Source organism: Streptomyces sp. NBC_00385, from assembly GCF_035917155.1.
GTDB lineage: Bacteria > Actinomycetota > Actinomycetes > Streptomycetales > Streptomycetaceae > Streptomyces > Streptomyces poriferorum.
In genome coordinates this window covers 456,000-686,685 of record NZ_CP107951.1, presented here as the reverse complement: position 1 = coordinate 686,685, position 230,686 = coordinate 456,000, and the positions used below count along the sequence as shown (strand labels likewise).

Below are 230,686 nucleotides of genomic sequence, written 5' to 3'. Positions count from 1 at the left end.
ATCTCCACCGGCAGGCCGGCCGGGTTGCAGTGGACGCGGGTGGTGGCGCCCAGAGGGTCGGTGATGGCGAGGAGGCCGCCGCGGGGGTCGTAGAGGTAGTGGGTGCTCGCGCCGAGCGGGTCTGTCAGGGTGGTGCGGTTGCCCGCCGCGTCGAAGGTCTGGCGCCATACTGCACCGTCGGGGCCGGTGATCTGGACCGGGTTTCCTGTGCTGTCGCACGAGATGAGGGTCTCGCTGCCGTCCGGGTGAATCACCGCGGCCGGCTGTGCGGAAGCGTCGTAGCGCAGGCCCGTGGTGCGGCCCAGGGCATCTGTCTCGGCCAGGGTGCGGCCGTGGTCGTCGTAGGTGGTGCGGGTGAGCGTTCCGGCCGGGTCGATCTCGCCGACCACCAGATGCCGGTGGTCGATCAGGTAACGGGAGACGGCCCCGTCGGCCGAGGTGAGGGTGGTGACCTTCAGGCCGGGGTGCTCGGGATGGGTGCCGTCGTACTCCAGGCTGCAGGTGTAGTGGCCTCCCTCACCGCCCTCGGCGATCACCCGGTCCTGCTCGTCGTAGGTGTACGCGTAGGAGCGGTTGTTGGTGTCGGTCCAGGAAGTGATCCGGCCCGCGCTGTCGTAGCCGAAGGCCAGTGGTAGACCCGAGGAGTTGACCGTCTCGGTGAGATTTCCCGCCTGGTCGTAGCGGTAGCCCTGCACCAGGGTCTCGCCCAGGTGCAGGGCGGTAACCCGGTTGTCGACGGTGGTGAGCTGAATCCGGTAGCCGCCGGAGTGCACGATCTCGGTCGGGGCGCCTTCGGCGTCGTAGGAGAAGGTGATTCGGTTACCGTGGCGGTCCGTGATCCGCCGCAGCAGGGCAAGGCCCCCGCCGTGCGGGGTAAAGAGGCGTATCCAGCCGCTGTCCGGGTCGGTGAGGGTGTACGTGCCGCTATCGGTCAGGGCCAGCGGCCACCGTTCTCCCTCGGCGGGCCACACCGGCGCGCCACCCGTGAGCGGATGTGGGTAGGCAAGGAGTCGGCTGTCCTCGGTGAAGAACACCGCCCCGTACTCGTCGAACTCCAGGCGCTGATCGACCGTGGAGGCCCAGGTCGGACCGAACCAACCCCCGGCCCGATAGCCCGAGTCCACGCGCCGGGAGAACACCAGCGGCAGTGTCCCGGGCAGCTCCAGGTCGGTGAGAGGCAGGAACATCCGACCCGTCGCCAGATCCACCGGATCGGTCCGGCCGTGCCGGAGCCGGTTCCGGCCACGCGCGAACGCACCCCGCCCCCGGCCCAAAGCACCCCGTGCCCAGCCCATCACCGACCGGGCCGCCAACCGGGTACCAAGCCGGGCCGCGAGTGGCGCAACCAGCCGCGGAGCCAGTGCGCCAAGGAGCAGCTCGGACATCGAACCGCCCATCAGGAGTCCGGCCGCGCCACCCATCGGGGTGAACATCAGCGCCAGCATGGCGATGCTCAACAGCAGCGGGAGGTCGACCTCGAGGAGCTTCTCCAGTAGGAATCCTCCGGTGCCCAAGGTTTCGTGGGCGTTGAACAGGTTCCCGTCGTCCGCGATCTCCTCCCAGCGGTACAGGAACAGAAGACCGATCGCCAGGGAGCCGGTGCACAGGACAAGGCGGAAGTGGACCAGGGCAAGGGCCTCGGCCTGCGGCTGGGCGGCGGCCGGACGGTAGCCGCGCACGGACAGGGCGAGGCGCCACGCGGTCAGGGTCAGGCCCGCGAGGGCCACGCCGATCAGTAGGCGCAGGCCGGTGCCCTCGGCGAAGTACTTCTGCAGGTCCTGCGTGGACTTGAAGGAGCCCACGCCCAGATAGAGGAGGGAGGGGATGGTGATGAGCAGACCGAGTACCAGGAGCAGCTTCTCCTGCAGTGGCCACCTGTGGCGCCGCGCACGGACCCGCCTCCACAGCTCGCGCAGTGAAGTACCCTGCCACGATTCCCGGTTGTGGGTGGCATCCATACGCCGGGTCTGTTCGGTCAGTGCCTCGCGCAGGGCGGTGAGCCGGTCGGGGTCGCTACGCGGATGGGCCGATGCGTACAGCAGGGCCCGGCGTCGGCGGGCATATCCGAAGGCGATGATCCAGGTGGCCGGGACGTGCAGCAGGGCGTAGTCGAGGAGGCCTTGCCAGGAGGTGCGGCCTTCGCGCTCGGCGTTCAGCCGGACGCCGGGCTCGCGGTCCTTTCCGCGGCGGGCGCAGCGCTGGTCCCACAACCAGGCGGCGGCCAGCGTGGCGAGGACGATCCACAGTCCCCAGGTCCCGGTCAGCTGCTCACGCCACCACATCGCGGTGTCGTCGTCGCTGTCGGAGAAGACGGCGGCGTAGTTGTTCACCCCATGGATGGCGACGGCTGCGGCCAGGGGCAGCAACCCCGCCGCCCGGAGCAGTGGGCGACGGGCGCACCACAGCAGGCCGACCGCGAGTCCACCCAGTGCGCTGGCGAAGATGTGCAGGTCGTAGGGCATCACCGGCTGTTCGAGTTCTTCGGTGCCGGTCGAGGCGGGGAACCAACTCCCCACGATGTGCCAGAAGTCCGGGACGTACGGATGTGAGCCAAGGCTCTCGACGATCCGCCAGCCGCCGGCGGGCAGGTCGACGGCCCGGCCCGCGGAGCCGCCGTACATCGAGAGCGACTCCAGCAGGCCGAAGCCCGCCCCCGTGGCACCGCCCAGGACCACGAAGTCGGTCAGCCCCCACTGCATCCGCCTGCGCAGCGCCCAACCGGCGATCAGCAACGGCAGGATCTTGATCAACTCTTCGGCCGCCGGGGCCGTCGTCCAGGACACCGTGTCCATGACCGCGCTCAGCGACTCGTGCCGTGAGGCTGCCAACTGCCGTGCTGTTACCAGCTCGACGAACATCGAGGCGACACCGCAGCCGTACATTCCGACGCCGAAGGCCAGCGCCACCAAGGGCCAGCGCACAGTCCGGGCCGGCCAGGACAGGAGTAACAGCTGCAGCACCGCCCAGACCGACGCCGCGGCCATCCAGAACGCCATCCTTCACGCACCCCCGCCGAATCGCGAATACTGCTGACGGCGAGCATGTGGGCCCGATTCTGATGGCACAAGGCGTGTTCCGATGGCACAAGGCGTGTCATGTGTCACTCAGGTCACTGTTCACGTGAGCTACGAAGGCTGATCCGACCGAGTCAGGCATCACCTACAAGGTGCGGGCAGGAGTGAAGTCGGCCCTGTTGAGGGGCCCGCAGATTCCGGACTGAACAGGTGAGTCAGAGGCAGGGGCTGTGCATCCCAAGTTCCGCTGATGTGCTCCGCTACGCACCCCGTGGCTTGAACGGCTTCCGTGGGCCGCGGTGGCACTGAGATCGACCGCGCTGCCGAGAGCTCGGCGCGTACGGTCTTGCCGGAGGGCGGATAGGGCGCGCAGTCCCAGTGGTCGGCGAGCGCGGCGACGAGCCGCAGCCCGCGCCCGCCGTCCCCGAGCAATGCGGGCTCGTAGGGCGGCAGCTCGGGTCGCCGGTCGCCTCGGGCGTCGGTGACCTCGATGCGGAGGTGCTCGGTGGGCGGAGCGTAGGCGAGCGCCAGACGGAAGTCGCGGCCGGGGACGCGGCCGTGAAGGACGGCGTTCGAGGCGAGCTCGGCCACGACGAGTTCGGCACGCTCCGTGAGGTCGGGCGGCGCGTCCCAGGACTGCAGCTCGGTCACGGTGAGGAGGCGGGCGAGACGGGCACCGCGCGGTGTGGACGACAGCAACTGCGAGAACGTCCGTGCTGGTTGCGTCGGTTGGGGGAGTGCTTGGTTCATGGCGCCAGAGTGGTGGGCGCGGGGTGCCCATGGCGAGGATGACACCACGTACGCGGAGTCAGCGTACGGGCACATGGGGTGGACAGTACGGGGCGGTGTTCGTCACGCTGTGTGGGCACGATCTGTGCGGCAGGGTGTGGGTGGCGAGGAGAGGGGCCGCGGATGGGCTACGTCGACGAGGACCGGGACCAGACCGGGGGCGTCGGGACGCGGGCCGCGCCGGAGGGGGACTGGGAGCGAGAGCCTCAACCGTCGGACAGCCTGCGCACGTTCGGGGCGGTCGTCCAGGCGCTGCGCGAGCACGCGGGGCTGAGCCGGGCGGAGCTCGGCGACCGGGTCCGGTACTCCAAGCACACGGTGGAGTCGGTGGAGCTGGGCCGCCGGATGCCGGACGAGTCGTTCGTCGAGCGCGCGGAGGAGGCGCTCGGCAACACGGGCGCCATACGGAAGGCGGCCCGCCACCTCAGCCGCGGGGAGGCCGGTCTCGCGGCGTGGTTCCGGAGGTGGGCCCGGCTGGAGCGGGAGGCGGTGAGCCTGTGCACGTACGAGTGCCGGCTGGTGCCGGGGCTGCTGCAGTCGGAGGGGTACGCGCGGGCAGTGTTCGACGGCACGATCCCGCTGCGGACGGACGAGGAGCTGGAGGCGCGGCTCACCGCCCGGATGGAGCGCCAGGCGATGATGCGACAGCGGCCGACCGTGCCGTTCAGCTTCATCGTCGAGGAGCATGTGTTCCGGCGGCGGTTCGGTGATGCGGCGGCCATGCGGGAGATGTTCGACCACGTGCTGGAGCGGAGCGCGCCGCGCAATGTGACGTTGCAGGTGGTGCCGTTGGAGATGGGGTTGCACTCGTGCCTGGACGGTCCGCTGCGGATTCTGGAGACTCCGGAGCGGCGGAGGCTCGGGTACTCCGAAGGGCAGGAGAACGGGCGGCTGATCTCTGCCCCGAACGAGATGAGTCTGCTCTGTCAGCGCTATGAAACACTGCGCTCGCAGGCCCTGAACCCCAAGGAATCGCGGGCCTTGCTGGAGCGACTGCGAGGAGAGCTATGAACAGCGGTACGACGGAACTCGCCTGGTTCAAGTCCAGTTACAGCGGCAGTCAGGGCGACGACTGCGTAGAGATCGCGATCGCCGAACAGGCCGTCCACGTACGGGACTCCAAGGACCTCGCCCGCCCGGCCTTCGCTGTGGGGCGCGAGGGCTGGGACGAGTTCGTCAGCTTCGCGGCGGAAGCCTGAGCTTGCCGAACGGCGCCGATGTGTTCGTTTTCGGGGCCTTGGCGGGAGCGCCGGGCGTGTGACGTCTCTAGCGCGCTCGTCTGGTCGAGGCGGGCCTCGACGCCTGCAACCGCGCCTCAGTTGCGCGAGTCCTCGGGCATAGGCGGAGATTCGGCCGGCTGCTGCTGCCACGACGTCGGGGGCGGGCCGAACGCGCGCCGGGCGGCCCTGACCGACATCGTGGCGACGGCGGCGTTGGCGCCGCCGCCGATCGCCGCGCCAATCCCGAAGGGGACCACACGACCGAGAACGATGATTCCCTGCTTCGTTCCGTACTTCGTGATGAAGTTCCGCCCGAGGACCTTGTTGATCTGGCGCAGCGTCTGTGCGGGGACCGAGGCGACAACCTGACGCCCCCAGTGCTGCCCCGTGCGTTCGGCGATCTTGCCGATGGTGGCGGACCCGGATTTGCCGAGCAGGATCCCCATCACGATCGTCCGGCGCCGTTCGAGCTCGTCGATCGGGATTCCGTGGACTTCGGCGACCGAGAGCGCGAAGAGGACGCTCATTTCGAGGGAAGAGAGCGCCTCGCCCGCCGACAGCGCGAGCCCCACTGCCGTGCCGACGCCGGGTGCGGCCGCGCTCCCGCCGACTGCTGCGCCCGTCCCGGTCAGGGTGCTCACGTAGATCCGCTCCAGATTGCGGATCACCTCGGCCGGCGAAGCGTCCGGGTTCCGCTGGCGAGCCCGGGCGATGTTCCTCTGGACCAACGGGCTCTGGATGGCGAGCGCCTTGTCCAGAAGCTCGAGGGCGCGCCCTCCGGATATGTTCTCTTCCGGAGTCGGCTCATCGGCGGCACCTGCTGTCATGTCATGAACTCCTTGAGTCTCTTCTTGGTTCCGTTGCGCGCGGCGCCGTAGCGGACCGCGCCCAGGCGTGTCGCGCGCGTTGCCGACGTCAGGTCAGGGTGTTGCGCAGGTGCGGGCCGAGGTAGCCGACGTAGACCTTCCCGGACCGGGGACCGTCCTCGAAGAAGTGGAGGCGCGGGGCGACCGTGTTGCCGCGGCCGATCTTCAGGTGGGCCTGCATGAAGATCTTGCCCTCGGCAACGATGGTCTTCGGGACGGGAAGCATGCGCTCGCTGCGCAGCTTGCCGTTCTTGGCGACAGTGTCGGACTCCCGCATGGCCACCTTGGCCGCCGGGAACGGGAAGGTCCCGGAGGCCTCGGACTTGCACCAGCTCAGGAAGTCGCCGGATGCCTTGTCACCGGCCGAGGCCTCGGTGAAGTGGTTGAGCGCCAGAAGACCGTCCCAGGCAACGTTCAACCAGTTGTCCACGGACTGGCTGTCGAGCTTTTGGGTGATCTTGGAGTTGCCCGTGAACGCGATGAAGGGAAGTTCCCTCAGCCGGTCGAGCAGTTCGGCGAAGGTTTTCGGATAGGTGATGTCCGGGGCGCTGGCCGCACTGTAGGCCGTGGTGAAATCCTCGGTGGCTTCGAGCCGTTCGCGCAGGAAACGGATGAGGCGCTGCGACTCCTGGAACTTGTCGTACAGCTCCTCGTTCTCGCCCCGCAGGTCGTGGGCTGCACGCTCTGCGACGGTCAGCTCCGCATACAGGTCATTGACCTCGCTGACGCGTATCCCCTCCGCCTGCTCAGCCTCGTCCAGCAGCAAGGTCAGGGCGGCGTAGTCACTGCGCAGCTGCTTGATGTCCGCACTGTCCGAACGCGGTCGCAGCCGCGCCCGTTGCCGTGGAACGCTCAGCAGGGCGGCAGGCAGTGCGATACGCGAGGCGAGTCGCTGAGGAAGTTTGGCGAGGATCGCGGCGGCGCGGGGCACGTTCGCCTCGATGGTCCGGCGGGACATGACAGGATGCCGCTGCGCGTCCGGCTTCCAGGCGGGATCGAGCTCCGGCATGTAGGTGCGGACGCCGCCGCCGAACACCGGGTGGAACTCCAGCTCGCCGTTGAACTTGGCGAGTGCCGTAGGCGCGAGCACGTACAGCACGGCCAGACCGTGCAGGTTCCGGAACAACGGCTCCACGACTGTGCGCGACCAGTCGTCGGGGTCCTTGCCGAACGGCACGGTGGCGATGACGACGGGCATGCGGCGCCTGGAGTCGCAGAGTTCTTCGATCAGGTCGTCGACGTCTTCATCGTCCTCGATGAAGGCGGGGGCGGTGGTGACGTCGGCCTGACCGTCGCGCGCTTCCAGCGCGTTCAGCAAGGACCGGGCTATGCCCGGGGTGTTGGCCGGGGTGGGGAACATGCTCGCGTCGGCCGGCTGGTGCTCGATGTCGACCTGGACCCAGGTGCGGCCCTCGTCCTCGGGGAGGCCGGACCGCACGACGAGCGTCGACTGCCAGGTATCTGACGTGGGGGTCGTTTCCCGCATCCGCCACCGGCTGTAAGCGCCGTTCATCCCGGACTCGTGGTCGCGGTCGAGCGTCGCATGGTCGGCGACCTCGGTCCGGCCCTCCGTGAGACCGGAGGTGTCGTACCGCTTTGACGCGAGCCACGCGAGTAACTCCCGTTCCGCTATGGCGCAGGTGTCCACGTAATCCGTGACGGTCGATACCACCATGCGGTATCCGCGTGGCTCCATTGACGGCTTCCCTTCCGGGGTTCGCAATGCGGGTGGGTGCTTCTCAGGGCTGATCGAGGGGGTCGTACCCGAGCGAGGTGCGATTGATGAGCCGGTCGCCCAGTTCGCGTACGGGCATGGGCTTGGACTTGGGCTTCTGCGCGGCTCCCTTGCTCGTGGGTCTCTTCTTGGCGGAGGTCTTCGGGGCAGGCTTTTTGCCGCCCGCACGCCGTGCCGGGACCGCTTTCGCCTGGCGGGCGCTCTGCGCGACCGGCGTGTTGCGCGCCGCGTACTTCTTGCGGAGCGTCGTGAGCCTCTCGCGTTCCTGGGGGGCCATGTGGGCGGGGAGGGCATTCGTGATCGCCCGAGCCCGGCTGAGTGCGTAACGCGCCTCGTTCCAGCGCTTCCTCTCGATTGCCAGGCGGAGCACCTCCAGGGTCCGCTGCAACGCCTTGATCTTCCCGGGCTGCCGCCTGGGCATGGAGGACTCGGCGCCACTGCTTCGTCTCTGTCCGGCGGCACGGGTGCCCCAGTCGGTACCCGAGGACAGGACGACGATCGAGCGAGGGTTGCTGGACTGGTTCAGGCGTACCACGTGTCTCGGTTCCTTGGGCGAGGGTGGGGAACCGGGAACCCCTGGGGTGGCCATGGGCGCGGCCATCTCAGGGGGCCCGGTCAGTTGTGCCGGGGGCCGTGGCCGGGGGGCGGGGTGAGGGTGGAGCGGTAGGTGCCGGTCTCGGACTCGTCGAGGGGAGTTTCGAGGGTGAGGCCGGCGGCGGCCATGCGGTCGTACTCGGCGAGGATCAGGGTCTTGGTGCGGTACTCGCCGTGAGCCTTGACGTCGTTGTCGCGGGTGACGTTGAACGTGTCGAGGATGTAGGCGGTGTCGTCACGGGTGATGCCGTAGAGGTGGAAAAAGAGGGCGTCCAGCTCGGCGCGGATGACGGCACGGCGGTCGGCGTCCCAGCGGAAGGGGGCTCCAGTGTCCCCGAGGTCGCGGGCGAAAGAGGCCATGTCGTAGGCGGTGTAAGTGAGTTCCCGCAGCCGAGGGGAGAGGGAGGCAGAGTGGGCGGCGAGAGCCGTAGGGCTTGGGATGGGGAGCTGCCGGACGATGAAGTAGCTCATCGAGGCGCCACCGATGGACTGGCGGGCCACATAGTCCAGGACGAAGGACGACCAAACTGCAGCGAGCAGTTCAGTGCATTCAGAGAGCGAAATAAGGAACTTGTGGCCGAAGCCGGATGCGGGTGCGAGGCTGCAGATCATCGTCCGTTCTTCGATGGACCGGCACACGTCTCGCCACCCCAGCAGCCATTCCTGCTTCCAGCCCTTCGCTGCCAGGCGACTCCGTACGCCGGGGATCATGAGCGGCTTCCCGTGCTTGTCCACCTCGCCGGTCGGGATGTCCTGCTCCGGTACCCAGTAGCGCGGCTGCGGCACGGCCGAGGCGTTCTGGTGCTGATCCATGGTGAAGCGGGGGAGGGTGCGTTCGTTGAGCTGCTTTTCGGTGGCGTCTTCGTAGGTGGAGAAGCGGTGGTCGTAGTGGTGGAGCATCTTCGCCTCGTAGAGCGGGAGGAGGCGCTCGTCGTTGCGGACGAGGACATTGCCCTCCAGTTCCCAGCCGTCCTTGAGGAGGTCCTCAAAGGTCTCGTTGCGCTCGGCGCTGGGGCGGAAGAGATGGGAGTCGTTGGACATGTGGAACATGGTCATGAACGACACGCCCCACGGGTTGCCGTCGGCCTTGTTCTCGTCCACCAGCACCGGTACGCGACGGTAGATGTCGAGGGTGATCTCGGCGTCGCGGCGGTTGCTGAAGACTGGGCAAGTGCCGGTGTTCGGGTTCATGCGGAGGATGTCGCTCGCTGTGAGCTGATATGCGCGTTCGGGGATCTGGGCGGCCTGACGAAGCTTGAACGCCATGGGGACAGGCTCGTCGGGGGTGCCGTGGCCACGCATGGTGAGAAGGCAGAAGCGTACGTAGTCCTTGACAGCCTGGAAGAGCTTCTCTTCGTTCCCGAACTCGAACAATGAGGCCAAAGCCCCCTGCTTCACGAGGTCCTTGAAGAAGTACTGCGTCGTCGCATCCGTAGCGATCCCCGTCGGCACGATCACCCCCGTCCGCCCCCGCGGCCCCGTCAGCGTTCGGTCCGTCTCCGCGAAGACTGCGTACGTGTTGATGTCGCCGCGCCCCGTCAGCGGGAACCGGTTGCTCACGCGCAGGAACTGGCTCTCACCTTCCGCGCGCCGCTTGGCGGCCTCGAAGTCGGCGTACAGCAGCGCGCCGTCGCGGTCCTCGCGCAGAGCGGTGATCATGCGCTTGCGGGCCGCTGCGTTCTTGGCGGTGGCGATGCGCTCGTCACGCTGGGCGAAGAACTCCTGTTCCTGGAGCTTGACGCGCTCCCACGGGGGGTTCCCCACCACTGCGTCAAAACCGCCCGCCCAACCCGTCCCCGGCTGCACGCCCGCCCCCGACTCCGGGACCGCGAACACATCCGGGAACTCCAGGTGCCAGTGGAAGAAGTGGTACTGGTTACGCAGGGTCAGGATCTCGGCATGCGTGGCGTCCGGAACGGCGGACTGGTCCCGCTCCCGCAGCGCTCGGAAGACCTGGTCCGTCGGGGCCTCCGGGGCGCCCGCTTGCTTGGGCCAGACGAAGGCCGCGCACCACGCGTCGGCCGCGTGCAGGTCCTGGACGTAGTCGCTCGAATCCATGTACCTGAGGTACGCGGACTCCTGCGCGTGGACCTGCCCCAGTGAGTCGGCCGGCGCGGAGACGATGCGGGTGAGCTCGGCGGCGTAGCGGGTGTTGCTGGGCAGAGTGCCCCCGCCGAAGAGGAGCTCATCCTGGCCCCCGCGCTGGGCCCTGTTGCGCTTGACGAGACCCGAGGCGTACTGCCGGTCGTCGCCCTCGATGGGCTTGAACGCGTCGTCCGGCACGCCATCCGCCAGCAGCTTCGGCGTCGCGCCGATCAGACCATTGCCGTGCTTCACGTGTGCGTCCAGGAACCCCAGCGGCTTCCCCGGCTCCAGCGCCTCCAACCACAGCGAGACCTTGGCCAGCTCCACCGCCATCGGATTGAGGTCCACGCCGTAGATGCACCGCGCGATGACCTCGTGCAGGGCGTGGCGCACGGCGTCGACCGGCGGCTCCGGGTTGCGCTCACGTACCGACGCGACGCGCTTCGCGATGCGGCGGGCCGAGGCGACCAGGAAGTGGCCCGAGCCGCAGGCGGGGTCGCAGACCGTCAGGGACAGCAGCTCGTCGACGATGTCGTCCGCAGGGTCAGGGTGTCCGGCCGCGGCGGCTCGCTGCTCACCCCGCTTGACCGCATCGTCTATCACCGGGTTCAGCGTCGTGTCGAGCAGGCACTCGATGAGCGAGGACGGGGTGTAGTAGCTGCCCGTCGTCTTGCGGCTGTTGCCCGCGACCTCCACCAGTTCGAAGGAGCGGTCGGACGCCGAGTGCTTCGGCTCCAGTTCCAGCAGGGACTCGTAGACCGAGCCCAGTTCCTCGGCGTCCAAGTGGCGGTAGTCGACGGAGCGCCAGCGGCGGGCGCCGGGGTCGCGGACCTGGGCGAGGTGCCGGACAGCGGTCAGCAGGGACTCGTTCGACAGCTTCAGGCCGTCGAGCGGGGCATCCGCGTCCGTGCGGGAGAACAGGCCGCCGAGGCCGGGCAGACCGAGTTCGGGCCGGCCGCTCTCCGCGCCGAGTGCGTCGAGCACGATGCGCAGCGCCTCGTAGAGATCGCCGTGGGCCGTGCCCTGCCGGCGGCGGGCGTGGGTGCGCAGGCGGGCGGAGGAGAAGTACTTCTCGTACGTCTCGCGCTGCCGATCGCTGGCGTCGGGGCGGAGCAGGGCCTCACGGTCCTCGGCGACGAAGACGAAGAGCAGCCGGTAGACGAGACGGAGGAGAGCGGCCTGGAGCGCCTTTGGGTTCACGTCCTCGCGCAGGGCCGTGTTGGCCGGGTGCCGCAGGAAGCCCGTGCCGAGGACGGTGAGCGCGTGCTGGACGCCGAGGCGGAGCTGGTCGAGGGCGCGGGCGCCCGACGTCACCGCTTCCGTCCGCCACTTCTCCAGCCAGCAGCCAGACGCCGGCTGTCCCTCGCCCACCTCGAAGCGCGACGCGTGCAGCGTCATGTACAGCAGCACGAACTCGCTGAAGAGTTCGCCGTCGAAGATCGACTCAAGATCGAACTCGACGTATGCCGCCGTCGCCATTGCCGAAGAGTCGCGCAGCAGGCGTACGCGGCGGCCGTTGGTGAGGATCGCCCACAGGTGAGCCTCGGTGCGGTTGAGGCAGTCCTGGAGCATGGACTGGGCCGGCATCTGCCCGGCGGCCGCGCGCTTGTCGAGTTCCTGGTTCCAGGGGATCTGGTGGACCAGGGCCGCGCTGTGCCGGTGCGAGACGGGGAAGTGCTTGGCCGGGTCCGAGTCGGCAGGGATGCCGGACGGGCCGATTTCCGTGAGGCGGCCGAAGTCGAGCTTGCGGAACAGCTGGGCGAGCCAGTCGTTGCCCGAGCGGCCCGTCGGGTCGGCGGCCGGGGCGCCCGTGGTCGGGTCCGAGGGGAGGGCTGTGCGCAGGTCGCGCCAGAGCGGCTTGAGATACTCCCAGGCGCGCTCGGCCTCGTCGCGGACGGCGACGGAGGCCGGCAGGTGGTAGTCGGCCGGCTTCGTGCCGGGCAGCTTCGCTGCCTCCGCGATGCGCAGCAGCATGTCGGAGGGGAGCAGGCCGCCGACCGTTGTGACGGAGGTGAAGGCCGGGGCGGTGCGGGTGGCGGCGGACATCAGGCGACAGCTCCAGCGGGGGTCACACCGGCGGCGGCCGGGTTCGCGGGCAGGTAGACATAGGCGCCGAGGATGTCGGCGGGCTTCTGCGGGACGACCTTCAGCCCGCGGACGATCTCGTCGTTCGCCCTGCGGACCCGGCGGTGCGAGGCGTCCAGTTCGGCGGCGAGGCTCTCCCCGTACTCCTCCAGGTGGGCGGTCAGCTCGTCCAGCCCGTCCAGCGTGCGCGTGATCTGGTTGCGGGCCATCTGCGGGTTGGTGTTGGCCGAGGCGCGGGCCGCGAGCAGTTCGGCGGCCGTGTCGCTGTCGAGCCAGCGGGCACGCTGCGGCATCCCCTCGAAGGCGAGCAGCCGGGCGTCCTCGGCCACCAGCTGCTTCTCGCCGGTGCGGGACGGCAGCGTGAGGTGGAAGCGGTAGCGGACCAGGAGCAGGGTCGTACGGGACGTGACCGCGTCCGTGGTGACCACTCCGCAGCGGCGGGCCGGGCGGGGCCCTTCGGCCTCGCCGTCGAGGGCGGAGTTCAGGACGTACGAGGCGAGTGCGCCGACGGCCGGGTCGGTACGCACCAGGGCCGCCTCGCCGCGCGCGATCGCCGGGGACGTGCGGAACGGGATCTCGCGGTCCTCCTCGACGACGCGGTTGCCGAGCGTGGCGGCCAGTGCGTCGCGCAGGCCGGCCGGGGTGCCGCCGACCTGGGCGGTGAAGTCGCCGGAGCCGTCGCGCGGGTCCCGTACGAGGCCGTCCAGGCCGTGCAGGGCGGCGAGGGCGAAGTCGCGGACCTCGTCGGCGCCGCCGAGCGCGGCGCGTACCGACGCCACCTCGCGGGCGACGTCCTCCGGGTGGATGGAGCGCTGTGCGTACTTGGAGCGAGAGGTCTTCTCGCGCTCGGCGGCCGAGTTCCAGTCGCGCTCGACCCGGTCCAAGGTCTGCTGGACCCCCGGGACCTCGAACAGGGCCTCCTGGCTGCCCTGGCGTCCGTGCAGCAGGAGCCACTCGACCACGGCGTCGGTGACTCCGGACGCGGTCTCGTCGGGGACGGAGACGGAGATGCCGAGGTCCTTCTGGATCTGGCGGTGCTTCTTGAACAGGACCTCGAGGACCTTGCCATCGATGCCGTTGTCCCCACCGAACATCGTGATGACACGGACCTGGTCGCGCTTCTGTCCGTAACGGTCGACGCGGCCCTCGCGCTGGTCGTGCCGGGTGGGGTTCCACGCCAGGTCGTAGTGGATGACGGCGTCGAAGTGGTGCTGGAGGTTGACCCCTTCGGACAGGCAGTCCGTGGCGATCAGGACGCGGCGGGAAGCCGGGTCGTCCGCGCCCTCGGCGCCGAGCTGCTCGATCCGCTCCAGGCGCTGCTGCGGCGAGAGGGTGCCGGTCACTGCCGCGACGTGCACCTTCCTGCCGAGCTTGCCCGGCTTGCCCTCCGCGCCGCCCAGTTCCTCGGCGAGGTATTCGGCGGTCGGGATGTAGCGGCAGAAGACGATGGGGTTGTAGCCGTCGGCGAGCAGCGACTTCAGGTGCTTGATCAGCGCTTTGAGCTTCGCATCGCCCTGCTGGCCGGCCAGGGCGGCGGCCCGCTCGGAAAGATCGAGCAGGCGGGCGCCGGCGTCCTCGCTGTCACTCGCGCCGGGGGCGACATCCAGCCCCTCCAGGGTGTCGGCGTCGGCGGCGTCCTGGGTGAGGGGAGCGCCGAGCACGTCGGCCTCCTCCGCGCTGCGTGCGACGGCCGCCGTGGAGCGGGTCTTCAGGGTCTGGGCGGCGGCAGCGGGGGAGGACACCATCGAACGCAGCAGGGCGATCACCGACCACCAGGCGATCCGCGCCTCGCGCTTGCCCTGACTGCCGGCCGTCTGCACGCGGTCGGCGGCATACGCGATGGCGTCGTCGAGCAGGGCGCGGTACTCGGGCGTGAGCTTGTAGGGCTCGTCCTTCATCCAGCGGTCGGAAGGGAAAGCGGTCCGCTCGGCGAGCGAGTCGTCAGCCAGGCCGTCCTCCTTGGTGAGGTACTGGCGTACGTCGGCGCGCTTACGGGCGACGAAGTGCTCGGCCAGCCTGGCGCGACCGGCCGGGCTCTCCAGGTCGACGGTCGCCAGATCGGGCCGGACCAGACCGAGCAGATTGCGGAACGCGGACTCCTTGCCGGAGTGCGGGGTCGCCGTCAGCAGCAGCAGATGCCGGTCCTGGTTAGCGGCGACGCGCTGCAGCAGCTCGTAACGGAGCTGGTTCGTACCGGACTTGCCACCCGCATGGGCGTCGTCGGCCGAGACGCACGTGTGGGCCTCGTCGACGATCACCAGGTCCGGGCAGTGGCGGACGAAGTCCTCACGGTGGCGGGTGGACTTGATGAAGTCCGTCGAGATGATCGTGTACGGGTGCTTGTCGAACAGCGACTGGCCGAGTTCCAGGCCGCGCTCCAGACGGGACACGGTCGAGGCGAGGACGAGCTCGGCGTCGATGCCGAACTTCTCGCGCAGCTCACCCTGCCACTGCTCCGCCAGCGCGGGCGCGCACAGGACCGTCATCCGGCTCGCCTCGCCCTGCGCGAGCAGCTCGGTGGCGATGAGCCCCGCCTCGACGGTCTTGCCGATACCGACGTCGTCCGAGATCAGCAGCCGGACCGTGTTCTGACGCAGCGCCATGAGCAGCGGGACGAGCTGATAGGCGCGCGGTTCGACGGCGATCGAGGCCAGCGAACGGAAGGGGCCTGCGCCCGACCGGAAGCCCACCCGCAGGGCGGTGCGCAGCAGGCCGGCGGCCCGCTGGTCGCCGAGGTCGTCGGCGTCCGGGGCGGCGAACTCCGCCGGGCGCACCTCCTCGAAGGTGGGGAAGACGGCAGCGATGTCGTCGTCGCTTCCGCCCAACGGGCGCAGCACCAGCATGTCGGGCGCGCTCTCGGGCAGCACCACCCATTCGCGGCCGCGGGCGGCCACCAGGGAACCGGCGGAGTACGTGAGGCTCATGGAGTGTCTCGGATCCTTCGACGCGTACGGAGGGTGCGGAGCAGGTGAGGTCAACGGGTCTGGAAATAGCCGGCGTTGGCGTCCGTGATGGTGTCCCAGTCCGTCCCGGGGACGAAGTGCAGCACTTCCCAGCCGGCGTCTTCGAGGCGTTCCACGGCGTCACCGTCCCGGGACGGATCCTCGCCGTGCGAAGGGGTGTCCACGAACACCGCCACGTTCGCACCGGCCAGGCGGAAGACGAAGTCAGGCTTGGCAGCGGCCTCCGGGACGAGTGTGCCCGATTCGTCCGGCAGCCGGTATCCCTTCGCCTTGAGCCAGCCGAGGAGGTCACCGGTCTCGACGAGCGCGGCCAGGTCCGACTCCAACGGGCTGACGACGGAGATCTTCCCCGGAGTCTGCGCCGCGAGCCGCTGGAACTGCTCGGTGCGCGACTCGCCCCGGTCCTCCTTGAGGGTTGTCGCGCTCGCCAGGCGCAGCAGCAACGGGCGCGCCGCATGGCGGCTCAGCTGCCGGTGGACGCCCTGGTTTCCGTAGGTGAGCAGGCACTCGTAGCAGCCCCGAGCACACTTCTCGTCGCTGCTCGGGCCTCCGAGGTCTGTGCCGTCGGCGCCGTCGGCCGGGTCGAAGTGACAGATCTCCAGGGCGGTGCGGGCGGCCTTGGCGAGCGCCCGCTTGTCGTGCTGGATGCGGCGCAGCACGCCCGCCCCGCCCTCCGCGGCCTCCGTGAACAGGACACGGCGGCGCGGACCGTCGTCCGGTGGCAGGAGCTCCGCCGTCAGCTCGGCGTCCTCCAGCTCGAAGGCGGCCTCGATGCCGCGCTCCAGGGCGTACATGAACGACAGGGCGACCGGCTCGGGCTGCGGCTCGTCGAGCGTGACGACCAGGATGTTGCGCCGGTCCTCCACGTACGGCAGGACGCGCTTCTTGCGGCGCTTCTCGTTGCCGTCCTCGTCGACGACCGGCATGCCGGTGCCCTCGATGGCCTCGGCGGCGGCCTTGTCGTTGAGCCAGCGGCCGTCGCTGAGGTCGAGCCAGTAGCCGTCCGGCTCGCCCTGCTTGTCGCGGACCCGGCCCAGGTTGGTGATGCGGACGGTCGCGGAGTCGCCGTAGTCGAGGTCGAGGACCGGTGCGGCCTCCGCATCGGTGACGTGCGAGGTGAGGCGGCCCTTGCGTGTGCCGTGGTCCTGGAAGGCGTACGAGGTCTCCAGGCGGAAGCCGGCCCTGCGCCGCTCCTCCTCGTCCGAGGAGATCCGCTCCCGCGGTGTGGTGAACACGGTGTGGAGATGCAGCAGGTTGGTGCGCCGGCCGGTCAGAGGCTCCTTGCACATGTCGCAGACGTCGGCGCCCGCGGACCCCTCGTAGTGGTAGCCGCAGTGGTCGCAGCGCTTGGCCTCGGCCGTTGCCAGGTCGCCCGAGGCGTCCGGGGGCAGCTGTACGCGGGTGACCTGGTAGCGGGCGCCCTCGTGGTAGATCAGCGCGCCGGGGCCGAACTCGCGGATGGCGAGGAAGCGGGGACGCTGCAGATAGTCGCCGTCCGCGTTGCGGCGGTTGCCGGAGCGCGGAATGTAGGCGGCCAGCGGCAGACGCGGGAAGCTGTAGCCGGGCAGGAATCCCTCGGAAGCCAGATAGCGGTACGGGTTGAAGTCGCTCATCACCGACTTGGAGTCCGACGAGCGGTTGAGCAGCAGCGCGGTCTGGGTCTCCGCCTCGCGCCTGCGGGACCGGGCGCGCCCCTGCTCGCCCTGGCTGAGGGTGTGGTCGACGACCCGCCGGTTCTGCTCGTACTGGTCCAGGACGGCGGCGCGGAACAGCTGCCGCCACCGGTCGAACGCCGCGTCGAACGCCTCGGAAGCCTTGGCGACCTGGTCCTCGATCCACTCGTCGTACCACCAGGTGGTGTCGGCGAAGTCGGGGATCAGCGGCCCCAGGGCGGTGCGTGCGGCCGCGACCGCACGACGTCGCGCGTCCTCGTCCAGCGACCGGTCACGGATGTCGGACAGGAGCGGCAGTGGCATGTCCGGGTCCGGGCGCTCCTCGCCGTCCGGGTCGTACGCGACGTCGACGACGTCGGGGACGGCACGGCCCAGCTTCATGCCCGTCTCGGCGAGCCAGATGCCCTGCAGATGCGAGCGGACCAGGTCCTCGTTGGCGAGGTCCAGGCGGGGCGGGGCGACCTGCCCGGCCACCATGTCCCGGGAGCGGCGGAAGTAGTACTGGTCGTGGCTGTTGCCCGTGGCGCAGTACGTGGTGACGAGCGCGGGCTGCCCCGACCGGCCGGCGCGTCCGGAGCGCTGGGCGTAATTGGCCGGAGTGGGCGGCACGTTGCGCATCATGACGGCGTTGAGCGAGGAGATGTCCACGCCCAGTTCCATCGTCGGCGAGCAGTACAGCAAGGGAAGTTCGGCTGAGCGGAACTCCTCCTCGCGCCGTTCACGGTCCTCGGGCGACACCTGTGCGGTGTGCTCACGGGCGTACAGGCCGGCCAGCTCCGAGGCGGCGTCCTGGTAGAGGCGGCGGAAGAACGGGTTCACGCGCGGGCCCTCACCGCTGTGGTACGTCCGAGTCAGCGGGTCGTGCGCTCCGCTCTCGCCCGTACCCGCCTTCCAGATCAGGGACGCGGCAGAGACCCGGAAGCCGGTGCGCTGCTCCGCCTGGCGACGGCGGTACACAGGGCCGGACTGCTCCGGTCCCGCCTGCACCTCGTGCACCAGATCAGCCTCCCGCAGGACCTTCAGAAGGTCGTCGATGACCGTCTGGACGTCGTCCAGGCTCAGGTCCCGGAACGCGGCCGCCGTGCGCTTGAGGTACTTGCCGAACTTGCCGCGGGCGGACAGGAACAGCGCGGAGCGCTCCATGCCGGGCTTGGAGGCGTAGGGGTAGGCGGTGCCGACCTGCGGCTTGTCGCCCTCGGACAGTACCCAGGGGTCGACGAGCCGCTCCTCGCTGGCGCGCTGAAGGGCGTCGAAGTCGTCGCGGAAGTACTGCACGTCGATGGCGAGGTGGCGGCGCATGTGGTCCAGGAGCGCGTGGGCCACCTCGAAGCGCAACGCCGGCTCGGCGTCGCGCAGCGCGAGATGCGTGGACTGCCAGCGGTCCTGCTGCTCCGCCAGCCAGTCGAGGTCCTCGTAGCCGATGCGGAGCAGGCCGGACTGTTCCAGGTTCGGCATGGTGATGCGCCAGCCGCGCTCGAGGTCGCGGTAGAGGCGGTAGCCGACGACGTCCCGGAACACCTTGGTGGCGCGGCGCTCCAGGCCGGGGGCCATGCCCGCGTTGCCGGTGTACTCGCGGGGCCTGAGATTCATGACCTCGGTGACGGCCTGGGTGAGGTCGTCATGGCGCAGCCCTTCCTCACCGGCCAGCAGCGCGGCCTGGCGCAGGGCGCTGCGCAACTGCGTCACCTGGGCGAAGTCGTTGAAGTGTCCGGCCTGCAAGGAGGCGTCCTGCCGGTTGTCCACGAACGTGAGGAGCTTGCGGGCCTCCTTGGACAGCACGTCCTCGGGGACCGAGCGCAGTGACTTCACGATCGACGCCGACACGACGGAGGTGGCCGACGAACGGCCCTCCTGGTCGAGTGTGGCGAGCTTGGCGAAGTCCCGGCCGCGCGTCTGCTCGTAGGAGATCTGGCAGTGCAGGCAGAACAGGAACGGCGCCGGGATGAACGCGGCGATCAGACCCTCACCGGACTCGTGCCCGAACGCGTCCACCACGACGCGCTTGGGCACGCGCGGCCGGTAGGTCTTCTTGACGGCGTTCACACCCTGGCCGTCCGGCTCCAGCCAGGATTCCGGCAGCCTCCGGTCCTGAATGGCCTGCTGCGGATCGGCCGGCCACTCGTAGTGCTCGCCGGGCGTGCCGACGTACAGGTAGCCCTCGCCCTCGCGGCCGCCGGACCCGGAGGTGTCACGGCGCGGCTCGTAGCGGAACGTTCCGTTCTCGTCGGTACGCCACACGGTGACGTACTCCTGGCCGCACTCGCGACAGAACGCCAGCGGGAAGAGCGGCTTGCCGTCGCTGTCGGGCTGCTCCAGCTGGTAGGTACGGGTCAGTGGGCGGGTCAGCGGATCCTGGAGCGTCGTGTAGACCGTGTCGCCCTTGGAGAGGAACTGGTGCAGCCGGAACGCGAACAACGGCCGCTCGGTCACCGGGTGTTTGGCCTGTGACCCGGCTTCCAGTGTGGCGCGGATCGCCTCGCCGACCACTTCCGCCGCTACGCCGGACTCCGCGGCGAGGTCTTCCGCCGCCTGCTCGATCGTGCCGGGCGGACAACGCCGCAGACGCCCCGTCCCGGGCTCACGCTCCAGGCCGAACCGCGACTCCAGCCAGCGGGCCAGCGGGTCCTTGGTGAGCGCCTGGTACGACAGCGGCGCGGCTGCCGCGCGAAGCCGGTCGGCCGGAACCCGGTCCGGTGCCTCATCGGTGGCGCGTACCAGCGTCTCGCCGATGACGCGCCGGGGCAGCACCGTGGTGCCGAAGAGCCGGCCCGCGACCTTGGCGACCTCACGCTGCTGGTCCGGCCAGGTGCCCTCGGTCGACATCGTCGCGGACGTACCGATGCACTGAAGGGTGTCCGCCGCCCGGCATGCCTCGCGGACCCGGCGGATCAGCAGGGCGACGTCCGCGCCCTGGCGGCCGCGGTAGGTGTGCAGTTCGTCGAAGACCAGGAACTGCAGACCGTCGGCCATCCGGATCAGGCTCGCCCGGTCGTCGGGCCGGGTGAGCATCAACTCCAGCATCACGTAGTTGGTGAGCAGGATGTCCGGCGGGTTCTTGCGGAGCTCGCGCCGCTGCTCGTCGCTCTCCTGGCCCGTGTAGCGGGCGAAGGTGACGGGCTCGCGGCCGGCGCCGAAACCGTGCCGCAGGTACTTCTCCAACTCCTTGAGCTGCGAGTTGGCCAGCGCGTTCATCGGGTAGACGATGATGGCCCGCACCCGGCCGGGCGCGCCGGGGCCCTCCGTCTCGCGTTCCTTGAGGACCTGGTCGACGATCGGGACGATGTAGGCGAGCGACTTGCCGGAGCCCGTTCCGGTGGTGAGCACGTACGAGTCGCCCGCCTGCGCGGCGTCGATCGCCTCGCGCTGGTGCCGGTGGAAGGTGAGCGGCCGGCCGCTGGGGCGGCGGGCGTCCTCCTTCTTGCCGGCCTGGAAGATCTCGGCGCACCTCTGGTGAAGGACACCGTCGCGGACCAGGTCCTGGACGTTGCCGCCGTCATCGAAGAACGGGTTGAGTGAAAGCCAGGGGTCGGGCCACTGGGACTTGCCCGCCAGGTCGTCCTCGATGAAGCCGCTGATCCGGCCGTCGCGTACGACGGTGGCGCCCTTGGTGAACCGCTCGTACTCGTCGATCAGTTCACGGTGGATACCGAAGACATCCATCGCGTCCGGGACGCGGGGCGCGCGACGCGGCACCGGGACGGGCACAGGGGCCGACGGTGCGGGGAACTCCTCGCGCAGCCGCGACGCCGGGTCCATCGCCGCCCACTCGGGGGCGAGCAGAGCGGCACTGTCGTCGGGAGCGAGGGCGATCGGGACGAGGACCTCGCGGACCTGGGTGGCGCTCGAAGGACGGTTCGCCGCGTCCTTCTCAAGGAGCCGGTTGACCAGCAGGACGAGCTCGTCGGGCAGGTCGGGTCGGACCACGGTAAGGGACGGGGGCTTGAGGGTCTGGTGCTGCTCGGAGAGGTCGAAGGCGACCTTGGCGTTGAACGGCGGCTTACCGATGAGCAGTTCGTACAGGACGCAACCGAGCGCGTACAGATCGGCGGAGGCGGTGACGAGCTCGGCGCGGAACTGTTCGGGGGCCATGTAGCGGGCGGTGCCCACGGCGACACCGGTGCTGGTGAGGCGGGTCTGGTCGGCGTCGTCGACCACCCGGCCCATGCCGAAGTCGAGGATCTTGACAGTGCCGTCGCGGGTGAGCATGAGGTTCGCGGGCTTGAGGTCGCGATGGACGATGCCGGCGCTGTGTGCCGAGGCGAGGCCGCCGGCGATCTGCGCGGCGAGGGCCGCAGCCCAGGAGACGGGGAGCTGCGGCTCCTCGTCAATCAACTCAGTCAGGGGATGGCCGTCGAGAAGCTCCATGGCCAAGTAGGGCAGGCCACTGCCGCCCTGAGCGACGGTGGTGTCGACACCACCGTCGATGAGGCGGGTGAGATTCGGGTGACGCGGGGAAAGGCGGCGCATGATGTCCACCTCGCGGCGGAAACGTTCGACCGCGTGTCCGTCCTGCGCGGTGTCGATCGCCAAGCCTGTCCGGCTGCGCAGGATGGTCTTGAGAGCGACCTCGCGGTCTGTCGCGTTCTCGGGCGCTTGCAGATCGAGGGCCCGGTGCACCTGCCCCATATTCCCGCGACCGACGGCCCCTGTGATCCGGAACCGCCCGGCCACCGTCTGCAGGTCCACTGGCACTCCCTTGCGTCATCCGACTGGTGGAGGGGTGGGTGCGCGTGGTGCGAGCGCCCCGGCGAGTAAGAGTACACCCACTTGGGCGTAACAGGGGTGGGATGTTCATGTTGACGTCGCCAACGTATTGCAGTCGGTGTCCGGGGTGGTGCGGAAGGGCTGTGGCTCGGCCATCCGGGAGCGTCGGCGAGACTGGAGCCGAGGTCGCGCGGTTTCCATGCGGCTGAGGTGGTGCGGTGTCCTACTCGGCTGGCACGGTCCCGCGAATCGAGATGTGTGTGAGTTGTGTCAACGTGTGCTTGTGGGTCTGTGTAGGGGGGAGGTGCCGTGTACGGTGGCGCCTATGCCGGACACCGTCAAACCCAGCCCGGATCAGCCTGCCGGGGCTTCGGCGGCGCTTGTCACCGGTGCCGAGATCGCCCGCCTCGCCGGCGTGACTCGCGCAGCCGTCTCCAACTGGCGTCGCCGCTACGAGGACTTTCCTCCAGCCGTCGGCGGTAGCGCCTCCAGCCCCCTCTTCGTGTGGGACGCGGTCCAGAAGTGGCTCGACGGCCGCGACAAGAGCCAGGAAGTCTCCCTCGAAGTCCAGACCTGGCAAGCGCTGCGCGCCGCGTACGGTGACGCCACCGGCGCGGCTGTCGCGGCTGCCGTGGAGCACCTTGCCGGTGACGCGGCACGCGTGGCTGCCGAGACAGTCACTGAACCGGTTGGCCCGCCTCTGCGTGAACCGGCCGGTGTCTCCCTCCGGAATCTGCTGGACCGGCTCGCCGAAGACGCCGGGTCGGCGGTGGCTGTCGAAGCACTCGTGGCCAGGCTGACCGACTCCGCCCGTCGCTCCGGCTCCGACCTCGTCACGTCACCGCGGATCGTTCGAGCTGTTACGCACTTCGCCCCCGACTTGCGCCGCGGACAGACCGTCTTCGATCCCGCTTGCGGTATCGGGACCCTTCTTTTCGGACTCCGCCCTGCCCGCGGTCTCATCCGCGTCGGCCAGGACGCCGATGAGGACTGTGTCCGTATCGCACGCGTGCGCTCCGCGCTCACCGGCCGCGAAGACATCCGCATCGCACACGGCGACGCACTGCGTGCAGACAGCTTTCCCGGTCTTGCGGCTGACCTGGTCGTCTGTGACCCGCCGGCCGCCGTCACCGACTGGGGTCGCGAAGAGCTCCTGCTGGACCCTCGATGGGAGTTCGGGACTCCCTCCCGCGCAGAGGGCGAGCTCGCCTGGTTGCAGCATGCATACGCGCACACCGCTCACGGCGGCCACCTGCTTGTGGTCATGCCTGCCTCCGTCGCCTATCGCAAGGCAGGCCGGCGTATCCGCGCTGAACTGGTCCGTCGTGGCGTCATCCGCAAGATTGTCGCCCTGCCCGGCGGCGTTGCCTCCTCGCACGCCCTCCCGGTGCACCTATGGCTCCTGCGCCGCCCCGATGACACGGACGCGAGACCGGGCACCGTGACGATGGTCGACCTCACCTCCAACGACCCCGACGGCACCCTTGTCCCGGAGGACGCCCAGACCGCCGAGGTTCCCCTCATCGATCTTCTCGATGACGATGTCGACCTCACCCCCGCGCTGCACATGCCCGTGATCCGGCGCGACATGGTCGCCGAATACGAGAGGGCTCGCGCCGAACTCACCGCGGCGCTCGCGGCTCTCGAATCGCTGCTTCCCGTTCTGCGCGCGGGCGACGGCACCGATCTGTGGGACGGTGCCACCGTCAGCGTCGCCGACCTGGCCCGCGCAGGCCTCGTGGACATCGGCGCGGGAGTTGTCCGGGCCACTGGGGACCAGATCGACCCCGACTACCTGGATGGCTTCCTCAGCTCCGGTCCCCATGTCCGACGCTCCACATCCCAGAGCGGCACCTACCGTCCCGACCCCAAGAGCGCTCGTATCCCGCAGCGTGAACCCGTTGTGCAGCGCCGCTACGGCTCCGTCTTCCGAGCGCTCAGAGAAGTGGAAGCCCAGACGTCGCGCCTCACCGAAACAGCGCGCCGCATGGCGCAGGTCGCCAGGGAAGGGCTGGGCAGCGGCGCGCTGGAGCCCGGTGAAGTGCAACCGCCCGACCGCAGCAACTGACGCCTGTCGCACGGGTGAGGAGTCTCCCGGCGGGAGCTCCGGCCCGGAGACCGCAGATGTGTGTGGGAGTCGGTTCCGGGCTCGAGGGTCAGAGTGCGGCGCAGCTTCGCGGATCATGCTGTCAGTAGCCGACGAGCCAAGTGCCTGCTTGGTCGGATCAGACAGGGCAGAGGCTCGTCCGCGGGCAGAGCGGCGGACTCCGACGCAACTGCCGACGGTCGTCGGTTCGCCCGGCCGCGGGTGCACCCCGCATGGCGGTGGGGGTGGGTGGCGCCGACTGCGGGAGCAACGCGGAGATGTCAGCGGGCCAGGGCAGTGTCGTCCGAGACATGCGGTGCAGGCTGGCGTACGCCGTTGGCAGGGCGCGCGTCGGCCGTCCTGATACCTGTCACTTCCTCGTGGCGTACACGATCAGGTTGTCGACGGGATGCCCCTGCGCGTCGAACGCGCCGTCACAGGTGACCAGGCGCAGGGCCCGGTCGTCGGTCGGTCCGTAGACCCGGCTGGTCGGGAACGCGGTCTTGCTCGCCGTCTCGTGGCCGGTGACCTCGAAGTGGACTTCGGCGCCCTTCGCGTCCCGGACGGTGATGTCCGCCCCCTTGGTGATCTTCTTCAGGTCGTGGAAGACGGCCCGGCCGAAGCGGGTGTCGTTGTGGCCGATGAGCACGGCGGGCCCCTGTTCGCCGGGCACCGGGCCGCCGGTGTACCAGCCGACCGTCATGCCCTTCTCGGCGGGCGGCACTTCGACCGTGCCATCGGTGTTCAGGCCGAGGCGCATGATGTCGCTGTCCACTCCGAGGGAGGGGATGGAGACGTGAACCGGCGCCTGGACAGCGGGCTTTGCCGGACTTCCGGTCGCGGCCTGGGCTCCGGCGTCAGGGGTGACGGCCGTGGAGGTCGTCGGCGCGGCGGCGGCCGGAGACTTCGACGGTGAGGCGTCGGAGCAGCCGGTCAGGGCGGTGAGTGCCGTCAGCGCGGTGAGCACCAGACAGGCGCGGACCAGGGACGGGGTGGTACGGGACATGGGGGAGAGGGCTCCTGATTCGGTCGGGCGACGACGGCAGTGGCGCCGCCCGGGTGAAGGGCGGCGCCACTGCGGTCTGTTCGGCTGCGGGGCGTGGTCAGCCGTTGCTGCGGCCGGCGTGGCGGCGGCGCAGAACGATCGTTCCGGCGCCGCCGATCAGCAGGGCGGCCACGGCGGACCCCATGACGGTGGCGGTGTTGTCGCCCGACGCACCGGACGGTTCCTCACCAGCGGCGACTCCGCCCCGGGGGGCGACGGACGGGGCCTCCGAAGGCACGGCCGTCGGTGCGGCCGGGGCCGGTGTGGGCTTGTCGCCCGCGGCCACGCCACCCCGCGGCAGCACGGACGGGGTGGCGGCGGAAGGTGCCCGGGTCGGGGCGGCGGAGGGCTCGGAACTCGGCGACGCGGGCACGACCGACGGCGTGGCCGTGGGCTTGGCTGAGGAGTCGGCGAACGCCGAGGTGGCGGGCACACAGACCGCGCCGACCGCGACAGCGGTGAGGACGGCGGTACGCAGAGACGTACGCAGGGGCATGAACATGGCTCCGTTCCAGGTCGGCCTCGACGGCGCCGCGGTGCGGGGCGCACCGCGGCGCGAGGCGTGCCGACAGGCTGGCGCGAAGTTATGAAGAAGCTGTCAGGACGCTGTGGTCATCGCATCAGGGCTGCCCGGGACCGTCCGCGGATCCGGCCACGGGGGCGTCCTTCGATCGGTCGGCCGGAAGGCGCAGGGTGAACACCGAGCCCTCACCCGGAACGCTGGCCGCCGTCGCCGTCCCGCCGTGAGCCTCCGTCAGTTTCCGTACGATCGCCAGCCCGAGCCCGCTGCCGCCCGTGCGACGGCTGCGGGACTTCTCACCGCGCCAGAAGCGGTCGAAGACATGGACGAGGTCCTCGGCGGGGATGCCGGTGCCCGTGTCCGACACGTCGACGAGGACCGCGTCGCCCGACGCGGAGCCGTACGCGCGCAGTGTCACCCGACCGCCGGCCGGGGTGTGGCGCACCGCGTTCGACACCAGGTTGCCGATGGCCTGGCGGAGCCGGACCGGATCGGCCGTCAGTCCAGGCACGGGGCGGTCCGGGGGTGACGGCGGCACGGTGAGGGTCACCCCGGCCGTCTCGGCGCGGGCCTGGTGCGCGGCGGCGACCTGGCCCAGCAGTTCCTCGATCCGTACCGGCTCCGCGTGCAGCCGCAGGGCGCCCGCGTCGGCCTGGGCGAGGTCCTGGAGGTCGTCGATGATGTGCTGCAACTGCACGGCCTCCTCGTGCAGGGAGGCGATGAACGCCGGGTCCGGATCGGCCACCCCGTCCTGCGCCGCCTCCAGCCACCCGCGGATGTTGCTGAGCGGGGTGCGCAGTTCATGGGCGACGTCGCTCACCATGGCCCTGCGCTGGGATTCCAGCCGTGCGCGGTGGGCGGACATGTCGTTGAACGTGGCGGCGAGCCGCCCGATCTCGTTGTCCGCGGCGACCCGTACCGGTGCGGTGTCCTCCCCGTCACGCATCCGCTGGGCGGCGCCTGTCAGGGCGCGCAGGGGCCGGACGAGCCGGGCGCCGACGAGTACCGAGGCGCCGACGGTGAGGGCCAGGACGAGGGCGGCCGCGCCGGCGATCCTGGCGGTGTTCGCCGGGGAGAGGTCGAAACCGGGGACGGTGGTGCCGCCGGTGTCGCTGATGAAGAGCAGGGCGGGCGAGGCCACGTACGAGCTGAGCTGTTCCCGGCGCGCGGTGCCCACGCAGGAGGCGATGGCCCGGTCGTCCTCGCCGGTGCCGACGGCGGGTGCGGGGGCGGGGCTCGGCATGACGCTGGGTGTCTCGGTCGGCGGGGCGATCGGCGCGGCTCCCGGTTCGGTGCCGGGGGCGGTGCGGGGCGCCTCGGTCGGCGGCATCGTGGGGACCGCCGTGGGTACGGGTTCCGCGCTCTGCCCCCAGGAGAGGTCGAGTTTCAGGTGGACGCCGCTGCGGTCCTGGCGCTTCAGACAGGCGTCGGCCAGCTGGTTGAGGGCCTTCAGTGCCCGTTTCTCCGTAGCCGTCGGGGCGTCGAGGGCTTCGGTGGTGCAGCGGGTTCCCTGTATCCGTTCCGGGTCGTTGCCCACCACCTGGATCACCGGGCGTCCGCTCTCGGTCCGGACGACGTCCGAGGCGATCCCGGCCTCGCTGAGGCAGGCCACGCCCCGGTCCGCGATCTGCCGCAACGCCGTACGTTCCGCGGCCGGCAGCCGGAACGGCCCGACCGCGCGCGGATCGACCCGGTCCGCCGGGGTGCCGGCCGGGCCCGCGTTCTCGGCGGCCAGCGCGGTGTCCACCGACAGCGGGTCCACGATCGCCGACGCCTGGGCGGGCAGTGCCGCGGCCTTCTCCGGGGCGGCCGAGTCGGCGAGCGGCGTGCGCTGTTCGGTGGTCAGCGCGATCCGCCGGCCGGACTGCTCGGCCAGGTCGCGCACGGTCTCGTCGACACCGTCCCAGGTGGGATGAGCCGCCGCGTAGCCGAGCAGGCTGTGGTAGATCCGGGCGTCGGCGGTGAGGTTCTGCCCCTGCTCCTTCAGGATCGCGCCGGACGTCGTCTGAACGGCGAGCCAGGCCGTGGCGGCGACCGAACACGCCGCCACCAGCGCCGATACGGCCAGCAGCCGGGCGAAGAGGCTCTTGCGCAACGGCAGCCGCGCCCGCGACGCCCCGGACTCCGGCGCCGCTCCGCCCGTTCCGCGCCGGGCGCGAACCTCGTTACGACGACGCACGTGCCGCGGCCTTCGCCGGGTCGGTCAGCTTGTAGCCGACACCGAAGACGGTGAGGAGCCGGGTGGGCCGGCGCGGCGCGGGCTCGATCTTCTTCCGCAGGTTCATGACGTGAACATCGACCGTGCGGTCGCTGATGTACCGGTCGAAGCCGTGCAGCTCGGCGAGCAGTTGCTGGCGGGTGAAGACCCGCTCGGGCTCGGCCGCCAGGGCGGCGAGGATCCTGAACTCACCCGGAGTGCATTCCACCGCCTCGCCGCCGACCGACACCACGTGCCGGGTGGGATCGACCACGAGGGTCCCGACCGTCAGGACGGCCGCGTCCACCGGAGCGCTCTCGCCGGCGTCCGACGCGCGCCGGCTGCGGCGCAGGAGCGTGCGGACCCGGGCCATCAGTTCGCGCGGGCTGTACGGCTTGGTCACGTAGTCGTCCGCACCGAGGTCGAGGCCGAGCAGCAGATCGTCCTCCGTGGAGCGGGCCGTCAGCATCAGCACCGGCAGCTCCCGGAGCTCGGCGCGCAGGACGCGTACCACGTCCAGACCGTCGGCACGAGGCATCATCACATCGAGGACCAGCAGGTCCGGTTCCCGGTGCCGGACCGCGTCGAGGGCCGCGAGGCCGTCGCCGACGACGGTGACGGCATGCCCCTCCCGTTCCAGGTAGCGGCGGAGAAGCTCCGCCTGTTTCGCGTCGTCCTCGGCGATGATCACATGTGCGCACACGCGTCCGATCGTAGAGGGGTTCGAACGGCGGGCGTCGACCTCTTGCCGGGAGGCCCGGCGAGCTGCTCTTGTGTACCCGCAGGTAACCGGAGTGGACGGCGGACGCGCGGGCGGCGTCCGGAAGGACGGTGGCGCAGTGGAGCCGAAGGCGGGACAGGAAGTGCGCGGAGTGCTGCCCGAGGGACTGGCCGGCGCGATACGCACGACGGCCCAGGAGATCGCGGAGCTGTTGCGCACCGCTCCCGACATCGGCGCTCCCGTACCGGGGCTGACGTGGACGGTGGGCGAGGTCGCCGCCCACCTCGCGCAGGCCAACGCGCTGATGGCCGACGTGGCGGCCGGACACCCGCGGTCCCACGGCGACGGCAGCCCGCAGACCATCGCCGCGGCCAACGAGGAGGCGCTCGCGGCCTTCGGTGAGCGCGCGGCGGAACCCCTGGCGGCGATGATCGTGGCACAGGCGGCCGCCTGCCTGGACGCGGTGACCGGACATCCCGCGGACGAGACGCTGATGACACCGATGGGGCCGATGAACCGCGCGGTCCTCGGCTCGTACCTCCTGACGCACATGCTGGGCCACGGCTACGACCTGGCCCGTGCGCTGAAGCGCCCGCACATGGTCGACGCCGCCCGGGTCCGTCTGGCGCTCCCGTTCATGGTCAGGGCCATGCCGCGGGTGACCGAAGCCACCACCACGGCAGGGCTGAACGTCCGCTACGCGGTACGGCTCTGGGGCGGCGGCCGTTTCGGCGTGACGTTCACCGACGGCACGGCGGCCGTGGGCCACGAGCTGCCGGACCGTCCGGACTGCACGATCTCCATCGAGCCGGTCACGTTCCTGCTGATGGCGCTCGGCCGCAGCTCGCCGGTGGGTGCCATGGCCCGGGGACGCGTCTTCGCATGGGGCCGCAAGCCGTGGCTCGGGCCCCGGTTCCCGGCGTACTTCACGGCGCCCTGAGGACGCACGGGCAGGCTGGCAGGCGCGCGGACTACGACCCGCTGTTCCCGTGCGACTCCATGAGCTCCTGGTGTGCGGCCACCACGTCCTCGGTGAGCACGGTCACCATCTCCGCACGGGTCGGCGTGCTGTCGGCATGCGTGGCGTACAGCCGTAGATCCCGTTGCGCGGAGGCCTTCTGGCACAGCTCCCGCGCGAAGCGGGCGTTGCCCACCGTGTCGGCCATCCCGCCGTCCACGATCGCCGAGCAGAACGTCCCGAGGACCTCGACCGCCCCTTCATCCGGTTCGTCGCCCTGGGAGGCCAGGACGGCGCGGGCGATGAGGACCAGCTCCTGCGCGGAGTAGGACGGGAAGTCGACACGCGTGGTGAAGCGGGACACGAGCCCGGGGTTGGCGGCGAGCAGGCCCGCCATCTCCTCGCGGTATCCGGCGAGCACGACCACGAGCCGGTCGCGGTCGTCCTCGGCCCGCTTCAGGAGCACCTGCAACGCCTCGTCACCGAACGCGTCGCCGCCGCTGTACCCGCTGTTGGACAGGGCGTACGCCTCGTCGATGAACAGCACCCCGTTCAGCGCCGAGTCGATGACCTTGCTGGTCTTGATGGCCGTGGACCCGAGGTGCTGCCCGACCAGGTCGACGCGCTGGGCCTCGATGACGTGCCCCGAACTCAGCAGCCCGAGCCCGGCGAAGACCTTGCCGATGATGCGGGCGACCGTCGTCTTGCCCGTGCCGGGCGGCCCCGCGAAGACGAAGTGCCGGGGCCGTGCCCCGCCGGGAAGTCCCTGCTCCTCACGGAGCGCGGCCATGCGCAACTGGGCGATCAGCGTGAGTACCTGGCGCTTCACGGGCTCCAGGCCGATCATGCCGTCGAGCGACTTCTGCGCCTCGGCGAGCAGCCGGGCCCGCGCCTCGGCGTCGGGCTGCGCGCTGTCCGTGCCCCCGGGAGGAGTCGGGCCCCCGTCCGGTGCGGGGGCCGGGGCCGGGACGGTGGGCGTGGGCGCGGCGGGCTGCGCCGGCCTCGGCGGAACGAGGTCGGCGGCCCTGGGGGCCGGAGAGGCGGCCGGAGCCGGCCGGGCCCGGGCGCGGACATCCACGTCGAAGAGTCCCGGCGCACAACGGAAGGCGTACTGATACCGCTTGAGCGCCTCCTCCTGCCGCCCCAGCTCCTCCAGCGAACGCCCCATGAAGTACTTGGTCTCGGCGTCGAACCTGCTGCCCGTCTCCAGCTTCCGCGGCAGCGGCGCCAGCACGTTCAGCGCCTCGTGGTGGACGCCCTGGGCGAACAGCGCCGCACCGACGTACAACTGCGCCTCGTCGTAGAGGAACGCGTCACCGATACCGGTCGCGAACCTCAGCACGAGGGCCCAGTCCTCCTTGACGAACGCGTATCGGGTGCAGACGAACCGGGTCTCGTCACAGTCGAGTTGGGCGGTCGAGAGCCCTGTCCACGCCTCGTCGACGCGCTTCTTGTCCAGCAGCGACGACATGGCCGCCAGCCACAGGTCGCGGGAGTTCTCCAGACGGAAGGTGACGTAGTGGCCGATCTGGAACGTGGACCGCAGCGGCAGCCCGTACTTCGTCCGCAACGCGCCGAAGCTCCCCGAACTCCGGAGCATGGCATCCAGCGACTCCTCCTGCCGCTGACCGGTCGCGTGCAGCCCCAGCCACGCGTCGGCGGCAGAGGGATCGTGGGTCGCGGCGACTGCGAACTGCGCGCCGGCGCCCGCGGTGTCCCCGCGCTGCATCAGGGCCATCGCCTGGCTCCACGCCTGCTCGGCCTTCCTGACCGAACCCCGGCTCGCCGCTGGACCCTGCACGTGCTTCTCCCCTCGACGGGCGCTCGGCCCGCTCCGGCGGCCGACGGGGCCCACCCTGATGACCTGGAACGCTGGTCAGGATAGCCAACCTTCACGCACCACACGCCATGTGCCGACGTGCGCAAGTGCTGTGCGCGGGGCGGCCGGGATGCCGCCCGGCCCGGGGACACGCGGGCCGACGGAGCCGCACGACCACGGATCACAGGCACCGTGCTCAGGCAGCCATGGCCACGGACGCCTTGCCGAACGAGGCCTTCCGCGTCCTGCCCGCCGCGCGCTCCCCGAAGACGACGACCCGCAGCAACGCGAACCGCCCGGCGCCGGCGATGGCCGACGCGGAAAGGTAGACGCTCTGCTGAACCAGCGCCGAAGGCTCGGACCGGACCGCGTACAGGCAGAACAGGGCCCCGGTCGTGAAGGCGTAACTCACCGCCACGGTCAGGCCCGACTGAAGGTGGACGCGCCACCCCCGGCACTCACTGCGGAACGAGACCCGGCTGTGCAGTTCGGTCGCGATCACGGTGGACACGATGGTGACGAGAGCGTTGGCGAGGACCAGCGGCATCCGGTCGTGGAGGAGGACCAGAACACCACTGGAGGCAACCCCGACCCCGCCACCGCAGATCACAAAGCGCACGAAGGCACCCAGAGCCGGGTGAAGCGAGCGCGTCGGCTGGAGCGAAGGGGCGGTCACGAGGGGGCCTCCGAAGGCTGTGTGAAGCGGTGCGCCTATTCCACTCCAGAACCTACGGACCCGGCGTCGTCCGTACGAACCGGTTTCCCCCCGACCTTCCTGGGGGTTATCCCCCAGGGGAGGGCGGTGGCGGGCCCCCGACGGGGCCGAAGGCTGCTGGTGCGGGGATGATCCGGCTTCTGCCCGCTGTTGTCCGTTGGGCAGGAGACGGTCGTTCCCTCAGCCCGCAACCGCGAACGTCCGCGACGGAACGCCCTGTCGTCGAGCAACCGTATTCTTCCGCCATGACAGTGCGACCCGAAATCGCTTTCGAACTCGAACCGTATTCCACCAAGGAGGAGGAGGGGCGGGCCGGCACCGCAGGCGCCTTCGGTGAGATCGCTGTGGCGTCGCCGCGCGGGAAATGGCGGGACAAACCCGTGGACAACTCCACCGAGATCCGGGTTCGCGGTGAGAAGTTGCCCGAGGTCCTGTATCGCGCGGTCGGCAGGCCCCGCCCCGGCCTCAAGGACGCACGCCTGCTCATCGACGGCGTACCCGTTGAGCTCGCCTTCAACGAGCGTGCCTTCCGGAACAGCGCGCGCGCACTGCAGTTGACCTTTCAGGGGCGCGCGTACGCGTACACGGTGACCGGTGCCGAGAAAGGATCGGTTCTGCGACGCACCGGGATGGAGATCAGCATCATCCGTGGTGAGGGCAGAGGCAGGAAGGGGCGCAGCAGCGTCGGGACCATCGCGGGAGAGGCGGACGGCATCGACCTCGCGCTGGCTGTCATCTTCGAAGAGGTCGACACCTTCGCCCTGACGTCGGGCGGAGCGGCGATCGCGGCATTCAACTGGGTCGTCACGCCCCGAACGACCGACTCGAGTGTGGGGACGGAGTAGCGAAGCAAGAAGGGGCCCACAGGTCAGAGTCCCCATCCCCCAGTCATCCGTGGCGAGGGCGAGGGCGGGGCGGGGGCGAGGCCGTGAGGGAAGCCAGCGCGGCGGGCCGCACCGCGCCGGCGGCGGCCGAGCCGAGGAGCAGTTCGGCCAGGTCATGGGGCTGAGCCTGCTCCGTGGTCGGAGTCGCCCCTGTGATCCGGTCCAGCCTGAAGCCCCGGCCGGCCCGTCGCATGCGGCACCAGGCGATGAGGTACCACCGGCCGTCGGCGGTGAGCAGCCCGGCCGGTTCCACCACGCGGTCGCTTTCGAGGCCCCCCGCGTCGACGTAGGACAGCCGCAGAACCGTGCCTGTGGTGAGGGCTCGTTCCACCTGGGCGCGGACCGTCGTGTCGGCCGGCGAGGGCAGCGCAACGATCCGTGCGGCGAGTTCCTGTGCCGCCGCGGACACGGGAGCGGTCATCGAGGCCGCGATCTTCTGGGCTGCTGTGCGGGCCGCACCGGCGTAGGGAGCGGAGACGTCGGCTGCGGCGAGCGCCACCGTCAGGGCCGACGCCTCATCGGCGGTGAACCGGACCGGGGGCAGGGTCATCGCCGGGTCGATCGACCAGCCCCCGCCCCGCCCGGAGGCAGTGCGCACCGGGACACCGGTCTCCATCAGTGCCTGAAGGTCGCGCTGCACCGTGCGCGTGCTCACCTCGAATCGCGCGGCGAGCACCGGGACCGTCACCGGCCGCGGCGCCGCCGCGCGCAACTCCTCCACCAGCGCATAGAGCCGAGCAGTGCGGTTCACGTGGCCGACGCTACCGTCACGCCGTGGCCAGGAAGTCCCGCTCACGCCGCAGTTCCCGTTCGGTGATGGTCAGCGGGAACAGGGTGAAGCCGTGCATGGCGCCGGCGACGACACCGAGGTGCACCGGCGCACCTGCCGCCCGCCACCGTTGGGCCAGGAACAGCGAGTCGTCACGCAACGGATCCTCGGCGCCCACGACGATCCGGGCGGGCGGCAGTCCGGTCAGATCGGCGAACAGGGGCGAGACCTCGGGATCGCGGCGTTCCTCCGCCCGCATCGCCGGTGTGAACCGCTCATAACTCCGCTGCAGCGTCTCGGTGTTGCTGAGCAGCCGCCTGGATCCGAACAACCGCTGGCTCGGCGTCATCGACAGGTCGTAGGGCCCGAAGAGCAGATTCGCCGCGCGGAACGCGCCGGTAAGGCCATACCGGTCGCGAAGGCGCAGCAGCGTGACGACGCTCAGATGGGCGCCGGCCGATTCGCCGCCGATCAGCAGCCGTCGCGTGCCGAACTCGGCAGCTGCACGGTCCACCAGCCAGCGGGCCGCGGTCTCGCAGTCGTCGGGGCCGGCGGGGAACGGGTGTTCCGGCGCGAGGCGGTATTCCACGCTGACCACGGCCAGCCGCGTCTGCTCGGCCAGTCGCCACAGCTTCTCGTCCTGCCCGTCCGCGGAGCCGAATGCCCAGCCGCCCCCGTGGAGGTGCAGGTACACGCCGTCGACGTGGTCGGGCACGAACGCCCGGACCTTCACCCCGCCCGCGATGACGCGGTCCTGGCCCTGCGGCAGTCTGACGGGAGGCGTGTCGCCACCGAGCCGGTTGCGCCTCAGAGCGGCCGGCAGGGGCGCGTCGGGCGTCTCTTCGTGAGCCGGGCGATGTGCGGCAGCGGCGAAACGGTCGTTGAACTTCAAGGTCTCGGCGAGGCAGTCCTCGTCTGTGATCGTCATGCTGTGGACGGTCGCAGCTGTCCGCGACAACGTCCTGTCACCCTTTGGCGGTGAGGTGGGTCACACACCCTCATGACGCGGGTCGCGACGGCTCCGGTGCTGATGAGTCGGAGTTCGGCGGGAGGGAGCGTGGCGTGGGCACTGTCGCGTGTCGCGAACGGCCCACACCGTCCTGCCCGGCCCGTCCGTGCACGGGTACCCGCCCCAGCGGTCCGCGAGGGCGGACGCGAGGGGCAGCTCGCGGCCGCCTTCCCCTTCTCCGAACGGGTCGTCCGACGGCTGGGTGAGGGCCGGGACACGTTCGCCGCGGGTGTCGGCACGAACCCGGCGTGGAGCGCCGTGTGCCGGAACCGACAGCCTCCTCCCGAGGAGCGGGTAGGCTGCCCGGCCCGATGCCCGCCCTGGTCAGGACCTGTCTGTGGCAGCGTCTATTCTCCCTCCCATGCGATCTCACAGATTCGTCACCGGCATGACCGCCGTGACTGCCGTGGCCCTGCTCACCGCGGGCTGCGGTTCCGACGGCACCGCCGGTGGCGATGGAGCGAAGGCTGCTGCGAAGGCTCTGCCCGTGGCCATCACCGGTCCGCAGACCGACGTGTACATGCGGGACAGCGGTGACAAACTCAGGGTCACCCCGCTCCCCGGGGCCGACGCTCCCCTGGAGCGGAAGGTGGAGCACGCGCTGCGCGAGGACGTGCTCAGCATGGCCAAGGTCCCCGGGAAGACCAGTGCCAAGTGTGCCGGCGGGGTGACCAAGAAGGCCGGTGCGGTCAGCCAGTGCGTGGTGACGTACGAGGGGGCCGAGATCCCCTACGAGGTCAAGATCGGCGACAGCTACACCTCGGGCAGCAGCATCATCTCGTACAGCAAGGAGCCCAAGAAGGGCCTGCTGGTCGGCAAGCTGGTCTACCAGCTGATCAACGAGCAGTACGGTTCCGAGTCGGGGCGCACGGACGCCAGCAAGGTCGCCTGCGACAAGCTGCCTGCCGCGAAGGCATTCGCGTACGGCGCTGATACCGGATACACGTGCCAGTACTGGGGCAAGTACGCGGACGAAGGCGAGCCGGGCTACCGGACGCTGCAGATCAAGCTCGCGACCCAAGGTTCGGGCTACGGCTTCAACGAGCTCGACTGACCCGTTTGTGGCCGGCGAGCCGACGGCCACAAACGTCTTCCTGTGCCGCCGCGCTCGGCGTGGCACTTCTCGGTCGGCTCCGACCACTACGACCCTCACGCGGCGCTACTGGACCTCCCCGGCTCTACGGGCTGAGGCGCTCGTCGATCCGGGGAGCGACGCCGCCCGTGACCTCTGCCAGCAGACGGTAGTAGTCCCCGGAGCGGGACTCGAAGTCCACCCAGGCCGACAGCCCGGTCCGGTCGCCGTCCGGGGCCCGCAGCAGGTCGGCCGAGGCCTGACCGAACTGTCGGTCGGCGGTGGTCTGTTCCGCCTGGTCGAGCAGACGGCGCAACTCGTCCACCGCGGCCCGGGTCCGTCTGCGTTGTTCCGGGCCGGTTCGCAGCATCTGGGCGTGTCCGGAAGCGGCGGAGGCGTCGGGCAGCAGGAGTGCCAGCCGGGTGGACAGGCACTGGGCGCTCTCCGCAGCCCTGCGAGCCCCCGGCCCGGCTTCCAGCAGCACGTGCAGAGCCGTGATCAGCGCTGTGGTCCGCGGCGTGGGACGGTCCGGCGCGATCCGCACCAGCACGTCCTTGCTCGTCTCCACGGCCGTGCGCTGCGCGGCGGCGACCGCTCGCTCGGCCGTGCGCCGCCCGACTCCGGGGAGCTGTCCCAGCGTCCAGACGCCGGTGTCGAGCACGTCCCGCACGGACCGGATGCCGGCCCTCTCCCACTCCTTCGTACTGAACCGGCGCTTGTCGTCGTGGCGGAGTCGTGACGCCGGGACCCGGGACAGTTCCCTGTCGAGCTGTTCCTGGTGCAGGGGTGTCCACGCTTCGCGGACCGCGGTCACCGCCCTTGCGTAGTCCTCGGCCACCAGGCCGGCCGCATGACTCAGCCGACCGGCCCGGCGGATGAGATCCCGCTCGACGCCTCGCATACGGATCAATGCGCGGATGTTCCCCCCGACGAGGCCGGAGACCGTGAGGAACAGCCCGAGTATCACGAGTGTGTCGGAGAGTTCGAGCTGCTCGGTGACCGCCTCGTCGTCCTGGCCCAGCGCGTAGAGCTCGCCCTTGGCCTCGCCTTCGGTGACGACGAAGCCGGTGTCCTGGCCGGGGGCCGACTCCGGGTCGTAGTACGGCCCCTTGCGGCTCGGTTCACGGTCGGGATCGCACTGGTACGGGTCCTCGTGCTGCTCCTCGTCGAAGGGGTTCCTCCAGCGGACCGTGCAGGCCCCGTCCGGTGCCTCGTGGAGCACGGTCAGGTCGACCTGCCGGAGCTCGGGCATGTCCGGTACGGCCATGAAGACGGCCGCCGAGCATCCGATCAGCACCATGCCCAGCGTCAATACCCAGCGGAAGAAGGGCACGTGTCTCACTCGGGGTCCCTCGCGTTCTGTCGGCAGCGCGTGCTGCCCGCGTAGCGTGCGGGGGGTGGCGCCGAACCGGCAAGAACACCTGTCGGCAGTTCTGGGGGCGCGGGTCTGCCTGGTTCCGGCAAGTGGCCGTCCGCCCCGTCCCGTCGGCGAATGTTCCGCCGACCGCCACCGCATGCACACCGCACGCGTCTTCCGCAGGGCCACCCGATTCTGGGACACTCCAGTCGCTTTCGTCGCCATATCCCCTCACCCCACAGAGGCCCCCACCCATGGCAGAACTGAACCGTCGACGCCTCCTGCAACTCGCCGGAGGGACAGCCGCCTATACGGCCTTGTCGAGCAGCATCGCCCGCGCCGCCTCCCTTCCCGCGAAGGGGCGTACGGGCAGCGTGCAGGACGTCGAGCACATTGTTGTCCTGATGCAGGAGAACCGTTCCTTCGACCACTACTTCGGCACCATGAACGGCGTGCGCGGCTTCGGTGATCCGCGGCCCGTCACGCTCCCCAGCGGAAAGCCGGTCTGGCACCAGAAGGATCTCCTCGGCAAGGAGGTGCTGCCGTTCAGGCCGCCCGCCGACGAGCTCGGGATGCAGTTCCTCCGGGACCTGAACCATGACTGGGCCGGCGGGCACCGGGCGTTCAACAAGGGTGCGTACGACCAATGGGTGCCGGCCAAGACCGCGACGACCATGGCTCACCTCACACGTGAGGACATACCGTTCCACTACGCCCTCGCCGACGCGTTCACCGTCTGCGACGCGTACCACTGCTCGTTCATCGGGAGCACCGACCCCAACCGCTACTACCTGTGGAGCGGGTACACGGGGAACGACGGTTCCGGAGGCGGCCCCGTGCTCGGCAACGACGAGGCAGGATACGGCTGGACCACCTACCCCGAGCGGCTGGAGCAGGCCGGGGTGTCGTGGAAGGTCTACCAGGACATCGGTGACGGGCTGGACGCCGCCGGGTCCTGGGGGTGGATCGACGACGCCTACCGGGGGACGTACGGTGACAACTCGCTGCTGTACTTCAACGGTTACCGCAACGCCGAGCCCGGGGATCCTCTCCACGACAAGGCCCGCACCGGTACCGACATCAAGAACGGTGGCGGGCTCCTCGACGACCTGAAGGCCGACGTCCGGGCCGGGACGCTGCCGAAGGTCTCCTGGATCGTCTCGCCCGAGGCCTACAGCGAGCATCCCAACTGGCCTGCCAACTACGGTGCCTGGTACATCTCCCAGGTACTGGACGCGCTGACCGCCGACCCCGAGGTCTGGGGCCGGACCGCCCTCTTCATCACCTACGACGAGAACGACGGCTTCTTCGATCACGTCGTGCCGCCCTTCGTGCCCTCGGGGCCCGCGCAGGGGCTGTCCACCGTGGACACCACCGCCGACTACTTCCCCGGCGACATCCGGTACGCCGCCGGTCCCTACGGGCTCGGTCAGCGGGTGCCCATGCTCGTCGTCTCCCCTTGGAGCACCGGCGGGTTCGCGTGCTCCGAGGTCTTCGACCACACCTCCGTCATCCGGTTCATGGAACAGCGCTTCGGTGTGCACGAGCCCAACATCTCGCCCTGGCGGCGCGCTGTCTGCGGAGATCTCACCTCTGCCTTCGACTTCCGTAGTGCGGACGCCTCGGACGTCCCGCTGCCGTCGACCGACGCCTACGAACCTCCGGACCGCCTCCGGCACCCCGACTACGTCCCCGCCCCGCCCGCCACCGGCAGCGTGCCCAAGCAGGAGAAGGGCGCACGGCCCACCCGGCCGCTGCGTTACGCGCCCTTCGTCGACGGTGCCGCCGATACGGCCACCGGTAAGTACCGCCTCACCTTCAGCGGCGGCGCCGCCGCAGGGGCGCAGTTCCTGGTGACCTCCGCCAACCGCACCGACGGGCCGTGGACGTACACCACCGAAGCCGGCAAGTCCCTGGCGGACAGCTGGAACACGGCCTACTCCAAGGGAGTGACCGACCTCACCGTCCATGGCCCCAACGGTTTCCTGCGCACCTTCCGGGCCGGGGGGAACGTGACGGGACCCGAGGTGACGGCTCGTCATGTCACGTCCGGTGGGGGGCTTGAGCTCACCTTCGTCAACGGCGGCTCCGCTGCCGTCCGTCTGACCGTGCGCAGCGCCGCCGGGTACGGGGGCGGCGTGCAGACCGTCGAGGTCCGTGCGGGCGCCACTGTCAAGCAGGTGCTTGACCTGCGGGGGAGCAAGAACTGGTACGACGTCACCGTCGTGTCCGACGTGGAACCCACGTTCCTGCGGCGCTTCGCCGGACACGTCGAGACCGGTCAGGCCGGTACGAGCGACCCGGGTCTCGTCACCGGGTGACCGGCAGCGCCTGGAGAGGTGGTCGGGGGCGGGCGGTGTCCGTCGGGCGGGCGCCCGCCGGCCCCTGACCACCCGTCGGGCGGTTGGTTTGCGTGCGTTAGCATCTTGTACGGGTCATGAGTTCCAGTGCACAGCCCCGGCTTGCTGGACGGCACCCCGCTCCGCTGCGGGTGCTCCGGGTGACGACCTGCCCCGTGCGAAGGGCACGGGGAACAGCGGACCACGGTGCAGGCGCTCGGGGTCCTTGTCCCGGAAGGCGAACCCCACCATGCTGCGTCATCTCACCCAGAACGACTCCGTGCGGAGCGACGAGTGCTCGCGCTACGCCGCGGGCCACCGCGTGCACTGGATCCACGCGAAGAAGTGCCGCCAGGAGCCGGGGCAGGCCGTCGAGATCCTGCTCACCTCCGGTGATGTCCGCGACGACGGGTGGGTCGAACTGCGGGCCGCCTTCGACTACGCGGGTGCCCTCCCCGTCGTGTGGACGCACGCTCCCGCCGCGCTGCGGGACACCCTCGCCGGTCACCGCGGGCGGGTGTACTGGCTGGCGCGCTGGCATGCGCTGAAGCTCGAGTACGGCGATGGTGAGGGTTCAGTAGCCGCGGGTGCGGCAGCGGGGGGTGCCGCTGGGCTGGTCAACGTCGGGTACGAGGGCGGGGAGCTGTGCGAGGCCGGGGCCGACGGTGACCGTGCCGGGGGCCGTGCGTTCCTGGCTTAGGCCCGCTCCGTCGTGATGCGCGTCGGCCCGAGCGGTACATCGCGATGCTCATCAATTGTGCCGAGTTGTCGTCCTGTTGTTCCGTTCAGGGTGTGGGATTGATCGCCGTTGACCGTTCCGAGGTCACACAAAATCCTTATAGTGAACATGCGTTGATCGCATGATCATGACGCGTGCAGCTGTCGCCACAGGAGTCAGGACTCATGACGCGCCCTTCTTCCACAGAGCCCGCGCCGACCTCCCCTCCTCCGCCTCCTCCCGGCTGTCCGGCGCACACCGGAGCCGTGCCGCTCGGCGGCCCCGGGTTCCAGACCGAACCGCAGGCCGTGTACCGCACCATGCGGCGTGACCACGGACCCGTCGTCCCCGTGGAACTGCCGGGCGGGTTCCCGGCCTGGCTGGTCATCGGGTACCGCGAACTCCATCAAGTCACCAGTGACGGCGAGCTGTTCCCGCGCGATGTCGGCCTGTGGAACCAGTGGCCCCACATCCCCGACGACTGGCCGCTGCTGCCGATGGTGGGGCGCCCCCTGCCGTCCATCTACTTCAGCGCCGGCGAGGAGCACCGGCGGCATGCCCGGATGGTCGGGCCGGCCCTCGAAGGCGCCGATCCGTTCCAGATCCGCAGCCACTGCGAGCAGTTGGCCGACCGGCTGATCGACGACGTGTGCAGCCGTGGCACGGCCGACCTCGTCGCCGACTTCTGCGAGCCCCTTCCCGTTCTCGTCCTCGCCCGCCTGGTCGGGTTTCCCGATGACGAAGGTGCCGACATCGCCCAGGTGTTGAAGGACCTGGCCGACGGCGGACCGGACGCGCAGAGCGCCCATCTGCGGTTCGGGGAACACATGGCCCGGCTGGTGGCCGCGAAACGGGCCGTGCCCGGGGATGACGTGACCTCCCGCATGCTCGCCTTCCCCGAGGCGTTCACCGACGAGGAGTACATGCTCGACCTGATGGCCATCACGGCCGCCGGGCACCTCACCACCGCCGACTGGGTCAGCAACTCCCTGCGGCTGATGCTCACCGAGGACGCGTTCGCCGACTCCATGGCCCGTGGCCGGCGCAGCATCGGTGAGGCCATGAACGAGGTGCTCTGGGAGGACACGCCGACCCAGATCCTCGCCGGGCGCTGGGCCGTACGGGACACCCGGCTCGGCGGTCAGCGGATCAAGGCCGGGGACATGCTGCTGCTCGGGCTCGGCGCAGCCAACACCGACCCGCTGATCCGGCAGGGCGTGTCCGGCACCGGAGGACCGGCGCAGGGCGGCAACGGCGCCCATCTCGCCTTCAGCCACGGCGAGTACCGGTGCCCGTTCCCCGCCCAGGAGATCGCCGAGATCATCGCCCGTACCGGCATCGAGGTCCTGCTCGACCGGCTGCCCGATCTCCAGCTCGCCGTTCCCGTCGACGACCTCGTACGACGGCCCTCCGCGTTCCTGCGTGGCACCACCTCGCTCCCCGTTCGGTTCACCCCCGTTCGTACGACAGGAGACTTCTCGTGAACTGCCCCCACGCCGCCGCCCAGGCCGCAGCCCCGAACGGCGGGACCGTCGTCATCGACCCGATGGTCCAGGACCTGGACGGGGAGACGACGCGGTTGCGCGACGCCGGACCGCTGGCCCGGATCGAGCTGCTCGGTGTCCCGGCCTGGGCCCTCACCCGGCACGCCGACGCGCGGCAGCTCCTGCTCGACCCGCGACTGGTGAAGGACCTCGACGCCTGGGGCCTGTGGCAGAGCGGCGAGGTGACGCACGCGTGGCCCCTCATCGGCATGATCGACGCGGGCCGGTCCATGTTCACCGTCGACGGCGACGAGCACCGCCGGCTGCGGACCAAGACCTCCCAGGCGCTCACGCCCCGCCGGCTGGAGGCGATACGCTCCGACATCGAGAAGTTCACCGAGGAGCTGCTCGACGCCCTCGCCGAGGGCGGCAGGGACGGGGCCGTCGTCGACCTCAAGTCGGTGTTCGCGCAGCCGCTGCCCATGCGGGTCGTCGGCATGCTGATGGGTGTCGATCCCGCCGAGAACGCCATGCTGACCCGTCAGTACAAGGCCTTCTTCTCGATGCTCACCCCGCAGGACGAACGCCTGGCCCTCCTCGCCGATCTCGACGTCTTCTACGCCGGGCTCGTCCGCGAGAAGACCGCGCAGCCGACCGACGACCTGACCTCCGCGCTCATCCTCGCCGACGAGGGCGGCGAGCCGCTGACCGAGGAAGAGGTGGTCGGCAACCTCAAGGCGATGGTCGCCGCCGGGCACGAGACCACGATCGGGCTCATCCTCAACGCCGTACGCGCCCTGCTGGCCCACCCCGACCAGCTGCGCCTGGTCCTCGACGGGAAGGTCTCCTGGGAGACCGTCATCGAGGAGACCCTGCGGTGGGACACCCCGACGACCCATCTGCTGATGCGGTTCGCCACCGAGGACATCCAGGTCGGTGACGGTGTCATCGCCAAGGGAGAGGGCGTGGTCATCTCCTACCGGGTGATCGGCCGCGACCCCGCGCAGCACGGCCCCGACGCCGACGCGTTCGACATCACCCGCGCCACCCCCATCCGGCACATGACCTTCGGACACGGCCCGCACATCTGCCCCGGTGCGGCCCTCTCCCGGGTCGAGGCGGGCATCGCCCTGCCGGCGCTCTTCGGACGGTTCCCGGAGCTGCAGCTCGCGGTCCCTGACGCGGACATCCGCAAGCTGCCCGTGATGACGCAGAACGACATGGAGGCCTTTCCCGTTCTGCTCAACGCCTGATTCCGCTCGGCTCGACCGCCCGCGCCTGCTCGGAAGGCGGCGCGCGTAGGGTGGTTGTCATGAGGATCCGCTTCGGAGTCGGGCTCGGTGCAGGTGCGGCGTTGTCGGATTTCAGCCGGATCGTCGACCGCCTCGAAGACGACGGTGTGGATTCGCTCTGGCTGTCCGAACACGTCTGCTCGGAGGCCGTGGACCCCTTCGTCGGCATGGCCCACGCCCTGTCGAGGACGAGCCGGCTCAAGGTCGGCACCTCGGTGGCGGTGCTCCCGGGGCGGCACCCGGTCCTGGTCGCCAAGCAACTGGCGTCCCTGGCCGGGCTCTCGCCCCGGCGCGTGCTGCCGGTCTTCGGGCTCCAGCCGGCCCGGCCCGCCGAACGGGAACTGTTCCCCGCGCCGGACGGGCGGCGCGGGGCGCTGTTCGACGAGTCGATGGAACTGCTGCGGGCCTCACTCAGCGGGGAAGTCGCGGGATTTGACGGGGAGTTCCTCAGCGTCGACGCCGCTCGGATCGGGCCACTGCCCGCGAAGCCCCTGGACGTGTGGCTCGGGGGCAGCGCGCCCGCAGGACTGCGCAGGGCCGGGCGGTACGGAGACGGCTGGCTGGGGTCCTTCCTCACGCCCGATGCGGCGAGGCGGGCCCGAGAGTCGATTCAGGCCGCGGCCGAGGAGGCGGGACGGGAGATCGAGCCCGACCACTTCGGGATCAGTCTCATGGTGACGGAGAACGGCATTCCGCAGGAGCTGGCCGAGGCGATTCACCGGCGCGCTCCGGAGAGCGACCCACGGGACCTCGTCGCCGACGGATGGCCGGAACTCCACCGGCTGCTGGACGGCTATGTCGAGGCCGGTCTCAGCAAGTTCGTGGTCTATTCCGCAGAGGGCCGGCCCTTCGACGCGTTCGTCGACCGATTCGAGGCCGAACTGCTGCCCCGGCAGAACTGAGACGGGCTGAGAAGGTCCCTGGGGAGATTCTTCTCCCGGGGGTGCGCGACCCGTTGACGCGCGAACTGTTCGACCCTACGGTCCCGTTCGAAGTTACGAGCGTCATTCGATATATCGAACAGTGCTTGCACTGTCATGCGCATGGCAACCATCCGTCTTCCGGCGGCGACTGCTGTACGAGCCCACGCTCCTCCCGTAACCGAACGCAGGAGGTCCCCTCATGAGCCGCACCACCCGCAGAAGGACCCTCGCGGTCCTCCCCGCCGCACTGCTGCTGGCCCTCGTGCCGGGCAGCGCGTCCGCCTACCCCAACCCCGGCACGGTCACCGGCGACATCGTCGTCCACGACCCCTCGATGGTCCGGACGTCCTCGGGGCAGTACCTCCTCTACTCGACCGGCGACAGCCTCCAGCTGCGCACCTCCACCGACCGCACCGCCTTCGGCCGTTCCGGGTCGGCCTTCAGCACCCCGCCGGGCTGGTGGAAGAACTACTCCTCGGCGTCCGACCCCTGGGCACCGGACATCTCGTTCCGCGGCGGCAAGTACCTGATGTACTACGCCGTCTCGTCGTTCGGGTCGAACACCTCGGCCATCGGGCTCGCCGGTTCCACCACCGGGCAGCCGGGCAGCTGGACCGACTACGGCACCGTGTACACCTCGAACGCGTCGAGCGACTACAACGCCATCGACCCCAACCTCTTCGTGGACGACGACGGCACGTGGTGGCTGTCCTTCGGCTCCTGGTGGACCGGGATCAAGATGATCCGGATCGACCCCTCGACCGGAAAGCAGTACGCCGGTGACACGGCGCGCCGCTCGTTGGCCTCCCGCCCCACCGGGACCAAGGCGGTGGAGGCGCCGACCGTGGTGAAGCGGAACGGCTACTACTACCTCTTCGCCTCGTACGACACCTGCTGTGCGGGCGCGAGCTCCACGTACAAGGTCAAGGTGGGGCGGGCGACGAGCGTGACCGGGCCGTACAAGGACCGCAACGGCGTGAGCATGCTCAGCAACGGGGGGACGCCGGTGCTGGAGTCGCACGGGCGCTACATCGGGCCCGGCGGGCAGTCGGTGCTCGCCGACTCCGACGGCGATCTGCTCGTCTACCACTACTACGACGGCCAGGACAACGGGACCCCGAAGCTCGGCGTCAACCTTCTGAACTGGAGCAGCGGATGGCCCGTCGCCTACTGACCCTGCTGAGCGCCCTCCTCCTCGCCCTGGTCCTGGCGCAGCCGGCACCCGCGTCGGCGGCCGAGGGACGCCCGTACGCCAACCCGGTCAAGGCGCAGAAGGGCGCCGACCCCTGGATCTCGTACCACGACGGCAACTACTACCTGGTGACGACGAGCTGGACCGATGTCATCACGATGCGCAGGTCGCCCACCCTGGCCGGGCTCGCGGACGCCCCGAGCGTGCAGGTGTGGAAGGGCGACGCGGCCTCGCGCTGCTGCAACATCTGGGCTCCCGAACTGCGCTACTCGGGCGGTCGCTGGTACCTGTACTACGTCGCGGGGCAGAACATCGCCGACTACAACCCGACCCAGCGCGTCCATGTCCTGGAGAGCGCCGGTGCGGACCCGATGGGGCCGTACACGTACAAGAGCCGGCTGGGCGGCGACTGGATGCTCGATCCGAGCGTGCTCGCCGTGAACGGCAGGCTGTACCTCCTCGGCAGCGCGAGCGGCGGAGGCACCCAGAACCTGGTGATCGCGCCGATGTCGAACCCGTACACGCTGAGCGGGTCCTTCTCGACGATCTCCACGCCCGTGTACGGCTGGGAGAAGTCCGGAGCCGCCGTCAACGAGGGGCCCGAGGTGCTGCAGAGGGGCGGGAGGACGTACCTCGTCTACTCCGCCAGCGGCTGCTGGACCCCCGACTACAAGCTCGGGCTGCTCACGCTCACCGGTTCCGATCCGCTGTCCGCCTCCTCGTGGACGAAGAAGGCGGATCCCGTCTTCCAGCGCAAGGACTCGGCGGGGGTCTTCGGGCCGGGGCACAACGGGTTCTTCACCTCGCCCGACGGGACGGAGGGCTGGATCGTCTACCACGCCAACGACGCAGCCTCGGACGGCTGCGACAACGGGCGTACGGCCCGGGCCCAGAAGTTCACCTGGAACGCCGACGGCACACCGAACCTCGGCACACCCGTCGCGCTCGGCACCACGACCGCCGGGCCCGCCGGGGAGACGGCGGCCACACCCACCGCCTACACCGTCGTCAACCGGGCCACCGGCAAGTGCATGGACGTGGCCGCCGGTTCGGACGGTGACGGGGCCGGCGTCCTCCAGGGCACGTGCGACGGCGGCAGCCGGCAGCGGTGGCGCGTCGAGGACCGGGGTGACGACACCAGCCGGCTCGTCAACGCGGCCACCGGGAAGGTCCTGGACACCGCGGACTGCTCCACGGCCGACGGAGCCGATCTGCGGTTGTGGTCCTGGCTGGACAACACCTGCCAGCGCTTCAGGTTCCTGGTCACGGACGCGGGCGGCTGGGTGCGCATCGTCAACCAGGCGTCGGGGAAGGTCGCCGACGTGGCCGACTGCTCGACGGCCGACGGGGCGGACATCCGGCAGTGGTCATGGCTCGACAACCACTGCCAGCAATGGCAGTTGAAGCCCGCCTGAACAGGCGCGGGCAGCAACCTTTCGGGCGGGCGGCGGCAACCAGTACCTGAACGGCATCCTTCCTCGACGGAATGGTTCAGGTCATGACAGCGCAACGCCGAACGGCGCAGCACACCCCCCACATGCCCGCAGGCAGGAGCCACCCCAGCCGTAGCCGCAGAACACGGCTGGGTGTGGCGATTGCGGTCAGCACGGCCCTGGCGGCCGGACTCGCCGCCACCACGGCGAACGGTGCGACGGATCCGCTGAACACCCCCTACCCCGCCTCGTCGGCCGCCTCCCCGGTCCGGGCCGGCGAGGCGGCCGACGGCTTCGCCTCGGTCGACGCCCTGGGGCAGGACGGAACGTACGGCGGACGCGGCGGCGAGACCGTGACCGTGCGCACCCTCGCCGACCTGGAGAAGTACGCGACGGCGGCGGAGCCCTACGTCATCGTCGTCGCGGCGGCCATCACCATGGATCCCAAGGGCAAGGAGATCAAGGTCGCCTCCGACAAGACGATCATCGGCTCCGGCACCTCCGGGCACATCGTCGGCGGCGGCTTCTTCCTCGGCCAGGGCGTGCACAACGTCATCATCCGCAATCTGACGATCCGGGACTCGTACGCCGGGACCTGGAACGACAAGGAGCACGACTGGGACGCCATCCAGATGGACGGCGCCCACCACGTGTGGATCGACCACAACGACCTGCGGAACATGGCCGACGGGCTGATCGACAGCCGCAAGGACACCACTTACCTCACGGTGTCGTGGAACCGGCTCCAGCACGACAACAAGGCGTTCGGTATCGGCTGGACCGAGAACACCACCGCCGACATCACGATCCATCACAACTGGTTCCACGAGACCGAACAGCGCAACCCCTCGACCGACAACGTGGCCCACGCCCACCTGTACAACAACCTCCTCCAGGACGACCCGGGCACCGACATCACCAGCAGTTACGGCAACTACGCCCGCGGTCACACGAACATGGTCCTGGAGAACAGCTACTTCGACGGGCTGAACAACCCCGTCACCCGGGACGGCACCGCCACCCTCGTCCAGCGCGGCAGCGTCTTCGCGGGTACGAGCGGACGCAACGAGAGCGGCGGCGGGACGTCGTTCGACCCGCACAGCTACTACGCCTACACCCTCGACTCCGCCGCGGACGTGCCCGCCCTGGTGAAGGCCGGCGCGGGGCCGCGCTCCGCCATCGCGACGGCGGCCGCCGCCGCCGCGACGACGCTCACCGTGGCCAAGGACGGCAGCGGCCAGTACAGCAGCGTGCAGGCCGCCGTGAACGCGGTGCCCGCGGGCAACACGGCCCGGACCGTCATCGCCATCGCGCCCGGCACGTACCGCGAGCTGGTGAAGATCCCCTCGACGAAGCAGAACGTCACCCTCCAGGGCACCGGAACCAGCCGCAGAAGCACGGTCATCGTGTACGACAACGCCTCCGGCACCCGGAAGCCCGATGGATCGGGGACGTACGGGACGGGCGGCAGCGCGACCGTCGCCGCCGAGGCGGACGGATTCCAGGCCCGCAACCTCACCATCGCCAACGACTTCGACGAGGCCGCCCACCAGGACATGAACGGTCTGCAGGCAGTCGCGCTGCGGACCGCGGCCGACAAGGTGTTCCTCGACTCGATCATCACCGAGGGTGATCAGGACACCCTGCTGCTCGACACCGCCGCCAAGGACAGGCTCGGCCGGGTCTACATGAAGAACTCCTACGTCGTCGGCAACGTCGACTTCATCTTCGGCCGGGCGAGCGCCGTCATCGACGCCTCGGTCATCACCCTGAAGAAGCGGTGGAACGGCAGCTCCGCCGGCTATGTCACCGCCCCGAGCACAGCCGCCGGCCGCAAGGGCTTCCTCATCAACAACTCCACCGTCAACGGCGACGTCTCCGCTGCCACCTTCTACCTCGGCCGTCCGTGGCACGCCGGCGGCGACGCCACGCTCGACCCGATGACCACCGTCCGCGACAGCACCCTGAGCGCCGCGATCCGGCCGGCGCCGTGGACCGACATGAGCGGCTTCTCCTGGAAGGACGACCGGTTCGCGGAGTACCGCAACGACGGACCGGGCGCCGGAACGGCGAGCGGCGACCGGCCCCAGCTCAGCGACACCGGGGCGGCGGGGCAGGAGGTGGCCGACTGGCTGGAGGGCTGGACTCCGTCGGCGTCCTGAGCCGGAGGCACTTCCGGTCCCCCTGATGTTCCGTTCCGGGTCCGGGCATATCGTGGCGGTAGCCGACACGGCTGCCGCCACGTTCCGGTCCGGGCCCAGCCACCGGAATCAGCGAGTCGAAGCGCTTCGACAGGGCTATGGACACGCTGTGCGGGCAGGTCTAGGCTCACATCATCCAGGCATGTCACAGGCGGATAAGGCGAAGTCGAAGCGCTTCGCCGCATCCGGCCGAAGCTGCCGGTGCAGGCCGGTCTCCGTGCCGGTGTCCGACGACGTTCCTTGATGGAGAGCTGAATGGTCACCCTGGCCGAGGTCGCGCAGCACGCCGGAGTCTCCGCGAGCACGGTGAGTTACGTCCTCAGCGGGAAGCGGTCCATCTCGGTGTCCACCCGGGAGCGGGTGGAGCTGAGCATCCAGCAGCTCGGCTACCACCCCAACGCCGGTGCGCGGGCCCTCGCCAGCAGCCGGTCGAACATCATCGCGCTCATGGTGCCGCTGCGCACCGACATGTACGTACCCGTGATGATGGAGATCGCCATCGCGGTCGCCACCACGGCCCGCACCCACGGTTACGACGTCCTCCTCCTCACCGGGGAGGAGGGGCCCGCCGCGGTGCGGCGCATCGCCGGGAGCTCGCTCGCCGACGCGATGATCCTCATGGACGTCGAACTCCACGACGAGCGGCTGCCGTTGCTCCGCGAGACCGACCGGGCCGCCGTGCTCATCGGGCTGCCGGCCGACACGGACGGGCTGACCTGTGTGGACCTCGACTTCGAGGCGACGGGGGCGCTCTGCGTGGAACACCTGGCCGGCCTCGGCCACCGTGAGGTCGCCGTGATCGGTGAGGCGGCCGCGGTGTACGAACGGCACACCGGATTCGCCGAGCGGACGGTCGACGGCATACGCGCCAAGGCGCAGGAGACCGGGGTGCGTGTGCTGCACCGCCCTTGCGAGGGCGGATATCCGGCGATGGCGCAGACCCTGTCGCGGATCTTCGACGAGCGCCCCGGCACCACCGGCTTCGTCGTGCAGAACGAGTCGGCGGTGGAGCCGCTGCTCAATCTCCTGCGGCAGCAGGGCCGGGCCGTGCCCGAGGACGTGTCGGTGGTCGCGATCTGCCCGGAGCAGGTGGCCTCCCAGGCCTCGGTGCGGCTCACCTCCGTGGCCATTCCCGCGCAGGAGATGGGGCGCCGCTCGGTCGAACAGGTCGTCGCCAAGCTCTCCGGCCGCGGCACGGACGAAGTGGAGCTGCTCGCACCCGAGTTGACGGTGCGTGAGAGTACCGGGCCCGCCCCGAGGTAGTGCCTGCCGCGGATGCGCGCACGAGCCGGCCCCCGTGCGGGGGCCGGCTCCTTGTGCGTTCGGATCAGCCGGACGAGGTGCGGATCAGCTGGAGGAGACGCGGATCCCGGGTCAGGTGCGGATCAGCTGGAGGAGACGCCGAATCCGTTCGTCGTGAAGTCCAGTCCGCCCGCCGACGAGGTGACCTCGTAGCCGAACTGGACGTCACCGATGGTCTCGTTGCCCCACCAGCCCTTGGTGTCCTTGATCCACTTCAGGATCGGCAGGATGTTCACCGTGCCCGCCGAGGAGTCCGAGGTGCGCAGGAACGAGAAGACCTGGTTGGCCCCGTTGTCGCCCTTGTAGACGGTCCAGGTGTGACCGCCGAGCGTCACGTTCCCCTGCGAGGTGCCCAGCGGGCCCACGGCGCCGTTGTAGTTGACCCAGAGCATGACCTCGTAGTCGTAGTCGCTGTCCCAGATGTCGTACGAGGTGTTGTACGCCCCCGACGACGGGACGGTGACGTTGTAGGTGCTGGTGAGCGACGACAGCGAGGTGATCGACTTGTTGACGACCTTCTTCGCGTTCGGGTACGACTTGATGCCGCCCGTGTTCGGGTGGTCGGCCCATACGCCCCAGTTGCTGGAGGAGTTGGCCCAGATGGACTGCGAACCCGCGCCGGATCCCCAGATGTTGTTGTAGAGGATGTACCCGTCGGAGGTGGTGTAGTTGCCCCACTGGTCCGATGAGGACCAGATAGCGGCCTGCGCGGGGGCGGCGGCGAAGCCGATGAGGGCTGCCACTGCCGTGGCCGGGGCCAGTACGAACCTGCTGAGGATGCGGGTGCGTGGTGCCATGGTTGTCCTTCCATGGTGGGGGGATGGGGTGGGGGGAGCGCTACCGCGGCCCCAGTTCGAGGACGCGGTCCACGCCGGCCTTCAGCTCCAGTGGGGCCGAGGGGATTCCGGCGGAGGAATCGGTGAGGATGCTGCCGTGGCCGGTACGGACGTCGACCCGGGCGTCACGGGTGGGATGGAGCACCGCGGTCGCGGTGCCGTCGGCGAACCAGCGCAGATCCAGCCCCGCGCCGAACCTGGTGCGCACGCCGCGCAGTTCGCCGCTCGGGCAGCCGGCCAGGGGTGCGGGCAGCAGGACCAGCCGGTGGGGTGTCGACTGGACGAGCGACTCGATGACCACTGCGGGCAGCGCGTGGGCGGCATCCGCGTTGTACACGTCGCGGGACGGATAGTGGGCGCTCATCAGTGAGTCATGGAAGAAGTCGCCCGCCAGTACGGCCTCCAGCGCCGCCGAGACCCGCATCCCGTCCCGCAGCCGTGCGGCGATCAGCGCATGGTGCAGATGTCCGTGCGCGGAGTCGTTCTCCGATCCGCGCAGCTCCAGTGCGCGATGCGCGGCACTCGCGAGCTCGGGGGTGTCGTACGGATTGATCGCGTCCAGCGGCCACACCGGATAGAGATGGCTGAGGTGGCGGTGGTCGTACGTCTCCTCCAGCCCCGGCCACGCCCACTCGGCGAGCGCGCCGTCCTCGTTGACCCGGTACGCGGGAAGCCGGTCCGCGAGCGCCCGCCGCCGGGCGGAGGACGGTGCGGTGGGGGAGCGGCCGGCCGAGGCGGTGAGGGCGTGGCGGGCCGCCGCGAGGTCCATCGTCGCGTTCACCGTCCCCCAGCTCGCGTTGGCCGGACGGTTCTCCGGTGAGTACGAGGGCACGACGGCCACCGTGCCGTCCGGGGCGGTGCGGGTCAGGAAGTCCTCGTAGAACAGAGCGACTTCGTGGAGCGCGTCGACCAGCCGGGGATCTGTCGCCCCGCTCGTCTCGGCGTGCTCGACCAGCGGCTCCAGGAGCCAGTCCGCACCGGCCGTCCACAGATGCAACGGGTAGGCGCGCTGGTAGTGGCGGGTGAGCCCGGACTCGCCGTCGGTGTGGGACGGGGCGACGATGCCCCGCGCCCCGAAGATCGCCCGGGCATTGTCCCGCCAGTCGGGCAACTGGCCGTAGACCAGGGCGGCATGGGCCTCGGACACCTCCGGCAGCGCACCGGCCGCCGCCGAGGCGATCTGGAGGTTGAGGTTGGCGTTGGTGGTGAACGCCCCGGACCAGGCGGTGTCCCAGTCGCCCGTCCACAGGCCCGTCAGCCGGGGCGGCAGGATGCCGGACGACGAGTACAGGTGGTAGCGCCCCGCCGCGAACAGCCGCTCCAGCAGGGCGGGGCTGCCCGGCCTGCCGGTCAGCTCGCTGCCGGGCAGCACGCGTTCCGCCGGGTCGGCGTCCAGCGTCAGGGAAGCGCGCGCGAAGGCGGGGCGGTGCAGGGCGCGGTGCCGGTCGAGCAGGGCCGCGTAGCCGTCGCGGGGCAGGGCGCCGCACTCGTCCCTGAGGTCCAGGCTGCCCGTGTGGCGCCGCACCCGGGTGAGCAGCAGCAGGCCGCGGGCCCCCTCGATCCGGATGCCCTCACCGAAGACGGACACCTTGCCGCCGTCCGCCCGGACCACGCTCACCCCGGTGTAGGCGGCCTCGCTGTCCGGGTAGCCCACGCGCAGGCTCAGCCGGCCGCCGTCGGGCGTCAGCACGGTGCTGCGGCCGATGGCGAGGTTCGGCGGGGCGCCGGGCAGCGCGTGGTCCAGGGTCAGGTCCACCGAGAGCCCGGGGCCGGTGACGTACTGGACGATCACGTCGTCGGCACGGGAGACGAGGACCCGACTGTGCCGGCCCTCGCACACGGCCGAGATCTCACCCGTGGCGAAGTCGACCGAGCGGCGGTAGCCCGGGGGCGGTTCCGCGCCGTCGGAAACGGGCGAGGCGTCCGGAGTCGGCCGGATCCGCGTCTGGAACGCCGGATGGAAGGGCTGCACCCAGGCCAGCGGCCGGCCCGCCCCGAACCGCTCGGCGGCCGTGGTGTCCCCGGCGAGCAGCGCGCTCTGCAGCCGGTGCAGCCGGTCCGCGAGCTCCGGCGGACGCAGCCGCTCCGAGCCGTTGGGCCGGACCAGGGCGTGGTGGTTGACGATGACCCGGTCGTCGGCCGGGTCGCCGTACACCATCGCGCCGTGCCGGCCGTTGCCGCCGAGGAAGGCGTCCTCCCAGCGGGCGGCGGGGCGCGGCTCCCACGTGCCGTCGACGGGCGCACGGGCGGTCATGGGGCGGTGCTCCGCAGCACGGCGACCCCGTGGCGGCCCAGCTCCACCCGGTCCTCGACCGTGCGGCCGGTCAGCAGGTCCTCGTACGAGCCCGGAACCGTCACGGTCACGGTGTCGCGGCCGTGCTGGAGGAGGAAGAGCAGGCCGCCGCGGCGGACCGCCTCCACGCCGTCGGGCAGTCCGGCCAGGACCGGTGTCACGCCGGCCTCCCGCACCACGTCACCGAGCAGTCCGCGCAGCGCCGCCGGTTCCGGCAGCGTCGACAGGTAGCGGGCCCGGCCCCTGCGCAGCACGGCGGGCAGCCCGGCCAGCTCGCCCGCCCGGTACGCGGCCACGACCTCGGTGCCCTCCGCGGCCTCCAGCTCCTCCGACCACAGGGTGCCGTCGAAGCCGTCGCACGCCACGGCCTCGCCCGCGTCCAGCGGCCACCACTCGTGCAGCGTGCGGATCCCGAACAGGGCGCGCAGCCGCTCGTCCATGCCGCCCGGCCGGATGCGGTCGTCCACGTCGGCGACCCCGCTGAAGAAGCCGCAGACGAGGGTGCCGCCGCCCTGCGCGTACGCCACGAGATTGTCGATCGAGGCGTCGTCCAGCAGATACAGATGCGGTACGGCGACCGCCTTGAAGCGGCTCAGATCGGCGTCGGGGCGGGCGAAGTCCGTGACGACACCGTTCTCCCACAGCGCGCGGTGCCAGCGCTGCACGACCTCGGTGTAGTCCAGCAGCGAGGACGGCCTGCCCTCCTGGCTGCCCGCCCACCACGAGTCCCAGTCGTGCAGGATCGCCACGTCTGCCGGTACGTCACTGCCCCCGACGGCCGGACCGAGCGTGGCGAGTTCCGCGCCCAGGCGCTTGATCTCGCGGAACGTGCGGCCCTGTTCACCGGCGTGCGTGAGCATCCCGGAGTGGAACTTCTCCGATCCCTGCCGGGACTGCCGCCACTGGAAGTAGCAGACGGCGTCGGCGCCGCGCGCCACGGCCTGCAACGACCAGAGCCGGTTCAGGCCCTCGGGCTTGGGGTGGTTGACGCCCCGCCAGTTGACCGGGCCCGCCGCCTGCTCCATCAGCATCCACGGGCCGGCGGCCTGCGAACGCGTCATGTCCGCGAGCATCGCGTTGTACTGGCCGCCCTGCGGGTCCCGGGGGTCCGGATAGATGTCGACGGAGACGATGTCCTCCTGCGCCGACCAGGCCCATGCGTCCTGGCCCGACCACAGCGGCATGAAGTTCGTCGTCACCGGAACGCGCGGGGAGTGCCGGGCGACGATGTCGCGCTCGGCGACATAGCACTCCATCAACGCGTCGGAGGTGAAGCGCTTGAAGTCCAGCACCTGCGCCGGGTTCTTCATGTACTGCGCCTTGCGCGGCGGCAGGATCTCCGTCCAGGAGTCGTAGCGCTGGCTCCAGAAGGCGGTGCCCCACGCCTCGTTGAGCGCGTCGACCGTGACATACCGGCTGCGCAGCCACCGGCGGAAGTGGGCTGCCGTCTCGTCGCACCAGCAATGCGTGCAGTACTCGTTGTTGATGTGCCACACGGTGAGTGCGGGATGGTCCGCGTACCGCGCGGCGAGGTCCTCGGTGAGGGCCGCGGCATAGCGCCGGTAGACGGGGGAGCTGGCGCAGAACTGCTGGCGCGAGCCGTACCAGACGACCGAGCCGTCCTCCGTGCGCGGCAGGGTCTCCGGGTGCCGCGCCCCCATCCAGGGCGGCGGGGACGCGGTCGGGGTGGCGAGCACGACGCCGATGCCGTGGGCGTGCATCAGGTCCATCAGCCGGTCCAGCCAGCCGAACTCCCGGGCACCTGGGCGTGGTTCGATCTTCGCCCAGGAGAAGACACCGAGGGTGACGGAGTTGACCCCGGCCTCCTTCATGAGCCGGGCGTCGTCCTCCCACACCTCCTCGGGCCACTGCTCGGGGTTGTAGTCGCCTCCGAAGAGGATGCGGCCACGGGCTGCGTCGCGCAGGGACGGCATGGCGTCTCTCGTTCCTTGTTGCTTATGCGGGTTCTGCGTACTGGATGCCGCGGCCGTTGGTGCCCAGATAGACACGGCCGTGGACACGGGGGTCGCCGGTGATCACTTCGCCGGTCCAGCCCCACTGGTGGGCGTCGTCGTTGATCCGGACCCAGGTGGCTCCCGCGTCGTCCGAGCGCAGCACCGCCACCGCGTCGTGCGTGGCGGAGACGCGGCCCGTCTGGAAGACCGCCGGGTAGCCGGCGCCGGGGCGCTTGCGGTCCCTGACCGGCGCGGCCCTGCCGAAGCCCAGGGCGTGCGAGGCCTGGCAGCCGGCCACCGCGGTGAACGTCAGCCCGCCGTCCGTCGAGCGGAACAGTCCGTTGTCCTTCGCGGAGAGCCACAGATCGCCGCTGCGGCCGGGCGCTGCCGCCACCTTGAACTGCACGTCACCGGAGGGGAGTCCGGTGGCGCCCGGGGTGAAGGTCGCGCCGCCGTCCACGGAGTGGAAGACCGCGCCGGTGTCGGTGTCGTAGACGTAGAAGCGGCGCGGGTCCAGCGGATCGGCGACCGGGGCGCCGCCCTTGGGGAACGTGGCGACCTCCGCCCAGCTCGCCCCGCCGTCGGTGGAGCGGTGCGCCGGGTACTTGGTGCCGTCCCAGTGGACGAACGACCAGAGCAGGACCGACCCGTCGGCGGAGACCGCGACCGGTCCGGGAGCGGATGCGGCCATCTCCGGCTGGGCGGCGAACGGCTGCCAGGTCCTGCCGCCGTCGTCCGAGGACGCCCCGGCGGAGTCCGACCCCGACGGCCAGCCCGTCCGTACGACGTACGAGGGCTTGAGCGCGGCCAGGGCGAGGCCGGTGGCCGTGCCGAAGACCGGGTTCGACGCCATGCCGCGCGACGGGGAGGCGGTGAGCGAGTCGTGGTACATGACCCCGATGTCGCCGAGGCCGCTGAGGAGCCGGGCGCCCTTGCCGGGCGGGGCGACCAGGAACCGTACGGACGACTCCTCCAGGCCCCGGATCTCCGGGGCCCAGTGGACGAGGTCGCGCGTGCCGAAGAGCGTCGCGCCGGTACCGTACACGATGTGCCGGGAGTCGAACGGGTCGACGGCCACGGCCTGGATCCACCAGCCGAACTTGGCCTCCCCGCCCCACCGCAGATACGGGGTCTCCGCGACATCGAGGACCGCGGTGTCCTTGAGCGAGGTCCAGGTGGCACCCGCGTCGGTGGACCGGAACACCGTGTCGATCTGCGACCAGCGGTTGTTGGTGGTGACCACGAGCGTGCCGGCGCGGCGCGCGTCGACCGCGACACCGCCGTAGCCGAAGCCGTCACCGGCGGCGGCGTCCGGCTGCACCGGGGTCACCTCGCTCCACGTGTCCGTCACCGTGTCGAGCCGGTGGACCGAACCGGCGGACTGCCCGTTGGGGCCCGGGGCGTCCGCATAGGTGACGTACAGGGCTCGGCCGCGCGCGTCGTACGCGGCGCGCACCGGCACCTTCGTCGCCGCGCTCCCGGACGGCTGCCCGGGCACGGCCTCCCAGCCGCCGGTACCGTCCGTACGGTAGAGCGCGCTGCCGCCGTCGCCCCAGCCCGCGTACACCGCCCGGCCCGCGGCGGCGAGGAACATCACGCCCTGTCCGCTCGCCGACGCGGTGGCGGGGAAGTCGACAGGCGCCCAGGTGACGCCCCGGTCGCTGGAGCGCAGCAGCCCGTCGTGGCGGGTGCCGAGCCAGAGCGTGTCGCTGTCCCGCGGGTCCACGAGCAACCGCTCTCCGGCGCCGCGCCCGTCCTCGTTGGCCCCCAGGCGCACCGTCAGGCCGGCCCGCTTCCACGTCGCCCCGCGGTCCTCGGAGCGGAGGACCGCCCCGGGGCTCGCCCAGGACTGGGCGTACGTCCCGCAGGCCAGGTAGAGGCGGTCCGGGTGCGCCGGGTCGACCGCCAGGGCCTCGATGCCGAGCAGGTTCCAGTCGTCCCAGCCGAGGTGGTCGGTGAGCGGGGTCCACCGGGCCCGGTGCCCGTCCCAGCGGTAGGCGCCGCCGATGTCGGTGCGGGCGTACGCGAGGCCCTTCACGGAAGGGTGGAACAGCACCCCGGTGACGAATCCCGTCCCGCCGATCGCGGCGGTCCGCCAGCGGTGGGGCTCGGTGGACTCGTCCCGGTGGTGTTTCGACGCGGCTGCGGCGGGGCCCGCGACGGGCAGGGCCACCGCGGCCGCGGCGACGGCCGCTCCCGCGAGCACGGTTCTACGGCTGGGCGTGGGCGCGGAGGAAGCGCGCATGGCGAGAACACCTTCCGGACAGGAGGGAGAGGACGAAGAGGCGCAGGCGTGTCGGGGATCAGCCCTTCACGGCGCCGGTGAGCATGCCCTTCTGGAAGTGCTTCTGGACGAACGGCGAGAGGATCGCGACCGGGATCAGCGCGAGGATCATGACCGCCATCTGTACGGCGAGGCTGTTGATCGACCCGTTGCTGACCGCCGCGCCCATGGCCCCCGGGGGCACCTGGTGCTGGAGGACCAGCTGGCGCAGGATCATCTGCAGCGGGTACTTGTCGCTGTCCTGGATGTACAGCATCGCGTTGAACCACTGGCTCCAGTAGCCGACCGCGTAGAACAGCGAGATCACGGCGATCACGGCGCGCGACAGCGGCATGATGATCTGGAGCAGGATGCGCCACTCGCCGGCGCCGTCGATGCGGGCCGCGTCGATGAGTTCGGGCGCGGTGTCCATGAAGAAGCCGCGCAGGACCAGCACGTTGAAGACGCTGATCGCGCTGGGCAGGATCATCGACCAGTAGCTGTCGCTCAGCCCGATGCCCGTGACCAGCAGGTACGTGGGGATGAGACCGGCGCCGAAGAACATCGTCGCCATCAGGGTCATCAGCAGCGGACGGTGGGCGTAGGAGTCGCGGCGGCTGAGCCCGTACGCGCAGAGGATCGAGACCACCATGCTGACCACCGTGCCGACGACCGTGAGGCCCACGCTCACGGCGGCCGCGCGGGTCACCGCGCCACCGCTGAGGAGTTCCTTGTACGCGACGAAGGTGATGCTCTTGGGCCAGACGACCAGGCCGCCCGCGTCGTTGATCGCCTTGGTGTCGGAGAGGCTGGTGACGAGCACGACCCAGATCGGGATGATCACGATCGCGCAGATCGCGACGAGCCCGACCCCCTTGAAGGCGAGTCCCGCCTTGGTCGGTTCCTCCTCCCACACCGGACGGGGTTCCATCCGCAGGGCGCGCTGGAGCGGAGTCTCCGCGCGCGGCGCGGGCTCTGCCGGGTCCTTCTCAAGTTCCAGGAGAGTTGTCATTTCTTGGAGTACACCCCCTGCTCGCCCAGCATGTGGGCGACCTTGTTGGCACCCAGCACCATGGCGACGCTGAACAGTCCCTTGAAGACGCCGGCTGCGGCCGCGTAGCCGAAGTCGCCGGTTTTGATGCCTGTCCACCAGATGTAGGTGTCCAGGATTTCCGAAGCGCCGGAGCCGACCTGATCGCGCTGGAGCAGGATCTGCTCGAAGTCGAGGTTGAGCGCGCTGCCCACCCGCAGGACGAGCAGGAGCGCGATGACCGGACGCAGGGCGGGCAGCGTGACGTGCCACATCCGGCGCCAGCGGCCCGCGCCGTCGACGGCGGCGGCCTCGTACAGATCGGTGTTGACGGCGGCGAGCGCGGCGAGGAAGACGATCACACCCCAGCCGGCGTCCTTCCACACGGCCTGGGCGGAGACCAGGAACTTGAAGAAGCCCGGGTTGGTCATCAGGTCGAAGCCCTCGTGACCGTGGTCGCGCAGCCACTGGGCGACGAGTCCCGCCCCGCCGAACATCTGCTGGAACACGGTGACGACGAGCACCCACGAGAAGAAGTGGGGCAGATAGACGACTGCCTGGACCCAGGCCCGGATCCGCGCGCTCATGATCGTGTTGAGGAGCAGCGCGATGGCGATCGGGATGGGGAAGAAGAGGACGAGCTGGGTGACGAAGATGACCAGGGTGTTGATGAGGACTTCCCAGAAGCGGTAGTCCTCGAAGATCCGGGTGAAGTTGTCGAAGCCGACGAAGGGGCTGCCGGTGATGCCCAGGTCGTACACGTCGTAGTCCTGGAAGGCCACGATGTTCCCGAGCAACGGGATGTAGTTGAAGATCAGCAACAGCGCGATGGCCGGTACCGTCATGAGCACCAGGGTGCGGTCGCGGTACAGCCGCTGGCGCCAGGTGATGCCGCCGAGCTGCGGTCCGGTGCCCGTCGGCCCGCTCTTGGCCGACCTCTTCTTCGCCTTCTTCGCCGTACGGGATCCGCGCGTGCCGATCGCGCGGGACCTGTCCGTCCGTGTGCCGCTTCCGTCCCGCCCGTCACCGCCGCCGCCGGCCGGGGCGCCGGCCCCGTCGGCGGTGCGGTCCGGGTCGGTCGTGACCGTGGCCCGTGGCTTCACCGTGTGCTCCCCATGTCGTGCTCTCCGCCCCGGCCGCCGGACTTCGTGCGCCCGGCGGCCCTTGTGCTGTGCTGCGTACGGTCGGTGCGCGTCGTACGCGTCAGACGCCGGAGCCGTTCTTGTCGAGGATGTCCTGGTACCAGGCGCGCAGCTTGTCGCCGCCGCTCTTCTTCCAGGTGTTCACGGCCTCGTCGATGTCACTGACCTTCTTGCGGCCGCGGCGGATGTCCTTCTGGAGGTCGTCGAACGGCGTGTACAGCGAGGCGTACCGCTGCGGCTCGACGACCTGCATGCCGAAGAACATGGGCTTCTTGATGTTCGGGGCCTGGCGTGCCATCCAGCCCGCGTAGTCCTTGGCCAGCTGCGGCTGGTCCGGGTAGGCGATGGAGGTGGGCGGAGAGGCGAGGAACAGGAAGGTGGAGGGCTGTGCCTCCTCGACACCCTGCGGGGTGTAGGTCGGGGCCCCGTCCTTGATCGTGTAGTGGGTGCCCTTGACGCCGTAGTTGGTGAGCATGAACTCCTCGGTGCCGTACGGCGCGGCCGCGTAGTCGGCGATCGCGAGGAACTCCTCGATCTTCTCCTTGGGGAGCTTCTTGCTGAGGAAGGTGAAGATGCCCGCCGGGTCCGACTGCCACAGGGTCGGCTTGCCGCCGTCGGCGCCGAAGAAGTCGAGCGCCTGCATGTCGAACTTGGGGTTCGCGGCCGCCTGTTCGGTGACCATGCCCTTCCAGCCACCGGTGCCGTCGTTGTACATCACGGTGTGACCGCTGGTGAAGCGGATCTTGGCGTCTGCGTCCTTGCCGGCTTCGGCGTCCGGGTGGACGTACCCGCCGTCGTGGAGCTTGCGGGCGAAGGCCAGAGCCTCGCGGTACTCCTTCGTCTCGATCTTGTGGACCAGCTTGCCGTTCTCCAGCTGCCAGTAGTGCGGCGCGTCGGGGAGCACGCCGAAGATCATCTGGATGCAGGTCCAGAGGTCGTCGAACGCCCAGACCTTCTGCTTGGGAGCGGTGTGCTCCTTGCCGAAGGCCAGCAGGTCGTCGGCGCTGGCCGGTACGGCACCGGAGCCGATCAGGTCCTTGCGGTAGAAGATCGCGTTGCCGATGACCGGCGTCGGCATGGGCAGGCCGCGCAGCTTGCCGCCGAAGACGGAGTACTGCCAGGCGCCCGTCGGGATGTTCGCCAGGTTCGGGTACTTCTTGGCGGCGTCGCCCGCCAGGTAGGGGGACAGGTCCGCGAACTTGGCGGTGATCGCGTTGCGGATCTGCCCCTGCATGTTCCAGCCGGGGATCGTCATGACGTCAGGAATGTCCGAACCGGCGAGGACCGCGCCGATCTTGTCCTGGTACGTGTTGCCGTCCTGCGGGTCGAAGTTGAGCGTGGCGCCGACCGCCTTGTTGACCGCCGTGTAGTACGGGTTGTTCTTCTTCGGGACGGTGCCCCACAGCGGCGTCATGACGCGGAACGACGAGCCCTTGCCCGGGACCGACTTGACCGAGACGACCAGCGGGTCGGGCAGCTTGGTGAAGCCGGGGCTCGAACCGTTGACGCTCGCGACATCGGGCTCGACCAGGTTCAGCGGGGCGTAGGACGGCACAACCTTCTTGAGGGCCTTGCCCGTTGTCGTGCCTTCCTTGCTCCCTGAACCGGAACCCGAGCCACCGCACGCGGCGAGCAGCGGTACCCCGCCGGCCACGGCGACAGCGGCGACCGCGCCCGTGGCGAGGAAGCTTCTCCGGCTCGGAGCCGTGGAGGAGGGGGTGGAATTCGGCGTCATTGCGTCAACCCTTCGAGGCGCACCAGGACGACACGTGGCGGGCGACCGCCGTTCGGTTCCTGTGTCTGAGGTGGAGCGTTGCTGACTGGGCCGGCGTGACCGGCCGCAGGTGAAGCGGTTCAACAGGGAAGCGGCAGAACCTGTCGCCGTCCCGGGGAGATCACGGGCGCCGGGCGCCCCATCGAAGCTCTGTCGAAGCGCTTCGATGTTGCAGCGAGGTTAAGTGAAGGGCCTCGGCCGCACAAGAGTCCGTTTCCAGATTCCTCCGACCTGTTTCCGAACCGTTTCCTGGCGCAATGCGACGCTGTCGCGTACGGAGGTCGGTGGCGGACCCTTGACACGCGCGGGGTCGGCCACGGAGCATCGAAGCGCTTCGAAAGATCTTCCGAGGCTCCTCGGCTGCTCGTACGAGGCGCAGGCACCGGAATACCTCCCACCTCTCCAAGGGGACCCGCACGTGACGGAACAACCGCAGCCCTTCCGCGACCCGCAGCTGCCCTTCGCCAAGCGCGTCGACGACCTGCTTCAGCAGCTCACGCTCGACGAGCGGATCGCGATGCTGCACCAGTTCGCACCGGCGGTCGACCGGCTCGGGCTCGGCGCCTTCCGGACCGGCCAGGAAGCCCTGCACGGCGTGGCCTGGATGGGACCGGCGACGGTGTTCCCGCAGGCTGTGGGACTCGGTGCCACCTGGAACGGTGAACTGGTGCGCCGGGTCGGCGAGGCCGTCGGCAACGAGGTCCGCGCCAAGCGCGCCCAGGACGACCGCGTCGGCCTCAACGTCTGGGCCCCGACCGTCAATCTGCTGCGCAACCCGCTGTGGGGACGCGGCGAGGAGGGGTACTCCGAGGACGCCGGGCTGACCTCCGCCATCGCGGTCGCGTACACCCGGGGACTGCGCGGCGACCACCCGCTCTACTGGCGGACCGCACCCGTCCTCAAGCACTGGCTCGCCCACAACAACGAGACCGACCGCGACACCGCGTCCTCCTCGGTCCGCCCGCGGGTGCTGCACGAGTACGACCTCAGGGCCTTCCGTGACGCCGTGCAGGCGGGCGCGGTGGCCGGTGTCATGCCGGCGTACAACCTGGTCAACGGGCGTCCCAACCACGTCTCGCCGCACCTCTCCCAGCAGCTGCGGGCCTGGACCGACCGGTCGCTCGTGGTCTGCTCCGACGCCGGGGCGCCGTCCAACCTCGTCGACTCCGAGCACTACTTCGACACCCACGAGGAGGCGACGGCCGCCTCCCTGCGCGCCGGTGTCGACAGCTTCACGGACCACGGCCAGGACTCCGGCATCATGACCGGCCGCATCCGGGGTGCTCTGGAGCAGGGCCTCCTCGACGAGCACGACATCGACACCGCGGTCCGCCGGCTTCTCGAACTCCGCTTCTCGCTCGGTGAGTTCGACCCCGATCTCGACCCGTACGCGAACACCGACGCCTTCGACACCGAGGGGCACCGGGCACTCGCCCTGGAAGCCGCCGAACAGGCCGTCGTGCTGCTCAAGAACGACGGACTGCTGCCGCTCGACCCTGCCGCGGGCAGGACCGTCGCCGTCGTCGGCCTCCTCGCGGACGCCTGCAAGCTCGACTGGTACAGCGGCACCCTCATCCACCGCTCCACTCCGCTCGACGGACTGCGGGAACGCTTCGGCGCGGAGCACATCGTCCACGCGGAGGGTGTCGACCTGGTCCGGCTCAAGTGCGCAGACGGCTGGCTGCAGATTCCCGCGGCGGACAGGAGCCAGGAGCCGGTACGCGGCGCGGAAGGCGCCCTCGACCCGGCCCTGCTCGCAGGCCGCACCGACCTGCCGCCGCTGACCTGCGGCGACACCCCGTCCGAGCTGGCGCTCGTGGACTGGGGCAACGGCGTGATCACCCTGCGGGAACCGGCCGGCCGCTATCTGTCGGTCGCCGAGGACGGCTTCGTCCGCGCCTCCGCGGACGAGCCGGGCGGCTGGATCGTCCAGGAGACCTTCCGGTGGGAAGCGGTGGAGGGGCATGCCGGCGGTCACCGCCTTCTGCACGTGGGAACGGGTAGGTATGTCTCTGTCGCCGCCGACGGCGTAAAGGTTGCCGCCCGGGGAGAGGAATTCTCCGGCTCCTCCGACGCCCTCGGAACGGTCTTCGAGATGGAGGTGACCGAGCGCGGGGAGGACACCGTCGCCCGTGCGGCGGCGGCCGCCGACGTCGTGATCGTCGTGGCCGGGAACGACGCCCACATCAACGGCCGCGAGACGGAGGACCGCACCACCCTCGACCTCCCCGCCCAGCAGGAACGCCTGTGGCGCGCCGCCCACGCCGCCAACCCGCGCACCGTGCTCGCGGTCACCTCCGCCTACCCGTACGCCCTCACGGACGCGGCGGCCACGCTCCCCGCACTGCTGTGGACCGCGCACGGCGGGCAGGCCGCGGGAACGGCGCTCGCCCGCGTCCTCGCCGGCGACGTCTCCCCGGCGGGCCGGCTGCCGCAGACCTGGTACACCTCCGACGCGGAGCTGCCCGGGCTGCTGGACTACGACATCATCGGCTCCCGCCAGACCTACCTCTACTACGAGGGCGCTCCGCTCTACGCGTTCGGCCACGGCCTCTCGTACAGCGAGTTCACCTACAGCGCCCTGCACGCCGAACGCGACGGCGACCTGGTGCGGGTCTCGCTGACCGTCACCAACACCGGGCCCTTCGCCGCGGACGAGGTCGCGCAGCTGTACGTGCGCGCGGTGGCGCCGTCCGTCGTCCGGCCGCTGCGCCAGCTGGCCGGGCACCACCGGCTGCACCTGGCGCCGGGTGCCGCCGAGCGCGTCGACTTCCTCGTCCCCGTCACCGAGCTCGGCCACTGGGACGTCGCACACGGCCGCTGGACCGTCGACCCGGGCACGTACGAGATCCAGGCCGGAGCCTCCAGCGCGGACATCCGCCTGACTGCCGTCGTCACCCTCGACGGGGAACCGTCCGGACCGCGTCCCGTCCTGATCCGCGGTCTGGAGGCGGCCGACTACGACGAGCAGCTGGGCACCGAGATCGTCGACCGGACGAAGGTGGACGGTGACGCGGTCACCGCCGTCACCGGGAGCAACGAACTCCTCTACAGGCGCTGTGACTTCGCATCCGGAGCGAGCGGCGTCGAGATCTCCGCGGCGGGGGAGGGAGCCGTACTGATCTCCGTCGCGGACGCCACGGTCACCGTCCCGGTCGCCGCCACCGACGGACCGTACGACCACCGCACCGTGCGGGCCGCTCTGAACGCCTCCGGCACCGCTGATCTGCGCGTCACCCTGCGCGGCTCGGTGCGCCTGGCCCGGATCGCCTTCACCGGCGACGACGCATGAGCCGCGCCGTCCGTAACTCCGTCCCCGTCCCTCCAGTTGCCCCCGGCAAGGAGTCCGCATGAAGTTCACCGACGGCTTCTGGCTCATGCGTGAGGGCGTACGCGCCTCCTACGCGACCGAGATCCGTGATCTGCGCGTCGGCGACGACCAGTTCACCGCCTACGCGTCGGTCAAACGTGTCGCCGAGCGCGGCGACACGCTCAACACGCCCCTCATCACGGTCGACTGCTTCTCCCCGGCCGAGGGCATCATCGGCGTGCGCACCACCCACCACGCCGGACGGGTGCATCGCGGACCCGACTTCGCCTTCCCCGGCCTCGATCCGGCAGCCGCCGGAGCCCGCACCCGCCGGGACGGGGCGGTCACCGAACTGACCAGCGGGCCGCTGACCCTGCGCATGGACGGTGACGGGCCCTGGGGCATCACCTTCCTCGACGCCGACGGCCGGCGCCTCACCGGCGTCGACGCCAAGGGCACCGCCTTCGCCACCACCCCGGACGGCGCCCACCACATGGTCGCCCAACTCGCCCTGGACGTAGGCGAGAACGTCTACGGCCTCGGTGAACGCTTCACCCCGTACGTCAAGAACGGCCAGACCGTCGACATCTGGCAGGCGGACGGCGGCACCAGCAGCGAACTGGCCTACAAGAACATCCCGTTCTACCTCTCTTCGCGCGGCTACGGCGTCTTCGTCAACCACCCCGGCAAGGTCTCCTTCGAGGTCGGCTCGGAGTCCGTCGGCCAGGTGCAGTTCAGCGTCGAGGACCAGTCGCTGGAGTACTACATCGTGGCCGGACCGACGCCCAGGGAGGTCCTGGCCCGCTACACCGCGCTGACCGGCCGCCCGGCCCTGCCGCCGGCCTGGTCGTTCGGCCTCTGGCTCACCACGTCCTTCTGCACCTCGTACGACGAGGAGACCGTCACCTCGTTCGTCGACGGCATGGCCGAGCGCGACATCCCGCTCTCCGTCTTCCACTTCGACTGCTTCTGGATGCGCGAGTACCAGTGGTCGGACTTCCTCTGGGACCCGGACGTCTTCCCGGACCCGGAGGGCATGCTGGCCCGGCTCAAGGAACGCGGGCTGCGGATCAGCATGTGGATCAATCCGTACATCGCGCAGAAGTCCGCACTCTTCGCGGAGGGCGCCGAGCTCGGCCACCTGGTGCGCCGCCCGGACGGCGACATCTGGCAGTGGGACCTGTGGCAGCCCGGCATGGCCCTGGTCGACTTCACCAACCCCGCCGCGCGCGAGTGGTACAACAGCAAACTCCGCCTCCTGCTCGACCAGGGGGTGGACTGCTTCAAGACGGACTTCGGCGAGCGCATTCCCACCGATGTCGTCTGGCACGACGGCTCAGACCCGGAGCGCATGCACAACTACTACGCGCAGATCTACAACCGCACGGTCTTCGAACTCCTGGAAAAGGAGCGCGGCCACGGCGAAGCGGTCCTCTTCGCCCGCTCCGCCACCGCCGGCGGCCAGCAGTTCCCGGTCCACTGGGGCGGCGACTGCTTCGCCTCGTTCACGGCGATGGCCGAGTCGCTGCGCGGCGGCCTGTCGCTCTCGCTGTCCGGCTTCGGCTTCTGGAGCCACGACATCGGCGGCTTCGAGGGCACACCCGACCCGGCGGTCTTCAAGCGCTGGCTCGCCTTCGGCCTGATGTCCTCGCACAGCCGGCTGCACGGCAACGTGTCCTACCGGGTGCCGTGGGCGTTCGGCGAGGAGGCGGTGGACGTGGCCCGGAAGTTCACCCTGCTCAAGCACCGGCTGATGCCGTACCTGTACGGGGCGGCCGTCACCGCCCACCGCACCGGCCTCCCGATGATGCGCCCCATGCTGCTGGAGTTCCCCGGAGACCCGACGACCCGGATGCTGGACCGCCAGTACATGCTCGGACCGGACCTGCTGGTCGCGCCGGTCTTCACGGAGGACGGGCGGGTCGAGTACTACGTTCCCGAGGGCAGCTGGACCGTGCTGCTGACCGGCGAGACCGTCACCGGACCGGTCTGGCGCCACGAGACCCACGGGTTCGACAGCCTGCCGATCCTGGTGCGCCCCGGCGCGGTGCTCCCGTGGGGGGCCGACGACCAGCGCCCCGACAGCGACTGGCTCGACGGGCTCACCCTGCGGGTCTTCGGCGGGGTCTGCGCGGAGCCCGCCGAAGACGGCACGTCCGTCACCGTGCCGGACCTGACGGGCGCGACCGCCGCCGCGTTCCGGGTGGTGCGGGACGGGGACACCCTGACCGTCACCTCCGAGGGCACGGACCGCCCCTACCGCGTGGTCGCGGAGACGACGGGGGCCACGGCGCAGGGAACGGGCACGGTGACCGTGACGCCGTAACGGGTCGGCGGGGCGGGGGACCGCGTGTACGGCTGTTGTCCCCGCCCGCCTGCCCGAGGCTCAGCGCGTCGCCGCGGCCAGGGCCCGGTCCGCCGAGCCGCGGGAGGTGTGCCACAGCGTGGTCACCGGCTCCCACACCCGGATCCCGCGGTCCATGCCCACGGTGGCGGCACCGAAGGTGACCCCGTAGTGCGCGGGGTCCGCCGCCACGGACAGGCTGCGGACGACATGCCCCTGGCGGGTGCCGCGCTCGGCCGTGCGCACGGCCGCGTAGCCCCGCTCACCCGGCGAGAGCACGTACGAACCGCTGGTCGCGGGCGGGACCGGCTGGGCCGAGCCGTCGAGGCCCCGGAACGTGACCGTCGGGATACGGTCCACGACGCAGGTGCGGCCGCCCCGGTTGGTGACGGCGATCCGTGCCACGTTGTGCCGGTCGCCGGGGGAGGCGGAGATCCTGAGTGCCTTCTCCTGGCAGTGGGCCGGACGGGCCGACGCCCCGGGGGTGGCCGCGCCGGCCGTGGCCGACGTGCCGGTGGCCGTCAGGGCCAGGGCGGCCGCCGCGGTGAGCGAGGCGGTGAGAGCGGAACCTGGACGCATGATGTTTCTCCCCTTGGATCGACAGCCTGCGGTCGAGACCACAGGGCCCCGGTGGCCGGTACGGCCGACAGGGACATTCTGAACGGTATGCCCGGTTCATGGCGATAGATCGGACATATCGGTTCAGTATCTGCCGTGACGCGCGTTGTCCTGCCCCGCTCCGAAGGGGTCCGCTACCGCGCCCGGACCGTTGCCATCACCTCGCGGTCCGGCTGCAGCGTCAGTGTCGGCACCGGGTTGACCGTGCCCGGATCGACGTCCAGCTCGAAGCGCCGCGCGAGCACCGCCAGGATCAGCACCGCCTCGACCATCGCGAACCGGGTGCCCAGGCAGACCCTCGGGCCGCCGCCGAACGGGAACCAGGCGTACTCCGCGATCTCGTCGCCCGTCTCCGCGTCCCACCGCTCCGGACGGAACTCCTCCGGCTCGGGAAACCACCGCTCGTCCCGCTGGGTGGCCCACTGACTGCTCCACACCCTGGTCCCTTCCGGAATCGGCAGACCGCCGATCCGCGCACCCTCCTTCGCGACCCCGGTGACCAGCCAGATCGTCGGGTACAGCCGCAGCGTCTCCTTGACCACCGCCTGGGTGTACGTGAGCTGCGCGTAGTCGTCGAACCCCGGTTCGCGGTCACCGAGCACCCGGTCCAGCTCCTCGGCCAGTGCGGCCCGGGTCCCGGGGTTGCGGGACAGGAGGTACCAGGCCCACACCAGCGTCGAACTCGTCGTCTCGTGGCCGCCGATGTACAGCGTGACCGTCTCGTCGCGGATCTCCCGGTCGTCGAGCTTCGCACCCGTCTCGTCGACGGCGGTGAGCAGCCGGCTGAGCAGGTCGGGACGGTCGTCCCCGCCGTCGCGGTGCCGGGCGACGACCCGGCCCACCTCGGCGTCGATGACCGCGGCGGCCTTCTTGATCCTGGCCCGGCCCCGGGTCGGCACCCAGTCCGGGAGCAGTGCGCCGATGCCCGCGAACTCCTTGCCGATCTCCGCCTGCGCCACGTCCATGGCCCGGCCCATCGCCTCGGCGTCGGCGGGAGTGTCGACGCCGAAGATCGTACGGACGGCGATCTTCTGCGTCAGCGCCGCCATCTCCCGCTTGATGTCGATGCGTTCGCCGCCCGACCAGCTGTCCGCGAGCTCCACCGTGCTGCCCGCCATGGTCGACGCGTACGACCTGACCTGCTTCGGCCGTACGGACGGCTGCACGAGCGACCGCTTGCGCCGCCACTCGGTGCCGCGCGCCACGACGACGCCGTTGCCCATCACGGTACGGAAGGCGATGCCGAGCGCCGGCTGGTCGAAGGTGCGTTCCGTCTCGGTGAGCAGTTCGCCTATGCACTCCGGATCGGCTATGAACACGCAGGAGTTGGGGCCGAAGCGCCACTGGACCAGGTCTCCGTGACTGCGCAGCCGCTCGAAGAACGCGAGAGGGTTCTTGCCGAACTGCGGCATGTTCCCGAGGAAGGGCAGGCCCTTCGGGCCCGGCACGATCCTGTGGCCGCGCGGTCCGGCATCGACGGCCGGGCCGGTCTCCGTGGACATGAAGAGTCTCCGCTCTGAGGGTCCGGCCGGTCCGTCACGCGCCACCGGCCTTGTGGAGTACGTGAGTTGTCGAGAGTAGTCGGGACCGGGTGCGGGTGGGCGGCCGGTCCGGCGCGGTGATCAGCCACGCCTATGCCACGTAACTATGTGCCTAAAAGGTTTAGGCAGATGCATGATGGATGTAGCCAGAACAGAGGAGTGGCTCATGGTGCGTGCGGGACTGACCCCGGAACGTCTGACCCGTGCGGGGGCGGAGCTGGCCGACGAGGTCGGCTTCGATCAGGTGACCGTCTCGGCTCTCGCCCGGCGGTTCGACGTCAAGGTCGCCAGCCTGTACTCGCACCTGAAGAACTCCCACGACCTCAGGACCAGGATCGCCCTGCTCGCCCTGGAGGAGCTCGCCGACCGAGGGGCGGCCGCCCTGGCGGGCCGGGCCGGCAAGGACGCCCTGGGCGCCTTCGCGGACGTGTACCGCGACTACGCCCGCGAGCACCCCGGCCGCTACGCCGCGGCGCAGTACAGGCTCGACCCGGAGGCGGCCGCCGCCAGTGCCGGGGGCCGTCACGCGCAGATGACCCGGGCGATCCTGCGCGGCTACGCCCTGACCGAACCGGACCAGACGCACGCCGTCCGGCTGCTGGGCAGCGTCTTCCACGGCTACGTCAGCCTGGAGGCGCAGGGCGGGTTCAGCCACAGCGCGCCCGACTCGCAGGAATCCTGGTCGCGGATCGTGGACGCCCTCGACGCCCTGCTGCGCAACTGGCCCGCGCCCTGACCGCGACCCCTGCGGACCCGCGGCGACCGCCGGCGACCCGCCGGCACCGACTCCCACCCCCCCCTCAGACGTTCCGAGCAACAGGCGGAGAGACATGCACACCACCCCCATCACGGCCGCCCTCCTGCGCGGCGCCCTCGACATCGAACACACCGCACACGGGCTGCGCCCGCACCGGCTGCCCGCATGGGCCCGCGCGCAGTGCGCCGACGGCCAGCTGGCCATGGCGGAGGCCCAGCCCTCCGGCGTACGGCTGGTGTTCCGCACCCGCGCCACCACCATCGAGCTGGACGCCCTGCGCACCAGGACGGCCTACGTGGGCGCGCCGCCCCGGCCCGACGGCGTGTACGACCTGCTCGTCGACGGCCGTCCCGCCGGACAGGCGAGCGCCAACGGCGGGAACGTCCTCGTGGTGGACATGGCGACCGGATCCACGGAGACCCGGCCCGGCCCGGTCGGCACCGTCCGGTTCGCCGGGCTGTCCGAGGGCCCCAAGGACATCGAGATCTGGCTGCCGTACAACGAGACCACCGAGCTCGTCGCCCTGCGCACCGACGCCGCCGTCGAACCCGCACCGGACAGCGGCCGCAAGGTGTGGCTGCACCACGGCAGTTCGATCAGCCACGGCTCCGACGCCGCGAGCCCGACGTCCACCTGGCCCGCACGCGCCGCCTCGCTCGGCGGGGTGGAGCTCATCAACCTGGGCCTGGGCGGCTCCGCCCTGCTCGACCCGTTCACGGCCCGTACGATGCGCGACACCCCCGCGGACCTGATCAGCGTCAAGATCGGCATCAACCTCGTCAACGCCGACCTGATGCGGCTGCGCGCCTTCGCCCCGGCGGTGCACGGATTCCTCGACACCCTCAGGGAAGGGCACCCGACCGCGCCGCTCCTGGTCGTCTCGCCCCTCCTGTGCCCCATTCACGAGGACACCCCCGGCCCCAGCGCCCCCGACTTCAGTAACCTCGCCGAGGGCAGGCTCCGCTTCACGGCGATGGGCGATCCGGCGGAACGTGCCGCCGGAAAGCTGACGCTCAACATCATCCGGGACGAACTGAGCCGCCTCGTGACGCAGCGCTCGGCCGACGACCCGAACCTGCACTACCTCGACGGCCGCAGCCTCTACGGCGAGCAGGACTTCGCCGAACTGCCGCTGCCGGACCAACTCCACCCGGACGCCGCCACCCATCGCCGTATCGGCGACCGCTTCGCCGGGCTGGTGTTCGACGGCGACGGCCCGTTCGCCTGACCGCGCCGCCTGACGGCTCTGCCTGACCGCGCCGCCTGACGGCCGGCCGGCCCCGGTGGCGGCTCGGCCCGTGGCCGGCGGGGCCGGAAGACCAGGAGAGGATCACCGTCGCCCGATGGGAGGATCCGGCCATGGAATCCGACCCCCTCATGGCTCGGGCACGCTCTCTGTGGGAGTCGCTGGCCGGAGTGCCCGTCTCCTTCGCGTCGGCCGGCGGTCCCACGGTGGTCACGGCGCCCGCGTCGGCCCTGGCTCCTCCGGGCTGGGTGGGCATCGTGCTCCTGGGGGACTCGGCCCTCGCCACCGCCCCCACGGACGACGTGGCGCGCACCGTCCGCCGCGCCCTGACCGGCCTCCCGGCCCCGTCGCTCACCCGTCCCGGGGAGGTCGCCCGGGTCTGGCCGGTCACCGAGGTGCTCGGGCCCGCCACCCTCGCCTATCTGTCGGCCGACGACTTCCACCCCGCGTCACCAGGAAGCGCCGAGGCGGATCGCCTGCCCGCGGACCATGGAGATCTCCTCCGGCTGCTCGCTTCGGTGAGCGAGGAGGACGCGGGGGAGTGCGGCCTCGACGAGATCACTTCGCCGGCGTTCGTCGTGCGGGACGGAGCCGCGGTGGTCGCAGCGGCGGGATACGGGGACTGGCCGGGGGACACCGCACACCTGTGCGTCCTGACGGCGCCCCGTGTGCGGGGCCGTGGCCTGGCCCGGCAGGTGGCCTCCGCCGCGACCGCGCACGCCCTCGCAGCCGGCCGGCTGCCGCAGTGGCGGGCGAGGCCGGCGGCGTCGCGCCGCGTGGCCGGGGCTTTGGGCTTCCGGGAGTCGGGGAGCCAGTTGAGCGTCCGCGGGACTCAGAGCCCGACGATCAGCTGAATGCAGACGATCTTGACGAGGATGGCGAGCGCGAACAGCGTCGAGTACCCGTTGTTGACGCGGCTGTCGCTGACCCGGCTGTTGGCGTACGCGGTGATCGCCGGGTTGCCGACGTACCCCGACAGCAGGCCCATCGTCCGCTCCCGGCTCTGCCCGAGCGCCTTGGCGATCAGCACCATGAGGGTGTAGCTGACCACCGCGCCGATCACCAGGACCGCCACCAGCTTCAGACCGAACAGGGAGAACGCGTTCTGGCGGAAGGAGTAGCCGGAGGTGAGGCCGACGACCGCGAGGAAGAGCAGCAGGCCGATCTGGCGCAGCGTGAGGTTGGCCCGGGTCGGCAGGGTCCACACCAGCGGGCCGGTGCGCCGGCGCCAGCCCAGGACCATGCCCATGACCAGCGGCCCGGCGCCTGTCCCGAGCGCGAGGGTGGTGGAGCCGAAGGTGACGGAGGGGATGGCGATCAGGAAGCCGAGGGCGAGCCCGAGACCCAGGCTCACCGCGCTCACCTCGCTGACCTTCGCCTCCGTGTCGCCGAGATACGTGGAGACCTCGGTGATCCGCTCGCGCGGCATCACCACGCGTACGCGGTCGTCGAGCTGGAGCACCAGGTCGTCGTGGGCGAGCATGTCGACATCGCCGCGACGGACCCGGCTGACCGCAGCCCCGTACCGCTCGCCCAGACCGAGTTCCGCGATCGTGTGGCCCGCGAGCGCCGGGTTCGTGAGCAGGACCCGGCGGTAGTCGACCGTCCGCCGGTTGTCGAGCAGATGGACGGGTGCGGTGGAGCCCAGCCGCTCGGTCGCGGTGCGTACGTCGTCCTCGCCGCCGACCAGCACGATCAGGTCGCCGGGGCGCAGTCGCCCGAGTCCGCGTGCGACCTGTACCTCGCCGCCCTCGGGACGGTACTCGCTGGCCAGCACCCGGTGGTCCGCGACACCCGGTACCTCGTCCCATGCCGTCTCGTGCTCCACCTGGACCGTACGGGTGACGAGGACGGGCGGCAGCCCGGAGTCGGGGTCGCGGCGCGCCACCCAGCGGCGGCGGGCCGCGATGGCGGAGATGAACAGGATGGTGATGACCACCGCGAGCGGATACCCGATCGCGTACCCGACGGCGGGCTGTGAAGGATCGGCCGAGGCCTCCTGCGCGGCGGCCAGGCCCGGCGTGGTCGTGCCGATTCCCGCGTATCCGCCGGCCAGGAACGGTCCGCTGATCCCGAAGCCGCTGTGTCCCACATAGCCGACCACGACCGCGGTGAGCGCGAGCGCCACCACCGCACCGGCCATCACCGGCAGCTGGCTGCGCAGTTCACGGAAGAACGCGGGCCCGGACTCCAGGCCGACGGTGTACACGTACAGGGCAAGGCCCAGGGCCGAGACCCCGGCCGGCACGGCGGGCGCGATGTCCTCGTCGAGCGCCCCGACCAGCAGGCCGACGAACAGGACTCCGGCCGCGCCGAGTTTCACCGGGCCGAACCGGACCATGCCGAGCAGGGCGCCGACGGTGATGACGGCGAACACGGCCACCCAGGGATTGTCCGCGAAGAACTGCCACACGGGGTGGGCCTCCCGTAGCGAAGGGCGGGACGATCCTGACCGGGCCATGATCTTCGAGATGACGGGAGGCCGCCACTCAGGGGCAGCTGACCGCGCGTCGGGCGGACCGGTGGTCCGGCCTGCCCGACGCGCGGGTCGTCAGACGCCCGGCGGGACCCTGGACGGGCGGCCGCTGCCGCGCGTCAGCGAGTAGCCGAAGACGGCCGCGATCGCGCCCAGCACGCCGCCGCCGACCGTCCACAGCCAGCGGTCGGTCCACCAGCCGGAGGCCCAGCCGTCCTCCGGCTCCCCCGCGAGGGCGACCGGGGCGGCCGAGGCCCCGTCGGCGGCCTGCTCGACCGAGGACACGCCGGGAACCAGCGGCTCGGAGAGCGTGCCGTCGACATCCCCGGCTCCGCCCCTGCCGTCGGCCGTGACCTCGACCTCGGTCCGCACCGGCAGCCCGAGGTCCGCCGAGGGCAGGTCGACGACCGTGAGGCGGACGTAGTAGCTGCCGGGCAGCGGGTCGTTGGCCCACGGTTCGGACCAGGCCCGCACGGTACGCAGCACACAGGTGAGCTCGACCGTGGCGGCATCGGCCGCGGCCTTGCCGGTCTGCTTCCCGTACATGCAGGCCTGACGGCGGCGCAGCCCGTCGTACACGTCGACCTGCCAGGTCGAGGCGCCGTGCCGGGTGGCGGTTTCGGGAAGGGCGATCTTCGCCTTGACCGTGGCCCGCTGCCCGGCGTCCGCCGGGAACACCCAGTACAGGTAGTCGCCGGTGGAGGCGCCCGCGGTGGCGAGCTGGTCCGGCTGGATGGCCGTGGCGGTGCGGAAGGTGGTACCCGCCTCCGTGGGGCCCGACCCGTCACCGGAGGCGCTCGGGCTCGGCGACGGGTCGTCCGCGACGGCGGCACCCGCCCCGGTCAGCAGGGCGAGGCCGGTCAGCAGCGCGCCCGCGAGCACGCGTCTCGTACGGAACATCAGTGGGTCCTCCAGACGGCGAAGCGCCAGCGCGAGATCCAGCCGGTCAGCAGGCCCGCGATCAGTCCGGTCAGGACGAGCACGCCCAGCAGCCACCAGCCGCGCCCGAGACCGAACGCCGCGGCGTCGTCCGCCGCGTCGGGGGCGTCCACCAGGTCGATCGTCAGCTCCACCGGCATGCCGGGAGCGGTCTTCACCGAGGCGGGCGCGGAGAAGGAGTTGGAGACCTGCAGACAGACGGTCTCCGCGGCCGGCTTCACGTCACCGTCCGTGTCCTGCTCGGGCTTCGGGTAGCGCAGCCCGGACGAGATCGCGTCGGTGCGCCCGGTACCGGACTCCGCACCTCTGACGATCTCCCGGCCGTGCACGGTCACCGCACGCAGCAGCATGCCGTAGTCGTTGTTGACGGCGCGGTCGGCGAACACGCTGACCGAGGCGCGCAGTTCCTGGCCGGGCAGCACATCGACGCGGTACCAGCGGTGCTCGGCGAACTTCTCGCGGTCGGTGTAGAGGCCGGGCTTGAGCTGCGGGGCGTCGGTGCAGCTGCCGGCGCCCTCGGTCGCGACCGGGGTGACGACGGGTGCGGCCGCCCGGTCCACCAACTGCTTCACGCGGCCTGAGAGTTCATCGGTGTGCTGGACGGCGGTGTACGTGCCGCCGGTGGCCTCCGCGATGCAGGTGAGCTGCTGGCGGATCTTCGCGTTGGGCACCAGGCCGAGGGTGTCGATGACCAGGTGGATGCCGCGCGCCGCGATGTCACGGGCGACTTCGCACGGGTCGAGCGGACCGCAGGTGTCCTCGCCGTCGCTGATCAGCACGATCCGGCGGGTGGAGTCACCGCCCTCCAGGTCGTCGGCGGCGCCCAACAGGGCCGGGCCGATCGGGGTCCAGCCGGTGGGGGCGAGGGTGGCGACCGCGGTCTTGGCCTCCGTTCGGTCCAGCGGGCCGACCGGGTACAGCTGCTTGGTGTCCTTGCAGCCGACCTTCCGGTCGTCGCCCGGATAGTCGGCGCCGAGGGTGCGGATACCGAGCTGCACCTGCTCGGGCACCGCGTCCAGGACCTCGTTGAACGCCTGCTTCGCCGCGGTCATCCGGGACTGGCCGTCGATGTCACGCGTCCGCATGGAGCCACTGACGTCGAGCACCAGCTCGACCTTGGGGGAGGCGTTGGTGGGGGTTTCATCGGCCGAGGCGGGCAGCGCCGAGCCGAGCCCGGCGGCCAGGGTGGCGAGCAGGATGCCCACCCCGGCCGTCAGCCTTCTTCTTATGATCATCGCCGGATAGTAGTGAACATCAGTTCGCTAACCAAAACGGCCGGTGGCCGTCGCACGCGCTTGTGTGCGGCGTGCGACGGGACATGACAGACGGTCAGCTGGACGGGCGGCTGAACGGCTCGGATTGGCCAACCGGATCGGCGGGGGTCAGATCGGTCGGCCGGCTCCCAGCAGGGGTGCGGCCGCCCGTTCCAGTACCGAACCGACTCGCTCCCAGGTCGTCAGATCCCTTTCGACGGCTTCCAGGTGTACCTCTGCGCCCGTGTCCCAGCCGGTGGCGATCGCGACCGGGTCCGCACCCGTGGCAGCGGAAGCGGCGAGCGCGGCGGCGCCCAGCGCGACGAGTTCCCCGCTGGAGGGCACGGTCACCGGCCGCCCGGAGAGGCGGCGCACGGTCTCCACCCACATGTGCCCCTGGGCGCCGCCGCCGATCAGCCGGAGCGGCCGGTTCGCCACCTCGGGCTCCTCCGGGTCGAGTCCGCAGGCCCGCAGGAGTTCGTCCAGTGCGCGCAGTACGGTGACGACCGCACCCTCGTAGGCGGCGCCCAGGAGCTGCTGCGGGGTGGTCTCGTGGCGCAGGCCGGTGAGGAGGCCGGCCGAGGTGGGCAGGTCGGGGGTGCGTTCGCCGTCCAGGTAGGGCAGGAGTACGGCTTCGCCGCCCGGTGTCGCGTCATTGCGGTCCAGACCGAGCAGTGCGGCCACCTTGTCCACGGCGAGCGTGCAGTTGAGGGTGCAGGCCAGTGGAAGGTACGTACCGTCCGCCGCGGCGAATCCGGCGAGCGCCGGGGAGGCGGGCCGGGCCCGGGACGCGGTGAAGACCGTGCCCGAGGTGCCCAGGCTGAGGACGGGGTGGTCCAGGAGCCCCGCGCCACCGAGCCCGAGGCCGACGGCGGCACTCATGTTGTCCCCGGTGCCCGCGGCGACGGCGATTCCGGCGGGCAGGCCGAGCGCCGCCGCGGCCTCGGACGTCAGCGAGCCGGCGCGCGCCGCCCCGCTCGACGCCACCTCGGGCAGCATCGCCGGGTCGATGGCGAGGAGCGCGAGGAGCTCCGGATCGTACGAACCGGTCGCGGTGGAGTACCAGCAGGTGCCGGACGCGTCGCCCGGATCCGTGACGGCGCGGCCCGAGAGGCGCTCGGTCAGGAAGTCGTGGGGGAGCCGGATCGCGGCGGTCGCGGCGGCGGTCTCCGGTTCGTTCTCCCGCAGCCACTGCCACTTCGACGCGGTCATCGAGGCGACCGGCACCGAGCCGGTGCGCGCGGTCCAGGCGTCGGCGCCGCCCAGGGCCGCGGTGAGCGCGGCGGCCTGCGGGGCGGAGCGGGTGTCGTTCCAGAGGAGGGCGGGGCGCAGCGGGCGGCCCGCACCGTCGAGGACGACCAGCCCGTGCTGCTGCCCGGCGACGGCGATCCCGGTGATGCCGGTGGCGGCGACGCCGGACTCCTTCAGCCCGGCGGCGACCGCGTCGCGCAGCGCCTGCCACCACACCTCGGGATCCGTCTCGCGGGCTCCGCCCTCGCCGGTGACGACATGCGGGGCGCGGCCGACGGCGAGCAGCCGGCCGGTGGCGGCGTCGACGAACGCGGCCTTGGTGGACTGGGTGGAACTGTCCACACCGATGACGACCTCATGCGGCGGCATGGCTGACCTCGATCTCTGGTTCAGGTGGTTCCCGGCCGTGGACCCTCGCACTGCGGTCTCTCGCCCCGCCGGGATTTGATCGTACGGTGAACAAATTACGCGACGGAGCCCGTCCGGAACAGGGGCCGCTCCGGATTTTCCGAGACGGGGGGTTACGTCGCAGGGGTGGTCCGTGCATGATTAGTCATGACAGTGAACAAATTGAGGTTCGGCCGTTCGACCGGCTGCGGACCCACGGCACCGAAGGCGGCAGGACCATGACGGATCGCTTCACGCCCACCCCGCAGGACAAGTTCACCTTCGGTCTGTGGACCGTGGGCTGGCAGGGCCGCGACCCGTTCGGGGACGCGACCCGGGAGGCGATCGACCCGGTCGACTCCGTCCAGCGCCTCGCGGAGCTCGGCGCGTACGGCGTCACCTTCCACGATGACGACCTGATCCCGTTCGGCTCGACGGACTCCGAGCGCGAAGGCATCGTGAAGCGGTTCCGGCAGTCGCTGGACGCCGCCGGACTCGTCGTCCCGATGGCCACGACGAACCTCTTCACGCACCCCGTCTTCAAGGACGGCGCCTTCACCGCCAACGACCGCGACGTCCGCCGGTACGCCCTGCGCAAGACGCTCCGCAACATCGACCTCGCCGTCGAGCTCGGCGCCACCACCTACGTCGCCTGGGGCGGCCGGGAGGGCTCCGAGTCGGGCGCCGCCAAGGACATCCGGGTCGCGCTCGACCGCATGAAGGAGGCCTTCGACCTGCTGGGCGACTACGTCACCGAGCAGGGCTACGACCTCAAGTTCGCGATCGAGCCCAAGCCGAACGAGCCGCGCGGCGACATCCTGCTCCCCACCATCGGCCACGCCCTCGCCTTCATCGAGCGCCTGGAGCGCCCCGAGATGGTGGGCGTGAACCCCGAGGTCGGCCACGAGCAGATGGCCGGGCTGAACTTCGCGCACGGCATCGCGCAGGCACTGTGGGCGGGCAAGCTCTTCCACATCGACCTCAACGGCCAGTCCGGCATCAAGTACGACCAGGACCTCCGCTTCGGCGCCGGCGACCTGCGCCAGGCCTTCTGGCTCGTCGACCTGCTGGAGAACTCGGACTACGCGGGCCCCCGCCACTTCGACTTCAAGCCGCCGCGGACCGAGGACTACGACGGCGTCTGGGCCTCGGCCGCGGGCTGCATGCGCAACTATCTGATCCTCAAGGAGCGCGCCGCCGCCTTCCGCGCGGACCCGGCGGTCCAGGAGGCGCTGCGCGCGTCCCGTCTGGACGAGCTGGCGCAGCGCACCGCCGAGGACGGCGTGGCGGGCCTGCTGGCCGACCGCTCGGCCTTCGAGGACTTCGACGTGACCGCGGCGGCGGAGCGCGGCATGGCGTTCGAGGCGCTTGACCAGCTGGCGATGGACCACCTGCTCGGCGTCCGCTGACCGCACGCGGAACGGGAGCGGGGAGGGGGAGGGACGCGCCGATGTCCCTCCCCCTCCCCGCGTGCGTTCAGGCGGTCGGCCGTCCCGCGTACGCCACCGGGTCGGCCAGCACATCCGTCATCACCAGCGCCGCCGCACCCCGGGCCGCGTCACCCGCGACGGACGAGGCCCGCAGGCGGCCGCTCCCCGGGGTCCACAACCCCGACACCACCCGGCCCGTCAGCTCCTCGTCGGCGGGCGGCGCCAGCCACGGCATCAGGTTCCGGTAGACGCCGCCGAGCACCACCGCGTCCGGGTCCAGCAGGTTCACCGCCCCCGACAGCACCCGCCCCAGCATCCGGCCCGCATCCGCGACCGCGGCCACCGCCCGCTCGTCCCCGGCCCGGGTACGCCGCTCCAGTTCGGCGACCCCGATCCCGCTGCCGCTCTCCTCGATCCCCGCCGACCGCAGGAGCGCCGCCTGTCCCGCGTACTGCTCCAGGCATCCGCGCGACCCGCACCGGCACTGCGGCCCCTGCGAGTCCACCACCACGTGCCCGATCTCCCCGGCGAAACCGTGCGCACCGCGCAGCAGCTCGCCGTTGATCACCAGGGCGCCGCCGACGCCGATCTCACCGGTCAGATAGAGGAAGGTCCGGATCCGGCCGAGCCCGCCGAACCACAGTTCGGCCAGCGCGGCCAGATTGGCCTCGTTCTCCGAACTCACCGTCAGCGCCTCGTGACCGGGGCGCTCGACTGCCAGAGCGGCGGCGAACAGCTCCTCGGCGGGCACCTGGTTCCAGCCCAGGTTCGGCGCCTGACGCACCGATCCGCCGGAGACCAGGCCGGGCAGCGCCAGCGCCACGCCGACCGGGAACAGTTCCTGCTCGCGCGCCGAGTCCAGGGTGCGCGCGGCGATCCTGGCCGCCCGCGCCAGCACCTCGGCGGGCGGCGCGCCCCTGTTGTCGAGATGCTCGGTGAGCCGGACCCGGCCGGTCCCGGCCAGATCGACGACCACCACCGACACGTAGTCGATGTTGACCTCGACGCCGAGCCCGGCCGGCCCGGTGCGGGCCGTCTTGAGCGCGGTGCCGGGCCGGCCGGCCTGGCCGCTGAACGTCTTGCCCGACTCCGTGAGGAACCCGCTGTCGAGCAGCTGCTCGACGAGCGAGGACACGGCGGCCCGGGTCAGTCCCACCCGCGCGGCGACCCCGGCCCGGGTCGCCTCACCCTCGCCCTCGTCACGGACGGCTCGCAGCACGAGGCTGAGGTTGCTGCGCCGGACGGTGTCCTTGTCGGCCTTGGGCCCCAGCGGCGTGAGGTTGCTCTTCATATCGGTGCCGAGCCTATGCGATCCCGTACGTCAGTACGGTCGCGAACTCCCGGTCCGGCCGCTCACGGGGAGCTGCCGGACCGGGGTGGTGCTCAGGCCGTGGTGCCGCGCTGCTTGAGCGGGTCGGTCACCGGGGTGGTGCTCAGGGCGTGGCCCCGCGCTCCTTGAGCATGTCGGCCATGAGCGCGATCTCCGACTTCTGCCCCAGGACCATGCCCGAGGCCAGGTTCCGGATCTCGTCGGTCCCCGCCGCGGTGGCGGCCGCCTGCGCCATCTCCGCCCCGGCCCGGTGGTGCGCGGTCATCAGCTTCAGGAAGCGCACCTCGGCGTCCCGGCCCTTGGCCGAGCGCAGCGCGTCGAGCTCGGTGTCGGTCGCCATGCCGGGCATCAGCGCGCCGTCCCGCGGCGTGACGGTATGGCCCATCCACGCCATGGGCGGCCCGGGGGAGCTCTTCGCACGGCCCCACGTCTCCAGCCAGCCCAGCATCATGCCGCGCTGGTTGGCCTGGGTGTTGATGATGTCGTACGCGAGCCGCCGCACCGCCACGTCGGAGGTGCGGTCCCGGACGATGAACGACATCTCGACGGCCTGCTGGTGGTGGACCGCCATGTCGCGCGCGAATCCGACATCGGCCGAGGTCTCGGCGGGAGCCGAGGCGGACGCGGTGGCGGAGGGCGCCGAGGAGGAGGGGCGTACGAGCATCAGCGCGACCAGAGCGAGCGCGAGCAGCAGCACCGCCCCGCCGGCCAGCACCATCGGCCGTGACACCCGGGCCGGGGACGTCACTTGGCGATCCCGCCGGAGCAGGCGGCACCCGGCTCCGGGGTCTGCGGGCCCTGGACGTACTTCGTGAAGAACTGTGCGACGCGGGCGTCGGACGCGCTCTTCACGGCCAGCTGCTTGCCCCAGGCGCTGAGCATCAGCGGGGACCCCTGGTCCTCCACCGGGCTCATCAGGGAGTACGGGGTGGCCTCGACCTTCTTTTCGAGCTTCTTGACGTCGGCCGGGCTCGCCTTGCTGGTGTACGTGACCCAGACGGCGCCGTGCTCCAGCGAGTGGACGGCGTTCTCCTTCGGTATCTCCTTCGTGTAGACATCGGCGTCGCAGTTCATCCACACCGGGTTGTGGTCGCCGCCGACCGGCGGGTTCATCGGGTAGTCGACCTTCTTCTCGACATGTTCCTGAGTGAGCTTGTCCCAGCTCTTCTCGCCTTCGACGGGCGAGGACTTGGCGGCCGTCTCGGCCTTGTCCTGCTCGTCGGCCTCGTTCATCAGGTAGCCGCCGCCGGCGACCAGACCGGCCACGACGACGACCGCCGCGGTGATCGTGATGATGCGGCTGCGGCGCTCGCGGGCCCGCTCCTTGCGGCGGGCCTCCTCCAGCTTGGCGCGGCGGGCGGCGGCAGGGGTGTTCTGCTTCTTGGCGGAGGCCATGGTGGGTCCTTCGGTTCGTGACACGGATGGGCTGCGGGCACACGGGAACGTTCTCGGGATGTCCCGGAACGGTCGGTGGCCGGCCCTAGATCCGTTGAACCTGGAGGCGTAGACGGTCCACGTCGCCCACGGCGTCGTTCGACGGGCCGCGGATGGCGGCGGCGCCGGTGAGCGGGGCCGGGGGGAGAGGCGGGGCGGCGGACGGGAGCGCCGCCGGAGCGGGCTGACCGGGCACCACGACGGGGTCCGAGTGCTCCGAGTCGCCGTGGCAGGAACTTCCGGCCCCGTGATCGCGCGGTGCGTCGGCCACCACGACCCGCGCCGCGGGCACCTGAACGGCGAGAGTGATCCCGGGCGGCGCCGCCGAGGCGGGGCCGTCGTGCGCGGCGGCGGAGGACCCGGGCGTCGGCCAGCAGCACGAGGCCAGGGCGATCAGGACGAACACCCAGCTGAGCACCACGCAGGCGCGGGCGCTGCGCCGCCGGTCCGTGCGTTCGCTCAGCCACTTCATCCCGGCATCGTATCGGTGTGTGAAGTTTCAATGAGTGCGGGACCCGGATCGGCGAACCTGTGGATCCCGGGGGAAGGGGTTCCGCTCCGGACGTGGCGGGATAGTGTGCCCCGGTGACAACGCACTCGAACGTATCTGCGGGCTGGTATCCGGATCCGCACGGCGCCCCCCAGCTGCTGCGCTACTGGGACGGTTCCCAGTGGACCGAGCACACCAATCCGGCAGGCGGACAGCAGCAGGCCCAGGCACCCGCTCAGGTTCCGCAGCAGCAGGCCCAGCTGCAGCAGGCCCCGCAGCAGCCGTATCAGCAGCAGGCGGCCCCGGCCCAGCAGCAATATCACCAGCAGGCCGCGCAGCAGCAGGCCCCGCAGCACCAGCCCGCCCCCGTTCCGCAGCAGGGCATGCCCCAGCAGGGCGGTGCCCCCGGCGCGGGCACGCTCTTCAACCAGCAGGTCCTGGTCGTGAACCAGAAGGCCAAGCTGATCGAGGTCACGAACGAGTACAGCGTCTTCGACCAGCACGGCAACACCATCGGCTCGGTCATCCAGGTCGGCCAGAGCGCGATGCGCAAGGTGCTGCGCTTCGTGAGCAGCATCGACCAGTACCTGACCCACCGGCTCGAGATCCGCGACGCGTACGGTCAGCCGCAGCTGCTGCTGACGCGCCCGGCGAAGTTCATCAAGTCCAAGGTCATCGTGCAGCGCCCCGACGGGCAGCCGGTCGGCGAGATCGTCCAGCAGAACGCCATCGGCAAGATCAACTTCGCGATCATGGTGGACGGTCAGCAGGTCGGCGCGATCAAGGCGGAGAACTGGCGCGCCTGGAACTTCGCGATCGTCGACCACAACGAGGCCGAGATAGCCCGGATCACCAAGACCTGGGAAGGTCTCGCGAAGACCATGTTCACCACGGCGGACAACTACGTGCTGCAGATCCACTACCAGCTGCCCGAGCCGCTGCTGAGCCTCGTGGTGGCGACGGCCCTGACCGTGGACACGGCCCTCAAGCAGGACGCCCGCGGCCTCGGCTGAGCCCTCACCCCGCGTACGCCAAGACGCCCGCGCCCCCCCGAAGGGCGCGGGCGTCTTCATGCGGTCACTCCGGTGTGCGGTCGGGCGGGCCGCCGTCCGGTGGTCCCAGCCGGGAGAACACCGCCGCGAGAATCACCGCGGCCAGAGCCCCGGCGGCCACACCGCTGCCGAAGACGGTCCGCGCCCACACCGGCAGGCCCGCGTACATCTCGGGGGCGAAGACCGGCAGCAGGCCGACGCAGAGGGCCAGGGCGACCACGATTCCGTTCGTGCCGTGGCTGAGGTTCTCACGGCTGAGCATGCCGAACCCCATCGTCGCGATCACCGCGTAGATGATCAGCCCGGCGGCGCCGACCACCGGCTCCGGGATGGCGGCGAGCAGCCGGGTGAGCGGTGTGATCAGACCGCACAGGATCAGCAGCACGCCCGCGCCCGCCGTGACGAACCGGCTGCGCACCCGGGTGAGCTGGACGATCCCGATGTTCTCGGCACTGGTCACCATCAGCGACGTACCGAAGACGCCGGCGCCCAGCGAGGTGACCGCGTCCGCGCGGGAGATCCGCGGCACGTCACGCGCGGCGTCCGGAGTCCGGCCCACCGCCTCGCTGTTCAGCACGGTCTGCCCGGTCGCCTCCGCCAGCGAGGCGAGCGCGAAGACCAGCAGCGGCACGGCGGCCAGCAGATCGAAGTGCGGTGTGCCGTACGGGAACGGGTCGGGCAGCGCGAACGTGCTGCCGTGCGCCATGTGGAACGCGGTACCGGTGAGCGCGGCGACGAGTGTGCCGCCCGCCAGGCCGAAGAGCACCGACATCTGTCGCCAGACACCGCGCATGAACAGGAAGAACAGGGCGGTGATGCCGAGTGTGGCGAAGCCGAGGCCCGGTCCCGAGGCGATCATCGGCGCGGTGATCTTGATCATGTTGATCCCGATCAGGACCACCGTGGTGCCCATGACCAGCGGCGGGAAGAACCGCACCAGCCGCCCGTACAGGGGCAGCACGGCGATCAGGAAGACCGCCGCGATGAGCACCGAACCGGAGGCGGTGGCCGGTCCGTGCTCCTTCGCCACCTGGAGGAAGATCGCGACCGCCGCGCCGCCCGGCAGCATCAGGAACGGCAGCCGGGCGCCGATCCGCAGAGTCCTCACACCCAGCGACTGGAGCAGCGCGCCGATGCCGCAGAGCACGAGGGTGGCGCTGAGGAGTGAGGCCGTCTGGGACGCCGACAGCGACAGGGTGGTGCCGATCAGGATGACCGAGGAGACGGGGGCGGCCACCCCGGCCAGCAGATGCTGGAACGCGAGCGGGACCAGTCGGGGGAGCGGGAGCCGCTCGTCGACCGGCGCGACGGACGGGGCCGGCGCTGCCGTGTCGGGGACGGCCGTGTCGGGGACGGGGGAGGCCATGGTCCGGCTCAGCCCTTCGCGACGTCGAGCCAGGGAAGCTCCCGGGCCGAGTAGCGGTACGAGCGGAACACGGCGTTGGGCTCGGACGGGAACAGCTTGCGCACTTCTTCTTCCTGGTAGCCGCCGAAGAACGGCACGATGTACTCCCAGCACAGATAACCGTCCGCGGTCACCTCGAAGAGACGTCCCGCGGGGGAGTCCGTCACGAGCGTGTTCCCGTTCGGCAGGCGCTGGGCGCTGCCCATGAACGGGGCGAAGAACGACTCGCGTGCCGGGTCGTGGTACTCCCAGACAATGGTGCCACTCGACCGCTCGATCTCGATGACCCGGCTGAACGGAACGTCCCAGTGCGGCCGGAAGACGCCGTTGTCGAAGACCAGGAAGTTGCCGTTCTCCAGCTCGGTCGGGCAGTGCTGCTGCGATACGGCACCGGGCTCGCTGCGCCAGATGATCTCGCCGGTCTCCCGGCTGATGACGACCACGGCGGAGACGGAGCGGAAGCTCGCCAGGATGTTGCCGTCGCTCGTCGGCAGCACGCTGTTGATCAGCGGGTAGTGCTCGCGCGCGTAGTCGGGGTGCAGCGGGAAGGCCTCGCGGTCGAGGTGCTCGGAGACCTTCCACTCCCAGACCGTGTTCCCGTCGGCGTCCACCTCGACGATGGTGTCCGCCCATACGGTGCCGTCGGCCTCGGACCCGGGCACCCCGCCCCGGACGGCGGCCGCGGCCTCGCCGGTCAGCGGCTCCAGTGCGGCGTACAGCAGCCGGCCGTCGCCGTAGTGGTACGCGTCGTGGTGCTGGAAACGGTCGCGGTGCTCGCGTACGACCGTGCCGTCGGGGGTGATCTCCTGCATGATCCCGCCGCGGTACTTGTGCCACATCGGGAAGAGCGCCGGCTCGTCCGGGAGGACGCCGCTGTAGGCGAGGTTGCCGTTGGGCAGGATCCGGGCGTGCCGGCCGGGCCGGTACGGGAGGTTCCACTGATGGACCACCTCACCGCGCATGTCGATGAGATACACCTCGCCGCCGCCGGTCAGCGGGGCGAAGAGGGTGTACCCGCCGTAGGCGGCGTCCTCGTCCAGGGCTATGAGCCCGGTACCGCGGCGCCGTCGCTGGTTCTGGTCCACGAGGGGCATGGATCGATCCTCCCGGTTAACTTTGTTAGGTGGGACTTAAGAGGTTAACCGGCCCGGTAGGCTGCTCACTGCCCCGCCGCCTGTGGTGTGCGGCACGCAGGGACACGGAGTGGATGAGATGAGCGAGGCGGACACCCCACGGGTCGGCCCGGGGATTCGCCGACGGCGCCGCGCCCTGGAACTGACCCTCGCCGAGGTCGCGCGAAGGGCGGGACTCTCCACCCCCTTCCTCAGCCAGATCGAGAACGGCCGTTCCCGGCCGAGCATGGGTTCGCTGCAGCGCATCGCCGACGCGCTCGACACGACCGCGGTCCAACTGCTCTCCACGGCCGAGGCGCCCCGCCCCGTCGACGTGGTGCGCGGCACGTCCGCCTCGGTGCGGGAAACGGGTGCGGAGGGCGAGGGGGACGGCCGGATGCGGCCGCTCGTCCGCGGCCACCAGCGGCTGCACGCGCTGGAGTTCACCGGGGACCACGACTGGGGCCGCGAGTTCCGGCACCGCAACGACGAGATCCTGTACGTCGCCGACGGCTCGGCGGAGATCGAGGCGGACGGCAGCTTCTACCGCCTGGAGCGGGGTGACACGCTCTACTGCGCGGGCGGCCTCGTCCACCGCTGGCGCCCGATCGAACCGGGCACCCGGGTCCTCGTGGTCGGCATCGGGGACCACGTCCAGGTGACGGACGAACAGAGCGGCTGACCGATGCCCTATCCCTCGTCGCCCGCCCGGTAGACGCCGAACACGGCCCCCTGCGGGTCGCGTACCACCGCGATCCTGCGGTCGCTCGCGATGTCCGTCGGGGGCATCAGCAGGTCGCCGCCTCCACTCTGCGCGGTGGCCGCCGTCGCGTCCACGTCCGCGACGGCGAGGTACGGCAGCCAGTGCGGCGGTACCTCGGACGGGATGTTCTCGTCCATGGTCAGCAGACCGCCGAAGTCCTCCCCGCCGATGCCCCACTGCGGGTACGTCTCCGAGGCCTTGACCGTCCAGCCGAAGACGTCCGGGTAGAAGGCGAGCGCCGGACCGCTCTCGCGGGTGGCGAGCTCCGTCCAGCCAAGTGTGCCCGGTTCGTTGAACAGGTCGGCGCCGGCGAAGGCGCGGCCCTGCCACAGTGAGAACACCGCCCCGGACGGGTCGGCCAGGACGGCGAACCTGCCCTCCTCGAAAACGTCCATCGGGCCGACCAGTAGCGAACCGCCCGCCGCCGTCGCCTTCCGGGCCGTCGCGTCCGCGTCCTCGACGGCGAACGACACCGTCCAGGCCGGTGGCTGCCCCGGCTGGTAGACGGGGCTGAGTGCCGCGACCCGATTCGCCCCGAGGCGCGCCATGGTGTAGCCGCCCGCCTCCTCGCGCGGGTCCGTCTCGCACCGCCAGCCGAAGAGGGCCGTGTAGAACGACTTGGCCGCCGGAACGTCGGAGGTGCTCAGCTCGATCCAGCAGGGACCGCCGGGCACCGGTGTGGTGGGCTTCATTCGGAATCCTCCGTGCGTGAGTGGATGCGCGCCGGGCTTCCTGGCACGGCTGAACGCTATGACCGTGCGCCGGAGCTGGCCATCAGGCACGCGCGGCACGAGATCGTTTACGTGTGTAATACCTGCTAAAGTATCTACGTGAGTAATACAAGCATCAGGCCCCGGCCGTCCTCCCTCCGCAGAATCCCGCTGGCCGCCCCGCTGCGTCTGGCCCGGCCCTCGGACATGTGGTTCAAGCCGGCGACCAGCGTGGTCGTGGCCACGGCGATCCCCAACCTGGTGCTCCACTCCCTGGACCGCCTCGACCTCGTGATGTACACGATGGCCGGCTCGCTCTGTGCGCTGTACGGCCACAACCTGCCGTACGCGCGCCGCGCCAGGACCGTCGTCGGAGTCGTCATCGGGATGCTCGCGGGCCTGGCGGTCTCCCTGGTCACGGCGTCGCTGACCGGTTCGACCGCGGTCCTGATCGCCGTCGGCGCCCTCCTGGCCGCCGGGCAGAAGCTGCTCTGCGACGCCACCCGCATCGGGCCCCCCGGACCGGTGATCTTCACCTTCGTCAGCTCCGCCGCCCTGTTCACCCCGCAGGAGACCGGCCAGGTGCCGGGCCACCTCGCACTGACCCTCGGCGCCGGCGCGGTGTCCTGGCTCGTCACCGTCGCCCCCGCGCTGGTCCGCCGGGAGGGACCCGAGCGCCGCGCCACGGCCAGCGCGCTGAACGCCGCGGCCGCCTACGCCGCCGAGCCGGGTCACCGCACCCGTCGCGCCGCGGTCGCCGCCGTGCACGCGGCCTGGCAGACCCTCCTCGCGGCCGGACGCCCCACCCCCGTACGCACCGCACTGGAACGCCTCGTCGTCCACGCCGAGACCGCGCTCGCCGCACACCCGGGTGACACGGCAGCGGACGCCGGCCGGCTCCGCGAATGGGCCCGGCTGACCCGGTCCCGCGGCCCCGTCCCCACACCACCGCCCGCCCCCGGAACCGCCGCGGAGATCTTCGGCGCCGACGCCGAACGCGCCGCCCGCCGCCCGGCCGCCGGCGGAGCCGCACGCGCCCTGCTGCACCGCCTCGCCCCGGGCTCCCCGCTGCTGCCGGTCGCCGCGCGCACGCTCATCGGCTGCGCGCTGGCCGGGTACATCTGCTCGGCCGCCGGCGTCGGCCGCCCCTACTGGGCGATCGTGACCGCCGCCTCGCTCTACCAGGCCAACGTCATGCTCTCGTGGAACCGCACGCTGCAGCGCACCCTCGGCAACCTCCTCGGGGTCCTGGTCTTCGCCGCCGTCCTGCCGGCCGCCCGGATGGACCCGCTGGCCCTGATCGGCTTCTGCCTCCTCTTCGCCTTCGCCGCCGAAGCCCTGATCACCCGCAACTACTGGCTCGGCTCCGTGGCCGTCACCCCGATGGCGCTGCTCGTCCTGGAGTACGCGGGTAGCCACCCGGCCGGTCAGCTCATCGGCGACCGGGTCCTGGACACCGTCATCGGCGCGGGCGCCGGATTCCTCGCCGCCGTGCTCGTCACCAACCGCCGCGCCACGGGCCGCGTCGAGCAGGCCCTCGCCGACGCCGAGCGGGCCCGCGCCCACGCCGTACAGACCCTGGCCGCCCCCACGCCCACCCCCGCCGCCCTGGACGCGGCCCGCCGCAGGCTCACCGGGTCCCTGGTCGAACTGCGCGAGGCGGAGGACACCGCGGCCGGCGAATGGTGGCAGCGCGCCCTGCCGCAGGAGGCGGTACTCGCGGCAGAGCAGGCCGGACACCGTACGCTCGCGGCGACAGCGACACGGCAGGGGATGATCGCCCCGGCCCAGGAGAACGGAGCGGTGTGACCGACGACATCGTCGCCTCGGTGGTACGGCAGTGGCAGGCCGTGAACCCGGAACTCGACACCGGGCCGATGGAGCTCATCGGCCGCATCAACCGCTGCTCCGCCCTGCTCCAGCAGGCCGAGGACGCTCCGCTGCGGGGTGCCGGACTGACCCGCGCCGAGTTCGACCTGCTCGGCGCCGTACGACGCACCGACCGTGAACTCACCCCGGGCGAACTCGCCCGGGAGACGTTCTCCTCCGGCGCCGCGGTCACCAAACGGCTCCGGGCGCTGCAGGAGCGCGGCCTGATCGCCCGCCGCAGTGACGCCCGGGACCGCAGGGTCGCGCATGTCGGACTCACCGACGAGGGGCGGGAACTGGTCGACGGACTGCTGCCGCAGCAGCTCGCGTACGAACGCGCGGTGCTCTCCGGCCTCGACGCGGAGTCCCGCGACCGGCTCAGCGCACAGCTCAGCGAACTGCTGGTCCAGCTGGAGGGCCGGATCGGCGGCGGCCGCCGCTGACCGGCCGGGGCCGCCGTGGCCCGTGGCCGAGCCCCTGGCCGGCTACCCGGCCGCGTCGAACCGCGCCGCCGACCGGAGCAGTTCCCCGGCGCGGCGCTCCAGCGCGGCCTCGTCGCCGCGGGCGGCCGGTGCGCACGCCACCAGTGCCAGCCGGTCACGCCAGGTGGCACCGGCCAGCGGTACGGCGACCGCGTGCAGGCCCGGCACCGACTCGCCGCGGCCGGTCGCGTAGCCGCGGTCACGGATCCGGTCCAGCTCGGCGAGCAGTTCCGGCCGGGACGCGAGCGTGTCGGGGGTGGCCGCGTCGAGCCGTTCCCGGGGATACAGGGCGCAGATCTGTTCGGCGGTCATCCGGGAGAGCAGCAGCTTGCCGCCCGCCGTGGCGTGCGCGGGACGGGTGCGGCCCCGCTCCAGCATCACCCGTACCGGATGACCGGACTCCCGGCCGTCGGTGACCAGGACCTGATCGCCGATCAGCGCGGCGCTGAGCACGGTCTCACCGGTGCGCCGCACGGCGTCCTCCAGCACCGCGGCCACCTGCTCCCGGACCGGGGCGCCGAATCCGGCCGGGCGGCCCAGCCGCACCAGTTCGGGACCGGCCGAGTAGCCCCGCCCGGACGGCTCCCGTGTGGCGAAGCCGCGGCCCTCCAGGGTGCTGAGGACCCGGTGGGCGGTGGAGCGGCCGATGGAGAGCAGCGCAGCCGCCTCCGAGACGGTCAGCGCGTCGTGGGTGAGGAACAGCCGCATCAGCCGCAGGCCGGTGTCGAGCGATTCGATGGTGTAGTCCCGCGCCGGATCCATCAGATGTCTGTTCCCCTTCGTGTCCCGGACGGGCATCCACCCGTGCGGTGGTCATCAACCCGCTTCTTTCGATCCGCTTCGATCACATGTGCCCTTGTCCCTCTCCGTGGGACGCGAAGGGCCGTCCCGCGGCGGAGCCGCCCGCTGATTCCACCCCGTCGCCTTGCGGCTTGCGGGCGTGGTGTTTGCCCGTCGCGGGCGGGTCGTGACGCCTCCGTTCCGCAAGGCGGGACGAACGGCAGTGGTTGTCGCACATTCCCCCCGTTCGTCACTCCGCGCGCACGACCGTGAGCGGTGCGTGTGAAAACTCGTGAGTGTATTACCGCGGGAGCGCTCGCGCAGGGGGTTGGGTGAATGTGCCGAAGCACTGTTTCGATCTGACTAAGCTCACGCGCAGTGAAGTCGAGTTGATATGAATTCGAGCGCTTGTTCCCTACTGCCCTGCAAGCGCTGTACCTCCCGATTACCTCCCGAATCAACCGCCAGAGGTTTTAGATGGTTCGTGTTGAATCACCACCGATCGACCGAGAAACACCTGTCGTCCGCGCCGTGTTGCTGCCCGTCGTCGTGATGGCCGGCGCAACCGCCGCCGCCGTGGCGCTGGTTGCCGAGGCCGCGCGGATACCAGTCGTCTGGTTCGGCGCCTTCGCCACCGCCGTGGTCGCCGTGCTCACCGCCGAACTCGCCCGCCGCTCACGTACGAACCGGCGGCAGCGCGCCCACTACGAACAGCGCGTCACCGCGCTGGAGCGGCGCATCGCCAGTCACGACGAGGAGACCGTACGGATCAGCAAGGAACTCCTCCCTGCGGCGATCCACCGGCTGCGCGTCGGCAACTCACCCGACGAGGTGCTGCGGGACGTCGTCGACGGCGACGAGGTCTACCGCCATCTCCCCGACGCCCAGCGCTCGCTCGTCTACACGGTGCTGGACATCATCGACAACGAGGAGGCGACGCGTGACTCCGCGCAGCGCGCCTTCGTCAACGTCGCCCGCCGCGTCCAGGCGATCGTCCACCGGCAGGCCAGCGAGCTGCGGGAGATGGAGGAGCACCACGGACGCAACCCCGACGTCTTCGACGACCTCCTGCGCATCGACCACGGCACCGCGCTGATCGGCCGGCTCGCCGACTCCATCGCCGTGCTCGGCGGTGCCCGGCCCAGCCGTCAGTGGCCCAAGCCCGTACCGCTGTTCAGCGTGCTGCGTGGCGCCATGTCGCGCATCCTGGAGTACCCGCGCGTCGATCTGCACTCGATCGCCAAGGTCGCCATCATCGGTACCGCGGTCGAACCGCTCATCCACGCCTGCGCCGAACTCCTCGACAACGCCACCCGGTACTCGCCGCCGCAGACCCGCGTGCACGTCACCGCCGTCGAGGTCCAGACCGGCATCGCCATCGAGATCGAGGACGGTGGCGTCAGCCTCAGCGAGGAGGCCCGCGCCCGGGCCGAGAACATGCTCGCCAGGGCCCAGGCCGGCTCCAGCATGAACGACCTCGGCGAGTCCCCCCGGCTCGGCATGGCCGTCGTCGGCCGGCTGTCGCGGATGTACGACCTCCAGGTGTCGCTGCGGCAGTCCGCGTACGGCGGTGTCCGCGCCGTACTCATCGTGCCGCGCTCCATGATCACCACCGGCCCCGCGCCCGGCATCGCCCACGGCATCGGCGCCACGTCGCGGCCCACCAGCGACATCGACCTCGCGGACATGAAGCACGTCGTTCCGGCCCGCAGCACCCACCGCAAGCCGAGCCCCGTCGCCTCCCGTCCGGCCACCGGGCCGGTCGCGCCCGAGCCCCGGCCCGTCACCCCGGCCGTCGCCATGGAGGACGACGTCCCCGTGGTGACCGAATGGACCTCCGGCGGACTCCCGCAGCGCCGCAGCCGCGGCCGCGCACCCCTGGGTTCGCACAACCTCCCCGCCCAGTCCACCGATACGGGCGCCGGACGGAGCAACGGCTACGGCAACGGCCACGGTCAGGCCAACGGCAAGGAGCCGCCTCCCGGGATCTGGCTGGAGGCGTTCACCAAGGCAGCCAACGGCGTGCCCCGGGAACCCGGGACAGACGAAGACTCCGACGACGCGTGGGACAAGGGAGACCTGAAGTGATCCAGCAGCGGGGCAACATGGACTGGATGCTCAAAGAGCTCGCCGACGACGTCCCGGACATCCACCAGATCGTCGTGCTCTCCGCGGACGGTCTGCGCATCGCCCGGCACGGCGGCGACCCCGACGTCGCCGACCGGCTCGCGGCGGCCTGCGCCGGGCTGCAGAGCCTGGCCGCCGCGGTCGCCTCCGAAATCCCGTACAGCGACGGCAGGATGCGGCTCGTCGTCATCGAGGTGACCGGCGGATTCTTCTACCTGATGGCCGCCGGAGCCGGCGCGTACCTCGCCGTACTCGCCGGGGAGACGGTCGACGCGGGCCTCGTCGGAGCGCGGATGCGCGACATGGTCGTACGGATCGGCGCCCATCTGACGAGCCCGCCCCGACACGACGGGCAGGCCGGATGAGTTCTTCCCGACGAGAACGCCGCAAGGCCGATCCGGCACTGAGCGATCCGGAACGGCTCTACGTCATCACCGGCGATCCCGACGGCAGCGAGCGGGCAGCGCTCGACCTGGTCACGATGGTGGTCTCGAAGTCGCAGCCGACACCGACGGTCCAGCCCGAGCAGGCCGTGATCCTGCGGCTCTGTCAGGCGCCGTTATCCGTAGCCGAGATCTCCGCCTACCTCAGTCTGCCCTTCAGCGTGGTGACCTCGCTCCTCACCGAACTCCTCGCCACGGAACTGATCGAATCGCGCGCGCCGATCGTCCGCGCAACCCTCCCGGACAGGTCCCTCCTCGAAGCGGTGATGCATGGACTTCAGAAACTCTGACACGATCACGGGCCCCCGGAGCGAGGACGTCCTTCCCACCACGGCCACCGCCGCGGTGAAGGTCGTGATCGTCGGCGGGTTCGGGGTCGGCAAGACGACCATGGTCGGCTCGGTCAGTGAGATCCGGCCGCTGACCACCGAAGAGACCATGACCCAGGCCGGCGTCGGCGTGGACGACAACTTCGGGGTGGAGAGCAAGACCGCCACCACCGTCGCCATGGACTTCGGCCGGATCAGCATCAGCGAGGAGCTGATCCTCTACCTGTTCGGCACTCCGGGCCAGGAGCGCTTCTGGTTCCTGTGGAACGGACTGTTCGAAGGCGCGCTCGGCGCAGTCGTGCTCATCGACACCCGCCGCCTAGAAGTCAGCTTCGACGTCATCGGACGGCTGGAGGAGCGCGGCGTGCCGTTCGTCGTCGCCGTCAACACCTTCCCCGACGCGCCGAAACACCCCGTCGAGGCGCTGCGCAGCGCCCTGGACCTGCCGGACGAGGTCCCGATGATCGACTGCGACGCCCGGCTGCGCGCCTCCAGCCGCGATGTGCTGATGACCCTGATGCGCTATCTGCACAGTCTGGCCGTTCCGCTCGGCTGACGTTGCCCGCACCCGATCCGCGCGCCCCCATCGCGTACCCATCCGTCCGGCCCTTGGCAGACTGATCCCTGGAGCGATCGTGACATCCCCATTCCACTACGAACCCGGCGAGGCCACGGGGCCGGTTCCGCCCCCCGAGTGCCCGGCCCACGGCCTCGGTATCGGCCCCGGCGGCCTGCGACGCCTCTACGGCCCCGAGGCGGAACAGGACCCGCACGGCCTGTACGACAAACTGCGTGCCGAACACGGCTCGGTGGCGCCCGTGCTGCTGCACGGGGACGTACCCGCCTGGCTGGTCCTCGGGCACAGCGAGAACCTGCACATGACCCGTACGCCCTCGCAGTTCTCCCGGGACTCGCGCCGCTGGCGGGCGTTGCAGGACGGCAGCGTCGCGCCGGACCACCCGCTGGCGCCCATCTTCACCTGGCAGCCGATCTGTGTCTTCGCCGACGGCGCCACCCATGAGCGTCAGCGCGGGGCCGTCACCGACTCCATGGGCCGGATCGACACCCGCGGTGTGCGGCGTCACGTCAACCGCTACAGCAACCGGCTCGTCAACGACTTCTGCCGGGAGGGCCGCACCGACCTGGTCGCCGCCTTCGCGGAACGGCTGCCCATGATGGTGATGTGCGCCATCCTCGGCATGCCGGAGGAGTACAACGACCGGATGGTGCAGGCCGCCCGCGACATGACCCGGGGCACGGCGACCGCCGTGGAGAGCAACGCCTACGTGCTGGCCGCGCTGAGCCGCCTCGTCGAACGGCGCCGCCGTGAACCGGCGGACGACTTCGCCACCTGGCTCGTCGAGCACCCCGCCGACATGAACGACCAGGAGGTTGCCGAGCACCTGCGGCTCATCCTGATCGCGTCCTACGAGGCGACCACCAACCTGATCGCGAACGTGCTCCGCATGGTGCTCACGGATCCGCGCTTCCGGGCCCGGCTCAGCGGCGGCCACATGACGGTCCCCGAGGCGGTCGAGCAGACCCTGTGGGACGAGCCGCCGTTCACCGCGGTCTTCGGCCGCTGGGCGGTGGGCGACACGGAGCTGGGAGGGCAGCGCATCAAGGCCGGCGACGCGCTGATCGTCGGCATCGCCCCGGCCAACACCGACCCGGTGGTACGCCCCGACCTCGACGCCAACATGGAGGGCAACCGCGCCCACCTGGCGTTCAGCGGCGGCCCGCACGAGTGCCCGGGCCAGGACATCGGCCGTGCCATCGCGGACGTCGGCGTCGATGCCCTGCTGATGCGTCTGCCCGACCTCGAACTCGCCGTCGACGAGAGCGAACTGCGCTGGGTAGGCAACATCATGGGCCGCCACCTGGTGGAACTCCCGGCCGAGTTCGCGCCGCGCGCCCCGCAGGACGACCGGGAACCGCCGTCCATGGGCAAGCCGAACCCGGCGCGCCAGGACTGGGAGGTGCAGTCCGCTGTACGGCACGTGGCGCCGACCCCGGTGCGCGCTCCCGTCCCGTCGGAACCGGCAGGCGCGGCACCGGGCGCGCGGCCGGCCGGGGCGACCGTCGCCGTCGACGGATCCGTCGAGGGGCGGACCGGCGAGGGCTCCGCGGCGGGGATGATTCCGCAGCAGCGCAGGCCCGCGGCCCCGGCCAGGCTGTGGCGCGTCGTGACCCGCTGGTGGAACGGCTACTGACCGGCGGCGACAGTCGTCCGCGGACGACCGGCCACCGGCCGGTCGTCCGCGCCCAGGGCCTCTCGTTGGGATCATGCCGGGCTCGCGGGGACCGGTACGCGCTCCCAGGGGAACCCTCCTCCGGCGTTGTCGTCGGTCGCCCATCCTCCGCAGTGACTCCCTCCGCCTCGCAGCCGCACGCACCGGACCCCGCTCCCTGATCCGGCCTGATCCGAACGAAAGACCCCGGTTCCACCACCTCACGTACCATGCGGAAGCGTGAAGCTGACAATTCTGGGCGGCGGCGGATTCCGGGTTCCACTGGTCTACGGGGCGCTGCTCGCCGACCACGCCGAGGGCCGCGTCTCGGCCGTCACCCTCTACGACACCGACGTCGACCGGCTCACCGCCATGGCCCGGGTCCTCACCGAACAGGCCGAGGGAATCCCGGACGCGCCCACCGTCGTCGCCACCACCGAACTGGACGAGGCGCTGCGCGGCGCCGACTTCGTCTTCTCGGCGATCCGGGTCGGCGGCCTCGCCGGCCGGGCCGCTGACGAACGCGTCGCGCTCGACGAGGGCGTCCTCGGCCAGGAGACGGTCGGCGCCGGCGGCATCGCCTACGGACTGCGCACCGTCCCGGTCGCCGTCGACCTGGCCCGCCGCATCGCCCGGCTCGCCCCGCAGGCCTGGGTCATCAACTTCACGAACCCCGCAGGCCTGGTCACCGAGGCCATGTCCCACCACCTCGGCGACCGGGTCATCGGGATCTGCGACTCACCCGTCGGCCTCGGCCGCCGCATCGCCCGCGTGCTCGGCGCCGACCCCGACGGGGCCCGGATCGACTACGTCGGCCTCAACCACCTCGGCTGGGTGCGCGGGCTGTACGTCGAGGGCCGGGACGAACTCCCGCGCCTGCTCGCCGACCCGGAGCTGCTCGGCTCCTTCGAGGAGGGCCGGCTCTTCGGTGCCGACTGGCTGCGCTCCCTGGGCGCGATCCCCAACGAGTACCTGCACTACTACTACTACAACCGCGAGGCGGTCCGCGCCTACCAGGACGCCGAGCAGACCCGTGGCGCCTTCCTCCGTGAACAGCAGGAGGGGTTCTACGGCCGGATGAAGGACCCGGCCACACCGGCCCTGGCCACCTGGGACCGAACCCGCGCCGAGCGCGAGGCGACGTACATGTCGGAGAACCGGGATGTCGCGGGGGCGGGGGAGCGGGACGAGAGCGATCTGGACTCCGGTGGCTACGAGCAGGTCGCGCTCGCCCTGATGCGGGCCGTCGCCCGCAACGAGCAGACGTCCCTGATCCTCAACGTCCGCAACCGGACCACTCTCGCTGCGCTCGACGCGGACGCCGTGATCGAGGCCCCGTGCCTCGTCGACGCCAACGGCGCCCGTCCCGTCGCCGTCGATCCGCTCCCGTACCACGCCGTCGGGCTGGTCACCGCGGTGAAGGCCGTCGAACGCGCGGTGCTCGACGCGGCAGCGAGCGGCTCACGCGCCGACGCGGTCCGCGCCTTCGCCCTGCACCCGTTGGTGGACTCGGTCTCGGTGGCGCGCCGGCTGGTCGACGGCTACACGAAGGTGCATCCGGGGCTCTCGTATCTGCACTAGGACAACCGGCCGCGGCGCCCTTTCCGCCGGGCGGGTGGGCTCATGGAGCGGGGACGACGCTCGGTCCTCCCGCGGGCGCCCATGAAGGCGCCACACCCATCACCTGGCAGACCATGAGGAACAGCGGAATGGGCGGGGTGTACGGCGTGCGGCTGTCGGGCTGGTGGATCAGCCGGGGCCGTACGGCGGGAACGTACGCCCCGCGCGCGTACGCGGCCTGCGCGGGCCAGTCCAGATCGAGGTCGGAGCCGGACGGCACGATCCACCACCAGCGGTCCGCGTCCGCGAAGACGCAGCCCGTACGCGGAAGATGGGACATCAGGCGGAAGCCGTAGCGCGCGGGCACGCCCACCGCGTCACAGCCCAGGCTCGCCGAGAGGGCGGCCGGCAGCGGCAGTTGCACCAGGCCGACGCCGGCGGCGCAGCCCGGGTCACGGGAGCGCCTGGCTCCGAGCAGATGGGACATGGCGTTCTTCAGCATGAGTGCTCCGAGCTGTGCGGCAGTTCCGCCCAGACGATGCGGCCCGAGCCGTTCCCGGCGTCGCGGGACCCCCAGGCGCTGCACATCGCGTCGACGAGCAGCAGGCCGCGTCCGTGCTCGTCGTCGGCGCCGGCGCCCAGACGCGGCCCGCCGGGCTGGTGTCCTTGGTCCTGCACGGCTATGCGCAGCCGGGTCTCGAGGCAGCGCAACTCGCACACGACGCGTGCGCTGGCGGTGTGCACCACCGCGTTGGTGACCAGCTCCGACACGATGAGGACCGCCGCGTCGTGGGCGTCGTCGTCGAGCCGCCACTCGTCCAGCCGGGCTCGCGTCAGCCGCCGGGCGCCGGCGACCGACTCGGGCTGCGCGGGCAGCGCGAAGCAGTATCGGAGCGCTTCCGTCCCGGGGCTGAGGTCCATGAGCCGGGGGATGAGCGCACTGCCAGGTGCCACGACCGAATCCTCACAGTGGGGGCTGTGTCACGCTTCGCGATCTTCCTGAAAGAGGGCGGGCATGACGAGTGAACTGGTTCACTCACCAACTCTCCCCCTGTCGCGAACACTTGGCAAGGGGCACTCTGAAAAATTCAGAGTGGCAGTGTTCTTGGTGGCACGCGCATGGCACACTGCTGCCAAACAGCGCATGGGGAGGTCTGAAGTGAGCGAACCGCGGTCCGCCCCGACCGTGGGTCAGGTCGTTCTCGGCAAGCGCCTGCAGGATCTGCGGGAGCGTGTCGGCCTGAGCCGGGACCAGGCAGCCAAGGTGCTCCGCGTCGCTCCGGCGACGATCCGCAGGATGGAGACCGCCGAGGTCGCTCTCAAGGTTCCCTATGTGCAGTCGCTCCTGAGGGCCTACGGGATCGCCGAGGAGGAGACCGAGGCGTTCGTCGACCTCACCGAGGAGGCCAACAAGCCGGGCTGGTGGCAGCGCTTCCACGACGTGCTGCCCGACTGGTTCAGCATGTACGTCAGCCTGGAGGGCGCCGCGAGCCTCCTGCGCATGTACGAGCCGCACTTCGTCCCCGGACTCCTGCAGACCGAGGACTACGCGCGCTCGGTGATGCGCACCGGAGCCGTCGGCCAGACCAGGCCCGAGGACATCGAACGCCATGTGGCGCTGCGGATGGAGCGGCAGTCCCTGCTGACCCGGCCGGACGCCCCGAGGCTGTGGGTGGTCATGGACGAGACGGTGCTGCGCCGCCCGGTGGGCAGCCCCGAGGCCATGCGCGCCCAGACCGACCGGCTGCTGGAAGCGACCGAGCTGCCCAACGTGACCCTCCAGATCGCCGAGTTCTCGACCGGCCATCACCCGGGCACCTACGGGCCGTTCGTCCTCTTCCGGTTCGCCGTCCCCGAACTGCCCGACATGGTCTACAGCGAATACCTGACCGGGGCCGTCTACTTCGACGCGCGCCCCGAGGTGGCCTCCTACCTCGAGGTCATGGACCGCATGGCGGCCCAGGCCGCGACTGCACAACGCACGAAGGAAATCCTCCGGGACTTCCGCAAGGAGCTGTGATGACACCCATATACAACGGCATGCCGGCCGCCGATCTCGGCTCCGAGGGCTGGTACAAGCCGTGGAGCGGTGGCAACGGCGGCAACTGCGTCGAGGCGATGAAACTCTCCGACGGACGAATCGCCATGCGCCAGTCCGCCGACCCCGATGGTCCGGCCCTCATCTACTCCCACCGTGAGATCGCCGCTTTCATACAGGGCGCCAAGGCCGGTCAGGCAGACTTCCTCCTGACCTGACCTCATCGCGCGGGCGGTTCCCGGTCGCCGCGCACCGACTTCCTTTCTCTGTTCGCCGACCACGGATCCAAGGAGCGCGCTATGACCGGGCACGAGCCCCCCGTCGAGATCGACACGAGCAAGCCGCATCCCGCGCGGATGTACGACTGGTTCCTCGGCGGCAAGGACAACTATCCGATCGACGAGCAGATGGCCCGGCAGCTCCTCGCCGTGGACGAGCGCGGCCGTGACATGGCCCGCGTCAACCGGGCGTTCATGCACCGGGCCACCCGCTGGCTGGCGGAGAACGGCATCCGGCAGTTCCTCGACATCGGTGCAGGGATACCGACCGAGCCCAACCTCCACCAGATCGCCCAGCAGACCGCGCCGGACGCGCGGATCGTCTACTGCGACAACGACCCGATCGTCCTGGCCCACGCGGCGGCCCTGCTGCGCTCAACGCCGGAAGGCGCCACCGAGTACATCCAGGCCGACGCCCGCAGGCCCGAGGTCATCCTGGAGGCGGCCGGCAAGGTCCTCGACTTCGACCGGCCGATCGCCCTGTCCCTGCTGGCGCTGCTGCACTTCCTGGACGACGAGGACGGCGCCGCGGAACTGGTGGACCGTCTGGTCGACCAACTGGCCCCCGGCAGCTACCTCATCCTCTCGCAGACCACCGGCGACTTCGACCCGGAGGGTGCGGCAGAGGCCGCCGCCATGTACAAGGCCCGGGGCATGACGCTGCGCCCGCGCAGCCGCGCCGAACTCACCGCCTTCTTCCACGGTCTCGAACTCGTCGACCCGGGCGTCTCGCTCTCCGCCGACTGGCACCCGGAGCTCGGCGAGGTCATCGAGGTCCCGGGCGACGAACCGATCCCGGGCTACGCGGGCGTGGCCCGCAAGGGCTGAACGGTGACCGGAAGCGCGGTGAGGACATCCGATCGCCTCACCACCCGGCTTCCCTACAGCCGTACGCCGTCACGCAGCACCTGGTGCGCCACTGTCCGCCGGGGCACACGCAGCTCCTCCCGGATGCGGGCCAGGGCGGCCCCGTCGAGCGTGATCGCCGCGGGACACTGCGGGGCCCGGACCAGCCGTTCGATGCGCAGGGTGTACGTATCGCTGCCGGTGGAACCCGGCCCGGCACTCGGTGTGTCCGGTCCGGAGGGCTGGGGCATGTCCTGTGCGCGCAGACGGACCGCATGCGCGTGGATCCTCTCCCAGAGATCCTCCTGCGAGGCCGCAGGACGGTGAGCCCTGACGATGGTGCGCTTCTCGATGGCCAGCCGGTGCATCTCCACACCGACGGCACGTGCGAGGCGCCTGTCACGCAGTGCGGCGAGAGCGGCCTGGGAGGAGGCGGCGCGGGCCGACGCGTCGTCCGCCTCGAACAGCGCACGCCGGGCGGCCGGTTCCGTGAGCCACAGCAGCAGGCGGGCCGTCGCGGCCAGTGCCGTGCGAGGAATCCACAGCAGCCATTCACTCTTCCTAGACCGGTCGGCGAAGCGCTGCGTTCCGTCCGCCACGGCGACAGCGCCCCGGGCGACAGCGTTGATGCGCGGCAGAGTGGCGGAGGGCTCGCCTTCCTGCACGGACAGCGACCCGGCTGTCAGCGACCTGAGGGCCGTGCCGACGAATGCGCCGTCCCGGACGTTGCGGGGGGCGCTCCGGCCCAGGGCCTGAGCCAGGGCGGCAACACGCTGCTGAGGAGAGGAGACGGCCCAGAGCGGAAGGCCCAGGACGAAGCAGCGTCGGCGACGAAGGCCGTAGTGGACGACGCTCACGGAGAAGTCCGGAGTGAACTGGACCGCGTCGACGCGTCGTACTCCGGCGATGTCCGCCGTGCGGTGCAACAGCGCGAACAGGGCCGGCGCGTCGGCTTCCCGCAGGGTCGGCGCGTCAGGGTCCAGGCGCCCGGGCCGCGGACGCATTGCGAAGGCCATGCCCAGCAGCAACAGGCCGATCCACGGCTGGAAGAACGTGCGAAACCCGAGAACGGTCAACCGCAGGCCGGTGAGGAACAGCCCGGCTGTGACGAGATGGACCGCCCCGGCCACGGCGTACGCGACTACTGCTGTCACGAACCTGACACTTGTAGTGCTCACTGATCGGCTGTGACGGTCGGATTCCACGGTGCCCCCCGGCGGTGAACGGCTGATGCCGCTCGAACATGCATCGATCTGATCAACATCGCGCAGGAAAGACAAGTGGCCTGCACGTGTTCTGAGGGTGCGCGCCTCGTTCTGAGGGTGCGCGCGCCTTGTTCCGAGGGCGCGGCCGACGACGCCCGGCACCCGGCCCGGCGCTGCCGCAGGACACAATGGACCCATGTCCCGACGCACCACACGCCCCCGGCGCCCCTCCGCCGCTCCCGTCTCCCCGGTCACACCCGCCTCGCCGTGCCCCTGTGGGCTGCCCGCCACCTACGCGGAGTGCTGCGGGCGGTTCCACACCGGGGCGGCGGCGCCGACCTGCGAGGCGCTGATGCGCTCGCGGTACGCCGCCTTCGCCGTCCGGGACGTCGCGTACCTGCTGCGCACCTGGCACCCGGACCACCGCCCGGCCGTCCTCGACCTTGATCCCGGACAGCGCTGGGAGGGCCTGGAGATCCTGGAGACGACGGAGGGCAGCGCCTTCCACACCGCGGGAACGGTCACCTTCCGCGCGCACTTCACGGCGGGCGGCCACCGCGATTGCCTCCACGAGAAGAGCCGTTTCGTCCGGCACGAGGGTGCCTGGGTCTACGAGTCCGCCGTCTTCGCCGACTGAACCCTCGGGCGCCGGTCAGACCGGCGCGCCCGCCGGGGCGGCCGGTGAGAGTTCCTGCGTGAGGTCCTCCGCCAGCAGCCGCTTGGCGATCACGTCGACCGCGGCGCGCAGCCGGGCGTCGTCCGCCTGCTCCTGCTGGTCGCCCAGCTGCTCGGTCAGCCAGTGGGACCAGGCGTCGTTGATGGTCCTGGCCTCCCGGCTGCCCGCCTCGGTGTGCGTGAACAGATGTCCGTCCCCGGTGAGATAGCCCTCCTCGATCATCCGGTCGAAGACGGGTACCAGAACCTCCGGCGGGATCCGGTGCCGGGCCGCGATCAGCCGGAGCCCCGCGTGGCCGACCATGCGGGTGAACAGCTCGACCTGCATGACCGCCCAGGCCCCCGCCATGTCGAGCCGGGTGTCGGACGAGGCCACGATCCGCCGGGCCGTGTCCGGGTCCACCCGCCGCAGGACCTTGGCCACCGAGAACTCCAGCAGCCGGGCCGAGTCCCCGGAGCCCGGCGACGCGAACCCGTCACCCATGTCGGTCGAGGAGGCCCGTGCCGTGTCGCGCAGCTTCACCTGCTTCAGGAACAGCGCGACGACGAAGCCGAGCACCGCGACCGGCACCGTCCACAGGAACACCGTGTGCAGGGTGTCGGCGTACGCCTGGGCGAGAGGTGCCGACTGGGCGTCGGGGAGGGAGTGCAGCCCTTCCGGGCTCTGCGAGGCCTTCGACACGACCGCCGGATCCCCGCCCGCCCGTACCGCTTCCGCGACCCCGTCCTCGAGGTTCGGGCCGAGCGAGTTGGCGTAGATCGTCCCGAACACCGCCGTGCCGAAGGAGCTGCCGAGCGTACGGAAGAACGTCACGCCCGACGTCGCCGTACCCAGGTCCGCGTAGTCGACGGTGTTCTGCACCGCGATCGTCAGCACCTGCATGCACAGCCCGATGCCGAGCCCGAGCACCAGCATGTACAGGGACTCCAGCCACACCCCGCTGTCCGGCCCCATCCGGGAGAGCAGGAACAGTCCGACCGCCATGACGAGGGAGCCCACGATGGGGAAGATCCGGTAGCGGCCGGTCTTGCTGACCACGTTGCCGCTGAAGATCGAGGCGGCCAGCAGACCGATGACCATCGGCAGCGTCCGGACCCCCGACAGCGTCGCCGAGTCCCCGTCCACGTACTGCAGATAGGTCGGCAGATAGATCATCGCGCCGAGCATCGCGAAGCCCACGATGAAGCTGAGGATCGAGCAGACCGTGAAGACCGGATTGTTGAACAGCCGCATCGGCAGCATCGGTTCCTTCGCCCGGAACTCGACGAGGCAGAACGCGGCGAGGGCGACCAGGCCGAGGACGAACAGGCCGATGATGACGGGGGAGCCCCAGGCGTACTCGTTGCCGCCCCAACTCGTCGCCAGGATCAGGGAGCTCGCCCCGACCGTGACCATCGCGATGCCCAGATAGTCGATCACCGGACGCCCCGCCGCCTTCACCGACGGGATGGTGCGGGCCGCCGCGATGACCACCACGATCGCGATCGGGACGTTGACGTAGAACGCCCAGCGCCAGGTCAGATGGTCGGTGAAGAGGCCGCCCAGCAGCGGCCCGATGACGGTCGAGACGCCGAAGACGGCACCGATCGCACCCTGGTACTTGCCGCGGTCGCGCAGCGGGATCACATCGGCGATGAGCGCCATCGACGTGACCATCAGACCGCCGGCGCCGATGCCCTGCAGTCCGCGCCACACGATCAGCAGGGTCATGTTCGTCGCGAGTCCGCAGAGGAACGAACCGGTGATGAAGATGATCGCCGAGAGCTGGAAGACGATCTTCCGGCCGAACAGGTCGCCGAACTTGCCGACCAGGACCGTCGCCACGGTCTCCGCCAGGAGGTAAGCGGTCACCACCCACGACATATGGGCGGCTCCGCCCAGGTCCGAGACGATCGTGGGCAGGGCCGTGCCCACGATCGTCTGGTCCAGGGCCGCCAGCAGAATGCCCAGCACGATCGTCGCGAAGACGATGTTCCGGCGGCGCGGATCGAGCACGGGCGGTGCGCCGGCGGCCTGCGCGGCGGGGGCGGTCTCGCTGGCAGTGGTCACCTTTGCACCCTCACACCGCTCCCTGTCACCCGCATGCGGGGGGCGGCCGGACGGTGAACGTGTCAGCCCAGCAGGTCTCTCAGCGATGTCTTCATCCGCGCGACGAACGCCTCCCGCACCGGCTCACCCACCCGGTCCAGCGAGAGATACGGATTGAGGTCCTCCAGCTCGACGAGCAGCAGCTCACCCGCCTCCGTCCGGCACGCGTCGACCCGCTGGATCCCGTGGTCGAGGGTGTTCCAGTCGACGAACGCGTGCGCGAACGCCAGATCCGCCGCCCCGGCCTCGTACGGCTCCAGCACCCACCGCTGCTCCGGGTGCGGTGCGTACAGCGCGTACTGGAAGTCGTGGTCGACGAAGTAGAAGGACACCTCGTAGCGGAAGTCGATGCGGGGCTGGACCAGCTGCGTGCCGTCCGCCCCGGGAGGCAGTGCCGGGGTACGCACGAACTGCAGCCCGACCGAGTCCGCGCCCAGCTTCGGCTTGATGACGTAGCCCTCGGCCCCGGGCAGCAGCCCCAGATCCGCCGCCCGGTCCACCGTCGGGATCACCGGATACCCGGCCCGGCTCAGATCGACGAGGTACTGCTTGCCCGCCATGTCGCCCCGGCCGGTCAGCGGGTTGTAGACCCGCGTGCCCAGCTCGCGGGCACGTGCGCAGAACGCGTCGTACGCCTCCTGGTAGTGCAGCACCGGACCGCTGTTGCGTACGACGACGGCGTCGAAGCCCTCCATCAGCGCGGCGGCGTCGCGAGGGTGACAGAGAGCGACGTCGAAGTCCTCGCGCAGCCGTGACGTCAGGTGGATGTCCTCGTCGCAGTAGCGGCGTCCCCGGGCCTCGTAGGCGAGATCGGTGACGAAGAGAACGGACGGGCGCGGGCCGGCGGGCATGGTTCCCCCAGGGGGTGTGGCAGCGGACGGTAAGTCAATAACCTTGGCGGCGTTGCCCGTCAACGACCCAGGAGCGTCATGACGTCTGCCCCACAAGAGTCACTCGCCTCGCAAGCACCACCCGTACCCGACATTCTCTCGCCCGCCTTCGCCGCCGATCCCTACGGGGCCTACCGGATCATGCGCGAGAGCCACCCGCTGATCAGGCACGAGGCCACGAACAGTTACGTCGTCTCCCGGTACGAGGACGTCGAGCGGGTCTTCAAGGACAGGGCCGGCGAGTTCACCACCGACAACTACGACTGGCAGATCGAGCCCGTCCACGGCAAGACCATCCTCCAGCTCAGCGGCCGTGAGCACTCCGTACGCCGGGCTCTCGTCGCCCCGGCCTTCCGGGGCTCGGACCTCCAGGAGAAGTTCCTCCCGGTCATCGAGCGCAACGCACGCGAGCTGATCGACACCTTCCGGCACACCGGCGAGGCCGACCTCGTGGAGGCGTTCGCGACGCGCTTTCCCGTCCTCGTCATCGCCGACATGCTCGGCCTGGACAAGGCCGACCACGACCGCTTCCACGGCTGGTACACCACCGTCATCGCCTTCCTCGGCAACCTCGCGGGCGACCCGGAGGTGGCGGCGGCCGGTGACCGGACCCGGCAGGAATTCGCCGAGTACATGATCCCGGTCATCCAGGAGCGGCGGAAGGCACCCGGCGACGACCTGCTCTCCGCGCTCTGCGCCGCCGAGGTCGACGGTGTCCGGATGAGCGACGAGGACATCAAGGCCTTCTGCAGCCTGCTGCTCGCCGCCGGCGGCGAGACCACCGACAAGGCCATCGCCTCGATCTTCGCCAACCTGCTGACCCATCCCGAGCAGCTCGCCGCCGTCCGGGAGGACCGAAGCCTCATCGACCGGGCCTTCGCCGAGACGCTGCGGCTCACCCCGCCGGTGCACATGATCATGCGACAGACGGCCGTCGACGTGGAGCTCGGCGGCGGCCGGGTGCCCGAGGGATCGACCGTCACCTGTCTGATCGGCTCGGCCAACCGGGACGCGTCCCGGTACCGCGACCCCGACCGCTTCGACCTCTTCCGTACCGACCTGACCAGCACCACGGCGTTCTCCGCAGCCGCCGACCATCTGGCGTTCGCCCTCGGCCGGCACTTCTGTGTCGGCGCGCTGCTGGCCAGGGCCGAGGTGCAGACCGGGGTGAACATGCTGCTCGACGCGATGCCCGACGTACGGCTCGCGGACGGGTTCACCCCGTCCGAACAGGGCGTCTTCACGCGGGGGCCGCACTCGCTGCCGGTGCGGTTCACCCCGGTCGCCGGGCCCTGACCGCGTGTCAGTGTCCGGTCCTCGGCCCATGACCCCGCGTCAGCGGATGTGGCGCCCCGAGATCGCCCGCGCGATGACCAGGCGCTGGATCTCGCTGGTCCCCTCGAAGATCGTGTAGATCTTGGCGTCGCGGTACATCCGCTCCACCGGGTGCTCGCGGCTGTACCCGGCGCCCCCGAGGATCTGGACGGCCTTCTCCGTCGCGGACACGGCGAGTTCGCCCGCGCGCAGCTTGGACATGGAGCCCTGGCCCGCGTCGAAGGTCCGGTCGTTGCGGGCCATCCAGGCGGCCTGCCAGATCAGCAGCCGTACGGACTCGATCTCCGTACGGATGTCGGCCAGCGCGAACGCGATCGACTGGTTCTCGATGATGGGCCGGCCGAACGCCTCGCGCTGTCCCGCGTACTCCAGCGCGTACTCGTACGCCGCGCGCGCGATGCCCAGCGCCTGGGCGGCGACGGTCGGGCGGCTGACCTCGAAGGTCGCCATCGCCGCCTGCCCCTTGGCGTTGCCGCCCTCGCGGGCGCGGGCCAGCCGGGCGTCCAGCTTCTCCCTGCCGCCGAGCAGACAGTGGCCGGGCACCCGTACGTCGTCGAGGAAGACGTCCGCCGTGTGCGAGGCGCGCAGGCCCAGCTTCTTGATGGTGCGGCTCGCCTCCAGGCCCTTCGTGGCGGGCGGGACGATGAACGCGGCCTGTCCGCGTGCGCCGAGCGACGGGTCGACCGAGGCGACGACCACATGGATCTCGGCGATCCCGCCGTTGGTGATCCACGCCTTCTGGCCGGAGAGCACCCACTCGTCCTTGGCCTCGTCGTAACGCGCCTTCGTCGCCATCGCGGAGACGTCGGACCCGGCCTGCGGTTCGGAGACGCAGAACGCAGCCACCTTCGGGTCGTCCTCGTCGCCGTAGCACTGGGGCACCCACTCGGCGAGCTGGTCCGGTGTGCCGGAGGCGAAGATTCCGGCGACCGCGAGGGAGGTGCCGAAGAGCGCCATGCCGATGCCGGCGTCGCCCCAGAACAGCTCCTCGTTGGCTATCTGGAGGGAGAGTCCTGTCGGGTCTCCGTACATGTCGGCCAGCGACTCGAATCCGTACAACCCGATCCGGGCCGCTTCCTGGATGACGGGCCAGGGCGTCTCCTCGCGGGCGTCCCATTCGGCGGCCGCCGGGCGCACCACCTCAGCGGCGAAGCCGTGCACCCAGTTGCGCAGGTCCTGCTGTTCCTCGGTGAGGGCGAGGGAGAAGTAGCTCATCGGCCTCAGGCCTTCGGGATGTCGAAATAGCGGGTGAGGCCCGAGGCGAGGCCGACATCGCCGGCCACCTTCAGCTTGCGCATCATGAACATCGTCACGGGATTGCCGTTGCCGGAGACCAGCTTGAGGAACTCCGCGTCGGCCATCACGAGCGTCGTGCGCGGTTCCGCGTCGGAGCGGCCCTCGCTGATGGTGCAGGTGCCGTCCGCGATCGCGGTCTCGTAGACCGTGTCGGTGTCACCGGTGATCTTCCAGCGGATCAGCGCCTTGAGCTGTCCCGCCGCGTCCGGGCGGAACTGCTGCTTCATCCGGCCGAAGACCTCGCCGAGCACCCGGGTGCGCAGCTCGCCGTGCATGACCTCGCCGAGCTGCTTGGCGGACAGGCCCTTCACGATGCGCGCGAACTCCTGCGGGGAGACGGCCGCGAAGTCGAGTGCGGTCAGTTCGTCGGTGAGGTTGCCGCTGCTGTTGTCGGCCACGCCAGTTCCTTACTCTGGAGTAAACTTACTTCCGAGTAAGGTAAGGGCATGGCGCCGCCTCCGCAAGATGGAGGGGCTTCGGGGGAGTCACCAGGAGCTGCCGGGGCGCACCGCCAGCCGGGGGTGGTGGGCGGCGAGCACCTTGTTGGCGCGGGCCAGTTCCGACAGTGCCTGCTCGCGGTCGGCCTGGTCCTCGATGTCGAGCCGCGGACCGCGGAAGCTGCGGACCTCGCGTGCGGCGCACTCGGCGTCGAACTCCGCCTCCAGGATGTGCGCCGGGATGCAGGAGCCGATCAGCGCGGCGATGCGGTCCGGGATCGGTACGGGGACGAGCAGGTGCGAAGCGGTCATGGGGGTTCCCTCTCGAATGGTGGCCAGGAGGTCGGACGTCGCGGCCACCGGGTGGGCGGCCGACTCCTCCATATCTACGGGACGCAGTTCCAGGTTTCTCGTTGAGAACGTCTCCGTGTGGCAACCGTTTGGGAATGACCGGCTATTTCCCCTTACCCGTAAGTAGGTTGACTTCGCGTGAGATCTCGTCGGGTACGCATCCGCGTCGCGCTGTTCAGATCGGTGGTTCGCTGCCTCGTGCGCGCAGCTGCATGGCACGGAGCACGGTCTCGGTCGAGAACCGCGACTCCGGGTCGACGAGTTGCTCGCCGAAGATCGATTCCAGATTGCGCATCCGGTAGCGGACGGTCTGCGGATGTACGTCGAGCAGCTCGCCCATCTGGGCGGCGGTGCCCCGGGTGTCGAGCCAGATCCGCAGGGTTTCGATCAGCCGTTCACGCCGGTTGGCGCTGATGTCGGCGATCGGGGCGAGTTCGCGGCGCGCGAGCTGGTCGAGGAGGACCGGGTCGGAGAGCAGCCACACGGTGATGAGGTGGTCTTCGCAGAGAATGGCCGGCGCGTCGTCGATGACACCGATGTCAACGAGTTCGAGCACCCGGCGGGCCCAGCGGACGGAGTCCGAGGCGAGGGAGGCGGGGACGGTGAGGCCGATGGCCGTGTGAACACCCGGGAGCGCATGCTCGAGCATGCGTCTTCGCATGTCGTCGAACGGTCCCGGGATCAGTAAATGCGGCTGCGGGTCGGTGAAGTCGACGAGTATGTCGCGGTCGATGCCGAGCCGCCCGAGATCGGGCGAGGGGCGTAGCGCCACCAGCGTCACCTCGTCCGGCAACACCCAGCCGGTTTGCTCGCAGAGCTCGGCGATGGCGGTACGGGGCACGGGCCGGCCGGCGAGAATCAGGTGCAGGAGTCTTCGCCGCAGCGTGTCCGTGTGGTCGCCGGAGGTCGAACGGACCTCCAAGTACCCCTCACGCGACAGGGATTCGAGCTCGTCGACGTAGGAGAAGAGAGCGTCGGCGAAGGTGAGCATCATCGTGGGGGAGAGGTTGTAGCGCCGGCCGATCTTCTTGGCCCGCCGCAGGGCGACGCGCGCGCCCAGCCGGTACGCGCCCTGCAACTGGTCCAGGCTGCGCCCCTCGTACGCCTCGAACCGGCCGAACCTGCGGCACATCTCGTCGCGCAGTGCGGAGGGGGAGGCGGGCTCGGCGACCTGGTCCACGAACACGGAGATGCTCTGCTCCACCCCGACCCGGATGCCCTGGCCGTAGGGGCCGTCGAGGAGCCGCGCGTATTCGGGGTAGGCGCGGGTGACCTCCAGTCCGATCTCCTTGATCAGACTGGGGAGTTCGGGACGCACGATCGCGGCGAACTCCTGCGGCAGCGGTCCCAGAGGTTCCCCCAGGTCCGAGGGTTGAGCAACTCCCGGCATGCCTATACCCCTTGTTCCTCGGCGCCCGATGGGGGGTGGGTGAGGAGAAAGCGCTCCCAGGGAAAGCGCTCCCATCACCGTCAGGTGCGTACCAACGTCGGCTGTCGAACATAGTCGACGACGGGGCCCCTGCCCACAGCCAGGACAGGACGGAATGCAAGGGGCACGTATCGACGTGCCGGGCCGTCGCCGTCCCGCGCTCCGGCGTGCGCCGGGTCGAGGGCGAGGGACGGTTCGGAATGCGGGGTGCGCGTCTTCCGGGTTTTCGGTAATGCCGCCGGCGCCCCGGCCCGTATAAGAAAAGAGTGTCGCGTTCGCTATCCGTGGGTTATTCGACTGCTGAGGTGGCGTGAAGTCAAGGGTCGCGGACGTGGTCGGTGCGGGGCCTCTGCCGGCGCTGCTCGGTGCGGGGTGGCAGGGCTTTGACATGGGGTGTTGCCCGGAGTCCGGGGCTCCGACCGTCATTCGATGAGCAGGGCCGGACACGGTCGCGGTGAGGAAACTGCTCACTTCTGGATAAGAAACCGTGCGGTCGTACTCGCCTCGCAGCAATTTACCCACCGAGAAGGGCGCTTACGGAGATTCTTTTGCCCGACCCGTTGCGGTGCAACATTACTCACCCGTAGCGTCATCGCCGAACGCAAGAGGTCGTGCAGTCGGTCAGGTCGGACTGCCACATTTTCTGTCCCGTGACCCCGCCCCGGAGGCACTGCCTATCCGGCCGGAGGCGGCACCCCGGCGTCGGGTCACACACCCTGAAGGGAAAACGGATCAGTGAACACCCTTGCACGTAGAGCCGCCCTCGTCGTCACCGCCGCAAGCGCAGCCCTCGGGATGGCGGTGTCGTCGGCCTCGGCCGGTGCCGCGGCCACCTGGTCGGCGACCCCGTCGGGGGCCTACACCGCTCACGCGGTCAGCCCCACGCTGGACGTCCCGTTCGCGAACCTGGTCTGCGACTCCTCGGACGTGACTTCGGGCAGCGTCGCCGCGAGCAGCTCCACGGGTGCCGACATGGCCACCATCAGCAACATCACCTTCACCAACTGCTCCGTCGGCGGTCTCGACTTCGAGGTCACGATGACCGCGACGCCGTGGAAGATCAACGTCACCGGTGTGGACCCCTCGAACTCCAACCGGGTCAAGGGCAACGTCACCAACATCTCCGCCCACATCGAGGGCTTCAGCTGCTACGCCGACTTCACCGGCAAGGTGTACGGCTACTACGACAACAGCGCCGGCAACCTGGTCATCGACGGGTCGGGCACCGAGCTGGTCGCGTCCAACGCGGACTGCCTCGGCCTGGTCAACGACGACGACGTGGCGTCCTTCAACGCCTCGTACCACGTCAACGTCACCTCGACCGGCACGTCGCCGGTGATCACCACGCCGTAAGGCCGCTGGAGCACACAGGTACGGGTCGGCTGCGGAGCCTCACCGCGGCCGACCCGGCCTTCTCGTTTGGGGCGTCGCGGGTGCGGCGCCATGACCTTGAGGATGTGGGTACGTGAAGACCCTTGCGCGAAGACGTGCCATCGTGGCCGCCGCCCTCGTCGCTGCCTTCGGCGCGGTGGTGCCCTCGGCCTCGGCCGCCACGGCGGGCGCGTGGACGGTGACGCCGGCTGGGGCGTACACCGCGCATGCCACCTATCCCACGCTGGACCTCCCACTCATGTACCTCGAGTGTGACTACTTCGACGTGGCTGCCGGAAATCTCGAAGCCGCCGGCGCGACTGGAGGCAGGATCGGCACTATTGACGCGATCGCCGCCGACAACTGCACGGTCGCTGGTCTCGAATTCGTCATGACGCAGAGCACGACACCGTGGCAGATCAACCTTGTCGGGCCGAATACTTCCCACGTGAACTGGGTGGATGTCACCATCGGCGGCATCTCGGGCCACTGGGAGGGATTCGGCTGCTCCGCTGACTTCAACGGCACGCTCTACGGGCACTACGAGAACGACACCGGCAACCTCGTCATCGAAGGCACGGTCAGTGACCTGGTCGTCTCGAACGCGGACTGCCTCGGGATCATGAACAACGGCGACGTCATCTCGATGAACGCCTCGTTGCACATGGCCATGACGTCGACCGGCACGTCACCGGTGATCAGCACGCCGTAGGACCGAAGCACAGGCGTGGGCCGACCTGGACCCCCAGGACGGCCCGGCCCTCTTGATCTCGGCGCCCAGGTGCGGCGCCGCCACACCCCGTGGAGGACAGGCCCGATATGCACACCCAGACACCTGTGACCCGTGCGGGGCGTTCCGTGAAGGTCGCCTCCGTCGCCGGTCTCGCCCTGCTCGCCGGTCTGTTGTCCGGCGGAGGCTCGGCCGCCGACGAGAGCGCCGGGCCCCTCGGCCTCGCTGCCGCCTGTGGAACCGAGGACAGCGACGTGGCGGCCGTGGCGGCCACCGTGGCCCTGTCGGTGGACGTCCCGGCGACCGGTGAGGTCGACCGTCCCGTACAGCCGGGGCCCGTGTCGTTCACCCTTATGCTCTCGCGCGCCGATCTCGCCGCGCTACTGCCGGAGGGCGCCGAGGCCGTCGTGAGCCGGGCCGCGTTGAAGGTGAAGGTCGCCCAGAACGGCGAGTCGGCCGAAGCTTCGTGGGAGCTCAACGCGCCGAGCACGCCCCTTCCCGCTGACGGCGACGTGGCGCTCGTCCACTCCGGTGAGGTCCCCTACGTGACGTTCGGGTCCGCGGGCGATGTCGACTTCTCGGTGGGGGAGTTCACGGTCGAACTGCGGGCCGCCACGGCGGCGCCCGGGCAGAGCGCACCGGCTCTGGCCACGGTGACGTGCCGATTGGAGCAGGGCGAGAGCGGGCATCTCGCGACCACGCAGGTGACCGAGGGAGACGGCACCGATCCGCCCGGGACACCCGAGACGCCCACCGCGCCGGCGGGCGGTACCGCCAGAGCGGAGGACAAGGGCATCACGGTGCAACCGCCGGCCGCTGAGGACGAGGACCCCGACTGGTGTCCTGTCGACCCGCCGGTGGGGGAAATGGACGCGAGCGAGGCACCGCAGCTACCACCGGGCGACCCCGCGAGGATCGCGGAGAACCCCAAGGCGCCTCCCAGCTGTGCCAACGCGGTTGGCCTGGCCAACGTGTGGAAGCTGAACGGGGCCATGATCATCAACGATCCCGCCGACCCGGCACTCATCAGTGTGATTACGGCGAAGGGCACAACCATCCGACCGGCCCAGGCGCCGGGCGGATACTATTTCCGGATCGATTCGCTCGCGAGCCTGAAGCTTCCGGATGCCGATTCAACCTTTCTCACCTTCGGCTTCCAGCCGGTGACAGCGAAGGTTTCGTTCGAGAACGGCCCTCTCACCATCTCGACGGGCACATCCGGATCCGGCCCGGGAAAGATCGTGTTCGCCACGGCCTACTTTCGGCAGTCTTTGCGCCTCCACGACGTCAAGGTCAACGGCACGCCACTCGACGTCGGAAGCAACTGCAGGACATCGAAGCCGTTCAAGGTGGTGCTGAACGGTGGCGAAGGGTACAAGAACGTCGGCGTGGGCGGCCTCCTGCAGGGTGAGGTCGACATCCCGTCCTTCACTGGATGCGGCACAGGCGGTGAGGACCTGAACCCGCTGTTCACCGCCTCCCTTTCGGGACCCGGGAACCGGGTCTACATGAATCAGGCCGCGACCTGTGTTCCGAGCAACCCCACCCGGTCGTACTGTCCGCCCCCTCCGGCGGAGATGCCCGGGACGAAGTCCGCCAGGTAGTCCGGCAGGTACAACGAAGGGGCCACCTCCACAAGGAGAGTGGCCCCTTCAGGGCTTCGGGGCGCGAGGGTGCTTACTGCGCCGCCGAGTGCCAGTACTGCGACAGCAGCTTGCCCGCGTTCGGGGAGGTGTCGCGGGGCCTGTTCACCGTCGCCACGTAGGTCTGGGCATTGTCCAGGGTGACGTTGTTGTTGCCGGAGGCCGACGGCAGGCCCGTCTTCAGGTTCACCGCCCAGTTCAGCGCGCCCAGCAGGCCGCAGCCGTTGGTTCCGGGGACCGCGTAGGTCGTGTCGCTCTGAGTGGCACCCAGGAGGTTGAGCCGGTTCAGCGGGCCGGTCGCGTCCGTAGTTCCGTCGCCGGCGAACTTCAGGCTGCTGACGGCCGGCTGGGTCAGGTTCTGCGGCTTGAGCAGGATCGGGTTCGAGGCGGAACCGATGTAGCACTTGTCGCCGAGGAGCGGGTTCTCCAGATGGATCCGGACCGGCAGGGTGACGATCGGCTTCCCGGTGGTCGTCCCCGCTACGAGCTGGAAGTCGGTCGGGGTGTTGACCGATTCGAGGGTCGCCGTCACCCGGTTCAGGTTGACGTCGGTGAGCGTGTTGCAGATCCCGGTGATCACGGGAACGTCGCTGGGGCACATCAGGCCGAGCAGCCCGCCCGGCACCTTCGCGGAGTCTGCGACGAGCGCGCCCCCCTCGGGGGAGACCACGGTCGACAGACCCCCTGGATGGGTGATCACGCCGATCTGGAGGTCGCTGGAACCGACCGGTACCACGGTGTTGCCCAGCTTGATGGAGCCGCTCTCCGAGTGGGAGGAGACGCAGATGGAGCTGTCCGTCGCGCCGTCCACCGCCAGCATGGCGGGAGCGTCCACCGGACAGCGGCTGAAGGGCGCCCAGTTGCCGTTCAGCGTCGTGGCGGCCGTGGCCGAACCCATCGACGCGACGGCGGCGAATGCGGTGAAGGAGGCCAGAAGCCCCACACGTGCCCGGTTCGAGCCAGTTCTCATGTCGTCCCCTTTGAGGAATGGAGGCGGCCGCGTCGACGCGGCCGGGTGAACCCGGAGTTGCTCGATCTGTCCGCGCCGGTCCCGAAGCCGGCCCAATGGGGTGACGGCATAGGGGTGCGCAGCGAAATTGCGTGAGGATTACGGGAGAAGGGGCTCGCGGCGGACGTCACCGGCACGGAATCCCCTTCATCGAGCCGTGACGTTACTGGCGGGAAACCCTGCGGCACAATCCCGCCGTTTGAGAAACTGTCCGTGAATGGGGCATCTCGTTCACGGGTGAGTACGCGCCACGCCCTTCTTGTCACATCGTGCGCAGGCCATCGCCGGCATCCGCGGAACGGTGTTGCGCGACGTATACGGAATCCATGTTCTCACTTGTGTATTCGGGCCGGTCCGGACGCCCGTGACGTGGTGTCCGCGATCCTTCTTCCTTCGCCGGGAGGGCCGCGAAAGTTATCACTCGTCGACAGTTTTCCGGGCCCGGCTGCTCAGTCGGTGCGCAGAATGCCGCCGCTTTGCGCACTCGCGCGAAAACTTGAAGTACTGGTATTGCGAGCCAGGTTACCCGGCCGTAACGTCGCCCCCGTCAGCAACTCGTCCGGCACGTCCGGAGATTGCTCACCCGTCAGGAGGGGAATCCAGGCACGCCCCCAGTGCCCGGGTTCCCTGTCCGGGAGCCCCCACCCCCGAATCTTCACACGGGCGGAGCTCTCATTCCGGGGCTCCGTGTCCCAGGCCCCCCTGGGGCACGGAGCCCCGGCCTGCATCGTCCGCTGTGGGTGCGCAGTTGTTTACAAAGTTCGAACCATGTTTTGTCACCGGATGACAAGTGAGTCGGATCTTCACGAATTGGCTGTTCAAGGGCTTGTCCCGACGGTGTCGGTGAACTTAACGTGCGCCCCTCGGCGCACTTCTGTCACTTCGTGAGCGCATGCAGGAGGTGGGATGGGAATCGAAGTAGTGGTCGAAGGCCTTACCAAGTCTTTCGGCAAGCAGAACATCTGGCAGGACGTGTCGCTCACGCTTCCCGCAGGCGAGGTCAGTGTCATGCTCGGCCCGTCGGGGACGGGAAAGACCGTCTTTCTCAAATCCATCATCGGCCTGCTCAAACCTGAACAGGGTCGGGTTCTTGTCAACGGCGTCGACATGGTGAACGGTTCCGAGCGGGACATCATGGAAGCCCGCAAGCTCTTCGGCCTCATGTTCCAGGACGGTGCGCTTTTCGGCTCGATGTCGCTCTTCGACAACATCGCGTTCCCGCTCCGGGAGCACACCCGTAAGAAGGAATCCGAGATCCGCCGCATCGTGATGGAGCGGATCGACGTGGTGGGTCTGCTGGGCGCCGAGGACAAGCTGCCCGGCGAGATCTCGGGTGGCATGCGCAAGCGGGCCGGCCTGGCCCGTGCGCTCGTCCTGGACCCGCAGATCATCCTCTGCGACGAACCCGACTCCGGACTCGATCCGGTCCGCACCGCTTTCATCTCGCAGCTGCTCGTCGACCTGAACGCCCAGATCGACGCGACGATGCTCATCGTCACCCACAACCTCGACATCGCCTCCACCGTCCCGGACAACATGGGGATGCTGTTCTGCCGCAACCTCGTCACCTTCGGGCCGCGCGAGGTGCTGCTCACCAGCGATCTGCCCGTGGTCAACCAATTCCTCGCCGGGCGGTGCGAAGGCCCCATCGGCATGTCCGAGGAGAAGGACGCCGCCACGCTCGCCGCCGAGGAGCGGGGCGGCTACGGGCAGGGCATCAGTTCGGCCAACGCCCCGCGCACCGTCGTCCCGCAGCTGGAGCCCTCGCCGGGCCTCCCGGTGCGCCAGGGCGCCCTGCGCCGCCGGGAGCGGGTCATGTCGATGCTGGGACAGCTGCCGGAGGCGGCCCGTACCGCCATCCTCAACAGCTACAGCCCGGCAGCCGCGGGCGGTGGGCGCCCGTGACGGCCCCCATGCCGGTGATACCCCCGGGGCCGCCGGGGGACCGGCCCCCGAATCCGGCCCCGCTCCCGAAGAAGGCGCCCGAGGCACCGCGCCCCAGCAAGGCCCTCGCCCCGCTGCGCGAGACCGGCCGGCTGTTCGCCCTGGCCGGGACCGTGTGCCGGGAGACCTTCCGGCGGCCTTTCCAGGTGCGGGAGTTCATCGAGCAGTTCTGGTTCGTCGCCAGCGTCACGATCCTGCCCGCCGCCCTGGTCTCCATCCCGTTCGGCGCGGTCATCGCCCTCCAGGTCGGCTCGCTCACCCAGCAGCTCGGCGCCCAGTCGTTCACCGGCGGTGCCAGCGTCCTCGCCGTCATCCAGCAGGCCAGCCCGATCATCGTGGCGCTGCTGGTCTCCGGGGCCGCGGGCTCGGCGATCTGCGCCGACCTCGGATCGCGCAAGATCCGCGAGGAGCTCGACGCGATGGAGGTCATGGGCGTGTCGCCCGTACAGCGCCTCGTCGTCCCGCGCGTGCTGGCCACCATGCTGGTCGCCGTCCTGCTGAACGGCCTCGTCTCCGTCGTCGGCACGCTCGGCGGCTACTTCTTCAACGTGATCATGCAGGACGGCACCCCGGGCGCCTATCTCTCCAGCTTCTCCGCCCTGGCCCAGCTGCCCGACCTGTACGTCAGCGAGATCAAGGCCCTCATCTTCGGCTTCATCGCCGGCATCGTCGCCGCCTACCGCGGCCTGAACCCGCGTGGCGGTCCGAAGGGCGTGGGCGACGCGGTCAACCAGTCCGTCGTCATCACCTTCATGCTGCTGTTCTTCGTGAACATGGTCCTCACGGCGATCTACCTCCAGATCGTCCCCGCGAAGGGGAGCTGACCGATGTCGATGCTCAGCTGGCTCGACCGATCGGGTGACCAACTCACCTTCTACGTACGAGCACTGGTCTGGATCCCCCGCACCCTGCGCCGCTACCTCAAGGAGGTGCAGCGGCTGCTCGCCGAGGTGGCCTTCGGCAGCGGCGGCCTCGGCGTCGTCGGCGGCACCATCGGCGTCATGATCGCGATGACCCTGGCCACCGGAACGGTCGTCGGACTCCAGGGGTACGCCGCCCTCAACCAGATCGGCACCGCGGCCTTCACCGGCTTCATCTCCGCCTACTTCAACACCCGTGAGATCGCCCCGCTCGTCGCGGGCCTCGCTCTCTCCGCGACCGTCGGCGCCGGCTTCACCGCGCAGCTCGGCGCCATGCGGATCAACGAGGAGATCGACGGACTGGAGTCGATGGGTGTGCGCTCCATGCCGTACCTCGTCACCACCCGCATCATCGCCGGGGTCGTCGCCATCATCCCGCTGTACGCGATCGGGCTGCTCTCCTCGTACGTCGCCTCCCGCTACGTCACCGTCCTGTTCAACGGGCAGTCCGCGGGCACGTACGACCACTACTTCAATCTCTTCCTCTCCCCGCAGGACGTGCTGCTGTCGGTGCTCAAAGTGCTGATCTTCAGCGTGATGGTGATCCTCGCGCACTGCTACTACGGCTACCACGCCACCGGCGGACCCGCCGGAGTGGGCGTGGCCGTGGGCCGCTCGGTGCGCAACGCGATCGTGCTGATCAGCGTCACCGACTTCTTCCTCTCGCTCGCCATCTGGGGCGCCACGACGACCGTGAAGGTGGCCGGCTGATGACATCCCGGACCACAAGGAGCACCAGGGCCGCGAGGACCGCGGGCCGCAGAACCGCGGGGGTCGCGTTCTTCCTCGTGCCCGCCGTACTCATCTGGGTCTCGGTCTCCGTGTACGAGAAGGACTTCGTCCACGACGCGACCGTCACCGTACAGACGTCGAGCGTGGGCAACGAGATGCACGACAACGCCGACGTGAAGCTGCGCGGCGTCGTCGTCGGGCAGGTCCGCAACATCGCGGCCGACGGCGAAGGTGCCCGCCTCACCCTGGCGATCAAGCCGGACAAGCTCGACCGCATCCCGGCCGACGTCACCGCCCAGATGCTGCCCACCACGCTGTTCGGCGAACGGTTCGTGGCCCTCGTGCCGCCCGCCGTACCGTCCGCGCAGACGCTGCGGGCCGGGGCCGTCATTCCCCAGGACCGCTCCAGCAACGCCCTCGAACTCGAAGAGGTCCTCGACAACGTCCTGCCCCTGCTGACCGCGGTGAAGCCGGAAAAGCTCTCGGCCACCCTCAACGCGGTCTCGCAGGCACTCCAGGGCCGTGGCGAGAAGCTCGGCGACACCCTCGTCACCCTCGACGCCCACCTCAAGAAGTTCAACCCCCAACTCCCCACGCTCAACGAGGACATCAAGCAACTCGTCAAGGTGAGCGCGCTGTACGCGGACGCCGCCCCCGACGTCCTGGACGCGCTCACCGACTTCACCACCACCAGCGGCACCGTCGCCGAACAGCAGGCCGAACTCGCCGACCTGTACGGCTCCACCACCGCCTCCGCCCGGGACCTCACCGCGTTCCTGGAGAAGAACAAGGACAACCTCATCCGGCTCGCCACCTCGGGCAGGCCGACGCTGGAGACCCTCGCCACGTACTCCTCGGAGTTCCCCTGCACCCTGCGCACCATCGCCGGGTTCGTGCCGGCCATGGACAAGGCGCTCGGCAAGGGCACCGACCAGCCGGGGCTCCACGTCACGCTCAAGACCGTGCCCTCGAAGGGGAAGTACGTGGCGGGCAGGGACACCCCGGTCTACAACGCGACCGGCGGACCGCACTGCTACTCCGTCCCGTACGTCGGCCAGAGCGTGCCGACCGCCGACGCCCGGACCGCCGCGGACAACAGCAGCACCGCGGACCCGGAGGCGACCGCCCCCGAAGAGGTACCCGCGGCCGACGCGTCCCTCGGTATGCCCAACTCCCCGCAGGAGAGCCGGCTCGTGAACGAACTGGTCGCTCCCTCACTGAAAGTCCGGCCGCAGGCCCTGCCCGAGTGGAGCAGCGTGCTCATCGGTCCGGCCTTCCGCGGTGTGGAGGTGAAGCTCAAGTGAAGCGCCGCTCCCTCGCGGGACCGCTCGCGAAATCGATCGTCTTCATCCTGGTGACGGTCCTCGCCACCACGGTGCTGGGACTCTCCATCGCCAACACCGGTGTCGGCGACACCCGTTCGTACCGCGCCAGGTTCACCGACGCGACCGGACTCATCGTCGGCGACAGCGTCCGGATCGCCGGCGTCAAGGTCGGACAGGTCGAGTCCATCAAGGTCGCCGACCGGCGGCTCGCCGAGGTCCGCTTCAACGTCGAGAAGAGCCGGAAGCTGCCGGCGTCGGTGACCGCGTCGATCAAGTACCTCAACATGGTCGGCCAGCGCTACATCGACCTCGACCAGGGCGCCGGGCCCGTCGGGAAGAGCTTCACTGCGGGCGCCACCATCCCGCTCTCGCGGACGACTCCGGCCCTGGACCTCACCCAGCTCTTCAACGGCTTCCAGCCGCTCTTCGAGGGGCTCTCCCCGCCCGACGTCAACCAGCTGGCCGGCTCCATCGTCCAGGTGCTCCAGGGCGAGGGCGGCACCATCGACAGCATCCTGCAGCACGTCGGATCGCTGACCGGCACAGTCGCCGCCAAGGACGAGGTGATCGGCGAGGTGATCAAGAACCTCAACACGGTCCTGAAGACCGTCAACGACCGTGAGGCCGGGTTCAACGACCTCGTCGACACCCTCCAGGCGCTCGTCACCGGATTCTCGGGTGACCGCAAGCCGCTCGGCGAGGCCGTCACCGCGATGGGCGCCCTCACCACGGTCACGGCCGACCTGTTCAAGGACGGGCGCGCGCCTCTCAAGGAGGACATCAAGCAGCTCGGCCGGCTCTCCGACCGGCTCGGCGACAACTCGCCGAAGATCGAGAACTTCCTCCAGAGGACACCGGCCAAGATGGAGGCGATCAGCCGCCTCGCCTCGTACGGCTCATGGCTCAACCTCTACCTCTGCGAAGCCAAGGTCGGCGGAGTGACGACCAGCGACGGCAGCACCCCGCCGACCGGCATCGAGATCACCCAGCCGAGGTGCCTGTCATGAGAATCAAGCCCGTACGCGACCGCAACCCCGTCGCCGTCAGCCTCGTCGGACTGCTCGTGCTCGCCCTCCTGGGATACGGGGCCTACCGCGCCGACTCCCTGCCGTTCATCGGTGACGGCACCACGTACAGCGCCGACTTCACCGAGTCCGCCGGACTCGACGAGGGCGACGAGGTGCGGATCGCCGGCGTGAAGGTCGGCAAGGTCACCGGGGTCTCCCTCGAAGGCGCCAAGGTCAAGGTGACCTTCAAGGTCAAGGACGCCTGGATCGGCAACGCCAGCACTGTCGGCATCGCCATCAAGACGCTCCTCGGCGACAAGTACCTCGCCGTGGACCCGCTCGGCGAGTCGCCGCAGAACCCGGACGAGCGCATCACGGCCGGCCGCACCACCTCGCCGTACGACGTCACCCAGGCCTTCAACGGGCTGGGCGAGACCATCGAGGAGATCGACACCGCGCAGCTCGCCAAGAGCTTCGAGACGATCTCCGCCACGTTCAAGGACTCGCCGCCGAACGTGAAGAGTGCCGCCAAGGGGCTCTCCGCCCTCTCCAAGACGGTCTCCGAGCGTGACGCACAGCTGGCGACCCTGCTCAAGGGCAGCAAGCAGCTCACCAAGACCCTCGCCAACAAGAAGAGCAGCTTCGAGACGCTCCTGGAGGACGGCAATCTGCTCCTCGGCGAGATCCAGGCCCGCCGCGACTCCATCCACCTGCTGCTCACCGGCACCCGCGACCTGGGCACCCAGCTCACCGGTCTCGTCGCCGACAACAACAAGCAGCTGAAGCCCACGCTCAAGGCGCTCGGCCGGGTCACGGCGGTACTGAACAAGAACCGCAAGAGTCTCGACAAGGTGCTCGCGCTCTCCGGCTCGTACAACAGGCTCGTCGGCAACACGCTGGGCAACGGCCGCTGGTTCGACAACTACGTGTGCGGTGTCGTCCCGAAGAACTACCTGCCCGCCAACACCCCGCCGGCGACCGGATGCATGCCTCCCAAGCAGGAAGGCGGGAGCTGAGATGAGACTCACCCGCATCATCGGCATCGGGGCCGGCCTCGCGGTCGTGGCCGTCGCGGCCACCACCGGTGTGATGGCCATGGAGGAAGAGGGCACGACGACCGTCACCGCGTACTTCGACCAGGCGACCGGCGTCTACGCCGGATCCGACCTGCGGATCCTCGGCGTACAGGTCGGCACCGTCGAGTCGGTCGAACCGCGCGGCAAGGACGTCAAGGTCGTCCTGCGGGTCGACAAGGGCATCCAGGTCCCCAAGGACGTGCACGCCGTCGTCGTCGCCCCCAGCCTCGTCGCCGACCGGTACGTGCAGCTCGCCCCCGCCTACACCGGGGGAGCGGTCCTCGCCGACGGAGCCGAACTGCCCGCCGAGAAGAACGCCACACCGGTCGAGGTGGACCAGCTCTACGAGTCCATCACCGAGATCTCCGCCGCGCTCGGCCCGGACGGGGCGAACGCGGAGGGGGCCTTCGCCGGTCTCCTGGACACGGGCGCGAAGAACCTCAAGGGCAACGGCAAGGACATCGGCGACTCCATCGAGCAGTTCGGCAAGGCGACGAAGACGCTCGACAGGAGCAGCGGGAACCTCTTCGACACGCTGGCCTACCTCCAGACGTTCACCACGATGCTGAAGGACAACGACAGCAACGTACGTACGGCCGAAGACCAGCTGAACTCCGTCACGGGCTTCCTGGCGGACGACAAGAAGAACCTCGGGGCCGCGCTCAAGGAGCTCGGCACCGCCCTCGGCCAGGTCAAGACGTTCATCAAGGACAACCGGGGCGCGCTCAAGGACAACGTCGACGCCCTGGTGCCGATCACGCAGACCCTCGTCGACCAGCGTGCCTCCCTGGCCGAATCGCTCGACACCCTGCCCCTGTCGGCGGGCAACGTCCTGAACGCGTACGACCCGGCGAACCGCACCCTCAACGGCCGGACCGACCTCAACGAGCTCAGCATGGGCGGTCCTCTTCTGGCGCCGTCCATCAGCCTCGAAGGGCTCTCGCCGGTCGACGCGGAACAGCAGCGGGCGCTGCCCTCGCTGCCCCTGCCGGCCGTGGGCACCGTCTACGGCACGACGCAGGACAGCAAGAACGACAAGAAGGGGGCGAACCAGTGAGCCGGACCCTGCGCAGACCCGGCGCCCTCGCGACCACGGGCGCATCCACGCTGATTGCGTTCGGCCTCTGCTGCACGCTCCTCGTCACCGGATGCGGAGCCCCGAGCTTCTCGGGGATCGAGGACGTGCCGCTGCCCGGCGGCGCGGACCTCGGCGACCACCCGTACGAGATCACGGCGGACTTCGGGGACGTACTCAGCCTCGCCCCGCAGTCCTCGGTCAAGGTCAACGACGTCGCCGTGGGCCGCGTCACCAAGATCTCCCTCGCCCCGGACACCTGGCAGGCCCGGGTCACCATGAAGGTCAACGGGAAGATCAAACTGCCCGCCAACGCCTACGCGCACCTGGAGCAGTCGAGCCTGCTGGGCGAGAAGTACATCCAGCTCTCGCCCCCCGCGAGCGGCACCGCCGTGGGCACCCTCGCCCCGGGCGACCGGATACCGCTCACCCGGACCAACCGCAACCCGGAGGTCGAGGAGGTGTTCGGCGCCCTGTCGATGCTCCTCAACGGCGGTGGCATCAACCAGCTGAAGACCATCACCACCGAACTCAACAAGGCGCTGACCGGTCAGGAACCCCAGGTCCGGTCCATGCTCAGGCGCGTCGACACCCTCGTCACCAATCTCGACAACCACCGCGGCGACATCACCGCGGCGCTCGACGGCGTCAACCGGCTCTCCACCACGCTCGCCACCCGCAAACAGGACGTCGGTACGGTCCTCACGAAACTCAGCCCCGGGATGAAGGTCCTGGAGAAGCAGCGCGGCTCGCTCCTGACGATGCTGCGCTCCCTGGACACGCTCTCCACCGTCGCCGTCACCACCATCAACAAGAGCAAGGCGGACACGATCGCCGACCTGAAGGCCATCGCCCCCACCCTCAGGGCCCTGGCCGACTCCGGCAACGACCTGCCCGACTCCCTCCAGGTGCTGCTCACCTACCCGTTCACGGACGAGGTGCTGCGCGGTGTGAAGGGCGACTACCTCAACGTGTACCTGGACATGACGGCAGAACCCGGCACCCAGATCATTCCCGCCTACGAACCCGAGCCGGAGCCCACGGAAGAAGCGAAGGCGGTCGCCGGGGCGGGGCTGCCGCTGCCCCTTCCCGCGACCTCGGCGCCCGCGACTTCGACGGCTTCGGTCCCTGAGGGGAGCAACTGATGATCACCCTCGCCATCCGGCTGAAGAACATCGCGTTCCTGATCATCGCGGTGCTGGTGCTCGGCTATCTGGGCGTGCGCTACGCCGATCTCGGCCACTACGTGGGCATGCGCGACTACTACACCGTGAAGATGCAACTCCCGCGCACCGGTGGCCTTTTCACCCACTCCAACGTCACCTACCGCGGTGTCTCCGTGGGGCGCGTCGGCCCCATCGAGCTCACCGACGACGGCGTGGAGGCCGAACTGCGGATCAAGAAGTCCGCGCCGTCCATACCCGACGACCTGAAGGCCGTCGTGGCCAACCTCTCCGCGGTCGGCGAGCAGTACGTCGACCTGCGGCCGACCCGCACCGATGGCCCGTTCCTCGCCAACGGCTCGGTCATCGACCAGGCCGAGACCACCGTCCCGGCACCGGTGACGAACGTCCTCACCAGCGTCAACGACCTGGCCTCCTCGGTCGACCTGGAGTCTCTGCGCACCGTGGTCGACGAGTTCGGCACCGCGTTCTCCGGACGCGGCGACGACCTCCAGGTCCTCCTGGACACCGGCAGCGAGTTCGTCGAGGCGGCCGACGAAGCACTCCCCGTCAACACCAAGCTGATGGTCGACGGCGAGACCGTCCTGCGCACCCAGGCCGAACAGGGCGAGGCCCTCAAGGGCTTCGCCTCGGGAGCGAAGGAACTGGCCGCCCAGCTGAAGGGCTCGGACACCGACCTGCGCAGGCTCATCGCCGCCGGACCCGACGCGACCGGGCAGATCAGCGGGCTGCTGCGCGACCTCGACCCGAACTTCGGGGTCGTCGTCGCCAACCTCCTCACCACGTCGGACGTCGCCGTCACCCGGCAGCGCGGACTGGAGGAACTCCTGGTGAAGCTCCCCGCCGTCGCGGCGGCCGGTGCCAGCGCGGTCGACGAGGACGGTGCCCGGTTCGGAATGTCGGTCACCTTCTTCGAACCCCTGCCCTGCACCGCCGGCTACGGCGCCACGAAGTACCGCAACGGGCTCGATCTCGCACCCGCGCCCGCGCTCAACACCAAGGCCCGCTGCACCTCCTCGCCCGGCACCGGGATCAACGTCCGCGGCAGCGCGAACGCCCCGAAGGGCGGCGCCCTGCCCACACCGGCGAGGCCCGGCACGCTGCTCCTCGACGACAGCGCCGAGGACCGGCTGCCCGGGGTGCTCGGGGTCCCGGCGGACAGCGCCCCCGCAGCCGGCGGAATGGCCGGACTGCTGGGCCTGGGACAGGGAGGCGGCTCATGACCTCCCGTAACCGCACCCTCAGCGGCTGGGCCGTTCTCCTCGTCGCCGCGCTCGTCTGCGCCCTCGGAGGCTGGTCGTACGCCCAGGCGCGCGGCGACGACGACCTGGCGTACGCCAAGAGCCGGGACGCCGCGCTGGCCGACGGCAGGGTGGACCTCGCCCGGCTCAACAGCCTCGACGGCAAGGACGGCGCGAGCGTCGACGCGGGTCTCGCCGCCTGGCTCGACGCGTCCACCGGCCCGCTGCACGACCAGCTGAAGCGCACCCGCAAGAAGGATGCCGCCGAGCTGAAGAAGTCCGGCGCCACCGCGCGCGGGAAGGTCACCGACGCGGCGCTCACCGAAGTCGACGAACGGACGGGCACCGCGTTGATGATCGCCACCGTCGACGTCGAGGTCACCCCGCGTACCGGAAAGGCCGGCACCGAACGCAAACGCTTCGAGGCCACGCTCGTCCGGACCGGGGACGGCTGGAAGATCAAGGCGCTCACGGCGCTCGGCATAGGGGGCGGCGCATGAAGCCGGGGAGCGGGACCACGACGGACGTCGTGACGGATGAGACGGACCGGGAGGGCGCGGAGGAAAGCGGCGTGCCCGGAACCGCCGAGCGTGCGAGCGACGACGACAACGGGGCCGGTGCCTTCGAGGGTGACGAGACCGGAGCCGGGCCCGCCCGGCGGTGGCCCCGCGTGCTGGCCGGAGTGCTCGTCGTCGTCCTCCTCGCGGCCGGTGGCGCGTTCTACGTCGCGGGCCGGCAGCTCCGAGACACCCCCGCCACCTCGAACAAGGCGCTGACGGACAGCGCGGCCACCACGCAGGTCGCCGGCGATGTGACCAACGCGCTCGGCAAGGTCTTCTCCTACGGTCCCGGCGATACCGCCGCCACCAAGGCCTCCGCGCAACAACTCCTCGCGGGCAAAGCCCTCCAGCAGTACGCGGCGCTCTTCGGACAGGTCGAGAAGCAGGCGGCCGACCAGAAGCTCACCCTCACCACCCATGTCGTACGCGCCGGGGTGACCCGGCTGACCCACGACAGCGCGCACCTCCTGGTCTTCATGGACCAGGTCTACGAACGCCAGGGCAAGGCCGCGAGCACCGCGGCGGCGCAGCTGTCCGTCACGGCACGACTCCAGGAAGGCCGCTGGACGATCGTGGAGATCGACGCCCGATAGCGCGGCACTCCGACCGCACCACGTACGACCGCACCACATGGCACCAGGCACAGCACAGACAGGCCGGCAGGGAGAGGCAGCGATGGCACGGGTACGGATGACGAGGAACCCGCTGGTGGCGGCAGCGATCGTGCTGACCGTCGCGGCGGCCGGTGCCGCGGGCTGGGGCGGAGTGTCCCGGTACCAGGCGGCGCACGACGACTCGGCGGCGTACGCCCAGGTCCGCGATGACGCGCTGGCCGCCGGCGAGCAGGCCGTGCAGAACATGAACACGCTCGATCACGAGCAGCTCGACAAGGGGCTGGACAGCTGGGAGGACTCCACCACCGGGGACCTGCACCAGCAACTCGTCGACGGGCGGGACGGGTTCGTGAAGCAGATCCAGGAGGCGAAGACCGTCAGCACGGCCAAGGTGCTGTCCGGCGCGGTCACCGAGCTCGACGACCGGGCCGGCAAGGCGGGCGTGATGGTGGCGCTGCGGGTGACCGTGACCGCACCCAAGGGCAAGCCCGCGGTCAAGGAGAGCCGGATGCTGGGCCAGCTCACCCGCACCTCCGAAGGGTGGAAGCTCAGCGCCCTCGGCCAGGCGCCCGTCGGCAACACCGCCGGCTGACGCCACCGACTCCCACCCCGCACCGAGAGGACCCCGGACATGTCGACGACCCGTCACCTCGTCAACCGGCAGCGCCGCCTGGCCACCGTCGCCGCCGAACGCACCGCCGCACCCACGCCCGTACGCAAGCCCGTGGAACCCGAAACGGTCGCGGAGGAGGCACTGGACGAGCCGGAGCAGGAGGAGCAGAAGGAACAGAGGGACGAAGAGGAGAAGGAACCGCCCTCCGTCCGGCCGCCCCGCCCCCGTCTCCGGATCACGCTGCCCGCCGTGCTCTGCGCCCTCACGGTCCTCCTCGGCGCCTTCGCCGCCTGGGCGTTCACCTCGGCCGCCACCCTGAACGACGAACCGGGCCGGCAGAACACCGCACTCACCGACATCGCCCGCACCAGCGAGGTGAAGGGGCAGATCACCGAGGCCGTCGGCGCGGTGTTCTCGTACAACTACGCCTCGCCCGCCAAGGCCGACGCCGCGGTGAAGAAGTACCTGACGGGCAAGGCCGTCCAGCAGCACGAGGACATGCTCGCCGAGGTACGGGCGCAGGCGCCGAAGCAGAAGCTCGTCCTCACCACGACCGTCACCGAGAGCGGTGTGGAGCTGCTCGACGGCGACCGCGCCCGGCTGATCATCTTCGCCGACCAGAGCAACACCCGTACGGGCAAGTCCGAGGAGACCACGTACGCCGCGGCCATGTTCGCCGTGGACGCTGTTCGCCGGGGCGGCACCTGGCGGATATCTGCCATCGATACGTTCACCCGGTGACCCGGGGAGAGGAGAGCACGCATGAGGTTCAACGGCACCATGCGCCGCGGAATCGGCGGCACCGCAGCCGCCGTCGCCGCGATGGCGGCCCTCACCGCGTCCCAGGCACCGGGACTCGTCGCGCACGACGAGGCGCAGCAGCGGAACACGGAGACGGACGAGGTCAAGTGGTCGCAGGTACCCAACGACGACTCGTACCACACCGAACTCCCGCCCCTGAAGAGCCCCGAGCCGCCGAAGCCCGGCGTCAAGCAGAGCAAGGCCGCTGTCCAGTCGTGGGCCGAGGCGGGCATCCCGTCCACGGTGCTCGCCGCCTACCGCAAGGCGGAGAGCGCGCTGGGGCGCAGTGACCCGGGCTGCCGGCTGCCGTGGCAGTTACTGGCGGCGATCGGCAAGGTCGAGTCCGGGCACGCGGCCGGCGGCCGGGTGGACACCCACGGCACGACGCTCTCCCCGATCCTGGGGCCGGTGCTCAACGGCGCCGGGTTCGCGAACATCCCCGACACGGACGGCGGCGCGTACGACGGGGACAGGACCTACGACCGGGCGGTCGGCCCGATGCAGTTCATCCCCTCGACCTGGGCGCACTGGGCGAAGGACGGCAACGGCGACGGGCGCAGCGACCCGAGCAACATCTACGACGCGTCCCTGGCCGCCGGGTCCTATCTCTGCGCCGGCACCCGCGATCTGACGGTGCGCGCCGACCTCGACCGGGCGATCCTGAGCTACAACCACTCGGACACCTATCTGCGGACCGTGCTGTTGTGGGTGGCGTTCTACCGCAACGGCATCCACGTGGTGCCCGACGGCCAGGGGACGGTGCCCAGGAGCCCCGGCGCCGGCAGCCCGAACGTGCCGAAGCACCCCGTGGGCGGGCCGGGCACGGGCGGCGACGACGGCGACGGCGGTGGCGGCATCGTGGTCGGCCCGCAGCCCAGCCACTCCACGCGCCCGACCGCACCGGGAACCGTGGACCCGGGCACGAGCCCCTCGCCGGGCGACACGGACTCCCCGGACCCCGGCGGTTCCACGGATCCGGGCGCCACGCCCGACCCCACCGACACCGGCTCCGCCAGTCCCGACCCGACGACGACCCCCGACCCGGGCACCACTCCCGATCCCGGCACCACACCGCCCGACCCGGGAGAGCCCGGCTGCCCGACGGACCCCGCGTCCCCGGACCCGACGGACACGGCGGGCACCACGGAGACGCCCGCGCCCGACCCGACGGACACCGAGGAGCCGTGCTCCACGGCATCGGTGCCGCCGGCCGCCGACTGAGACCCGGCGGGGAGTGGTCTCAGCCGCCCGCCGACAGCACCTCGGCCAGGTCGTACCGCACCACCTCTTCCAGCTGCGCGTACGTGCAGCTGTCGGGGGTGCGGTCCGGCCGCCACCGGCGGAACTGGGTCGTGTGCCGGAAGCGGTCGCCCTCCATGTGGTCGTACGCCACCTCCAGGACCCGCTCCGGACGCAGCGCCACCCAGGACATGTCCTTCTTCCCCGACCAGCGGCTCGGGGCGCCGGGCATCCGGGATCCCTCGTGCGCCTCGGCGTTTCCCCAGGAGCCCCACGGGTGCCCGGCGACATCGGTCACCAGGGGTTCGAGCTCGGTGACCAGTTCGGCGCGGCGCTTCATGGGGAAGGCCGCACAGACGCCCACGTGCTGCAGGGTCCCGTGCTCGTCGTACAGCCCAAGGAGCAGCGAGCCGACGACCGGACCGCTCTTGTGGAAGCGGTAGCCCGCCACCACACAGTCGGCGGTCCGCTCGTGCTTGATCTTGTACATGGCGCGGGTGTCCGGCCGGTACGGCAGATCGAGCGGCTTGGCGACGACCCCGTCCAGGCCCGCCCCCTCGTACCGCTCGAACCACTCCTGCGCCACGGCCGGATCGGTGGTCGACGGAGCGAGATGGACCGGGGCCGAGGCGTCGGCGAGCGCGGCCTCCAGTACCGTCCGCCGGTCCGACTGCGGGGTGTCCAGGAGCGAGTCGTCGCCCAGTGCGAGGAGATCGAACGCGACCAGGCTGGCCGGCGTCTGCCCGGCCAGCAGACGTACCCGTGAGTCAGCCGGGTGGATGCGCTCGCTCAGCCGGTCGAAGTCAAGCCGGCCGTCGTACGCCACCACGATCTCGCCGTCGACGACACAGCGTGGCGGCAGATTCTCCCGGACCGCGGTGACCACCTCGGGGAAGTAGCGGGTCAGAGGCTTGCCGGTACGGCTGCCGATCACGACCTCGTCCCCGTCCCGGTGCACGATCGCCCGGAAGCCGTCCCACTTCGCCTCGTACTGCATGCCCGGCGGGATGCGTTTCACGGACTTCGCGAGCATCGGCTTCACAGGCGGCATCACCGGCAGATCCATGCTCCGATTGTGAACCGTGAGGCGACCGGAGTCTTCCGATATGCGGCATATGTGTGCCCCGCCTACCGTGGCCGACATGGCAGCAGCGGGCAAAGCGGTGGAGCTGGACGCAGCGGGACGGGCCGTACGGCTGTCCAGTCCGGACAAGATCTACTTCCCTGAGAAGGGCTACACGAAGAGGGACGTGGCCGAGTACTTCCTGACCGTGGGCCCCGGGATCCTGCGCGCCCTGCGCAACCGGCCCACCACGCTCCAGCGGTTCGTGGACGGGGTCGAGGGCGAGTTCTTCTACCAGAAGCGCGCCCCGAAGAACCTCCCCGAGTGGATCCCCACCACGGAGATCTCCTTCCCCAGCGGCCGGTCCGCCCGCGAGATGTGCCCCACCGAGGTCGCCGCCGTCATCTGGGCGGCCAACCTCGGGACGCTCACCTTCCATCCCTGGCCCGTCCGCGGCGGCGACACCGACCACCCCGACGAGCTGCGCATCGACCTGGACCCGCAGCCCGGCACCGACTACTCCGACGCCGTCCGGGCCGCCCATGAGCTGCGTGCGGTCCTGGACGAGCACGGGCTTCGCGGCTGGCCCAAGACGTCCGGCGGCCGGGGCATCCACGTCTTCGTGCCCATCGAGGCCCGCTGGACGTTCACCGAGGTCCGGCGGGCGGCCATCGCGGTGGGGCGCGAGCTGGAGAGCCGGATGCCCGACCGGGTGACGACCGCCTGGTGGAAGGAGGAGCGCGGCGAGCGGATCTTCGTCGACTACAACCAGACGGCCAGGGACCGCACGATCGCCTCCGCCTACTCCGTACGCCCCCGCCCGCACGCCCCGGTCTCCGCCCCGCTGCGCTGGGACGAGATCGACGACGCCGAGCCGCGCGACTTCGACATCCGGACCATGCCCGTGCGCTACGCGGAACTGGGCGATGTGCACGAGGACATGGACCAGGAGGTTTTCCGGCTCGACTCGCTGCTGGAGCTCGCCGACCGCCACGAGAGCGACGGCGGTCCCGGCGACCTGCCCTACCCGCCGGAGTACCCGAAGATGCCGGGCGAACCGAAACGTGTACAGCCCAGTCGCGCCCGCCACGACGAGGACGACGACGCATGAGCACATCCGGCCGGGAGCCCGAGGCGCACCACGATTCACCGCACGAGGCACACCACGGGGCGCACAGCAGGCCGCTGACCAGGGGAGAGAAATGGGCGGCGTACAAGGAGTCGCCCTACTTCCCGGCGACGGTCCTGGTGTTCATCCTCGCGGCGGCCGCGGGGCTCTTCGCCGGTTCGTACACGTACGCCATGGCCAATCCGACCCCCCACCGGATTCCGACCGCCGTGGTCAGCCAGCCGGACACCGCACGCGGCAAGGAGTTCGTCGCCGCGATGGACAAGGCCCTCGACGCCTCGCTCGTCATCCACGTCTACCGGACGCCGGCCGCGGCGCGCGAGGCGCTGGAGGAACAGGAGGTCTTCACGATCGTGCGCTCCGGAAGCCGCGGGGTGGGGCTCGACGTGGCCAGTGCCTCCGGCGCCGCCGTCGCCCAACTGCTCGCCGAGTCCGCCGTGAAGGTGGGGGACACACTGGATATCCCCGTTGCCGTCGCGGACGTCAAACCGCTCCAGAAGGGCGATCCCCGCGGACTCGCGCTCTTCTACATCTCGCTCGCCGCCGTGATCGTGGGATTCGTCGGCTCCATCCAGCTGAGCGTGCACGCCAAGGGCCTGATCCCCCTGGAACGGATCGCGTTCACCATCGTCTACTCGCTGCTGGGCGCCTTCGCCATCGCCGCGGTGGTGGACTGGCTGCTGGGCGCCGTCGATCTGCCCTTCGCCGAGTCGTGGCTGATCCTGGCGTTCACGATGTTCACTTCGGGCATGGTCTTCACCATGTTCAACACCCTGATGGGGCGCTGGGCCATGCTTCCCACCTGGGGTGTGATGGTGCTGCTGGGGAACCCGTCCTCCGGCGGGGCCGTGTCCTGGCCGCTGCTGCCCTCACTGCTCGGGCACATCGGACGCTGGCTGCCGCCGGGCGCCTCCGTCAACGCACAGCACACCGCGGTCTACTACCAGGGCCACCAGAAGCTCTTCCCCTTCCTGGTGCTCGCGGTCTGGTGCCTGGTCTCCATCACGGTCTTCTGGGTGTGGCGCCACCGGCACCCGGGAGGCCGCGACCACATGCCGGAGCATGCGGCCGCGGCCACCTGATGCCGAACGGTGCTGTTACAGCTCCTTGATCCGGATGTCCCGGTAGGAGATCACGTCCGAGGTGCTGTGGACCTGGAGCCCGATGTAGCCGGAGGCGTACCGCCGGCCGTCGGTGCCCGGGTCGTCACCCCGCGGCGGTTCGAAGACCTGACCGCCGGTGTTGTCGAACTCGTTGAGCAGGACACCGTTGCGGTAGATCGAGTAGTGCTGGTCCACCACCCGGATCTCGTAGTCGTTCCAGGTGCCCTTGGGGGTGACCCCGGCGCCCGCGAGACCCACCCGGTCGAAACCGTAGACGGAGCCGGTCTTGTACATGTCGCCGTCCGGCCGGTCGTTGACCTGGATCTCATGGCCGTACTTGATGGCGACCCACTCCGGATTCGGCTCCTCCGGATTGTCGTGGACGTTGGGGAAGCGTACGAACACCCCGCCGTTGGCGTTGCCCGTGCCGGGGGCGTCGTCCCGCCACTGGAGCTTCAGCGAGAAGTCCCCGTACTGGCGGCCCGGGAACCACAGCATGCCCATGCCGTCCACCGTGGTGGAGCTGGTGATCGCGCTGTCCGCCTCGTTGAGCGCGAACTGCCCGCCACCGACCTGCTGCCACTTGGCGAGCGAGGCGGCCGTGCCGTCGAAGAGCTTGCTGTAGCCCTCGTCCTGGCCCGGCTTGCCGATGCCGGACTGCTTGGCCGCCCGGTAGATCTTCTTGTGCTCGCGGGCGTCGATCACCCCGGCGGTGAGCAGCTTGTCGAGGACCGTGTCGACGTGCTTGAGGAACAGCGCGTGCGAGGACCAGTCCTTCTCGTCCTCGATCAGCTCGTTGATCGTGCAGCGGTTCCCGGTGATGCGGTTGGGGACCCCGGTGTCGACGGTGCCCACGATGACGGTGAGGCGTTCGTCGAACTCCGGGCAGTTCGGCGCCGGAACGCCGCCGCTCTGCGCGATGGTGAACGACGTCCGCTTCGCCTCGGAGGTGTTCCCGGCCTTGTCCGTGGCTCGGTGGGCGACCGTGTGGTAGCCGGTCCGGTCGACGATGACGGTGGCCGTGTACGCGAGGTACGGGCCGCCGTCCAGGGAGTACTCGACCTTGTCCACCCCGCTGTCGGCGTCGGTCGCGGTGACCGTCACCTTGGCACTGGTGAGGTAGGCGCCGTCCGAGTTCTTGTCGCCCTCGACCTTCGCGGACGTCTCGGGCGCCGTCGTGTCCTGGGTGGGAGGCTCGACGACGGTGAAGTCCACCGCCTTCTCCGCGGCCGCGTTGCCGGCCTTGTCGGTGGCGCGGTAGCGGACCTTCTGCGCCCCCACCTCGTGGACCATCACGGGACCGGCGTACGCCTGCCAGACGCCGTCCGCCCCGAGCGCGTACTCGATGGTGTTGACGCCCGAGCCGGTGTCGGACGCGGTGACGGTGACCGTCGCCATGCCCAGGTACTGCCCCTGGTCGTCCTTCTCCCCGGACACGGTCGCCGAGGTCTCGGGTGCCGTCGTGTCGTCCGTCGGCGGAGCGGCGACCGTGAACTCGGCCGTCTTCTCCGCGGCCGCGTTGCCGGCCTTGTCGGTGGCGCGGTACCGGATGACGTGCGCGCCGACCTCGTTCACGACGACCGGCACGGTGTACGGCTGCCAGGCGCCGTCCGCCCCGACCGCGTACTCGACGGTGTCGACTCCCGAACCCTCGTCGGTGGCGGCGAGGGTGACCGTGGCCTGACCGATGTACGCGCCGTCGGCGTTCTTGTCGCCGTCGACCTTCGCCGAGGTCTCGGGCGCGGTGGTGTCCTCACCGCCGCCCCCGTCGGTCACGGTCAGGATGCCCTGCATCGCCTCATGCCCCGGCATGGTGCAGTGGTAGAAGTACCGGCCGGGCGAGAGGGTGACCTCCGCCGTCTGCTTGCCGCCCTGGTCGTCGCCCGGGTTGGCCAGCAGGTTCAGCGGGACGTCGTTGTTGAACTCCGGGTCCGACACGCTGAACGTCAGGGTGTGCGGCATGCCCGTGGTGTTGCCGGTCGCCTCACTGTTCTCGAAGACGATGGTCGCCTTGCCGGCCACCGCCGTCTTCGGCGCGGAGAGGTAGTGGTCGATGGGGTCGCCCGCCGTCCAGGTCAGCACCTGGTCGGCCGCCGCGTCCGCCGGTGCCGCCGCACGGCCGTACGCCGCCGTCGACGTCAGCCCCAGCACCATCAGGAACGACCCCAGCAGCGCGAGCCACAGGCGCGCGGGCCTCAGCCGCCTTCGGAAGAAGATCGAACGGTGACTCACTGCACTGCCGCCTTCCTGGCCAGATCCTTGACGGCCGGGGTCGCCGCGCCGCCCTTGTACGTCACACGCCACAGCGCGGACTTGGAGTCGGAGGTGAAGAAGCCGCGCCCGTAGTCCAGGACGTACAGCGAACCGTCCGGGGCGAACTTCCAGTCCATCAGGTTGCGGATGCCGTCCGCGCCCACCGGGATGATCTCCTTGAGGGACTCGGCGTGCGTGGGCAGACCGCCCTTGCCGACCGTCTTCGGATCGGTGAGCACGGCGTGCCGCGGCTGGGTGTCGTCGTAGAAGTCGCCGACGAACCACTTGCCGTCCCAGTACGACGGCCACTTGTCGGCGCTGGTGCTCGCCGCGTCGTACCGGTAGACCGGGCCGTTCATCGTCGCCTGGCCGCCGCCCTTGAGCCAGGGCAGGAGCTCCTTCTGGTCCTCGACCTTGTAGCTCGGGATGCCGTTCTCGTCGCGCGGGTAGTCCACGCCACCGCCCTGGGGCGAGTACCAGATGGTGTTGGAGGTGATCGGCGGCAGCTTCACGAGACCGTCGTTGTTCGGCGACTCGTTCTTGGGGTGGTCGCAGTCGTACCAGTCGAGCGGCTTGCTCGGATCCGGCAGATTGCGGTCCCGGTAGGGCTGCTTGTTGCCCATGCAGTACGGCCAGCCGTGGTTGCCCGCCTGGGTGATCGCGGCGAACGTGTCGTACTTGGCCGGACCCCAGGTGGTGCTCGGAGCGCCCGCGTCGGGGCCGACCCAGCCCGCGTACAGCGTGTCGGTCGACTTGTCGATCGAGATCCGGGCCGGGTTGCGCACGCCCATCACATAGATCTCGCCGCGGGTCTTGCCGCCGCCCTCGTCCGGCTCCTTGCCGGTGAAGAGGTTGCCCGCGGGGAGCGTGTAGGTGCCGTCGTCCTCGGGGTGGATCCGCAGGATCTTCCCGTTGAGGTTGTTCGTGTTGCCCGCGGTGCGGCGGGCGTCGGCGAACGAGACGCCCTTGTAGTTGGGCTGCGGGTTGTTGCCCGAGTAACCGTCGCTGAAGCCGGAGGAGTTGTTGTCACCGGTCGCGATGTACAGGTTGCCCTTGGAGTCCCACGCCATGCCGCCGCCGGCGTGGCAGCAGCTGTGGACCTGGACCGGCCACTGCAGCAGCACCTTCTCGGAGGAGAGGTCCAGCTTGTTCGTCGTCAGGTCGAGGGTGAAACGGGAGACCTGACGGACCGCCATCTGCTTGTCGCGGTCGAGCTTGTCGTGGGGTGTGTAGTGCAGGTACACCCAGCCGTTCTTCTCGAAGTCCGGGTCGAGCTCGATGCCGAGCAGACCCTCCTCGACCTTGACCAGTTCGTCTCCGCCGCCCTTGTTGCCGAAGACCGTCAGTTCACCGGCGAGGGTGACCTTCTTGGTCTTCGGGTCGTAGACGTGGATCTGGCCGAGGCCCTTGCCGACGTCGGGGTCGGTCCAGTCGGTGACGACCGGCACGCTGCTGTCCGCGCCGCCGCGGCCGATGTACAGCACCCGTCCGTCGGGGGCCGTCACCAGGCCGTGCGGTTCGCCGATCTGGTCGTTCTTGCCCGGCTGGTTGGGCTGAGTGACCTTCTCCGCCGTGTAGTTGGAGGTGATCGTCGCCTTGCAGTCGGCCTGCGAGATCCGGGTCGTCCAGTCCAGGGCGCCCCGCAGATGGTCACGGAAGTCCGCCTCGGCGAAACTGTCGACCGTGCCGCCCATGGCGGTGTAGAAGGACCGGCCGCCGTCGTAGTCACGGCACCAGGAGACCGGGTGGTCCCAGCCGTTGGCGCTCGTGCCCGGCTTGTACGTGATCTCCCGGACCCTCGCCACGGTGTGGACGTCCCCGGACGGATTGTCCTTCCAGTTCAGCCACTTGTCCGGGCGCTTCCACTCCAGCGGCAGGTTCTTCGTCGCCGGGTGCTGCCGGTCGCCGATCTCCACCGTCGCACGCTGTACGGAGGTGGGGCTGCCGGCCGCCGGACGGGCACCGACCAGTCCGGTGAACCAGTCCGAGTACGGCTCGGTGCGCGCCGCGTCATGGATGCCGAGGAAGCCGCCGCCGGCCTCCATGTACGCCTCGAGACCGGCCTCCTGCTCCGGGTCCAGGACGTCGCCGCCGCCCGTCAGGAAGACGACGGCGTTGTACTTCCCGAGCTGCTTGCCGTTGGTGAACACGGCCGGATCGTCGGACGCCACGGTCCTGAACCGGCCCGCCTCCGGCCCGCTGAGCCCGATCTTCTCGATCGCCGCGATCCCGGCGTCGACCGTCGGGGACTCCTCGGTGGCGGAGGCATGGAAGACGAGCACCTTGACGTTGGCGCCGCCCGGTGGCGACGGCAGGGACAACGTTGTCGCCATGGACTCCGGCGCGCCGGGATCCGTTCTCGCACTGGCGGCGTTGCCGCCGAGCAGGGATGCGGTCAATGCGCCGGCCGCCACGGCCGCCGCAAGTCCGCGTCGTGATCCGGACCTGTGATGTGGTGTGCGCTGCATGTGGTCACCCACCCCTCTTTGGTCGCTGCAACAGCTTCGGTCACTGCAACAGCGCATGAAGCTAGACCTCTTTTCGCGACTCGCCAATAGCTATGGCAGCAATGACACCAACTTTGTCCTTAGTGTGGATAAACGAAGCCGCCCGGGCTACGGTATGGCCCGATCTCCGCAACATCCATCCCACAGTGGGGAGTTCGACATGGACCGAAGGAGCTTCAACCGGCGGGTTCTGATGGGCGGCGGGGTGGCGGCGGCGACCGGAGTGACATCGTTGTCTCTCGGCGCGATCGAGGCCACCTCGGCGGAGAACCCACCCCGGACGGCACCCGCGGGAGGCGTGGTACGCCATCTCAAGCTGTACGCAGAGAAGCTGGCGGACGGCTCGATGGGCTACGGGTTCGAGAAGGGCAAGGCGTCGGTTCCCGGGCCGTTGATCGACATCAACGAAGGCGACACCCTGCACATCGAGTTCGAGAACACGATGGACGTGGCGGCCAGCCTCCACGCGCACGGCGTCGACTACGACATCGCGAGCGACGGCACCCGGATGAACCGGAGCATCGTCGAACCGGGCGAGACCCGTACGTACACCTGGCGCACCCACGCCCCGGGCCGGCGCAAGGACGGCACCTGGCAGCCCGGCAGTGCGGGCTACTGGCACTACCACGACCACGTGGTCGGCACGGACCACGGTACGGGCGGCATCCGCAAGGGGCTGTACGGGCCGGTGGTCGTCCGGCGCAAGGGCGACATCCTGCCCGACAAGACCATCACGATCGTCTTCAACGACATGACGATCAACAACAAGCCCGCCGACAAGAGCCCCGACTTCGAGGCCACGGTGGGGGACCGGCTCGAAGTGGTCATGATCACGCACGGCGAGTACTACCACACGTTCCACATCCACGGTCACCGCTGGGCGGACAACCGTACGGGCCTGCTCACCGGACCCGACGACCCGAGCCGGGTCATCGACACGAAGATCGTCGGACCGGCGGACTCCTTCGGCTTCCAGGTCATCGCGGGTGAACACGTGGGCGCCGGCGCCTGGATGTACCACTGCCATGTGCAGAGCCACTCCGACATGGGCATGGCCGGAATGCTGCTGGTCGCCAAGGCGGACGGGACGGTGCCGGGGCACGACGGGCACACCATGGCGTCGTCCCCGGAGGCGAAGACCCCTGAGGAGGCGTCGGCGCACGAGGGCCACTGAGGCCTGTCGCGGGAGTGCTCGTCACAGCCACTGTGCGAAGTCCTCGATCGGGAGGGCGGCGGCGGTGAGAAGTGCTGCCCAGCGGCGTGAGAGGGAGCGCGGTGTCACGCCGGCGACTTGTCAGCCGTAGTGGCGGAGTTGGGGCCACATCGCGGCCCAGGGGCGGCGCGGTCCGGTACAGAGGTAGATGTGGCCGCCCCACTCCACGTTGTGAACGCCGTACGGGTTGGAGACGTCGGCGGCCACGGTGACGTGGCGGAAGAACCGGCGGAGTTGGGCGGCGTAGCCGGGGGCGTGGCCGGGGCCGGGAGCTACGGCTATGACGGTGGTGGCCGCCGGGTTGCCCGGGCCCCACCACCAGTCGGTGTTGTGGGCGCTCACGGCGGGAGGCAGGCCGGTGCCGCGGCCGAGTTCGTTGATGGCACCGGCCTCGCCGTAGTCGGCCGCGAGGATCACCGCTCCGGCGCGCTGTTGCGGTGGGAGGGCGGTCCATACCTGGTTTACGGTGCCGACGAGTTGGGGCCAGCCCAGAGATTCCCCGGAGTTCGTGCTGATGCCGTAGGTCCAGGCGATCGAGGCCGGCGGCAGGATCGGCAGGACGATCACGGCGAGCAGGGCGGTCGAGGCCGCGGTCGCGGTCATGAGAGCGCGCAGGCGGTCGGGACGGGCGTGCAACCACGCGTCGAGTCCTACCGCTCCGGCCGCCAGCAGACATACGTACAGTCCGCCCAGGTAGTAGATCTGGGCGCCGGTGGTCACGGCGAACAGGAGGAACAGGACGACGTACGCGGTGACCAGGCACTGCCACAGGGGGCGGCCGGAGCGCCAGAGGAAGCGCAGGCCCGCAGGCCAGAGGAGTGCCATGGCCAGACCGGCCGTGGCGAGCTGGCCGACGATCCAGGTGGGGATCTTCTGAGGGCCTCCGTTCTTCTCGTTCAGCGCCCTCGTCATCTCGAACATGGCCCACTCGTGGTGGGCCTGCCACCAGAGGTCGGGCAGGACGAGCAGCACGGCGATTCCGGCGCCCGCGAGCAGATAGCGGTCGGCCACCGTGCGGCGGGCCGGGCCGAGCAGGATGGCGGCCAGCAGGACGATGCCGAAGATGCCCGCGAGGTGGTTGAACTCCGCGCCGATGCCGATGAGCGCTCCCGCGACGAGCCACCAGCGGGTGTCCCCGGTGCGGCCGATCCGTACGACCACGAGCGCGATCGCCGCCCAGGCCAGCACCTCGTACGACGTGGTGTTGGCGATGTGGGCGCCGCCCAGGAGTACGGGCATGGTGGCGGTTGCGATCGCGGCGAGGAGCTGGGTCCGCCGGGCGCCTCCGAGTTCTCGCGCCGTCAGCCCGCCCACGACCACCGTGCCCGCGGCGGCGAGTGCGGGCCACAGCCGCAGGCCGGCCTCCGAGACGCCGAACAGCGACAGCGAGACGCGGGCCAGCAGTGGGGCCAGCAGGGGCTGGTCCACGTAGCTCGCCTGAAGGTGCCGGGCGGAGTCGAGGAAGTACAGCTCGTCGATGTGGAATCCGTAGCGCGTGGACAACGCCATCAGTACGGCGAAGACCAGGCCCGCGACGGCGAGGACCCGTCGGTCCACCGGGGCGATCGGCCCGTTGTCACCGCCGGTCCTGCCTGTCTTGTCCGTCCGGGCTGCGCCCGCCTCGTCCACCATTGCCGTCCCGCCCCCCCGTAGCCCCGTCGGCCCCGTGCACGCCGGGCCGTCCACACCCTAAACCCGTTGCTGCGCAAGCGGATTCGAGGGTCGGGCGGACCCGGACCGTGCGTCCCTCCATGGCGAACGGCGCGCTTGTCGCACCGGGTGGCCGGCCACGGCGCCGCGCCTGCGGGGCGGTTGATCCCGCACGCGACCACGAGGCGCTCACGGCAGTCGGCCGGGCCGGAGTACGGCGGCCGGCCGCCGCCGGAGCTGAGCCGCCGGCGGTGGGTTCCTGGATCCTTCGGCCGGCGGCCTGGGCCGCCCGTCCGGATCAGGCCGGGCTCGCGCCGGATCCGAACGGAAGGCCCCGCGTCCGGCCCGCCGTGTCGGAGCGGGACGGCTCCGGGCTCGCCGCGTCCGCGACCGCGGCCAGGCGCCGCTGTTCCTCCTCGACGATGCGTCGGGCCAGCGAACCGTCCGACACATCCACGGCGTCCGGCGTCGTCTCGGCGACGTCGCTGCGCCGTGCGTACGCGTCGAACAACCGCTCCTTGCGGGCCAGGATGTCCAGCATCCGCTGGTCGACGCTGTCCGTCGCGAGGAGCCGGTGCACCTGGACCGTGCGTATCTGGCCCATCCGGTGCGCGCGGGCCACGGCCTGGTGCTCCATCGTCGGCTTGATCTGGGGCTCGCAGAGGATGACGACCGAGGCGGCCTGCATGTTCAGCCCGATCCCGCCCGCCTGGATCTGGCTGAGCAGCACCGCGTGGCCGTCCGCCGCGGCGAAGCCGTCGATCAGCTCCTGGCGCCGCGCGGCCGGCACGCTTCCGGACAGCGGGCCGAACACGCCGTCCCCCAGGGACTGCCGGACCGTGTCCAGCACCTCGCGGAAGTAGGAGAACACGACGACCTTCAGGGCGTTGTCCTCGGCTTCCGCGACGAGTTCGCGCAGCCGGTTCAGCTTCGCGGACGTAGCGGGGCGCGCGTACGCGGCCCGGCGCATCCGCATGAAGTGCCCGGCGGCCACCGCCTCGTGGTACGCCTGCTGATCGGCCTCGCTGAACTCCTCCCACTCGTCGACCTGCACGAGCGCGGGGAGTTCGGTGAGCACGTCCTGCTGGTTGCGGCGCAGATAGGCGGGGGCGACGGCCCGGCGGAAGGCGTGCGAACCGGCGACGCCGTGCGTGGTGCTGACGGACGGGGCCAGTTCGGGCTGGAGATGGCGGACCAGGCTGCGGAACTCCTCCACCCGGTTCTCCATGGGCGTGCCGGTCAGGAAGAGCACGTGCTCGGTCCCCTCCGACCAGCCGGACACGGCACGGGCGCGACGGGTGGCCGGATTCTTCACGTAGTGTGCCTCGTCGACGACGAGCATGCCGGGCCGCACCCCGCTCTCGCCCGCCGGGGGAAGCGTGTGCAGGGCGTCGAAGGTGGTCAGCGCGACCCCGCCGCTCTCGCGCCACTCGGCGAACGCCTCCTGCCGCTGCGGACCGTGCACCGGCAGCGGCCGCAGTGTGGACCGGGCCCGGACCTCCCGCGTCCAGTTGATCAGCACGCTCGCCGGGCACACCACCAGGAAGTGCGTCTCCCCGCGCGCCGCGAGATGGGCCAGCGCGGCGATGGCCTGCACGGTCTTGCCGAGCCCCATCTCGTCCCCGAGGATCACCCGCTTCTGCGCGAGCGCGAAGCGCGCGCCGAACGACTGGTAGCCGCGCAGCGAGACCCGCAGCCGGGCGTCGTCCAGCCGCAGCCCGCGGACCCGGTCGGCGATACCGGACGGCAGGAACCCCTCCGCCGCGTCCCGGTCGGGACCGGTGCCGGACATCTCCGCCAGCAGGCTGTAGTACTCCGCGGACCGCAGCTCGAAGTCGACCCAGGCCGCGACGTCGGACCCGGGGTCCCGCAGCAGATCCACCGACACCTGGGCGAAGAGCGGAGGAAGTCCGCGCTCCACCGCATCGGCGACGGCCGCCCGCACGGACGCGACGGCTTCCCGTACGCGCGCCCGGGCCTCCCGTCGGGTGAAGACCATCCGCAGCCGCCCCCGGGCCGGGCCGGCAGCGGCCAGCAGCGGCTCCAGGCCGGTGGCCAGCCGCCGGGCCCCGTCCACGGCCCGCCGTACGTCCGGCCCGGCCTCGACCAGCCGGTACAACGCGGTGACCAGGGACGTCGTGGCGTCGTCCGGTGTGTCCACGTCTATCCGCAGGGCGACCGTGTCCCGCACCGCGTGCGCGATCTGGCCCGCGGCGGCCAGGGTCTGGTCGGCCGTCTGCGCACCGACGCCGGGAATCTGGCGGAGCTCGTACCGGCCGGCCCCGTACACCTGCTCCACCGTCGTGAACCCGGCCTGCTCGACCGCGCCGAGGCGCAGCCGGCCCTCGGTGACGTCCTTGAGCCGGGACACCGGGATGGCCGACAGCTCCTTGCGGACGAGGGCGTCGAGCAGCGGATCCAGCGCCGTGCGCACGGCACCGACCGCGCGGGTGTGATCCGCCAGGACGCCGCGCGCCGCTTCCAGCAGCCCGTCGGCCCGCGCCAGCAGTTCCCGGGCCGCCCGCCCGGTCGGCGCCCCGCCCTCCGTGGACCCGGCCTCAGTCATGTCGTACCTTCTGTCCCCGCCGCCTTGCCGCTGCGCCCGGCTTCCGCCCGGAGCGACTCATATCGTCCCATGCGCGACTGACAGCCCGGCCCGGCGCACGGCTCAGGACGCGGGCGGCCGACGCTCCGCCGGCGACAGCAGCAGCACCTCCAGGGCGCGCGCGCAGGAACGCGCCTGCGCCAGGAACCAGTCGCCGCGCTCCTCGGTGATCACGGACGGGGTGGCACGCACCGCCAGGGCGAAACGGGCGTACCCGGCGCCGTCCAGCACGGGCACCGCCAGGGTCCGTACCCCGTGGGCCGACTCGCCGTCGTTGACGGCATAGGTGTCGGAACGCACCCGGGCCAGCTCCGCCTCCAGGGCCGCCGGTTCGACGATCGTCCGGTCGGTGAAGGCGGGCAGCGGCGGCAGCGAGGAAGGGCCGCCCTCACCCGGCCTCGCCCAGGCCAGCAGGACCTTGCCCAGAGCCGTGGAGTGCAGCGGCCGGCGCAGCCCCACCTTGGGGGTCACCGAGCCACCCGCCACGATCACCGCGTGCGGCCCGCTGCGCAGCGCCAGGTCGGCGGTGGCGCCCGTGCGCTCGGCGAGATCGGCCAGCTCGGGGGCGGCCAGATGCAGACCGCGCTGGTGGTAGGAGAGCCGGCCCAGCTCGGTCACGGCGGGTCCCAGCCGGTAACGGGACGTCCGGGCGTCCTGCTCCAGGAACCCGGCACCGAGCAGGGTGCGCGCCAGCCGGTGGGCGGTGGAGACCGACAGCGTGAGACGGCGGGCCAGATCGGAGGCGCTCAGATCGGGCCCGTTGTCGTGGAAACAGTGCAGGACGTCCAGGGCGCGCTGTACCGCCTGCGCCCCACCGGGAGCGCGTACCGTTGCGGCCTCGGTCATGGGGTTCACTCTCCGCTCGTGGGATGCGGGACCCGACCTTGCCACATCGCGGGAGCCGGGCCGGGCCCGAATCGCCTGGTGAAACATGCCGTTCATACCCAATCCCACATCATGGGAAGCGAGTTGTGGGCGGGCGACACCCCGTGGCAGGCTGCAGCCCTCACCACCGACGAGCTGAAGGGAGCAGTGCCATGGCCGGCCGCCGATCCGCGTACCCCGACCGCACCGCTCCGGTCCTGCTCGCTCTCACGCTGCGGCGTCACATCGATCTGGCCCGCGTCTCCAGCGCCGCCTGTCGCTGACCTCCCCACACGTTCTTCTTCACGCCTGACGCGTCGCTCCGACGCGTCACGGGTCGTGCCGTACGTACCTCCCGGCTCCGGGACGTACGGGCCGTGCCCGTGGGCTCCCCCTGCTTCGCCGATCCTCGGGAAGACTCCATGACGTCTGCCGTCCTGCCCCGGACCCTCTGGTTCACCCGCTGTCCCGTCCCCACCGCCACCGGCATCGCCGCCGACCGGCAGTGGCTCACCGACGAGTTCGCCGCCGACGGCATCTCCGTGCGCTCCCTCCAGGACGCCTCCCCGGACGCCGACCGCGCCGCCCACTACACCCACGCCCTGCCCGGCCTCTTCCGGGAGGGCGGCAACGTGCCCGCCCTGTGGGCCCGTTCGCGGGGCGAGCGCACCCGGCTGGTCGGGCTCACCTGGATCGAGGAACGACAGACCGTCCTGGTCGCACCCGGCTCCGGAATCCGGGGCGCCGCCGCACTGCGCGGGCTGCGCCTCGCCGTGCCGAAGCACGACATCGCCATCGACTTCTGGCGGGCCATGGCCCTGCGCGGCTTCGAGGGAGCGCTCGCCTCCGCCGGACTCGCCCTGGACGACGCCTCGTTCGTCGACGTACCCGCCGACGGGCACGAGGGCCAGTGGGCGGCCGAACTCGAGGCGCTGCGGCGCGGCGACGTCGACGCCGTGTACGTGAAGGGGGCGGTGGCCGTCGAGGCGGCCCGCCGGGCCGGCGCCGACGTGGCCGTCGAGCTCGACGAACTGCCCGACCGCCGCTTCCGCGTCAACAACGGAACCCCGCGCCCCATCACCGTCCACCAGCAGCTCCTGGACGAACACCCCGGCCTCGTCGACCGCTTCCTCGCCGTCCTGCTGAGGGCGGCCGACTGGGCCGCCGGACAGCCCGGGGAGGTCCGGCGCATCCTCGGCGCCGAGACCGGGGCGGGTGCCGACGGAGTCGCCGGCGCCTACCGGCCCGGCACCCACCTGACCCTCCACCCCGACCTGTCCGCCGAACGCCTCGCCCTGCTCGCCGCGCAGGAGGCCGGGCTGCGCGCCCACGGCTTCCTGCCCGAACCCGTCGACGTGGCGGCCTGGGCCGACCCCGAACCGCTGCGCCGCGCCGCCGCCCTGGTACGCCGCACCTCCGCACCCCCGATCCCAGAGGAACCCTCGTCATGAATCTCGCCCGACCACTGCGCACCACCGCCGTTCCGGCGCTCCTCACGGTCTCGGCGCTCGTCGCCCTCACCGCCTGCGGCACGTCCGAGGCCGACAGCGCCGCGGGGGGCTCGAAGGCCACGGTGACCGTCCGCATCCCCGACCCCGGAAACTCCGGGGTGCTCGCCCTCGGCAAGAGGGACGGCAGCCTCGACAAGGCCCTGTCCAAGGCGGGCGCCAAGGTGCAGTGGACGGGCAGTGCCGGCCCGTTCGCCCCCGCGGCCCAGGCCATGAACGCCGACCAGCTGGACATCGCCACGGGCTCCATCACCTCCGGAATCACCTCGCTCGCCCAGCGGCCCGGCTTCAAGTTCTTCACCGCCGTCGACCCGGACGCCGCAGGGGAGGGCATCCTCGTCAGGAACGGGTCGGACATCGGCTCGGTGGCCGACCTCGTGGGGAAGAAGGTCGCCGTCAACCAGGGCGGCACCGGCGAGTACCTGCTGCTCAAGGCCCTCGCAAAGGCAGGCATCCCGGCGGACAAGGTCACCCGGGTCTATCTGCGCCCCGACCAGACCGCGGCGGTCTTCAACGCCGGCAAGGTCGACGCCTGGGCCGTCTGGGCCACGTACGCGGTCGCCGAGATCGGCAGCGGCAAGGCGCACTTCGTCGCCGACGGCGCCGCGATCAGCTCCGACAACTACAGCCTCAACGCCGTGCGGACCGAGTTCGCCGAGCAGCACCCGAAGGTCGTACAGGCTCTCTACCAGTACCTCCACGAGGCCAGCGCCAAGGAGAAGCGGAACCCGGGCGCGTACCTCAACGTCTTCACGGACGTCGGCCCGACCGCCGTGACCGGCAAGGCCGAGGATGTCCAGACCGGCTTCACCGCGCAGGGCGGCACCGTCGATCCCATCGGGCCCGAGGACATCGCACGCTTCGAGGACGTCGCCACGTTCTACGCCGACCAGAAGGTCACCAAGGACCGGGTCGATGTCGCCGCGCACCTGCTCGACGTCGGGAAGCTGACATGAGCGACACCGCCGCCGCGCCCACCGGACTCGTCCGGCCGCGCCCCCGCACGGGCAGGAACCGCAGCCGCGGCTACGCGCTGACCGTGCGCACCCTTGGCCCGGTCGCCCTGCTGGTGCTGTGGTGGACGGCCTCCGCCACCGGGGTCCTCACCCCCGACGTCCTGGCATCACCCGCCGAAGTGCTGCGAGCAGTCGGTGAGTTGTGGGGCAACGGCCAGCTCCCCGACGCCCTCACGACCTCCCTCACCCGCTCCGGCCTCGGGCTCCTCATCGGCCTCGCCGCCGGACTGGTCCTCGGCATCACGACCGGATTCACCCGCCTCGGCGACGAACTCCTCGACTCCTCGCTCCAGACCCTGCGCACGATCCCCTTCCTCTCCCTGGTGCCGCTGTTCATGGTCTGGTTCGGGATCAACGAGACGGCGAAGATCCTCCTCATCGCCGTGGCCACGACCTTCCCGATGTACGTGTCCACATCGAGCGGCGTGCGCAACACCGACCCGAAACTCATCGAGGCCATGCGGAGCTTCGGCATGGGACGCCTCGCCCTCGTGCGCGAAGTCGTCCTGCCCGGCGCCCTGCCGTCCCTGCTCGCCGGACTGCGCCTGTCGATGACGCTCAGCGTCATCGCGCTGATCGCCGCCGAGGAGATCAACGCGACCGCCGGCATCGGCTATCTGATGTCCCAGGCACAGAGCTACGCCCGCACCGACATCCTCGCCGTCTGCATCCTCGTCTACGGACTCCTCGGACTGACCGCCGACGTTCTCGTACGGCTGCTGGAACGCGTGCTGATGCCGTGGCGCACTTCCCGGGGAGCCACCCGATGACCACCGATCCGACATCCGTACCGGCCGTCCGGGTACGGGGACTGCGCCGGGCGTTCGGCGACCGTGCCGTCCTCGACGGTCTTCGACTCGACATCGCCCGGGGTGAGTTCGTCGCCCTGCTCGGTGCCAGCGGTAGCGGGAAGACGACGCTGCTGCGCATCCTCGGGGCCCTCGACGGCGACGACGGGGGAGAGGTGCTCGTCCCCGAGGCCCGCACCATCGTCTTCCAGGAACCCCGGCTCGTCCCGTCGAAAAGGGTTCTGGCCAACGTGACGGTGGCCCTGCCCCGGAACCGCTCGGCCGACGGGCTCCGCGCGCTGGCCGAAGTCGGCCTGGAACGGCATGCCGAGGCCTGGCCGGCCACCCTCTCCGGTGGCGAGGCCCAGCGCGTCGCCCTCGCCCGGGCCCTGGTCCGGGAGCCCGAACTCCTGCTGCTCGACGAGCCGTTCGCCGCCCTGGACGCGCTGACCCGGCTGAAGATGCAGGATCTCGTCGGCGAACTGTGCCGCCGGCACCGCCCCGCCGTCCTGCTGGTCACCCATGACGTCGAGGAGGCCGTACGGCTGGCCGACCGGGTCGCCGTCCTGCGCGACGGCCGCCTCGTCACCGACGAGCCCGTCGAGATCGCCCGGCCGCGCGACCCGGGCGACCCCGCGTTCGCCGCTCTGCGCCGACGGCTCCTGGCCGACCTCGGCGTCGACGCCCCCGCACCTTCCCTTCCGTCCCCCGTACCCGCCGAAGCCGGAGTGATCTGAATGACCCTCACCATCGGTGTCCACAGCAGCAACCCGTCCCTCTACCACCTGTACCACCTCTCCCGGCTGGGCTTCGCCCAGGAGGAACTGGCCCCGCTGGGCGAGACCGTCGTCTTCCACCCGTACACCAACGGCCTGCGCACCGGCGAACTCCTGACCCGGGGCGTCATCGACTTCGGCGGCACCGGCTCCACCCCGCCCGTCACCGCCCAGGCCGCCGGGCACGACATCGTCTACACCGCGGTCTCCGCGCCACGCCCCGAACACGGCGCGCTCCTCGTACCCGAGGACAGCCCCGTGCACGGCGTCGCCGACCTCAAGGGCGCGACCGTGCACCTGGCGATCGGATCCTGGCAGACCCATCTCATCGCCAAGGCGCTCGACGACGCCGGGCTGTCCTATGCCGAGGACGTCACGGCCGTCCGCAGCACCGCCGACAGCGAAGAACTGCTGCGCACCGGCGCGATCGCCGCCTGGGTCGCCCAGGGCGCCGAGCTGGCGGCCGCCCGGCGCACCGGCGGACTGCGGACCCTGGTCCGTACCGGCGACGTCATCAGCGACCGTTCCGTGTTCTTCACCCGGCGCGACCTCGCCGAATCCCGGCCCGACGTCGTCGAGGCCCTGACCCGGGCGCTGCGGCGCGCGGACGAGTGGGCCGCAGCCCACCCCCGGCAGGCGGCCGAGATCGCCGCCGCCGACCTCGGTGGCTCGGCCGACGACTGGGAGACCGCCCTCGCCTCGCTGCCCTGGACGATCGAGCCCGTCTCCGACGCGTTCATCGCCGAGCAGCAGGAGGCCGCCGACATCTTCCACCGGACCGGATTCATCGACCGGCCGGTCACCGTCGCCCACGCCCGTGTCCGTGCCACCACCGACAAGGCGGTATGACGACATGGCGACCGAAGTCCTCTGGTACATCATTCCGCGCGAAGGCGCCTACCCCTGGGAGCCCGAGGGCCGGCGCCCCGTGGACCTCGGGTATCTGACCCAACTGGCCGGGACGGTCGAGCGGCTCGGCTACAGCGGTGCGCTGCTCGCCACCGACCTGTACGACGTCTGGCCGCTCGGCAGCGCACTGGCCGCCTCGACCAGCACCCGCTTCAAGCCCCTGCTCGCCGTTCACCCCGGGCTCATCCCGCCGACGCTGCTCGCCAAGATGGCGCTGAGCTTCGACACGCTCTTCGGCGGCCGGCTCCGCTTCAACGTGGTCAACGGTTCGACGCAGTCGCTGCGGGAGTACGGACTGCACGTGGAGCACGACGAACGGTACGAGCTGAGCGCGGAGTACTGGTCGATCGTGAAGCGGCTGACGGCCGGTGAGGTCTTCGACCACAAGGGCCGCTTCTACGACCTGAGGAACGCCGGCGCATCCTTCCGCGAGTTGCGGCCGGTCCAGGACGGGCACATCCCGCTCTGGTTCGGCGGCTCGTCCGACCCCGGCATCGAAATGGCCGCCGAACACGTGGACGTCTTCCTGACCTGGGGAGAGCCGCCGCACCTGCTGAAGGAGAAGCTGGAGAAGGTCCGGGCGAGGGCCGCCGCGTACGGCCGTACCCTCCGGATCGGCCTGCGGCTGCACCTGATCGTCCGGGATACGGAGGAGGAGGCCTGGGCCGCGGCCGACCGGCTCCTCGACGTCACCAGCGACGCCACGTACGCCCGTCAGCTCGGTGACCGGGTGGGCGAGGACGGCGTCGGCTGGCAGCGGCAGTTCCGCCAGCACGGCGGGAAGGTGCCCGCGCGCGCCCGTGAGCTGGAGGTCCACCCCAACATGTGGCCGGGCATGAGCCTGTTCCGGCCGGGGCCGGGCACCGCGGTGGTGGGATCGACGGCTCAGGTCGTCGAGCGGCTCAAGGAGTTCGAGGACCTGGGCGTCGACACCTTCATCCTCTCCGGAAACCCGCTGCTGGAGGAGGCGTACCGGGTCGCGGAGACGGTACTGCCGGCCCTGGGGGTCACCCGCTGACGATCACGCGCAGACCGGCGCCCGCCGACGCATCGCGCAGCCAGGAATGCGTACCCGGACTTGCACAGCCATAATTGCGCAGCCTGGACTGCGCACGTTAGCCTGTGCATATGAATGAGGTGACCAGCACTCCCGACGGCGTGTCCGAATCCGCTGTCCGCGCGGCCCACGACGTCCGTGTGGTCTACAGCCGGCTGAGGCGCCGCATGCGTGAGACCTACGATCCCGGTGACCTCACCCCGTCCCAGACGTCGGTCCTCAGCCGGCTCGACAAGGACGGCGAGGCGTCGGTCACGGACCTCGCGGCCGCCGAACGCGTCCGGCACCAGTCGGTCGCCGCCACCGTCGGCGTCCTGGTGGAACGCGGCCTCGTGGACCGCCGCCCCGACCCCGAGGACGGCCGCCGCCAACTGGTCTTCGTGACCGACAGCGGCCACGTCTTCCTCGAGGACCGACGGCGGGCCGGGGAGGGCTGGCTCACCCGCGCCCTGGAAGACGGGTGCACGGAGGAGGAGCGCCGCCTCCTGATCGAGGCGGCGGCCCTGCTGGAAAGGGTCGTCCGCTCGTGACCGGAAGCCTGGTCTCCGGGCTGCGCCGGCCGCGTCCCGGCGGAGCCGCGGCCGGCTTCGACCGGCGCCTGCTGGCCCCGATGATGCTCGGGGCGGTGCTCAACCCCGTCAACTCCTCCATCATCTCGGTCTCGCTGGTGCCGATCGGCGCGGCCTTCGGCGCCCCGCCGTCCGAAACGGCGTGGCTCATCTCCTCCCTCTACCTGGCCACCTCCATCGGACAGCCGGTCGTGGGACGGCTGATCGACCTCTTCGGGCCTCGCCGGCTGTTCCTGGCCGGGACGGCGCTGACCGGCATAGCCGGAGTCGTCGGCATGCTCGCCCCGAGCCTCGGCGTGCTCGTCGCCGCCCGCGTCCTCCTGGGCTTCGGCACCTGCGCCGGCTATCCGGCGGCGATGTACCTCATCCGCAGCGAGTCGAAGCGCACCGGCCACAAGAGCCCCGCCGGGGTGCTCACCGCCCTCGCCGTCACCACCCAGACCATCGCCGTCATCGGTCCCGGCATCGGCGGTCTGCTGATCGGCGTCGGCGGCTGGCGTGCGACGCTGGCCGTCAACATCCCCCTCGCGGCAGCCGGCCTCTACCTCGGCGCCCGCCGCATCCCGGCGACCCCTGCCCCCCGCCGGGAGGACGGCCGCCACCCCGTGGGCGATCTGGACCTGCCCGGCATGGGCCTGTTCGCCGCGGCGCTCGTCTGTCTCCTGCTGTTCCTCATGAACCCCGGCGGCGGCGACTGGTACCTGCTGGTCCTGACCGCCGCCGCGGCGGCCGGCTTCACCTGGCGCGAGCTGCGCGCACGGCCGCCCTTCATCGACGTACGCGTCCTGGGCGGCAACCTGCCGCTCCTCGCCACGTACACCAGGACACTGCTCTGCTACGTCGTCACCTACGCCTTCCTCTACGGCTACACCCAGTGGACGGAGCAGGGACGCGGACTGTCGCCCTCCCAGGCCGGGCTGGTCCAGCTCCCGCTGTTCGCCACCGCGATCGTCGTCTCCACCCTCACCGGGCGACGCCAGGCGGTCCGCGGCAAGCTCCTGGCCGGCGCCACCGGCCAGATCATCGCCTGCGCCCTGCTGTTCCTCCTGAACGCCCACAGCCCCGTGTGGATGCTCCTGATGGTCGTGATCGTCCTCGGAGTCCCACAGGGACTGAACAACCTCGCCCTGCAGAACGCCGTCTTCCACCAGGCCGACGGCGAACGCATGGGCTCCTCCGCCGGGCTGCTGCGCACCTTCGGCTATCTGGGCGCCATCATCGCCTCCGCCGCCAGTGGCAGCTTCTTCGGAGAACGCGCGGACACCGGTGGCCTGCACCACCTCGCCGCCTTCATGCTCGCCGTGAGCGTGCTGTTCCTCGCGGTGACCGTCGCCGACCGCTCGCTGCGCCGCATCGGTGCCGACGAGACCTCCGCCGACCCCCGAACCGACCCGCCCCTCGATGCCAAGGACGAACGATGACCCACTCCGCCCTGCTCGTGATGGACGTCCAGAACTCCATCACCGGCCGGATCGCCGACCTCGACCCCGACTACACGCCCCGCCTCGCCCGCGCCGTCGCCGCGGCCCGGGCGGCGGGCGTCCCCGTGGTGTTCGTCGTCGTCGGCTTCCGCGCCGGCCACCCGGAGACCAAGTCCAGCCCGCTCTTCGCCGCCCTGCCCGACGGAGCGTTCACCGACAGCGACCCCGGGGCCGCCATCCACCCCGACGTCGCGCCCCTGCCCGGCGAGTGCGTCGTCACCAAGAAGCGCGTGAGCGCCTTCGCCGGAAGCGATCTGGACCTCGTACTGCGCGGCGGTGCCGTGGACCGCCTGGTCCTGACGGGCCTCGCCACCAGCGGTGTCGTCCTGTCCACCCTCCGCCAGGCCGCCGACCTCGACTTCCGGCTCACCGTCCTGGCCGACGGCTGCGCCGACGCCGACCCCGAGGTCCACCGGGTCCTGACGGAGAAGGTCTTCCCGCGCCAGGCCGATGTCACCACCGTCGACGCCTGGATCGCCGGCCTGACCTGAAACCCGCTCGGTCGGCGGGCCCGCGGCAACGCCGGCACTGCGGTTGTCGGTGCCCGGTGCAAGACTCGGACAGTCAGGATTTCCTGCTGTGCGAGAACGGGACCACCGAAGGAGCGCACGATGCTCACCACCCGTTTTGTTGACGGATCCCCGAACTGGATGGATCTCGGTACACCGGATCTCGAGGGGGCCAAGGCCTTCTACACCCCTCTCCTCGGCTGGGACTTCGAAGCCGGAGGCCCCGAGACCGGTGGTTACGGGATGTTCCTGCTGGACGGGAAGACGGTCGGCGGCGCGATGACGGTCACCGAGGAGCAGGCGAAGCCGTCCTGGTCGGTGTACTTCCGGTCGGCGGACGTCGCGGCCACCGCACAGTCCGTGCGCGACGCCGGCGGGGCGGTGCCGTTCGAGCCGATGGACGTCCTGGAGTACGGCCGGATGGGCGGGTTCACCGACCGGGCCGGGGCGTACTTCGGCGTCTGGCAGCCGAAGCAGAACCCGGGCCTCGGCGTCGTGAACGAGCGGGGCAGCCTCTGCTGGGCCGAGCTCTACACCCCGGACGTGCCGGCCGCCGCGGCGTTCTACGACGCCGTCTTCGGCTGGGACACCATCCAGACGCCCTATCCCGGCGGTGGCGGGGCGTACACCGTCATCAGGACGGCGGGTGGCGGTGAGGAGACCTCGTTCGGCGGACTCGTCCCGCTGGACGCCGTGCCCGTCAGGGCAGCCGCCGGGCCGCACTGGCTGCCGTACATCGAGGTCGAGGACTGCGACGCCGCCGCTGCGGCGGTCGAGCAGCTGGGCGGCAAGCTGACGCTGGAACCGACGGATATGGAGGGCGTGGGCACCTTCGCCGACGTCGAGGATCCGTACGGCGCCGCGTTCGCCGTGATCAGGAGCGTCCAGTGACCGGTGCGCCGCGACCGGTTCGCCCCGGCGGCCGATGCGTCGCCGGCGATTGATGGATCGTTGATCAGTCGTTTATCGCGGCAGGGCACTGTGTGCCCATGCTGATCAACACCGCGACCGACCCCGCTCTCGCCTGGCAGGAGACAGCGCTGTGCGCACAGACGGGGCCCGAGTTCTTCTTCCCCGCCCCCGGCAGCTCCACCCGTGAGGCAAAGCAGCTCTGCAACGCCTGCGAGGGACGTCTGGCCTGCCTGGAGTACGCACTCGACAACGACGAGCGCTTCGGCGTGTGGGGCGGTCTCTCCGAGAAGGAGCGCGACCGGCTCCGCAGAGTCGAGCGCGACCAGGCGTGAACGCTTCCTCACCGTGGGGCACTCCGGCCTTCCGCGCATCGGCCCTCCGACGGCCGCCCTCGCGCAGATGGCGTCGGAGCTGATCAGACAGGACGCGCGGGCATAACCGCGCCCGAGGGGAGCCGGACGCCGGATCAGGACGGGATACGGAAGGTCTCGCCGTACATCTTCCAGGTCAGCGGCGGTTCGAGTGCCAGGTTCCCGTCCTCCAGGAACACCCGCTGGGCGGTGTCGAGGCGCGAGGTGTCCTGCTGGTTCTTCTTCGACTTCATCACGGTCCGTGCCGCTTCGAGGAAGGCGTCCAGATAGGCCGTCTCGTCGCCGCCCTCCGCGACCGTGTCCGCCTCTTCCGCGGTTGCCTTCCGGATGCCGTAGAAGGAGTCCGCCTCGGATCCGGGCCCCTGGAGCACCATGGCGTCGAAGTAGATGTACTGACCCAGGGTGCCGAGCCCGTCCAGTTTCGCCAGATGGACGGCCGGTTCGAAGTACTGCTTCAGCCGGACCAGGTCCTGGGCGGTGCGGAAGGCGGGGTCCTCGGCCGACTTCTTCCACGCGGCCGTGAAACCGGGGTCCAGCCCCTCGTGCGAAGCGGTGCCGTCGACCTCGCGCAGCGCCGGGACGAACGGTGCCAGGGGACTGTCCGGGTGGTCCGCGGTGAATGCCTCGACGAACGTGAGCATGTCGTGCGTACTGGAGCAGAAGCCGACGATTCCGGCGTTGTAGCCGGTGCCGTCGCCGGTGTCCTCGATCGTGGCGTACTGGCTGCGCCAGTCCAGGGTCGATCCCTCCGCGCTGGCCAGCAGCTGCCAGGCGATCTCGCGCATCTTCGGCTCGGCCAGCCCCGGGGGCATCGCGGCGACGCGTGCGTTGAGTGCGCGCCGTTCCTCGTCGTCCGCCGCGGCGAACGGGTCGGCCGGTGCGGACGCGGTGACCGACGCCTTCGCGGTGGGCGAGCTCGTGGGCAGCTCCGCGTCGCCGCCGCTGTTGAAGAGCAGGGAGACGACGATGACTATCGGCGCACCGAACAGAACAACACGGGTCACAGGTTTCACCGGCACAGAGTACGGTCCGCGCAGCCCGGGGGAGGGCTCACCCCCGCACGGGGGCGGACCGAGGAGGTCCGCCCCCGTGCGGGGGGACAGCTGGACCGGCCGTCAGGCCTGGGCGCGGGCCGCCATGCGAGCCTTGCGCGCGGCGAGCTTCTCGTCGAACTTCGACGCCTCGCTGTCCAGGCCGTTCATGTACAGACCGAGTTCCTCCTGCGCCTGGAGGCCCTCCGGGCCCAGACCGTCGATGTCCAGCACCTTCAGGTAGCGCAGCACCGGCTGGATCACGTCGTCGTGGTGGATCCGCATGTTGTAGATCTCGCCGATCGCCATCTGCGCGGCGGCCCGCTCGAATCCGGGCATGCCGTGGCCGGGCATCCGGAAGTTCACGACGACATCGCGCACGGACTGCATGGTCAGGTCCGGGGCGAGCTCGAAGGCCGCGCCGAGGAGGTTGCGGTAGAAGACCATGTGCAGGTTCTCGTCGGTCGCGATCCGCGCCAGCATGCGGTCGCAGACGGGGTCGCCCGACTGATGCCCGGTGTTGCGGTGCGAGACCCGGGTCGCCAGCTCCTGGAACGCCACGTAGGCGACGGAGTGCAGCATCGAGTGGCGGTTGTCGGACTCGAAGCCCTCCGCCATGTGCGCCATCCGGAACTGCTCCAGCTTGTCCGGGTCCACGGCGCGCGACGTGAGCAGGTAGTCGCGCATCACGATGCCGTGGCGGCCCTCCTCGGCCGTCCAGCGGTGCACCCAGGTGCCCCAGGCGCCGTCACGGCCGAAGAGCGAGGCGATCTCGTGGTGGTAGCTGGGGAGGTTGTCCTCGGTCAGCAGGTTCACGACCAGGGCGATCTTGCCGATGTCGGTGACCTTGGACTGCTCGGCCTCCCAGGCCTGGCCGTCCTCGAAGATGCCGGGGAAGTTCCGGCCGTCGGAGAACGGTACGTACTCGTGCGGCATCCAGTCCTTGGCGACCTTGAGATGGCGGTTGAGTTCCTTCTCCACCACCTCTTCCAGCGCGTACAGCAGTTGGGCGTCGGTCCACGCCTGCGAACTGCCGAGGTGGGGAGAGGTGATCGTCACGGGGGCTCCTGGGGACGGGAGAATTGCCTACGGCTTCGTAGGTTACGAGACCGTAGGTTAAAGCGGCAGTAAGGCCCCCGCCAAGCCCGTCCGGGCGACAGTCGTTCACTCAGTGTCATAAGTGCAGGTCAAGCGTGTATACGGAGGGTCAGGGAGGTGTGCGGGCAGGGTGTGAGGCCGGGAGGAAATCGAATGATCGGCCGGGCCGTGCCCCCGTGGCGATGAGCTCTGAACAGTCGGCGTACTCGGAGCGCAGCGCGTGAGGGGGCGCGGTCGGGGCGGGCCGGATCAGAGCAGGTGGTCAGCCGCACCCGCCTTCACCGCGAAGATCAGTGCCTGCAGCGCTTCCACGGAGTCGCTCACGTAGCTGGCCTGGTCCGTCGTGGAGCCGATGTAGGCGCGGCCCTGGTCGTCGAGTCCGAATCGGAAGCAGTTCGCGCCCTCGCTGCAGAAGGCTTCGTCCCAGCAGATGTCGTTCATGGTCTCTCTCCTCAGAGGTCCTGGGCTATGCATCGGATGAAGTCACGCGATTCCTCGACCGGCAGCGCGAGCGTACGCAGGCGCTCCAACAGGCCCCGGTACCGGCGCAGTTGCATATCCGCGTCCAGCAGCATCGAACCGTGCGAGGAATCGAGCTGCACGGTATCGAGCTGCGGGACCGCCGCGCCGACATAGGTGAACGACTGTCCGGCCCCAGGGAAACCGCCTGCGGCGAAGGGGATGGCCCGGACGGTGATCCGGCTGCGCTCGGACTGGTCGAGAATGTGTTCCAGTTGTGCCCGGGTGACCTTGGGGCCGCCGAACTGCATCCGCAGCGCGGCCTCGTGGACCACCGCCTCGTACAGCGGCGGCCGGTCCCGTTCGAGCACTTCCTGGCGGCGCAGCCGCAGGGAGAGCCGGGCCATCAGGTCCGGGCCGGGCAGCCGGGGGTCGGCGGTGTCGAAGACCGCGCGCGCGTGTTCCTCGGTCTGCAGCAGGCCGGGGATGTGGGTGGTCGTGGCGGTGTTCAGCTCCACTGCGTGGAACTCGAGTTCGGCGATGTCCAGCAGGCTCGGCAGCAGGAGGCCGCGATGCTCCTCCCACCAGCCCCTGGCCCGCTCCGTCGCCATCTCCGCCAGCAGGTCCACGAGGCCCGTGTCCGGGCAGCCGTAGTTGAAGGCCAGGGTGCGGACCCGCTCGGCGCTGATGCCGAACCGGCCGGACTCGATGTTGGGGATACGGGTGCGGTCGACGCCCAGAAGCGCCGCGGCCTGCTGTGCCGTCATCCCCGACTGCTCGCGCAGCTTGCGCAGTTCGTACCCGAGGCGTTGTTGTCGTGCGGTCGGAGTGGTCCTGGGCGGCACGGTGTGTGTCCTTCCGGGGTGGGCGGCGAAATGACCGGAACCACACAAGTAGTAGCACTGTGCTCCAGGCGTGCGCTACGGTCGGTAGCGCAAGTCTCACACGGGGCGACCGCGCCCCTGTGTGTGATCGTCACCACACGTATCAGAAATGTGAGCAGCACTTGATGAAGGGCGCACTGCGTTGTCTCCCGGCCCTCGCACCCGCCGGACCACAACCACCGGCGGCGAACAACCTCAGCTACTCGTTCGCCCTGCCGGGCGGCGCCTTCTGCGCGGGCCTCGCCCGCCGCGCCGTGGATGAACTGCTCAGCCGGCACGGTCTTGCCGAACTCGCCGAGACGGCGGTCCTCGCCACCTCGGAACTCGTCGCAGCCGCCTATCGCTTCACGCCGGACCGGGAGATGCTCCTGCGGGTCCACTGGCAGTTCGACGCGCTGCGGATCACCCTCTACGACCAGCACCCGGTCCATGCGTCGCCCGAGAAGTCCGAGGAGTGCCGGGAACACCGCAGCGCCAGCATGTGGCTGCTGGCCGCCGCGGTGGACGAACACGGCGGGGACTGGGGGCTGGCCCCCGCGCTGACGGCCTCCGGCGGCTCCAAGACCTGGGCGTTACTCCACCGCTAGCCCTGCCACCCGCGCGAACCTCCCACCCCCGCCCCGCACCTCACAGTCCGGCGCGCACCGCCTCGGCCGTGGTGTCCCGGATCCCGCCGTCGAGCAGCAGCCAGCGCGTGATCCCGAGCGATTCGAGGAACGGCACATCGTGGCTCGCCACGATCAACGCACCCTCGTACGCGTCGAGTGCCACTGTCAGCCGGCGCACACTCGCCATGTCCAGGTTGTTCGTCGGCTCGTCCAGCATCAACAGCTGAGGCGCCGGTTCGGCCAGCAGCAGTGAGGCCAGAGCGGCACGGAACCGCTCGCCGCCCGACAGTGTCCCGGCGGCCCGGTCCGCCCGGGCGCCCCTGAACAGAAAATGGGCCAGTCGCGCCCTGATCCGGTTGTCCGTGGCATCCGGTGCGAACCGCGCCACGTTCTCCACCACGCTCAAGTCGTCGTCCAGCACATCCAGCCGCTGGGGCAGGAAGCGCATCGGCAGGTGCACCGACGCCTCACCGGACACCGGTGCCAGGTCACCGGCCAGTGTCCGCAGCAGCGTGGTCTTGCCCGCTCCGTTACGTCCCACGAGCGCGATGCGCTCCGGGCCGCGTACCTCGAACGAGCCCTGCACCCGTGCCCCGTAGGCGAGCTCCAGATCGCTCAGCAGCAGCACGCCCTGGCCCGGATGGACCTTGGTGTGCGGCAGTTCGACCCTGATCTCGGCATCGTCCCGCACCGCTTCGACAGCGTCGTCGAGGCGCTCCTTCGCCTCGGCCAGCTTCTCCGTGTGCATGATGCGGTGCTTGCCCGCCGACTCCTGGGCCGAGCGCTTGCGCGCACCCATGACGATCTTCGGTTCCCGCTTGCTCTCCTGCATCTTCTGTCCGTAGCGCTTGCGCCGCGCCAGTTTGACCTGGGCCTCGGCGAGTTCGCGCTTCTGCCGGTGCACATCGGCCTCGGCGACCCGCACCATGCGCTCGGCTGCCTCCTGCTCCACGGCGAGCGCCTCCTCGTACGCCGAGAGGTTCCCGCCGTACCAGGTGACCGAGCCCTCCCGCAGATCGGCGATCTGGTCGACGCGCTCCAGAAGCTCCCGGTCGTGGCTGACGACGACGAGGACGCCGTTCCACGCGTCGACCGCCGCGTAGAGGCGGCCGCGTGCGTACAGATCGAGGTTGTTCGTCGGTTCGTCCAGCAGCAGTACGTCCGGCCGGGCCAGCAGCAGCGCCGCCAGGCGCAGCAGCACGCATTCGCCGCCCGACATCTCACCGATCGTGCGGTCGAGCCCGATGTGGCCGAGGCCGAGCTGGTCGAGCGTGGCGAGCGCGCGCTCCTCCACGTCCCAGTCGTCACCGACGGCGGCGAACCGCTCCTCGGTGACATCGCCCGCCTCGATGGCGTGCAGCGCCGCACGGGTCCCGTCGATGCCCAGGGCGGCGTCGACGCGCAGCGCGGTGTCCAGGACCAGGTTCTGCGGCAGGTAACCGACCTCGCCCGCCGCCCTGATGTGGCCTTCGACGGGGGTGAGTTCACCGGCGATCAGCCGCAACAGGGTCGACTTGCCCGAGCCGTTGAGCCCGATGAGCCCGGTACGGCCGGGGCCCACGGTGAGGTGGAAGTCATCGAGCACCGGACTGCCGTCGGGCCAGGCGAAGGAGAGCGACGAGCAGGTGATGTGGGTGAGGGGGGTGGACACAAGGAACTCCCGGTTGCGAGGAAGGACAGGGGCAACGGGGCGAGACACCGGTCACTGGCTTTCCACGGAAGTGATTCCGGAAGACGAGAAAAGGAAAGGCCCTGGTCGCGGAGGACGGCTCGGAGAGCTGAGGTCACACTCGGGCACGCGGACATGTGCGGACATGACACGGCGTGCGACACGGTGTCTCAAGACCTCAGACGAGCAACGTCCTACTCCTATCGGCGACAACAAGGACATCAACGAAGGTACGGCGGTCCCCGGGACGGGGCAAGCGAATTACCGGGCCCGGCCCCGACGCGACGGGGTCAGCAGGAACCGCCGAGCAGGTGCGCCAGACTCCGGTCCAGGTCCAGGAAACGGTGCTCCTCCCCGGCAGGGACGAGTTCCTGGGCGCGCCGCAGGAAACGGCGCAGCTCCGCCGTGCGCACGTGCACCATGGCGATGCCCTCGGCGGCGTGGAACTCCAGCACGGTGCGGTCGTACCCGAAGGGCCTGACGCGTACGTCCCCGACCCCCGCCGACGCTTCCATCCCGGCCGCCAGCAGCTCCCGGGAGAACTCCCAGGACACCTCGGTTCCCTCCAGCGTCGCCGGTGCGGGGAACGCCATGCGTACGGCGAAGGGGTCCGTGCGGTCGTAGCTCAGTACTGCGGGAAGCGTTTCCATCCGGGGTGCGGATGCGACCATGCGGGCCTGTACGGACTGTTCGATTACGGTGGACAAGACCTGCTCCCTCTCGCGACGCTCCTGTACAGACGACGGAACCGGTCGATCCGTGCATCGGAGCACGGGGTGAGTTACGTCACCGCACACCGCCGCATGCACAGGTGCCCGTTTCCCGGCGATGCACCCTGGACGGCGCCCGGTCCGTGGATTAGCTTCCAGCGCCATGAAGCCCATGGGGAAGACGCGACGACTGATGTCACTGGGACTGTGCGGGGCCGCGCTGGCCGCCGCGCTGGCCGCACCCGCGGCCCAGGCGGCACCCGGCGAACGGCACGGTCCGGCCTGGACGCCCACCGATACGGGCACCGACGCCCGCTTCCGAGGCCTCGCCGCCGTCAGCAGCCGTACGGCGTGGCTCGCGGGCTCGCAGGGCACCGTGCTGCGCACCACCGATGGCGGCGCACACTGGCGCGACGTCTCACCGCCCGGTGCGGCCGACGAGGCACTGGAGTTCCGCGACATCGAGGCCTTCGACGCCCGGCGGGCAGTGGCCCTGGCCATCGGCGAGGGAGAGGCTTCCCGGGTGCTGCGTACAAAGGACGGCGGGGTCACCTGGACCGAGTCGTTCCGCAACACCGACGCACGCGCGTTCTACGACTGCCTGACCTTCTTCGACAGCCGCCACGGCCTCGCCATGAGCGACCCCGTGGACGGGCGGTTCCGCATCCTGTCCACCGCCGACGGGGGCCGCAGCTGGAACGTGCTGCCCAGCGCCGGCATGCCGCAGGCGCAGACCGGTGAGGCGGGGTTCGCAGCCAGTGGACAGTGCCTGGTCAGCGCCGGTCCCAAGGACGTCTGGCTGGCGACCGGCGGGGCGGCCACCGCCCGGATCCTGCACTCGGGCGACCGCGGACTGACCTGGACCGCGACAGCGTCGCCGATCCCGGCCGGCGACCCGGCACGCGGCGTCTTCGGCCTCGCGTTCCGGGACCGCACCCATGGCATCGCGGTCGGCGGTGACTACCGCGCCGACCAGGCGTCGCCCCGCGCCTCGGCGGTCACCGCCGACGGCGGCCGCGGCTGGCAGCCGTCCCGTACGCCGCCCGCCGCCTACCGCTCCGGCGTCGCCTGGCTGCCGCACAGCCGCTCGGCCGCACTCGCGGTCGGCCCGGCCGGCACCGACCTCACCACGGACGGCGGCCGCACCTGGCGCCCGGTCGACACCGGGTCGTACGACACGGTCGACTGCACCACGGACGGCAGCTGCTGGGCGGCCGGTGAGAAGGGGCGGGCCGCACGCGCGTTCGTCCGCTGAGAGGCCCCTACACCTGCTGACGGTAGGGAGCGAGCGCGTCCGACGTCTTCGTCGCGATGAACTCCGTGATCCGGTACGCACAGACGCCGTGCACGACGAAGGGGTCGGACGCCACGAGCCGTTCGATCGCGGCCCGGTCGCCGCCGACCGCGAGAATCACCCCGCCCTCGCGGGGGTTCTTGCGGCCGGAGGCGATGAACACCCCGGCCGCGTACTGGACGTCGAGCCAGGCGACGTGATCCTCCATCACCGCATCGACGCGGTCCAGTGGGGCGGTGTACGACAGATCGAGAACGAACATGATCCAGAGGCTACGGGAGCGGCCTGCCTAAACTGTCCGGCACCATGACGACACTTCGGATACCCGCCGACGAGGCCGAGGCGCGCGCCCTCCAGGACACCCTGCGTACCCGGGTGGTGCTCGACGAGCCCGGGCCGCCGCCGGGCAGCGGCACGGTGACGGGCGTGGACGTCGCCTACGACGACGAGCGCGATGTCGTCGTGGCGGCGGCCGTCGTCCTGGACGCGGCCACGCTGGAGGTGGTGGCGGAGGCCACCGCCACCGGGCAGGTCACCTTCCCGTACATCCCGGGACTCCTCGCCTTCCGCGAGATCCCCACCGTGCTGGCCGCGCTCGAGTCCCTGTCCGTCGACCCGGGGCTCGTCGTCTGCGACGGCTACGGACAGGCGCACCCCCGACGCTTCGGCCTCGCCAGCCATCTGGGCGTGCTCACCGGGCTCCCGGTCATCGGCGTCGCGAAGAACCCGTTCACCTTCTCGTACGAACAGCCCGGCCCCCACCGCGGCGACCGGTCGCCGCTGCTGGACGGGGACGAGGTGGTGGGGCAGGCGTTGCGCACCCAGGACGGCACGAAACCGGTGTACGTCTCGGTCGGGCACCGTACCGGCCTGGACAACGCCTGCGCGCACACGCTGCTGTTGGCCCGCGGCTTCCGTCAGCCGGAGACGACCCGCAGGGCCGACGCGCTGTGCCGGCGGGCGCTCCGGGAAGCCACCGGCTGAGGGCCGGCGCGAACAGGGGGTCCGGGCGTCTGAGTATCTGTACGGATAGCGCCCGGCGATCATGGTCGGCAGTCTGGACGCATGAACGCATCTCGCTCAACCGCTCGAACCGCACCCCTTCACCCTGCTCAGCGCCGTGTGGCGGTGGGCATGCTGATCGGGGGTGCGGTCGGCTTCGTCTGGGCCGGGGCGATGCTCTACACCCTGGCCTCCTGGATCCTCTGAGCCCTGTCCGCCCGGTGACGCGTCAGCGCACGGCCGCCACCCGGAAGCGCAGACCCGCCCCGCGCAGCCGCTCCAGCAGGGCGTCTCCCATGGCGACCGCCGTGGTGACCTGGCCCGAGGCCGGCGGGAGCTCGTCCAGCGCCAGGCACAGCGCCGACTCCGCCAGCATCTTCGCCGTCTCGTCGTAACCCGGATCGCCGCCCGACACCTCGGTGAAGACCCGGCGGCCCCCGCCCTCGCCGACGAACCGGACGGTGAACCAGCTCCGGCGGCGGCGCTCCTCGTCCGGGCCCGACCCCGGCTCGTAGCGGTCCATCAGCCAGTTCCGTAGGGCCGGCAGCTGCGCCGCGCCGAGCAGGGCGCCCAGGGCCGCCGTGCCGCCCAGGGCCACCGGCAGATGCTTGACCGAGGCGTAGTGCCGGTAGCGGAAGTCGGGGCCGTAGCGGGGGAGCGCGCGGGCCGAGCGCCTGACGATCTGCGCGTCGAGGGTCGGCAGCGGAAGCGCCCAGGTGCCGGTCTCCGAGCTGAAGCGCGGCCCGCCGAGCGGGGCGGCGGCGCGGCGGGCGACCAGCCGGGGCTCGTGCAGCCGGCGCTCCCTCGCGGCGCTCAGCATCTGCGGGCCGCGGCCCATCGCGGTGAGCGCGGAGGCGAACGTACCGCCCGAGAAGACGGCGTTGGAGCGGACGAACCCGTCGATGCGGAGCGGGACGTCCTCGGGCAGTTGCAGGACCGTGAAGTACGCGCCCAGATCGTGCGGTACGGAGTCGAAACCGCAGGCGTGCACGATCCGGGCCCCGGTCTCGCGGGCCCGGGCGTCGTGCTCCAGATACATCCGGTCGGCGAACTCCGGTTCGCCCGCGAGATCCGTGTAGTCCGTTCCCGCCTCCGCGCAGGCCGCGACCAGCTTCTCCCCGTACCAGACGTACGGGCCGACGGTCGTGGCCACCACATGGGTGGACTCGGCCAGTTCGCGCAGAGCGTCCGCGTCGTCGGCGTCGGCGTGCAGCAGCGGGAGGTCCGCGCAGTGCGGATGCAGTGCGGTGAGCCGGTTGCGCAGCTGCTCGAGTCTGGCGCGGTTGCGGCCGGCCAGGGCCCAGCGGCAGCCGTCCGGGGCGTGGGCCGCCAGATATCCGGCCGTGAGCTCACCCACGAAACCGGTGGCGCCGAAGAGGATCACGTCATAGGGGCGTGATGCCCCGTTCTGCCTGTTCACGAGTGCCTCCGCAGGGGCCGGCGCCGATGTAGCAGGCAGAGGGTAGCGGAGCCGTACGTGGCGCTGTGCGGGAGGGGAGGCTTCGTGCGAGAGGATCCCGGGGAGAGAAACTAAGCGCTTGCTCGCTCCAAGGGGTTGTGCGGAGCGCGGTGCGTTCTTAGCATCATCGATGTTACATCAGTTGTGTCATACCGCTGGGAGCTCGATGGCAACGACAGGGAACGGCTCGCACGGTCCGCGCGGCCCGCTGGCCGGGGTGCGCGTGGTCGAGCTGGCGGGCATCGGGCCAGGCCCGTTCGCCGCGATGCTCCTGGCCGATCTCGGCGCCGACGTGGTGCGTGTCGACCGGCCCGGCGGGGCCGGTCTCGGCATCGACCCGGCCCACGACCTCACCAACCGCAACAAGCGCTCCGTCCTCGTCGACCTCAAGGACCCGGCCGGTCCGGACACCGTCCTGGACCTGGCCGAGCGTGCCGACGTGCTGATCGAGGGGTACCGGCCCGGAGTGGCCGAACGCCTGGGCGTGGGCCCGGACACCTGCCTGGCCCGTAATCCCCAGCTCGTCTACGGACGGATGACCGGCTGGGGCCAGGAGGGCCCGCTCGCCGAACGGGCCGGGCACGACATCGCCTACATCGCGGTCACCGGCGCCCTCTCCATGATCGGCGAGCCGGAGGAGCCGCCCGTCGTCCCCGCCAACCTCCTCGGCGACTACGCGGGCGGTTCGCTCTACCTCGTCGTCGGCGTCCTCGCCGCCCTCCAGCACGCCCGAACGCCCGGCGGCTGTGGACAGGTCGTCGACGCGGCGATCGTCGACGGCACCGCGCACCTCACCATGATGATCCAGGGCATGCTGCAGGCCGGCGGCTGGCAGGACCGGCGCGGCTCCAACCTGCTGGACGGCGGCTGCCCGTTCTACGGCTCGTACGAGACCGCCGACGGCGCGTACATGGCCGTCGGCCCGCTCGAGAAGCGGTTCTACGCCGAGTTCACCGAACTCCTCGGCATCGCGGAGACGGCCCCCGACCGGGGCGACCTCGCCCGCTGGGACGAGCTGCGCCATGTCGTCGCCGCCCGGTTCCGCACCCGGACCCGTGCCGAGTGGACCGAGGTCTTCGAGGGCTCGGACGCCTGCGTGGCCCCGGTCCTCTCCCTGCGTGAAGCACCCCACCACCCGCACCTGGCCGCCCGCTCCACCTTCGTCGAACACGGCGGACTCATCCAGCCCGCGCCCGCCCCCCGGTTCTCGGCCACGCCCTCCTCGGTGCACAGCGGACCGGCGCGGCCCGGCGCGGACACCGAAGCCGTCGCCGCCGACTGGGGCGTACCGGCCCTGCGGAACACCCGGAAGGACACGACCGACTGATGCAGCGGCAGATCTTCACCGAGGAGCACGACGCGTTCCGCGAGACGGTCCGCACCTTCCTGTCGAAGGAGGTGCTTCCGCACTACGAACAGTGGGAGAAGGACGGCATCGTCTCGCGCGAGGCCTGGCGCGCCGCCGGACGGCAGGGGCTGCTCGGCCTCGCCGTACCCGAGGAGTACGGGGGCGGCGGGAACACCGACTTCCGCTACAGCGCCGTCCTCGCCGAGGAGTTCACCCGGGCCGGCACCCCCGGACTCGCGCTCGGGCTGCACAACGACATCATCGGCCCCTACCTCACCGGTCTGGCGACCGAGGAACAGAAGCGGCGCTGGCTGCCCGGCTTCTGCGGCGGCGAGATCATCACCGCCATCGCGATGACCGAACCCGGCGCAGGCTCCGACCTCCAGGGCATCCGCACCACCGCCGAGGACAAGGGCGACCACTGGCTGCTCAACGGCTCCAAGACGTTCATCTCCAACGGCATCCTCGCCGACCTGGTGGTCGTCGTCGCGAAAACCACCCCGGACGGCGGCGCGAAGGGCCTCTCGCTGATCGTCGTCGAGCGCGGCGCCGAGGGCTTCGAGCGCGGCCGCAACCTCGACAAGATCGGCCAGAAGTCCCAGGACACCGCCGAACTGTTCTTCCACGACGTGCGCGTCCCCAAGGAGAACCTCCTCGGCGAACTCGACGGCGCCTTCATCCACCTGATGACCAACCTGGCCCAGGAACGGATGGGCATAGCCGTCGCCGGGATCGCCGCCGCCGAGCACCTCCTGGAGATCACCACCACCTACGTCAAGGAGCGCGAGGCCTTCGGCCGGCCGCTCTCCAAGCTCCAGCACATCCGCTTCGAGATCGCCGAGATGGCCACCGAGTGCGCCGTCACCCGCGCCTTCCTCGACCGGTGCATCGTCGACCACTCGGACGGGAAACTCGACGCCGTACACGCCTCCATGGCGAAGTGGTGGGCGACCGAACTGCAGAAGCGTGTCGCCGACCGGTGCCTCCAACTCCACGGCGGATACGGCTACATGGCGGAGTTCCCGGTAGCCAGGGCCTTCACCGACGGCCGGATCCAGACCATCTACGGCGGCACGACCGAGATCATGAAGGAGATCATCGGCCGCTCGCTGCTCGCCTGACCGGGCCCCCGTCACCCCTGTTGCGCAACCACCTTCGAAAGGCAGCTGTCTTGAGTACCGAAGCATTCGTCTACGACGCGATCCGCACCCCGCGCGGCCGCGGCAAGGCCAACGGGGCCCTGCACGGCACCAAGCCGATCGACCTCGTCGTCGGCCTGATCCACGAACTCCGCGACCGCTTCCCGGGCCTGGACCCGGCGGCGATCGACGACATCGTCCTCGGCGTGGTCAGCCCGCTCGGCGACCAGGGCTCCGACATCGCGCGCATCGCCGCCATCGCGGCCGGCCTGCCCGACACCGTCGCCGGAGTCCAGGAGAACCGCTTCTGCGCCTCGGGCCTGGAGGCCGTCAACCTGGCTGCCGCCAAGGTCCGTTCGGGCTGGGAGGACCTCATCCTCGCGGGCGGCGTCGAGTCGATGTCCCGCGTCCCGATGGGCTCCGACGGCGGTGCCTGGGCGATGGACCCGATGACCAACTACGAGACCGGTTTCGCACCGCAGGGCATCGGCGCCGACCTCATCGCCACCATCGAGGGCTTCTCGCGCCGGGACGTCGACGAGTTCGCCGCCCTGTCGCAGGAGCGCGCCGCCGAGGCGTGGAAGGACAACCGCTTCGCGCGTTCCGTCGTCCCCGTCAAGGACCGCAACGGTCTCGTCGTCCTCGACCACGACGAGCACATGCGCCCCGGCACCACCGCCGACTCCCTCGCCGCGCTCAAGCCGTCGTTCGCGGCGATCGGCGAGATGGGCGGGTTCGACGCGGTGGCGCTGCAGAAGTACCACTGGGTGGAGAAGATCGACCACGTCCACCACGCGGGCAACTCCTCCGGCATCGTCGACGGCGCCGCCCTCGTCGCGATCGGCTCGAAGGAGATCGGTGAGCGCTACGGCCTCACCCCGCGTGCCCGGATCGTCTCCGCCGCCGTCTCCGGCTCCGAGCCCACCATCATGCTCACCGGGCCCGCGCCCGCCACCCGCAAGGCGCTCGCGAAGGCCGGACTGACCATCGACGACATCGACCTCGTCGAGATCAACGAGGCCTTCGCCGGCGTCGTCCTGCGCTTCGCCCGCGACATGGGGCTCCCGCTCGACAAGATCAACGTCAACGGCGGCGCCATCGCACTCGGTCACCCGCTCGGCGCCACCGGCGCGATGATCCTCGGCACCCTGATCGACGAACTGGAGCGGCGCGACAAGCGCTACGGCCTCGCCACCCTGTGCGTGGGCGGCGGTATGGGCATCGCCACCGTCATCGAGCGTCTCTGACCGTCCCCCTTCCTACGGAGAAGACAGACACATGACCGAGAGCACGACCATCCGCTGGGAACAGGACGAGACCGGCGTCGTCACCCTCGTACTCGACGACCCCAACCAGTCCGCCAACACGATGAACCAGGCCTTCCGGGACTCCATCGAGGCCGTCGCCGACCGGGCCGAGGCCGAGAAGGACTCGATCCGGGGCATTATCTACGCCTCCGCCAAGAAGACCTTCTTCGCGGGCGGAGACCTCAAGGACATGATCAGGATCGGCCCCGAGAACGCGCAGGCCGCGTTCGACGCCGGCACCGCGATCAAGAGGTCGCTGCGCCGCATCGAGACCCTCGGCAAGCCCGTCGTCGCCGCCATCAACGGCGCTGCCCTCGGCGGCGGTTACGAGATCGCCCTCGCCTCCCACCACCGCATCGCCCTCGACGCCCCCGGCTCCCGCATCGGCCTGCCCGAGGTCACCCTCGGCCTGCTGCCCGCAGGCGGCGGCGTCACCCGCACCGTACGCCTCATGGGCATTGCCGACGCGCTGCTCAAGGTGCTGCTCCAGGGCACCCAGTACACCCCGCGGCGCGCCCTGGAGAACGGCCTGGTCCACGAGGTTGCCGCCACCCGCGAGGAGATGCTGGAGAAGGCCCGCGCCTTCATCGACGCCAACCCCGAGTCCCAGCAGCCCTGGGACGTCAAGGGCTACCGGATCCCCGGCGGCACCCCGTCGAACCCCAAGTTCGCCGCGAACCTGCCTGCCTTCCCGTCCAACCTGAGGAAGCAGCTCGCCGGTGCGCCCATGCCCGCGCCGCGCAACATCCTGGCCGCGGCCGTCGAGGGCTCGCAGGTCGACTTCGAGACGGCGCTCACCATCGAGGCCCGCTACTTCACCGAGCTGGTCACCGGCCAGGTCTCGAAGAACATGATCCAGGCGTTCTTCTTCGACCTCCAGGCCGTCAACTCCGGCGCCAGCCGCCCCAAGGGCATCGAGGAGCGCCAGGTCCGCAAGGTCGCGGTCCTCGGCGCCGGGATGATGGGTGCGGGCATCGCGTACTCCTGCGCCCGGGCCGGCATCGACGTCGTCCTCAAGGACGTCTCCACGGAGGCCGCCGCCAAGGGCAAGGCGTACAGCGAGAAGCTGCTCGACAAGGCGCTGTCCCGGGGCCGCACGACCGAGGCGAAGCGCGACGAGCTGCTCGCCCGCATCACCCCGACCGGTGACCCGGCCGACCTCGCCGGCTGCGACGCCGTCATCGAGGCCGTGTTCGAGGACACGGGGCTCAAGCACAAGGTCTTCCAGGAGATCCAGGACGTCATCGAGCCGGACGCCCTCCTCTGCTCCAACACCTCCACGCTGCCCATCACGGTGCTGGCCGAAGGGGTCTCGCGCTCCGCCGACTTCATCGGGCTGCACTTCTTCTCGCCCGTCGACAAGATGCCGCTCGTCGAGATCATCAAGGGCGAGAAGACCGGCGACGAGGCACTGGCCCGCGCCTTCGACCTGGTCCGCCGGATCAAGAAGACGCCGATCGTCGTCAACGACTCGCGCGGCTTCTTCACCTCGCGCGTCATCGGGCAGTTCATCAACGAGGGCGTCGCCATGGTCGGCGAGGGTGTCGAGCCGGCCTCCGTCGAGCAGGCGGCCGCCCAGGCGGGCTACCCGGCCAAGGTGCTCTCCCTGATGGACGAGCTGACGCTCACCCTGCCCCGCAAGATCCGCAACGAGACCCGCAAGGCCGTCGAGGAGGCGGGCGGCAGCTGGGCCGGCCACCCCGCGGACGCGGTCATCGACCGGATGGTCGACGAGTTCGGCCGCCCCGGCCGCAGCGGCGGCGCGGGCTTCTACGAGTACGACGAGAGCGGCAAGCGCACCCGCCTCTGGCCCGGGCTGCGCGAGCACTTCGGCACCAAGGCGGACACGGGCATCTCCTTCACCGACATGCAGGAGCGGATGCTCTTCTCCGAGGCCCTGGACAGTGTCCGCTGCCTGGAGGAGAACGTCCTGATCACCGTCGCCGACGCCAACATCGGCTCCATCATGGGCATCGGCTTCCCGGCGTGGACCGGCGGGGTGCTCCAGTACATCAACGGCTACGAGGGTGGCCTGCCCGGCTTCGTGGCCCGCAGCCGCGAACTCGCCGAACGGTACGGTGACCGGTTCCTGCCGCCCGCGCTGCTCGTGGAGAAGGCGGAGAAGGGCGAGACCTTCCGCGACTGACGACGCCACGACTGCCGAAGCCACGACTGCCGAAGCCACGACTGCCGAGGCCACGACTGCCGAGGCCACGACGGGCCGCACCCACCGGTGCGGCCCGTCAGGCCGCTACTCGGCCGCGAAGGCGGCCCGCAGCTCCTCCTTGAGCGAGCGCTGGAACGCGGTCACGAGCGCCTGCAGCACCAGCGGCTGCATGTGCGCGGACAGCGACTTCATCGCTTTGAGGTGCTCCGGATCCGACTCCCGCTCCCGGTACGGACCCCACACCTCGTCCCGGAAGAGCCGGCTGAGCTCGTGCGCGACCGACCGGGTGTGTTCCAGCAGGACCGTACGGGCGGCGAGGATCGTCTCGTGCGCGATCGGCACGTCGAGGAGCTCCACACCGAGCCGCAGCAGCCCCGGGTCCACCCGGTACACACCGTCGTCCGCTCCGGACCGCTCCAGCACTCCCATCGCGGCCAGCCGGTCGATGTCCTCCTGCGTCAGCGGCCGCCCCGAGCGGCGTTCCAGCTCCGCACGGGTCGCGTCCTCCGCCGAGTCGGGCGCCCACGACGCCACCAGGGCCCGGTGGATGGCCAGATCGTGGGCGCTCAGGTCGGGCGGCAACTGCTCCAGATAACGTTCGATCGCGGCGAGCGTCATGCCCTGGTGCTGGAGCTCCTCGATGAGGGCCAGCCGGGAGAGGTGCTCGTGCCCGTAGTGCCCGACCCGGCGCGGCCCGATGACCGGGGGCGGCAGCAGCCCCCGGGTGCTGTAGAAGCGCACCGTGCGCACGGTCACCCCGGCGCGCGCCGCCAGCTCGTCGACGGTGAGCTTCGGCTCCTCGCCCTCGGTCGCCATGTCTGCTCCTCGTGTCCGCCTGCGGATGGGCTGCCGGGTGCGTGCGCCCTCCGGTGCAACAGTATTGCTGTCTCACCAATGATGTGAAAGAGCCTGGATGTCAGTGGGCCCGCCTAGCCTGGTCCCATGCCCGAGATCACTTACGTACGCGGCGACGCGACCTCTCCCCACGGCAAGGGCGTCAAGCTGATCGTCCATGTCTGCAACGACCTCGGCGGATGGGGGAAGGGGTTCGTCCTGGCCCTCTCGCGCCGCTGGCCGGAACCCGAAGCGGCGTACCGCCGATGGCACAGGGAGCGCGCGGGCAACGACTTCGGCCTCGGCGCCGTGCAGTTCGTGCAGGTGAGCCCGTACGTCTGGGTGGCGAACGCCGTGGGCCAGCGAGGGATGCGCACGGGAAGCGGCGGGGTCCCGGTGCGTTACGAGGCGATCGACAGCGCGCTGGGGGCGGTGGCGGACCGGGCGGCCGAGCTGGGGGCCTCGGTGCACATGCCGCGGATCGGCTGCGGGCTGGCGGGCGGGAAATGGTCCCGGATCGAGCCCCTGGTCGAGAAACGGCTGGCCGGACGGGGCATACCGGTGACGGTGTACGACTTCGGCTGAGGCCGTTCATCCGGACCGGACGAGGACGCGGTCTCCCGTCTGTCCGTGTCTCCTTCTCCTCCGGTCCAGGGCCGGCCCCGCCCTCGGTGACGGCGGGTGCGTCGTCGGGCTGGACACCACCGCCGCGCACACGTGGTCACAGGGCTACGGGGCTACGGGAGGATCACTCCGTATCTATGGTGGGGTGGAAGCCGCGGAACGGGGAGGGCCCATGACGGCACGGAGCACCGACGGGACACGGCTGGCCGTGGCGCTCAGCGCGACTCCGCCCTCCGACGCGCTGAACGAGCAGATCCTGGACGCCGCACGCGAGCAGTTCATGACCTTCGGGCTGCGCCGCTCCACCGTCGACGACGTCGCCAAGCGCGCCAAGGTCTCACGGGTCACCGTGTACCGGAGGATCGGCAACAAGGACAGCCTCGTCTCCGCCTGTCTGCTGCGCGAGTACCGCCGCTTCCTGGTGGAGGTGGACGACGCGGTGGCCGCGCTGCCGACCACGGAGGACCGGCTCGTCGAGGGCTTCACCGCGGTGCTGCGCCACATCCGCGAGCATCCGCTCGTCGGCGGTCTGCTGCGGCTGGAGCCCGAGACCATGCTGCCGTTCCTGACCCTGGAGAGCGGCCCGGCCTTCCTCGCCATCCGCGCGTACCTGGCCGACCGGCTGCGTGAGGCCCGGCGGGCGGAGGGCCGGCCGGCGGCCGATCCGACGCCGGTGGCCGAACTGATGGTGCGGATCACCGTCTCCTTCCTCCTCAGCCCCGTCAGCTGTTTCCAGCTCGACGACGACACTCAGGTGCGGGAGTTCGCCCGCCGCTATCTGGTGCCGCTGCTCGCGGCCGGCTAGATCCGTCGGGGGTTTCGCCGGCCTCGTCGGGCAGCGGCTCCAGGGGGCGGTTGCGGGCCCAGTGCGGCCCGAGGTCGTCGAGCCGCCAGCCGAAGGGGTACGAACGGGGCTGCGGGCGCGAGGGCAGGCGGCGCGGCCGGGCCGGCAGCCGGCGTACGCACTGGGCGCGCAGGCGCAGGGCCGCCGACGCCGAGGTCCGTGCCCACCTCGGCTGCGGCCGGAAGCCCAGCGCCCTCAGCAGCGGCTCGTCGAGCAGCGCGAGCGAGAACCTCGCCACCAGGGGCCGTAACGGGCGCGGATACCAGCTCGCCATGACGCGGAAGGTGGCGTTGGCGACCCGCCGGTTCGCCGGGTCGTACGCGAACATCTGCGCCTCGTACGAGTCGAGGAGCGCCTCGAACCCCTCGTACGTGTCGGGCGCTCCCTCGATTCCCATGACGGCCGCCATTTTGCGGCCGGTCTCCACCAGCGCCTGGATCTCCTGCGGGCACAGGGGACGCCAGCCGAACCGGTCGATCCAGCGCTTCGGCCCCACGACGGTGGTCGCGAGGACATAACGGAAGTCCTCGTTCGGGATGCTGTACTTCCCGTGGATCCGGTTCAGATGGCGCGCGGCCGCGCGCCCGCGCTCCGAGTCGAAGCCGTCGGCCGCCATCTCGTACCCGATCAGCACCGTGTCGTCGTACCGCTTCTGCCCGGCCCGTTCGAACTCCTGGGTCCGGTCGAGGAGCACCGAGATCCGGGGGACGCCGTAGTCCCGGAGAAAGGCGACGCTCACCCCCTGCCGGTAGTCCCAGGGGAACTCGTACTGGGAGATCAGCCGAAGGATCTCGGCGTAGTCGCGTGCCGGATCCATCCGGCGTATCTCGTGCAGGCGGCTGTATCGGCCCATGGTGCGCTCTCCTGTCCGGGTACCGACTCCCCGCGGGGACCGCTGCCTTGTGCTGTCGCTGTCGTGAGGGCCAACACCCCTGACTCTTAAAAAATGTGATGGCCCGTCTGGTCGGGGGAGTCAAAGTTACAAATACTATTGACTTGTTTCACCGGCCCCGTCAACACGGCCGACGGCGGGTGTTCCGAGGGGCCGGTGCGCAGGGATCCGGACACGCTCGCATACTGGATCACGCAGGGCGCCGGGCGCCGGACCGCGCGCCCGCCGACCGTCGGGAGCACCACATGAGCAGCGGGAGCGCCAGGGGCGCGGATCCGGTACCGCCCCCGCCCGGGGGCGTGCTGTGGAGCCTGTCCGGTGACATCCGGGCCCTGCTGATGCTGCCGGCGGCCCTCACCCTCCAGGTCGCCCACCCCGCGGTCGGCGCGGGCGTCGACGAGCACTCCGTGTTCCGTACGGACCCGTGGGGTCGCGGGGAGCGTTCGCTGACCTCGCTCCAGCTCTGGGTGTACGGGGGAGAGGAGGCCGCGGAGGAGGGGCGCAGGCTGCGCCGGCTGCACCGCACGATCCAGGGCACCGACACCCGCGGCCGCCCGTACCACGCCCTGTCGCCGGCGAACTACGCATGGGTGCACGCGACCGGGTTCCCCGTGTACCGGCACGGGGCGCGGTACCTCCTGAGGCCGCTCGGCCGGGACCAGGAACGGGCCCTGTACCGGGAGTGGCTCCAGGTGGGCCGCGTGCTCGGCATCCACGACCGGGACATGCCGCGGACGATCGAGGAGTTCTGGCCCTACTACCGCGGCATGCTCGCCGACGAGATCGAGCGGACCGCCGTCGTCGAGGAGCTCGTCGGCACCGGCGCCCCGGTGCCGCCCCCGGACCGGGGACCGTTGGCTCTCCGGCTGCTGTTGAAGGCCCTGTGGCCGGTGCTGCTTCCGCCGCTGGCCCGGTTCCGCGGCTTCCTCACCGTCGGGCTCATGCCGCCGGACGCCCGCGAGGCGATCGGCCTGGAGTGGTCGGAGGTCCAGGAGCGCAGGCTGCGGCGGTTCTGCGCCGTGGTGCGGGTGGTCGTGCCGGTGCTGCCGGAGAGGCTGCGGTATCTGCCGCGGGCGCGGCGGGCACGGGCGGCCCACCGGGACGCGATGCGGCGCGGCGGCTGCTGACCGCCCTCGGCCCGCTCATCGGCCACCGGGCGGCGCAGACATGCGCCGGCGCGGTCACGCGGAGGCGCGGCGGATCAGCTGGGTCGGGATGATCATCGAATCGGCGTCGGTGTGCCCGTCGTTGAGCCGCTCCATGAGAAGCCGGACCATCAACCGGCCCATTCCTTCCACATCCTGACGGACCGTCGTCAGCGGGGGATCGGTGGCCTCGGCCACCGACTCCAGATCGTCGAACCCCACCAGGGCCACGTCCTGCGGCACCCGGCGACCGTGCTCGCGCAGCACTCTCAGTGCGCCGGAGGCCATCAGGTCGTTGGCGGCGAAGACGGCGTCCAGTCCGGGCCGCCGCTCCAGCAGCTGGGCCATCGCCCGCGCTCCGCCCTCGGTGGTGAAGTCGCCGTCCGCGACGAGGGCGGGGTCGCCGCCGGGCAGTACGTCGGCGTAGCCGTCGATCCGGTCGAGCGCCGACGTCTGGTCGCGCGGGCCCGCGATGTGCGCGATGGTCCGGCGGCCGAGCGAGACCAGGTGGCGTACGGCCTCACGGGCACCACCGCGGTTGTCGCAGTCCACATAGGGGACCGCGAGCTCGGATGCCGCGCCCGGCCGTCCCGGGCGGCCGCCGTAGACGGTGGGTACCCGGAACCGGCGGATGACCGAGGGCAGTTCGTCATCGGTGTGCAGCGAGAAGGCGAGCACCCCGTCGACATGGCCGCCGGCCAGGTAACGGGTGACCCGCTCGAAATCGCCGCTGCCCTCCACCAGAAGCAGCACCAACTGGGCATCGTGCACGCCAAGTTCACGGCTGATGCCGCGGATGTGCTGGGAGAAGAAGGGGTCGGAGAAGATCCGGGCCTCGGGTTCGTCGATGATCACGGCGACTGCGCCGTTGCGCCGCGTCACCAGGGTCCGGGCCGCGTGGTTCGGAATGTAGCCGAGCTCCTCCACGGCCTTGCGGACCCGGTCCACCAGCGGCTGCCGCACCCCCGCACCGCCGTTCACCACCCGTGAGGCGGTCGCCCGGGAGACTCCGGCGCGGGCCGCCACCCCCTCCAGCGTGGGGCGCGCGTCGTGAGGGGGACCGGGGGTCGGACCGGGCAAGGGACGCTCCTGGGAGGCGCGGGAAGAGGCAGGGAACGGCGGTGAGCGCGAACCTCGTCACCTTAGACCGGCCGGGGCGTGGCCACCGGGTCGGCGGAAAGGTCGATGGTGAACGCCACCCGGTCGAGTCCGGGGCCGTCGTAGTCCGGCTTCACCGCGGAGACCGTGAAGCCGAGCCGGGTGTGGAACGCCTGCGACGCGGTGTTCTCCGGGCTGGTGATGCACCGCACGCAACGGCGCCCGTGGGACCGGGCGAGCGTGAAGAAGGCCCTGTAGAGGGCGCGGCCCACACCTTGTCCGTGCAGGGCCGGGTCGACGCCGACGAAGTGCACGTAGGCGGTCTCGGGTTCGGTCTGCGACAGGAAGCCGACCAGGAACGCGGCCACCTCGCCACCGTCGCCTTCGACCAGGAAACCGGTGCTCGTGAAGTGCTGGAAGTACAGCCGGGGCAGCAGCAACGCGCGTTCCGCCGACCCCGCTTCCCCCTTGAGCCCGCCCCACCACGAGTCCAGTACGGCGAGTACGCGGAGGTGGTCGTCCTCGGCAAGGTGCCGGGCCACCAGGCCGGCGGGAAGGTCATCGATCATCCGGGCAGTCTGCCATCCCGCGGGAGAGGCGTCGCGTACACGGTCGCGCGACGCCTCCCGTGAACCGGCCGCGGGCCGAACCCCGCGCAGGTCTGTCGCGCGGGGCACCGCAGGGGGTACCTTCCGCGCATGCCGATACGTGTACGGCGCGCGGCCCGGCGAACGGACCGATGACCCGACCCGGGCCGAACCGCCCCCGCAGGCCCTCCGGCCGCGCCCGCGTCCGTGACCTCACCCTGACGGCCGTCGCCGCCGCACTCGCCGTCGCCCTGGTCACCGCGCCCTCCGAGGCGGCGCACACCCCGCCCCGTACCGGCTTCGAGTCGGCCGCCGGTGCCCGGTGGACCAGCTCCGACGAGGAACGCTCGCTGCTCGCCGCCGCCGACCGCCACAGCGACCGGGTGAGCGTGGAGCGGATCGGCACGACCGGGGAGGGACGGCCCCTGCGCCTCGTCCGGATCGGCGGCGGCCGCCGGGCCACCCTCACCGTGCTGCTGGTCTGCAGCCAGCACGGCGACGAACCGGCCGGCCGCGAGGCCTGCCTGACGACGATCCGCGACCTCGCCTACGCCACGGACCCGGTGACCCGCGCCTTCCTCTCCCGTACCGAGATCCTCGTCCTGCCCACCGCCAACCCCGACGGCCTGGCCGCCGGCACCCGTGGCAACGCCGACGGACTGGACGTCAACCGCGACCACATCGCCCTGCGGACCGCCGAGGCCCGCGCCCTGGCCGCCGTCATCAGGGACCGTACCCCCGAAGTCGTCGAGGACCTCCACGAGTACAGCGCCACCCCGCCGTACTACGACAAGGACCTCTACGCCCTCTGGCCCCGCAACCTCAACGCCGACGAACGGGTGCACGACGCATCCGAGCGTCTGGTCGAACGCCATGTGCGTCCGGCCCTGCTGGACGCGGGATTCAGCAGCGGCCGGTACGGGGTCTGGACCGACCCGCTGACCGGCGGTCCGCTCAGACAGACCGCAGGTGACGGACAGGAACGCATCCTGCGCAACACGACGGCCCTCAAGCACGCGGTCGGCCTGCTGGTCGAATCCCGTGCGGACGCGCTCTCCGACGCCGAACGGGCCGATCCCGCCGCGGGGCAGCGCCGTCGTGTCCATTCCCAACGCGTCGCACTCACCGCGCTCTTCGCCTACGCCGACGGAGAACGCGACCGTATCCGCGCCGCCACCGCACGATCGCGCGCGGCAGGGCTCGCCGACCGGGGGCCGGTGTTCCTCGGGGGAGCGGACAACGAGGCGGCGGAGCCCGGTGAGATCCTCGCCGACCCGCCCTGCGGCTACCGGCTGACGGCCGACCGCTACGCCGACGTGCAGGATGAACTGGCCCTGCACGGCGTCACGTCCCGGCCCGACGGCGACGGCAGGTATGTGACCCTGCGGCAGCCCGCCCGGAGGCTGATTCCGCTCCTCCTGGACCGGAGGGCGACATATCACCTCACAAACGGTCAAGCCGATACCGCTTGTTGATACCGGGAGATGTACACCGTGTGTGGTACTGCCTACGGAGAGCGAAATTTCAGCTTCCGTGAAAGGTGCCATTCGTGTCGCAGGACGATCAGAGAACGGGCGGCAGGGGGGACCTGTCGGTGACGGCGGATCTGCCCGGCGATCCGGCCCAGGGCCGGCGCCCCACGACCGACCGGGTGGTGTTCGGAGTCACCGCGGCCCTCACCCTCGCCTTCGTGGTCTGGGGAGCCACCGCCACCGACTCCCTGGAGGACGTGTCCGACACGCTGCTCGACGGCCTCCTCCACAACGGTGGCTGGGCCTTCATGCTGGCGGCCAGCGGATTCGTGGTCTTCGCCCTCTGGCTCGCCATCAGCAGGTACGGCAACATCACCCTCGGCCAGGAGGGCGAGAAGCCGGAGTTCAGGACGGTGTCCTGGGTCGCGATGATGTTCAGCGCCGGCATGGGCATCGGCCTGATGTTCTACGGGGTCAGCGAGCCGCTGGCGCACTTCACCGACCCGCCGCCCGGCACCCACCCCGCCGACGCCGCCGAAGCGATGCAGACGGCGATGGCCACCACCCTCTTCCACTGGACGCTCCATCCCTGGGCGATCTACGCGGTGGTCGGGCTGGCCATCGCGTACAGCACCTTCCGGCGTCGCAGGCGCCAGACGATCAGCGCGGTCTTCGAACCGCTCATCGGTGCCCGCCACGCCCACGGCGGCTTCGGCCGCCTGATCGACATCCTCGCCATCTTCGCCACGCTCTTCGGCTCGGCCGCCTCGCTGGGCCTGGGCGCCCTCCAGATCGGCAGCGGATTCCAGGAGCTGAACTGGCAGGAGAAGACGGGCACCGGCTTGCTGGTCCTGATCATCGCCGTGCTGACCGTCGCCTTCGTCGCCTCCGCGATCTCCGGTGTGGAGAAGGGCATCCAATGGCTGTCCAACATCAACATGGTGCTCGCCCTGATCCTCGCCGTCTTCGTGTTCATCGCGGGTCCGACGATCATCGTGCTGGATCTGCTGCCGACCTCGCTCGGCGCCTACCTCGGTGATCTTCCCCAGCTCATCGGACGCACCGAGGCGACCGGCGAGGGCGAGGTGGCCGAGTGGCTGGGCAGCTGGACGGTCTTCTACTGGGCCTGGTGGATCTCCTGGACGCCCTTCGTCGGCATGTTCATCGCCCGGATCAGCCGGGGCCGGACCATCCGCCAGTTCATCGGAGGCGTCATCCTCGTGCCCAGCACCGTGAGCCTGGTCTGGTTCGCGGTCTTCGGCGGAACCGCGATCAAGCTTCAGGAGGCCGGCAGGCTGAGCGGGGCGGACACCCCGGAGGCTCAGCTCTTCGGCGTACTGGACCAGTTCCCGATCGCCACGGTGATGAGTGTCCTGGTGATGGTTCTGGTCGGCATCTTCTTCGTCTCGGGCGCGGACGCCGCCTCCATCGTGATGGGCACCCTCTCCCAGAAGGGCATCCTCGAACCGGCCAAGTGGGTCGTGATCTTCTGGGGCGTCGTCACCGGCGCCGTGGCGGCGATCATGCTGCTCATCGGCAACGGCAAGGGCAACGCGCTGGAGGGTCTGCAGAACCTGACCATTCTGGTGGCGGCGCCCTTCACCATCGTGATGATCGGCATGTGCGTGGCACTGATGCGGGACCTGCGCGAGGACCCGCTGATCGTGCGCCGCGAGTTCGGCGTGGAAGCCGTCGAGTCCGCGGTCATCGAGGGGCACGCCAAGTACGACGGAGACTTCGAGATCCGGATCGGCCCCGGCGGCAGCCAGATCACCACCGAGCACCACGACAGGCCCGGGGGTTCGACGGCCGCAGGCGACTGAACCGCGTCGGGCACGGTGCACGGCGACGCGATGGAACCGGGTCCTGCCCGGCGCACCGCGACGCGACCGAACCGGGCCGCGCCCGGTAGGCGGCGGCTCAGCCCACCAGTTGGGCCGCCGCCCGCGCGCACCCGAGGGCCACCGTCACACCCGCACCTCCGTGCCCGTAGTTGTGCACCAGGCGCCCGCCGCCGGGCAGCGGCCCGGCCTCGATCCGCACCCCCGCGTCCCGGGCCGGCCGCAGCCCCACCCGGTGCCCGAGGACCCGCGCCCGCGCTATCTCCGGGCGGACCCGGGCGCACCGGGCCACGATCTCCCGCGCCGTACGGGGGTCGGGCACCGTGCTCCAGTCATCGGTGCCCGCCGTGCCACCGAGCACCAGCCGGCCCGGCTGCGGGAAGAAGTACGTCGTCTCGCTCGACGCCGGATCCGCCTCGGTGAACCACTCCTCGATGCCCGGATTCTCCACCAGCACCAACTGACCGCGCACCGGCCGCATCCCGGCGTCCGGGACCAGCTCCCGGGCGCCGATCCCCGTGCAGTTGACCACCGTCGCCGCCTCCGCGGCCGGCTCGTCGAACGACGAGACGCCGCGCCGCTCCACCGAGCCGCCGGCCGCTCTGACCCGCTCCTCCAGCCACGCCAGATGGACCGGCATGTCGATCAGTGGCAGCCGGCACCGCAGCCCTTCGGCGGTCTCCACCGCACCCTTCAGCTGCCCCGCCCACGGCCCGAGCCCGGCGAGCCGCTCGCCCCGGTGCACCCCCTTGACGAGCCGTACGCCGGTCTCCCGCGGACGGGCGGCCAGCTCCTCGTACCACCGGAGCGAGGCCAGCGACCAGTCGCTCACCCGGTCCTGCGGCTCGATCCGGTAGGGCCACCACAGACCGCCCGCGACCGCCGACGTCGTGGCCGCCGCCGGGGCCGCGGACCAGACCCGCACCCGGTCACCGCGTTCCGCGAGCACCATCGCCGTGGTGAGGCCACTGACCCCACCGCCCACCACGATCACATCCGACACTGCCGCCCCGCCGTTCCCGCTCGTTCGGTCTCCGCTCATGGCCGGACGCTAACGGAGTTCCTTCCTCGCGTGCTCCTCGTGGCACGTACGACGGGAAGCGTGCTGACCGCTCCCGTGGTGCACGGCTGAGGGCTCCGCCGGCCGTCCCCGCGAGCCACCGGCGGGCCTGACCGCCCGGGGCGGTCCGGCGGCCGATTAGGATCGGCACCCTGATGACTGCCACTCTCGTCGCCAAGGACCTCGCCGCCGGACACGGCGACCGCACTCTCTTCGCCGAGCTCGACCTCGTGGTCGCTCCCGGTGACGTGATCGGTCTCGTCGGAGTCAACGGCGCCGGTAAATCGTCGCTGCTCCGGCTCCTCGCAGGGCTCGACCAGCCGGAGGAGGGCGAGCTGCGGCTCTCCCCGCCCACCGCCACGGTCGGTCACCTGCCGCAGGAGCCGGAGCGCCGCCCCGACGAGACCGTGCGCGCGTTCCTGGCGCGCCGTACGGGTGTCGCCGACGCCCAGGCGACGATGGACACCGCCACGCAGGCCCTCGTGGACGGGGCACCCGGCGCCGACGACGCGTACTCCGAGTCGCTGGAGCGCTGGCTCGCACTCGGTGGCGCCGACCTGGATGAGCGGGCCGAGGAGGTCGCGGCCGACCTCGGTCTCACCGTGGGGCTCGACCTGCCGATGACGGCGCTCTCCGGCGGCCAGGCCGCCCGCGCCGGACTCGCCTCGCTCCTGCTGTCACGCTACGACGTCTTCCTGCTCGACGAGCCCACCAACGACCTCGACCTGGACGGTCTGGAACGGCTGGAGCGGTACGTCTCCGGGCTGCGCGCCGGCACGGTCGTCATCAGCCACGACCGCGAGTTCCTGATGCGCACGGTCACCAAGGTTCTGGAACTCGACCTCGCTCAGCAGCAGATCAACCTGTACGGCGGTGGCTACGCGGCCTACCTGGAGGAACGCGACCGGGCCCGAAGGCACGCGCGTGAGGAGTTCGAGGAGTACGCGGACAAGCGCTCGGCGCTCGAAGGCCGGGCCCTGATGCAGCGTTCCTGGATGGACAAGGGCGTCAGGAACGCCCGTCGCAAGGCCGGTGACTCGGACAAGATGGCCCGCAAGTTCCGCAGCGAGTCGAGCGAGAAGCAGGCCGCGAAGGCCCGGCAGACCCAGCGCATGATCGAGCGCCTCGATGTCGTGGACGAGCCGCGCAAGGAGTGGGAGCTGCGGATGGAGATCGCCTCCGCGCCCCGCTCCGGCTCCGTCGTCGCCACCCTGCGCGAGGCCCGGGGCGTCCTCGGCGACTTCGCCTTCGGGCCGGCCTCGCTCCAGATCGACTGGGCGGACCGGGTCGCCATCACCGGCGCCAACGGGGCCGGCAAGTCGACGCTGCTCGCCGCCCTGCTCGGGCGCCTCCCGCTGGACTCGGGGCACTCCAGCCTGGGCTCGGGTGTGGTGGTCGGCGAGGTCGACCAGGCACGGAAGCTGTTCCACGGCTCGGAGTCGCTCCTGGAGGCGTTCTGCGCCGCCGTCCCGGACACGGAACCCGCCGAGGTCCGTACGCTGCTCGCCAAGTTCGGCCTGCGCGCCGACCACGTGATGCGCCCGGCGACCACGCTCTCCCCGGGCGAACGCACCCGCGCGGGGCTCGCGCTCCTCCAGGGCCGCGGCGTCAACCTCCTGGTGCTGGACGAGCCCACGAACCACCTGGACCTGCCCGCGATCGAACAGCTGGAGTCGGCTCTCGACTCCTACACGGGGACGCTGCTGCTGGTCACGCACGACCGCCGGATGCTGGAGGCGGTCCGTACGACGCGCCGCGTCGAGGTAGCGGCGGGCCGCCTGACGGAAATCTGACCCGCCCGACCTTTCCGAACCCCCCGTCCCGCCGGCCTCCTCCACCTCTCCGGCCTCCTCCGTCCCGCCGCCCGCCTCCGCCTCTCCGCCCGCCTCCGTCCCTCCGGGGCACTCCCGCCCCCCCCGGCCCCCTCCAGCCCCTCCGGCGTTTGAGGAGCGGGGTCCGGGGCGGAGCCCCGGTTACGGGAAGGGGCGGGGCGGGGAGAAGGCCCGCCGCAGGCGCACCCCCTCCCGACCCCGCCGCACCCCCGCCAGGGCTACCGCTTCTTGCCGCCCTGCTTCGGATCCAACAGCCCCGCCCGCCGCAACGCGTCGGCCATCGCCCCGTTGGCCGGAGCCGAGGCCGGCGCCTGACGAGCGCCGCCACCGTTGCCGCCCCCGCCACCGCGCCGGTCACGCCCCTGGCCGCCCTGACCGCCGCCCTGACTGCCACGCGCACCCGGCGCGCCCTGCCCCTGCCCCTGTCGCTGCCGCGGCGGACGCCCGCCGCGCTCACCGGCGGCGGCGCCGGAGCCCGCACCGGAGCCGGTCCCGGAGCCCGCTCCCGCCTCGTCGTCCAGCCGCAGCGTCAACGAGATCCGCTTCCGTGGGATGTCGACCTCCATGACCTTGACCCGCACGATGTCACCCGGCTTCACGACATCCCGCGGGTCCTTCACGAAGGTCCTCGACATCGCCGACACATGCACCAGACCGTCCTGGTGCACCCCGACGTCGACGAACGCCCCGAACGCCGCGACGTTCGTCACGACGCCCTCCAGCACCATTCCGGAGGCCAGGTCGCCGATCTTCTCGACGCCTTCCTTGAAGGTGGCCGTCTTGAAGGCCGGACGCGGGTCGCGCCCCGGCTTCTCCAGCTCCTTGATGATGTCGGTGACGGTCGGCAGCCCGAACTTCTCGTCCACGTAGTCGTCGGCCCGGATCGACCGCAGCACACCCGTGTTGCCGATCAGCGAGGCGACGTCGCTCCCCGTCCGCTTCACCATCGCCCGGACGACCGGGTACGCCTCCGGGTGCACGCTGGACGCGTCCAGCGGGTCGTCACCGCGGATCCGCAGGAAGCCCGCGCACTGCTCGTACGCCTTCGGCCCCAGCCTGGCCACATCCTTGAGGCCCTTGCGGGACCGGAAGGGGCCATGGGCGTCGCGGTGCGCCACGATGTTCTCGGCGAGCCCCGAACCGATGCCGGAGACCCGCGAAAGCAGCGGCGCCGACGCGGTGTTGACGTCGACCCCGACCCCGTTCACACAGTCCTCGACGACCGCGTCCAGTGATCGCGACAGCTTCACCTCGGACAGGTCGTGCTGGTACTGCCCGACCCCGATGGACTTCGGGTCGATCTTCACCAGTTCGGCGAGCGGGTCCTGCAGCCGGCGCGCGATGGAGACGGCGCCGCGCAACGACACGTCCATGTCCGGGAGTTCCTGCGAGGCGAAGGCCGAGGCCGAGTAGACGGAGGCGCCCGCCTCCGACACCATCACCTTGGTCAGCTTCAACTCCGGGTGCTTGTCACACAGTTCACCGGCGAGCTTGTCCGTCTCGCGGGATGCCGTGCCGTTGCCGATCGCGATCAGATCGACATCGTGCGCCTTCGCCAACTGCTCCAGCTTGGCGAGCGCCTGGTCCCACTTGTTCGCCGGGACGTGCGGGTAGATGACATCGGTCGCGACGACCTTGCCGGTCGCGTCGACGACGGCGACCTTCACCCCGGTACGGAAACCGGGGTCGAGTCCCAGCGTGGACCGCGTGCCGGCCGGCGCGGCCAGCAGCAGGTCGCGCAGGTTGGACGCGAAGACGCGCACCGCCTCGTCCTCCGCCGCGGTGCGCAGCCGCAGCCGCAGGTCGATCCCGAGGTGGACGAGGATCCGGGTCCGCCACGCCCAGCGCACCGTGTCACCGAGCCACTTGTCGCCGGGGCGCCCGCGGTCGTTCACCCCGAAGCGCCGGGCCACCATGTTCTCGTAGCTGGACGGGCCGGGCGTCCCGGACGGCTCCTCCGGCTCCAGGACCAGGTCGAGGACGTCCTCCTTCTCGCCCCGGAGCATCGCCAGCACCCGGTGCGAGGGCAGTGCGGTGAACGGCTCCGCGAAGTCGAAGTAGTCCGCGAACTTGGCGCCCGCCTCCTCCTTGCCGTCCCGCACCCTGGCCATCAGCCGCCCGCGCGACCACATGCGCTCACGCAGGTCGCCGATGAGGTCGGCGTCCTCCGAGAAGCGCTCGGTGAGGATGGCGCGGGCCCCCTCCAAGGCCGCCGCGGCGTCCGCGACCCCCTTGTCCGCGTCGACGAACGCCGCGGCCGCGGCGAGCGGATCCGTCGACGGGTCGTCGAGCAGGCCCGAGGCGAGCGGTTCGAGACCGGCCTCACGGGCGATCTGGGCCTTGGTCCGCCGCTTCGGCTTGAACGGGAGGTAGATGTCCTCCAGCCGCGCCTTCGTGTCGGCGGCCCGGATCTGCGCCTCCAGCGCCTCGTCGAGCTTGCCCTGCTCCCGTACGGATTCGAGGATCGCCGCCCGGCGCTCCTCCAGCTCCCGCAGATACCGCAACCGCTCCTCGAGCGTGCGCAGCTGCGCATCGTCGAGCATCTCGGTGGCTTCCTTGCGGTAGCGCGCGATGAACGGCACGGTCGATCCGCCGTCGAGCAGCTCGACGGCCGCCTTCACCTGTCGCTCGCGTACGCCGAGCTCCTCGGCGATCCTGCCTTCGATGGACGTCGTCACGGTTCTACCGACTCGCCTTCTCCTGCTGGCTGTGCTGGTCGGGCCCGGGGCCGCCCGTTCGGGCGGGCACCGGAGCCACTCGCCTGCATTGTGCCGGGTGGCCGCGTGCCGTGTCGCCCGACCACCCCAGTTACCGGCCGCTGTTTTCCGGCAGGTCAGCCGGTCGCGTCCGCCGGAAACGCACCGGCCGCCAGCGCGATGCCGAGGAATCCGCGCCCCAGCTCCGTCAGCCGGGCCACGCCGGCGCCGCCGAGGTGCTCGTACGGTGCCAGGTCCATCCGGTCGGTGGTCTCCTCCAGGCCTGCCCGCAGCGCGGTGCCCTCTTCCGTCAGTTCACCCTCGGGGGTGAGCAGTCCACGCTCGCGCAGCCGCGCGGACGCGTCCTCCCAGTCGGTGCGCCGCCAGCCGCGGCTGGCCAGGATCCAGCGCGGCGCCATGCCCTTGCCGGTGGCCGTGTGGCTGACCAGGGCTTCCATCGGGTCGAGCGAGGCCGCGAGGAGAGCGGCGAGATGTGCGTCGCCGCGGTGCTCACGCAACAGCGTCGCGGCGTGCCAGTACGCCAGGTGCGGCTGCTGCGGCACCGGGAGGTCGGCGTGCGCCGCGTAGAGCGGCCGGGCGTGCCGAGTGCAGCCCTCGGTGGCGCGCAGGGCCAGCTGGGCCGCCTCGGCCATCTCGGGGGAGGCGATGACCTCCTCGCCGAGCAGCCGGCGCAGCGTCGAGTCGGCGGCCCGCAGCCGCGCCTTCAGGACCGCCTCGGGCGAGGCGATGTCCCAGATGGCGGGCACGTGCCTGGCCACGAGTGCGTGGTTGAAGTTGTAGAAGGTGGCGGTGACCGTTCCCGGGCCGACCGCGCCCATGGCGGCCGCACGCGAGGCGAAGTAGGCGGCGGAGGGATCGTCGATCCCGATCCCGCCGAGCTCCTTGCCGAGGTCGGGGGAGAAGTAGAGCGCGGAGTGCAGCGGGTTGAGGGCGTTGTGGCAGCGGCGTCCGGCACGGGGCGGAAGAGTACTCATACCCGCACGTTACCGACTGGTCGGTACGTGCCGGAACCCCAGGGCCCGGTGAATCACGCCGCATCCCGTGATGGCAGGAAAGGTGGGCAACCCGTCATTGCGGCCTTCCGTCCGGCTGCCCAGGATGGCTGACATGAAGCAGCGATCCGTCCTCGTCGTCCTCTTCGACGGCATCCAGAGCCTCGATGTCACCGGGCCCCTGGAGGTCTTCGCCGGTGCCTCCGGGTTCCCGGAGGTCTCGTACGAGCTGCGCACCGCCTCGCTGGACGGCGCGCCGGTGCGCTCGTCCAGCGGTCTCGTCCTGGTCCCCGACGGCAGCCTCGCCGACGCCGCGACGCCCCACACCCTGCTCGTCCCGGGCGGCGAGGGCACCCGGGACCCCGCCCCTGCTCTCGTCGACTGGCTGCGCGTGCACGGCCCGCGCCCGGAACGCCTCGTCTCCGTCTGCAGCGGCGCCCTGCTCCTCGCCGCGGCCGGACAGCTGGACGGGCACCGGGTGACCACCCACTGGAACGTCTGCGACCACCTGGCGCGTACCTACCCGGCCGTCGAGGTGGACCCCGAGCCGATCTTCGTACGCGACGGCCGGCTCGCCACCTCCGCCGGGGTCACCGCGGGCATCGATCTCGCCCTCGCGCTCGTCGAGGAGGACCACGGCCGGGAGGTGGCCCTCACGGTGGCGCGTCACCTGGTGGTCTTTCTGCGCAGACCCGGGAACCAGTCCCAGTTCAGCGCCCAGCTCACCGCTCAGACGGCCCGTCGCGAACCGCTGCGCGAGGTCCAGCACTGGATCGCCGAACACCCCGGCGAGGACCTCTCCGTCGAATCCCTCGCCGCCCGTGCCCGGCTCTCGGCGCGCCACTTCGCCCGCGCGTTCCAGGCGGAGACCGGCATGACCCCCGGCCGCTACGTCGACCGCGTGCGCCTCGAACAGGCCCGCCGGCTCCTGGAGGACACCACCGACGGAGTCATCGGGATCGCGCGCACCTGCGGCTACGGAACCCCGGAGGCGATGCGGCGGGCGTTCCTGAAGGCGCTGGGCACGGGACCCGCCGAATACCGGCGGCGGTTCAGCTCCCGCCCGGCGGGCGCGCCCGCCACCACGAAGCAGCTCACCCACTGACCGGAAGGCAGGCATTCACCATGCAGATCGCCATCGTCCTCTTCGACCGCTTCACGGCGCTGGACGCCGTAGGACCGTACGAGATCCTGAGCCGGGCGCCCGGCGCCGAGACCGTGTTCGTCGCAGAGTCGGCCGGCGCGGTGCGCAACGACAGCGGCGGCAGCCTGGCGCTGGTCGCCGACCGGACGCTGGCCGACGTCCCGGCACCCGACCTGGTGATCGTCCCCGGCGGCCCGGGACAGAGCGCCCAGATGGACAACGAGGCCCTCCTCGGCTGGTTGCGCCGGGCGGACGCCACCAGTACCTGGACGACCTCCGTCTGCACCGGATCGCTGCTGCTCGGGGCCGCGGGACTACTGAGGGGACGACGCGCCACCTCGCACTGGCTCGCGCGGGACACGCTGAAGGAGTACGGCGCCGAGCCGACCGGCGAACGCGTGGTCACCGACGGCAAGTACGTCACCGCCGCGGGCGTCTCCTCGGGCATCGACATGGGCCTCACCCTGCTCGGCCGGATCGCCGGTGACGAGCACGCCCAGGCCGTTCAACTGCTCACGGAGTACGACCCGCAGCCGCCGTACGACGCGGGATCACCCGAGAAGGCCCCGGCCGCCATGGTCGAGCGGTGGCGGGCCGGGAGCCGCTTCCTTCTCGAATAGGAGCCCCTACGCCCCGGCCGGCCACGTGAAGAGGGGGGAGCGGCGCTCCAGAAAGGCGGCGACCCCTTCCGCGGTGTCGCCACTGCGGCGCGCCTGCTCCGCCCAGTGCGCGTCCCGGTCCTCGCGCCCGGCGGCGAACTCCTTGGCCGCCGCCTGGGTCAGCTGCGAACGGGACACCAAGGTCCGTACGTACGCCTCGACGCGCTTGTCCAGCTCACCGACGGGCAGCACCTCGTCCACCAGACCGGTCCGCAGCGCCCGGTCCGTCCCGATCAGCTCACCGGAGAACAGCAGGTGCTTGGCGGTCGCCGGCCCCGTGAGCGCGACCAGCCGCCGCGTCGAAGAGGCGGGGTAGACGATGCCCAGCTTCGCCGGGGTGACGCCGAACGACGCGCCCTCCTGCGCGAACCGCAGATCGCAGGCGGCCGCCAGCTGGCTGCCCCCGCCCACGCAGTAGCCGCGCACCGCGGCGAGCGTCGGCCGGGGGAAGGCGGCCAGCGCCTCCTCCGCCTCCACGGCGAGACCCTGCGGGGCGCCCGAGGGGTCGCGGAGCGAGGAGATGTCCGCACCCGCGCAGAAGGTGTCCCCGGCGCCGGTCAGCACCAGGGCGCGCACCGACGGGTCGGCGGCCAGCTCGTCGAGCAGCACTGGCAGTGCCCGCCACATCGCGGCCGTCATCGGGTTGCGCTTGGCGGGGTTGCTGATGACGACGGTGGCGACGCCGTCCGCGACGGTGTGCTCCAGCCGGGGTTCCGTACGGTCCATACGCCGGATGCTATCCATGCCGTTCGAACCTATGATCAAGAAGGGGTCGCGAAGCAGGCACGCACCCTGAGGAGTGTCCGGTGGCCGATCCCGTGAAAGAGGGCAGGAAGCTCCACCGCAGTTTCAGCGGTCTGGCCCTGCTCGGCATCCTGCTCGTCGTCGCCGGCCTGGTCGGCCTCGTCTACACCGGCGTCGCGACGCTCACCTCGATGATCCTCTTCGGCTGGCTGCTGCTCATCGGCGGCCTGGTCGGGCTCCTCCACGCGATCCAGTCGCGCGGCACCAGCTACTTCTGGCTGGGTGTCGTCGTCGCGGCGCTGAACATCGCCGCCGGAGTCGTCGTCATCCGCCACCCCCACGGCACCGCCGAGGCACTGACCATGTTCGCCGCGCTGCTGTTCCTCACGGGCGGAGTGTTCCGCCTCGTCGGCAGCGTCGTGGTGCGCGGCCCCCAGTTCGGCTGGACGCTGCTGCAGGGCGCGTTCGGACTGCTGCTCGGGCTGCTGGTGCTCTTCGACTGGCCGCACAGCAGCCTCTACGTGCTCGGCTGCTTCTTCTCGCTCGCGCTGCTCTTCGACGGGCTGGGGCTCATCGCGATCGGTGTCGGCGGCCGGCGGATCGTGTCGATGGTCTCGGAACAGATGGCACCCGGCACCGAGGCGGACGGCCCCTCGGAGGAAGAGCAGAAGCAGTCCGAAAGCTGACGGACCCGCACCGAATCGGTCAAGTTCCGTCGATTGGAGTCGACTTCTGTTCAGTGGTACGGACCGAGCCGACTACGCCCCGCACCCTGTACTCGACGTGCAGTCACCACCGAGTGGAGAGCGGGTACCGGACAATGGAGAGCCGCGGGAGTGTCCCCGCCCGGCCCGTGTCGTACGAAGGGGTCTGGCGGTTCACCGCCCCGGCCACGGACGTCTCCGTACCCCAGGCCCGGCACGCCGTACGCGATCTGCTGGAGCGCCAGGGCGTCCCCGTGGACGACGACATCGCCCAGGGGCTGCTGCTCATCGTCTCCGAACTGGCGACCAACGCGGTGAAGCACGCCGCACTGCTCTCGCCGGAGCTCGCGGTCGAGGTCGCCGTGGGCGCCGAGTGGATCAGGGTGTCCGTCGAGGACAACCACCCCTACCGGCCGACGGCCCTGGAGACGGACTACGCGCAGACCGGCGGGCGCGGGCTCCTGCTCGTCCGTGAGATCACCCGGGAAGCGGGCGGCACCTGCGACGTGGAGCACACCGCGGGCGGCGGAAAGGTCATCTGGGCGGCCCTGCCGCTCAGCTCACGGCTGTGACCCCTCCGCGCCGGCGGGTCGCGCCTACCAGCCCGCAGCGGGTCCGGTCAGTTCCCGGACCGCGGGACGGGCGGCGTCCAGCACCGTCATGAACCAGGCGGAGAAGGGCGCCCGGGCATGCCGCTCGGTCAGCTCCCCGGCCGTCACGAAGGCCGTCTCGCCCACCTCCTCGGGATCCGGCCGCAGCTGCTCCTGGGCCATGCCCACGAAGAGGTGGTTGAACTCCTGCTCGACCAGACCCGACGCGGGATCCGGGTGGTTGTAGCGCACCGTGCCCGCCTCGGCCAGCAGCGAGGGCGAGACACCCAGCTCCTCGTACGTCCGCCGGGCGGCGGCGGCGAAGGGCGCCTCACCCGGATAGGGGTGGCCGCAGCAGGTGTTGGACCAGACACCGGGGGAGTGGTACTTGCCGAGCGCGCGGCGCTGGAGCAACAGGCGGCCCTGCTCGTCGAAGAGGAACACGGAGAACGCCCGGTGGAGTTGACCCGGTGCCTGGTGGGCGGCGAGCTTCTCCGCCGTGCCGATGGTGGTGCCGTTCTCGTCGACCAGTTCGAGCATGATCGCTTCTGCTGCGCCGTTCGACGAGTTGTTCGCCGCGGTGGCTGGTGTGGTCGGCATACCCATCCTTCGCTATGGACTCGGCCCCGAGCGCCGGTCCCGTCGAGTCTGCTCAAGTCTGCCGTACAAAAGCGGCTTGTCCGCACTTCGGGTGCTGGCATGTCCGGCCCCGCCGCACCGCCCGGGCGCGCCGGGGCCCGGACGGCGCGTCAGACCCCGAACGCCGCCGGATACTCGATCGTGCCCTGCGCGACGGCCGCGGAACCATCGAGGACCAGGGCCATCATCGCCTCGTCGGGCACCTCGAAACCTGGCCGGATTCCGTACCGCGAGGCGGGCACGAAACCGAACTTCGGGTAGTACTCGGGATGACCGAGCACCAGGACCAGCGACTCCCCGCGCAAGCGTGCGGCATCGAGCAGGGCCCGCACGACGGCCTGCCCCGCGCCACGGCGCTGGTACGCGGGGGCGGTGGCCACCGGGGCCAGGGCGAGAGCCGGTACGCCCCCGACCAGGCAGCGGGTCAGCAGGGCGCAGGCGGCGAGGGTCCCGTCGGGCGCCTCGGCGACGTACGAGAGCCCGGGCAGCCAGGCCGACGGGTCCTCGCGCAGGGCGTCGACCAGGCCGGCTTCGGCCTCCGTCGGGAACGCGGCGGCGTTGACCGCGTGCACGGCCGCGATGTCCGCAGCGGTCTCGGGGCGGGTGGTCCAGCGGGCTTCGGCGGACGGACGCCCCGGATCGCGATCATGCGGGAAAGAAAGAGGCGAGCCGTTCAGAGAGTGGTCGTCGTCGGTCAACGTGGGCAGCCCTTGAGTGATTCGTACATCGCTGCGAAAACCCTACACCGCGGGTTCGCCCGGGCCCGTGTCAGTGGCAGAGCTTCGCCTCGTGCTCGGCGTGGCCGCTCGGCTCCAGCTGGAAGGTGCAGTGCTCGACGTCGAAGTGGTCGCCGAGGCAGCCCTGCAGTTCGTGGAGGAGCTTCTCGTGCCCGATCGAGTCGAGGAACTCCTGATGCACCACCACATGCGCGGAGAGGACCGGCATGCCCGAGGTGATCGTCCAGGCATGCAGGTCATGGACGTCCAGCACCCCGGGCAGCGCCGTGATGTGATCGCGCACCTCGCCCATGTCGACCCCCGGCGGCGCCGACTCGAGGAGGACGTTCAGCGTCTCGCGGAGCAGCTTCACCGTGCGCGGGACGATCATGAGCCCGATGACCAGCGAGGCGACCGGGTCCGCGGCCTGCCAGCCCGTCGCCAGGATGATGCCCGCCGAGACCAGCACGGTCACCGAGCCCAGGGCGTCCGCCAGCACCTCCAGATAGGCGCCGCGCACGTTGAGGCTGTCCTTCTGCCCACGCATCAGCAGGGACAGGGACACCATGTTCGCGACCAGGCCGACCAGGGCGAAGGCGATCGTCAGCCCGCCCCGCGTCTCGGCCGGGGTGGTGAAACGCTCCACCGCCTCGAAGAGCAGATAGCCGCCCACACCGAGCAGCAGGACACAGTTGGCCAGCGCGGCGAGGATCTCCGCGCGGGCGTAGCCGAAGGTCCGGTTCGGCCCGGCCGGTTTGTTCGCGAAGTGGATCGCCAGCAGTGCCATGCCAAGACCGAGGGCGTCGGTCGCCATGTGCGCGGCGTCGGCGATCAGCGCGAGGGAGCCCGACAGCACACCTCCGACGACCTCCATGACCGCCACGGCGAGCGTGATGCCCAGCGCGATCCTCAGCCGCCCCTTGTACGCGGCGGCCGCCGTGCCGGTGGGCGCGGGCCCTCCGTGCGCATGTCCGTGATCGTGCCCTGCCCCCATGGGGACGCCTCCCGGTCGTCTGCGGGCCCGGACGCGAACGGCCCGGGCACTGTCAGTGAACTACGGGTGGGGGGTATCGGGCAACCCGGCACTGAACACCGTTGTCAACTGCTCTGACCTGCGGAAATGCTTGCAGGTCAGAGCGGCGCGCCGGACCGTTCGACCGCCTACCGGGCCACTGTGCCGGGATGGTGCAGCAGCCAGCCCTGCCAGGCCGACTCGACCATCTCGCGCACCCCGCGCCCGGCCGTCCAGCCCAGCTCCCCGGACATCCGCTCGCACGAGGCGACCGCCTTCGCGGCGTCCCCGGCGCGGCGCGGCTCGATCTCCGGCTTCAGCTCGTGGCCGGTGACCTCCGCCACCAGATCGGCGAGCTCGCGCACCGAGACGCCCTCGCCGCGGCCGATGTTCACGGTCAGGTCCCCGGGTCCGTCCTGTGCGGCCAGCTGCCGGGCCACGGCCAGATGCGCGTCGGCCAGATCGGCCACGTGGATGTAGTCGCGGATGCAGGTGCCGTCCGGTGTGGCGTAGTCGTCCCCGAAGATCCTCGGGGCCTCACCGCGGGTCAGCCGGTCGAAGAACATCGGAATCACGTTGAAGACGCCCGTGTCCGACAGCTGCGGCTCGGCGGCGCCCGCCACGTTGAAGTAGCGCAGGCAGCCGGTGGACAGCCCGTGGGCCCGCCCGGCCGCCCGGACCAGCCACTCGCCGGCGAGCTTGGTCTCGCCGTACGGGCTGATCGGGACGCAGGGGGCCGCCTCGGTGATCATCTCCGCCTCCGGTACGCCGTAGACCGCGGCCGACGACGAGAACAGGAAGCGTCGTACCCCGGCGGCCGCCACGGCCTCCAGGAGGATGTTCAGCCCGGTGACGTTCTCCCGGTAGTACAGAAGCGGCTTCTCGACGGATTCGCCGACCTGCTTCTTCGCTGCGAGATGCACCACACCGGTCACCTCGTGCTCCGCGAGCACCCGGTCCAGCAGCGCACGGTCGGCCGCCGAGCCCCGGATCAGCGGGACGTCGTCCGCCAGCCGGTCCGGATTGCCCGTCGAGAGGTCGTCGAGCACGACCACCCGCTCTCCGGCTCCCCTCATCGCCCGCACCACGTGGGCCCCGATGTATCCGGCTCCGCCGGTGATCAGCCATGTCATGGCGGCCAGGTTAGAGGGTCCGGCGACGGGGGCACGGCGTCGCGTGCCCGTCGCCTGTGACGCAGGACCCGTGTTTTGTCAGGCGGGGCGGCCATCGACGATGATGATCGCGGACGGGGCCGGATGATGCCGGTCCCCCCGGAACGGAGCACAAACGGGCAGTGAACTCCCGCTTCCGTTCATCCGATAGCCTCTGCCGACATGCCGCCGGCCGTATTCAGGGCCGCACTGTCGCGCGCCGACCCGTGTTCAGCACCAAGGAGTGAGTTCGTCTGTCGACCGCCATTCTCACAGGTGCTCCGGTACCCGGATCCTCGCTCCAGGACGATCTGAGGTCACTGGGCTTCGACGTACAGACCGCCGCCGACGTCACCGAGGCGGCCCGGTTGCTGTCGGCGGTGCCGGCCGAGAGCCGCGTCGCCCTCGTCGACCCCCGCTTCGTCGGTCATGTTCACGCCCTACGGCTCGGACTGACCGACCCCCGCTTCCCCGCCGCCACCGTTCCCGGAGCGCTCACCGCGCAGCCCGAGGCGCGCCCCGCCCTGGTCCGCGCCCTGCGCACCACCACCGAGGCGGTCGGTGCCGGAGTTCCCGCGGTGCCGCCCGGCAGCACCGTCACGGTCAGCGACCGCACGGTGCCCGGCCGGCTCGCCGCCACGATGGACGCCGAGGGCACCGCGGTCCAGCGCCCGGAGCTCGGCTCGCTCGTCGCCACCGTGCCGGCGGATGAGGCCGCACGCGCCACCGCGCGGTCCGGTGTCGCCGCCGTCGATGACGAGGCGGTCCGGCTGCGCGGCGCCGTGAAGGCCCGCGACGGCTTCTTCACCACGTACTGCATCAGCCCGTACTCGCGCTACATCGCCCGCTGGTGCGCGCGCCGCGGCTTCACACCGAACCAGGTCACCACCGCGTCCCTGCTGACCGCGCTGGTCGCGGCCGGCTGCGCCGCCACCGGCACCCGCGGCGGATACGTCGCCGCCGGGCTGCTCCTCCTCTTCTCCTTCGTGCTGGACTGCACCGACGGGCAGCTCGCCCGCTACTCGCTGCAGTACTCGACGATGGGCGCCTGGCTCGACGCCACCTTCGACCGGGCCAAGGAGTACGCCTACTACGCGGGTCTCGCCCTCGGCGCGGCACGCGGCGGTGACGACGTCTGGGCGCTGGCGCTCGGCGCGATGGTGCTCCAGTCCTGCCGCCATGTGATCGACTTCTCGTTCAACGAGGCCAACCACGACGCGGTCGCGAACTCCAGCCCCACAGCCGCCCTCTCCGACAAGCTCGACAGCGTCGGCTGGACGGTTTGGGTGCGCCGCATGATCGTGCTCCCGATCGGTGAGCGCTGGGCGATGATCGCCGTACTGACCGCGGTGACCACCCCGCGGATCGTCTTCTACGCGCTCCTCGTCGGCTGCGCCTTCGCCGCCTGCTACACCACCGCCGGGCGGCTGCTGCGGTCCCTGACCCGCAAGGCCCGCCGCACCGACCGTGCCGCCAAGGCCCTCGCCGACCTCGCCGACTCCGGCCCGATCGCCGAACTCGTGGCGGCCCGCGGCCCCCGGATCCCCGGCGCCTGGAGCGCCCCGGTGGTGGCGGTCGTCGGTACCGGCGCACTGATCGCCGCCGCGCTGCAGCAGCCCTTCGGCAGCCGGCAGATGATCGCAGCCGCCGTCTTCTACGCGATCTGCTCCGGCATAGCCGTCGCCCGGCCCCTCAAGGGTGCGCTCGACTGGCTCGTGCCTCCCGTCTTCCGGGCGGCGGAGTACTGCACGTTCCTCATCCTGGCCGCGCGCAGCGACATCGACGGTGCGCTTCCCGCGGCCTTCGGGCTGGTTTCGGCGGTCGCCTACCATCACTACGACACGGTGTACCGCATCCGAGGCGGCACCGGCGCCCCGCCGAAGTGGCTGGTGCGCACGATCGGCGGTCACGAGGGCCGGACCCTGGTGGTGGCCGTACTCGCCGCCGTACTGACGGGGGCCTCCGACTTCACCGTGGCCCTCACCGCCCTCGCGGTTGCCGTGGCACTGGTCGTGCTCGTGGAATCCATCCGTTTCTGGGTGTCCTCCGGGGCGCCCGCCGTTCACGACGAAGGAGAGCCCGCATGATCGGCCTCGTACTGGCAGCCGGCGCAGGACGGCGCCTGCGCCCCTACACGGACACGCTCCCCAAGGCCCTCGTGCCGGTGGACGGCGAGAAGACGGTCCTCGACCTCACGCTGGCCAACTTCGCCGAGATCGGGCTCACCGAGGTCGCGATCGTCGTCGGCTACCGCAAGGAAGCGGTCTACGACCGCAAGGAGGAGCTGGAGGCGAAGTACGGCCTGAAGCTCACCCTCGTCGACAACGACAAGGCCGAGGAGTGGAACAACGCCTACTCGCTGTGGTGCGCCCGTGAGGTCCTCAAGCGCGGAGTGATCCTCGCCAACGGCGACACCGTGCACCCCGTCTCCGTCGAGCGGACCCTGCTGGACGCGCGTGGCAAGGGCCAGAAGATCATTCTTGCCCTCGACACGGTGAAGAACCTCGCCGACGAGGAGATGAAGGTCATCACCGACGGTGACAAGGGTGTGCGGCGGATCACGAAGCTGATGGACCCCGCCACCGCCACCGGCGAGTACATCGGCGTCACCCTCATCGAGGCCGAGGCCGCCGAGGAGCTGGCCGACGCGCTGAAGGCCACCTTCGAGCGGGACCCGGACCTCTACTACGAGGACGGCTACCAGGAGCTCGTCAACCGCGGCTTCACCGTCGACGTGGCCCCGATCGGCGAGGTCACCTGGGTCGAGATCGACAACCACGACGACCTCGCGAAGGGCAGGGAGATCGCGTGCCGGTACTGACCCGACTCATTCCCTCCCCGGTCTTCGTCGACATCAGCCGGGGCGCCATGGACGACCTGGCCGGTCTTCTCGTCGACCAGCGGATCTCCGCATCCGGCAAGCTCGCGATCGCCATCAGCGGTGGCTCCGGGCAGGCCCTGCGCGAGACGCTCGCCCCGGCCCTGCCGGGCGCCGACTGGTACTGCGTCGCCGGCGGCAACATCGACGCCGCCGTGAAGCTGGCCGACGACATCAAGGGCAAGCGCTACGACGCCGTGGTCGGCCTCGGTGGCGGCAAGATCATCGACGTGGCGAAGTACGCCGCGGCCCGGGTCGGCCTGCCGCTCGTCTCGGTCGCCACGAACCTCGCCCACGACGGTCTCTGCTCGCCCGTCGCCACCCTGGACAACGACAACGGCCGGGGCTCCTACGGGGTCCCGATGCCGATCGCCATGGTCATCGACCTCTCGGTGATCCGCCAGGCACCGGACCGCTTCGTGCGCTCCGGCGTCGGCGACGCGATCTCCAACATCTCCGCGATCGCCGACTGGGAGCTCTCGCACCAGGTCAACAACGAGCAGATCGACGGACTGGCCGCCGCCATGGCCCGTACGGCAGGCGAAGCCGTCCTGCGGCACCCCGGCACCGTCGCCGACGACGAGTTCCTCACGGTCCTGGCCGAGTCGCTGGTGCTCTCCGGCATCGCCATCTCGATCAGCGGTGACACCCGTCCGTCTTCCGGCGCCTGCCACGAGATCAGCCACGCCTTCGACCTGCTCTTCCCCAAGCGGGCCGCCAGCCACGGCGAGCAGGTCGGCCTCGGCGCCGCCTTCGCCATGCACCTGCGCGGCGCCCGCGAGGAGTCCGGCCTCTTCGCCGAGGTCCTGCGCCGGCACGGTCTGCCGGTCGTGCCCGAGGAGATCGGCTTCACCGTCGACGAGTTCGTCCAGGCCGTCGACTACGCCCCGCAGACCCGCCCGGGACGCTTCACGGTCCTGGAGCACCTCAACCTGTCCACCGACCAGATCAGGGACGCGTACGCCGACTATGCCAAGACCATCAGTAGCTGAACTCCGCCCTGTCGTTCACCCCCCGGGCGTCAAGGACCGGCGCAGCGGCGAACACTGGGCGGGCCGGATATACATGCGCGAGGTCTCGCTGCGTGTGGACCGGTACCTGGTGAACACCAAGGTGACGCCCAACCAGCTGACCTACCTGATGACCGTGGCCGGTGTGCTCGCCGCTCCGGCCCTGCTCGTCCCGGGCATCCCCGGTGCGCTGCTCGGCGTCCTCATGGTCCAGCTCTACCTGCTGCTGGACTGTGTCGACGGCGAGCTCGCCCGCTGGAAGAAGCAGTTCTCCCTGGGCGGGGTCTACCTGGACCGGGTCGGCGCCTATCTCTGCGACGCCGCCGTGCTCGTCGGCTTCGGCCTGCGTGCCGCGGACCTGTGGGGCACCGGGCGGATCGACTGGCTGTGGGCCTTCCTGGGCACGCTCGCCGCGCTGGGCGCCATCCTGATCAAGGCCGAGACCGACCTGGTCGGGGTCGCACGCCACCAGGGCGGGCTGCCGCCGGTCAAGGAGTCCGCCTCCGAGCCGCGCTCCTCCGGCATGGCGTTCGCCCGCCGGGCAGCCGGTGCGCTCAAGTTCCACCGGCTGATCCTGTGCGTCGAGGCGTCGCTCGTCATTCTGGTCGCGGCCGTCCTGGACGCGGTCCGCGACGACCTCTTCTTCAGCCGCCTCGCGGTCGCGGTGCTGGCCGGCATCGCCCTGCTGCAGACCCTCCTCCACCTCGTGTCGGTCCTGGCATCGAGCAGGCTGAAGTGAGCTCCCCCATGAAACTCGGCGCGGTCATCATCACGATGGGCAACCGCCCGGCCGAGCTGCGCGCCCTGCTCGATTCGGTCGCCGAGCAGGACGGCGACCGTATCGAGGTGGTCGTCGTCGGCAACGGTTCCGCCGTCCCTGAGGTCCCCGCAGGCGTGCGGACCGTCGAGCTGCCCGAGAACCTGGGCATCCCCGGCGGCCGCAACGTGGGCATCGAGGCCTTCGGCCCGTCCGGTGCCGACGTCGACGCCCTGCTCTTCCTCGACGACGACGGGCATCTGCCGCTCACCGACACCGCCGAGCTGTGCCGGCAGGCGTTCGAGGCCGATCCGAAGCTCGGCATCATCAGCTTCCGGATCGCCGACCCGGACACCGGCGAGACCCAGCGCCGCCATGTGCCGCGGCTGCGCGCCGCCGACCCGATGCGTTCGTCGCGGGTGACGACCTTCCTCGGCGGCGCCAACGCCGTACGCACCCGGGTCATCGCCGAGGTCGGCCCGCTGCCGGGCGACTTCTTCTACGCGCACGAGGAGACCGATCTCGCCTGGCGGGCGCTGGACGCCGGCTGGCTGATCGACTACCGCGCGGACATGGTCCTGAACCACCCCACGACCGCTCCGTCCCGCCATGCCGTCTACCACCGGATGGTCGCCCGGAACCGGGTCTGGCTGGCGCGGCGCAATCTTCCCGCGCCGCTGGTCCCGGTGTATCTCGGGGTGTGGCTGCTGCTGACCCTGCTCCGCAAGCCCTCGGGCCCGGCGCTGAAGGCATGGTTCGGCGGCTTCCGGGAAGGGTGGTCGACACCCTGCGGACCGCGTCGCCCGATGAAGTGGCGTACGGTATGGCGGCTGACCAGACTCGGCCGGCCTCCGGTGATCTGAGAGGGTTCGCCTCTGGGAGCATGAGGCGTAAATTTTCTTGTCGGGACCTGTCCGCCCTGAGCCGCGCCCGCGACTGGCTGCGCGTTTTGAATACGAGAGTTTCATCTGGTGAGTGACACAACCCATGACGGTGCTGTTGCGTTGAGCACCCCGCCCTCGGCCGATGACGGCCTGAGCCCAGCCGGTCTGGCCACGAAGTACGGCCTCACGGTCAGCGGCGCCCGGCCCGGGCTCTTCGAGTACGTGCGCCAGCTCCGCGGGCGACGCCACTTCATCATGGCGTTCTCCCGGGCCAAGCTGACCGCCCAGTACAGCCAGGCCAAGCTGGGGCAGCTGTGGCAGGTGGCCACCCCGCTCCTGAACGCCGCGGTGTACTTCGTCATCTTCGGCCTGATCCTCGGCACGAAGAAGGGGATGGAACCCGAGGTCTTCATCCCCTTCCTGGTGACCGGGGTCTTCGTCTTCACCTTCACCCAGAGCTCGGTGATGGCCGGGGTCCGAGCGATCTCCGGCAACCTCGGCCTGGTGCGGGCGCTGCACTTCCCGCGTGCCTCGCTGCCCATCTCGTTCTCGCTCCAGCAGCTCCAGCAGCTGCTGTACTCGATGATCGTGCTGGTTGCGGTGACCGTCGGATTCGGCAGTTACCCGCGGCTGTCCTGGCTGCTGGTGATTCCCGCGCTGGTCCTGCAGTTCTTCTTCAACACCGGGTTGGCGCTGATCATGGCGAGGCTCGGGGCCAAGACGCCCGACCTGGCCCAGCTCATGCCGTTCGTCATGCGGACGTGGATGTACGCCTCCGGCGTGATGTTCTCCATCCCGGTGATGCTCGCCGACAAGCCGGCCTGGATCGCCGATGTGCTGCAGTACAACCCGGCGGCCATCTACATGGACCTGATCCGTTTCGCGATGATCGACGGCTACGGCTCCGAGAACTTGCCGGCGCATGTCTGGGTCGTGGGTCTCGCCTGGGCGCTCCTGGTGGGCGTGGCGGGCTTTGTGTACTTCTGGAAGGCAGAGGAGCGGTACGGCCGTGGCTGAGGACAACACCGCGGGGCGCATCCCCACCGTGATCGCCGACGACGTGCACATCGTGTACCGCGTCAACGGCGGCGGCGGTGGCAAGGGTGGCGCCACCGCGGCACTGAGCCGGATACTGCGCCGCGGCAAGGGCGAGGAGCGGGGTGTCCGCAAGGTGCACGCCGTGCGCGGCGTCTCCTTCACCTCCTACCGCGGCGAGGCCATCGGGCTCATCGGTACGAACGGCTCCGGCAAGTCCACCCTGCTGCGGGCCATCGCCGGACTGCTGCCGACCGAGAGCGGCAAGGTGTACACGGACGGGCAGCCCTCGCTGCTCGGCGTGAACGCGGCGCTGATGAGCGACCTGACGGGCGAGCGCAACGTCGTGCTCGGCGGGCTCGCCATGGGAATGAGCCGCGAGGAGATCCGCGAGCGGTACCAGAGCATCGTCGACTTCTCCGGCATCAACGAGAAGGGCGACTTCATCACCCTGCCGATGCGGACGTACTCCTCCGGCATGGCGGCCCGGCTGCGCTTCTCCATCGCCGCCGCCAAGAACCACGACGTCCTCATGATCGACGAGGCGCTGGCGACCGGCGACCGCAAGTTCCAGATCCGCTCCGAGGAACGCATCCGGGAGCTCCGCAAGGAAGCCGGCACCGTCTTCCTCGTCAGCCACAGCAACAAGTCGATCAGGGACACCTGCGACCGCGTGCTGTGGCTGGAAAAGGGCGAACTGCTGATGGACGGTCCGACCGACGAGGTCCTGAAGGCGTACGAGCGCGAGACGGGCAAGTAGGGCGTCACCGAAGCCGCGTACCGCAGCGGCCTCTGCCGGAGCCTTCCGGCAGAGGCCGCTGTGCTGCTTACGGATCGTCGGCCGCGTCCCGGACGTCCACGGCTCGTCGTACGGCACCCGGCAAGATCTCCTCCCGCCGGATGACGTCAATTTCCTTGCACGAGGGGAAAGTTGACAGGGCGAAGCGCACAGGTGTTGTGCGCCCCGCACCCCGGCGTATGGATGAGCGTTGTACAACGTAAGCTGTACCGGTGCTGATTCGTGGCAAGTGGGGCGATACCGCCTGGGGGGACGGCTCATCGTCGTCCTCCGCACTCGGGAGAGCGGGCGGCGTGTCCGGAATGGGATGTTTTGGGTCGGCAGTGTAGAACGGGAGATGTGACGGCTATGACGGAAGATCTCCAGCTCCGAGGTGCTCACGCCGTCCTCGCGCAGGGCGGTCCGCAGTGACCCGTACCCCGCAGACGCGGCTTGATTCCGCCGTACCCGGAACCCTTGACAAGGCCGCGGACGAGAACTTCCCGGTGGCCCCCTTCTTCCTGCCGCGCGCCTGGCGCGACGACCTGATGGCCGTCTACGGCTTCGCCCGGCTCGTCGACGACATCGGTGACGGCGACCTCGCCCCCGGCGGCGCCGACGCCCGGCACCTCGGTCTCGACCCGGCCGAGGGTGAGGACCGGCTCGCGATGCTCGACGCGCTGGAGACGGACCTGCGACGGATCTTCACCGCCACCGGCGAGACGCCGCACCACCCCCTCCTGCAGGCACTGCGCCCCACCGTGCGTCGCCGCGCACTCACCCCCGAACCCTTTCTCGGCCTCATCGAGGCCAACCGGCAGGACCAGAAGATCCGCCGCTACGGGACGTACGAGGAACTCCTCGCCTACTGCGAGCTCTCCGCGAACCCCGTCGGCCGCCTGGTCCTCCAGCTGACCGGCACCGCCAGTCCCGAGCGTGTCCGCCGCTCCGACGCCGTCTGTACCGCGCTGCAGATCGTCGAGCACCTGCAGGACGTCACCGAGGACCTCGGCCGTGACCGGATCTATCTCCCGGCCGACGACATGGCCAGGTTCCATGTCACCGAATCCGACCTGGCGGCACCGTCCGGGGGCGCGGCGGTGCGGGCGCTGGTCGCGTACGAAGCCGAACGCGCCGGAGATCTGCTGAATGAAGGCACCCCTCTGGTGGGTAGCGTCCACGGCAGGCTCAAGCTGCTTCTCGCCGGATTCGTGGGAGGGGGGCGTGCCGCCCTCACCGCGATCGCGGCCGCCGGGTTCGACGTACTGCCCGGACCCCCCAAACCCACCAAGCCCAGCCTGCTGCGCGAGGTGGGAGTTGTTTTGCGAAGAGCGCGTAGAGAGGGGTGAGCCGGACCGTGGAGGGACAGACGACGTACATGTCGGCACCGGTACAGGCCGCATACAGTTACTGCGAGGCGGTCACCGGACAGCAGGCGCGTAACTTCGCGTACGGCATCAGGCTGCTGCCCGTCGAGAAGAGGCAGGCCATGTCGGCCCTGTACGCCTTCTCCCGGCGGGTCGACGACATCGGTGACGGCGAGCTGGAGCCGGAGACCAAGCGCGTCCGCCTGGAGGGCACCCGCGCGGTGCTGGACCGGATCCGTGACGGAGCGGTCGACGAGGACGACACCGACCCGGTGGCCGTCGCGCTCGCCGACGCCGCCCGCCGCTTCCCGCTGCCGCTCGAAGGGCTCGACGAGCTCATCGACGGCGTGCTGATGGACGTGCGCGGCGCGACCTACGAGACGTGGGACGACCTCAAGATCTACTGCCGGTGCGTCGCCGGCGCCATCGGCCGCCTCAGCCTGGGCGTCTTCGGTACGGAACCCGGCGCCCCCGGCGCCGAGCGCGCCGCCGAGTACGCCGACACACTCGGCCTCGCGCTCCAGCTGACGAACATCCTGCGCGACGTGCGCGAGGACGCGGGCAACGGGCGTACCTACCTGCCCGCCGACGACCTCGCCAAGTTCGGCTGCTCCGCCGGCTTCCACCGGGCCACCCCGCCGCCCGGCTCCGACTTCGCCGGGCTCGTCCACTTCGAGGTCCGGCGCGCCCGCGCCCTCTTCGCCGAGGGCTACCGCCTGCTGCCGATGCTCGACCGGCGCAGCGGCGCCTGCGTCGCGGCCATGGCCGGCATCTACCGACGGCTCCTCGACCGGATCGAGCGCGACCCCGAGGCGGTGCTGCGCGGCAGGGTCTCGCTCCCGGGCCATGAGAAGGCGTACGTGGCGGTGCGTGGCCTGTCGGGCCTCGACGCGCGCCACATCTCGCGCCGCACGATCAGGGGGCGTGTCTGAATGCCTCACACGGACATCTCGCGCACCATGTGCATCATGGATGATCACTCCGTGCGGCGGGCAACCCTCTGCCGTACGCATGCGTCCCTGACTGAAAAGACCTGGCGAGAGGGGGACGCATGACGGACGACGCCCTGCGTTCCTCGCGCGCGGTAGTGATCGGGGGCGGGCTCGCCGGTGTGACGTCGGCCCTGCGGCTGGCCGACGCCGGGCTTGACGTGACCCTGCTCGAAGGGCGCCCCCGGCTCGGCGGCCTCGCCTTCTCCTTCCGACGCGGCGAGCTGACGGTCGACAACGGACAGCATGTCTATCTGCGCTGCTGCACCGCCTACCGCTGGTTCCTCGACCGGGTCGACGGGGCAGCGCTGGCACCGCTGCAGAACCGTTTGGACGTGCCCGTTCTCGACGTGGGACGGCTTGCGGGCCCCCGCCTCGGACGGCTGCGCCGCAACGGCCTCCCGGTCCCGCTCCACCTCGCCGCCGGACTCGCCGCCTATCCGCACCTCTCGCTCGCCGAGCGTGCGAGCGTCGGGCGGGCCGCGCTGGCCCTCGGCCGGCTGGACCCGGACGACCCCGCACTCGACGACGTCGACTTCGGCAGCTGGCTCGCCCGGCACGGCCAGTCGCCCCGCACCGTCGAGGCACTCTGGGATCTCGTCGGCGTGGCCACGCTCAACGCCACCGCACCGAACTCCTCGCTCGCGCTCGCCGCGAAGGTCTTCAAGACCGGCCTCCTCTCCGAGCCCGGGGCAGCCGACATCGGCTGGGCCTCCGTGCCGCTCGGGGACGTCCACGACACCCTCAGCCGCAAGGCCCTGGACTCCGCCGGCGTCCGCACCGAACTGCGGACGAAGGCCGGCGCGCTCACCCGCACCGACGACGGACGCTGGGTGGTCGACACCGGCGCCGAACGGATCGAGGCGGACACCGTCGTGCTGGCCGTACCGCAGCGCGAGGCCCATGACCTGCTGCCCGAGGGCGCGCTCGACGCACCGGAGCGGCTGCTGGAGATCGGCACCTCGCCGATCCTGAACGTGCACGTGGTCTACGACCGCAAGGTGCTCAGGCAGCCGTTCTTCGCCGCACTCGGCTCGCCGGTGCAGTGGGTCTTCGACCGGACCGAGGCATCCGGCCTCACCGGCCCCGGCCAGTACCTCGCGGTCTCCCAGTCCGCTGCCCACGAGGAGATCGAGCTGCCCGTCGCCGAGCTCCGCGCGCGCTACCTGCCCGAGCTGGAGCGGCTGTTGCCCGCCGCCCGCGGGGCCGGGATCAGGGACTTCTTCGTCACCCGGGAGCGGACGGCGACGTTCGCACCCGCGCCCGGCGTCGGTCGGCTGCGACCGGGGACGCGTACCCGCGCCCCCGGCCTCTTCCTGGCCGGCGCCTGGACCGCCACCGGCTGGCCCGCCACCATGGAGGGCGCCGTCCGTAGCGGTGCCGGCGCCGCGGACGCCGCACTCCTGGCGCTCGGCCGCCCCCACGAACATCCGCTGCAGGAGGCGGCATGAGCAGTACCACCGGAACAAGAGGAGAGTCAGTGACCCCGGCGAATCCGGCTTCCGACACCGTGGCGGACACCACGGACGTCACCGCGCTTCTGGAGCGCGGACGGGCCCTTTCCGCGCCGGTGCTCCGGGCCGCCGTTGACCGGCTCGCACCGCCCATGGACACCGTGGCCGCGTATCACTTCGGCTGGATCGATGCCCAGGGCAGGCCCTCCGACGGCGACGGCGGCAAGGCCGTCCGCCCGGCGCTGGCCCTGCTGTCCGCGGAGGCGGCCGGCGCCGCCGCCGAGGCCGGCGTCCCCGGCGCGGTGGCCGTCGAACTCGTGCACAACTTCTCGCTGCTGCACGACGACCTGATGGACGGCGACGAGCAGCGACGCCACCGCGACACGGTGTGGAAGGTGCACGGCCCCGCCCAGGCGATCCTCGTCGGCGACGCGTTGTTCGCGCTGGCCAACGAGATCCTGCTGGAGCTCGGCACCGTCGAGGCGGGCCGCGCGGCCCGCCGGCTGACCTCGGCCACCCGCAAGCTCATCGACGGTCAGGCCCAGGACATCTCCTACGAGCACCGCGAGCGGGTCACCGTCGAGGAGTGCCTGGAGATGGAGGGCAACAAGACGGGCGCCCTGCTCGCCTGCGCGTGCTCCATCGGCGCGGTGCTCGGCGGCGCCGACGACCGCACCGCCGACGTCCTGGAGGCGTACGGCTACCACCTCGGCCTCGCCTTCCAGGCGGTCGACGACCTGCTCGGGATCTGGGGCGACCCGGAGTCCACCGGCAAGCAGACCTGGAGCGATCTGCGCCAGCGCAAGAAGTCCCTGCCGGTCGTCGCCGCGCTCGCCGCGGGCGGACCGGCCTCGGAGCGTCTGGGCGAGCTGCTCGCCGCCGACGCGAAGAGCAACGACTTCGACAGCTTCTCCGAAGAGGAGTTCGCCGCCCGTGCGGCGCTCATCGAGGAGGCGGGCGGCCGCGAGTGGACCGCCCAGGAGGCCCGTCGTCAGCATGCGGTCGCCATCGAGGCGCTGCATGGTGTGGACATGCCGGAAACCGTGCGGGCGCAGCTCACGGCGCTCGCGGACTTCGTCGTCGTACGAAAGAGATGATGACCATCTGCTCCATATGACTCGCAGTCGCCGGCCGGTGCCCGTCACGGGCGCCGGCCGACGGAGACCCCAGCACAGCAGAGGACCAACTGCACGAAGGGGAAGCCATGACAGCGACGACCGACGGAAGCTCCGGGGCTGTGGACCCCCGAGCAGCCTCGGCCAGTAGTCCGACAACCGAATCAACCATCGCCGCGGACGACGTACTCGCCGCCGCGCGGCGGGCCGCGGAACGCTCGGTGGAGCACCTCCTCGGCAGACAGGACGAGCAGGGCTGGTGGAAGGGCGACCTCGCCACCAACGTCACCATGGACGCCGAGGATCTCCTGCTCCGGCAGTTCCTCGGAATTCAGGATCCCGCCACGGTCCAGGCGGCCGGCCGCTTCATCCGCGGCGAACAGCTCGGCGACGGCACCTGGGCCACCTTCCACGGCGGCCCCGGAGATCTCTCCGCCACCATCGAGGCGTACGTCGCACTGCGTCTGGCAGGGGACCGCCCGGACGAACCGCACATGGCCCGCGCCGCGGGATGGGTCAGGGAACAGGGCGGGATCGCGGCGAGCCGCGTCTTCACCCGGATCTGGCTGGCCCTGTTCGGCTGGTGGAAATGGGACGACCTGCCGGAGCTCCCGCCCGAGCTGATGTTCTTTCCCAAATGGGTCCCGCTCAACATCTACGACTTCGGCTGCTGGGCCCGCCAGACCATCGTGCCGCTCACCGTCGTCTCCGCGAAGCGGCCGGTACGGCCGGCGCCCTTCGCCCTGGACGAGCTGCACACCGACCCCGACGAACCGAACCCCTCCCGCCGCCCCGCCCCGGCCGCCAGCTGGGACGGCGTCTTCCAGCGCCTCGACAAGGCGCTGCACGTGTACCACCGGTTCGCCCCGCGCCGACTGCGCCGGGTCGCCATGAACGCGGCCGCCCGCTGGATCATCGAGCGCCAGGAGAACGACGGCTGCTGGGGCGGCATCCAGCCACCCGCCGTGTACTCCGTCATCGCCCTGCATCTGCTCGGATACGACCTCGACCACCCGGTGATGCGGGCCGGACTCGAGTCCCTCGACCGGTTCGCGGTCTGGCGCGAGGACGGCGCCCGCATGATCGAGGCCTGTCAGTCCCCGGTCTGGGACACCTGCCTCGCCACCATCGCACTCGCCGACGCCGGGGTCGGCGCCGACCACCCCGCGCTGGTGAAGGCGGCCGACTGGATGCTGGGCGAGGAGATCGCCCGGCCCGGCGACTGGTCGGTGCGCAGGCCTCAACTGGCCCCGGGAGGCTGGGCGTTCGAGTTCCATAACGACAACTACCCCGATATCGACGACACTGCGGAAGTGGTTCTCGCGCTGCGCCGGGTCCGCCACCCGGACCAGGCGCGGATCGAGGCCGCCATCGAGCGCGGCGTGCGCTGGAACGTCGGAATGCAGTCCCGCAACGGTGCCTGGGGTGCCTTCGACGCCGACAACACCAGCGCGTTCCCCAACCGGCTGCCGTTCTGCGACTTCGGCGAGGTCATCGACCCGCCGTCCGCCGACGTCACCGGGCACGTGGTGGAGATGCTCGCCATCGAGGGCCATTCCGGTCACCCCGCGACCCGGCGGGGCATCGAGTGGCTCCTCGCCGAACAGGACGCGGCCGGCGGCTGGTTCGGCCGCTGGGGCGTCAACTACGTCTACGGAACCGGGTCGGTGGTGCCGGCCCTGGTCGCCGCCGGACTGTCCGCCTCGCACCCCTCCATCCGGCGCGCGGTCGGCTGGCTGGAATCCGTCCAGAACGACGACGGCGGGTGGGGCGAGGACCTGCGCTCCTACCACGAGGACAAGTGGATCGGCCACGGAGCCTCGACGGCGTCCCAGACCGCCTGGGCGCTGCTGGCACTCCTCGCGGCCGGCCGGCGCGACACCGTGGCCGTCTCACGGGGCATCGCCTGGCTGGCCGAGACCCAGCAGGCCGACGGCTCCTGGGACGAGCCGTACTTCACCGGGACCGGCTTCCCCTGGGACTTCTCCATCAACTACCACCTCTACCGGCAGGTCTTCCCCCTCACCGCACTCGGACGGTACGTGCACGGCGACCCGTTCGCCGGCCGCACGGCGGTCCGCGAGGGGGCCTGATGGGCGATACCCCGGGGCCGGCCGGCCCCACCGCCCCGCTGCTCATCGCCTGCGCGCTGGGCATCGAGCACCTGGCCCTGCGCACCGGCAGGGCCAGGGCGGGCACCGCCCCCGGCCCCGTGACCGTACTGCGTACGGGCATGGGACCGAAGGCGGCCGAAACGGCCGTGGCGAGGGCGCTCGGCGAGAGCCGGGCCGCCGGCGCCGCCGTCATCGCGTCGGGGTTCTGCGCCGGGCTCGCACCCGGTATGCACCCCGGCGACCTGGTGGTGGCCGACGAGACCCGGACCGCCGGGACGTCGGACGCCTGCACCGGCACGGAACTCCTCGCCGACGCACTCGCCAGGGCCGTACCGGGACGCACCGTCCACACCGGTCCGCTGACCGGCTCCGACCATGTCGTGCGAGGGCATGAGCGGGCCGATCTGCGGGCCACCGGAGCGATCGCGGTGGACATGGAGTCCGCCGCGACCCTGCGCATCGCCCTGCGGTCCGGGCCACGCCCGGTTGCGGCCGTACGGGTGGTCGTGGACGCTCCGGAGCATGAGCTCGTCCGCATCGGCACGGTCCGCGGTGGAATATCGGCTTTCCGTGTTCTCCGTGCCGTCCTGCCGGCTTTCTATGAATGGCACCGATCTTTGCTGCTCCCCAGGAGGTGAGCTAGATGGCCATGCCGCTCCGTCAGTCCATCAAGGTTGCGACGTACCTCATTGAACAGAAGCTCCGAAAGCGGGAGAAGTTCCCGCTGATCGTCGAGCTGGAGCCCTTGTTCGCCTGCAACCTCGCCTGCGAGGGCTGCGGGAAGATCCAGCACCCGGCCGGAGTCCTCAAGCAGCGCATGCCGGTGGCCCAGGCCGTCGGCGCCGTGCTCGAATCGGGCGCCCCGATGGTCTCCATCGCCGGCGGCGAGCCGCTGATGCATCCGCAGATCGACGAGATCGTCCGGCAGCTGGTGGCGAAGAAGAAGTACGTCTTCCTCTGCACCAACGCGATGCTGATGCGCAAGAAGCTCGAGAAGTTCACCCCTTCGCCCTACTTCGCGTTCGCCGTCCACATCGACGGCCTGCGCGAGCGTCACGACGAATCGGTTGCCAAGGAAGGGGTGTTCGACGAGGCGGTCGCGGCCATGAAGGAGGCCAAGCGGCGCGGCTTCCGCGTCACGACCAACTCCACGTTCTTCAACACCGACACACCCCAGACCATCATCGAGGTCCTCAACTTCCTCAACGACGACCTGAAGGTCGACGAGATGATGATCTCGCCCGCCTACGCCTACGAGAAGGCACCCGACCAGGAGCACTTCCTGGGCGTCGAACAGACCCGCGAGCTGTTCAAGAAGTCCTTCGCGGGCGGCAACCGGGCCAGGTGGCGCCTGAACCACTCGCCGCTCTTCCTGGACTTCCTGGAGGGCAAGGCGGACTTCCCGTGCACGGCCTGGGCCATTCCGAACTACTCCCTGTTCGGCTGGCAGCGGCCGTGCTACCTCATGAGCGACGGGTACGTGCCGACGTACCGGGAGCTCATCGAGGAGACGGACTGGGACAAGTACGGCCGCGGCAAGGACCCGCGCTGCGCCAACTGCATGGCGCACTGCGGCTACGAGCCCACCGCCGTCCTCGCCACCATGGGGTCGCTGAAGGAGTCCTTGCGCGCGGCGCGGGAGACCATCGGCGGGAACCGGTGACGTGATGACCGCGGGAGAGCCGGCCGCACCGGCTCTCCCCGTTCCGCGGGCCCGGCCCGGACGCCGCCCCCTGCGGCGCGTCCGGGCCGGGCCGGCGGCAGTCGGTGGGAACGCGCACCGGGGGTCCCAGCCGTCATCGTGAGCCGACAACAGGACCAGAGAGGGGGCCCGGGCATGACGCTGCTGCAGTCCATCCGGGGGCCACACGATCTCAAGGCACTGAACGAACCGCAGCTCGGCGAACTCGCCGAGGACATCAGGAAGTTCCTCGTCCAGGCAGTGGCCAGGACCGGTGGGCATCTCGGCCCCAACCTCGGGGTGGTGGAGCTCTCCATCGCCCTGCACCGGGTGTTCGACTCCCCGGTGGACCGGATTCTGTGGGACACCGGCCACCAGAGCTACGTGCACAAGCTCCTCACCGGGCGACAGGACTTCTCCAAGCTGCGGAGCAAGGGCGGCCTCTCCGGCTACCCCTCGCGTGCCGAGTCCGAGCACGACGTCATCGAGAACTCGCACGCCTCCACCGTGCTCGGCTGGGCCGACGGTCTGGCCAAGGCGAACGAACTCCTCGGCCGCCCCGACCACGTCGTCGCGGTCATCGGCGACGGGGCGCTCACCGGCGGGATGGCCTGGGAAGCGCTGAACAACATCGCCGCCGCCGGGGACCGCCCGCTGATCATCGTCGTCAACGACAACGAGCGCTCCTACGCCCCGACGATCGGCGGCCTCGCCAACCACCTCTCCACCCTGCGTACCACCGACGGATACGAGCGCTTCCTCTCGTGGGGCAAGGGCGTCCTGCAGCAGACACCCGTCATCGGGCAGCCGCTGTACGAGTCGCTGCACGGCGCCAAGAAGGGGTTCAAGGACACCTTCGCGCCGCAGGGCCTGTTCGAGGACCTCGGCCTGAAGTACGTGGGACCGATCGACGGCCACGACACCGCTGCCGTCGAGTCCGCACTCCACCGCGCCAAACGCTTCCACGGCCCCGTGCTCGTGCACTGCATCACCGAGAAGGGCCGCGGCTACCTCCCCGCCCTCCGGGACGAGGCCGACCGCTTCCACACCGTCGGCGCGATGGACCCGCTGACCTGCGCCCCGCTCGCACCCGCGGCCGGCCCCACCTGGACCTCCGTGTTCGGGGACGAGATCGCGTCGATCGGCGCGGAGCGTCCGGACGTCGTGGCCCTCACGGCGGCCATGCTGCATCCCGTCGGTCTGACGAAGTTCGCCGAGGCGTTCCCCGGCCGGGTCTGGGACGTCGGGATCGCCGAGCAGCACGCGACGGTCTCGGCCGCCGGACTGGCGACCGGGGGACTGCACCCGGTCGTCGCCGTGTACGCCACCTTCCTCAACCGGGCCTTCGACCAGCTATTGATGGATGTCGCCCTGCACCGGTGCGGCGTCACGTTCGTGCTCGACCGGGCCGGGGTCACCGGGCCCGACGGGGCCTCCCACAACGGCATGTGGGACATGTCCGTCCTCCAGGTCGTGCCCGGCCTGCGGATCGCCGCGCCGCGTGACGCCGACCGGCTGCGCACCGCACTGCGCGAGGCCGTCGACGTCGACGACGCACCGACCCTGATCCGGTTCCCCAAGGAGTCGGTGGGGCAGCCGGTCCCCGCGATCGGCACCATCGGCGGCATGGACGTCCTGCACCGCGCCGACGAGGCCGACGTGCTGCTGGTCGCGGTCGGCGTGATGGCGCCTGTCTGCCTCCAGGCCGCCGATCTGCTGACGGGTGCCCGCATCCGCTGCACGGTGGTCGACCCCCGCTGGGTCAAACCGGTCGACGAACAGCTCGCGCCGCTCGCCGCACAGCACCGGCTCGTCGCCGTCGTCGAGGACAACAGCCGGGCCGGAGGCGTCGGCTGGGCCGTGGGGCAGGCACTGCGGGACGCCGGGGTCGACGTACCGCTGCGGACGTTCGGCATTCCCGACCAGTTCCTCGCCCATGGGAAACGGTCCGAGATCCTGGCCGACATCGGACTCACACCGGTCGAGATCGCGGGCCGGATCAGCGCCGCGCTGGCCACCGAGGACGCGGCAACCGGCAGGGCACACCACGCCCGGGGCAACGGGCACAAGGAGAGCGGGGCATGAAGGACGACGGGCCCAAGGGCTTCGATGTGGCGCGGCTCCTCGCGGAGCGCGGCGCCGAACGCTACGAGCTGCACACCAAGTACCTCAACCACCAGCTCCCGCGCATGCTGCACACCATCGGCTTCGACAAGGTCTACGAACGGGCCGAGGGCGCGCACTTCTGGGACGCGGACGGCAACGACTACCTGGACATGCTCGCCGGTTTCGGGGTGATGGGGCTCGGCCGGCACCACCCCGTCGTACGCAAGGCGCTGCACGACGTCCTGGACGCCTCGCTGGCCGATCTCACCCGCTTCGACTGCCAGCCGCTGCCGGGACTGCTGGCCGAGAAGCTGCTCACGCACAGTCCGCACCTGGACCGGGTCTTCTTCGGCAACAGCGGCACCGAGGCGGTGGAGACGGCCCTCAAATTCGCCAGGTACGCCACCGGGAAGCCGAGGATCCTGTACTGCGCGCACGCCTTCCACGGGCTCACCACCGGCTCGCTGTCGGTCAACGGCGAGGCCGGCTTCCGGGACGGGTTCGCCCCGCTGCTGCCCGACACCGCCATCGCGCTCGGTGACCTCGACGCGCTGCGCCGCGAGCTGAAGCGGGGCGATGTGGCGGGCCTCGTCGTCGAACCGGTCCAGGGCAAGGGCGTGCACGCCACGCCACCCGGTTTCCTGCGTCAGGCCCAGGAACTGCTGCACAAGCACAAGGCCCTGCTCATCGCCGACGAGGTGCAGACGGGCCTCGGCAGGACCGGGGACTTCTACGCGTACCAGCACGAGGAAGGCGTGGAACCCGACCTGGTGTGCGTCGCCAAGGCGCTCTCCGGCGGCTACGTGCCCGTCGGGGCGACCCTCGGCAAGGACTGGATCTTCAAACGCGTCTACTCCTCGATGGACCGGGTCCTGGTCCACTCCGCGAGCTTCGGCTCCAACGCCCAGGCGATGGCGGCCGGACTCGCCGTCCTCTCGGTCATGGAGGACGAGGAGACGGTGGCCAACGCGCGCCGCACCGGTGACCTGCTCCGCGAACGGCTGGCCGCGCTCGTCGGGCAGTACGAGCTGCTGCACGAGGTGCGGGGGCGCGGGCTGATGATCGGCATCGAGTTCGGCCGGCCGTCCTCGCTGAAGCTGCGCAGCCGCTGGACCATGCTGCAGGCGGCCCGCAAGGGACTGTTCGCGCAGATGGTGGTGGTGCCGCTCCTCCAGAAGCACCGGATCCTGACCCAGGTCTCCGGCGACCACCTCGAAGTGATCAAGCTGATCCCGCCGCTGGTGATCGACGAGGCGGACGTGGACCGCTTTGTGGCCGCGTTCACGGCGGTGATGGACGACGCGCACAGCGGCGGCGGGCTGATGTGGGACTTCGGGCGGACCCTGGTGAAGCAGGCCGTCGCCAACCGCTGACCTGCCCGTTTCGGGAATTGCCTCGGAGGCAAGAAACTTGCCTCCGAGGAAAGGTCCTGGCCCAATGGAGGCATGAATCCTCCCGAAGGAGGGGCGGCCGACGAGCTGCCCGGGGTCGCGCCACGCCTGCGCGAGCTGCGCCGCAGCCGTGGTCTCACCCTGGAGACCGCCGCTCAGCGGGCCGGACTCTCGCCCGCTCACCTGTCCCGGCTCGAAACGGGCCGGCGCCAGCCCTCGCTGCCGATGCTGCTCGGACTCGCCAGGATCTACGGTACGACGGTCTCCGAACTGCTCGGCGAGATCCCCCCGGAACGTGACGCGATCGTACGGGGCCGCAGGTTCGAGGGTGCCGAGGCCGACGGCTGGATGTACCAGCAGGCCGGCGGTCCGGGCCGGGCGATGCAGGCCCTGCGCGTCCGGGTCCCGTACGGCGCACAGGGGGACCTGGTGCGCGTGCACCCCGGCGAGGAGTGGCTGTACGTCCTGGCCGGGCACCTCAGGGTGACCCTCGGGGAAACGGTCCATGACCTCGCCCCCGGCGACAGCGCGCACTTCGACTCGCTCACTCCGCACCGGATCGCGGCCCTGGACCGTGACGGTGTCGAGCTGCTCTTCGTCCACACCCTGCTGCAGAGCCCCGCCGCCGAGCTGTGTCTCGGCAGCGGGATCCACCGTCGCTGAGGCGCTGTCCCCGCGACCGGCCCGCCGGTCGCCAGAGAGGACCTGTCATGTCCGATTCCGAGAACTACGACCCGCTCGGCCCGGGCCGGCCCAAGAACTACGACCCGCAGGAGAAGAAGATGCCCCGCGGGCTCGTCATCAGGCTCTTCGCCTACCTGGTGGCCGGGCACGTGATCGCGGGCTTCCTCTATCTGCTGTTCGCCGTGGGGATGCACAACCAGTAGACAGGCGGGCGGACGACCCGTAGCCGCCGGGCGGACGGCCGTGGCCGCGGGCCCCTCCGGGTGCTCAGCCCGCGTCGAGCAGGCGCTCGCGCAGCCGCTCCCGCGTCTCCGGGCTGATCCTGAGGCCTTCGGCGAGATAGCGGTCGGTGCCGCCCCAGGTCTCGTCGATGGTGGTGAAGGCGGCGGCGAGATAGTCGGGGTGGGCGCCGAAGAGGGGATTGAGCAGCTCCATCACCTCGGGAGACATTCCGGCGGCGGAGGTGTCGCTGCGGCGGACCTTGTAGCGGCGGTGCGCGTCGTTGGACTTGAGGTAGTCGGCCTCGATGGCCTCGCGCTCGACGCCGACGGCGAGCAGGGACACCGCGATGGAGAGACCCGCGCGGTCCTTGCCCGCGGCGCAGTGCATCAGGGCGGGCACGCTGTCCTCGGCGAGCGCGTGCAGTACCCGGCTGTGCTCGGCCGTGCGGTCCAGGATGATCCGGCGGTAGGAAGCGACCATGCGGCGCGTCCCCTTCCCGTCGGCCAGGATCGACCGCAGCTCGGTCATGTTGCCGTCGCGCACCATCCGCCAGAACTCCGCGCCGTCCGCCGGGTCGCTGAGCGGGATGCTCACGTTGCGCACGCCCGGGAGTTCCACGTCCAAGCCGTCGAGCTTGTGGTCGGCGCCGTTGCGGAAGTCGAAGACGGTGTGCAGGCCGAGACCGGTGAGGAACGCGGCGTCCTCGGCCGTGGCGTGCGCCAGGTGGCCACTGCGGAAGAGCCGCCCGTACCGCACCCGGCGGCCGTCGGAGGCGGGCAGGCCGCCCACGTCACGGAAATTGCGGACACCCACCAGCTCCGGCTCCGTCGACGGGGTCTGCGGCAGCTGCTGCGTCACGGTCACTCCTGGGGGCTCTGCCGCCGGCGCGTGTCGCCCGCGGGTCCACTCTCGTGACGATACGACATTGATTCCTCAGGCAATCATCTTGGTCGTGCCCGCACTTCGGGCCTGTGTGGCGGTCCGCCCGACGGGTCTCTCCACCCTGCCGCGCGGGCCTGGATCCATGCAGACGGTCCGACGGCGCGGAGACGATGGGCATGACATGTCCGTATTGGGGCTTTTAGTCGAACATGCCCTGCTTCTACGGTAGATGATCGCCCTCTCGTGAGCGGGATCATATCCGTGACGGTGTGTGGCGGCGGGGCGGCTGGGTATTCCATGCGCGGCGCGGAAATCCAAGATCCGTAATCCACGGAGTGTGACCGGAATTCCTCTCCGAATTTCCGGCACGGAATCCCGCACGGAACCCGTGGCTTGTTTCCTCCGTCCCGGCTCGCTTACGTTCGCTGCAATCCGGACGGACCGCCTAATCCTGCCGCCGCCCGGAATTCGCACCCACTCACCGCGTGGCAGGAGCGGGGGAACCAGGTAAGCCGCCGACCGGGAAACCGGACGGCTCGGGGTGAAGTCGCGCCAGTCGCGACCGGACATCTCCAGTCCGAACCCGACAGCTCACCTCGCAGGCGCCGGAGAGGAAATCCTTCATGCCCATATCGGGTAAGCACCGTCGTCCCAAGTCCAGCACCATCGCCCGTGGCGTCGTCGCCGCGAGTGCCGGCGGAGCCGTCATCGCGCTTCCGCTGCTCGGCGCCACCGGTGCCCACGCCGCGGAGCAGTCCGCTCCGGTCACCTCGAAGTCGGCCGCCGCTCACGCCACCCCGGCCAAGCCGGTCGCGAAGAAGCAGGCCGGCACCACGTCCTACTCCGTGGTCTCCGGCGACTACCTGTCCAAGATCGCTGCCGAGCACAAGCTCAAGGGCGGCTGGGAGAAGCTGTACCAGGACAACCGCAAGGTCGTCGGCGACGACCCGAGCCTGATCTTCCCGGGCATGAAGCTGACCCTCGGCGGCAAGGCCTGGGGCCACGCCTCGACCACCTCCACGGGCTCCACCACCCCGTCGAAGGCCCCGGCCAAGACCGAGACGAAGGCCTCCACGACCTCGGACTCGTCTTCCTCCTCCGACGACTCGTCGTCCAAGAAGTCCTCGGCCCCGGCCACCCAGAGCAACGACTCGGGTTACGTCCACCCGGTCCCGGGCAACCACACCACCGCCTACCGCGCCTCCGGTGCCAACTGGTCCAGCGGCAGCCACACCGGCATCGACTTCCCCGTGTCCACCGGCACGAGCGTGAAGGCGATCACCTCCGGCACCGTCGTCACCGCCGGCTGGGGCGGCGCGTACGGCAACGAGGTCGTCATCAAGCACGCCGACGGCCACTACTCGCAGTACGGCCACATGTCCTCGCTCTCCGTCTCGGCCGGCCAGACCGTGACCGCGGGCCAGCAGGTCGGCCTGTCCGGCTCCACCGGCAACGCCACCGGCCCGCACCTCCACTTCGAGGTCCGCACGGGTCCGGCGTACGGCTCGGACATCGACCCGATCGCCTACCTGGCGTCGCACGGCATCAACGTCTGATCCGGGCAACACCGGTCCGGTGAACCGGGCCTGAGCAATGCATAGAGGGACGGTGCGCGGCGGCGCACCGTCCCTCTGCCTTTGGCCGCCGCGTTCGGAGCCGGTGCTCCGGGGCGGTGGCGGCAGTCGGCCGGTGGCCGCTCTTATTCCCCCTTTACCAAAAACTGACCGGGTGGTCTATCTCACCACCCGTCAACCCCTTATTACGGTCGCGTAGGTCACATTCGGCGGTGCAGGATATGCCCTTGTGGCAGACGATTCGAACAACATCCAGCAGGGCGTCATCAACCGACAGGGCGCCATCGGGTCGTACGCGGCGATTGGCGACAGCTTCACCGAGGGAGTCGGTGACCCCGGCCCGGACGGAACCTTCGTCGGCTGGGCGGACCGGTTCGCGGTCCTTCTCGCGGACCAGCTCCCGGACCCCGCTCACGGAAACTTCGGATACGCCAATCTCGCCGTACGAGGACGCCTCCTCGACCAGATCGTCGAGGAGCAGGTGCCGCGCGCCAGGGAACTCGCCCCCGATCTGGTGAGCTTCTGCGCCGGCGGCAACGACATCATCCGGCCGGGCACCGATCCCGACGACGTGGCCGAGCGCTTCGAGCGCGCGGTCGCCGACCTGACCCGGTCGGTCGGCACCGTCATGGTCACCACCGGCTTCGACACCCGCAACGTGCCCGTGCTGCGCCATCTGCGCGGCAAGATCGCCACTTACACCGCCCATGTCCGGTCCATCGCCGACCGCTACGACTGCCCGGTCCTCGACCTGTGGTCCCTGCGCTCGGTCCAGGACCGGCGCGCCTGGGACAACGACCGGCTGCATCTGTCGCCCGAGGGCCACACCCGGGTCGCGCTGCGCGCCGCCCAGGTACTCGGCCTCGAAGTGCCCGCCGACCCGGACCAGGAATGGCCGCCGCAGGCCCAGCGAGGAACGCTCGAAGTGCGGCGCGACGACATCCACTGGGCCCGTGAGTACCTGGTCCCGTGGATCGGCCGGCGGCTGCGCGGCGAGTCATCGGGCGACCATGTGGAGGCCAAGCGGCCCGACCTGCTGCCGCTCTGAGAGAGACCCGCAGTCCTCAGTCGCCCCGGGCGAACGGGGCGACCGAGGACAGCGGCCGTGCCGGAACGCGCTCCAGCACCCCACCGGCGAAGACGTCGTAGAGCGGCAGCGTCTCCAGATGCACATAGCCGATGTGGCAGTCGCAGACGGCGAGCGGACAGGCCCGGGGACCCAGCGCCGCGCGGTAGCTGCCGTCGTAGAGATTGCCGAGTTCCGCGCGGACGAAGTGGCAGCGGCGCACCGTGCCGTCGCCGTCCACCGAGATCACCGACTCACCGGTCCGGCAGGGCAGCCCCGCCGAACGGTGCGGATGCCGGCTGTAGGGGAACAGCGGGTCGATCGCCGTCCACCGGTCCGCCTCCTCGTCCGTGTAGGTGTGGCCCTCGGCGGCGTTGACCCAGAGGTAGACCTCCTCGGGCAGGGCCGCCCGCAGCCGCCGCGCCTCGTCGAGGTGACCGTCGAGCCCGACGACCCCCACGCTGTGGCGGATCCCCAGGGCCACCAGCTCCTCGCACCGCCCGAGGAAGCGCTCGTACGGTGTCTGGCCCGGGTGGTACGTGCACCAGAGCGCGATCTTGTCGCGTCCGGCGGCACCGGCCGAGGCCAGCCACTGGGTCCGGCCGCCCAGGTTCGTCTGGACCGCCACCCGGTGGACGTGCGGCATCCGCGACAGCTCGATCATCGCCCGCCGGTACCAGGAACGGACCAGCCCCTCGCCCCACGGGGTGAACAGCACGGAGATCCGGTCGCCGGTCTGCGCCGCCGCCCACGCCGTGAAGCGCTCCAGTGCGGCCCGGTCGGCGCGCAGCTGTTCCCGGCTGTCGCGGCGCTTGGCGAACGGACAGTAGGGGCAGTCGTAATCGCACGACGCGAGCGGACCGCGGTAGAGAATCGTCAGGTCCATGCGGGGCTCACTTCAGCTCGTACGCGGCCATCGCGGCCCGTACGGCAGGGGAGAAGAGGTCGGGACCCAGCGCGTCGGAGTGGGCGAGCCCTTCGGGCGTCAGGCGAAGCAGGCCCGTGGCCGACGCGTCGCGGTCGAGCCAGCCCCGGGCGTCGAACCGGGCGAGCTCCTCGGTGAAGTCCTCGCCCGGGTCCGTACCGAACCGCTCGCGGTACTCGGACACGCGCATCCCCTCCGCCTGCAGGACGGACTGCAGGAGATGGCGGCGGCGCGCCTCGTCGCCGTCGGTGAACCGGCCCACCTCGGCGTGCGAGAAGTCCTCGGTGGCCGTGTAGCCGTCGATGATGGCCCGCACCTCACGCATCTCCACCGCGTAGTCGAAGGAGTAGTGCAGCCGCGACGTGTACGAGCGGGCGCCGCAGCCCAGGCCGATCATGCCGTCCGTCTGACAGGCGTGGTCGTCGGGGCCCTCGGCCCGCGGGGCGTCGGCGCGGCGGAACATCCGCATGGACACCTGCGCGTAGCCGTGGGCGAGGAGATGATCGCGGCCGGCCCGGTACAGCCGCAGCCGCTGCTCGTCCCAGGCCGCGTCCGCCGCGGCCTCGCCAGCGGCCCCGAGCCGGCCCAGCCCGGTCAGCGGACGGACGTAGAGCGGGTAGAGGTACAGCTCCTCCGGCCGCCACCGGAGCGCAGCGTCCAGCGAGGTGCGCCAGCTCCGCTCGGTCTGGCCGTCGATGCCGTAGATCAGGTCGATGTTCAGGACCGGGATGCGGCTGTCCCTGATCAGGCCCAGTGCGCTCTCCACATCGGCGCGCCGCTGCGGGCGGACCGCGGCGCGGGCCTCGGCCTCGACGAAGCTCTGCACACCGATGCTGATCCTGGTCGTCCCCCGGTCCGCCAGGACCACCAGCCGGTCGGCGGTGGCGGTCGACGGCGAGGTCTCCACGGACAGCGGCACGGACCGCAGGTCGGCCCCCATGCGCTTCTCCGCGATGTCGCACAGCCGCTCCAGCTCACCGGCGGTCAGGAACGTCGGCGTGCCCCCGCCGAACGCGGCTGCCGCGAAGCGCACCGGTTCCCCGTCGCCCAGCGCGTCCCGTACGGCGGTCGCCTGCCGGTCCAGCGCGTCGAGATAGCGGGTGGTCAGCTCGTCGGGTGCGCCGATGCGCGTGAACAGGTTGCAGAAGCCGCAGCGGACCTCGCAGAAGGGTATGTGGAGGTAGAGCGAGAGCGCGTCCTTGCTCTCGCCCGCCCACAGGTCACTCAGCGCGGGCCGCCCGCCCGGGTGTCCGGAGAGCCTGCCGTACGCCGTCTTGTGCGGATAGGCGTAGACGTAGCTCTGGTACGGGCGCGTGGTGTGCGGACTGGTCATCGTGCGGTGGCTCCCGGTTCCAGGAAGAAGTGCGCGTACGGAACGGTCCAGACCGACTCGTGACCGAGCCGGTGACCGGTGTAGCCGTCGTCGCCGTACGCCGTGCCGTGGTCGGAGCAGACGATGGCGAAGGCGCGGCGGCGGCTGCTCGCGGCGGCGAAGAGGCGCCCGATGTGGGCGTCCACGTACTCCAGCGCGGCCGCGTGGGTGGCGCGGCTGTCGCCCGCGTCGCGGGTCGCGCCGGGCCGGTGGAACCAGTTCGGCTGGTGCAGCGCCGACACGTTGACGAAGAGGAACAGCCGCCGACCGGCCGGGAGCTCCCGGACGACCTGCTCGGCACGGGCCACCTGTGCCTCGAACGACGTGGGCGAGGCCACGCCGAACTCCGGTTCCCAGTGCGCCTCCTGGAACAGCCCGGGCAGCACCGAGCCGAGCGGTGCCTGCTGGTTGAAGAACCCGACGCCGCCGATGCACACCGTGCGGTATCCCGCCCCGGCGAGCGCCGACACCAGGTCGGGCGCATCGAAGACGAACGTGCGCTCCGCCGTGGTCTCACTGCCCGCGAAGCGTGCGGCGAACAGCCGGGGATGCGGCCCGGGAGCGGCCGGCGTGGGCAGAAAGCCCGCGAAGATCGCCTGGTGGGAGGCGTAGGTGAAGCTGCCCGGGGCATGCCGCTCCTCCCAGACGCCTCCCGGCAGATGCCGGGCCAGACGCGGGATGCGCCCTGCGGCGGCGAGCTCCACCGCGACGTCGTACCGCAGCGTGTCCAGAGTGACGAGCAGCAGATCGTGGCTGCCCACGACCTCGCTCATGTCGGGGTCGACGGCGTCGCCCGCGACGGCGGGAGAGGATTCAGGGTGTTGCGCTGCCACGGTGGTTCCTTGCTCGGTTCAGTACGGCGGCGACCTGCGCCGCGTAGGTGTCCAGGCCCTCGGCGCCGCTGCCCGGCAGACCGGTCAGTCCCGGCAGCAGATCACCGAAGGCGTTGACCTCGCCGACGGCGAAGCGCCGCCAGCCGGTGGCCGGCAGCAGATCGACGCCCACGCACAGCGTGTCCGGGAAGGCGGCGGCCGCCCGCTCGCACACGGTCAGCGCATCGGCCCAGCTGCCGCCCGCCGTTTCGACGGCGGCCCGCACCTCGTCGAGATCACCGCGCGCACCGCCGAGGTGCAGGTTGGTCATGGGGGAGCGGCTGGTGCGCACGACGGCGTGCGTCGCACGGCCGTCGACCACCACGACCCGCAGATCCGCGGCCCGGCCCCGCTGCGAGGCCTTCGGCAGCCAGCGTTCGATGTGCAGACCGTCCGGCGCGAGTGCGTCGACGATCGCCGCCACCTCGCGCTCGGTCGTGAGGCGGCGGACCCGGAGGGAGTTGTAGAGACGGCCGGCCGGGTCCCGCTCGACCGATGTGGCCGCCCGGATCCGGCCGGCGCCGGCCGTCTCCACGGCCATCACCCCGGAGGCGGAGGACCCGTGCGCCAGCTTCACGAACACACGCGGCAAACGGTGGTCCGCCATGAGCGCACGGACATCGGCCCAGCCCCGCACCGGAGGCGCGCCGGGCCCCGACGTCGGCGAAGCGGGCACGGGGACGCCCGCGGCGTCCAGGACACCGTGGCACCTGCGCTTGTCGAACAGCACCGCGATGTCACCGGGGGTGTCCAGCAGGACCGCGCCGGCCGCGGTCGCAGCCCGCGACACGTCCCGTACGGCGGAGGTGAACCGGGCGTACCAGAGGGCCGAGCCCTCCACCCGCGCCGGGTCGTCGACCCCGCGCAGCAGGCGGTCGACCTCGGGGTCCTCGCCGGGAGACTCGATGCGCACGGTCTCCCCGGGCAGGAAGTCCGCCTTCCCCTCCAGCGCGTCGAGCCACGGCACAGTCCGGGCCCGCGGCAGTCCGGCGGCGCGCACGGCGTCCTGGAAGAGGCCGATCCGGCGGTTGGCGGGGTTGCCGACGACCGCCAGACGCGGCGAGCTACTCGCTGACCGCGACATAACGGGGCTCGTCGTCCTCGGGATCCCAGTAGTCCCCTTCGTCGAGATCGACGTGAACACCCTCGCGGGCGCACATCTCCCGGATGCGGGACATCACCGGATCGGTCAGGTAGTGGTGGTGCAGATCCAGCGAGGTCAGATGGGTGAGCGGCTGACCGTCGAGAAGAGCCAGGGCGCCCGTGTCGCTGAGCGTTCCCATGGCGAGCGAGAGCGACTCCAGCTGCGCGACGACCGGGGCGGACGCGACGGCCGCCGCGATCTCGTCCTGGATCTCGCTGTTCTGCAGTCCGAGATGGCGCAGCCGGGGAAAGCCCGCGCCGGAGAGGACGGGCCTCATGTCCTCCACCGTGGCGTCGCCGCCGTACCACGTGGCACCGAACCAGAGCTCCAGCCGTTCCAGAGCGGGCAGTTCACAGGCGCCGACGGCCCGGACCACATGGCCGGGCAGGCCGCCGGACTCGAACCTCAGCGCCTTCAGTGCCTGATGGTGCAAGGGACGCAGGCTCAGCTTTCCCAGCGTGTGGTCGGCTTCCCCGCCGCCGCGCACCACCAGCTCCTCAAGGCGGGGAAACGCCTCGATGAGGCCGGTGACGTCCGACATCGCCAGCCACGACACCTCGCACTCCTCGCCCGTGACATCGGCGAGGAACAGCGCACGCAGCGCTTGGAAGCGGCCCGCGTCCGCGGCGATCAGCTCCGCGACGGGGGCGAAAGAGGTGTAGTCGTGCTCCCACCATGGGCCGATCAGCAGGGCACGGACCCCGGCCGTGTCGACCGTGTCGAGGAAGTGCTTCCAGAGCCCGGGGAACCCTGGCCCTTCCCATGCGTGGTCCAGCCGCCAGGCCACGGAGTCCGCCCGGGGCAGCGTCGCCGGGTCCGGGCCGCCCTCGCCCGGCGCCGGCAGGGTGAAGACGGGGAGACCGTGGAACGTCCCGGGGTGTTCGATGTCCGTCATCGCGTCCTCACTCCGACGCCGTGACGTACCGGCCCGCCGGGCCGCGGTCGTCCCACGGTTCGCAGCGCTCCGACAGGTCCACCCGCACACCGTGCGGCTCCAGGGCCTCCGCGACCCGGCGCTCCATCGGCTCGGTGAGGAAGTGGTGGTGCAGATCGAGCGCGTCGAGGTGGGTGAGCGGCTGGCCCTCGAGCAGTGCTGCCGCGCCCTCGTCGCCGAGGGTGCCGCAGGACAGATCGAGCGTCCGCAGCCGGGCCACCAGCGGGGCCGAGGCGACAGCGGCCGCGATCTCGTTCTCCACCTCGCTGTTGCGCAGACCGAGATGGTGCAGAGCCGGGAAGCGCGCCCCCGACAGGAGCGGCGCCAGATCCGCCACATCGGCGTCGCCCCCGTACTCGTCGACACCCAGCCACAGGTCGAGCCGCTCCAGCGACGGCAGTTCACTGTCCAGCACCCCGCGCACCACCTCCACCGGCAGGCCGCCGGCCTCGATGGTCAGTGAACGCAGCCCCTCGTGCTTCGTGGCCGGGAAGGCGAGCTTCGATCCGCCGCGCACCCCCAACTCCACCAGCGCGGGGAACGCGGTGAGCAGCGCGGTGACATCACTCTGCTCGATCCACGAGATCTCCGCCTCCTCCGCCGTCAGATCGCCGACGAACACCGCTTCCAGCGACGTCAGCAGCTCGGCAGCGGCGATCACGAGACCGATCGGATACGACGACCTCTCCTCGTACGACTCACCCCACTGCCCGATGATCAGCGCGCGGACACCGGCCGGGTCCACCTCGTCCAGGAACGCGGCGAACTCCTGCTCCCAGGTGCGGTCCTCGTCCTCGTACGGCTCGACCGAGACACGCCAGGCCGCCGCGTCGGCGGCCGGCCGGGGGCTGTCGTTCGTCCCGGACTGGAAATCGACGGCCGGAAGGCCGAGCAGCTCGTGCAGGTGGTCCGCGTCGGACATGGCTCCGGGCTCCTGATGACGGCGACGGGTTGATGTCCGCAAGGTCTATCAAGACCCACTGACAACGGGACGACCGGGCCCCGACGACCGTGCTCACCGGCCGGTTGTCAGACCCCCGTCGTAGCGTTTTCCACGTGGCCGGCACAGCGGGTGCCGCCGCGGAGGGGAGACGTCTGTGTACCGACAGGGCGACGTACTGATCATGGCGCTGGAGGAGTCCGCGGTACCCGCGAACCTCCTGGAGGCTCCGGGCGAACTGCGTGACGGGCGCGGCCGGCTGGTGCTCGCGCTCGGCGAGGTCACCGGACACGCGCACGCGGTGCCGGGGCCGGGGCGGCTGATCAGGGAGGGCGGAATGTTCGGCCCGATGCTGCTGCACCTCCCCGACGGCGGACGCGTGGTGCATGAGGAACACGCGGTGATATCGCTGCCGAAGGGCTGGTTCCGGGTGGTGCGCCAGCGCGAGTACGCGCCGGGGGCGGTCCGCATCGTCGCCGACTGAGGGGTCGTAGGCCTCCGGCAGCTCAAGACCATCAGGCTCACGTGATCAGGCGATCGCGGAACACAGGGAACAGGGGACGGGGAAACCGATGGAGTACGTGGACTCATGGCGGGCCGTGGCGGCGGCGACCGGCGCGGCGGACCGGGCGGCGGCCGAGGACGGGGTACGGCTCGCCTACCGCGGCGCGGGGCTGGCCGAGCCGGTCGAGTTCGTCTGGGCCGATTCGCCCAGGGCCGCCGTCGAGGCGGTGGAGAAGCTGACGGACCCCGGACGGTCGGTCCGTGACGAGGTACGGACCCGGCCCTGGGCGGACGAACGGCGCAGGATGTACGACGAGTTGGGCCCGGCCGGCTGGTCCGCGCTGTGGTCCGCCACCGGTGCCCAGCTCTGGGAGACGACGTCGGCGCTCGCCGACCGCATACGGGCGGGGGTCGTGGCGGACCTCACCGTGAAGCCCGAGGACGCGTCGGATGTCCGGCTGGTGCTCCTGGACGCCGTGCTGGGCCAGCACGACGCGGCCTGGCTCGCCGCCTTCGACGGCAGGGGTGAGCGGCTCGACGGACTCGCGGCCGTCGCGAGGAACGCGGGCTGGTGGTGGCCCTACGAGCGCGCCGTGGTGATGAGCGAGCGCCCGGAGACGCTGCACCGTGACGAGGCGGGCCGACTGGACAGCGGCGCGGGCCCCGCACTCGCCTACCGCGACGGCTTCGCCCTGTACGCCTGGCGCGGCATGCCCGTGCCCGCCGAGTTCCTCGCGGAGCTGGGCGCACTGACGCCCGAGCGGATCCGTGCCGAGGAGAACGCGGAACTGCGCCGCGTGATGCTGGAGTTCTACGGGTACGACCGCTATCTGACCGAGTCGGGGGCCGAGCCGGTGCACCGGGACGAGACGGGGGTTCTCTGGCGGATTCCCCTCGACGGCGACGAGGACGTGGCCATGGTGGAGGTCGTCAACTCCACCCCGGAGCCGGACGGGACGCATCGCACGTACTGGCTGCGGGTGCCGCCGCGCACCAGGACCGCGAAGGAGGGCGTCGCGTGGACGTTCGGGCTGCGGGGCGACACCTACGCGCCGGTGCGCCAGACCTGACGTACGTGAGCCGCCGTCGAGCGGCCGTCATCCCGCCAGGGTCGCGTGGTCGATACCCAGTTCGCGGGCGAGCGCCTCTTCGGTCCACTCCAGCATCGTGGCCCGGGACAGTGGACCCGCGTACGAGGTCATCTGCACCGCCAGGCCGTCCAGCAGCGCGGTCAGCCGCCAGGCCACGGACATCGGGTCGTCGCACTGGAACTCGCCCGCGGCCGCGCCCTCTTCGATGACCTCGGCCAGCTCCGCCTTCCACTGCTGGTCGAGATCGCCCGCGACATTGCGCAGCGCCGGGTCGCGGAGGGAGGCGGCCCAGCCCTCGATCCACAGCCGCCAGCCCTTGGCCTGGCCCGTCGGCGCGTACCAGCGTACGGCGGCGCGCAGTCTGCGGACCGCGGTGGTGCGCCGGCTCAGGAGCTTGCGCAGATGGGCGAGATCGGCTTCGGCGGCGTGCGCGAAGGCGGCGGCGACCAGCTTCTCCTTGGTGGAGAAGTGGTAGAGCACAAGGGCGTTGCTCACCCCGAGTACGGACGCCACATCGGCGATCCGTACGGCCGCGACACCCCGTACCTCGATCTGCTCGACGGCAGCGCGCAGCAACTCCTCGCGCCGCTCCGCCACACCCAACCGCACTCTTGCCACGGCGTCACCCTAACCAATGCCCGTTCCGGGTAGGCCGGGGCGGGGCGGGAGACGGGGTCCAGCCGTCCGCCACCACCGCCCCGGGGTCAGCGGAACCAGCCGAAACGGTCGGCCATCACCGGCAGCCGGTCGGCGACGACGGCGTGCGCCGCCGCACGCGGAGTGCAGCCGTCCGCCGCGGCGCGGGCCAGCACGAGTTCGATGAGGGCGCGCATGGAGTGCCGGATGTGGGCGAAGGCCTCGTCCGCGTCGGCGCCGATGTCACCGAACAGGGTCCACCACCACCAGGCGTTGGTACCGGAGTTGACGACCACATCGGGAAGCACCGTGATCCCGCGCGCGGTGAGCAGCGCCTCCGCTTCCGGTAGGACCGGCATATTGGCCGCTTCGACGACCCAGCGGGCCGAGATCCGGGCCTGGTTCGTCAGGTCCACGGCATAGGAGACTGCGGCGGGTACGAGCACGTCCACGTCCTGGTCCAGCCAGGCGTCGGCGGGCAGTTCCAGGTCGGTACCGCGCAGCGCGCCGCGGTCCACGGTGCCGTGGGCGTCCCGGGCGGCCAGGAGTGCCTCGACGTCGAGACCCGCCGGATTCGCGATCGTCCCCTTGACGTCAGCGACAGCGACCACCCGCAGGCCGGCCCGGGACAGGAACCGGGCGGTCGCGCCGCCCATGGTGCCGAGTCCCTGGATGGAGACCCGGGCTTCGCTGTGCGCGACCCCCGCCCCGTCCAGTGCGGCGAGCGCGGACTCGGCGACTCCGCAGCCTCCGGCCAGCTCGTCCAGGCCGATGCCGTCCACCTCGACGGCGAAGGCGTCCGCCAGCCGCCGGCGCGCCCCGGCCTCGTCGTCGAGCAGCGGATAGACCGCCTGGACGGTGGAGACGAGCCCGGCCTCCGTGGCGGCCCGGTCGACCAGGTCCTGGGTGAGCCCGAGGTCCTCGCCGGTCGTCCAGACGCTCTCCACGTACGGACGCACCGCCCGCAGGTATCGCACCAGGATGCCGTACGCCGCCGGATCGCGGGGGTCGCAGTCGATGCCGCCCTTCGCGCCGCCGAGCGGTATGTAGCGGGCCCCGGTCCGGTCCGCGTCGAAGTGGAGCGCTTCCTTCATGGTCATGCCGCGGGCCAGCCCGGCCACCTCGTCCAGGGTGCAGCCCGCCCGCATGCGCAGCCCGCCGCTCGACACCCCGCGCACCAGCCGGTCGACCACGAGGTGACCTCGGCGGCCCGTGACGTGGTCCGTCCAGGTCAGTGAGATCAACGGGGCGGGCGGGGACACCGGTGGTGTCGTCATCGGGGGCTCTCCTCGGTCACGGCGGTCGGGACGGGGCCGGGTGGGGCCCGGGATTCCGGGGGAGCCGACCCGCCGCCCCGAGGCCGGCCGACGTTCTTTTACTGAATCGCCAGTCAGTATTGGGAGCCGGGAGCGCACTGTCAATGCGGCCTGCGCCGGACGGCGGGCCGGTGGCCGGAGTCCGCCGGCGGGGCAGGCGCCGAGCGCGGTTCCGGCGCGGGTGCGGGCCACGCCCGGCGGTGGCTGGATCCGGACGTATGCGGAACGAGCCACCACCGGATGCGGAATCCTGCGGGCGGACCGGACGTTGGATTCGGCATGACGGGATTCGATGCACGGCAGCAGGAACTGCTACGACTGGTCGCCGAGGAGGACGGCGGTGTGCTGGTGACGCTCAGGCGGGACGGCAGACCGCAGCTTTCCAATGTCAGCCACTTCTACTACCCCGACGAGCGCATCGTCCGCGTCTCGGTCACCGAGGGCCGGGCGAAGACCCGGAACCTGGCACGGGACCCGCGGGCCAGCTACCACGTGACCAGCCGGGACCGCTGGGCCTGGACGGTCGTGGACGGCACGGCCGAGCTGAGCCCGGTGGCCGCCGATCCCGACGACGCCACCGTGGAGGAACTGATCACGCTCTACCGCGACGTCCAGGGCGAGCACCCTGACTGGGACGACTACCGCAAGGCCATGGTCAGGGACCGGCGGATCGTCCTGAGGCTCCGCGTCGAGCATGTGTACGGGCAGCAGCGTGGCTGAACGGGTACATCCGGAGCGCCATCCCGTTGGGTGCTCCGCTCTCGCACAGTCGTCCCCCCTGTCCATAATGAGACGATACCGACTCCCTCAGGAGACCTTGTGACCGGCGCTGACTCCAAGCTTCCGCTCCGCACCAGACTGCGTGCGCTGCGCCCCGCAGCCTTCGGGGCCGACCCGGACGGCGCACGCATGGAGCGCATCCGTCGTTCCCCCAACTTCGCCGACGGGACCTTCCAGAACCCGGTGGGGGCGAGGATCAGGCCCTCCGGGTCGGCCCTGGAGTTCGCGAAGGTCTACTTCCGCAAGGAGGAGCGGGTCCTGCGGGCGCCGACCGGGACCGTCCCCGTGCACGCCACGACCCTCGCCGACCTCGCCGAGCCGCCCGCCTCCGGTCTGCGGCTCACCTGGATGGGGCATTCCAGTGTGCTCGCCGAGATCGACGGACGGCGCGTGCTCTTCGACCCGGTCTGGGGCGACCGCTGCTCACCCTTCGACTTCGCCGGGCCCAAGCGGGTGCACCCCGCGCCGGTGCCGCTCGGCACCCTCGGCCCGGTCGACGTGGTGGTCATCTCGCACGACCACTACGACCACCTCGACCTGCCGACGATCCGCTCCCTCGCGGACACCGCCACCACGGTCTTCGCGGTACCGCTCGGTGTCGGTGCGCACCTGGAGCGCTGGGGCGTGCCCCCGGACCGGATCCACGAGCTCGACTGGAACGAGTCCACGACCGTCGCCGGAATCAGCCTCACCGCGACACCCGCCCGGCACTTCTGTGGCCGGGGCCTGCGCAACCAGCAGCACACCCTCTGGGCGTCCTGGGTCGTAGCGGGGCCCGAACACCGGATCTACCACAGTGGTGACACGGGCTATTTCCCCGGGTTCAGGGAGATCGGCGCCGAGCACGGCCCCTTCGACGCGACCATGATCCAGATCGGTGCGTACAGCCAGTACTGGCCGAAGGACCGGACGGACAGCAGGCCCGAACCCGGCGCCTGGCCGGACATCCACATGAGCCCCGACGAGGGGGTCCGGGCCCACCTCGACCTGCAGGGCGACGACCCGTCGGCGGGCGTCATGCTGCCGATCCACTGGGGTACGTTCAACCTCGCCCTTCACCCCTGGGCCGAACCCGCCGAATGGTCCATGCGCGCCACGCAGTTCGCCGGAGTGACGATGGCGGGCCCGCGACCGGGCCAGCCCTTCGAACCCGCCGATACGCCGGCCGTCGAGCCTTGGTGGCGCGGTGTGGCCGCCGAACCGGCACCGGGATGGGGCAACTGGCCCCCGGTGCACGTGCAGCTTCCCGGCGGAGCCAAGGCCGCAGCCACCCCCGACCTCGACCGGGCCCCCCAGGCGTGAGCCGGGCGGCACCGGCCGCCCCGCTGACCACGTCCCTTCCGGGGGCGACGCAACGGGGCGGCCGGTGCCCTGATGCCCGTACAGGGTGGACGGTGGCCGAACGGCGGTACGCTGCGCGCGGAGGAGCTCACATCCCGGGGGAGCGGCCATGCTGCGGGTGCACTTCACGTCCGAGGATCTGGCGAGGGTCAGAGTCGCCCCCGGCCCGGACTTCCTCTGGGAGATCAGCAACAGCGTCCAGACCCTTCAACGGCGCGACGGCGAAAGGGTGTTCGGTGCCTGGCGCCGTTGGATGCGGCCACGGCTCTCCGACACCCCACGGCTGCTCTCCTCGCTCCTGCCCCCACGCGGCTACTCACCCGATTTCCTCACCCCCACGACCGGCGACCGAGCCACGCTGCAGGCAGCCCTCGACACCTTGATGAGCACCCCGCGGCCACGGCTGCGGACCGACCTGACCCATCTGGCAGCCTCCTTCCAACTGCCGAGCTGGGTGGGGTCGTTGGCCGGAGGGGACAGCGACACGCTCCGGCGGCTCGGCGGAGCGCTGGGCACGTACCAGCGTGAGGCCCTCGCCCCGTACTGGCAGCGCGTCCACGCCCACATCGACGCCGACCGCGCCGTCCGGCTGCACAGCCTGCTCGACGGAGGGACCGAGGGCCTGCTGAACGGGCTCGGGCCGCAGTTCCGCTGGCGCCCGCCCGTCCTGGAGGTGGCGTATCCCGTCGATCAGCAACTGCGCCTGTGCGGACGGGGTCTCGTACTCCAGCCGTCGTTCTTCTGCTGGCCGACGCCGATCACGCTGGCCGACGGGGATCTGCCGCCCGTTCTCGTCTACCCCATTCACCACGCCGCGGACTGGGCCGTACCCGCCGCCCCCGCCTCCGGGTCCCGTTCCGATGGCGCCGGGCCCCTGGGACCGCTCCTCGGGCACACCCGTGCGGGCATCCTGCGCGCCACGCGCACCGGCTGCTCCACCGTCGAGGCCGCTCGCCTCCTGGCCGTGACGCACCCCGCAGTGAGCCAGCACCTGAACGTACTGCGGGCGGCGGGGCTGGTCGCCACCGTACGCAAGGCCGGCCGCTCCTTCCATATCGCGACGGCGGAGGGCAGGGCCCTGCTGGCCGCCGAGGACCGGGCCGGCGACACGCCGGAGCGCGGAGCGTGACGTCCGGAGCCTGAGTGCCTGAGGGGGACTGTCATGACGGGCAATCAAGTACCGGCGTAAGCCAGGACTTTCACCGCTTGCGCCGTTCGCGCGGCTACGGCGACGCTGATTCCCGCTGTCCCGCACAGCTGGGCGCTTCCCGAATGCGTTTCTGCCCGCAAGGCGACCCCCACCCCCCTCAGGAGCCTTCATGCGCAAGAGACTTGTGTCCACAGCGATCGCCGCCGCCGCCGCCGGAGCCCTCCTCCAGCCCGCACTGGCCCAGGCATCCCCCGTACCGCACCCCGCGTCCGTGTCCGTGCTCGCCCACGGCTCGAAGGCCGGAACGGCCGTCGTCAGCGGGCAGAACAAGCCCGGCACCCGGCTGGAGGTCGCCGCAGGCCGTACGCAGAGCGCCCACTGGCTGCAGATCGACTACCAGGTCCAGGAGACCGGCTACTGGTGCGGTCCGGCGGCCACCCGGATCGCGCTCTCCGCCCGGATGGCACCGCCCAGCCAGGGAGACCTGGCCTGGCAGCTCGGCACCACCCAGAACGGCACCGATCACATCGGCCAGGTCACGAACGTGCTCAACTCGAACCTCGGCGGAGGCTGGTACGAGACCAAGGAGATGCCGAACGACCCGCCCACCCAGGCCCAGCGGGACCTCCTCTGGTACGACATCGTCTTCGACATCGACCGCAACTACCCCCTGGTGGCCAACATCGTGGCCCCGCCCGGCAATCAGCCGCCCGGCTACCCGTCGGACCAGACGATCTACCACTACTTCACCGTATTCGGCTACGACGAGGTGGACCGCACCGTTCTCATCGCCGACCCCGCGTCCTTCAGCGGCAACCAGATCTACTGGATCTCCTTCGATCAGCTCGCGACGCTGATCCCGCCGAAGGGCTACTCGGCATGAGCGCGCACGAGCACCGTCCCACGCGCCGAAGTCTCATCAGGGCCGCCGGCGGCCTCTCCGCGGCCATGGCGCTGGGCGCCGGGAGCGTCCTCGCCACGGCAACGGCCGCCAGTGCCGCGGGCGACGGCTTCGGGCTGCGCATCGTGGACCGCAACGAGGGCGATCCCCGTATGCGGTACTACCGCTTCGCGACCGACGCGATCGGCTGGGACCCGGCGGTCAACGTCCTGCTCCCCGACGGCTACCACACCGACGGCCGCCGCTACCCGGTGCTCTACCTGCTGCACGGGGGTGGCACGGACCAGGACTTCATCACGTTCGACCGCGCGGGCATCCGGGCGTGGACCGCGGGCAGGCCGGTCATCGTCGTGATGCCC

The 230,686-nt window shown here is 70.7% G+C and carries 196 protein-coding genes and 2 riboswitches (2 of these 198 only partly in view); of the genes, 113 read left to right on the top strand and 83 right to left on the bottom strand.

Going from position 1 to position 230,686, the window contains the following annotated elements:
• Together OG959_RS03020 and OG959_RS03015 are read right to left on the bottom strand one after the other, a co-directional pair.
• Positions 1-2,996: the 5' portion of an RHS repeat-associated core domain-containing protein gene (locus OG959_RS03020; protein ID WP_326656407.1), read on the bottom strand. 2,239 nt of this gene lie to the left of the window's left edge; 2,996 of the gene's 5,235 nt are visible here — the first part of the coding sequence; its start codon is at positions 2,994-2,996; its stop codon lies beyond the left edge, outside the window.
• A gap of 159 nt (positions 2,997-3,155) precedes the next feature.
• Positions 3,156-3,764 (bottom strand): ATP-binding protein, encoded by a 609-nt coding sequence (locus tag OG959_RS03015; RefSeq protein WP_442805530.1) that lies wholly within the window; start codon positions 3,762-3,764, stop codon positions 3,156-3,158.
• Between the two features lie 162 nt (positions 3,765-3,926).
• On the opposite strand from OG959_RS03015, the gene OG959_RS03010 reads away from it, so the two are divergent.
• Positions 3,927-4,814, top strand: a complete 888-nt coding sequence (locus tag OG959_RS03010; RefSeq protein ID WP_326656406.1) for a helix-turn-helix domain-containing protein — start codon at positions 3,927-3,929, stop codon at positions 4,812-4,814.
• Positions 4,811-5,002, top strand: a complete 192-nt coding sequence (locus tag OG959_RS03005; protein ID WP_326656405.1) for a DUF397 domain-containing protein — start codon at positions 4,811-4,813, stop codon at positions 5,000-5,002. The genes OG959_RS03010 and OG959_RS03005 overlap by 4 nt, the downstream gene beginning before the upstream one ends.
• A 116-nt stretch (positions 5,003-5,118) precedes the next feature.
• Here OG959_RS03005 and OG959_RS03000 read toward each other — a convergent pair whose 3' ends face one another.
• From OG959_RS03000 to OG959_RS02975, 6 genes are all read right to left on the bottom strand, one after another.
• Positions 5,119-5,850, bottom strand: coding sequence for a hypothetical protein (locus tag OG959_RS03000; RefSeq protein ID WP_326656404.1), 732 nt, complete (start codon positions 5,848-5,850; stop codon positions 5,119-5,121).
• 88 nt (positions 5,851-5,938) lie between these two features.
• Positions 5,939-7,564 carry a hypothetical protein gene (locus OG959_RS02995; RefSeq protein WP_326656403.1) on the bottom strand — a complete coding sequence of 542 codons (1,626 nt, stop codon included), beginning with the start codon at positions 7,562-7,564 and terminating at the stop codon, positions 5,939-5,941.
• A 64-nt stretch (positions 7,565-7,628) separates the two neighbouring features.
• Positions 7,629-8,159 (bottom strand): hypothetical protein, encoded by a 531-nt coding sequence (locus OG959_RS02990; protein ID WP_326656402.1) that lies wholly within the window; start codon positions 8,157-8,159, stop codon positions 7,629-7,631.
• An 80-nt stretch (positions 8,160-8,239) separates the two neighbouring features.
• Positions 8,240-12,349 (bottom strand): Eco57I restriction-modification methylase domain-containing protein, encoded by a 4,110-nt coding sequence (locus OG959_RS02985; RefSeq protein WP_326656401.1) that lies wholly within the window; start codon positions 12,347-12,349, stop codon positions 8,240-8,242.
• A complete protein-coding gene (locus OG959_RS02980; protein WP_326656400.1) occupies positions 12,349-15,312 on the bottom strand; it encodes a DEAD/DEAH box helicase in 2,964 nt (987 codons plus the stop codon). Before OG959_RS02980 ends, OG959_RS02985 begins: the two co-directional genes overlap by 1 nt.
• 50 nt (positions 15,313-15,362) lie before the next feature.
• Positions 15,363-21,710, bottom strand: coding sequence for a protein kinase domain-containing protein (locus OG959_RS02975; protein WP_326656399.1), 6,348 nt, complete (start codon positions 21,708-21,710; stop codon positions 15,363-15,365).
• Positions 21,711-22,053: 343 nt separating this feature from the next.
• On the opposite strand from OG959_RS02975, the gene OG959_RS02970 reads away from it, so the two are divergent.
• Positions 22,054-23,796 (top strand): N-6 DNA methylase, encoded by a 1,743-nt coding sequence (locus OG959_RS02970; RefSeq protein WP_326656398.1) that lies wholly within the window; start codon positions 22,054-22,056, stop codon positions 23,794-23,796.
• Between the two features lie 388 nt (positions 23,797-24,184).
• Here the strand turns inward: OG959_RS02970 and OG959_RS02965 are convergent, their stop codons facing one another.
• The 4 genes from OG959_RS02965 to OG959_RS02950 form a co-directional block, all read right to left on the bottom strand.
• On the bottom strand, positions 24,185-24,820 hold the full coding sequence (locus OG959_RS02965) for a class F sortase (protein WP_326656397.1): 636 nt from the start codon (positions 24,818-24,820) through the stop codon (positions 24,185-24,187).
• 97 nt (positions 24,821-24,917) lie between these two features.
• A complete protein-coding gene (locus OG959_RS02960; RefSeq protein WP_326656396.1) occupies positions 24,918-25,355 on the bottom strand; it encodes a sortase-dependent protein in 438 nt (145 codons plus the stop codon).
• Positions 25,356-25,479: 124 nt separating this feature from the next.
• On the bottom strand, positions 25,480-27,558 hold the full coding sequence (locus OG959_RS02955) for an ATP-binding protein (protein ID WP_442805529.1): 2,079 nt from the start codon (positions 27,556-27,558) through the stop codon (positions 25,480-25,482).
• On the bottom strand, positions 27,545-28,279 hold the full coding sequence (locus OG959_RS02950; RefSeq protein ID WP_326656395.1) for a response regulator transcription factor: 735 nt from the start codon (positions 28,277-28,279) through the stop codon (positions 27,545-27,547). Before OG959_RS02950 ends, OG959_RS02955 begins: the two co-directional genes overlap by 14 nt.
• Positions 28,280-28,415: 136 nt before the next feature.
• Between OG959_RS02950 and OG959_RS02945 the strand changes: the two genes are divergently transcribed.
• Positions 28,416-29,237, top strand: a complete 822-nt coding sequence (locus OG959_RS02945; protein WP_326656394.1) for a maleylpyruvate isomerase family mycothiol-dependent enzyme — start codon at positions 28,416-28,418, stop codon at positions 29,235-29,237.
• Positions 29,238-29,268: 31 nt separating this feature from the next.
• Here OG959_RS02945 and OG959_RS02940 read toward each other — a convergent pair whose 3' ends face one another.
• Together OG959_RS02940 and OG959_RS02935 are read right to left on the bottom strand one after the other, a co-directional pair.
• Positions 29,269-31,056: an AAA family ATPase gene (locus OG959_RS02940; protein WP_326656393.1), complete on the bottom strand. Its 1,788-nt coding sequence runs from the start codon at positions 31,054-31,056 to the stop codon at positions 29,269-29,271.
• A 214-nt stretch (positions 31,057-31,270) separates the two neighbouring features.
• Positions 31,271-31,750 carry a hypothetical protein gene (locus OG959_RS02935; RefSeq protein ID WP_326656392.1) on the bottom strand — a complete coding sequence of 160 codons (480 nt, stop codon included), beginning with the start codon at positions 31,748-31,750 and terminating at the stop codon, positions 31,271-31,273.
• Between the two features lie 284 nt (positions 31,751-32,034).
• Here OG959_RS02935 and OG959_RS02930 point away from each other — a divergent pair, with 284 nt between their 5' ends.
• Positions 32,035-32,634, top strand: a complete 600-nt coding sequence (locus tag OG959_RS02930; RefSeq protein WP_326656391.1) for a hypothetical protein — start codon at positions 32,035-32,037, stop codon at positions 32,632-32,634.
• A gap of 43 nt (positions 32,635-32,677) precedes the next feature.
• Here the strand turns inward: OG959_RS02930 and OG959_RS02925 are convergent, their stop codons facing one another.
• Both OG959_RS02925 and OG959_RS02920 read right to left on the bottom strand, forming a co-directional pair.
• Complete coding sequence (locus OG959_RS02925; RefSeq protein WP_326656390.1) at positions 32,678-33,424, bottom strand: helix-turn-helix transcriptional regulator; 747 nt, start codon at positions 33,422-33,424, stop codon at positions 32,678-32,680.
• Positions 33,425-33,440: 16 nt separating this feature from the next.
• Positions 33,441-34,370, bottom strand: a complete 930-nt coding sequence (locus OG959_RS02920; protein ID WP_326656389.1) for an alpha/beta hydrolase — start codon at positions 34,368-34,370, stop codon at positions 33,441-33,443.
• 442 nt (positions 34,371-34,812) lie between these two features.
• Between OG959_RS02920 and OG959_RS02915 the strand changes: the two genes are divergently transcribed.
• Positions 34,813-35,505 (top strand): hypothetical protein, encoded by a 693-nt coding sequence (locus OG959_RS02915; RefSeq protein ID WP_326656388.1) that lies wholly within the window; start codon positions 34,813-34,815, stop codon positions 35,503-35,505.
• Positions 35,506-35,629: 124 nt separating this feature from the next.
• Here OG959_RS02915 and OG959_RS02910 read toward each other — a convergent pair whose 3' ends face one another.
• Positions 35,630-36,865 carry a helix-hairpin-helix domain-containing protein gene (locus tag OG959_RS02910; RefSeq protein ID WP_326656387.1) on the bottom strand — a complete coding sequence of 412 codons (1,236 nt, stop codon included), beginning with the start codon at positions 36,863-36,865 and terminating at the stop codon, positions 35,630-35,632.
• Positions 36,866-37,134: 269 nt separating this feature from the next.
• On the opposite strand from OG959_RS02910, the gene OG959_RS02905 reads away from it, so the two are divergent.
• The 9 genes from OG959_RS02905 to OG959_RS02865 all read left to right on the top strand — a co-directional run bounded on the left by OG959_RS02905 (position 37,135) and on the right by OG959_RS02865 (position 49,725).
• Positions 37,135-39,201, top strand: a complete 2,067-nt coding sequence (locus OG959_RS02905) for a phosphocholine-specific phospholipase C (RefSeq protein WP_326656386.1) — start codon at positions 37,135-37,137, stop codon at positions 39,199-39,201.
• Between the two features lie 112 nt (positions 39,202-39,313).
• Positions 39,314-39,423, top strand: a riboswitch (SAM riboswitch).
• Positions 39,424-39,469: 46 nt separating this feature from the next.
• Positions 39,470-39,919 (top strand): hypothetical protein, encoded by a 450-nt coding sequence (locus OG959_RS02900; RefSeq protein ID WP_326656385.1) that lies wholly within the window; start codon positions 39,470-39,472, stop codon positions 39,917-39,919.
• A 203-nt stretch (positions 39,920-40,122) separates the two neighbouring features.
• A complete protein-coding gene (locus tag OG959_RS02895) occupies positions 40,123-41,421 on the top strand; it encodes a cytochrome P450 (RefSeq protein WP_326656384.1) in 1,299 nt (432 codons plus the stop codon).
• On the top strand, positions 41,418-42,674 hold the full coding sequence (locus OG959_RS02890) for a cytochrome P450 family protein (protein ID WP_326656383.1): 1,257 nt from the start codon (positions 41,418-41,420) through the stop codon (positions 42,672-42,674). Before OG959_RS02895 ends, OG959_RS02890 begins: the two co-directional genes overlap by 4 nt.
• A gap of 59 nt (positions 42,675-42,733) precedes the next feature.
• Positions 42,734-43,615 carry a TIGR03854 family LLM class F420-dependent oxidoreductase gene (locus tag OG959_RS02885; protein WP_326656382.1) on the top strand — a complete coding sequence of 294 codons (882 nt, stop codon included), beginning with the start codon at positions 42,734-42,736 and terminating at the stop codon, positions 43,613-43,615.
• A 220-nt stretch (positions 43,616-43,835) separates the two neighbouring features.
• On the top strand, positions 43,836-44,810 hold the full coding sequence (locus tag OG959_RS02880; protein WP_326656381.1) for an arabinan endo-1,5-alpha-L-arabinosidase: 975 nt from the start codon (positions 43,836-43,838) through the stop codon (positions 44,808-44,810).
• Positions 44,792-46,243, top strand: a complete 1,452-nt coding sequence (locus tag OG959_RS02875) for a family 43 glycosylhydrolase (protein ID WP_326656380.1) — start codon at positions 44,792-44,794, stop codon at positions 46,241-46,243. Before OG959_RS02880 ends, OG959_RS02875 begins: the two co-directional genes overlap by 19 nt.
• 122 nt (positions 46,244-46,365) lie before the next feature.
• Positions 46,366-48,423 carry a pectinesterase family protein gene (locus tag OG959_RS02870; protein ID WP_326656379.1) on the top strand — a complete coding sequence of 686 codons (2,058 nt, stop codon included), beginning with the start codon at positions 46,366-46,368 and terminating at the stop codon, positions 48,421-48,423.
• Positions 48,424-48,717: 294 nt separating this feature from the next.
• Positions 48,718-49,725: a LacI family DNA-binding transcriptional regulator gene (locus tag OG959_RS02865; protein WP_326656378.1), complete on the top strand. Its 1,008-nt coding sequence runs from the start codon at positions 48,718-48,720 to the stop codon at positions 49,723-49,725.
• A gap of 122 nt (positions 49,726-49,847) precedes the next feature.
• On the opposite strand, the gene OG959_RS02860 is transcribed toward OG959_RS02865, so the two are convergent.
• The 7 genes from OG959_RS02860 to OG959_RS02830 all read right to left on the bottom strand — a co-directional run bounded on the left by OG959_RS02860 (position 49,848) and on the right by OG959_RS02830 (position 61,018).
• The gene (locus tag OG959_RS02860) at positions 49,848-50,561 is read right to left on the bottom strand and encodes a GH12 family glycosyl hydrolase domain-containing protein (RefSeq protein WP_326656377.1); all 714 of its coding nucleotides are present in this window, start codon (positions 50,559-50,561) and stop codon (positions 49,848-49,850) included.
• A gap of 40 nt (positions 50,562-50,601) precedes the next feature.
• Entirely contained in the window at positions 50,602-52,854 is a 2,253-nt protein-coding gene (locus tag OG959_RS02855; protein WP_326656376.1) for a glycosyl hydrolase family 95 catalytic domain-containing protein, read from the bottom strand.
• Entirely contained in the window at positions 52,851-54,827 is a 1,977-nt protein-coding gene (locus OG959_RS02850) for a beta-galactosidase (RefSeq protein WP_326656375.1), read from the bottom strand. Before OG959_RS02850 ends, OG959_RS02855 begins: the two co-directional genes overlap by 4 nt.
• 22 nt (positions 54,828-54,849) lie before the next feature.
• The gene (locus OG959_RS02845) at positions 54,850-57,093 is read right to left on the bottom strand and encodes a WD40/YVTN/BNR-like repeat-containing protein (RefSeq protein ID WP_326656374.1); all 2,244 of its coding nucleotides are present in this window, start codon (positions 57,091-57,093) and stop codon (positions 54,850-54,852) included.
• Positions 57,094-57,151: 58 nt separating this feature from the next.
• Positions 57,152-58,123, bottom strand: a complete 972-nt coding sequence (locus tag OG959_RS02840; protein WP_306083925.1) for a carbohydrate ABC transporter permease — start codon at positions 58,121-58,123, stop codon at positions 57,152-57,154.
• On the bottom strand, positions 58,120-59,244 hold the full coding sequence (locus OG959_RS02835; protein ID WP_326656373.1) for an ABC transporter permease: 1,125 nt from the start codon (positions 59,242-59,244) through the stop codon (positions 58,120-58,122). Before OG959_RS02835 ends, OG959_RS02840 begins: the two co-directional genes overlap by 4 nt.
• Positions 59,245-59,344: 100 nt before the next feature.
• Complete coding sequence (locus OG959_RS02830; RefSeq protein WP_326656372.1) at positions 59,345-61,018, bottom strand: extracellular solute-binding protein; 1,674 nt, start codon at positions 61,016-61,018, stop codon at positions 59,345-59,347.
• Positions 61,019-61,475: 457 nt separating this feature from the next.
• On the opposite strand from OG959_RS02830, the gene OG959_RS02825 reads away from it, so the two are divergent.
• Together OG959_RS02825 and yicI are read left to right on the top strand one after the other, a co-directional pair.
• A complete protein-coding gene (locus tag OG959_RS02825; protein ID WP_326656371.1) occupies positions 61,476-64,349 on the top strand; it encodes a glycoside hydrolase family 3 C-terminal domain-containing protein in 2,874 nt (957 codons plus the stop codon).
• Positions 64,350-64,407: 58 nt separating this feature from the next.
• Entirely contained in the window at positions 64,408-66,693 is a 2,286-nt protein-coding gene (gene yicI, locus OG959_RS02820) for an alpha-xylosidase (protein WP_326656370.1), read from the top strand.
• A gap of 60 nt (positions 66,694-66,753) precedes the next feature.
• Here yicI and OG959_RS02815 read toward each other — a convergent pair whose 3' ends face one another.
• Complete coding sequence (locus OG959_RS02815) at positions 66,754-67,290, bottom strand: DUF4232 domain-containing protein (RefSeq protein WP_326656369.1); 537 nt, start codon at positions 67,288-67,290, stop codon at positions 66,754-66,756.
• A 173-nt stretch (positions 67,291-67,463) separates the two neighbouring features.
• Positions 67,464-68,831: a cytochrome P450 gene (locus tag OG959_RS02810; RefSeq protein ID WP_326656368.1), complete on the bottom strand. Its 1,368-nt coding sequence runs from the start codon at positions 68,829-68,831 to the stop codon at positions 67,464-67,466.
• 205 nt (positions 68,832-69,036) lie between these two features.
• On the opposite strand from OG959_RS02810, the gene OG959_RS02805 reads away from it, so the two are divergent.
• The 3 genes from OG959_RS02805 (at position 69,037) to OG959_RS02795 (ending at position 71,727) form a co-directional block, all read left to right on the top strand.
• Positions 69,037-69,606, top strand: a complete 570-nt coding sequence (locus OG959_RS02805) for a TetR/AcrR family transcriptional regulator (RefSeq protein ID WP_326656367.1) — start codon at positions 69,037-69,039, stop codon at positions 69,604-69,606.
• Positions 69,607-69,700: 94 nt separating this feature from the next.
• Complete coding sequence (locus OG959_RS02800; RefSeq protein ID WP_326656366.1) at positions 69,701-70,855, top strand: GDSL-type esterase/lipase family protein; 1,155 nt, start codon at positions 69,701-69,703, stop codon at positions 70,853-70,855.
• Between the two features lie 131 nt (positions 70,856-70,986).
• Entirely contained in the window at positions 70,987-71,727 is a 741-nt protein-coding gene (locus tag OG959_RS02795) for a GNAT family N-acetyltransferase (protein WP_326656365.1), read from the top strand.
• On the opposite strand, the gene OG959_RS02790 is transcribed toward OG959_RS02795, so the two are convergent.
• The 4 genes from OG959_RS02790 to xylB form a co-directional block, all read right to left on the bottom strand.
• Entirely contained in the window at positions 71,706-73,256 is a 1,551-nt protein-coding gene (locus tag OG959_RS02790) for an aspartate:alanine exchanger family transporter (protein WP_326656364.1), read from the bottom strand. The genes OG959_RS02795 and OG959_RS02790 overlap by 22 nt on opposite strands.
• Before the next feature lie 168 nt (positions 73,257-73,424).
• Positions 73,425-74,249: a hypothetical protein gene (locus OG959_RS02785; RefSeq protein ID WP_326656363.1), complete on the bottom strand. Its 825-nt coding sequence runs from the start codon at positions 74,247-74,249 to the stop codon at positions 73,425-73,427.
• Complete coding sequence (locus OG959_RS02780; RefSeq protein WP_326656362.1) at positions 74,249-75,523, bottom strand: VWA domain-containing protein; 1,275 nt, start codon at positions 75,521-75,523, stop codon at positions 74,249-74,251. Before OG959_RS02780 ends, OG959_RS02785 begins: the two co-directional genes overlap by 1 nt.
• Positions 75,524-75,670: 147 nt before the next feature.
• Positions 75,671-77,161 (bottom strand): xylulokinase, encoded by a 1,491-nt coding sequence (gene xylB / locus OG959_RS02775; protein WP_326656361.1) that lies wholly within the window; start codon positions 77,159-77,161, stop codon positions 75,671-75,673.
• A 257-nt stretch (positions 77,162-77,418) separates the two neighbouring features.
• On the opposite strand from xylB, the gene xylA reads away from it, so the two are divergent.
• Positions 77,419-78,588 carry a xylose isomerase gene (gene xylA, locus OG959_RS02770; RefSeq protein ID WP_219568470.1) on the top strand — a complete coding sequence of 390 codons (1,170 nt, stop codon included), beginning with the start codon at positions 77,419-77,421 and terminating at the stop codon, positions 78,586-78,588.
• A 67-nt stretch (positions 78,589-78,655) separates the two neighbouring features.
• Here the strand turns inward: xylA and OG959_RS02765 are convergent, their stop codons facing one another.
• The 4 genes from OG959_RS02765 to OG959_RS02750 all read right to left on the bottom strand — a co-directional run bounded on the left by OG959_RS02765 (position 78,656) and on the right by OG959_RS02750 (position 81,845).
• The gene (locus OG959_RS02765) at positions 78,656-79,900 is read right to left on the bottom strand and encodes an ROK family protein (protein WP_326656360.1); all 1,245 of its coding nucleotides are present in this window, start codon (positions 79,898-79,900) and stop codon (positions 78,656-78,658) included.
• A 142-nt stretch (positions 79,901-80,042) separates the two neighbouring features.
• Positions 80,043-80,657 (bottom strand): DUF305 domain-containing protein, encoded by a 615-nt coding sequence (locus OG959_RS02760; RefSeq protein WP_442805723.1) that lies wholly within the window; start codon positions 80,655-80,657, stop codon positions 80,043-80,045.
• A 26-nt stretch (positions 80,658-80,683) separates the two neighbouring features.
• The gene (locus tag OG959_RS02755) at positions 80,684-81,334 is read right to left on the bottom strand and encodes a DUF3105 domain-containing protein (protein WP_326656358.1); all 651 of its coding nucleotides are present in this window, start codon (positions 81,332-81,334) and stop codon (positions 80,684-80,686) included.
• A gap of 85 nt (positions 81,335-81,419) precedes the next feature.
• Entirely contained in the window at positions 81,420-81,845 is a 426-nt protein-coding gene (locus OG959_RS02750) for a hypothetical protein (protein WP_326656357.1), read from the bottom strand.
• A gap of 113 nt (positions 81,846-81,958) precedes the next feature.
• On the opposite strand from OG959_RS02750, the gene OG959_RS02745 reads away from it, so the two are divergent.
• Positions 81,959-82,876 (top strand): phospholipid scramblase-related protein, encoded by a 918-nt coding sequence (locus OG959_RS02745; RefSeq protein ID WP_326656356.1) that lies wholly within the window; start codon positions 81,959-81,961, stop codon positions 82,874-82,876.
• Positions 82,877-82,940: 64 nt separating this feature from the next.
• On the opposite strand, the gene OG959_RS02740 is transcribed toward OG959_RS02745, so the two are convergent.
• Positions 82,941-84,281, bottom strand: coding sequence for a uracil-xanthine permease family protein (locus OG959_RS02740; RefSeq protein WP_326656355.1), 1,341 nt, complete (start codon positions 84,279-84,281; stop codon positions 82,941-82,943).
• A gap of 8 nt (positions 84,282-84,289) precedes the next feature.
• Positions 84,290-85,414 (bottom strand): aryl-sulfate sulfotransferase, encoded by a 1,125-nt coding sequence (locus OG959_RS02735; protein WP_326656354.1) that lies wholly within the window; start codon positions 85,412-85,414, stop codon positions 84,290-84,292.
• 118 nt (positions 85,415-85,532) lie between these two features.
• Here OG959_RS02735 and OG959_RS02730 point away from each other — a divergent pair, with 118 nt between their 5' ends.
• On the top strand, positions 85,533-86,114 hold the full coding sequence (locus OG959_RS02730) for a helix-turn-helix domain-containing protein (protein ID WP_326656353.1): 582 nt from the start codon (positions 85,533-85,535) through the stop codon (positions 86,112-86,114).
• An 8-nt stretch (positions 86,115-86,122) separates the two neighbouring features.
• Here OG959_RS02730 and OG959_RS02725 read toward each other — a convergent pair whose 3' ends face one another.
• The gene (locus OG959_RS02725; protein WP_326656352.1) at positions 86,123-86,887 is read right to left on the bottom strand and encodes a VOC family protein; all 765 of its coding nucleotides are present in this window, start codon (positions 86,885-86,887) and stop codon (positions 86,123-86,125) included.
• Positions 86,888-87,025: 138 nt separating this feature from the next.
• Between OG959_RS02725 and OG959_RS02720 the strand changes: the two genes are divergently transcribed.
• Positions 87,026-88,714 (top strand): FUSC family protein, encoded by a 1,689-nt coding sequence (locus OG959_RS02720; RefSeq protein ID WP_326656351.1) that lies wholly within the window; start codon positions 87,026-87,028, stop codon positions 88,712-88,714.
• Positions 88,711-89,217: a MarR family winged helix-turn-helix transcriptional regulator gene (locus OG959_RS02715; protein WP_326656350.1), complete on the top strand. Its 507-nt coding sequence runs from the start codon at positions 88,711-88,713 to the stop codon at positions 89,215-89,217. The genes OG959_RS02720 and OG959_RS02715 overlap by 4 nt, the downstream gene beginning before the upstream one ends.
• Before the next feature lie 42 nt (positions 89,218-89,259).
• Here OG959_RS02715 and OG959_RS02710 read toward each other — a convergent pair whose 3' ends face one another.
• Positions 89,260-90,018, bottom strand: a complete 759-nt coding sequence (locus tag OG959_RS02710; RefSeq protein WP_326656349.1) for an IclR family transcriptional regulator — start codon at positions 90,016-90,018, stop codon at positions 89,260-89,262.
• Positions 90,019-90,513: 495 nt separating this feature from the next.
• Between OG959_RS02710 and OG959_RS02705 the strand changes: the two genes are divergently transcribed.
• The 6 genes from OG959_RS02705 to OG959_RS02680 all read left to right on the top strand — a co-directional run bounded on the left by OG959_RS02705 (position 90,514) and on the right by OG959_RS02680 (position 96,747).
• Positions 90,514-92,124 carry a sensor histidine kinase gene (locus OG959_RS02705; protein WP_326656348.1) on the top strand — a complete coding sequence of 537 codons (1,611 nt, stop codon included), beginning with the start codon at positions 90,514-90,516 and terminating at the stop codon, positions 92,122-92,124.
• Positions 92,121-92,528 carry a roadblock/LC7 domain-containing protein gene (locus OG959_RS02700; RefSeq protein WP_148016885.1) on the top strand — a complete coding sequence of 136 codons (408 nt, stop codon included), beginning with the start codon at positions 92,121-92,123 and terminating at the stop codon, positions 92,526-92,528. The genes OG959_RS02705 and OG959_RS02700 overlap by 4 nt, the downstream gene beginning before the upstream one ends.
• On the top strand, positions 92,525-92,896 hold the full coding sequence (locus OG959_RS02695; protein WP_136324766.1) for a DUF742 domain-containing protein: 372 nt from the start codon (positions 92,525-92,527) through the stop codon (positions 92,894-92,896). The genes OG959_RS02700 and OG959_RS02695 overlap by 4 nt, the downstream gene beginning before the upstream one ends.
• Positions 92,877-93,491, top strand: a complete 615-nt coding sequence (locus tag OG959_RS02690) for a GTP-binding protein (protein WP_136324767.1) — start codon at positions 92,877-92,879, stop codon at positions 93,489-93,491. Before OG959_RS02695 ends, OG959_RS02690 begins: the two co-directional genes overlap by 20 nt.
• A gap of 79 nt (positions 93,492-93,570) precedes the next feature.
• A complete protein-coding gene (locus tag OG959_RS02685) occupies positions 93,571-95,148 on the top strand; it encodes a cytochrome P450 (protein WP_326656347.1) in 1,578 nt (525 codons plus the stop codon).
• Between the two features lie 258 nt (positions 95,149-95,406).
• Complete coding sequence (locus tag OG959_RS02680; protein ID WP_326656346.1) at positions 95,407-96,747, top strand: 6-phospho-beta-glucosidase; 1,341 nt, start codon at positions 95,407-95,409, stop codon at positions 96,745-96,747.
• A gap of 40 nt (positions 96,748-96,787) precedes the next feature.
• On the opposite strand, the gene OG959_RS02675 is transcribed toward OG959_RS02680, so the two are convergent.
• Both OG959_RS02675 and OG959_RS02670 read right to left on the bottom strand, forming a co-directional pair.
• Positions 96,788-97,228, bottom strand: coding sequence for a hypothetical protein (locus tag OG959_RS02675; protein ID WP_326656345.1), 441 nt, complete (start codon positions 97,226-97,228; stop codon positions 96,788-96,790).
• Positions 97,222-97,680, bottom strand: a complete 459-nt coding sequence (locus OG959_RS02670) for an ATP-binding protein (RefSeq protein WP_219567119.1) — start codon at positions 97,678-97,680, stop codon at positions 97,222-97,224. Before OG959_RS02670 ends, OG959_RS02675 begins: the two co-directional genes overlap by 7 nt.
• A 205-nt stretch (positions 97,681-97,885) precedes the next feature.
• Here OG959_RS02670 and OG959_RS02665 point away from each other — a divergent pair, with 205 nt between their 5' ends.
• The 3 genes from OG959_RS02665 (at position 97,886) to OG959_RS02655 (ending at position 99,870) form a co-directional block, all read left to right on the top strand.
• Positions 97,886-98,746: a helix-turn-helix domain-containing protein gene (locus OG959_RS02665; protein ID WP_326656344.1), complete on the top strand. Its 861-nt coding sequence runs from the start codon at positions 97,886-97,888 to the stop codon at positions 98,744-98,746.
• On the top strand, positions 98,746-98,982 hold the full coding sequence (locus OG959_RS02660; protein WP_219567121.1) for a DUF397 domain-containing protein: 237 nt from the start codon (positions 98,746-98,748) through the stop codon (positions 98,980-98,982). The genes OG959_RS02665 and OG959_RS02660 overlap by 1 nt, the downstream gene beginning before the upstream one ends.
• 81 nt (positions 98,983-99,063) lie before the next feature.
• The gene (locus tag OG959_RS02655; protein ID WP_326656343.1) at positions 99,064-99,870 is read left to right on the top strand and encodes an SAM-dependent methyltransferase; all 807 of its coding nucleotides are present in this window, start codon (positions 99,064-99,066) and stop codon (positions 99,868-99,870) included.
• 53 nt (positions 99,871-99,923) lie between these two features.
• On the opposite strand, the gene OG959_RS02650 is transcribed toward OG959_RS02655, so the two are convergent.
• Complete coding sequence (locus OG959_RS02650) at positions 99,924-101,042, bottom strand: M48 family metallopeptidase (RefSeq protein WP_326656342.1); 1,119 nt, start codon at positions 101,040-101,042, stop codon at positions 99,924-99,926.
• A gap of 247 nt (positions 101,043-101,289) precedes the next feature.
• On the opposite strand from OG959_RS02650, the gene OG959_RS02645 reads away from it, so the two are divergent.
• Positions 101,290-101,730 (top strand): YchJ family protein, encoded by a 441-nt coding sequence (locus OG959_RS02645; RefSeq protein ID WP_326656341.1) that lies wholly within the window; start codon positions 101,290-101,292, stop codon positions 101,728-101,730.
• A gap of 15 nt (positions 101,731-101,745) precedes the next feature.
• Here OG959_RS02645 and OG959_RS02640 read toward each other — a convergent pair whose 3' ends face one another.
• A complete protein-coding gene (locus tag OG959_RS02640; protein ID WP_326656340.1) occupies positions 101,746-103,818 on the bottom strand; it encodes an MDR family MFS transporter in 2,073 nt (690 codons plus the stop codon).
• 62 nt (positions 103,819-103,880) lie between these two features.
• A complete protein-coding gene (locus OG959_RS02635) occupies positions 103,881-104,708 on the bottom strand; it encodes a hypothetical protein (protein ID WP_326656339.1) in 828 nt (275 codons plus the stop codon).
• Between the two features lie 78 nt (positions 104,709-104,786).
• On the opposite strand from OG959_RS02635, the gene OG959_RS02630 reads away from it, so the two are divergent.
• Positions 104,787-106,043 (top strand): cytochrome P450, encoded by a 1,257-nt coding sequence (locus OG959_RS02630; RefSeq protein ID WP_326656338.1) that lies wholly within the window; start codon positions 104,787-104,789, stop codon positions 106,041-106,043.
• Positions 106,044-106,082: 39 nt separating this feature from the next.
• On the opposite strand, the gene OG959_RS02625 is transcribed toward OG959_RS02630, so the two are convergent.
• From OG959_RS02625 to OG959_RS02610, 4 genes are all read right to left on the bottom strand, one after another.
• Entirely contained in the window at positions 106,083-107,297 is a 1,215-nt protein-coding gene (locus OG959_RS02625; protein WP_326656337.1) for an acyl-CoA dehydrogenase family protein, read from the bottom strand.
• Between the two features lie 5 nt (positions 107,298-107,302).
• Positions 107,303-107,776, bottom strand: a complete 474-nt coding sequence (locus OG959_RS02620; RefSeq protein ID WP_326656336.1) for an SCP2 sterol-binding domain-containing protein — start codon at positions 107,774-107,776, stop codon at positions 107,303-107,305.
• 87 nt (positions 107,777-107,863) lie between these two features.
• Positions 107,864-108,127 (bottom strand): hypothetical protein, encoded by a 264-nt coding sequence (locus OG959_RS02615; protein ID WP_219567130.1) that lies wholly within the window; start codon positions 108,125-108,127, stop codon positions 107,864-107,866.
• A gap of 214 nt (positions 108,128-108,341) precedes the next feature.
• Complete coding sequence (locus OG959_RS02610) at positions 108,342-109,556, bottom strand: helix-turn-helix domain-containing protein (protein ID WP_326656335.1); 1,215 nt, start codon at positions 109,554-109,556, stop codon at positions 108,342-108,344.
• 774 nt (positions 109,557-110,330) lie between these two features.
• Between OG959_RS02610 and OG959_RS02605 the strand changes: the two genes are divergently transcribed.
• From OG959_RS02605 to OG959_RS02595, 3 genes are all read left to right on the top strand, one after another.
• Positions 110,331-110,948: a hypothetical protein gene (locus OG959_RS02605; protein WP_326656334.1), complete on the top strand. Its 618-nt coding sequence runs from the start codon at positions 110,331-110,333 to the stop codon at positions 110,946-110,948.
• A gap of 112 nt (positions 110,949-111,060) precedes the next feature.
• Complete coding sequence (locus OG959_RS02600; RefSeq protein ID WP_326656333.1) at positions 111,061-111,678, top strand: hypothetical protein; 618 nt, start codon at positions 111,061-111,063, stop codon at positions 111,676-111,678.
• Positions 111,679-111,785: 107 nt separating this feature from the next.
• Positions 111,786-113,300 carry a DUF6801 domain-containing protein gene (locus tag OG959_RS02595; protein ID WP_326656332.1) on the top strand — a complete coding sequence of 505 codons (1,515 nt, stop codon included), beginning with the start codon at positions 111,786-111,788 and terminating at the stop codon, positions 113,298-113,300.
• 73 nt (positions 113,301-113,373) lie between these two features.
• Here OG959_RS02595 and OG959_RS02590 read toward each other — a convergent pair whose 3' ends face one another.
• On the bottom strand, positions 113,374-114,309 hold the full coding sequence (locus OG959_RS02590) for a hypothetical protein (protein ID WP_326656331.1): 936 nt from the start codon (positions 114,307-114,309) through the stop codon (positions 113,374-113,376).
• 945 nt (positions 114,310-115,254) lie between these two features.
• Between OG959_RS02590 and OG959_RS02585 the strand changes: the two genes are divergently transcribed.
• From OG959_RS02585 to OG959_RS02520, 14 genes are all read left to right on the top strand, one after another.
• A complete protein-coding gene (locus OG959_RS02585) occupies positions 115,255-116,253 on the top strand; it encodes an ABC transporter ATP-binding protein (RefSeq protein ID WP_326656330.1) in 999 nt (332 codons plus the stop codon).
• Positions 116,250-117,116: an MlaE family ABC transporter permease gene (locus OG959_RS02580; RefSeq protein ID WP_326656329.1), complete on the top strand. Its 867-nt coding sequence runs from the start codon at positions 116,250-116,252 to the stop codon at positions 117,114-117,116. The genes OG959_RS02585 and OG959_RS02580 overlap by 4 nt, the downstream gene beginning before the upstream one ends.
• A gap of 3 nt (positions 117,117-117,119) precedes the next feature.
• Positions 117,120-117,923: an MlaE family ABC transporter permease gene (locus OG959_RS02575; protein ID WP_148016908.1), complete on the top strand. Its 804-nt coding sequence runs from the start codon at positions 117,120-117,122 to the stop codon at positions 117,921-117,923.
• On the top strand, positions 117,923-119,248 hold the full coding sequence (locus OG959_RS02570; RefSeq protein WP_326656328.1) for an MCE family protein: 1,326 nt from the start codon (positions 117,923-117,925) through the stop codon (positions 119,246-119,248). Before OG959_RS02575 ends, OG959_RS02570 begins: the two co-directional genes overlap by 1 nt.
• Positions 119,245-120,276, top strand: coding sequence for an MCE family protein (locus OG959_RS02565; protein ID WP_326656327.1), 1,032 nt, complete (start codon positions 119,245-119,247; stop codon positions 120,274-120,276). The genes OG959_RS02570 and OG959_RS02565 overlap by 4 nt, the downstream gene beginning before the upstream one ends.
• Positions 120,273-121,292, top strand: coding sequence for an MCE family protein (locus tag OG959_RS02560; protein WP_326656326.1), 1,020 nt, complete (start codon positions 120,273-120,275; stop codon positions 121,290-121,292). Before OG959_RS02565 ends, OG959_RS02560 begins: the two co-directional genes overlap by 4 nt.
• Before the next feature lies 1 nt (position 121,293).
• On the top strand, positions 121,294-122,409 hold the full coding sequence (locus OG959_RS02555; protein ID WP_326656325.1) for an MCE family protein: 1,116 nt from the start codon (positions 121,294-121,296) through the stop codon (positions 122,407-122,409).
• Positions 122,406-123,572 (top strand): MCE family protein, encoded by a 1,167-nt coding sequence (locus OG959_RS02550; RefSeq protein WP_326656324.1) that lies wholly within the window; start codon positions 122,406-122,408, stop codon positions 123,570-123,572. Before OG959_RS02555 ends, OG959_RS02550 begins: the two co-directional genes overlap by 4 nt.
• Entirely contained in the window at positions 123,572-124,834 is a 1,263-nt protein-coding gene (locus tag OG959_RS02545; protein ID WP_326656323.1) for an MlaD family protein, read from the top strand. The genes OG959_RS02550 and OG959_RS02545 overlap by 1 nt, the downstream gene beginning before the upstream one ends.
• Positions 124,831-125,352, top strand: a complete 522-nt coding sequence (locus OG959_RS02540) for a hypothetical protein (protein WP_326656322.1) — start codon at positions 124,831-124,833, stop codon at positions 125,350-125,352. The genes OG959_RS02545 and OG959_RS02540 overlap by 4 nt, the downstream gene beginning before the upstream one ends.
• On the top strand, positions 125,349-126,005 hold the full coding sequence (locus tag OG959_RS02535; RefSeq protein WP_442805528.1) for a hypothetical protein: 657 nt from the start codon (positions 125,349-125,351) through the stop codon (positions 126,003-126,005). The genes OG959_RS02540 and OG959_RS02535 overlap by 4 nt, the downstream gene beginning before the upstream one ends.
• Before the next feature lie 82 nt (positions 126,006-126,087).
• Entirely contained in the window at positions 126,088-126,618 is a 531-nt protein-coding gene (locus tag OG959_RS02530; protein ID WP_442805527.1) for a nuclear transport factor 2 family protein, read from the top strand.
• A gap of 39 nt (positions 126,619-126,657) precedes the next feature.
• Complete coding sequence (locus OG959_RS02525; protein ID WP_326656321.1) at positions 126,658-127,380, top strand: hypothetical protein; 723 nt, start codon at positions 126,658-126,660, stop codon at positions 127,378-127,380.
• 21 nt (positions 127,381-127,401) lie between these two features.
• Positions 127,402-128,661, top strand: a complete 1,260-nt coding sequence (locus OG959_RS02520) for a lytic transglycosylase domain-containing protein (RefSeq protein ID WP_326656320.1) — start codon at positions 127,402-127,404, stop codon at positions 128,659-128,661.
• A 19-nt stretch (positions 128,662-128,680) separates the two neighbouring features.
• Here OG959_RS02520 and OG959_RS02515 read toward each other — a convergent pair whose 3' ends face one another.
• On the bottom strand, positions 128,681-129,745 hold the full coding sequence (locus OG959_RS02515) for an ATP-dependent DNA ligase (protein ID WP_326656319.1): 1,065 nt from the start codon (positions 129,743-129,745) through the stop codon (positions 128,681-128,683).
• 97 nt (positions 129,746-129,842) lie between these two features.
• Here OG959_RS02515 and ligD point away from each other — a divergent pair, with 97 nt between their 5' ends.
• Positions 129,843-130,853, top strand: a complete 1,011-nt coding sequence (ligD, locus tag OG959_RS02510; protein ID WP_326666169.1) for a non-homologous end-joining DNA ligase — start codon at positions 129,843-129,845, stop codon at positions 130,851-130,853.
• Positions 130,850-131,953 carry an ABC transporter permease gene (locus OG959_RS02505; RefSeq protein ID WP_326656318.1) on the top strand — a complete coding sequence of 368 codons (1,104 nt, stop codon included), beginning with the start codon at positions 130,850-130,852 and terminating at the stop codon, positions 131,951-131,953. Before ligD ends, OG959_RS02505 begins: the two co-directional genes overlap by 4 nt.
• A 15-nt stretch (positions 131,954-131,968) precedes the next feature.
• On the opposite strand, the gene OG959_RS02500 is transcribed toward OG959_RS02505, so the two are convergent.
• Together OG959_RS02500 and OG959_RS02495 are read right to left on the bottom strand one after the other, a co-directional pair.
• The gene (locus OG959_RS02500; RefSeq protein WP_442805722.1) at positions 131,969-134,128 is read right to left on the bottom strand and encodes an OmpL47-type beta-barrel domain-containing protein; all 2,160 of its coding nucleotides are present in this window, start codon (positions 134,126-134,128) and stop codon (positions 131,969-131,971) included.
• Positions 134,129-134,202: 74 nt separating this feature from the next.
• Positions 134,203-136,695 carry a ThuA domain-containing protein gene (locus OG959_RS02495; protein WP_326656316.1) on the bottom strand — a complete coding sequence of 831 codons (2,493 nt, stop codon included), beginning with the start codon at positions 136,693-136,695 and terminating at the stop codon, positions 134,203-134,205.
• A gap of 199 nt (positions 136,696-136,894) precedes the next feature.
• Here OG959_RS02495 and OG959_RS02490 point away from each other — a divergent pair, with 199 nt between their 5' ends.
• Positions 136,895-137,908 carry a multicopper oxidase domain-containing protein gene (locus tag OG959_RS02490; protein WP_326656315.1) on the top strand — a complete coding sequence of 338 codons (1,014 nt, stop codon included), beginning with the start codon at positions 136,895-136,897 and terminating at the stop codon, positions 137,906-137,908.
• 120 nt (positions 137,909-138,028) lie between these two features.
• Here OG959_RS02490 and OG959_RS02485 read toward each other — a convergent pair whose 3' ends face one another.
• The 3 genes from OG959_RS02485 to OG959_RS02475 all read right to left on the bottom strand — a co-directional run bounded on the left by OG959_RS02485 (position 138,029) and on the right by OG959_RS02475 (position 143,048).
• Positions 138,029-139,579: an ArnT family glycosyltransferase gene (locus OG959_RS02485; RefSeq protein WP_326656314.1), complete on the bottom strand. Its 1,551-nt coding sequence runs from the start codon at positions 139,577-139,579 to the stop codon at positions 138,029-138,031.
• A gap of 316 nt (positions 139,580-139,895) precedes the next feature.
• Entirely contained in the window at positions 139,896-142,163 is a 2,268-nt protein-coding gene (locus tag OG959_RS02480) for a DEAD/DEAH box helicase (protein WP_326656313.1), read from the bottom strand.
• Between the two features lie 102 nt (positions 142,164-142,265).
• Positions 142,266-143,048 (bottom strand): IclR family transcriptional regulator, encoded by a 783-nt coding sequence (locus OG959_RS02475; RefSeq protein WP_326656312.1) that lies wholly within the window; start codon positions 143,046-143,048, stop codon positions 142,266-142,268.
• A gap of 191 nt (positions 143,049-143,239) precedes the next feature.
• On the opposite strand from OG959_RS02475, the gene OG959_RS02470 reads away from it, so the two are divergent.
• From OG959_RS02470 to OG959_RS02415, 12 genes are all read left to right on the top strand, one after another.
• Positions 143,240-143,350, top strand: a complete 111-nt coding sequence (locus tag OG959_RS02470) for a putative leader peptide (RefSeq protein ID WP_326656311.1) — start codon at positions 143,240-143,242, stop codon at positions 143,348-143,350.
• Between the two features lie 138 nt (positions 143,351-143,488).
• Entirely contained in the window at positions 143,489-144,517 is a 1,029-nt protein-coding gene (locus OG959_RS02465) for an ABC transporter substrate-binding protein (protein ID WP_326656310.1), read from the top strand.
• The gene (locus OG959_RS02460; protein WP_326656309.1) at positions 144,514-145,530 is read left to right on the top strand and encodes an NrtA/SsuA/CpmA family ABC transporter substrate-binding protein; all 1,017 of its coding nucleotides are present in this window, start codon (positions 144,514-144,516) and stop codon (positions 145,528-145,530) included. Before OG959_RS02465 ends, OG959_RS02460 begins: the two co-directional genes overlap by 4 nt.
• Positions 145,527-146,360, top strand: coding sequence for an ABC transporter permease (locus tag OG959_RS02455; RefSeq protein WP_326656308.1), 834 nt, complete (start codon positions 145,527-145,529; stop codon positions 146,358-146,360). The genes OG959_RS02460 and OG959_RS02455 overlap by 4 nt, the downstream gene beginning before the upstream one ends.
• Entirely contained in the window at positions 146,357-147,115 is a 759-nt protein-coding gene (locus OG959_RS02450; protein ID WP_326656307.1) for an ABC transporter ATP-binding protein, read from the top strand. The genes OG959_RS02455 and OG959_RS02450 overlap by 4 nt, the downstream gene beginning before the upstream one ends.
• A complete protein-coding gene (locus tag OG959_RS02445) occupies positions 147,116-148,003 on the top strand; it encodes an ABC transporter substrate-binding protein (RefSeq protein ID WP_326656306.1) in 888 nt (295 codons plus the stop codon). It begins immediately after the preceding gene.
• Between the two features lie 4 nt (positions 148,004-148,007).
• Entirely contained in the window at positions 148,008-149,081 is a 1,074-nt protein-coding gene (locus OG959_RS02440) for an LLM class flavin-dependent oxidoreductase (RefSeq protein ID WP_326656305.1), read from the top strand.
• A 110-nt stretch (positions 149,082-149,191) separates the two neighbouring features.
• The gene (locus tag OG959_RS02435) at positions 149,192-149,650 is read left to right on the top strand and encodes a MarR family winged helix-turn-helix transcriptional regulator (protein ID WP_326656304.1); all 459 of its coding nucleotides are present in this window, start codon (positions 149,192-149,194) and stop codon (positions 149,648-149,650) included.
• Positions 149,651-149,730: 80 nt separating this feature from the next.
• A complete protein-coding gene (locus tag OG959_RS02430) occupies positions 149,731-151,110 on the top strand; it encodes an MFS transporter (protein WP_442805721.1) in 1,380 nt (459 codons plus the stop codon).
• Positions 151,107-151,661: a cysteine hydrolase family protein gene (locus tag OG959_RS02425; RefSeq protein WP_326656302.1), complete on the top strand. Its 555-nt coding sequence runs from the start codon at positions 151,107-151,109 to the stop codon at positions 151,659-151,661. Before OG959_RS02430 ends, OG959_RS02425 begins: the two co-directional genes overlap by 4 nt.
• Before the next feature lie 120 nt (positions 151,662-151,781).
• Positions 151,782-152,570: a VOC family protein gene (locus OG959_RS02420; protein WP_326656301.1), complete on the top strand. Its 789-nt coding sequence runs from the start codon at positions 151,782-151,784 to the stop codon at positions 152,568-152,570.
• A 98-nt stretch (positions 152,571-152,668) separates the two neighbouring features.
• Complete coding sequence (locus OG959_RS02415) at positions 152,669-152,923, top strand: WhiB family transcriptional regulator (RefSeq protein ID WP_148016933.1); 255 nt, start codon at positions 152,669-152,671, stop codon at positions 152,921-152,923.
• Between the two features lie 134 nt (positions 152,924-153,057).
• Here the strand turns inward: OG959_RS02415 and OG959_RS02410 are convergent, their stop codons facing one another.
• The 4 genes from OG959_RS02410 to OG959_RS02395 form a co-directional block, all read right to left on the bottom strand.
• The gene (locus OG959_RS02410) at positions 153,058-153,966 is read right to left on the bottom strand and encodes a chitosanase (RefSeq protein ID WP_326666168.1); all 909 of its coding nucleotides are present in this window, start codon (positions 153,964-153,966) and stop codon (positions 153,058-153,060) included.
• 111 nt (positions 153,967-154,077) lie between these two features.
• On the bottom strand, positions 154,078-155,052 hold the full coding sequence (locus OG959_RS02405; RefSeq protein WP_326656300.1) for an acyl-ACP desaturase: 975 nt from the start codon (positions 155,050-155,052) through the stop codon (positions 154,078-154,080).
• A gap of 288 nt (positions 155,053-155,340) precedes the next feature.
• Positions 155,341-155,532 carry a hypothetical protein gene (locus OG959_RS02400; RefSeq protein ID WP_326656299.1) on the bottom strand — a complete coding sequence of 64 codons (192 nt, stop codon included), beginning with the start codon at positions 155,530-155,532 and terminating at the stop codon, positions 155,341-155,343.
• An 11-nt stretch (positions 155,533-155,543) separates the two neighbouring features.
• Complete coding sequence (locus OG959_RS02395) at positions 155,544-156,395, bottom strand: Scr1 family TA system antitoxin-like transcriptional regulator (protein WP_326656298.1); 852 nt, start codon at positions 156,393-156,395, stop codon at positions 155,544-155,546.
• A gap of 164 nt (positions 156,396-156,559) precedes the next feature.
• Between OG959_RS02395 and OG959_RS02390 the strand changes: the two genes are divergently transcribed.
• Positions 156,560-157,021, top strand: coding sequence for an ATP-binding protein (locus OG959_RS02390; protein ID WP_326656297.1), 462 nt, complete (start codon positions 156,560-156,562; stop codon positions 157,019-157,021).
• A gap of 40 nt (positions 157,022-157,061) precedes the next feature.
• Here OG959_RS02390 and OG959_RS02385 read toward each other — a convergent pair whose 3' ends face one another.
• The gene (locus OG959_RS02385; protein WP_326656296.1) at positions 157,062-158,693 is read right to left on the bottom strand and encodes an ABC-F family ATP-binding cassette domain-containing protein; all 1,632 of its coding nucleotides are present in this window, start codon (positions 158,691-158,693) and stop codon (positions 157,062-157,064) included.
• Between the two features lie 308 nt (positions 158,694-159,001).
• Positions 159,002-159,418: an SsgA family sporulation/cell division regulator gene (locus tag OG959_RS02380; protein ID WP_326656295.1), complete on the bottom strand. Its 417-nt coding sequence runs from the start codon at positions 159,416-159,418 to the stop codon at positions 159,002-159,004.
• 166 nt (positions 159,419-159,584) lie between these two features.
• Here OG959_RS02380 and OG959_RS02375 point away from each other — a divergent pair, with 166 nt between their 5' ends.
• Positions 159,585-160,676: a WD40/YVTN/BNR-like repeat-containing protein gene (locus OG959_RS02375; protein WP_326656294.1), complete on the top strand. Its 1,092-nt coding sequence runs from the start codon at positions 159,585-159,587 to the stop codon at positions 160,674-160,676.
• A 7-nt stretch (positions 160,677-160,683) separates the two neighbouring features.
• Here OG959_RS02375 and OG959_RS02370 read toward each other — a convergent pair whose 3' ends face one another.
• Entirely contained in the window at positions 160,684-160,977 is a 294-nt protein-coding gene (locus OG959_RS02370) for a YciI family protein (protein ID WP_326656293.1), read from the bottom strand.
• 44 nt (positions 160,978-161,021) lie between these two features.
• Here OG959_RS02370 and OG959_RS02365 point away from each other — a divergent pair, with 44 nt between their 5' ends.
• Both OG959_RS02365 and mmpA read left to right on the top strand, forming a co-directional pair.
• Positions 161,022-161,699 (top strand): endonuclease V, encoded by a 678-nt coding sequence (locus tag OG959_RS02365; RefSeq protein ID WP_326656292.1) that lies wholly within the window; start codon positions 161,022-161,024, stop codon positions 161,697-161,699.
• 81 nt (positions 161,700-161,780) lie between these two features.
• The gene (gene mmpA, locus OG959_RS02360) at positions 161,781-161,924 is read left to right on the top strand and encodes a morphogenic membrane protein MmpA (RefSeq protein WP_326656291.1); all 144 of its coding nucleotides are present in this window, start codon (positions 161,781-161,783) and stop codon (positions 161,922-161,924) included.
• Positions 161,925-161,946: 22 nt separating this feature from the next.
• Here mmpA and OG959_RS02355 read toward each other — a convergent pair whose 3' ends face one another.
• Complete coding sequence (locus tag OG959_RS02355; protein ID WP_326656290.1) at positions 161,947-163,137, bottom strand: saccharopine dehydrogenase family protein; 1,191 nt, start codon at positions 163,135-163,137, stop codon at positions 161,947-161,949.
• Between the two features lie 205 nt (positions 163,138-163,342).
• On the opposite strand from OG959_RS02355, the gene OG959_RS02350 reads away from it, so the two are divergent.
• The 4 genes from OG959_RS02350 to OG959_RS02335 are packed head-to-tail and all read left to right on the top strand — an operon-like array spanning position 163,343 to position 169,116.
• Positions 163,343-164,503 (top strand): CaiB/BaiF CoA transferase family protein, encoded by a 1,161-nt coding sequence (locus OG959_RS02350; protein ID WP_326656289.1) that lies wholly within the window; start codon positions 163,343-163,345, stop codon positions 164,501-164,503.
• Positions 164,503-165,645 (top strand): acyl-CoA dehydrogenase family protein, encoded by a 1,143-nt coding sequence (locus OG959_RS02345; RefSeq protein ID WP_326656288.1) that lies wholly within the window; start codon positions 164,503-164,505, stop codon positions 165,643-165,645. Before OG959_RS02350 ends, OG959_RS02345 begins: the two co-directional genes overlap by 1 nt.
• Before the next feature lie 50 nt (positions 165,646-165,695).
• Positions 165,696-166,910, top strand: a complete 1,215-nt coding sequence (locus OG959_RS02340) for an acetyl-CoA C-acetyltransferase (RefSeq protein ID WP_326656287.1) — start codon at positions 165,696-165,698, stop codon at positions 166,908-166,910.
• 31 nt (positions 166,911-166,941) lie between these two features.
• Positions 166,942-169,116 carry a 3-hydroxyacyl-CoA dehydrogenase NAD-binding domain-containing protein gene (locus tag OG959_RS02335; RefSeq protein WP_326656286.1) on the top strand — a complete coding sequence of 725 codons (2,175 nt, stop codon included), beginning with the start codon at positions 166,942-166,944 and terminating at the stop codon, positions 169,114-169,116.
• A gap of 105 nt (positions 169,117-169,221) precedes the next feature.
• On the opposite strand, the gene OG959_RS02330 is transcribed toward OG959_RS02335, so the two are convergent.
• Complete coding sequence (locus OG959_RS02330) at positions 169,222-169,953, bottom strand: MerR family transcriptional regulator (RefSeq protein WP_326656285.1); 732 nt, start codon at positions 169,951-169,953, stop codon at positions 169,222-169,224.
• A 126-nt stretch (positions 169,954-170,079) separates the two neighbouring features.
• On the opposite strand from OG959_RS02330, the gene OG959_RS02325 reads away from it, so the two are divergent.
• A complete protein-coding gene (locus tag OG959_RS02325) occupies positions 170,080-170,556 on the top strand; it encodes a macro domain-containing protein (RefSeq protein WP_326656284.1) in 477 nt (158 codons plus the stop codon).
• 211 nt (positions 170,557-170,767) lie between these two features.
• Positions 170,768-171,400, top strand: a complete 633-nt coding sequence (locus OG959_RS02320) for a TetR/AcrR family transcriptional regulator (RefSeq protein WP_326656283.1) — start codon at positions 170,768-170,770, stop codon at positions 171,398-171,400.
• Here the strand turns inward: OG959_RS02320 and OG959_RS02315 are convergent.
• The gene (locus tag OG959_RS02315) at positions 171,318-172,292 is read right to left on the bottom strand and encodes an oxygenase MpaB family protein (protein ID WP_326656282.1); all 975 of its coding nucleotides are present in this window, start codon (positions 172,290-172,292) and stop codon (positions 171,318-171,320) included. The genes OG959_RS02320 and OG959_RS02315 overlap by 83 nt on opposite strands.
• A 284-nt stretch (positions 172,293-172,576) precedes the next feature.
• On the opposite strand from OG959_RS02315, the gene OG959_RS02310 reads away from it, so the two are divergent.
• The gene (locus OG959_RS02310; protein ID WP_326656281.1) at positions 172,577-173,458 is read left to right on the top strand and encodes an oxygenase MpaB family protein; all 882 of its coding nucleotides are present in this window, start codon (positions 172,577-172,579) and stop codon (positions 173,456-173,458) included.
• A gap of 54 nt (positions 173,459-173,512) precedes the next feature.
• Here OG959_RS02310 and OG959_RS02305 read toward each other — a convergent pair whose 3' ends face one another.
• Entirely contained in the window at positions 173,513-174,556 is a 1,044-nt protein-coding gene (locus OG959_RS02305; RefSeq protein WP_326656280.1) for a LacI family DNA-binding transcriptional regulator, read from the bottom strand.
• A 62-nt stretch (positions 174,557-174,618) separates the two neighbouring features.
• Positions 174,619-175,143: a GNAT family N-acetyltransferase gene (locus OG959_RS02300; protein WP_326656279.1), complete on the bottom strand. Its 525-nt coding sequence runs from the start codon at positions 175,141-175,143 to the stop codon at positions 174,619-174,621.
• Between the two features lie 170 nt (positions 175,144-175,313).
• Between OG959_RS02300 and OG959_RS02295 the strand changes: the two genes are divergently transcribed.
• Positions 175,314-176,636, top strand: coding sequence for a M14 family metallopeptidase (locus tag OG959_RS02295; protein WP_326656278.1), 1,323 nt, complete (start codon positions 175,314-175,316; stop codon positions 176,634-176,636).
• A gap of 74 nt (positions 176,637-176,710) precedes the next feature.
• On the top strand, positions 176,711-178,456 hold the full coding sequence (locus tag OG959_RS02290) for a BCCT family transporter (RefSeq protein WP_326656277.1): 1,746 nt from the start codon (positions 176,711-176,713) through the stop codon (positions 178,454-178,456).
• A gap of 97 nt (positions 178,457-178,553) precedes the next feature.
• Here the strand turns inward: OG959_RS02290 and OG959_RS02285 are convergent, their stop codons facing one another.
• On the bottom strand, positions 178,554-179,516 hold the full coding sequence (locus OG959_RS02285; protein ID WP_326656276.1) for an FAD-dependent oxidoreductase: 963 nt from the start codon (positions 179,514-179,516) through the stop codon (positions 178,554-178,556).
• 173 nt (positions 179,517-179,689) lie between these two features.
• Here OG959_RS02285 and OG959_RS02280 point away from each other — a divergent pair, with 173 nt between their 5' ends.
• Positions 179,690-181,327 carry an ABC-F family ATP-binding cassette domain-containing protein gene (locus tag OG959_RS02280; RefSeq protein WP_326656275.1) on the top strand — a complete coding sequence of 546 codons (1,638 nt, stop codon included), beginning with the start codon at positions 179,690-179,692 and terminating at the stop codon, positions 181,325-181,327.
• A 257-nt stretch (positions 181,328-181,584) separates the two neighbouring features.
• Here OG959_RS02280 and OG959_RS02275 read toward each other — a convergent pair whose 3' ends face one another.
• Positions 181,585-184,044, bottom strand: coding sequence for a Tex family protein (locus tag OG959_RS02275; RefSeq protein WP_326656274.1), 2,460 nt, complete (start codon positions 184,042-184,044; stop codon positions 181,585-181,587).
• A 155-nt stretch (positions 184,045-184,199) separates the two neighbouring features.
• On the bottom strand, positions 184,200-185,057 hold the full coding sequence (locus OG959_RS02270; protein WP_326656273.1) for an SCO6745 family protein: 858 nt from the start codon (positions 185,055-185,057) through the stop codon (positions 184,200-184,202).
• Between the two features lie 133 nt (positions 185,058-185,190).
• Between OG959_RS02270 and OG959_RS02265 the strand changes: the two genes are divergently transcribed.
• Entirely contained in the window at positions 185,191-186,180 is a 990-nt protein-coding gene (locus OG959_RS02265) for a GlxA family transcriptional regulator (protein ID WP_326656272.1), read from the top strand.
• 20 nt (positions 186,181-186,200) lie between these two features.
• Positions 186,201-186,839, top strand: a complete 639-nt coding sequence (locus tag OG959_RS02260) for a DJ-1/PfpI family protein (RefSeq protein WP_326656271.1) — start codon at positions 186,201-186,203, stop codon at positions 186,837-186,839.
• Between the two features lie 6 nt (positions 186,840-186,845).
• On the opposite strand, the gene OG959_RS02255 is transcribed toward OG959_RS02260, so the two are convergent.
• Positions 186,846-187,604 (bottom strand): enoyl-CoA hydratase/isomerase family protein, encoded by a 759-nt coding sequence (locus OG959_RS02255; RefSeq protein ID WP_326656270.1) that lies wholly within the window; start codon positions 187,602-187,604, stop codon positions 186,846-186,848.
• An 80-nt stretch (positions 187,605-187,684) separates the two neighbouring features.
• Here OG959_RS02255 and OG959_RS02250 point away from each other — a divergent pair, with 80 nt between their 5' ends.
• Positions 187,685-188,308 carry an HdeD family acid-resistance protein gene (locus OG959_RS02250; RefSeq protein ID WP_326656269.1) on the top strand — a complete coding sequence of 208 codons (624 nt, stop codon included), beginning with the start codon at positions 187,685-187,687 and terminating at the stop codon, positions 188,306-188,308.
• A gap of 134 nt (positions 188,309-188,442) precedes the next feature.
• Positions 188,443-188,898, top strand: coding sequence for an ATP-binding protein (locus OG959_RS02245; protein ID WP_326656268.1), 456 nt, complete (start codon positions 188,443-188,445; stop codon positions 188,896-188,898).
• A 24-nt stretch (positions 188,899-188,922) separates the two neighbouring features.
• Here OG959_RS02245 and idi read toward each other — a convergent pair whose 3' ends face one another.
• The 4 genes from idi to galE form a co-directional block, all read right to left on the bottom strand.
• A complete protein-coding gene (gene idi, locus OG959_RS02240) occupies positions 188,923-189,516 on the bottom strand; it encodes an isopentenyl-diphosphate Delta-isomerase (protein WP_326656267.1) in 594 nt (197 codons plus the stop codon).
• A 149-nt stretch (positions 189,517-189,665) separates the two neighbouring features.
• On the bottom strand, positions 189,666-190,253 hold the full coding sequence (locus OG959_RS02235) for a GNAT family N-acetyltransferase (protein ID WP_326656266.1): 588 nt from the start codon (positions 190,251-190,253) through the stop codon (positions 189,666-189,668).
• 70 nt (positions 190,254-190,323) lie between these two features.
• On the bottom strand, positions 190,324-191,265 hold the full coding sequence (locus tag OG959_RS02230) for a cation diffusion facilitator family transporter (protein ID WP_326656265.1): 942 nt from the start codon (positions 191,263-191,265) through the stop codon (positions 190,324-190,326).
• A 167-nt stretch (positions 191,266-191,432) separates the two neighbouring features.
• Entirely contained in the window at positions 191,433-192,416 is a 984-nt protein-coding gene (galE, locus tag OG959_RS02225) for a UDP-glucose 4-epimerase GalE (protein WP_326656264.1), read from the bottom strand.
• Between the two features lie 329 nt (positions 192,417-192,745).
• Between galE and OG959_RS02220 the strand changes: the two genes are divergently transcribed.
• From OG959_RS02220 to OG959_RS02135, 18 genes are all read left to right on the top strand, one after another.
• On the top strand, positions 192,746-194,521 hold the full coding sequence (locus OG959_RS02220) for a DUF5941 domain-containing protein (RefSeq protein ID WP_442805720.1): 1,776 nt from the start codon (positions 192,746-192,748) through the stop codon (positions 194,519-194,521).
• The gene (locus OG959_RS02215; protein ID WP_326656263.1) at positions 194,518-195,255 is read left to right on the top strand and encodes a phosphocholine cytidylyltransferase family protein; all 738 of its coding nucleotides are present in this window, start codon (positions 194,518-194,520) and stop codon (positions 195,253-195,255) included. Before OG959_RS02220 ends, OG959_RS02215 begins: the two co-directional genes overlap by 4 nt.
• Positions 195,243-196,304, top strand: coding sequence for an iron-containing alcohol dehydrogenase family protein (locus tag OG959_RS02210; RefSeq protein WP_148016969.1), 1,062 nt, complete (start codon positions 195,243-195,245; stop codon positions 196,302-196,304). Before OG959_RS02215 ends, OG959_RS02210 begins: the two co-directional genes overlap by 13 nt.
• Entirely contained in the window at positions 196,282-197,061 is a 780-nt protein-coding gene (locus OG959_RS02205) for a CDP-alcohol phosphatidyltransferase family protein (RefSeq protein ID WP_148016970.1), read from the top strand. The genes OG959_RS02210 and OG959_RS02205 overlap by 23 nt, the downstream gene beginning before the upstream one ends.
• Before the next feature lie 8 nt (positions 197,062-197,069).
• Positions 197,070-197,942 (top strand): glycosyltransferase family 2 protein, encoded by an 873-nt coding sequence (locus OG959_RS02200; protein ID WP_326656262.1) that lies wholly within the window; start codon positions 197,070-197,072, stop codon positions 197,940-197,942.
• A gap of 108 nt (positions 197,943-198,050) precedes the next feature.
• Entirely contained in the window at positions 198,051-198,980 is a 930-nt protein-coding gene (locus OG959_RS02195; protein ID WP_326656261.1) for an ABC transporter permease, read from the top strand.
• Positions 198,973-199,758 carry an ABC transporter ATP-binding protein gene (locus OG959_RS02190; RefSeq protein WP_326656260.1) on the top strand — a complete coding sequence of 262 codons (786 nt, stop codon included), beginning with the start codon at positions 198,973-198,975 and terminating at the stop codon, positions 199,756-199,758. The genes OG959_RS02195 and OG959_RS02190 overlap by 8 nt, the downstream gene beginning before the upstream one ends.
• Positions 199,759-200,204: 446 nt before the next feature.
• Positions 200,205-201,125: a squalene synthase HpnC gene (gene hpnC, locus OG959_RS02185; protein WP_326656259.1), complete on the top strand. Its 921-nt coding sequence runs from the start codon at positions 200,205-200,207 to the stop codon at positions 201,123-201,125.
• A gap of 29 nt (positions 201,126-201,154) precedes the next feature.
• A complete protein-coding gene (gene hpnD, locus OG959_RS02180) occupies positions 201,155-202,075 on the top strand; it encodes a presqualene diphosphate synthase HpnD (protein WP_326656258.1) in 921 nt (306 codons plus the stop codon).
• 119 nt (positions 202,076-202,194) lie between these two features.
• The gene (gene hpnE / locus OG959_RS02175; protein ID WP_326656257.1) at positions 202,195-203,583 is read left to right on the top strand and encodes a hydroxysqualene dehydroxylase HpnE; all 1,389 of its coding nucleotides are present in this window, start codon (positions 202,195-202,197) and stop codon (positions 203,581-203,583) included.
• The gene (locus OG959_RS02170; protein ID WP_326656256.1) at positions 203,580-204,683 is read left to right on the top strand and encodes a polyprenyl synthetase family protein; all 1,104 of its coding nucleotides are present in this window, start codon (positions 203,580-203,582) and stop codon (positions 204,681-204,683) included. Before hpnE ends, OG959_RS02170 begins: the two co-directional genes overlap by 4 nt.
• Positions 204,684-204,790: 107 nt before the next feature.
• Positions 204,791-206,794 carry a squalene--hopene cyclase gene (gene shc / locus OG959_RS02165; RefSeq protein ID WP_326656255.1) on the top strand — a complete coding sequence of 668 codons (2,004 nt, stop codon included), beginning with the start codon at positions 204,791-204,793 and terminating at the stop codon, positions 206,792-206,794.
• Positions 206,794-207,453, top strand: a complete 660-nt coding sequence (locus tag OG959_RS02160) for a phosphorylase family protein (RefSeq protein ID WP_326656254.1) — start codon at positions 206,794-206,796, stop codon at positions 207,451-207,453. Before shc ends, OG959_RS02160 begins: the two co-directional genes overlap by 1 nt.
• 5 nt (positions 207,454-207,458) lie before the next feature.
• Entirely contained in the window at positions 207,459-208,478 is a 1,020-nt protein-coding gene (gene hpnH / locus OG959_RS02155) for an adenosyl-hopene transferase HpnH (protein ID WP_326656253.1), read from the top strand.
• A 174-nt stretch (positions 208,479-208,652) separates the two neighbouring features.
• Positions 208,653-210,581 carry a 1-deoxy-D-xylulose-5-phosphate synthase gene (gene dxs, locus OG959_RS02150; protein ID WP_326656252.1) on the top strand — a complete coding sequence of 643 codons (1,929 nt, stop codon included), beginning with the start codon at positions 208,653-208,655 and terminating at the stop codon, positions 210,579-210,581.
• A complete protein-coding gene (locus OG959_RS02145; RefSeq protein ID WP_326656251.1) occupies positions 210,578-211,975 on the top strand; it encodes an aspartate aminotransferase family protein in 1,398 nt (465 codons plus the stop codon). The genes dxs and OG959_RS02145 overlap by 4 nt, the downstream gene beginning before the upstream one ends.
• A 72-nt stretch (positions 211,976-212,047) precedes the next feature.
• The gene (locus OG959_RS02140; protein WP_326656250.1) at positions 212,048-212,656 is read left to right on the top strand and encodes a helix-turn-helix domain-containing protein; all 609 of its coding nucleotides are present in this window, start codon (positions 212,048-212,050) and stop codon (positions 212,654-212,656) included.
• A gap of 47 nt (positions 212,657-212,703) precedes the next feature.
• A complete protein-coding gene (locus OG959_RS02135) occupies positions 212,704-212,880 on the top strand; it encodes a DUF6126 family protein (RefSeq protein ID WP_168713529.1) in 177 nt (58 codons plus the stop codon).
• A gap of 64 nt (positions 212,881-212,944) precedes the next feature.
• On the opposite strand, the gene OG959_RS02130 is transcribed toward OG959_RS02135, so the two are convergent.
• Positions 212,945-213,757 carry a tyrosine-protein phosphatase gene (locus tag OG959_RS02130; protein WP_326656249.1) on the bottom strand — a complete coding sequence of 271 codons (813 nt, stop codon included), beginning with the start codon at positions 213,755-213,757 and terminating at the stop codon, positions 212,945-212,947.
• Positions 213,758-214,242: 485 nt separating this feature from the next.
• Positions 214,243-214,401: riboswitch (cyclic di-AMP (ydaO/yuaA leader) on the top strand.
• A gap of 3 nt (positions 214,402-214,404) precedes the next feature.
• On the opposite strand from OG959_RS02130, the gene OG959_RS02125 reads away from it, so the two are divergent.
• Positions 214,405-215,337 (top strand): M23 family metallopeptidase, encoded by a 933-nt coding sequence (locus OG959_RS02125; RefSeq protein ID WP_326656248.1) that lies wholly within the window; start codon positions 214,405-214,407, stop codon positions 215,335-215,337.
• A gap of 247 nt (positions 215,338-215,584) precedes the next feature.
• The gene (locus OG959_RS02120; protein ID WP_326656247.1) at positions 215,585-216,403 is read left to right on the top strand and encodes an SGNH/GDSL hydrolase family protein; all 819 of its coding nucleotides are present in this window, start codon (positions 215,585-215,587) and stop codon (positions 216,401-216,403) included.
• Between the two features lie 16 nt (positions 216,404-216,419).
• On the opposite strand, the gene OG959_RS02115 is transcribed toward OG959_RS02120, so the two are convergent.
• From OG959_RS02115 to OG959_RS02090, 6 genes are read right to left on the bottom strand one after another with little or no spacing between them, the layout of a single operon-like run.
• Positions 216,420-217,307 carry an STM4011 family radical SAM protein gene (locus tag OG959_RS02115; protein ID WP_326656246.1) on the bottom strand — a complete coding sequence of 296 codons (888 nt, stop codon included), beginning with the start codon at positions 217,305-217,307 and terminating at the stop codon, positions 216,420-216,422.
• Positions 217,308-217,314: 7 nt separating this feature from the next.
• Positions 217,315-218,679, bottom strand: coding sequence for an STM4012 family radical SAM protein (locus OG959_RS02110; protein ID WP_326656245.1), 1,365 nt, complete (start codon positions 218,677-218,679; stop codon positions 217,315-217,317).
• The gene (locus OG959_RS02105; RefSeq protein WP_326666165.1) at positions 218,676-219,491 is read right to left on the bottom strand and encodes an STM4013/SEN3800 family hydrolase; all 816 of its coding nucleotides are present in this window, start codon (positions 219,489-219,491) and stop codon (positions 218,676-218,678) included. Before OG959_RS02105 ends, OG959_RS02110 begins: the two co-directional genes overlap by 4 nt.
• Positions 219,492-219,531: 40 nt before the next feature.
• Positions 219,532-220,674 carry an STM4014 family protein gene (locus OG959_RS02100; RefSeq protein ID WP_326656244.1) on the bottom strand — a complete coding sequence of 381 codons (1,143 nt, stop codon included), beginning with the start codon at positions 220,672-220,674 and terminating at the stop codon, positions 219,532-219,534.
• Entirely contained in the window at positions 220,655-221,629 is a 975-nt protein-coding gene (locus OG959_RS02095) for an STM4015 family protein (RefSeq protein WP_326656243.1), read from the bottom strand. The genes OG959_RS02100 and OG959_RS02095 overlap by 20 nt, the downstream gene beginning before the upstream one ends.
• A 7-nt stretch (positions 221,630-221,636) precedes the next feature.
• Positions 221,637-222,590, bottom strand: a complete 954-nt coding sequence (locus OG959_RS02090) for an STM4015 family protein (protein WP_326656242.1) — start codon at positions 222,588-222,590, stop codon at positions 221,637-221,639.
• A 175-nt stretch (positions 222,591-222,765) separates the two neighbouring features.
• On the opposite strand from OG959_RS02090, the gene OG959_RS02085 reads away from it, so the two are divergent.
• On the top strand, positions 222,766-223,092 hold the full coding sequence (locus tag OG959_RS02085) for a hypothetical protein (RefSeq protein WP_326656241.1): 327 nt from the start codon (positions 222,766-222,768) through the stop codon (positions 223,090-223,092).
• An 88-nt stretch (positions 223,093-223,180) separates the two neighbouring features.
• The gene (locus OG959_RS02080; protein WP_326656240.1) at positions 223,181-224,182 is read left to right on the top strand and encodes a DUF6745 domain-containing protein; all 1,002 of its coding nucleotides are present in this window, start codon (positions 223,181-223,183) and stop codon (positions 224,180-224,182) included.
• Between the two features lie 27 nt (positions 224,183-224,209).
• Here OG959_RS02080 and OG959_RS02075 read toward each other — a convergent pair whose 3' ends face one another.
• Positions 224,210-224,800, bottom strand: coding sequence for a TetR/AcrR family transcriptional regulator (locus OG959_RS02075; RefSeq protein ID WP_148017226.1), 591 nt, complete (start codon positions 224,798-224,800; stop codon positions 224,210-224,212).
• Positions 224,801-224,907: 107 nt separating this feature from the next.
• Entirely contained in the window at positions 224,908-226,116 is a 1,209-nt protein-coding gene (locus tag OG959_RS02070; RefSeq protein WP_326656239.1) for a glutamate dehydrogenase, read from the bottom strand.
• Positions 226,117-226,434: 318 nt separating this feature from the next.
• Here OG959_RS02070 and OG959_RS02065 point away from each other — a divergent pair, with 318 nt between their 5' ends.
• The 5 genes from OG959_RS02065 to OG959_RS02045 all read left to right on the top strand — a co-directional run.
• On the top strand, positions 226,435-226,875 hold the full coding sequence (locus tag OG959_RS02065) for a PPOX class F420-dependent oxidoreductase (protein ID WP_326656238.1): 441 nt from the start codon (positions 226,435-226,437) through the stop codon (positions 226,873-226,875).
• A 99-nt stretch (positions 226,876-226,974) separates the two neighbouring features.
• Positions 226,975-228,237: an MBL fold metallo-hydrolase gene (locus tag OG959_RS02060; RefSeq protein ID WP_326656237.1), complete on the top strand. Its 1,263-nt coding sequence runs from the start codon at positions 226,975-226,977 to the stop codon at positions 228,235-228,237.
• A 148-nt stretch (positions 228,238-228,385) separates the two neighbouring features.
• On the top strand, positions 228,386-229,405 hold the full coding sequence (locus OG959_RS02055; RefSeq protein ID WP_326656236.1) for an ArsR/SmtB family transcription factor: 1,020 nt from the start codon (positions 228,386-228,388) through the stop codon (positions 229,403-229,405).
• Between the two features lie 190 nt (positions 229,406-229,595).
• On the top strand, positions 229,596-230,309 hold the full coding sequence (locus OG959_RS02050; protein ID WP_326656235.1) for a C39 family peptidase: 714 nt from the start codon (positions 229,596-229,598) through the stop codon (positions 230,307-230,309).
• Positions 230,306-230,686, top strand: partial view of an alpha/beta hydrolase gene (locus tag OG959_RS02045; protein ID WP_326656234.1) — the 5' end (the start) only. 615 nt of this gene lie beyond the right edge of the window; 381 of the gene's 996 nt are visible here — the first part of the coding sequence; it begins with the start codon at positions 230,306-230,308; its stop codon lies beyond the right edge, outside the window. The genes OG959_RS02050 and OG959_RS02045 overlap by 4 nt, the downstream gene beginning before the upstream one ends.

What these genes read in the sequence shown, in the direction of transcription:
- OG959_RS03015 (WP_442805530.1), bottom strand. Translation starts at nt 3,764, where the DNA reads ATGAACCAAGCACTCCCCCAACCGACGCAACCAGCACGGACGTTCTCG.
- OG959_RS03010 (WP_326656406.1), top strand. Translation starts at nt 3,927, where the DNA reads ATGGGCTACGTCGACGAGGACCGGGACCAGACCGGGGGCGTCGGGACG.
- OG959_RS03005 (WP_326656405.1), top strand. Translation starts at nt 4,811, where the DNA reads ATGAACAGCGGTACGACGGAACTCGCCTGGTTCAAGTCCAGTTACAGC.
- OG959_RS03000 (WP_326656404.1), bottom strand. Translation starts at nt 5,850, where the DNA reads ATGACAGCAGGTGCCGCCGATGAGCCGACTCCGGAAGAGAACATATCC.
- OG959_RS02995 (WP_326656403.1), bottom strand. Translation starts at nt 7,564, where the DNA reads ATGGTGGTATCGACCGTCACGGATTACGTGGACACCTGCGCCATAGCG.
- OG959_RS02985 (WP_326656401.1), bottom strand. Translation starts at nt 12,349, where the DNA reads ATGTCCGCCGCCACCCGCACCGCCCCGGCCTTCACCTCCGTCACAACG.
- OG959_RS02980 (WP_326656400.1), bottom strand. Translation starts at nt 15,312, where the DNA reads ATGAGCCTCACGTACTCCGCCGGTTCCCTGGTGGCCGCCCGCGGCCGC.
- OG959_RS02970 (WP_326656398.1), top strand. Translation starts at nt 22,054, where the DNA reads ATGCCGGACACCGTCAAACCCAGCCCGGATCAGCCTGCCGGGGCTTCG.
- OG959_RS02965 (WP_326656397.1), bottom strand. Translation starts at nt 24,820, where the DNA reads ATGTCCCGTACCACCCCGTCCCTGGTCCGCGCCTGTCTGGTGCTCACC.
- OG959_RS02960 (WP_326656396.1), bottom strand. Translation starts at nt 25,355, where the DNA reads ATGCCCCTGCGTACGTCTCTGCGTACCGCCGTCCTCACCGCTGTCGCG.
- OG959_RS02930 (WP_326656391.1), top strand. Translation starts at nt 32,035, where the DNA reads ATGACAGTGCGACCCGAAATCGCTTTCGAACTCGAACCGTATTCCACC.
- OG959_RS02920 (WP_326656389.1), bottom strand. Translation starts at nt 34,370, where the DNA reads ATGACGATCACAGACGAGGACTGCCTCGCCGAGACCTTGAAGTTCAAC.
- OG959_RS02915 (WP_326656388.1), top strand. Translation starts at nt 34,813, where the DNA reads ATGCGATCTCACAGATTCGTCACCGGCATGACCGCCGTGACTGCCGTG.
- OG959_RS02905 (WP_326656386.1), top strand. Translation starts at nt 37,135, where the DNA reads ATGGCAGAACTGAACCGTCGACGCCTCCTGCAACTCGCCGGAGGGACA.
- OG959_RS02900 (WP_326656385.1), top strand. Translation starts at nt 39,470, where the DNA reads ATGCTGCGTCATCTCACCCAGAACGACTCCGTGCGGAGCGACGAGTGC.
- OG959_RS02895 (WP_326656384.1), top strand. Translation starts at nt 40,123, where the DNA reads ATGACGCGCCCTTCTTCCACAGAGCCCGCGCCGACCTCCCCTCCTCCG.
- OG959_RS02885 (WP_326656382.1), top strand. Translation starts at nt 42,734, where the DNA reads ATGAGGATCCGCTTCGGAGTCGGGCTCGGTGCAGGTGCGGCGTTGTCG.
- OG959_RS02880 (WP_326656381.1), top strand. Translation starts at nt 43,836, where the DNA reads ATGAGCCGCACCACCCGCAGAAGGACCCTCGCGGTCCTCCCCGCCGCA.
- OG959_RS02875 (WP_326656380.1), top strand. Translation starts at nt 44,792, where the DNA reads ATGGCCCGTCGCCTACTGACCCTGCTGAGCGCCCTCCTCCTCGCCCTG.
- OG959_RS02870 (WP_326656379.1), top strand. Translation starts at nt 46,366, where the DNA reads ATGCCCGCAGGCAGGAGCCACCCCAGCCGTAGCCGCAGAACACGGCTG.
- OG959_RS02865 (WP_326656378.1), top strand. Translation starts at nt 48,718, where the DNA reads ATGGTCACCCTGGCCGAGGTCGCGCAGCACGCCGGAGTCTCCGCGAGC.
- OG959_RS02860 (WP_326656377.1), bottom strand. Translation starts at nt 50,561, where the DNA reads ATGGCACCACGCACCCGCATCCTCAGCAGGTTCGTACTGGCCCCGGCC.
- OG959_RS02855 (WP_326656376.1), bottom strand. Translation starts at nt 52,854, where the DNA reads ATGACCGCCCGTGCGCCCGTCGACGGCACGTGGGAGCCGCGCCCCGCC.
- OG959_RS02850 (WP_326656375.1), bottom strand. Translation starts at nt 54,827, where the DNA reads ATGCCGTCCCTGCGCGACGCAGCCCGTGGCCGCATCCTCTTCGGAGGC.
- OG959_RS02845 (WP_326656374.1), bottom strand. Translation starts at nt 57,093, where the DNA reads ATGCGCGCTTCCTCCGCGCCCACGCCCAGCCGTAGAACCGTGCTCGCG.
- OG959_RS02840 (WP_306083925.1), bottom strand. Translation starts at nt 58,123, where the DNA reads ATGACAACTCTCCTGGAACTTGAGAAGGACCCGGCAGAGCCCGCGCCG.
- OG959_RS02830 (WP_326656372.1), bottom strand. Translation starts at nt 61,018, where the DNA reads ATGACGCCGAATTCCACCCCCTCCTCCACGGCTCCGAGCCGGAGAAGC.
- yicI (WP_326656370.1), top strand. Translation starts at nt 64,408, where the DNA reads ATGAAGTTCACCGACGGCTTCTGGCTCATGCGTGAGGGCGTACGCGCC.
- OG959_RS02815 (WP_326656369.1), bottom strand. Translation starts at nt 67,290, where the DNA reads ATGCGTCCAGGTTCCGCTCTCACCGCCTCGCTCACCGCGGCGGCCGCC.
- OG959_RS02810 (WP_326656368.1), bottom strand. Translation starts at nt 68,831, where the DNA reads ATGTCCACGGAGACCGGCCCGGCCGTCGATGCCGGACCGCGCGGCCAC.
- OG959_RS02805 (WP_326656367.1), top strand. Translation starts at nt 69,037, where the DNA reads ATGGTGCGTGCGGGACTGACCCCGGAACGTCTGACCCGTGCGGGGGCG.
- OG959_RS02800 (WP_326656366.1), top strand. Translation starts at nt 69,701, where the DNA reads ATGCACACCACCCCCATCACGGCCGCCCTCCTGCGCGGCGCCCTCGAC.
- OG959_RS02795 (WP_326656365.1), top strand. Translation starts at nt 70,987, where the DNA reads ATGGAATCCGACCCCCTCATGGCTCGGGCACGCTCTCTGTGGGAGTCG.
- OG959_RS02785 (WP_326656363.1), bottom strand. Translation starts at nt 74,249, where the DNA reads ATGTTCCGTACGAGACGCGTGCTCGCGGGCGCGCTGCTGACCGGCCTC.
- OG959_RS02780 (WP_326656362.1), bottom strand. Translation starts at nt 75,523, where the DNA reads ATGATCATAAGAAGAAGGCTGACGGCCGGGGTGGGCATCCTGCTCGCC.
- xylB (WP_326656361.1), bottom strand. Translation starts at nt 77,161, where the DNA reads ATGCCGCCGCATGAGGTCGTCATCGGTGTGGACAGTTCCACCCAGTCC.
- xylA (WP_219568470.1), top strand. Translation starts at nt 77,419, where the DNA reads ATGACGGATCGCTTCACGCCCACCCCGCAGGACAAGTTCACCTTCGGT.
- OG959_RS02765 (WP_326656360.1), bottom strand. Translation starts at nt 79,900, where the DNA reads ATGAAGAGCAACCTCACGCCGCTGGGGCCCAAGGCCGACAAGGACACC.
- OG959_RS02760 (WP_442805723.1), bottom strand. Translation starts at nt 80,657, where the DNA reads ATGGTGCTGGCCGGCGGGGCGGTGCTGCTGCTCGCGCTCGCTCTGGTC.
- OG959_RS02755 (WP_326656358.1), bottom strand. Translation starts at nt 81,334, where the DNA reads ATGGCCTCCGCCAAGAAGCAGAACACCCCTGCCGCCGCCCGCCGCGCC.
- OG959_RS02750 (WP_326656357.1), bottom strand. Translation starts at nt 81,845, where the DNA reads ATGAAGTGGCTGAGCGAACGCACGGACCGGCGGCGCAGCGCCCGCGCC.
- OG959_RS02740 (WP_326656355.1), bottom strand. Translation starts at nt 84,281, where the DNA reads ATGGCCTCCCCCGTCCCCGACACGGCCGTCCCCGACACGGCAGCGCCG.
- OG959_RS02735 (WP_326656354.1), bottom strand. Translation starts at nt 85,414, where the DNA reads ATGCCCCTCGTGGACCAGAACCAGCGACGGCGCCGCGGTACCGGGCTC.
- OG959_RS02730 (WP_326656353.1), top strand. Translation starts at nt 85,533, where the DNA reads ATGAGCGAGGCGGACACCCCACGGGTCGGCCCGGGGATTCGCCGACGG.
- OG959_RS02725 (WP_326656352.1), bottom strand. Translation starts at nt 86,887, where the DNA reads ATGAAGCCCACCACACCGGTGCCCGGCGGTCCCTGCTGGATCGAGCTG.
- OG959_RS02710 (WP_326656349.1), bottom strand. Translation starts at nt 90,018, where the DNA reads ATGGATCCGGCGCGGGACTACACCATCGAATCGCTCGACACCGGCCTG.
- OG959_RS02705 (WP_326656348.1), top strand. Translation starts at nt 90,514, where the DNA reads ATGGTTCGTGTTGAATCACCACCGATCGACCGAGAAACACCTGTCGTC.
- OG959_RS02695 (WP_136324766.1), top strand. Translation starts at nt 92,525, where the DNA reads ATGAGTTCTTCCCGACGAGAACGCCGCAAGGCCGATCCGGCACTGAGC.
- OG959_RS02690 (WP_136324767.1), top strand. Translation starts at nt 92,877, where the DNA reads ATGGACTTCAGAAACTCTGACACGATCACGGGCCCCCGGAGCGAGGAC.
- OG959_RS02675 (WP_326656345.1), bottom strand. Translation starts at nt 97,228, where the DNA reads ATGCTGAAGAACGCCATGTCCCATCTGCTCGGAGCCAGGCGCTCCCGT.
- OG959_RS02660 (WP_219567121.1), top strand. Translation starts at nt 98,746, where the DNA reads ATGACACCCATATACAACGGCATGCCGGCCGCCGATCTCGGCTCCGAG.
- OG959_RS02655 (WP_326656343.1), top strand. Translation starts at nt 99,064, where the DNA reads ATGACCGGGCACGAGCCCCCCGTCGAGATCGACACGAGCAAGCCGCAT.
- OG959_RS02645 (WP_326656341.1), top strand. Translation starts at nt 101,290, where the DNA reads ATGTCCCGACGCACCACACGCCCCCGGCGCCCCTCCGCCGCTCCCGTC.
- OG959_RS02635 (WP_326656339.1), bottom strand. Translation starts at nt 104,708, where the DNA reads ATGCCCGCCGGCCCGCGCCCGTCCGTTCTCTTCGTCACCGATCTCGCC.
- OG959_RS02630 (WP_326656338.1), top strand. Translation starts at nt 104,787, where the DNA reads ATGACGTCTGCCCCACAAGAGTCACTCGCCTCGCAAGCACCACCCGTA.
- OG959_RS02625 (WP_326656337.1), bottom strand. Translation starts at nt 107,297, where the DNA reads ATGAGCTACTTCTCCCTCGCCCTCACCGAGGAACAGCAGGACCTGCGC.
- OG959_RS02615 (WP_219567130.1), bottom strand. Translation starts at nt 108,127, where the DNA reads ATGACCGCTTCGCACCTGCTCGTCCCCGTACCGATCCCGGACCGCATC.
- OG959_RS02610 (WP_326656335.1), bottom strand. Translation starts at nt 109,556, where the DNA reads ATGCCGGGAGTTGCTCAACCCTCGGACCTGGGGGAACCTCTGGGACCG.
- OG959_RS02595 (WP_326656332.1), top strand. Translation starts at nt 111,786, where the DNA reads ATGCACACCCAGACACCTGTGACCCGTGCGGGGCGTTCCGTGAAGGTC.
- OG959_RS02590 (WP_326656331.1), bottom strand. Translation starts at nt 114,309, where the DNA reads ATGAGAACTGGCTCGAACCGGGCACGTGTGGGGCTTCTGGCCTCCTTC.
- OG959_RS02585 (WP_326656330.1), top strand. Translation starts at nt 115,255, where the DNA reads ATGGGAATCGAAGTAGTGGTCGAAGGCCTTACCAAGTCTTTCGGCAAG.
- OG959_RS02575 (WP_148016908.1), top strand. Translation starts at nt 117,120, where the DNA reads ATGTCGATGCTCAGCTGGCTCGACCGATCGGGTGACCAACTCACCTTC.
- OG959_RS02570 (WP_326656328.1), top strand. Translation starts at nt 117,923, where the DNA reads ATGACATCCCGGACCACAAGGAGCACCAGGGCCGCGAGGACCGCGGGC.
- OG959_RS02560 (WP_326656326.1), top strand. Translation starts at nt 120,273, where the DNA reads ATGAGAATCAAGCCCGTACGCGACCGCAACCCCGTCGCCGTCAGCCTC.
- OG959_RS02555 (WP_326656325.1), top strand. Translation starts at nt 121,294, where the DNA reads ATGAGACTCACCCGCATCATCGGCATCGGGGCCGGCCTCGCGGTCGTG.
- OG959_RS02545 (WP_326656323.1), top strand. Translation starts at nt 123,572, where the DNA reads ATGATCACCCTCGCCATCCGGCTGAAGAACATCGCGTTCCTGATCATC.
- OG959_RS02540 (WP_326656322.1), top strand. Translation starts at nt 124,831, where the DNA reads ATGACCTCCCGTAACCGCACCCTCAGCGGCTGGGCCGTTCTCCTCGTC.
- OG959_RS02535 (WP_442805528.1), top strand. Translation starts at nt 125,349, where the DNA reads ATGAAGCCGGGGAGCGGGACCACGACGGACGTCGTGACGGATGAGACG.
- OG959_RS02530 (WP_442805527.1), top strand. Translation starts at nt 126,088, where the DNA reads ATGGCACGGGTACGGATGACGAGGAACCCGCTGGTGGCGGCAGCGATC.
- OG959_RS02525 (WP_326656321.1), top strand. Translation starts at nt 126,658, where the DNA reads ATGTCGACGACCCGTCACCTCGTCAACCGGCAGCGCCGCCTGGCCACC.
- OG959_RS02520 (WP_326656320.1), top strand. Translation starts at nt 127,402, where the DNA reads ATGAGGTTCAACGGCACCATGCGCCGCGGAATCGGCGGCACCGCAGCC.
- OG959_RS02515 (WP_326656319.1), bottom strand. Translation starts at nt 129,745, where the DNA reads ATGGATCTGCCGGTGATGCCGCCTGTGAAGCCGATGCTCGCGAAGTCC.
- OG959_RS02505 (WP_326656318.1), top strand. Translation starts at nt 130,850, where the DNA reads ATGAGCACATCCGGCCGGGAGCCCGAGGCGCACCACGATTCACCGCAC.
- OG959_RS02500 (WP_442805722.1), bottom strand. Translation starts at nt 134,128, where the DNA reads ATGGTGCTGGGGCTGACGTCGACGGCGGCGTACGGCCGTGCGGCGGCA.
- OG959_RS02495 (WP_326656316.1), bottom strand. Translation starts at nt 136,695, where the DNA reads ATGCAGCGCACACCACATCACAGGTCCGGATCACGACGCGGACTTGCG.
- OG959_RS02490 (WP_326656315.1), top strand. Translation starts at nt 136,895, where the DNA reads ATGGACCGAAGGAGCTTCAACCGGCGGGTTCTGATGGGCGGCGGGGTG.
- OG959_RS02485 (WP_326656314.1), bottom strand. Translation starts at nt 139,579, where the DNA reads ATGGTGGACGAGGCGGGCGCAGCCCGGACGGACAAGACAGGCAGGACC.
- OG959_RS02480 (WP_326656313.1), bottom strand. Translation starts at nt 142,163, where the DNA reads ATGACTGAGGCCGGGTCCACGGAGGGCGGGGCGCCGACCGGGCGGGCG.
- OG959_RS02475 (WP_326656312.1), bottom strand. Translation starts at nt 143,048, where the DNA reads ATGACCGAGGCCGCAACGGTACGCGCTCCCGGTGGGGCGCAGGCGGTA.
- OG959_RS02470 (WP_326656311.1), top strand. Translation starts at nt 143,240, where the DNA reads ATGGCCGGCCGCCGATCCGCGTACCCCGACCGCACCGCTCCGGTCCTG.
- OG959_RS02465 (WP_326656310.1), top strand. Translation starts at nt 143,489, where the DNA reads ATGACGTCTGCCGTCCTGCCCCGGACCCTCTGGTTCACCCGCTGTCCC.
- OG959_RS02460 (WP_326656309.1), top strand. Translation starts at nt 144,514, where the DNA reads ATGAATCTCGCCCGACCACTGCGCACCACCGCCGTTCCGGCGCTCCTC.
- OG959_RS02455 (WP_326656308.1), top strand. Translation starts at nt 145,527, where the DNA reads ATGAGCGACACCGCCGCCGCGCCCACCGGACTCGTCCGGCCGCGCCCC.
- OG959_RS02450 (WP_326656307.1), top strand. Translation starts at nt 146,357, where the DNA reads ATGACCACCGATCCGACATCCGTACCGGCCGTCCGGGTACGGGGACTG.
- OG959_RS02445 (WP_326656306.1), top strand. Translation starts at nt 147,116, where the DNA reads ATGACCCTCACCATCGGTGTCCACAGCAGCAACCCGTCCCTCTACCAC.
- OG959_RS02440 (WP_326656305.1), top strand. Translation starts at nt 148,008, where the DNA reads ATGGCGACCGAAGTCCTCTGGTACATCATTCCGCGCGAAGGCGCCTAC.
- OG959_RS02435 (WP_326656304.1), top strand. Translation starts at nt 149,192, where the DNA reads ATGAATGAGGTGACCAGCACTCCCGACGGCGTGTCCGAATCCGCTGTC.
- OG959_RS02430 (WP_442805721.1), top strand. Translation starts at nt 149,731, where the DNA reads ATGATGCTCGGGGCGGTGCTCAACCCCGTCAACTCCTCCATCATCTCG.
- OG959_RS02425 (WP_326656302.1), top strand. Translation starts at nt 151,107, where the DNA reads ATGACCCACTCCGCCCTGCTCGTGATGGACGTCCAGAACTCCATCACC.
- OG959_RS02420 (WP_326656301.1), top strand. Translation starts at nt 151,782, where the DNA reads ATGCTCACCACCCGTTTTGTTGACGGATCCCCGAACTGGATGGATCTC.
- OG959_RS02415 (WP_148016933.1), top strand. Translation starts at nt 152,669, where the DNA reads ATGCTGATCAACACCGCGACCGACCCCGCTCTCGCCTGGCAGGAGACA.
- OG959_RS02400 (WP_326656299.1), bottom strand. Translation starts at nt 155,532, where the DNA reads ATGAACGACATCTGCTGGGACGAAGCCTTCTGCAGCGAGGGCGCGAAC.
- OG959_RS02390 (WP_326656297.1), top strand. Translation starts at nt 156,560, where the DNA reads ATGAAGGGCGCACTGCGTTGTCTCCCGGCCCTCGCACCCGCCGGACCA.
- OG959_RS02375 (WP_326656294.1), top strand. Translation starts at nt 159,585, where the DNA reads ATGAAGCCCATGGGGAAGACGCGACGACTGATGTCACTGGGACTGTGC.
- OG959_RS02370 (WP_326656293.1), bottom strand. Translation starts at nt 160,977, where the DNA reads ATGTTCGTTCTCGATCTGTCGTACACCGCCCCACTGGACCGCGTCGAT.
- OG959_RS02365 (WP_326656292.1), top strand. Translation starts at nt 161,022, where the DNA reads ATGACGACACTTCGGATACCCGCCGACGAGGCCGAGGCGCGCGCCCTC.
- mmpA (WP_326656291.1), top strand. Translation starts at nt 161,781, where the DNA reads ATGAACGCATCTCGCTCAACCGCTCGAACCGCACCCCTTCACCCTGCT.
- OG959_RS02350 (WP_326656289.1), top strand. Translation starts at nt 163,343, where the DNA reads ATGGCAACGACAGGGAACGGCTCGCACGGTCCGCGCGGCCCGCTGGCC.
- OG959_RS02345 (WP_326656288.1), top strand. Translation starts at nt 164,503, where the DNA reads ATGCAGCGGCAGATCTTCACCGAGGAGCACGACGCGTTCCGCGAGACG.
- OG959_RS02335 (WP_326656286.1), top strand. Translation starts at nt 166,942, where the DNA reads ATGACCGAGAGCACGACCATCCGCTGGGAACAGGACGAGACCGGCGTC.
- OG959_RS02330 (WP_326656285.1), bottom strand. Translation starts at nt 169,953, where the DNA reads ATGGCGACCGAGGGCGAGGAGCCGAAGCTCACCGTCGACGAGCTGGCG.
- OG959_RS02325 (WP_326656284.1), top strand. Translation starts at nt 170,080, where the DNA reads ATGCCCGAGATCACTTACGTACGCGGCGACGCGACCTCTCCCCACGGC.
- OG959_RS02320 (WP_326656283.1), top strand. Translation starts at nt 170,768, where the DNA reads ATGACGGCACGGAGCACCGACGGGACACGGCTGGCCGTGGCGCTCAGC.
- OG959_RS02315 (WP_326656282.1), bottom strand. Translation starts at nt 172,292, where the DNA reads ATGGGCCGATACAGCCGCCTGCACGAGATACGCCGGATGGATCCGGCA.
- OG959_RS02310 (WP_326656281.1), top strand. Translation starts at nt 172,577, where the DNA reads ATGAGCAGCGGGAGCGCCAGGGGCGCGGATCCGGTACCGCCCCCGCCC.
- OG959_RS02300 (WP_326656279.1), bottom strand. Translation starts at nt 175,143, where the DNA reads ATGATCGATGACCTTCCCGCCGGCCTGGTGGCCCGGCACCTTGCCGAG.
- OG959_RS02295 (WP_326656278.1), top strand. Translation starts at nt 175,314, where the DNA reads ATGACCCGACCCGGGCCGAACCGCCCCCGCAGGCCCTCCGGCCGCGCC.
- OG959_RS02285 (WP_326656276.1), bottom strand. Translation starts at nt 179,516, where the DNA reads ATGAGCGGAGACCGAACGAGCGGGAACGGCGGGGCGGCAGTGTCGGAT.
- OG959_RS02280 (WP_326656275.1), top strand. Translation starts at nt 179,690, where the DNA reads ATGACTGCCACTCTCGTCGCCAAGGACCTCGCCGCCGGACACGGCGAC.
- OG959_RS02270 (WP_326656273.1), bottom strand. Translation starts at nt 185,057, where the DNA reads ATGAGTACTCTTCCGCCCCGTGCCGGACGCCGCTGCCACAACGCCCTC.
- OG959_RS02265 (WP_326656272.1), top strand. Translation starts at nt 185,191, where the DNA reads ATGAAGCAGCGATCCGTCCTCGTCGTCCTCTTCGACGGCATCCAGAGC.
- OG959_RS02260 (WP_326656271.1), top strand. Translation starts at nt 186,201, where the DNA reads ATGCAGATCGCCATCGTCCTCTTCGACCGCTTCACGGCGCTGGACGCC.
- OG959_RS02255 (WP_326656270.1), bottom strand. Translation starts at nt 187,604, where the DNA reads ATGGACCGTACGGAACCCCGGCTGGAGCACACCGTCGCGGACGGCGTC.
- OG959_RS02245 (WP_326656268.1), top strand. Translation starts at nt 188,443, where the DNA reads ATGGAGAGCCGCGGGAGTGTCCCCGCCCGGCCCGTGTCGTACGAAGGG.
- idi (WP_326656267.1), bottom strand. Translation starts at nt 189,516, where the DNA reads ATGCCGACCACACCAGCCACCGCGGCGAACAACTCGTCGAACGGCGCA.
- OG959_RS02230 (WP_326656265.1), bottom strand. Translation starts at nt 191,265, where the DNA reads ATGGGGGCAGGGCACGATCACGGACATGCGCACGGAGGGCCCGCGCCC.
- galE (WP_326656264.1), bottom strand. Translation starts at nt 192,416, where the DNA reads ATGACATGGCTGATCACCGGCGGAGCCGGATACATCGGGGCCCACGTG.
- OG959_RS02215 (WP_326656263.1), top strand. Translation starts at nt 194,518, where the DNA reads ATGATCGGCCTCGTACTGGCAGCCGGCGCAGGACGGCGCCTGCGCCCC.
- OG959_RS02205 (WP_148016970.1), top strand. Translation starts at nt 196,282, where the DNA reads ATGCCAAGACCATCAGTAGCTGAACTCCGCCCTGTCGTTCACCCCCCG.
- OG959_RS02200 (WP_326656262.1), top strand. Translation starts at nt 197,070, where the DNA reads ATGAAACTCGGCGCGGTCATCATCACGATGGGCAACCGCCCGGCCGAG.
- hpnD (WP_326656258.1), top strand. Translation starts at nt 201,155, where the DNA reads ATGTCGGCACCGGTACAGGCCGCATACAGTTACTGCGAGGCGGTCACC.
- hpnE (WP_326656257.1), top strand. Translation starts at nt 202,195, where the DNA reads ATGACGGACGACGCCCTGCGTTCCTCGCGCGCGGTAGTGATCGGGGGC.
- OG959_RS02170 (WP_326656256.1), top strand. Translation starts at nt 203,580, where the DNA reads ATGAGCAGTACCACCGGAACAAGAGGAGAGTCAGTGACCCCGGCGAAT.
- shc (WP_326656255.1), top strand. Translation starts at nt 204,791, where the DNA reads ATGACAGCGACGACCGACGGAAGCTCCGGGGCTGTGGACCCCCGAGCA.
- OG959_RS02160 (WP_326656254.1), top strand. Translation starts at nt 206,794, where the DNA reads ATGGGCGATACCCCGGGGCCGGCCGGCCCCACCGCCCCGCTGCTCATC.
- hpnH (WP_326656253.1), top strand. Translation starts at nt 207,459, where the DNA reads ATGGCCATGCCGCTCCGTCAGTCCATCAAGGTTGCGACGTACCTCATT.
- dxs (WP_326656252.1), top strand. Translation starts at nt 208,653, where the DNA reads ATGACGCTGCTGCAGTCCATCCGGGGGCCACACGATCTCAAGGCACTG.
- OG959_RS02145 (WP_326656251.1), top strand. Translation starts at nt 210,578, where the DNA reads ATGAAGGACGACGGGCCCAAGGGCTTCGATGTGGCGCGGCTCCTCGCG.
- OG959_RS02140 (WP_326656250.1), top strand. Translation starts at nt 212,048, where the DNA reads ATGAATCCTCCCGAAGGAGGGGCGGCCGACGAGCTGCCCGGGGTCGCG.
- OG959_RS02135 (WP_168713529.1), top strand. Translation starts at nt 212,704, where the DNA reads ATGTCCGATTCCGAGAACTACGACCCGCTCGGCCCGGGCCGGCCCAAG.
- OG959_RS02125 (WP_326656248.1), top strand. Translation starts at nt 214,405, where the DNA reads ATGCCCATATCGGGTAAGCACCGTCGTCCCAAGTCCAGCACCATCGCC.
- OG959_RS02115 (WP_326656246.1), bottom strand. Translation starts at nt 217,307, where the DNA reads ATGGACCTGACGATTCTCTACCGCGGTCCGCTCGCGTCGTGCGATTAC.
- OG959_RS02110 (WP_326656245.1), bottom strand. Translation starts at nt 218,679, where the DNA reads ATGACCAGTCCGCACACCACGCGCCCGTACCAGAGCTACGTCTACGCC.
- OG959_RS02105 (WP_326666165.1), bottom strand. Translation starts at nt 219,491, where the DNA reads ATGAGCGAGGTCGTGGGCAGCCACGATCTGCTGCTCGTCACTCTGGAC.
- OG959_RS02100 (WP_326656244.1), bottom strand. Translation starts at nt 220,674, where the DNA reads ATGTCGCGGTCAGCGAGTAGCTCGCCGCGTCTGGCGGTCGTCGGCAAC.
- OG959_RS02095 (WP_326656243.1), bottom strand. Translation starts at nt 221,629, where the DNA reads ATGACGGACATCGAACACCCCGGGACGTTCCACGGTCTCCCCGTCTTC.
- OG959_RS02090 (WP_326656242.1), bottom strand. Translation starts at nt 222,590, where the DNA reads ATGTCCGACGCGGACCACCTGCACGAGCTGCTCGGCCTTCCGGCCGTC.
- OG959_RS02080 (WP_326656240.1), top strand. Translation starts at nt 223,181, where the DNA reads ATGGAGTACGTGGACTCATGGCGGGCCGTGGCGGCGGCGACCGGCGCG.
- OG959_RS02070 (WP_326656239.1), bottom strand. Translation starts at nt 226,116, where the DNA reads ATGACGACACCACCGGTGTCCCCGCCCGCCCCGTTGATCTCACTGACC.
- OG959_RS02065 (WP_326656238.1), top strand. Translation starts at nt 226,435, where the DNA reads ATGACGGGATTCGATGCACGGCAGCAGGAACTGCTACGACTGGTCGCC.
- OG959_RS02055 (WP_326656236.1), top strand. Translation starts at nt 228,386, where the DNA reads ATGCTGCGGGTGCACTTCACGTCCGAGGATCTGGCGAGGGTCAGAGTC.
- OG959_RS02050 (WP_326656235.1), top strand. Translation starts at nt 229,596, where the DNA reads ATGCGCAAGAGACTTGTGTCCACAGCGATCGCCGCCGCCGCCGCCGGA.